Source organism: Lysinibacillus sp. FSL P4-0201 (genome assembly GCF_038593425.1).
Classification (GTDB): domain Bacteria; phylum Bacillota; class Bacilli; order Bacillales_A; family Planococcaceae; genus Lysinibacillus; species Lysinibacillus capsici.
The window spans coordinates 4,146,776-4,377,461 of record NZ_CP151995.1; the positions used below are offsets into that span (position 1 = coordinate 4,146,776).

The following is a 230,686-nucleotide window of genomic DNA, read 5'->3' on the forward strand; positions in this document are numbered from 1 at the left end:
ATATTAACTCATATTCGAAGCTATGAGCAAATGCACTAACGTACTCTAGATAAAAACAGGTGACTCCATTCGTCACCTGTTTTTACTTTATATCTGTTTTAATCATTTCAAACAATAACGGTACATTCGTGCCACGATGCAATGAATGACAGCCTTCCATTAAAAATGACCAACTTTTCTTTATTTTTTCCCTATAAGACAACTCTGAACTAACTGGGAGATAGGTGCTTAAATATTCCTCAATCGTGCATGTCAGATTGTCCATAAATTTATCTGCTTTTTGTATTTTATCTGTTGGGATTTCATTGCGCTCATTCCATAAGACATGTTCTAAATTCGTAGAAAAATAAAATAATTGATAAGGTACTTTCATACGGTTAATGCTAAAGTAGTCGTTGGCAATCAAAATTCTAGCATTCTTAGCCTTCATATCATTGCGTTGTTCTATTTGTTCTTTGCGTTTATCCGACTTCACTAAAATAGCATCCTCTGTATAAAATAAGTTTTGCTCGATACGCTCATCTACCTTGACGCACTCTGGTGCGATAAAGCATCCATCTGCATCTGTAATATGAACAACCGCTGTTAAATCATTGGCTAAAAATTTATATTTTTCAAGATAGCTTTGAATCACTCGTACAACACTGTTTTTAATATTCGGTATTCGTTTGTGCGCATCCCACTTTGTTAAGATATCTTCTCGTTGTACATCAAAACGTATTGTGGAGTTCGCAAAATGAGCATCTAAATAATCCTCTAAAATAATTTGCTCCGTCTGCCCTTCCACAATAATCAAAAGTACTTTTTTAGTCATGTTGAACACCTGCTTTACGAAAAGCCCGCTTTATTTTAAATGTTTTAGTTTCCTTATATATCTCTTCCTCTTGCCCGCCAAGCTGGATAGCACGTAAATAGACATCTCTAGCGTTATTCACTTCTTTGATACCTTTTAGCTGCATATAACGGTGATGTTCATTTGTTGTCGTAAACCATAAATTTTTAATAGCTAGCACCTCTAACACACGTAGATTATGGGAAGTAAAAATAAGTTGCCCTTTTCCATCCTCATCTATCACTGTTAACAACTCACCTAACAAATATTCAAATACACCTGAATCTAATTCATCAATAACCACGCATGCATTCGGATTATTGTATACAGCAATTAATACACTAAGAATAGAAATGATCTTTAAAATTCCCTCTGACTCTGTTCGTAGCGGTAATTCCTGCTCCCCGCGCTGAGACAAAAATTCAAAACGAATTCCTTGCTCACCACTGTCCATCATTTGCTTTGTAACGATATTAATTTTAATCGTCAGACCAGGAATAATTGCTGAGAGCACTTGATTACTTTGTTCAATAACTTCACATAATGCATAGAATGCATCCTCTGGTAATAAAGCTGGTCCATTTAAATCATAAGGAATAAGACCTCTTGTTTTCTCTAAATGAATACTGAATGGCATCATCCGTTCTTCAAATAGTGGGGCAATATTTTGAGTATTAACAACATGTAAGTCTCGACTAAAATCAACAGCAATATTTTGTAGCAACTGCATTTCTAGCTCAGAAAGCCGTTCCTGTAATAATGTCTTTATATCTTTATGGAATAGAAATGACATATATTGTTTTCTTGCTAACTGTTGAATAACCAGTAATTGAATTCGTGCTTGTTCACTCAAATCATCCAGTTTCGATTGACGAATTTGTACATCCCTCTCCGTCACAGCCACTAAAATCTTTGATCGCTTCCCTTTCGTGTTTTCTCGATAGGTAAGGCGCTCCAATGTAGTATATAGTCGATGTTGATCCTCCTGTAGCTCCACATAGTAATTCACAAAAAATGTACCGAATTGATTCTGAACTAGAAATTCTACATCCATGCTAGCTGTTTGCTCTCCTGCCAATATAAGTCGCTTCTTTTGAGAGGGCAACTTCACTTCAGCAAGCCATCCTGATAGAAGTGTCTTCAATAAACTAAATGCATCTACAATGGTTGTCTTTCCAGAGCCATTTTGTCCATATAGGCCAACAACATTCGCTTGTAGAAATGTCTCAAAATTTACTGCGAGAACAATTTCACCCTGTCGTACATTTCGTAAATTTTGTATGTTTATTTTTTTTATCTTAATAATTGCCATGTGCTAAACATCCTTTTAGCTTTTTCCCTTATTATAATGAAAATCGTTTTATTTTATAACAAATTCGAACTTAAGCATCCATAGCCTATAGCCTATGACAAAAATCGTAATAGGCATATGTTAGAAAAAATGAAGAAAGGTGTGTTTCATTGGTTTATCCTAGATTAGCCCCTGATGATTTTAACAGTCAATTTCGCCCAGGTATGAAAATATGGGTAACACTCCCTACTGGTACTTATTCAGGTACATTAATTCGGACATTCGGAACTGGAGGAAGAACTGCTGAAATTCAGTTAGATAATGGTCAAATAGTGACTGTGGATGTTAGTCAAATCACTGCTGCAGGTACAGGAACACCTCCTGGTAGTTCTTATCCGCCGCCATACCCACCACCATATCCACCATATCCACCATATCCGCCTCAACCTTATCCACCGCGGCCATACCCACCACAGCCTTATCCACCGCAACCTTATCCGCCACGTCCTTATCCACCACAGCCTTATCCACCGCAACCTTATCCGCCACGTCCAGGGGGGCAATATCCTGGTTTCCCACCACCATTAATACCAGGACTCCCTAATATTTTACCGGGCATATTTGGTAATCCGCGGCCTTAGCAACAATAGAAAAGGTTATTTCTTTATTTAAGAATAAAGAAATAACCTTTTTTCATTTTATTCCCATAACAATAATCATCAAATTCCTTTACATATAAGTCATGACAAAATAAGTAAAAAGCCCTAACAAGGAATTGGAAATTGGTATTTCAGCCAAATTTTTAATCAACTGAAAATAAGTTAGATCTGAGCATACTTCTTTTTTATACTAGGAAATATATAGCTTTTTGTAAAAATTTATCCTAACCTAAAAAATATATAGACTAAAAAACTATATATCTTCATTTATTTATAGAAATCATGACTTGAAATAGTAAGTTTTCTGGGTTGTGAATCAATTTTTTTGGCAGTATAGTAGTTAAATGATAGGGGATAAATAGATTATTTTGCATTTATAAATAGTTAACACGCATCTGGACTTCTACGAATAACATCAACATCTTCAATGTGTAGTACATTGACTAAATTATCCATTTATAGTCCTTAGCTTGAAATATTTGCTATATCATATTAGGAGGAAAAGCATGAAAACACGCAAGAAGCAGCAAATGTCTATTAGTAAGAAATTAACTGCAATAGTAGTGAGTATTTTATTATTATTTGGATTAGTTACTTTAGGTCTTTCTTATTATATAGTAAGAAATAGTAATTTAACAGACATGAATCAATCTCTTTCTGACAAAGGCATGATCCTAGCCAAAACCATTGATATTACTACACTAAAATCGATATTAGAGAATCCTACAAATAGTAACCCTGATGCTCTACGATTAACTAGTGAAATGGATGCAATCAATGATAATTCAGATAGCATTACCAATCTATTTTTAATTACAGTTAACGGTGAAAATATTAATGCACCTGTTCTATCATCTAGTATACTTGAACTAGGGGCAGAGTATAACCAAGATATGATTGCAATGGGTTTATCTCCAGATTTCCTAGCAAGAATTAAAGAAGTCTTTGATACAAAAAAAGCAACAGCAACAGATATTTATAGCGATGAATATGGTAGCTATAAAACAGGACTTACACCAATCTTGGATGAGAATGGGAATATGCTGGCTGCTTATGCCATTGACTATGACGTATCAATGGTAACAGGAAAAGCGATGTCTGAAGCCCTATGGACTTTATTAGTAACGGTTATTTTCTTAATTGGTTCATCCATTGCTGTTTACACTCTTTTAAGAAAAAAATTAACACCAATTCAACAACTTTCCTTACAATCTAAAAAAGTCGCAGAAGGTAATTTAGAGCTGGAACCATTACCAGTTACTTCAACAGACGAAGTAGGAATGCTCACACAAAATTTTAATTCTATGATCGATAACTTAAAAAATGTTATTAAGAGTACAACGATTGTTTCTGAGCGTGTTTCAAACACAGCCAATGTTTTATCTGTAAATATGCAAGAAGCTTCCGATTCATATAATAATGTAGCATCTTCCATGCAGGAGATTGCAAGTGGCGCTGATCTTCAAGTACAAAAGGCGAAAGAAAGTACAATTACCATTGAAGAAATGAATATTGGTATTCAACGTATTGCCATGACGTCCAATCAAATTTCAGAATCCTCGATTTTAGCATCAGAGGAAGCTGAAAGAGGGAATGAATCGACAAATAAATCTGTTGCACAAATGAATGCTATTAGCAAAGCTGTTAATCAATCTGCAGCTTCTGTTAAATTACTTGGCGATCATTCCAATAAAATAGAAGAAATCGTAGGAATCATTACAGGGATTGCTTCGCAAACCAATTTACTTGCATTGAATGCGGCAATCGAAGCTGCACGTGCTGGGGAGGCTGGTAGTGGCTTTGCAGTGGTTGCTGATGAGGTACGTAAACTTGCAGAGCAATCTGAGGCATCTGCAAGAGAAATTTCTACACTTATTTCTCATATCCAGCATGATACAAACGAATCTGTAAATATCATGGTTCACGCTGTAGAAGAAGTAGATCATGGTATTGTCATGATCAATGATTCGGAAAAATCATTTAGCCAAATTTTAACTTCCATTCACCATGTGACAGGGCAAATTCAAGAGCTTTCTGCAACAATTGAAGAAATGGCAGCTGGTATGGAAGAAGTAACATCTGCCGTAAAAGATATGGAAGATTTTTCAGTCAATTCAAAGGACAATACAAGAGCAGTAGCAGCAACTTCTGCCTCTCAATTGAATACAGTACAACGAGTTTCTGAAGAAGCTCAAGTATTATCCGAGCTATCTGATGAATTAATGAATGTTGTTAATACCTTTGTAGTGAAATAAAAAATGAAAGGGCTGCCCTTATTAAGGAGAGTTATGTCCGTTAGTTTCTCACAGATCGATTCACTACTGTGGACCTAATGACGATAATCGCTCCTTCATAGGTGTCGGCCCTTTTCTAAAATAGGAGTTGTCATAATTGAATAATAAAAATGAATTTGATGTACACCCATCACAGAATAATACGCTTTCTTTTGACCAACAAACACTTCAATCCAATAGTACACAATTATTAAACAGAGAAGACTTACTCGCATATCAAACGTTAAACCGTACAATAGCTGACTACGATCAAAACACCACAATACCTGACGTATTTTATCAGGCAGCACAAAAATTTGCGGAACGAATCGCATTATCCTATGAAGGTGGAAAACTTACCTACCGTCAGCTAAATGAACAATCCAACCAAGTTGCTCATATGTTAGTTGCCAACGGTCTACAAAAAGGAAACTATGTAGCGATAGTTATGGAACGCTGTAAAGAAACCGTCATTAGTTTGTTAGGTATCCTGAAAGCTGGTGGAGTTTATGTCCCCATTGATCCGAGCTATCCAAAAGAACGTTGTCAGTACCTATTAAACGATACAGGTACTCCATTTATCATAACGAAAAACGAACATACAGCTCTACTGAATGATTTTATACATAATGATTCCCAAACACGCACAGTGTTCACAATCAACCAAATGGAGCAAGGATATTCACAGGAAAATATCCAATGTGAAATTCTTCCATCCGATTTAGCCTATATTATTTATACATCTGGTTCAACAGGTAAGCCAAAAGGCGTCATGCTTAAGCATGAGGCTGTCATTAATTTAATAACAGATAATCAACGAATCTACCATTCAACTAAAGAAGATGTTTATTCCCAGTTTATTTCTTTTAGTTTTGACCCTTCTATAACAGAAACCTTTACTGCTTTATTTTCAGGTGCAAGACTTCATATGCTTACAAGTATAGAGCGTTTGTCCATTGAGGCATTTGCTGATATGATCGACCGTGAGCAAGTAACGACCGCTACTGTTCCAAATGCTTTCTTTACACAGCTAGCTACACATTTACCAGTAAGCTATAGAAAAAAGCTTTCGACATTAAATTATTTATCTGTAGGTGGTGAAGCCCTATTGCCTGCCATTGTTCAAAAATGGCAAGACAAATTTGGACTCTCTACAGAAATTATTAATGTGTATGGACCAACTGAATGTACAGTATTGTCCTCCTATTTTAAGGTGAAAAGTCAGATAACAGACATGCAATCTAGTATCCCTATTGGTAGACCAATCGCCAATTATGAAATGTACGTTATTAACACGGACGATCAGCTATGTCCCGTTAATGTAATCGGAGAATTATGTATTGCTGGTGCTGGTTTAGCAGCAGGTTATTTACATCAGCCTGAAAAAACAGCTGAAGTATTTGTACCTCATCTCTTAAAGCCAGATCAAAAAATGTATCGAACAGGTGATTTAGTTCGACTATTGCCAACTGGTGTCATTGAATTTGTTGGACGTAAAGACTCTCAAATTAAAGTAAGAGGCTTCCGTATTGAACTTGGAGAAATCGAAACAGTATTGAGCAATCATACGAGCATTCAGGAAGCCGTGATCATTGCAAAGAAAATGGCTGATGGGAATAATCATTTATTTGCCTACTATACGGTGGCAAGTGGGATGCAGCTTGAGGAGAATCTTTTAAGGGACTACTTAGCAAATCTTTTACCAGATTATATGGTGCCAGAGCAATTTATTGAATTGCAAGAAATGCCATTATCCCCTACAGGAAAAATTGATCGAAAACACTTAGCTTCATTGGAATTAACTTTATCACGCAGCACTACATATATTGCCCCAGAAAATGATACACAGCGTATGCTTGCTACTGCATGGGAATTTGTACTCGGTATTGAGCCAATTGGCATTCACGATAACTTCTTTCATATCGGAGGGCATTCGCTAAAAGTGCTCGAGATTCTTGTACAAGTGAAAAAACATATACCATTCTTAAAGATTCAGGATTTCTTCCAATATCAAACGATTGCTGAACTGGATCATTATATTCGTCATTATCAACCAGAAGCGATTGAAGATCAAGACGAGCCAGCTAAAAGCATTGTATTCAAGGACTTAATGGAGCCTAGTCCTCTAAAAGTCTCCCAAAATGTGAAGCCCTTGCCAATGACATCGGTATTACTAACAGGTGCTACAGGTTATTTAGGTAGTCATGTATTATATGAGCTATTAGCAACAACAACTGCGCACATATTTTGCCTTATTCGACCAAGCACCCAAACTACGATTGAAGATAAACTAAGAGAGAGTATGCAATTTTATTTTGGCAATACTATTGCTCAGCAGATGAAAGATCGTATTACTGTTATCCAAGGTGACTTAGGGAAGCAACGACTACACTTATCTGATAAAGATGAAAAAATCATTATGAAAGAAATTAATGCTATCATTCATTGTGGTGCAGATGTACGTCATTTTGGTGCAGCTGATCATTTTAATAATGTCAATGTGAATGGAACTCGCTACTTGCTTGAAATAGCCAAACAGAAACCAGGTGTGCATTTCCATTATGTATCGACAATTGGCATTCCAGAGGAGCTAGCCGCCATACAATGGGGACCAAATGAAGCAAAAGGTAACTTCAATTACAATGTTAAGCTTGATAATGTTTATACTCAAAGTAAGCTAGAAGCAGAAAACCTTGTTCGAAACGCTGTACAGGATGCAATCCCTGTCTCCATTTATCGTGTAGGAAATTTAAGCTGTCATTCTGAAACAGGTAAATTCCAACGTAATATCGATGACAATGCCTTTTACCGTATGATTAAATCAATGCTTTATTTAGGTAAAACACCTACCGCACAATGGCATGTTGACTTCACACCAATCAATTATGCTAGTCAGGCACTTGTTTCTTTGGCAAGCCAGCCAGCAACCAACGGCCATGTCTTCCATTTATGTAACCCTGTATCGCTTACTTATTTAGAATTAATCGATATGCTTAAGGAAATTGGTTATGACCTAACAATTGTGTCAACACAAGAGTATACAGATTGGCTATTAAATGGTGATCATTCAAAAGATGTACAGGAATATTTATCGTTAGCCATTGCGCAGCTTGAAGGTGATGGAGCAAGTGACTCCCCATTTATCTTCAATTGCAAAAAAACGATAGAATTTTTAGCTCATACTAAGATTGAATGTGCGGCACCAAATAAAGCCTTTATTTACAGAATGATTCAATATGGCATTGATACAGGCTACTTTCCTGAACCAAAACAAGTCAATATAAGATGATAAAACAAACTATACAGTTATTTGCACTTCCTCTAGGAGTACAGTTAGCACCACCAGAACGGGATGCTTTCCTTAAAGCACTCCCTTTTGAGGTGCAAAGAAAAGTTCAGCAATACAAGCACTGGCAGGATCAGCAAAGAGCGTTGCTAGGTAGCACTCTTATTAGATGGGCACTCCTTCCCTATATAGATGACGTTCTGTTACAACTAGCTCATAATGAATTTGGGCGCCCTTATATTGCAGGACACCCTCATTGGCAGGGAGATTTTAATCTCTCTCATTCTGGGGATTGGATAGTGTTAGCAGTCACCACTATCGGACGAGTCGGCATTGATGTTGAAGAAATAAAGCCAGTGAGTGAAGATATGATGATATATGCGCTTTCTGAGACAGAGCGTCAATTGGTCTCTCATCAGCCTTTACATGTTTTTTATGAGTTTTGGACTTTAAAAGAGGCTCTTTTTAAAACAGGCTTATTGCCAATCCTATCGCCATATTTGCTTGATACCACCAACATAAAAAAAACAAGAAAAGACCTTTTTACCCAATTACTCTATCTCGATCAGCAGCATCCTGTATCCGTCTGCTGGAACAATGAAAATTCCAAGTTAATAACCACAATATTAAATAAAGAGCAGCTTCTACAGCCATAACAATAATTATTCCTCCGTATTAAGAAAACGCTGCCCTAACGTGTCATTTATTCGACCCGCTAGGACAGCACTTTTTGTTTTATTTAAATAAGTCTGGATACATTTCTTTTGCTAATGCTTCCATTCCATCAATTGTGTTATAGCCATAGCCAAACATGTAATTGTAATCTACAATATACATTTGTTTATTTTTAATAGCCTTCATGCTTGATAGTTTAGGATTCGCATAAATTTCTTCACGTACTTTTGTCAAATCAGAACCGTCCCAGTTAGGAAGAATTAATACATCTGGATCTGCTGCAATTAATGTTTCAACACTTACATCGCCTGTTTCATCTTTAAAAATATTATCTAATTTAACCATTTTAAATGCATCATTAAAGAATGTTTCATCGTGTGCTGGATAAACAAAAAGCTCTTTTGGATCATTTGTATGCAAATAGGCAAATGTTTTTTCTTCTTTTATACTTTCTAATTTTGAGGAAATATCTTGTTGTCGACCTTTTAATTCTTTAATAAAGCTATCTGCTTTGTCTTGAACATTAAAAATTTCACCAATATTCTTTATATCTTTATAAATAGAATCATACGTGCCGCCTGTTACGGATGACTCTAAAACATATGTTTTTACACCCATTTCATTAAGCGAATCTACTGTCCCTACTCCCCATTCAGCATTATCAAATAAGCCACCACGACCAAATACTAAATCAGGATCAGTACCTAATGTAACCTCTTTCCCAACATATTCATCACTTAAAATATTTAGCTTAGCATACTCTTCTTCAACAGCTTTATCAACTGCACCAAAGTTTGCACCAACACCACCGATTTTATCGCCTAATCCTAAATGTAATAATAATTCTGCAGCTGGACGTGTATTTGCCATAATTCTTTCTGGTGCTTTATCAAATACTTGATCTTTCTTTTCCCATGTTGATCCACCTTCAGCCTTTGAAAAGTTCTCAATTGTCAGTGGATAATGCTCTTTTGTTTGTGTTTCCTTAGATGTATCTTTTGATGTGTTACCGCAGGCTGTTAATGTTAATAAAGCTGCTAAACCAATTCCTAATAATAATTTTTTCTTCATGTTTTTCCTCCTACAGTCCATATGCAAAGCCTAATCCATTCGTCACTGGATTAGTAAACGTTTGACATTTGATATGATATAAAGCTTCTATTGTTTCTGGTGTTAAAACTTCTTGGGGTGTACCATGTGCATAGATTTCACCATCTTTTACTGCATAAAGATAATCACAGTAATGTGCTGCCATTTCTAGATCATGAAGAGCTGCTAAAACACCGATGTTTAAACTTTTTACACAGGATAGTATTTCAATTTGATAACGAATATCTAAATGATTTGTTGGTTCATCCAAAATCATAAATTTAGGCTGCTGGGCAATCGTTCTAGCTAAAATAACCCTTTGCTTTTCACCACCAGATAGTGAAAGAAAACTGCGCTCTCTATAAGATTGTAAGTTCGTTCTTGTCAATGCCTCTTCTACGATGTCAAAATCCTTTTGGTTATCTGACTCTAGCATTTTTTTATGAGGTGTTCTACCTAACATCACCATTTGTTGTACCGTTAAATCAAAGTGCATTTCATTGAATTGTCCAACTACACCTAAGTGTTGAGAAATCTTTTTTTCGGCGCTTTTTAAAACATCTAAATCATCTAAGAAGACCATCCCTTTTTGAGGTACTAGGCTTTTATAAATGCTTTTCAGTAAAGTTGATTTTCCGCATCCGTTTGGTCCGATTAAGCCCACAAATTGTTGCTTATTCACATGAATGGATACGTTTTTTACGATTTCCTTTTTGCCGATTTTTACTTCTATTTCCTTTGCTACTAATTCCATTGTTCTACCCTCCAAAGTTGTAACCTTTTTTTACAATCATATAGATAAATAATGGTGACCCAATGACAGAAGTAATAATACCAATCGGTAATTCCACATTTTGGATTATTGTTCTAGACAGAATATCAGCCCAAATCATGAAAAGGCCTCCTAAGAGCAATGTTCCTAACATTAATCGTTTGTGATCTGCCCCGAAAATACCTCTTGTGATATGTGGAATAATTAAACCAACAAAACCGATCATACCTGCATAAGCGACCATCGTTCCTGTAATAAGCGAGGTAAGAATCATATATAATTTACGATAAGCACTTAAATTGATCCCTAAGGTGATAGCTGATTCATCCCCAAGTAGCATTGTGTTTAGCACACGATGTTGGAAAAGGAATAATGCAGCTCCTAGTACAATCACGATTGTTAAAATTGGTGTTTTGTCCCAGCTGGCAGATGCTAAACTCCCCATAGACCAGAACGTAACAGTTTTAATGCCCTCTGCATTATTGGCAAAAAAGATGATAAGGCTCGAAAACGAACTACATAATGCACCGATAACAACCCCTGATAAAACCAATTTTACTGAGGTTGCTTTACCTCCAATGCTGGATAAGATAAGCACTGCCATAGAGGTAATCATCGCCCCTGCAAATGCACCAAAGGCTACTCCAAATTGTGCTAACAATGCACTACTCCCAAAACCAACTAGAATAGCAAAGGTTGCACCTAATGACGCTCCTGAAGAAATACCAAGTATGTATGGATCAGCAAGCGGGTTTTGGACAACTGCCTGCATGACAGCCCCACACAATGCAAGACCGACACCAATCAATAAGGCAAAAACCACACGCGGCATTCTGACCTGTAGAATAATATTCAAATAGGATTCACTTTCCACACTATCAAGTGTTCCAAGTTTTCCATTGGATATAGTATGTAGCAAAATATCCATCGATTGCTTGAAAGGAATGCTGACTTGTCCTATTGATACAGAAAAAACGGCAGATATTAAAATAGAGACTATTAAAAGCAAGATAATAACATAATAAATATTGCCCATTCCTATTCTGTTAGCTTCCTGTCTATCCAAAATTTCACCTCTATCTGTTAAACTTTTAGTTAATGATAACGATTATCATTTTCATTTTGTATTGTAAGTGATAATCCATTGAAAAACAACAGGAAAATTTTTAATTATAGATTATGCATACATTCAGTAGATAAATATTCCACTACTGGCGGGTTTTAATTCGCTAAAATTATTGTTCCGATAGAAATTAAAACAGCTCATTGTAAATTCCGGATATTATATAGCGAAGAAAATTTGAAGAAAATTTAAGGATTTTTATTTAAACTCTGTTCTAATAAAAAATCAAAATAAAAAACCACTTTCCATAAAACTATGGAAAGTGGTCATATTACTTAAAAGATTGTGCTTATAGACTAACTAAATCTTACATCATTCCTGGCATACCGCCCATGCCGCTCATATCTGGCATTGCCGGTGCTGCTTCAGGGATATCTGCTACAACCGCTTCTGTTGTTAAGAATAGGGCTGCAACTGATGCTGCGTTTTGTAAAGCTGAGCGAGTTACTTTTGCTGGGTCTACTACTCCTGCTTCCATCATGTTTACCCATTCGCCAGTTGCTGCATTGAAACCAATGCCAACTTCTTCACGTTTTAGACGATCTACGATAATTGAGCCTTCAAGACCAGCATTATTAGCAATTTGACGAACTGGTTCTTCTAAAGCACGTAGAACAATTTTCACACCTGTAGATACGTCGCCTTCTACTGCTTCAGCCGCTTTTTCCACTGCTGCATAGACGTTAAGAAGTGCTGTACCACCACCTGATACGATACCTTCTTCAACAGCCGCACGAGTTGAGTTTAAAGCATCCTCAATACGAAGTTTACGCTCTTTCAGCTCTGTTTCTGTTGCAGCACCAACTTTGATAACTGCTACACCGCCTGCTAATTTTGCAAGACGTTCTTGTAATTTTTCTTTATCGAACTCTGAAGTAGTTTCAGCAAGTTGTGCACGAATTTGACCAATGCGTGATTCAATTGCGTCTGCTCCGCCTACACCTTCAACGATTGTTGTGTTGTCTTTTGTTACAACAACTTTTGCTGCACGACCAAGTGCAGAAATATCAGCTGATTTTAGGTCTAAGCCTAATTCTTCTGTAATCACTTGTCCACCTGTCAGGATAGCAATATCTTCAAGCATTGCTTTACGTCGATCACCGAAACCTGGTGCTTTTACTGCTACAGCATTAAATGTACCACGAAGTTTGTTCACAACAAGTGTTGCAAGAGCTTCACCTTCTACATCTTCAGCAATCATTAAAAGTGGACGACCTTGTTGTACCACTTGCTCTAATAATGGTAACACTTCTTGAATGTTTGTAATTTTTTTATCAGTAATTAAAATGTATGGGTTATCAAGAACCGCTTCCATTTTATCTGTATCAGTTACCATGTAATGAGACGCATAGCCACGATCAAACTGCATACCCTCTACTACATCTAGCTCTGTTGTGAAGCCTTTTGATTCTTCAATTGTAATAACACCATCGTTACCAACGCGCTCCATTGCTTCAGCGATTAGTTGTCCAACTTCATCATCAGCAGCAGAAATAGCAGCAACTTGTGCAATTTCTTCCTTATTGCTTACTGGGCGAGAAATAGCGTGTAATTCAGTAAGTGCTGCAGCAACTGCTTTATCGATACCTTTACGGATACCTACTGGATTTGCGCCAGCTGTAACGTTTTTCAAGCCTTCACGAATAATTGCTTGAGCTAATACTGTTGCTGTAGTTGTACCATCACCAGCGATTTCGTTTGTCTTAGAAGCAACTTCTGCTACTAATTTTGCTCCCATGTTTTCGTATGGGTTTTCTAGTTCGATTTCTTTAGCGATTGTCACACCATCATTTGTAATAAGTGGTGAACCGAATTTTTTTTCTAAAACAACATTACGTCCTTTTGGTCCTAATGTTACTTTTACTGCATTTGCTAATTTATCTACACCTTGTAACATTAATGAACGAGCGTCTTCTGAGAATTTAATATCTTTTGCCATGAGAATTTACCCTCCTGAAATGGAATATTCGTTAAGCTTCTTCAATATATTTATATCAATTTCACCTTATTGTCACATTTGTTATGCAAACAATAAGTATTCACCTTACGTAAGGTGCATTTAAAGTTCTTATTCAATAATTGCAAGAATATCGCTTTCGCGTAAAATTAGGTATTCATTACCTTCAAATTTAACTTCTGTGCCAGCGTATTTAGAGAAAATAATGCGGTCGTCAACTTTAACGTCAAGCTCTACACGTTGCCCGTTCTCTAATACACGACCTGTCCCAACTGCTACTACTTTACCTTCTTGTGGTTTTTCTTTTGCAGAGTCAGGTAGTACAATACCGAATGCAGATTTTTCTTCTACCTCGATTAGTTCAATTACAATACGATCTCCTAGTGGTCTTAACAAGTGAAACAACCTCCTAATAGTTAAATAATTGTTGATATTTATTAGCACTCTATATCAATGAGTGCTAACACAATTATTATGATAATCAATCACTCTTTTTTTTGCAAGTCAGAACTTCGAAAAATTTTGTTTTCTTTCCATATTCCTCTACAATAGAAAAGAAGCATATGAATGGAAAGGATTTTGACTGTGACTAATTCTCAAAAAGTAACGAAACATAAAAAAACAGCCCTGTATGTTTTGCTGATTTATATCTTGATGCAAATCTCTAGCAGATGGTTGCTCTTACCGTTCCATAAGCTCATCATGAAGGTAACGGGTTTAGCTTCTGAACAAGCAGCTCCTATTACTCAAGGTTGGTATATTGCCTTAAGTTTTGCTGTAGCGCTCATTTTAAGCTTAATCCTTACATCTCGAGATAAAGCATTTTGGAACATTTATCAAGGAAAAAAAGAAACGATACCTCTTACAATTGTGTGGGGAATCATCGGCTTCTTCCTAGTGTTCTTTGGACAAATGATTGGTGCAGCTATTGAGATGGCTGTTTTCGGTATTGAAGGAGGCTCACAAAATACTGCAGATATTGTCGCGATAGCTAAAGGTGCTCCCATCGCCATATTAGCAATTGTTGTATTCGGGCCAATCTTAGAAGAATTCGTCTTCCGTAGAGTGATCTTTGGCTCGCTTGTCCAAACAACAAATTTCTGGGTGGCAGCAATTGTGAGTGCCATTTTCTTTGCGATTATCCACTTCGACTTCTCACATATCTTGCTTTATACCATCTGTGGTTTAATTTTCGCCTTTTTATATCACAAAACAAAGCGCATTTGGACGTCTATTATTGCACACGTCATGCTTAATGGATTTGTGACACTTGTACAATTCTATGCGGAACCATTGCAAAAGTTTCTTCAAGAACTCGAAAAAATGCAATAAATTTTTGTAAAGCGCTTGTAAGATGCAAAAATAACACAAAAGCTCGGTGTCCCATTTAGGGCACCGAGCTTTATTTATTACTGTTGATTCAATTCTTCTATTTGTCGTCGTTGCTGCTCAAGTGCTTCTTCAATCTGGCGCTTTTGCTCCGCTTCCTGTTCTTCTTTTAATCGAATCTCTTCGGATTTAAGATATTTCTTATAGCCAATTCGTGAAATCATAATACTAATTTCATACAAAATAAACAGCGGAACTGAAACCATTAAATGCGAAGCCAACTCAGGTGGTGCAATAATCGCAGCACATACAAATAAACCGAAGTACGAATATTTACGAATACGAATTAGTAATTCCGGACTTAATATGCCAATTCGTGAAAAGAATAAAACAACAATTGGCAACTGGAAAAGGAAACCGAACGGTATTGTAAGCTTAAACAAGAATGTAAAATACTCATGTATACCAATGGTTTGCTGTATCTCCAAATCATTCGATAAATTCATCATGAATTTGATGACATATGGGAATAGTAAAAAGTACGAAAAAGATAACCCTGCAAGAAACAATAAAAATGAATACGGAATATAGCTTAGAGTTGCTTTACGCTCTACTTCCCTTAATCCAGGGCTAATAAACGACCATAATTGATACATCAACACGGGTGATGAAAGAATAAATGCAATTATAAAAACAACTTGTATATAAATTGCAAGTGGTGTGACTACATCAAATGCATGAAGCTCTATATTATATTTGGCTCCAGTCATTTGAAGGTATTTTACAAGTGGCTTTGCGACAAAAAAGGCGCCGGCCATAGCTAGAACAAAGAAAACGGCAACAATGAACAGCCGTTTTCTTAATTCTTCTATATGCTCAATGACAGTTAGATCTTTTGGATTCATTCCTCAAACATCCTAACTTACTTATCTAGTTCTTTCTTTTTCTTATCATCATCATCTTCGTCGGCTAAACCTTTAGTAGCATTTTTGAATTCACGTAGTGTTGAACCAAATGCCTTACCAAGCTCTGGTAACTTTTTAGGACCAAAAATTAGTAACGCGACAACTCCGATAATAATGAGGCTCATAGGACCAATACCACCCATTACAGCCACCTCCTCTTTATATCCATCATTTTAACGCATATTTCGCCATTTTGCTAACTAATTATATGTGAAAGTTTTTCGTCACACTCACTGATTTGACCTCATTTTATTTAAATTATCTATTTGACAGAAACGGTGAATTACACTAAAAAATATGTATGGTTTTCACTCTTCCTGATTACGAATTAAATAAATAAGCGCTTGCAACTCTACCGATAAATCGATGGTTAAAAGCTGCATTCTATCAGGTACTGTTAATCGCTCTGGCGTAAAGTTTAAAATTCCCTTTGCATTCATGGCTGCTAAGCGATCCGCCATTTTTTGAGCGGAGCGTGGTGAAACGGTTAAAATAGCAAGCTCTGCACCGTATTCTGCATATTTTTCTTCCAATAAATCTGGATGAAAAACCGGAATGTTACTGATCATTTTGCCATCCTTCGGTGCTTTTGAATCGAATGCTACCACAATATGTGTATTATGGTTTTTTTGAAAATTATATTTTAATAATGCACTGCCTAAATTCCCCACACCAATTAACGCTACTTTTGTCGTTTCATGTTGATCAAGCGTCTGGCTAAAAAATTGTAATAGATGCTGCACATCGTAGCCATAACCTTTTTTCCCAAGTGCACCAAAATAAGAAAAATCACGGCGAATAGTTGCAGAATCTATTTTCATCGCTTCACTCAATTCCTTCGACGAAATACGTTCCATACCTTCTTGTGCAAAGTTTTGAATAAATCGATAGTAAAGAGGAAGTCTTTTTGTAGTGGCTTGTGGAATTTTTAATTCTTGTTTCAAACTTTTTCCTCCTTATGATGTACCTCCATCAATTTTACTGTCTTTAACTACTAATTTTAATACATTCATCCTTAACAATATACAACATTTTTGCAATCCCCTGCTGTATTTCTCTTTAGTTAATGGCGCCTTATACGCAGCTAACTAAAAAGAAATCGTTTCAATCTTACATGACTGCTAGGAATAAGTAAAGCACGGACATTGCATGCAAATCGTTCATCCATTACACTAAGGTAGAATTGAGGTGTCAAGAATGATTGTTTTACAGGTCAATCAACTAACTAAATCCTTTCTTGCAGATGAAATTTTAAGTGGTGTTAAATTAGAAGTTCAACACCGTGACCGTGTTGCCTTAGTAGGACGAAACGGTGCAGGTAAATCTACTTTATTAAAAATAATTGCTGGTCAAATGTCTTATGATTCAGGTGATATCATTATCCCAAAGGATATTCAAATAGGCTATTTAGAGCAACATGCAGGATTAAACTCTACGCTAACAATTTGGAATGAAATGATGACTATATTTGAATCTCTTTTAGCCCAAGAACAGCTGCTACGCTCACTTGAACAACAAATGGCTGATCCCACTGTCTATGAAAACCCTACTATGTATGCGAAAGTTATGTCGGAATACGATCAATTACAGCATACGTTTAAAGATGCAGGTGGCTATCAATATGAATCAGACATACGGTCAGTCCTTCATGGTATGCAATTTTATTCCGAAGACTATGACAAACCCATCAGTTCCTTATCTGGTGGACAGCGCACACGTTTAGCACTTGCTAAGCTCTTACTTAGTAAACCAGATCTTTTAATTCTCGATGAGCCAACGAACCATTTAGATATCGAAACACTATCTTGGTTGGAATCCTATTTAAAGGGCTATGAAGGCGCTATTTTAATTGTTTCCCATGACCGCTACTTCTTAGACCAAGTCGTTTCTATTGTCTACGAAGTATCTCGTCATCGCGTTACCAAATACCCGGGTAATTATAGTGCATATTTAGATGAAAAAGCTAAAAATTATGAGCGTGATGTCAAACTCTATGAACGTCAGCAAGATGAAAAGGCCAAGCTAGAGGATTTTATCCAAAAAAATATTGCACGTGCTTCTACAACAAAAATGGCACAAAGTCGACGTAAAATGCTTGAACGTACCGAGTGGATGGAATCGCCAGATGGTGATGAGAAATCCGCTAGTTTCGGTTTCACGATTGAACGTCAAAGTGGAAATGATGTTTTATCTGTTGATGAATTAACGATAGGTTATAACGATCGTACCATTTCTAGTGGGATAAACCTCCACACTTTTCGTGAGGATCGTATTGCCCTTGTTGGCCCAAACGGAGTTGGTAAATCGACATTATTAAAAACAATTGTAAAAGATTTATCCCCTCTTGGAGGTAGTATTCGTTATGGTACGAATGTACAAATCGGCTACTATGATCAAGAGCAAGCAAAGCTATCGAGCAATAAGAGTGTCCTAAAAGAATTATGGGATGAATGGCCACTCATGAACGAAAAAGATATTCGAACTGTATTAGGGCGTTTTCTTTTTAGTGGTGAAGATGTGGATAAAGCTGTATCCTCTTTATCGGGCGGTGAAAAAGCACGCCTTGCACTCGCAAAGCTAATGATGCAAAAGGCTAATTTCTTAATTCTAGATGAGCCTACCAATCATTTGGACTTAGATAGCAAAGAGGTATTAGAAAATGCCTTGATTGATTATCCAGGTACGCTTCTATTTGTCTCACACGACCGCTACTTCATTAATCGTATCGCAACAAAAGTGGTGGAGTTATCTGGAACGGGTTCATTTGAATATTTAGGTGACTACGATTATTACGTTGAGAAAAAGCAGGAACTATTGGAGCTAGCACAAATGAAGGCTGCCTCCCAACCACAAGTACAGCAAGACCTACCTGATAAAACCTCTACATCAAAAATTGATAAAGAAGCAAAAAAGCGTGAACGTCAAATTAGACGTACGATTGAAGATTTAGAAAGCAAGATGCAAGAAACATCTGCTATTGTTGCAAGACTAGAAGAAGCTCTTTGTGACTCTGCCATTTTTACCGACCATGAAAAAATTTCAATGCTTCAAGCAGAATTAGCAACTGCTAAAGAACAGCATGAGCTATTAGAATTAGAATGGCTTGAGTTAAATGAAGAACTTGAAAATATTAGTATGTAAATGATGTAAGCCATGTGAAAGGTCACATGGCTTTTTCTTTACTTGTCTTCATTTTTCATATATATTGGTCAAGTGCTATTTTTCGACAAAAAATGCCCACAGTTTTATTAACACTACAAATCTAGTAGTACCAACATATCAACAGAGTTTTCCACATTGTCCACAATGAAAATTTATTTTATCCACATTCTATCGTATAAAACCAGCTACTATATATTGAATAATCACAAGTTATACACAAGTTATCAACAATTTGTGCATAAGTACGCGTGTTCGCCATTTAATTCGCTCCTTTACCTGTGGATAATTTTCTGAAAAATTTGTCAATTGTGATGCCTCTACTGACTATTCCCTTAGCACGGTTCTTTTTTATCAACAATTATTCGACAATTAAAAAAAGAGATATCTAAAAATATAGATACCTCTTTCTTACACTATACCCAGGATTTTAACTCCATTCCTGGACGTCCATTCATCATTAAGTTTCCTCGAATACCAGCCTCAAACATCGGCATAGCTGCTGCGCCAATCATTGCCGCATTATCAGTACACAATTTAAGCGGCGGTACAAAAAACGGGATACCTTCCTCTTCAAATACAGTCTCCAAAGAAATTCGCAACCCCTTATTTGCTGCTACACCTCCAGCTGCAATAACCTGTTTCACCTGATATTCGCGAGCAGCACGTAATGTCTTAGCAGTCAGTACTTCAACAACACTTTCCTGAAAGCCCTTGGCGACAGCTGCTGGTGAAATAGCTTCACCTCGTTGATCCATATTATGTTTATAATTGATGACAGCTGATTTTAAACCGCTAAAGCTAAAATCATATGAATCCTCTTCCAACCATACTCTTGGAAAAGGAACAGCCTCTCCTTCCTCATGAGCAAGACGATCAATATGTGGCCCACCAGGATAAGGTAAATTTAAAACACGCGCCACTTTATCATAAGCTTCACCAGCTGCATCATCTCTTGTTTCACCAATGACCTCAAAAGAGCCATGTTCCTTCATATAGACAAGCTCTGTATGACCGCCTGAAACTACTAGTGCTAATAAAGGGAACTCCATCGGCTGAACAAGCGCATTGGCATAAATATGCCCTGCAATATGATGCACACCTACAATTGGTAGGTTATTCGCAAAGGCAAAAGCCTTCGCTGCATTAATGCCAATCAACAATGCCCCTACAAGACCCGGACCCTCTGTAACAGCAACCGCATCCAAATCTACCGGCTTTAAATTTGCTTGAGCTAATGCTTCTTCAATTACCATCGTAATTTGTTCAACGTGATGGCGTGATGCAATTTCAGGAACAACGCCACCAAATCGCTTATGACTCTCTATTTGAGAAGCAACAACATTCGACACGATTTCATGACCATTTCGTATAATCGCTGCAGCTGTTTCATCACAGCTTGATTCTATTGCTAATATCAATCCATTATTCATTATAAATTCACCCACATGACAAGGGCATCCTCCCCGTTATCCGTATAATAGCCTTTCCGTATACCACCATCTTGGAATTGGAGCTTACGATAAAGATTTTGTGCAACTGTGTTCGTTACTCGTACCTCCAATGTCATAACCTCCATTCCATGTAAACGAGCTATTTGCATTGCCTCACGCATTAATCCCTCGCCTATACCTCGTCCACGAGCTGCCTCAATAACAGCTACATTCGTAATTTGGGCTGCATCTATAACCATCCACATCCCGCAAAAACCAATAATACTTCCACTTGCATCAACAGCCAGCACATAATGGGCATACTGATTTTCATGTACTTCATAGTAAAAGGAATCCAACGTCCAAGGTACAGGAAATGAAGCTACTTCAATTTCATAAACTGCTGGTACATCATCAGAAACCATTTTACGATAAGTTACATCACTACTCATGTTCTTTCTCCTTCTGTTCTTTCAGCCAATTTGCTTCAGCCTCTGCAATTCGTTTATATTGTGGGACAAAGTGATGAGTAGCTTCAACACTCGGTAATTCCACTTTAGTTCCTACACGAATAACTTCCGTTGCACGTGGCAAGTCAAGACTAAAAGGTGCACGAAAAGCGTTATCGCCAAGCTCCTCTACAATGTTATCCCAAAATAAGCCCACATCTGTTCCTACAAATAAAATAGGTGCATCTAATGCCCTTAAACGCTCTAATAAATCAGCGATATGTGCATGATGATCCTCCACAAGAGCCTCTAGAGTCACTCCTTGATAAACAGCTGTATAAACATTATCTCTTCTTGCATCAAAAATTGGACAAATTAATCCATTATAAAGGGTAGCATTTGCAGCTAATGCTTTTAAGCTAGAGACACCAACTAAAGGTATCTGTAATGTCCATGCTAGGGTTTTCGCTAATGTTACACCTATACGGACCCCTGTATACGAACCTGGCCCTTCAGACACTGCAATAACATCCAAGTCGCCTGCCTTCAAACCTGCTCTTGCTAATACCTCTTCAATAGCGGGCATTGCGCCTGCTGAATGTGTTAATTTTATATTTTGTACCAGCTCAGCTACCACTTTTCCATCCCTCACAATAGCAACGGAAAGTGGTGTATTCGCTGTTTCTATTCCTAACCAAATCATTTCATTAGCTCCTCACATAGTGCCTCATAGCGTTCCCCACTAGGTATTAACACAAATCGTCGTTCATTGTCTCCGATTCGATAAATCTCTATCGCTAATCGATTCCGTGGCAAATCCTGTTCTATTAAATGCGCCCACTCTACCACTGATACTGCATCTCCATAAAATAATTCATCCCAACCAAGGTCCTCGTCACTTTCAGCCAAACGATAAACATCTAAATGATTGAAGGGTAAACGTCCTTCATACTGTTTAATGATTGTAAATGTTGGACTGTTGACCGTTCTTTTCACACCAAGCCCTTTTGCTAAGGCCTTCGTAAACGTTGTCTTGCCTGCACCCAAATCTCCTTCTAATGTAATTGTATCTTGAGCTTCTAGTAATTTTGCAAGTGTCACGGCAAAACGCTCTGTATCATCAACTGAATTCATGATTATTTCATACATTCTCATTTTTCCTCTCATCACTACATTACCTCTAGTTTACCTAAACTAGCGAAAATGTTCAAAGCATCCAATATCATTATATCCTACATAGATTATCTTCGTTAAAAAGCCTAATTTTATGACATGGTAGCCATTTAAATAAAAAAACACGCCTTCTTTTACAAAGACGTGACAACTATTTATCTGTTTGAATGACCTTTCACTGCTATGATTTCTTTGCCAATTAGTTTATCATCCTTAAATTTTACTATATAGGCCTGTGTCATCAAGATTTCATCATTCCAACGATATTCATTATTTTTGATTTTTTTACCTGCGCCGCCTGCTGCTTCTACTACTTCAATATATGACATATCATTTTTTAATTTCTCAAATTCTACTTCGTTCATATTTTTTTGCCAGTGATACGCATTTGATTCTTCAATCTCCATAATAGGATCTCCACAGCCTACCATCATTATCATGGAACCAATAAGCAAAGGGAAATAAATACTTTTAAAAGAATAATCTTTGCTCATATAAACACCTCCGTAGCCAATCCGATTACTTCTACTTTTTTACCCCTAATCTTTATATTAGAAACATCTCTAATTTTACCTTATAGAAACGCTATCATTTATCGGTAATTTTTACTATTTTTAGATAATGTTAAATATATGAAATTCGCTATGTTTATGGCAATATTATCGATCATTTCACAGCGATTTAAGCCATTTTTTAGATACACTTGATATGTTTTAGGGAAATAGATGTTGTTTATGAAATAATAAAGGGAAGTTGGTCTCAAATACTTCACAGAATGTTATGCTTTTAGCCTCTGTGTTTCTACTAGGCAGTGTTGATCCTTTCGACATTATTCATTTGTCATGTAATTTCTACTTAATTTACTGATAAACTCCTGAAAGATGAATTGGATCCATACTCCAATCACATACAAAAAAGTCCCTATGATGTAAAATCATAAGGACTGTAATAACAATTTAAATGGCGGTCCCGACCGGGATCGAACCGGCGATCTCCTGCGTGACAGGCAGGCATGTTAACCGCTACACCACGGGACCTCTTTAAGACATTTATAAATATATCATAGAAAATATAGATATACAATATCTTTTTTCACATTTTTTTAATATATTTTCCAACACTCTTTAATCTAGGATAGAGGTTATCCTGCAATGCATTTTCCACATAATCAACATCTAATTTCATATAAGCTCTAAACATGATGCAAATTTTGCAGTATATTTAACTTTGAAGGGGGAAACATAACATGTCAAAATTAGAACAATTACAAGCAGCCTTACAGCTCCACAATACCGATGCAATTATTATCACAAATGCTCAAAATCGTCGCTATCTAACAGGTTTTACAGGTAGTGCAGGTACAGTTATTGTAACAAAGACACGCGCACTTTTATTAGTAGACTTCCGCTACACTCAGCAAGCAACAAATCAGTGTGACACCTTTGAAGTACTAGAGATTGATCGCAACCATTTATATGAAACCATTCAGGAAATTCTTGAACAGGAATTAATTCAAACTGTTGGTTTTGAGCAACATCATGTAACTTATTTTAGCTATCAATTAATGAAGAGCAAATTGACAGCTATATTAAAACCAATGCCTACTATTGTAGAAGATTTACGGATGATTAAAACACCAGAAGAAATTGAAATAATTAAGAAAGCAGCATGGATTTCCGATGAGGCGTTTAATCATATTCTGACATTCATCAAACCAGGTATTTCAGAACTTGATATTGCCTATGAATTAGAGTCTCATATGCGAAAAAATGGTGCAACAGGTGCAGCCTTCGATATGATTATTGCTTCTGGCCATCGTTCAGCACTCCCACATGGTGTAGCATCCTCTAAAATAGTGAAGCAAGGTGATATGTTGACAATGGATTTTGGTGCTTACTACCGAGGTTATCGTTCTGATATGACAAGAACGATTGCTGTTGGAGAACCATTAGAGCAATTAAAAGAAGTATATCAAATAGTTTATGGTGCCTTACAGCATGCCCTTTCCAATATGAAGGCTGGTATAACTGGACAAGAGGCCGATAGTTATTCACGAGACTACATTACTAAAAAGGGATATGGACAAAATTACGGTCACGGTGCAGGACATGGTATAGGCTTAGATATCCATGAAAACATATTTATGTCTACCATATGTAAAGACATGTTAGAAGAAAATATGGTACTAACTGTCGAACCGGGTATTTATATACCTAATGTAGGTGGTGTTCGAATCGAGGATGATGTTATCGTTACAAAAGAAGGTGTGGAAGTCATCACTCACTCTCCTAAGGAACTCATTATTTTATAGCCCATTAAAGTGATGTTTTATATGGAGATATCATTAAAGAAGTTTAGCTGCTTACTTTGATATATAACAAATGTTTTAAAGAGTAAGTACAATAAATTCTTTGTACTTACTCTTTTTATAAAAGAAAAAACAGCCAACACACAGCTGACTGTTTTGTTTGCCTAGCGACGTCCTACTCTCACAGGGGGAAGCCCCCAACTACCATCGGCGCTAAAGAGCTTAACTTCCGTGTTCGGTATGGGAACGGGTGTGACCTCTTTGCCATCATCACTAGACTTTGTATTTAATTGAAAGATTTGCTCTTTCAAAACTGGATAAACGATACATTGAATGTTTCAAACTTTTTTGGTTAAGTCCTCGATCGATTAGTATTCGTCAGCTCCATGTGTCACCACACTTCCACCTCGAACCTATCTACCTCATCGTCTTTGAGGGATCTTACTTACTTGCGTAATGGGAAATCTCATCTTGAGGGGGGCTTCATGCTTAGATGCTTTCAGCACTTATCCCGTCCACACATAGCTACCCAGCGATGCCTTTGGCAAGACAACTGGTACACCAGCGGTGTGTCCATCCCGGTCCTCTCGTACTAAGGACAGCTCCTCTCAAATTTCCTACGCCCACGACGGATAGGGACCGAACTGTCTCACGACGTTCTGAACCCAGCTCGCGTACCGCTTTAATGGGCGAACAGCCCAACCCTTGGGACCGACTACAGCCCCAGGATGCGATGAGCCGACATCGAGGTGCCAAACCTCCCCGTCGATGTGGACTCTTGGGGGAGATAAGCCTGTTATCCCCGGGGTAGCTTTTATCCGTTGAGCGATGGCCCTTCCATGCGGAACCACCGGATCACTAAGCCCGTCTTTCGACCCTGCTCGACTTGTAGGTCTCGCAGTCAAGCTCCCTTGTGCCTTTACACTCTACGAATGATTTCCAACCATTCTGAGGGAACCTTTGGGCGCCTCCGTTACCTTTTAGGAGGCGACCGCCCCAGTCAAACTGTCCGCCTGACACTGTCTCCTGCCCCGCTAAGGGGCATGGGTTAGAATTTCAATACAACCAGGGTAGTATCCCACCGACGCCTCCTTCGAAGCTGGCGCTCCGAGATCTCTGGCTCCTACCTATCCTGTACAAGTTGTACCAAAATTCAATATCAGGCTACAGTAAAGCTCCACGGGGTCTTTCCGTCCTGTCGCGGGTAACCTGCATCTTCACAGGTACTATAATTTCACCGAGTCTCTCGTTGAGACAGTGCCCAGATCGTTACGCCTTTCGTGCGGGTCGGAACTTACCCGACAAGGAATTTCGCTACCTTAGGACCGTTATAGTTACGGCCGCCGTTTACTGGGGCTTCAATTCGCAGCTTCGCTTGCGCTAACCACTCCTCTTAACCTTCCAGCACCGGGCAGGCGTCAGCCCCTATACGTCACCTTACGGTTTTGCAGAGACCTGTGTTTTTGCTAAACAGTCGCCTGGGCCTATTCACTGCGGCTCTCATGCGCTTGCACGCTCAAGAGCACCCCTTCTCCCGAAGTTACGGGGTCATTTTGCCGAGTTCCTTAACGAGAGTTCTCTCGCACACCTTAGGATTCTCTCCTCGACTACCTGTGTCGGTTTGCGGTACGGGCACCTCTCACCTCGATAGAGGCTTTTCTTGGCAGTGTGAAATCAGGAACTTCGTCCATACGGACTCGCCATCACAGCTCAACGTTACAGTGTGCGGATTTGCCTACACACACGCCTTACTGCTTGGACGCGCACAACCAACGGCGCGCTTACCCTATCCTACTGCGTCCCCCCATTTCTCAAACGGTGAGGAGGTGGTACAGGAATATCAACCTGTTGTCCATCGCCTACGCCTATCGGCCTCGGCTTAGGTCCCGACTAACCCTGAGCGGACGAGCCTTCCTCAGGAAACCTTAGTCATACGGTGGACGGGATTCTCACCCGTCTTTCGCTACTCATACCGGCATTCTCACTTCTAAGCGCTCCACCAGTCCTTCCGATCTGACTTCAACGCACTTAGAACGCTCTCCTACCACTGACATCGTAGATGTCAATCCACAGCTTCGGTGAATCGTTTAGCCCCGATACATTTTCGGCGCAGCGTCACTCGACCAGTGAGCTATTACGCACTCTTTAAATGATGGCTGCTTCTAAGCCAACATCCTGGTTGTCTGTGCAACGCCACATCCTTTTCCACTTAACGATTACTTTGGGACCTTAGCTGGTGGTCTGGGCTGTTTCCCTTTTGACTACGGATCTTATCACTCGCAGTCTGACTCCCGTGTATAAATATCTGGCATTCGGAGTTTGTCTGAATTCGGTAAACCGGGATGGCCCCCTAGTCCAAACAGTGCTCTACCTCCAGTATTCTCATCACGAGGCTAGCCCTAAAGCTATTTCGGAGAGAACCAGCTATCTCCAAGTTCGATTGGAATTTCTCCGCTACCCACACCTCATCCCCGCACTTTTCAACGTGCGTGGGTTCGGGCCTCCAGTAAGTGTTACCTCACCTTCACCCTGGACATGGGTAGATCACCTGGTTTCGGGTCTACGACCACGTACTATTTCGCCCTATTCAGACTCGCTTTCGCTGCGGCTCCGCCTTCTAAAGCTTAACCTCGCACGTAATCGTAACTCGCCGGTTCATTCTACAAAAGGCACGCTATCACCCATTAACGGGCTCTAACTACTTGTAGGCACACGGTTTCAGGATCTCTTTCACTCCCCTTCCGGGGTGCTTTTCACCTTTCCCTCACGGTACTGGTTCACTATCGGTCACTAGGTAGTATTTAGCCTTGGGAGATGGTCCTCCCGGATTCCGACGGAATTTCACGTGTTCCGCCGTACTCAGGATCCACTCAGGAGAGAACGAACTTTCGACTACAGGGCTTTTACCTGCTCTGGCGGACCTTTCCAAGTCGCTTCATCTAACTCGCTCTTTTGTAACTCCGTATAGAGTGTCCTACAACCCCAAGAGGCAAGCCTCTTGGTTTGGGCTCTTCCCGTTTCGCTCGCCGCTACTCAGGGAATCGATTTTTCTTTCTCTTCCTCCAGGTACTTAGATGTTTCAGTTCCCTGGGTCTGCCTTCAAGACGCTATGTATTCACGTCAAGATACTACGCGATTAAACGTAGTGGGTTCCCCCATTCGGAAATCTCCGGATCAAAGCTCACTTACAGCTCCCCGAAGCATATCGGTGTTAGTGCCGTCCTTCTTCGGCTCCTAGTGCCAAGGCATTCGCCGTGCGCCCTTAATAACTTAACCAAGTTATTAAGCCTATAAAAAACTTAAAAAATAAATGTGTTTGTTACAATTTCAATGTCGTTTTATCCAGTTTTCAAAGAACAAGTTTTGAAGTGTTTCATTCAGATAGAATGAACCTTCAAAACTGAACGCAAAACGTAATCTTACAAACCCAAGGTTTGTATTCCGAAATAATCCTTAGAAAGGAGGTGATCCAGCCGCACCTTCCGATACGGCTACCTTGTTACGACTTCACCCCAATCATCTATCCCACCTTCGGCGGCTGGCTCCAAAAGGTTACCTCACCGACTTCGGGTGTTACAAACTCTCGTGGTGTGACGGGCGGTGTGTACAAGGCCCGGGAACGTATTCACCGCGGCATGCTGATCCGCGATTACTAGCGATTCCGGCTTCATGTAGGCGAGTTGCAGCCTACAATCCGAACTGAGAACGACTTTATCGGATTAGCTCCCTCTCGCGAGTTGGCAACCGTTTGTATCGTCCATTGTAGCACGTGTGTAGCCCAGGTCATAAGGGGCATGATGATTTGACGTCATCCCCACCTTCCTCCGGTTTGTCACCGGCAGTCACCTTAGAGTGCCCAACTAAATGATGGCAACTAAGATCAAGGGTTGCGCTCGTTGCGGGACTTAACCCAACATCTCACGACACGAGCTGACGACAACCATGCACCACCTGTCACCGTTGCCCCCGAAGGGGAAACTATATCTCTACAGTGGTCAACGGGATGTCAAGACCTGGTAAGGTTCTTCGCGTTGCTTCGAATTAAACCACATGCTCCACCGCTTGTGCGGGCCCCCGTCAATTCCTTTGAGTTTCAGTCTTGCGACCGTACTCCCCAGGCGGAGTGCTTAATGCGTTAGCTGCAGCACTAAGGGGCGGAAACCCCCTAACACTTAGCACTCATCGTTTACGGCGTGGACTACCAGGGTATCTAATCCTGTTTGCTCCCCACGCTTTCGCGCCTCAGCGTCAGTTACAGACCAGAAAGTCGCCTTCGCCACTGGTGTTCCTCCAAATCTCTACGCATTTCACCGCTACACTTGGAATTCCACTTTCCTCTTCTGCACTCAAGTCCCCCAGTTTCCAATGACCCTCCACGGTTGAGCCGTGGGCTTTCACATCAGACTTAAAGGACCGCCTGCGCGCGCTTTACGCCCAATAATTCCGGACAACGCTTGCCACCTACGTATTACCGCGGCTGCTGGCACGTAGTTAGCCGTGGCTTTCTAATAAGGTACCGTCAAGGTACAGCCAGTTACTACTGTACTTGTTCTTCCCTTACAACAGAGTTTTACGATCCGAAAACCTTCTTCACTCACGCGGCGTTGCTCCATCAGGCTTTCGCCCATTGTGGAAGATTCCCTACTGCTGCCTCCCGTAGGAGTCTGGGCCGTGTCTCAGTCCCAGTGTGGCCGATCACCCTCTCAGGTCGGCTACGCATCGTCGCCTTGGTGAGCCGTTACCTCACCAACTAGCTAATGCGCCGCGGGCCCATCCTATAGCGACAGCCGAAACCGTCTTTCAGTCTTTCACCATGAAGCAAAAGAGATTATTCGGTATTAGCCCCGGTTTCCCGGAGTTATCCCAAACTATAGGGTAGGTTGCCCACGTGTTACTCACCCGTCCGCCGCTAACGTCAAAGGAGCAAGCTCCTTTTCTGTTCGCTCGACTTGCATGTATTAGGCACGCCGCCAGCGTTCGTCCTGAGCCAGGATCAAACTCTCCATAAAAGAAATTTGATTAGCTCAAATTGTTTTGCTGGCATCATGTTTGATGTCCAAAATTTTTGTTTTGTTCACTAACCGAAGCTAGCTACTTAAAACTTTATTGATTACGTTTTGCTTGTTCAGTTTTCAAGGTTCATGTCATCGCCCTTTTGGACAACTATTTAAATTTACCATACAACCAAGAGGTTGTCAACACTTTTTTTGGAGCGGGTGATGAGAATCGAACTCACGACATCAGCTTGGAAGGCTGAGGTTTTACCATTAAACTACACCCGCATATATTTTCTTAAAAATGGCGCGCCCGGCAGGAGTCGAACCCACAACCTTCTGATCCGTAGTCAGACGCTCTATCCAATTGAGCTACGGGCGCATATGAAATTAATTAATTGACTTGGTGCGGCCGAGAGGACTTGAACCTCCACGGGGTTGCCCCCACTAGGCCCTCAACCTAGCGCGTCTGCCGTTCCGCCACGACCGCATTCAATTAGTAACTTTTTTATTATACTATGATAATTCAAAAAGTCAACTCTTTTTCTTAAAGAGATGAGCCATGAAGGACTCGAACCTTCGACCCTCTGATTAAAAGTCAGATGCTCTACCAACTGAGCTAATGGCTCGAATTAAGAAATGAATGGCTGGGGTACTAGGATTCGAACCTAGGCATGACGGAATCAAAATCCGTTGCCTTACCGCTTGGCTATACCCCAATAAGTGGCGGTCCCGACCGGGATCGAACCGGCGATCTCCTGCGTGACAGGCAGGCATGTTAACCGCTACACCACGGGACCAAAATATTATTTACATTAAATTATGAAAAATGACCCCTACGGGATTCGAACCCGTGTTACCGCCGTGAAAGGGCGGTGTCTTAACCACTTGACCAAGGGGCCATGGCTCCGAAGGCAGGACTCGAACCTGCGACAACCTGATTAACAGTCAGGTGCTACTACCAACTGAGCTACTTCGGAATAATTCATGTTATGTTGTCGTCGTTATCTTGTCGACTTTTACTATTATAGGGACAACTCAACAAAACGTCAACTATTTTTTAAACTTTTTTTACTCTACTAATTTTAATTTCCCCAAACACTTACTGCAACAATACCTTTCAACATTCATTTTTATTTTCCGTATATATAATTGGTGGCAATTGACACAAGTATATGTATAGCGTCGTCGTTGTTTTTTAACTGTAGCTTTCGGGACATGTAAAACTGCGCAAAATCGAGGGGCATCTACTTTCCTTAATAATTCTCTAAAATCTTTATCTCGATGCTGATACCCTTTACCTTCAATATGTAGGTGATAATGGCATAATTCGTGTAAAACAATACCATGAATCTCTTTCAAACCGTATAACTCATAGGCTTTAGGATTAATCTCAATATTATGGGATTGTAAAAGATATCGTCCTCCCGTTGACCGTAATCTCGGATTAAAGTAGGCTTGATGCAGAAAAGGCCTCTGAAAGTTTTCTAAAGATAAGCGACGAACAAGCTCTTGTAATTCTTGATTGTCCATAGTAATCACCTCTAACAACAAGAATACCACACTGCGTAGTATAGACAGTGTGGCAAAAATTTAGTACTCAAACTAATGCTTGATTTTTAGGAGGGAGCATCGTTAAAGAGATACGCCCTTTCGTTACATCTATTTGTTCAACCCAGACAGTTACAATATCCCCAAGTGCCACAACTTCTAATGGATGCTTAATACGTTTATTTTGGAGTTTAGAAATATGCACAAGTCCATCTTGCTTCACGCCAATGTCAACAAATGCGCCGAAATCTACTACATTTCTTACCGTCCCCTGCAATTCCATACCTACTTTTAAATCTTCCATTTTTAATACATCAGTCTTAAGCAATGGTTGTGGGAATGCATCACGTGGGTCACGACTAGGTTTCATTAAGGTATCCACGATATCTTGAATTGTCACAACTCCTACTCCAAGCACATCACTTAATTTTTGGATATTTAGTGCTGCAATAGCATCCTCTGCCTTCTGTGTCCCTAACTCTTTTTTATCTATTTGAGCCTCTGCTAATACTTGCTCAGCAAGGGCATAGCTCTCAGGATGAATACCTGTAGCATCAAACGGATTTTTTGCTTCTGGGACACGTAGGAAACCAATAGCTTGTTCATACGTTTTGGCGCCTAACCTTGGAATCTTCTTTAATTGCGCACGTGTAGTAAATTGACCATTTTCCTCTCGCGTCTTTACGATATTCTCTGCAACAGTTTTTGATAGACCAGAAACATATTGTAAGAGTGATGATGAAGCCGTATTTACATCTACACCAACTTGGTTAACAGCTGTTTCTACTATAAAAGATAGCGATTCATTTAATTTTTTTTGAGAAACATCATGCTGATACTGACCTACACCCACAGCTTTTGGTTCAATTTTCACTAACTCTGATAAAGGATCCTGTAAGCGACGTGCAATGGAGACAGCACTACGTTGTTCAACCTGTAAATCAGGAAATTCTGTACGTGCAATTTCAGACGCTGAATAAACAGACGCCCCCGCTTCATTGACAATCACATAGGCTATGTCAGTAGTAAGTTCATTTAATACATCCGCGATAAATTGTTCTGTCTCTCGAGATGCTGTACCATTACCAATGGCAATTATACTTATTGGATACTTTGCCAAAATTCCTTTTACAATAGCTTTGGATTTTGCCACATCTGGTTTCGGTGGATGTGGGTAAATAGCTGTAACCTCAAGCATTTTCCCAGTTTCATCTACAACCGCCAGCTTGCAACCTGTACGGTAAGCTGGATCAACCCCTAAAACATATTTACCTTTCATAGGTGGTTGTAGCAATAGGTTACGTAAATTTTCGGAAAAAATATGAATAGCCTGTGCCTCAGCTTTTTCTGTAAGCTCGTTTCGTAATTCCCTCTCAATTGAAGGCTGAATTAAACGCTTGTACGAATCCTCGATTGCTAGTTTAACTTCTGCAATAGCAGGAGACGAACCAGTTGCAGGTATCCATTCTTTCCACATAATCATTAATACTCGATCCACCGGCACATGAATAGAAACCTTTAAGATTTCTTCTTTCTCTCCTCGGTTTATCGCTAAAATACGGTGTGGTACAATGCGACTAACAGGCTCTTCATATTCGTAATACATTTCAAAAACATTTTTCTCGTCGATTTCTGTATTTTTCACAGACGTCACAAGAATTCCATCTTTCCATGAATAAGCTCGGATTTTTTCACGAATAGAGGCATCGTCCGCAAAACGTTCTGCTAATATATCTCGAGCTCCTATCAGGGCTTCTTCCGTATTAGCAACTTGTTCGTTGTCCACAAAGTCAGTTGCTAATTGCTCTAATGCATCATCACTAAATGCTAACAGGAGATCTGCAAGAGGCTCTAAACCTTTCTCTTTTGCAATCGTCGCCTTTGTACGTCGTTTTTGCTTATATGGTCTATATAAATCCTCAACACGTTGTAAGATTGTTGCAGAAAGAATAGCCTGCTCTAATTCTGGTGTAAGCTTTTCTTGCTCTTGGATTAATCGTATAACTTCTTCTTTTCGTTGTTCAAGTTGCTGTATGTAGTGATAACGATCTTCTACAGCTTTAATTTGCACCTCATCGAGTGATCCTGTAACCTCTTTTCGATAGCGCGCAATAAATGGTACCGTATTTCCCTCTTCTAATAAGTTAATAACAGCTTCTACTTGCCCTGGTTTGACTGCTACATCCTTTGCAATGAGCTGTAACATTTGCTTTTGCTCCACATCATCACTACCTTTTTCTTTTCATTTTACCATTACACTTTACTAAAAATGCAAAAAAATAGTCTACTCAGACGAATATGAGTAGACTATTTCCATTCATTTTAAAGGTATTTTTCATTAAACACCCATGAAAGATTAGAGCGAAACACCGCCACTTGCTAGAATAGCCTCTTGTAATTTCTTTATTGCTTTCCTTTGTATCCTCGATACATGCATTTGAGAAATCCCTAATCGTTCTCCAGCTTCTTTTTGACTAAGTTGCTCTAGATATGTAAGCTGAATAATTTGTTTTTCCCTCTCATTCAACACAACCAGCGCCTCTGAAACAATCATTCGTTTATTGGTCATTTCATAGCCATCGTCTTCCCTGCCCAAAATATCGAATAACGTGACTGTACTACCGTCTGAGTCTGACTCTATCGAATGGTCCATAGAAAGAGCTTGATAACTACGGCTCATTTCCATAGCTTCTAGTACCTCTTCCTCTGCTACTTCTAATCGTTCAGCAATATCTTTAATGGATGGAGAACGCTGTAATTCAATTGTCAGCGCCTCCACAGTTGATTTAATCCTCGGCCCAAGTTCCTTTATACGTCTAGGCACATGTACATCCCATGTTTTATCACGTAAAAAACGTTTGATTTCCCCAACAATTGTTGGCACGGCAAAAGCTTCAAAACTACGACCAACATTCGGATCAAAACGTCTTATTGCACCTAACAATCCCAGCATCCCTACTTGAACAATATCATCATAATAAGATTTACCATTCGAATATTTACGAGCTATAGATTCAACTAGATATCGATAATGAATCACTAAATTGGTTTGTGCTTCATCATCCTCCGTTGACTGGTACAATTCAATCCACTTAAGTACATCTTCTTTAGATGAAGATTTATGTAGTGATTCTTTCGACATTTTTCTCCACCTGCTCCCTAGTGACATACTTTGTCATGAAGACAGTTACGCCACCATCGTTATTGATCATCACCTCATCCATCAAAGTTTCCATTAAATAAAGTCCCAAACCACCTTCTCTTAGCCCTGCAATACTTTCTTCAGGATGATACGGCCCAATCTTAGACTTAATCTCTTCAAAATTAAAACTATTGCCGTAATCCGCAATCATCATTTCCATTTTATTGTCGTACAGCGCACACCCGATGACAATTTCACCCTCTTCTTCGTCTTTATAAGCATGGTGAACAACATTTGTCACAGCCTCACTTGCTGCAATTTTTAAATCTTCAATATCATCATAATTAAAGCCAATCCTACTCGCTAAGCCCGAGACAGTTAATCGAATGACACTGACAAATTGCGGTTTAGCAGGAACTCTAATTTCAATATAGTCAAATTCCTTCATTATCTTAATTCCACCTTTTTATCAGTTTCGATATCCATCAAATCACTAAGACCAGTAATTTCAAATAATCTTTGTAACCTATTCGATAAACCAACGAGCTTTACTTTACCATTTTCACGTAATGCTCTTTTATAAAAGGCAACAAAAATCCCAAGTCCTGTACTATCCATGTAATTTACCTTTGATAGATCAAGCTCAATTTCTAAACCCTCTGTAATCTTTACAGCTTCTAATTCGTCTCGTAATCCTGAAGCAGTAAACGTATCAATCTCACCCTCAACAAAGCCAAATAATTTATGATCAATTTCTTTAAAATGTATCGTTACGTCCATATAGCACACCTCCACCATATTTGTTAGACTATTTTCTCTACCCTGTTCAATTTAAACTTAAACCTATTTTTTTAAAATAACTACAGTAAAATCATCAAATAGTTTAAAATTTTGCACTCTCTCTATTTCCTTATAAAGGAGCTGACACAATTGCTGGGCAGATAAATGTCTATTTTCTTTTATTAAAGTTGTGATTACCTCTCGCGAATTTAATTCTTCTTTCACTCTAAATTCTGTCACACCGTCGGTCATCATAATAATCAAATCATTCTCTTCTAACACAATTTCATGAAACGTATAGTTTGTTTCAGACAATACACCCAATAGTAAACCTTTAGCCTCTAAGGTAAAGAACTGATCGTTCTTTGCACTATAATGTAAAGCTGGTTCATGGCCTGCCGAAGCATAAGAAAAAATGTTTTGCTCTACATTTAAGCAGCCATAAAACATCGAAACAAACATACTGTCATCCACACCTTTTTCTATTACCCTATTAATAACTTCTAAAACATATGAGGGATCTTTATATGCATATACCAATGTTTCAAGTCCATATTTCACCATCGACATACATAAAGCAGCAGGAACTCCTTTACCGACAACATCTGTCACAGCCACACTTAAATATTCTTCTCCATCATGAAAAAAATGTACATAATCGCCATTCATTTTTCGAATAGGTACTGAAATCATACCTATATCAATATTTTTCATATTCGGCACATAAGTTTTCAACAATGTTTTTTGGATGTTTGTCGCTATTTTCATTTCCATTTCATATTCAGCTTGCTTTTGAAGTAAACTTTGATGCTCTCTATGCGCCATTCCATAATGCACCATTACTTCAATCAAAAAATCATAAGCAGGCTGTGATTCATTCATTTGATTCGGAAATATTTGTTCTACAGCATTTTTATGAATGCTAATAACATCCTCGGGAGAGATATTTTTTTGAATTAACTGACGTGTGAAGTTCTGAGCGATATATAAATTTCTTTCTGTTTGGTTGACCATATAATCTGCTAATATTTTTTTATACTGAGCTTCTAATTGTTTCAGTTTTCTTCACGTCCTAACGCAACCATTTTTCCGCTCTTATCGTTGTTCCCTCTCCAACGACAGATTGAATATCTAAACTATCCATCAGTCGTTTAACACCTGGCAAACCAGCACCTAGCCCCCCCGAGGTGGAATAACCATCCTCCATTACTTTACGAACATCTTTAATACCAGGCCCTTGATCTGTTGCAACAACAACTATTTTCTTTTCTGTATTTGCTTCAACCCTTTCAATTGCTATGACACCTATACTTGCATATAAATAAATATTTCGTGCTAATTCACTAATTGCCGTGGTGATACGGGCTTGATCAACAGTGCCAAATCCAAGTGCTTTTGCTTCATTGCGCCCCAGTTGTCTAGCTGCAACAATATCCCACTCTGTAATAATTTCAACCGAAGACCTATATGTCACTGCTGTCCCTCCATTTCCTTTGGAGTTATACTCTTACACTTTTATTCAAACTGCTTGCCATCATTTAAAATGAATGAATTGCCTCTATAAATGGAATATTCTATGTAAATTTTCATATACCTTTTAAGAATTTTTTCAAAAATCTATTTTTATTAAAAATCTTGTGTATATCTTAAAGCTTTTTGTAACATTTATCAATTACACCTTGGCTTAATTATTTCAGGTACTTCATCTTTCGTATCAAAATCGCTTGCTGAGCAAGATCTATCGTAATTCAAATTATGGTAAAGACATTTCAAGGATAAAAGACAAAAAAGCATCGAGATATCATAATCTCGATGCTTCTATACACATATGTATATCAAAATTTAACTAGACCTAAACTAATCATCAACGCACCATCAACTTTTTCCATCACAGCATGATCCAGTTGCGTAATACGATCCGTCAATCTTGACTTATCAATTGTCCGCACTTGTTCTAGCAAAATAACCGAATCACGTTCAAAACCATACTTTTCAGCATTGATTTCAACGTGTGTCGGTAACTTTGCCTTTTGAATCTGTGCAGTGATAGCTGCGATGATGACAGTCGGACTAAATCGATTGCCAATATCATTTTGAATAATCAGCACCGGCCTAGTGCCTCCTTGTTCAGAACCTATTACCGGTGATAAGTCTGCAAAAAAAACGTCACCACGTTTTACATTCAAAGTGTCATCCCCCGCTAACGAGACGCTCCACCATATGTTGTGCTTCATATTCTGCATGCAAGCATTCGCTCGCAATCATTAAATTAATATGAGACATTTCAACATATCCTTTAATCATAGCTTCCCGTATTTGATTTGGTTGCTCCTGCATTAAATTTTTGCGCGCCAAAATACGCACAAAAGATTCACCTTCAATTACTTCCTTTGTTTGTAGAAATAGTCTGTCTTGAACAGCAATTGTAGCTTCTCTTAACTTTTTCTCGTACACAGCAAGCACCTCCAACGGAACCATACACTTTTCATTACTTCCCATTCTATCATTGAAAGATATTGTTGAAAAGACATGAAATGACAAAATATCTGACAATTTGAAGTACAAATTGTAAAAATATGTTGGTTGTCGAAGGTATATGCTGAATAATTATTATTGCAATGTGTTTTCAAATATGAGCCATTACTATGTTTTGGAAAAGAAATAAGTTCTCCAGTGCTAATTTATTTACCAAATTCAACTTGGAACATTGCTCATGACATTACATTGAGATTTGACTTATTCTAATGAAAGACAACTAAAGATATGTTCTAGGAACTCTTGTTGTTATAATGCATGGTATTTCATAATTAATTGTTTCGAGCTTTGTTGCCCATTCATCGATCGATACTCCAGTATTTCCTTGTCGACCAATGAGTGTTACCTTCTCACCTATATCATATGCTTTTGGTAGGGCAACCATACATTGGTCCATACAAATTCGTCCAACAATCGGCATTCTTTGTCCATCAATTAAAACCTCTTGTCCACCTAACTTGCGAATCACGCCATCTGCATAGCCAATTGGAATTGTTCCTATCCACATATCTGTCGAAGCAACATATGTAGCTCCATAGCCAACTGGATCACCTGATTTTATTTGCTTTACATGAACAAGTTCACTTTCAAGCGAGAACGCTGGTAACAAATGAAAAGGTAATATACTTTTCACATATGAAGAAGGTGATAATCCATACATCGAAATACCAAATCTAACAGCATCATATTGTAAATGCGGATCTTTTACTAATGAGGCTGCTGTATTAGATGCATGAACAAGTCGCGGCTTATTAGGTATTACAGCTAAACATTTCTCAAAAAATTTTACCTGTTGATCAAAATGTAGCGTATCCTCCTCATCAGCTGTCGCAAAGTGTGTAAATATTCCATCCAGCTCCATGTTATCTGTAGACTGTATTGTTTGATAGAGCTCTAATAATTCCTGCTCTGAGCGAATACCTATTCTACCCATTCCGCTATCTATTTTTATATGAAGTCGTAAAGGAAGCGCTTCATCCACTAAAAGAGAAGCAGCTTGCTGAATCCAATCATCGGCAAATGCCGTAAGTATAATACGTTGCTGCGCTGCATAAGGAGCAAACGAAACTGGAGATGCACCTAATATTAATATGTCTGGTTCTTCAAAATGTGCTCGAATATGTAATGCCTCATCGGGCGTTGCCACTGCAAGTACTGTGGCACCAGCTTCAAGAGCTGCCCGTGCAACGGCTACATCTCCATGACCATACGCATTTGCTTTTACTACAGCGATAATTTGAACATTAGGTCGTAAAAATTCTTTTAAGTTTTTTACATTTTGTTGAATTGCTTGTAAGTCTATTATTGCTTTTGTTGGACGAAAAAACTGCTGTGTCTTCATAAGAATACCCTCTTTATTTTTAATTAAAACATTATGTAGGACATACATATTGCAAAGTATGTCGATTTAGCTTGTACACACAAAGTTTTAGTTTTCGGATGAGCCTATACTTTATAGGTTCATTTTAATTATCAATAAGCTACAGCCTCCGTATTCCAGAAGGCTGTAGCCAGAAAAGTTACTTCATACTACTTATCGTCATAGATGTAGCAACTTCAATCATTTCTTCTCGCGTTAATTTACTTGATGCTACAAAGAATTCAACGCCATCTTTTTCCCAACTAATTGATGTATCTGTAATAGCACCAATTGTATAGCCTAAATCAACTGGATCACCAGGTGACGATACAGGTAACATTGAATTTTCCTTCATTACTGGTTGCTGCATAACAGTAAATGCCTTCTCACCATCGTATGTTAAGATTACTCGTTCCATTCCACTTTCCTGCACAACCTTTTCATTCGCTAATTGTGCCCAATTTACAACAGGATAATGTGTTTGGAATTCTTGATATTCAACTTCTGCTCCAACAGCTTCCTTATCCTCATTATCTTCTTGCCCTTCTTTTTCGGCAGGTGTAGCTTGTTCACCTTTCGTGTTATCTTTATCAGTGAATTGCTCAACTGCATACTCTTTTGCAGCATGTTGTACACCTAGCTTAATTTTCTTAAATGTGATTTTGATTTGCTCTTCTTTCACATCATTCATAATCACTACTGAGGTTGGCAATAAAGTTTTCTTATCTACTGTTATAACCTGATGTGGCATACTGTTCTTATAGCTATTTCTAGTAGCCGCTTCAAATATATATGCTTTTTCTTCTTCTTTCATGACAAGATTTTTATCTTCTGCTAAATCTTCTGCTAGCGCTCCAATTAAGTATGCCTGACTATTTTTCTTTGGCCAATCACTTTGGAATTTATACATTTTGTTTAATGTCGGTGTTACGACAAAAACACCATCAGCATTACGTACAATCATTTGAGAAACATCTTTCCCACTTTCAACTACTTCTACTCGATAGAAATCAGGTTTTGTGTGCCATACTGTTACATCATAATTTCTAGGTTCCCCACCCGATTTAATTTCCATCGATGCATTTAATTCATAACCATTCGTCTCTGCCCATTTACCATTCACTTTCTTCAACACTTTTTCCTGTGAGGCTGCACCACATGCCGACAGAAGTAATATCGTACAAAGTAAGACGAGCCATTTAACTATACGGTTGCCCACGCTTTCACCCTTTCTTCTTTCAAATCCACTACGACAATATATGAACCGTATTTGTCAGTTATGTCATTTGAAGAAAGGGCAATATATTTAAATTTACATGCAATCCTTTTAGACAAGTTAAGTACTATTCTAATAAGATTACTTGAGCAGCTGCGTATTGCTTAGAATGCGTAATACTAACAAATCCATTGACAAGTTCATCCTTAAAATATAAAACAGGATTGCCAGCTGCTCCTTTTAACACTTCCAAATCATGAAGCTTACATTGTTCTCCGAGCCCTGTTCCCAGAGCCTTCGAAAACGCTTCTTTTGCAGCAAATCGCCCAGCTAAAAATTCTATTTTGCGAGTTTCCGAATAACCATCAAATATTTTTTTTTCATTTATCGTTAAAATGCGGTCTTTAAATTTATCTGTTCGTTTCATAGCCTTTGCAATACGATCAATCTCTACAATATCGAGGCCAATTCCCTTAATCATGTGAACCTTCTCCTTTACCTATTTCCAACAAGGCATGTATAATAATTGTAAATTGAGGTGGAGCCATGTTTAGTAGAACGGAAAATTTTAAGCAATATACAAAGTATTACCCTGTTGTTTCAACTTTAATAGCAATAAATCTTACTCTTTATGTATTGTCTCTCATACCCAGCATAGGAACACTCTTGTGGAATTATGGAATCCAAGCAAATTTCCTGATTCAAAGTGGTGAATGGTGGCGTGTTTTCTCTGCCATGTTTTTACATGCAGGTTTTATGCATGTGTTTTTTAATATGTTTTCCTTATATCTCTTTGGACCAGAGCTAGAAAAAATCGCAGGGAAAGCACGTTTCATTACAATTTATTTAGTATCAGGTATTGTAGGCAACATGGCAACCTATATATTCTATGATAGTAGTTATGCGAGCCTTGGTGCAAGTGGGGCTATTTTTGGAATTTTTGGTGCATTTGGGGCATTAGTTTACTATACTCGACGTACAATGCCCATGCTTCGTAAGCTCATTTTACCAATCATCGTCATCAGTGTCATTATGACCTTTCTCCAACCAAATGTGAATGTCTTTGCTCATTTAGGCGGTTTAGTAACCGGATTTATCCTTGGACTTGTCTATTTACATCCAAAAAGAATTTTAAGTTGGCGCAAACAAAAGATGGCTGGTAGACCATAACATTAAAAAGAGGAGCTGCTCACCTATAGAGCAGCTCCTCTTTCCTTACAATGACCTCCATTATAAAACCACTGTAGCTTCATTTGACATCTTTATTTTTTTCCATTCAGTTGCTGTTAAACCATAAACAACCTGATCTACGTAGTGATCATATAGCCACTCAGCATCCCTTAAACGCCCTTCTTCATGAAAGCCCAATACCTTTGGGATTGTACGACTACGAATATTACCAACTGCAACACGCACTTCTATACGATTTAACTTCAAATAATTAAAGGCAAAATCAATCAATGCTTTCATGGAATTCGTAACGAGCCCCTTTCCTACAAATTCATTCCCTAGCCAGTAGCCAATACTTGTCCATTTATGTTGCCAGTTGATTTGGTGATAACCAATAACACCCGCAAGCTTTCCATCATAGTAAATCCCTGCTTGTATGCCATTGTGATCAGCATATTGTTGCATAGCATTTTTTACGAATTGCTCAGTATCCTTTACTGTTTTGACATCATCTACAAAGGGCAACCATTCACGTAATGTATCCCTTGAACGGTCAGTTAAAGCGAATAACTCTTCTACATCACTTAAATCCAAAAGCTTTAAATAAGCGCTTTCATTAATGTCATATTTAAACAATGTCTCCACCCCTTTTGTTCTATTTATTTTATTATAAACAGCATCTCTATTTATTTATAGTTAAAAAAGCTAATCCTTCCATAAAATTGAAAGGATTAGCTTTTTAGTTCATTAATGTTCGTACCATGTTAAGATCGTCTCGGCATCTTGTTGCTCTAAGCTGGAAACACTCCCCGTTGTACCAGTTGCTCCTGACATGACGGTTGCTTTTACAGACATAACATTCTTTCTTTTTTGAAAGTACGATTGTGTACTTTCAATAGATTGAATTCGCTTCTTCTCCATGATTAACGTAATTCGACTAAACACTCGATACTGCATAGCCAGTTGCTTGCCATCTATTTGATAGCCTGCTGTTTTATGTTGCCAAATACCAAGTAACATTGTTAATGGAATTAACAGCAACGAAAATAGCCCGTATGGATAAAAGAAATAGATAGATGCACCGATAATCGGAACTAGCCAGAAAAAATCAATACGATAAAAAAATGGTCTTGCCCTTTTTGGTGAGCGAGTAAATGTAGGCTGCCAATTCATTTCTGGGAAAAGCTGTTCTAATGTTTGCATACAATCCGGCTTCTTAATAAGTGGAAATAGCGTAATTTTTTTATCATTTCCATTTTCACCATTACCACCAGCACTTTCAACAACCACTGTAGCATAGCCTGTTAACTGACGTAGTGGATTTTCCACAATACGAATTGCCTGAATTCGATTCAACGGCAAAGTAATACGCTTTTTTTCTAACAGTCCCTTTGTGATAATCAACTTTTCTTCCTCAATGCGGACAGTATAATCATAATAATTTATCAGTGTGATGACCACTGATACAATCCAAGCAACAATTAAAACAACCATCACCGTCAATGCCACTAAAAATGCGCCGATTTTCACGAAATCAGCTAACTCATGAAATACAGTTTCATAAGGAATAATGTCGGAAAATTGTGAAGCAACGGCTGCAAGACCTGATAACACAACACCAATTCCACCAGATGTTGTTGCTAATACTAGTAAATCTCGCATGGACATATGGTAAATCATCGGAGTTGGTATAGCTTCCTCTACAACCTGCATTTGATCCTGTTGTTGAACTGCTTCGTTTTTAGCATGCCGCATTTCTAATTCAATAACATCTGCTGCTGCTTTGCGAATGGCTGTCAGCTCAACCTCAGGTTTTCCTCCTTTACTACCAGCAGTCTCCACCTGAACTTTCACTAAACCAAAAATGCGATGGAAAACACCTTCATTGTAATTCAAACTTTGTATACGTTCAAAAGGGATATAACGTTTCTTTTTAACAAACAATCCATATGTCACACGCAACTCCCCATCTTCAAACCAGTAAACAAATGTCCGCCATTTTATGATTCCTCCCACGAGCGCAAGAAGTGCTGCAACTCCCCATACACCGAAAAGTAAAATGGTTTCAAAAAAATGATCACTACGAAAATTCAAAGAAAAATTAAAGCCGTTACTTATGATAATAATGGCAATTGGTAATATCATACTTTTCAATGCTTTTACACTCGTTATAATTGCAGACACTGGGTGTAAACGATTAATTTCCTTAGACATCATCTTCAGCCACCCTTGCTAAATCAGAAATACGCGCACGCAGTACGTCTGCTTCATCCATAACAAGTGCAGGAATCGTATGTACAGTTGCAGCTGTAGAAATAGAGATATTACCTAAGTCGTATTTTTTTAATATCGGCCCTTGTGTTGTATCAACATGTTGCACACGTACCATTGGAATTAATGTGCGTTTCACAACAAATAAACCATGTTGTACTTCGATTTCATGCTCTCGAACTTCATAGCGCCATCTCTCCCATCTTATTTTCGGGAAAATAAAGATAGATAATATCGCACTTAGTAATACAATTGCACACGCTATGAAGTAAATAAATGAAGGCCATTCAAAATAATAAGTACCATAGCTTACAAGTCCTGCTATAACTAACAGCACCAATGTTTGTATAACTCCATATAAACGCCATACGGTTAGCCCTTTACGAGAAATTTGATGAATCGGTTGTGCTCTCATTGTCGTTCCCCCTCTTTCTTCATTAGGTGTATACGAATTCACTCACCATTTTGTTTCAACTATAGCCGAAAAAAAACCTTACAGCCATCATGACTGTAAGGTTTACTATAAAAAATTAAGTGTATTTCTTCTAAAATTATCCTTCGTGACGTCTTGGAGAACGAGAACGACCTTGTCCACCTTCACGACGTCCGCCTTCACGGCGTCCACCCTCTCGGCGGCTACTGCTACTGCGACGCTCTCCACTGCGAGCATTGTCACGACGTCCTCCACCAAAGCTACGGTTTCCACGGCCACGATCACCGCCACCACGATTATTGCTAGAACGTTCACGACGCATTGGTAATGGACGTTCTTCTGTGATTGTTACTGGTGTATCGTCTGGCTCTCTTGTTAATGAACGTAGAGCAGCTGCAACAACATCAACAGCATCATGATTGTCTAATAATTCTGCTGCAAGTGTACGGTAATCACCTAAGTTGTTATTAGCAATAAGACCTTCCAGTGTTTCAACAGCTAAGCGTTGTTGACCTTCTAATGCTTCGTCCGTTGTTGGTGGGCGAAGAGGTGTCATACGTTTTTTCGTAGTTTCTTCTACAATACGTAAGTAACCCATTTCACGAGGTGTTACAAATGTTACAGCAAGACCTGATTTACCTGCACGACCTGTACGTCCAATACGGTGAACATATGATTCAGGATCTTGAGGAATATCAAAGTTATAAACATGTGTTACACCAGAAATATCAAGTCCACGAGCGGCTACATCAGTCGCAACAAGGATATCGATTTTATTTTCTTTAAACTGACGTAATACTGAGATACGCTTCGCTTGGCTTAAATCACCATGAATACCTTCAGCTAAATAACCACGAATAGATAGTGCCTGTGCAAGCTCATCTACACGACGTTTTGTACGACCAAAAATAATTGCAAGCTCTGGTTGGTGTACATTTAATAAACGAGATAAAATATCGAATTTTTCACGTTCAGCAGACTTAACAAAATATTGATCAATGTTATCAACAGTTAGTTCTTTAGCTTTAATTTTTACAATCTCTGGATCACGCATAAATGTTTCTGCAATTTTACGGATTGCTGGTGGCATTGTTGCTGAGAACAGTAATGTTTGGCGCTCAGAAGGTACGTTTTCTAAGATTGAATTAATATCATCAATAAAGCCCATGTTTAACATTTCATCTGCTTCATCCAATACTAATGTTTGAACATCTTCTAATTTTAACGTACGACGATTAATATGATCAATAATACGACCTGGCGTACCAACAATGATTTGAGGTCTATTTTTCAGTGCACGAATTTGACGGCCTATTTCTTGACCACCGTATACTGATAATAATTTTACGCGTTTGTCATAGCCAATTTTATAAAGCTCTTCTGAAACTTGAATTGCTAACTCACGAGTTGGAGCAATGACTAATGCTTGAATATTAGGGTTTTTTGGATCGATTTTTTCAATTAGTGGAATCCCGAAAGCGGCAGTTTTACCAGTACCTGTTTGTGCTTGACCTAATACATCACGGCCTTCAATCGCAAAACGAATAGTACCTTCTTGGATTGGTGTTGCTTCTTCAAATCCCATACGCTTTACTGAGCGTAATGTAGATTCGCTAATATTTAATTCTGAAAAATTTGTCAAACTTCTCAATCTCCTTTTTTTCCTTTTAAGTTGACAAATGGTTACATTTTCAGATGAAGTTGTCGGCAAATTCGAGCCTGTGTAGTGGAACGTTTCCGTTACTTAAAAATTTTCTCTACATGATAGTCCATATAGAGCTCTCTTATATGAAAAGGAAAGCCCGGTCTTTACCGAGCGGTTCGATTCTGTCGTAATTTTTCACTTTAGAATAAAACCGTTGTGTTCAAAAAAAAGTACTCTTCAACCAAATATGAAGAGTCTTCGCACAAAATGTATCCATTGCTTACACTAGTCTAACATGGCTTTAAATCCTATGCAACGATAACGCATGAGTCGTAATAATCTGACTACTTTATTTACCTTTTAAAAACATTAAAACCTGTGGAAACCATTCAGAGCAATCTTCCTCAAAACATATATGGTGCTTGCCATTATCAGAAAAATACAAAACCTTGTCTGTAGAGGCTAATTCATCAAAAAGAAATTGAGCCGTATGATAAGGCACTATCCCATCCAACTTCCCCTGCACAATATATACAGGAATTTGAATATGCCGATAATACGGCTCCACTATTCTTACCAACTTCATAAATTCTACTGTTGAGGCAAGTGGCACATTGTTAAACTTCTGATGGTATCGTAGATAGAGTTCGTTATTAGTTAAATTATGGTGATAGGCTTCAGTAGCTAACATTTTAAAATCTTTGACTAGCTGTTTAGGGCTCACATACTTTGCAGCAGCACTTAGTAATACAAGCTTTTTCACTTTATAGCGTTTAGCTAAATATAGCGCTATAATTCCTCCCATTGAAAAGCCAACAACGATTACCTCGTCAACTTTTTTTGCCAACGATCGGAAAGCTAATTCGGCATCCATTAACCAGTGTTTCGCCTTAAAACCACTCATATGTAATTCTTCACCATGTCCAGACAATGTTGGCTCTTCAATTATCCAATCTGTATGTGAACGTAAATAACTTGTGAATGGCTTCACCTCATATGGTCCACCTGAAAATCCATGAATACATAGCACACCTACTGACAAATTCTTCACCTCATTTAACAAAGATAAACCTACACAAATAAATCGGTGAGCGTTTCTCTCACCGATTCATTGCTACTATGACGTAAATGCCTTTAAGATTGTCTCTAATTTCATACCACGTGAACCTTTAAGTAAAACAATAGATGATTCATTCGCTTGTTTTAGCTTTTCAATAATAGCCGTATAATCATCTTCTGTATACAATAAACGTTCAGCCTCAAAGCGCTCTTTTAATATTTTGTAAAGATATAGCATCCGAGGGCCAAACAAACAGACATAATCAATTTCATCCTCATTAATATGCTCAGCCAGACCCTCATGGAAACGTTGCTCATTTGGTCCAAGCTCTAGCATATCTCCTAACACAAGCCATTTTTCAGGTCGAATAGTTGATGTAGCCATAAATTGAATGGCAGCTTTTACAGAGGTTGGAGCTGCATTATAGGCATCATTGATAAATAGAGCGCCATTCGTTCCTAGTACCTGTTGCATCCTCATATCAGTTAATACGACATGCTCTAAGGATGTACGTATTTGTTCATTGCTTAAACCTAGCTTATGAGAAATTAACATGGCCACAAGTGTATTTTTTACTTGATGCTTGCCAAGCACTGAAATAAAGAAATCACCCTCGATCATACCGTGTGTAGTGAAGTGGCTGCCATCAGCGTTAGCATGAATATTGTCAGCGTATAAAAGATTATTGGATTCTAACCCGAACGGCACTGACTGTAATTGCTGTTCTTTTGCCACTAATTCCTTGAGCAAAGGTTCATCACCATCATAGAATAATAGACCATCTTCTTGCATTCCTTGAATAATTTCAAACTTAGCTTTTGCAATACCTGCACGTGACCCCAAATCCTGCATATGGGCCTCACCAATGTTGGTAATAACCGTCATATGTGGACGAGCAAGCTTCGTTAAAAACTCAATTTCACCAAATCCACTCATGCCCATCTCAAGGACAGCCACATCTGTATCTTCATCAAGCTGTAAGATAGTAATAGGCAAGCCCAATTGATTATTAAAGTTCCCGATCGTTTTTTGTACTTTAAAGAATGGAGCTAGTGTTCCCGCTAAAATATCCTTTGTTGATGTCTTACCATTTGAACCTGTAATGCCTATAAATTTTGCTTTATGTTCATTACGATATGCTCTAGCCATTTCTTGCAAAGCTAATTCTGGATCATCCACAAACAACAACGGGTAACCTTCTGGTGGATTCGGCTCATCCTTTTGCCAAAGAGAAGCTCCAGCACCTTTCTCAAATGCCTGCATTACAAACTTATGCCCATTTGTATGCTCACCACGAAATGGAACAAATAGGTCTCCTTGTTGAATTGTTCTTGTATCAATAGAAATTCCTGACACAACAGTGTCACCCAAAGCCGCCATATCCTCATTTAACCATGCAGCTAATTGTTTTAAAGTTTTTTTCACGATAATCCCACTCAGTCTTTTTTATAGTGAAGCTGTTGTTTTTCTTCATAGCGTTCAATTGCTAGGGTAATTAAACGGTCAATCAGCTCTGGATAACTCACATCTGTATGCTGCCATAATAATGGATACATACTTACAGGCGTAAAACCTGGCATTGTGTTTACTTCATTAATGTAAACGTTATTTTCAGTTGTTACAAAAAAGTCCGCACGAACTAAGCCGCTACCATCTATAGCCTTAAATGCACGCTTTGCCAGTTCTTTTAAGCTTGCCACAGTTTCTACTGGAAGCTCAGCTGGAATAATAAGTGCTGTAGAACCGTCCTTATATTTAGAATCATAATCATAAAAATCAGTAACGGGTTTAATTTCTCCTGGCACTGATACTTCAGGATAGTCATTTCCTAACACCGCTAGTTCAACTTCACGAGCGACAATTCCCTGTTCAACAACGATTTTACGATCATATTGTAAAGCAACCTCAATTGCTTTTACCAATTGCTCGCGATCTGTTGCCTTGCTAATCCCAACACTTGACCCTAAGTTTGCAGGCTTCACAAACATTGGCCAATTCAGGTTATTTTCACAGCGTTCAATGATTGCGTGTTGCTCATTCTTCCACTCACTACGAATAAAATACGTATAGGGCACTTGAGGTAATCCAGCAATTTCAAATAATTGCTTCATTACCACTTTATCCATTCCAGCAGAGGATGCCAATACACCATTTCCTACATACGGTAAATTTAGAACCTCAAGTAAACCTTGCACTGTTCCATCCTCACCATTCGTACCATGTAACAATGGGAAAATGACATCAAACTTTACCTCATTGCCATTTTTATCAAGCAAAAAATCAGTGATATTATTTTCTAAAATTGTAGTATTATCACCAAATTGTAGTTCTTCTATTGCACTGACGGGTTTTTCTAAACGCTCTCCACGGCGCCATTCCCCGTCAGTTGTAATGAAAATCGGATATACTTCATACTCCTCGAAATTCAAAGCTCCTGTGACTGCACGTGCTGTCGATAACGACACTTCGTGCTCCGCTGACTTTCCGCCGTATAATAAACCGATTCTTTTTTTCATTTTTGTGCCCTCCACATACTTCTTGAGTACTATTAGTTTATCATGAAACGTCTTGACAAATGACATAAAAATCTCACCGTATTTTTAACGGTGAGATTTTGCGTGTACATTTCTTCGATTATGCCCCAGCATCAATACTTCCTGCTATTAAATTGTACAGGAATAATGCAACATAAATATTGTCTACCAACATCTTAGTTCTTTGATTGCGTCACCATGAAGTTTAAATAATATAGATTAATTCATCATGCTCTGTTTTTAAAATCGTATTTAAGTCATCCCAAACTTCGTCAGGAAAAGAATATTCAGACAGATTGCGAACTTCTATTCCATACGCTACTTTTGGTTTCTCAATCCGATACAAAGATAGTAACGCTCCATCTTTCGCAAAGGATCGGTAAGAACGTAAAAAATCTGGTGATATAGCAGGAATACTCGCTTTTACTTTTCGACGCCAAAATCCAGTGCTGCGTTCCTTTTCACGAATTAAACTATTAAAAACATTGGCAACCAATAAATCCGAATCACTTAAATGACGAAAATAAATTTTAGTCATTTTCTCTAAGTCTGAAGAATAATAGACGAATCTATTTTGTAATTTATTAAAAAATGCTGACGTAATTGGTTCTTTCTTGTGACTTATGTACAGCAATTCTCCTTGTTCCATCGGTGTTAAATGATCTAGCCTCTTCTCGTCCATAAAATCTACCCAGCATAATTCTTTAGATTCAGCAGATTTTTTCACAAAACGAGGAACATCTTCTTCTAATACATATTCAAATTGTGTATGCATATTAAAAGAACCGTCTTCATAGGAATGTTTTAATAACAGTAAGTGATGTAGTGGTTCAAGTGCAGCCACAAATTGCGAGAATTTTAACCCGCTAAATATAACAAATTTATCGACATCATTCATATGAACATAAATATGATACATAAAATCATCAGCTGACTTTAATTTTTTAGCCACAACCATCACCCCATTCTTCACTACATTATAAGACTAAACATGATTTTTTTGAAACATTTTATGTTAATTGTCGTCACTACTATATACGCAGGCATAAAAGTAATTTTTGCGTTATAATTAGGAATGTTAAACATGCATTTGCATATAAAGTTTAGATTACTCAATGAGTTCAAGTATTTGCTTAAAATTCCATTGACAATATTCAAAGCAAATTGCAAGCTTATCAATAGATATGAGCTATTTTCACACCACTGCTGGTTATTAATTTGCTTTCTTCTTTGACCAATTATAAACGAAATAGGGAGAATCGCATCACATTTACTCATATTGAGATACTATTTTAATTTTAGGTGGCTTTTATGGAAAATAAACGAAATTTCGCAAATCGTTTTGACTGGACACTTGCATTTATACTCTTCACTTTTCTAGTCATTAGTTTGTTAGCTATTGCATCTGCCCAAACTTCAGGACAATATGGCATTAACTACGTACCAAAACAAATGCAATGGTATGTGATTGGTGCAGTAATTATTGGTATAGTCATGTTTTTTGAGCCAGATCAATATAAAAAAATGTCATGGTATATGTATGGAGCAGGGATTGCCTTACTGGTACTGCTTATTTTTATGCCAGAAGGAGAAGGTCAAATCGGTGCACCCGTTAATGGTGCTAAAAGCTGGTATCATACGCCGATTGGAAATATTCAACCTTCTGAGTTTATGAAAACTTTTTACATTTTAGCACTAGCTCGATTAATTAGTAAGCACCATGAAATTTATTCATTACGATCAATTAAAACAGACTTTTTGCTACTAGGTAAAATCGCTATCACCTTAATCGTACCATTAGCTATTATTTTAAAGCAGCCTGACCTAGGCTCAGCACTTGTATTCTTTGCCATTACGGCAGCACTTATCATTGTAGCAGGTATTTCTTGGAAAATCATTCTACCAACATTTTTAGGTGGCATGGTAGCAGGCGGTACCCTACTGTGGATGGCACTCTATATGCAGGACTTTCTAGAAAAAACATTTGGTTTTAAGGCCTATCAATTTGCTCGTATTTATTCTTGGCTAGACCCCTATTCCTATTCATCCAGTGATGGCTATCATTTAATTACCTCTTTAAATGCCATTGGATCAGGTGAAATTTTTGGTAAGGGATTTAGAAATCGTGAAGTATATGTAGCTGAAAACCATACCGATTTCATTTTTACAGTTATCGGCGAGGAATGGGGCTTTATTGGCGCTAGTATTGTTATTTGTATTTTCTTCTTATTAATTTATCATTTAACAAAGACAACCCTATTATTGAAAGATCCCTTCTCGACCTATGTATGTGCTGGGATTATTGCTATGATTACCTTCCACGTTTTCGAAAATATTGGTATGACTATTCAATTATTACCTATCACAGGTATTCCACTTCCGTTCATTAGCTACGGAGGAAGTTCACTTATGGGGAATGCTTTAGCGATTGGGCTAGTCTTTAGTATGCGATTCCATTATCGAACGTATATGTTTACCACACATGATGAAGATGAATAACTATAGAAAAAGGGAAGTCTCGCGTATTGAGACCTCCCTTTTTCTATTGGAAACGAGTTAAGCTTGAACTTGCGGAGTTTGCGTTGGTGGTGTTAGCACTTTTAAAAGTTCTAGTCGAGACTTTGTTACAGTGGCTGTTACACCCAACTTAGATAAATTCGAAACAATCTTTTTCAAATCTACTTCTTTTGTCATACATTCCACCTCAATCTTTCCTCGATTTTATATAACGTTTTATTTACGAAAAAGTTTCATTTTTCTACGAGTATGATGTCTGACAAATTTATCATACCATTTAACTTACCTTTAAAATTTTTCAATTTTGTTACATTGTAAATTTTTCACATCATCAAACTTTTCCATCAAACATATTTAAATTACCCAAAATGGCTACATTTTATTCAAAAATCAGAACATAGATTTAAAAAATCTAAAATGCTTCATTTCTTTCTTTACTAAATTGTTCCACTTTATTCAAGCTTCCCCTCCCCTATTGTTGTAATAGCAAGAACAAGAGAGGTAGAATATACATATTGAAATATCGTATGAAAGCAGGGAACTGTATGAAAAAGGCTATTTTACTATTGATGTCTGTTCAATTCCTCGTTTATCTAGGGTTCGGCATTATTATTCCCGTCTTACCAGAGGTAATTGTGCAGCAAAATTGGCATGATCTCCACGTAGGTGGTTTATTGACCGTTTATTCGCTTGCAAGTTTTTTCACAGCACCGTTATGGGGTATGCTATCAGATAAGGTAGGGCGAAAACAACTAATCCTTACTGGTCTAATTGGCTTTAGCCTTAGTTTTGTTATTTTTTCGCTATTTATAGATAACCTAGCTATATTGTATGTTTCACGTATTATTGGTGGTTTATTTTCCGGTGCATTATATACAGCAGTAACAGGATTTATCGCCGATATATCTAGTGAAGAGGATCGCAATAAGTATATGGGCTTTATGGGCATGTCCATTGGTCTTGGGTTTATTTTTGGTCCAGCAATCGGGGGAATGCTAGGCCATTATAGCTTGCAGTTACCGTTTACTGCATCAGCATCATTAATTGCACTATTATTTATTTATGCAAGTTTCGTCCTAAAAGAACCTAAAAAACGAAAAGATTCAAATAAACGTGCTATAGTGCCAAAGGGTGCTGCAACAATGTTACAATTCCGTGTGCGCTATCTATTTATGTTTTCTTTTTTAGTAACTTTTATGCTAGCTGGCGTAGAGGCTACATTTCAGCTATTTCAAATCGAAAAAATTCACATTACACCATTACAAATTGGTTACTTGTTCATGTTTAGTGGATTTGTCGATGCTGCTATTCAAGGAGGGGTCGTTCGACGCATAAAAAATGGCAGTGAAACGACATGGTTAATCGGTGCACAAATTGTAACTGCTATCGGCATGCTTTTATTTACATTGACAGCTAATCTTTTTATCGCTGGGCTTGCCCTTTGTGTCTTTACAGCAGGTAATGCACTTGCAAGAACATGTGTTGTATCACTCTCCTCTAAAGAATCTGGAGGACAATATGGAACTGCCGCTGGACTGTCCTATTCAATGGATAACTTAGGACGTATTCTTGGTCCACTCTTTTTTACATGGTTATTTACCGTACAAGCAAGTCTTGGTTATTATATTTCGGCTGCAATAGCCATTTTTTCTATAAGCCTAATCTTTATATATAAGGCATCCCGTAAATCATTACGTCTTCCGTAAAATATAGTAGGTTGCATTTTATGAATTTCTAACTATTAGAGAATTACTAATTAAACCATGCGGATTATTCCTATATATCAAAGGGATAATCCTTTTCCATGCTATCTAGCCATTTCATATCTTCTTTCCGCATTTGAAGTAGGCTATACTAAGTATGTTATTAACAATACAAAGGCAGGTGTAGGAATGAGCATTTTTACAGATATAGAATATTTAGTTCCTTTAACTTTGTTTTTTAATATTTTATTAGCCATGACCATCATTTTCTTAGAACGTAAAGATGCTACCTCTACATGGGCATGGATCCTCGTGTTATTTTTCCTGCCATTAGCTGGATTTATTTTGTACTTATTACTTGGAAGACAATTACGAAGAAAGCACCTATTTCGTTGGGAAGGACGCAAGGATATTGGGATTGATAATCTGATTACCTATCAGATGGAAGCGATTCGTGATGAAACGTTTGAGTTTCGTATTGCTAATGCAGAAAATTATCAAGAGATGATTTATATGCACCTCAGAACAAACAATGCGGTGTTAACACAGGACAACCATCTGGATATTTTTGATGATGGTGCCGATAAGTTTGAGCAGCTCCTTAAAGACATTGAAGCAGCTAAAGATCACATTCACATCCAGTATTATATTTTTAGACTTGATGACTTAGGTACACGTATCGTCAATGCATTGATAAAAAAAGCAAAGCAAGGTGTTAAGGTGCGTCTTCTCTATGATGAAATGGGATCACGTAATGTTAAAAGACGCCATTTTAAAGAGTTGCTGCATGCTGGTGGTGAAGTAGAAGTTTTCTTCCCATCCATTTTGCCACTTCTTAACCCTCGTTTAAATTTTAGAAATCACCGAAAAATCGTTGTCATTGATGGTCGAATTGGCTATATTGGTGGTTTTAACGTCGGTGACGAGTATTTAGGTTTACAAAAAAAGTTTGGTTATTGGCGAGATACACACTTACGTATTGAGGGTAGTGCCGTACATCCTTTGCAAACACGCTTTTTACTCGACTGGAACCAAGCTAGTGCACAACAAAAAATGGGGTACTCTGATCGTTACTTCCCTGCCATCCCGAAAAAAGGTGATGTGGGTTTACAGATTGTTTCAAGTGGACCAGACTCAGACTGGGAGCAAATAAAAATCGGTTACTTAAAGCTTATTAATATGGCTCAAAAATATATTTATATTCAAACACCATATTTCATCCCAGATGTTAGTTTTTTAGACGCCATTAAAATTGCCACCTTGTCAGGCATCGATGTACGCATAATGATTCCTAATAAGCCTGATCACATGTTTGTATATTGGGCTACTTATTCTTATGTGGGTCAATTATTACGTGCTGGAGCCAAAGTCTACATCTATGAAAAGGGCTTTATCCATGCTAAAGCTATTATTATTGATGACGAGGCTTCCTCTGTCGGAACAGCGAATATTGATGTACGAAGTTTTAGTCTAAATTTTGAAGTCAATGCCTTCATATATGATGCAAATATATCGCACCAATTGGCAGAACTGTTTGAGAAGGATATTTTTGATTGTACGGAATTAACATGGGAAATGTATAAAAACCGTTCAACACTGATTAAATTTAAAGAATCTATTTCCCGTCTATTAACACCCATTTTATAAAAATAAAAAGGAAGAGAGCCTGTTCACAGAATGGCTTCTCTTCCTTTTATTATTTTACGCCTAAATATTCTTCCAACGTAATGTTTTTCTTTGTTACCTCTTTTGCAATCTCTTTGCCCACATAACGATAGTGCCATGACTCATACATATAACCTGTTATCTCTTCTTTGTTTTGAGGGAAACGCAAAATAAAGCCATACTCCTGTGCATGTGCAAATAGCCATTGCCCTGCTGGAGTTTCCCCAAACTCTTCTGTCAGCCACACATCTTCTTTTCCACGCTCTCCTATATCAAACGCTAAGCCTGTTTGATGTTCTGAGTAGCCAGGACGAGCACTATATCGATCTGCCGCTGCCTGTCCATCACGTTTAACATAGTTATCATAAAGGGTTGTTTGATATTCAAAAGATCGGTAGCCACTAAATGCAACTAAATCAAATCCTTGCTGCTTGGCAGCTGCTAACATTTGATTTAACGCTTCTCGTGCTTCTGGATTTTCTTCAGGTGCAAAGGTAGATGGAAGCGGATAAATTTTATTAGCTAACAGAATACCATTGATATAGGTTGGTTCCGTAGGTAATGTTTGATTTGGAAGATACCCATTTTCGTCTGGTTGTTGCTCTGGCTTTGCAGGAGTTTCAGTATTGTCTGGTTTCTCTGTTGCAGTAGAATCTTGTTCAGTTGTTTTGTTTGTTTCTGTTGTTTTTGGCTGCTCATCAGATGCACTATTTACTTGATTATTTTTATAGTTATAGACTACAAAAATTGCTACAATTAACGCGATAGATATGAAAGCACCAACGATAAGCGGAAGACGATTGTTTTTCACTCTTTATACCCCTTTTAAAATATCAGGTATCTAAAAGGATATTTAAAGCATTTCACCTTGAAAATACCTATTTTATTGTATTACTAGTTATAATCTTATTTTAGCACTGTTCACATTTTCAGGTGTAAATCTCCTACGTAAATATTCAATTAATCTGTTAGAACGATGACAAATACTACTATAGATGCAATTGCGAAAAAAACTGCCATATACTGCATCCATTTTGCCTCTTTTACATAACCTTGCTCTTTAAAGCTTTTTGCTCTAAACCCATTTGATAGGGCAAACATGATCGTCATTGCAAGTACGGCAAAATTAAATTTCCCCATAATAATAAATACAAGTGCTGCAATACTAAAAATTGCGACAAGAATAGATGATAGCCATTTTTTGTTCATCTTGCTGTCCTCCTAAAAAAATCGAGGCAGCAAAGGCGCCTCGACATCAATCAATTTATTTTTTTGCTTTCTCAGGATGTTCCGAATAATATTTACGCCCAATATATGTTTGAATAATCAACAATGCACCACTGACAGACCAATACAAAGGCAGTGCTGCCATAGAAGACATGGAGATAAAGACAATCATAATTGGTGAAATATAAATAAACATTTTCATCTGCGCTTTTTGTTGCTCTGGTACCGTCCATAAAGATACACGAGCCTGGATTAGGTAAACAATCCCAGCAACAATAGTCATCACGATATCAGGTGAACCTAAGCTAAACCATAAAAACTCATGGGATTTAACATCGGCAGAATACAAGATCGAGAAATACAGACCCATAATAATCGGCATTTGAATTAACATCGGTAAACAACCCATATTAAGTGGATTAATGCCATGCTTTTGATATAGAGCCATCATTTCTTGTTGATATTGCGTTTGCTCTTCTTTTGTCTTAGCTTCCTTCATTTTTTTCTGAACGGCTTCCATTTCAGGTTTAAAAGCATCCATCTTCGTTTTCATTAATTGCTGTTGACGATAGTTTTTTAGCATAATCGGCATTAATACTAAACGAATTAGAACAGTAATCGCAATGATTGCTAAACCATAGCTCCCTGAAAAGATATCATTCCCGAAAAACTCCAATAAAAATTCCATAGGTTTTACAAAGATACTATAGAAAAAACCTTCTTTGTTTTGCACAGCTTGACAGCCACTAAGAACAAAAACGGCAATACCAAGCATTGAAAATAGCTTCAAATTTTTCATTTTTCCACCTACTATTATTTATCAACTACTGTGAAGTATACCTTATAGGGTCTCTCTTTATCAAATAGCAAGTGCTACTTATTCCTTAAGCTGGTTCCTCAGATGATTCATCAAAAAAGATGCGAGCTTTAGCAACGCTAATATGTTCGCACCTTCTCATTTTCTATGCTCAAAATCTACACATTTTGTAATTCAGCTTCTGCCATTTCAAAACGATAAAATTCATGATGAAGCTCGTCTCTAAAATGTTTTGGCGTAACTCCAGTATATTTTTTGAAAATACGAGTAAAATAACTTTGATTACAGAAATGGAATTGATCTGAGATAGAAGTAATACTTTTGTTTGTATGTCGTAAGTAGTATTGTGATTCTTCTACACGTCTAACATTTAAATACTCAACCAATGTAATACCCACATGTTCTCTAAAAATACGTGATAAGTGACTAGTACTTATATGAAAGTTATTTGCTATACTTTCAACGGTTAAATCATTTTCAAGCTCGTCATTTATATACATTATCACTTTGTTAACAGTTTGATGTCGGAAAGTCGGTTGTTTGCGATCTGCAATAAAGTAAACAAAGAAATCAATTAAATCATCAGCAAATTGTAAAAACTCTGCGTCTTTCATTTGATTTTCTATCATATCGTTACACGCAATATTGAAAGCAAATGCTTTTTTCGAAGGTACTTGATTGTCCAGCAATTTACGAGCAACAATTGATGACAAAACAGAAAAATAACTTCGAACGATTTTAATGACCTGTTTGCCAAAACGAATTGAGAGAATATCAATTAACTCATGCAAAGATTTTTTCGCTTTTGCAGATTCTAAATGGTAAATTTCAAAAATTAATTTCGACTCAATATTAAAAAATTCTTCGACACCGATATATTGATTAATATTATCGATTTCTTGGAAGTATCTTTTGGATATCGTTTCTGACATAGAATGTTGATGTAGTTGCATAATCTTCCCCATCTTTCCTCAGAGTGCACGAATTGCATGACAATATTTGACACCAATCCCGACGAATTAAAAATAAGAAAATAGTATTTACTTATTCAATATAAGAACTGAGTCCTATTTCACAAATTTTATTAACAAATAAATCAAAAATAACCCTACTAAAACACCAGATATAAAAAAAATAGACTATACAGTGAATTTTACCATATTCTGCGATTTCCTTTCAACCACATTTTAATTGCTACTCTAGTTCTAATTTATCACATATGCATAGTAGAAACCTCGTAAACTTATTCCTAACAATTAAATTTTACCATATACATATCAAAATAAATTAGTCATTTTATAAATTTATTTACAAATTATACAAAACAACTTACATCATTCTAATGGATCATTCGACATTTTTCTATTTTATTCCTAAATCTTCTCTATATAATTTATATGAATATGTAGTAAAATAGATGATAATACTATTTTTAAAAGTTTAGACGAGGTGTTTAAAGTGGATCCAAAACAAATAGAAGAGATCATGGAAATTATTAAGGAATTCTTCCCTGAAAATACGTCCATCGCTATCTCTGATACAAATGAATATTTGTATTACCAACCAAGCAAGAAAGTTGATTTAAAAATTAAACCTGGTGACCCTATCAAAGAAGGTTCAGCCGCACACAAAGCATTAAGCTATGGTCAAAAAATCAGCTCTTATATCGAACCTGATGTATTCGGTGTCGCTTATTATGGCATGAGTATTCCTTTAATGGAGGAAGGCGAAACAAAAGGAGCTATTACTGCTATCTTCCCGCAAAAACCATCAGCATTCTTAACTAACTACATTACAATCAAAATTGATGATTGCTGGTACCCAATCAAACATGATCAAGTTATTTATTTAGAAACACAACTCCGTAAAACATTTGTTAAAACAATGACACGTGAAGGTTATCACCGTTTAAACTTAAGTGATCTAGAGCTATTTTTAGCACCTGACTCATTTATTCGTTGTCACCGCTCTTATATCGTTAACATTGACTACATCGATGAAATTCAACCAGATTCACACTCAACGTTTTTATTAATTATGAAAGATGGTACACGTATTCCTGTTAGCCAACGCTATGCAAGCTATTTCCGTCGTTCTTTAGGTTTCTAATTTGTATGAACAGCGAGCAATTTTTATAATTGCTCGCTGTTCTTTTTTGCGCACAAATCCGCCTCATTTACCTCAACATTTAACTATTTTTGCACTATTTTTAATATAGAAAACAACTAAATTTATACAGCTCTACAATAAAACGTTTTCTCTGTCGAAAAATCATCTTAATGCTCGATTTTCCTTTTTTTACTCAATTTAATGCTAATTCTAAAGTTTTTGTGACAATTTGGTGATAGTATTATTCAAATGGTTGGAGTCATACTACAACTGAATAAACAGAAAATTCTTAAATGTTTTTTCTAGTTTTGTAATCGGTTTCCATCAAAATTATTTAGGGGAGGATTTTTTTATGGATGCAAATGTTCAAAAACGCCTAGGTTTAAAAGAACTTGAGAGTAAAATTGTAACTGCTGAAGAAGCAGCAGCACTTATTTCTAATGGTGATGTAGTTGGGATGAGTGGTTTTACTCGTGCTGGGGATGCAAAAGTTGTTCCAATGGCATTAGTTGAGCGCGCAAAAAATGAAGAATTCAAAATTGATGTATATACAGGTGCATCATTAGGACCAGAAGTAGATAAGTACTTAGCAGAAGCTGGTGCCATTCGTAAACGTGGACCATTCCAGGGTGATGCGGGTATCCGTAATTTAATTAATTCTGGGGATATCTTATATGTAGATGCTCATCTTTCTCATAATGCTGAGCTAGTGCGCCAAGGAATTATCGGACCAATCAAGTATTTAATTCTTGAAGCGGTTGCTATTACTGAAGATGGTTTAATCATTCCAACAAACTCTGTAGGTAACTCACCTATCTTTGCAGAATATGCAGAAAATATTATTATCGAGTTAAATATCTCTCATCCAGAAGCTTTAATCGGTATCCATGATATTTATGTACCTGGAGAACAAGGTAAACGTGAAGCTATTCCAATGACAGATGCTATGCAACGCCTTGGTGATATTGGTATCAAAGTAGATCCAGCTAAAATTAAAGCAATTGTTATTTCTGAAGAGCCAGATGCTCCTTCATTAATCGTACCTCCAGATGAAGAAACACAAACGATGGCAAACATTTTATTAGACTTCTTCCGTGATGAAATTAAAGCGGGTCGTTTAACAAATCAATTAATGCCATTGCAATCTGGTGTAGGTTCTGTAGCAAACGCTGTACTTGATGGCTTTGCAGATTCAGAATTTGAAGATTTAATTGTTGCATCTGAAGTACTTCAAGATGCTGTATTTAACTTAATCGATGCTGGTAAAGTTAAATTCGCTGCTGCAACTTCAATCACACTTACTGAAGAATTACAGCAAAAAGTTTATGGTAATTTAGAAAAGTATGCTGATAAAATTTGCTTACGTCCACAAGAAATTTCTAACCACCCTGAGCTTATCCGTCGTTTGGGTCTAATCTCAATCAACACAGCTCTTGAGTTAGATATCTATGGTAACGTTAATTCGACACATGTTTCTGGTACTCGTATGATGAACGGTATCGGTGGTTCAGGTGACTTCGCACGTAACGCACGCCTTGGTATTTTTGTTACAAAATCATACGCAAAAGGTGGAGCAATTTCTTCTATCGTGCCAATGGTATCTCACGTTGACCATACAGAGCATGACGTTGATGTTATCGTTACAGAACAAGGTATTGCTGACTTACGTGGTCTTGCACCAAAAGAACGTGTACCTTTAATTATTGAAAACTGTGCACACCCAGATTACAAAGAACAATTATGGGATTACTATAACCGTGCAGTTGAAGCAACTGGCAACCACCAAACTCCTCATCTGTTAGAGGAAGCACTTTCTTGGCATGTAAATCTTGCTAAAAACAAAACAATGAAAAAAGAAGTTGCAAAAGCTTAATTATTAAATTCTCTACGTCTAATAAGTTAATACTTATTAGACGTTTTTTATACGTGAAAGCAAAAAACAAGTGAGAAGTATTATCGATTGGAAGATGCTATAATAGGACTATATTAATCTTATTGACTATAATGTTCTATTTCATCGGAGGAACCATGAAGAAATTTATCTATGCTATTATTTTCTTTTCGTTTTTCGACCTTTTTACCCAGCTTCCTGTTATGAGTACTTATGCTGAGTCTTTAGGTGCATCGGCATTCCTCACTGGTCTTGCAGTGGGGATGTATTCGCTTTCCAATACATTCGGTAATATCATTTCTGGCTTCTTAACGGATCGCAAAGGACCTTTCATCATACTCATAATAGGTCTTCTAACAACAGGTCTATCATTAACATTTTATAATTTAGTAGAAGAGCCCATTGCTCTATTAATTGTACGTTTTATCCATGGCCTTGTTGCAGGCTTCATTGTTCCTGCTGCCTTTACATTTCTAGCGAACGCTACAGAGCAGGAAAAAAGAGGTAAGGGCAGTGCTATTTCTGGCGCCTTTGTTGGTATTGCAGCCATTATAGGCCCTGCATTTAGTGGCATTTTAGCTAGCCGGACAAGTGTACCATTTGTTTTCAATATCACAGCAAGCTTTATGCTTCTGCTAGGTATCCTTGCGTTCTTTATATTGAAAGCAAATCAAGTAAAAAAAGAGAAGGCTAAACCAAGTAATTACATTCCGATCAGTGTCTTTTTTAATAACACAGGAACATTAAAAGCCTTTTTAGGAGCCTTTTTCTTAATGTTTTCTCAAGGGGTTATTGCGTATCTACTCCCTCTTAAAGTACATTCCTTAGGCTTCGACTCTCGTTTAAGCGGCACTTTAATGAGTACATTTGGTATTATTGCAGTTCTTGTTTTCCTATTACCTACTAATCGTATTTTTGATAAGGTTAATCCACTCAAAACTTTGTCTTTTGGTATAAGTTTAATGGGAATAAGCCAGCTATTAATTAGCCAAGCAAATTCTAGCTCTTTACTCTATACAGCAATGGCTTGCTATGGGATCGGATTCGGTTTCCTATTCCCTTCAGTAAATTCGCTTCTAATTGACTCTACAACTGCTGAAGTACGAGGAAAAGCTTACGGTTATTTCTACGCGTTTTTCTCTCTAGGAGTAGTTATAGGCTCTTCTTTATTAGGTTGGCTATCACTTGGTACTGTCAGTGGCTTTGCATTTACTGGCTTTGTATTATTGCTCTTTGCAGGCGCAATTCTTATCCCACACAAAAGACCTTCTCATGCTTAGATGAGAAGGTTTTTTGTTTACTTTTCCTTTTCTTGAATTTCTTCATTATAGAAATGAACACCAGTATGTCCTCCACCTTCAGCTACCATTTCATTCGAGGCAATTTTAGTTGGTGAAGTACCAGCCTCTGTTGCTACCTCTGTAGCTACACGTTCTGCAATATTGTCATGCATATCAGGACCTGTAGTAAGATACGACTCTAATTTTGCTTTCATACTATTAAACATTGTTAGTGCTTTATCACGATTCTCTTTTTTACTGAAATAAGATGCTGCTAGTCCTGCTAATCCTGCAACGACAACACCTGTTCCTTTTCGTTTTGCCATAGTTTATAACCTCCTAAAAATATAGAAACTAGCTCTGTAGTATAGTTTTTCCCTATTCTTAAAAGAATAAACATTATTTTTTTATACCCTCTAGCATATATATTAATGTATGGATAAATACTTGCCCTTTTATCTAGTAAAAACTCCGTCAATCCATTGTAGTTCGTCTAGTTTTTAATGCAGACAATCTCACTCTATTTCCTATTAAAGCCCAGTTATCGTACCCTTATTTTTAGCATTCGTCAAAATTTTGTAACTATTTATGATTATAAAAGGCAAGTAAAGGGAATTAATGAATTAATACTAAAATAGGAGAGTGGTTAAAATGAAAGATTTCGATTTAGCATATGATTGGATAGATATGGCTTCATTAATTGGCGGGGCTGGCTTCTTAACAGTACTAATTTATAGTGTCATTCTATTATAAGGAGCTATTTACATGATTTGCTCTAGCAATTAAAAGGCAATCCGCTTAATTAAAAGCAGATTGCCTTATTTTTTATTGTTTTACATCATTGTATGCATCTGACTTTTCAAATGCTGCCACCACATAGGAACAAACGGCCTTCATTTTATAACCATTTTCGCGTGCATACGATGCTGCTTGATCGAGTAATTGTTTGGCCACACCTTGACCACGGAGCTTATCAGATACATATGTGTGATCCATTACCATTACTGAGCCATTTTGCTGCCAAGTAATTTCTGCTAGTTTTTCCCCTGCTTGCTCATTCAAAAATGCAAACTTATTTTCTGCTAATTGTTGTAATTGGAATTCCATTTCTCACCACTCCTTTTATTCATAGTACCATAGCTTTTTATATTTTCACAAAATTTGTGTACGCTTCTTTTATCAAATCAGCGAAGCTATGTCCAGATATTCGGTTAGCTTTCCTATGTCGAAAACATCACACTTCAAAATCTTTCACTTGTTGCATCAAAAAAAATCTGTACACCTTCTCTAGCAAAGTGAGAAGGTATAACAGATTCCTTTCTATCAACTATAAATTTAGTTAAACCATGAAGAAATAGTATCTTTTAAATTAGCAAAAAAGCTTTTTACGCTTTCCCAGAAACCTTTATCTTCCATAAGTGAGCCGAATTTTTCTTGGATTGTATTACTGATATCATTTAATTGATCAGACCATTTACTAAAATCAATGTCCAACTTGCTTATTTTATCCATTAGATCCACTAGCAATTGACGGTCCTTTTCACTTAAATTAATTTCAAGCTTACTTAATTGCTCTTCTACAATTTTCTCCACATCTTCACGTGTTGCTGGCTTTAGCTCTGCAATTTGCTTTTTAATTTCTGTCAGTAATTCCGCAACCTTTGCATCGTCTACCCCTGCAGATTCTGCAATGGATGTTGCTACTGATAATTCTTCGTTTGCTACATCTGTACGATCAATATCCAGTGTTTCCCCTGTAGTGACCTCATATGCCTTGTAAATACCTACTAATGCTGAATGCCCTGTAACGGCTTTCGGTGCAGCTACTTGTACGGATGCATCCTGAATTCCTGCTGTTAACATCGCATTTGCGTACATCTCTGAAGTTACCTGCGTTATATTTGATGGTGTGACAATTTGTATTACTAGACCCTCTCCTGCTTCTCTGCGTGTAATCTTTGCAGAAGAGTACATACGTGAGCTTGAATTACTATCTTTAATGTATTTTACTAGATCCTCACCAGACACAGTAATTTCTTCAATTTCAGGTTCTTCGCTTACTTTTAATGATTTTTTTACAGACTCTTTTTCAGCCTCAGATAAATTTGCTCCATACACGACGATCGGTACGCCTAGTTTTTCATCAATTGCTTTTGGAGGCGTATTGTCAGATGCAAATCCTGTTGCTGGTGCCATCACTCCAAATACTAACATAGTAGCAGTTAGTATTTTAATCCATATTTTTTTCAAATCGTGTGACCCCTTTCGCTAAAACTTCATAATTAGCAAGTATAATGTATGCCACTATACAATAATTAGTACGAAAAAAAGACGAGAAGGTTTCAAGGATGTCTCTCGTCACTTTTCCTGTTGTAAATGTTTTGCTAGCTAGTCAAACAAACCATCCTTTAAATTTCTTCAGTCCAACCGTCCTGTTGTTTCACTTTACCAGCTTTCATTAACGTTCCTAAGGCACGTTTAAATGCCCCTTTACTCATATTAAACATTTCTTGAATCTCTTCAGGAGACGATTTATCACCAAATGGCATTTTACCGCCCACATCCTGTATATACTTTAATATTTGTTGCGCATCATTTGAAAGACGCTCATGTTTTCTTGGTAAAAGTGAGCCATTCATGGAACCATCGTCTTTTACATCAATAATACGTACAACTACATCTTGTCCTAATCGAGGCTCATTATTTCGCTCAGACTCATGCACAAAAATACGGTAAGGAACCTCTACACCTAGCAAAAATGTCCCGATCGGTAACAAACGATATGGGCGTGCTTGGATATTCTTATTGTGCATATCTTCAAATGCACCTTCATATAGCTCCGAAATTTTTTCCTCTGTGGCTAAACGACCAAATAAATCACCGTTACGATCTGTACGTAGTGTCATAAATAAATGATCGCCTGGTTCTGGCCATACCTCTTTTAATGCAGGTAAATCTTCTGCTCTTACTAATACTTCACGAGATGTACCAATATCCACAAAAGCACCTTCACGTTCCACTACTTTCAAGACACGTGCCCAGCCGTATTCACCTTGTGTAAAAGCTGGAATAGCCGTTGTTGCAGCCAAATCTCCACGACGGTCTGCAAATAAAAATACTTCAAGGCGGTCACCTACTGTTAGTGGCTCTGTTACCTCTGAAGCATTTAAAGGTAGTTCTTCAACTCCATTTGTTAAAATCCATTTTGATGCTTGTTGTTCTAATACCGTTAATGTAACGACTTCACCTGATTTTAATGCGTTCATATTGTCTCCCTTTCCTTCACACCATCATTTTAAAGATTGTGCTGTGTCTTAGATGCCTCTAATTTTTTCACGATGTCTGGATTTTCTTCCATTACTTGCACAAGATCTGCAATACGATCGATTGAATTCCAACTTAAATGATGTTCAATTCCCTCTACATCATCATAAATACGTTCTTCATCCACACCAATCATTCGTAAAAACTGCTCGAGCAATTCATGACGCTGCACAAGACGCTTTCCGAGCTTATCCCCTTTAGGCGTCAATGTCAGTCCACGGTACTTTTCATAAACTAAATAACCATCTTTATCTAATTTTTGAACCATTTTTGTAACAGAAGAAGGAAGAACAGATAATGCTTCAGCAATGTCAGACACTCTCGCATATCCCTTGTTGGCAATTAATAAGTATATTTGTTCGATATGGTCCTCCATACTAGGTGTTGGCATATCCTTTTCCCTCTCTTTCCTTTTCTTACTCTCTAGTTTACTACAAGCTTGGCTTAAAAGTTAACTGAAAATACATGGCCTAGAAAAACACTTCCTATACAACTTAAATAGAGCCTCTTCTATTAAGAAGTAGGCTCTATTTTGTGTCGAGGATACTTATTTACCACATGTAACGCATGAATAATCTCTTTATTAATACGCTCAATGTTTCCAGGAGTATTCATTTCTTTAAATGCCTCATCTCTAGCTTCCATAGATGTAACATACTTACTTGGCAATGCATTTAGTGTAAGTGCCACCGTGTCTAATTCACAGATTTCACATTTACAAAATGTTTGATATTCTGGTCCTCGTAGTAAAAAGCTTACTAAACCACGCACAATTTCTTCTGTAACATTTACTAAAATAGGATCTGACATATTCAAACTTTCGCCTCATTTATATTTAATTGTTACATTACTCCTGAAACTATAATAGCCTTAAAAAAAGTCTTTTTCAAGAATCACAAGTAGCATCTATTCGCATAAAATCCCTTGTGTCAAAGCAAGATTAATTTCCTACCTTTTCAGATTGTCCTACACCTTACTTACTACTTTTTTGCTCTAATTAGTCTTAATGAATTAAACACAACTAATAGTGTCGCACCCATATCGGCAAAAATTGCTATCCATAATGTTAACCAACCAGGTATGACAAGTAGCAATGCAATTAATTTTAAAACTAGGGCAAATATAATATTCTCTTTAATGATACGTAATGTTTTTCTGCTCAATCCAATAGTGTAAGGAAGCTTCGTTAAATCATCACCCATTAAGGCAATATCTGCTGTCTCAAGAGCTGCATCCGTTCCTGCTCCACCCATGGCAATTCCTACATTTGCAGTGGCCAATGCTGGTGCATCGTTTACACCATCTCCAACCATTGCTACAGCACCAAATTGTTTACGTAAATCCTTAATCGCCTTTAATTTTTCTTCTGGTAACAAGCCAGCGCGCACATCTGTCATCTTTAATGAAGTAGCAATGGCTTGCGCAGTAGGCTCTGCATCGCCTGTTAACATCACCATATGCTTTACTTTTAAGGCATTTAAATTGTTCAATACATCCTTGCTTTCATGACGTAATTGATCAGCAATTGCAACCAGTCCAATAAGTTGATTATTCGAAACAGCTGCTACTACTGTTTTACCCTGTTCTTGCAGATTCTTAACCTGACTTTCTATATTTTGATCTACAGAAGTTAATGAAGTAGCCCATTTCATGCTACCTACATAAATAATCTGATTATCAACGGTAGCATAGGCACCTTTTCCTGTTACTGATTGGAAATTTGTTGGTATTAGCTCAGATAATTTTTTATCGTGTAATCTATTTAAAATTGCTTTAGCTAAAGGGTGCTGTGACTGTTTTTCTACCGCTGCCACTAGTTGTAACACATAGTCCTCTGACCAGTTTTCAGTCGTTACGATATCTGTTACTGCTGGCTGCCCCTTCGTTAATGTTCCTGTTTTGTCAAAGGCAACAGCTTCAATATGTCCTAGCTGCTCTAAATGAACACCACCTTTGATCAGTACACCTTGCCTTGCTGCATTACCAATGGCTGTAACAATGGCGACGGGCGTAGAGACGACCAGTGCGCAAGGACATCCTACCACTAAAACAGCTAGCCCTTGGTAAATCCAATGCTGCCAATCACCTACTATTAAAGGTGGAATTACAGCTACTAAAAAAGCAATAACCATAATCGCTGGTGTATAATACTTTGCAAAGCGATCTACAAATTGCTGAGAAGGTGCCTTTTCTGCTTGTGCTTCTTCCACTAGATGAATTATTTTAGCGATAGTAGTATCTTCTACACGCTTTGTCACACGTACTTCAAGAGCACCCTCTTCATTTAAAGTCCCAGCAAATACTTCATCATTTACTGTTTTATTTACGGGAATCGACTCACCTGTAATAGCTGCCTGATTGACTGCAGACAACCCACTAATGACTATGCCATCCATCGCAATCTTTTGCCCAGGCTTTACAATCAAAATATCTCCTATTTCTATATCCTCAGTAGGTAACTCAACCTCATGGTAGTGTTCACCGTGGGCTCTTTTGATAATCGCTGTTGGTGGAGCAATATCCATTAATTGACGAATAGATTGACGTGCCTTATCCATTGAATACGCTTCAAGTGCCTCACTCACAGCAAATAAAAATACGACCACTGCAGCTTCTTCCCATTCACCGATAATAGCAGCTCCAATGATGGCGATTGTCATAAGCGTCTTCATATCAAATTCAAAGCGAACTAAATTACGGAAGCCTATTTTAAAAATACCCACTCCACCCACAAGGATAGCTATAATGAACATGGAAATCGGTAGCGGGCTCGATTCCCCATTCATACCCGCAAATAGATAACCTAGAATGACAAAAAGCAATGAAATTCCTGCTAAAACATTTTCCTTTTTACGATAAAAAGGTGTAGTATTTTCAAGTGCTTTTGCTGCCGATTGTGTAACCTTAATGCCATCAAAGGCACCTGCTTCTTCAATTTGGTCTACACTAATAGCACCGATTACTGTAATTTTAGAAGCACCAAAATTCACTTGTGCATCCTGTACTTCTGGTATAGCCTTTACGTTTTTCTCAAACTTTGCAGCACAACTAGCGCAAGATAAATTTTGCAATCTGTATTCTTGTTTAATTGGCGTCGTTGCCATTCGCAATCCCCTCTTTCGCATGTTCGTAGGCAATTGTTACAATTTGATATACATGCTCATCCGCTAAAGAGTAATACATTTGCTTACCTTTGCGGTGTGATCTCGCTAAATTATTATCTTTCAAATATCGTAAATGATGGGATGCTGTAGCAACTGAAGAACCAATAATAGTTGCAACATCACAAACACATAGTTCATCTTCCACCGTTAAAGCATAGGCAATTTTAAGTCTAGTTTCATCAGATAACGCTTTTAAAAATTTGGCTACACCTGATAAATCAGGCATTTGTTGTTTCACCTTTGTGACTGCTTCTTCATGTACATGCGTCACCTCACATATTTCTTTCGGCATTTTTCTCACCTCATTCAAATATTCGTTTGATTGTTTTCAATGTAACATATTATTCCATCATATTCAAACGAATATTTGAATGTTAGGATGTATATCCTTCAATAAAAAAAGTTAGCGCACTTTCTGTACGCTAACTCTTTTATTACTTCGCTATTAATTGTAATGTTTTCCCTTTTAGCTCTTCCTGTTTAATAAATGTTTGATGGTAATCACCATTTGCCCAATCCAGCACCTGATCTTGATACCAATCAGATTTTACATGACCACTTTGACCAGGACCAACAATATGATAGGCTGAGCTTAAATCACCTACATCTACCACAAAACGCCAAGATGCACCGTGATCTACATTACCAGCTAAATCATTATCTGCTGCTTGTACGGTAACTTTTGATCCACCAATAGGAACCTTTTTAGCATTAAAATAGGCTGCAAGAATAGGCGATGCACTTCCTAGTGTATGGTCAAAAGTAAGCTGATGGTAATCACCCCATTGCCATTTCGAGGAATTTTTTCCGAATTGATCTTCTAATTGTGCAATTGTTAGCTCAAATGCCTTGTATATGGTTTCATCAATGCCACCCTGCTCCTCAATCCAAATGCTTTTCTCTCCTGAATAGGCTGTACGTAAGAGCTGGTCTGTAATATTAAACTTCCCATACATGATGCCATACATATCTTCAGGCATTTGATCTTTAAACAAAACTTCCTGTAGCTTAATCATTAATGTATGGAACACAAGTGGTGCACCTGATTCCTTTGCGTCTACCATATCCCACTTCTCTAGCATGGCCATAATCTCGGCATACTTCCCATCCTGATCTTTTTCTTTTAAAGATGTTAATAAATCAGGCAGAAATTCTCTTGCATAGAGGTTGTGCTGATCCATTTGCAAAGCCATCATATCTTCTACTGTAATCGCATCATTTGCCTCTAACACTTCTTTAATTCTTTCGAAACGATAAGGTTGCGCCCAGAAATCAGTTATGTGATAAGGGTAGTCCTCTCCTATTACTTGGTTATTTGCCGTTGCAATAAAACCTTCTTTTGGATTTACTAGAGTTGGTAATTCATCCCATGGGATAAAGCCCTCCCAGCCATAGTCACTCGAATCACCTGGAACTGGTAATTGGCCCTCACCTTGCTTACGAATAGGTATTTGACCATTAGCCTTATAGGCAATCGTACCGTCTTTTGATGCAAATACAAAATTTTGTGCTGGCGCTTTAAAGTCTTCTAATGCTTTTTCGAAATCACCCCAAGTTTTTGCCTTATTAAAACCAAGCACTGCTCTTAGTTCAGCTGTCGGTTGTAGTGCTGTCCACTGCATCGAAAATTGTGCGGTTGGCTCTGTATCTTTAAAAGCTAAATCTGTCATTATAGGGCCGTGACGTGTAACAACGACTTCAAAATCTACCGTTTCTCCATCTTTTACCTTAATTGATTCGTCGCGCACCTCTGCTTGTTCCCACTTTCCATCGTATCGAAATTGTGTTGGATTATCTGGATTTGGTATTTCAATATATAAATCCTGTACATCTGGACCCACATTGGTTACCCCCCAAGCAATTTCATCATTATGGCCTAAAATAATACCTGGAATCCCTGCAAAGATAACGCCACTAACGTTTTGCTGTGGTGATTGCAGATGCATTTGATACCAAATAGAAGGGGTGCTTAACCCTAAATGTGGGTCATCTGCTAAAATAGGCATTCCTGATTTCGTTTTATCACCTGAAACTACCCAGTTATTACTTCCGTTAAATTCGTTTGGTAGCATTTCCGCACTGAATTGCCCAGCTACTGCTACAGGATTTTGGATATTGGCCTCGATAATCGCCGAAGCATTTTCTGGATATTTAATAAATAATTCTTTTGCCTTTTCTTCATCAAAATTCTGTAGTGCCCAATGACGAAAAGCTAACGTATTCCAATTTCCACCCAGATCATAGGCCATATATTTTCCAATGGTTAAGGAATCAACAACTGTCCACTCCTCAGGTTCATAGCCTAACAAAGCGAATTCATAGCTTAGTGTATTGCTTTCCTTTGCCTGTGCAATAAAAGCATTTACTCCTTCGGCATACCATTCAAGTACTTGTTTGCTTTCGTCATCATAGGCAGCTAATGATTTCTCTGCAGCATCTCGTAAGCTAAATGTACGGAAATGTTTGTCAGTATTAATCGTTGCTTCTCCAATAATTTCAGATAGTCGACCACTTGCCTGCCTTCGTGCTAAGTCCATTTGAAATAGTCTATCCTGTGCTTGGACATAACCTTGCGCACGATACAAATCCGCATCTGTTTTGGCAAAAATATGCGGAACCCCTTTTTCATCTCTCGTAACTGTCACATCCTGATCCAGAATAGTAACAGCTAATTCACCATCAATCACCGGCTTAGATTTATTCATAAACCATGTAAATCCAATAAAAGCCACAAGAGCCAAAGCAGCTATTATCCCAGCTATGACAATGAGCCACTTTTTCCAATTAAACTTTCTCTTCCCCACTGAATAACCCCCTTTTTGCACTATATTCCCGTACTACCTTCCCAAACCCGCTTTGTAACGCAAATTTTTTAGCGAAATTTCTTATTTTATGTATATAAAATTGTCTCTAAATACAAAATTTTAAATTTATTCGCTATTAGAATAGTATAATCAATAGGAATTATGAAGGCTACTGAGTAATGTTAAAAATTCGTATGTTCATAGAGATATAATGATTCTATAAAGTATATTTTCTTTTATCTTCTCTCGTGGAGCGGACTTATATGGTGGAAGCGGATTCCCACATGATTGGAGCGTTCTTCCCTACTTTAGGGCGGGTTCCCATGTGATTGTAGCGTCTACTCCTCACTTTGAAGGTATCCCCCTGGCATTGCCAAATCTCACATTTTTAAAAGTCACCTTATTAAGTTACAAATACAAAAAATCGTATTTCCATTTAGAAAATACGATTTAAGTACTAGCATTGTAATTGCAATTCAATTGGACAATGATCACTGCCCATAATGTGTGGGTGAATTGTTGCGCTTTCAATTTGTTCCTTCAATTGATTGGATACAACAAAATAATCGATACGCCAACCAATATTACGTTCACGCACTTTATTCATATAGGACCACCATGTGTAGTGGTCAGTTTCCTCGGGATGCTTGTATCTAAAAGAATCTACAAAACCGCTTTCCAATAACGCTGAAAATTTTGCTCTCTCTTCATATGTAAAGCCCGAATTTCCAATATTAGATTTTGCATTTTTTAAATCAATTTCCGTGTGTGCAACATTTAGATCACCACAATAAACCACTGGCTTCTGACTATTTAGTTCTTGTAAATAGCTAGCTAAACGATCCTCCCATTGTAAACGTAATGGTAACCTCGCTAAATCACGCTGTGCATTTGGAGTATAAACATTTACTAAATAGAAATTCTTATATTCTAATGTTATAATTCTGCCTTCATCCTGAGAATCTTCGGCGCCCACCCCATACTTAACAGACAATGGCGTGTGTTTCGTGAAAATTGCTGTTCCAGAATACCCTTTTTTCTGCGCGTAATTCCAATACTGCTCATAACCTTCGATAGAGAGCTCAACTTGTCCAGCCTGACATTTTGTTTCTTGGATACAAAAGAAATCTGCATCTATTTGATGAAAGAACTCTAAAAAGCCTTTACCTAGACATGCTCGTATCCCATTAACATTCCATGATATAAATTTCATTTTATCCACACTCCTAAAAAAACGCCCTTCGGCTTATGCGAAGGGCATCCTATTATAGATCGTCACCAACAATTTTGACTTCCGTCTCTAATTCAACGCCAAATTTTTCTTTCACTACACGTTGAACCATTTGGATTGTCTTAATATAGTCTGAAGCAGTAGCATTTCCTTTGTTGACAATAAATCCTGCATGCTTGGTAGAGACTTCAGCATCACCAACACCTTTACCTTGTAGGCCACTATCTTGAATAAGTTTTCCAGCAAAATGACCAGGTGGGCGTTTAAATACACTTCCAGCAGATGGATATTCTAAAGGCTGTTTTGATTCACGTTGGAAGGTTAAATCAGCTATCTTCGCATCAATTTCCTCCTGTACACCAACTGCTAATTGAAATTCAGAGGACAGCACATAATAACCCTTTTTGGCAATAATGCTTTGTCGGTATCCTAGCTCAAGGTCTTCTTTACCTAGTATTAAAATGTCCCCTTCTTTTGTTAACACCTTCGATGAAACAATAATATCTTTAATCTCACCGCCATAGGCACCTGCGTTCATAGCCATTGCTCCGCCAATTGATCCAGGAATACCACATGCAAATTCAAAACCTGTTAAGGATGCTTGCGCTGATAGCTTTGATACATCTTTGATCAGTGCACCACTTTGAGCATACACATGCTGACCAGTAATACGAATCTCATCTAAGCGTGAAAATGTTACAACGATTCCTCTATGACCGCCATCTCGAACAACCATATTAGATCCGTTACCTAACATTAATAAAGGAATATTATTTATATATGCATAGCGAATAACGGATGCCGCCTCTTCTTCTGTTTCAGGAAGAACAAAAACATCTGCTTTGCCACCTAATTTTGTCATTGTGTATTGCTGTAATGATTCATTTAACTTAATATTGGCAGGATTAATACTTTTTGCTAAATCCATCGCCCATTGTTCTTTTGTCATGAGAGCTAATTCCTTTCTAACGTCCTTCTTACTCTACACCAGTATGGATTTACAACCCCAATTTGACAAGTAAAATGAAGGGTATTTTTATCTCATATTAAAAGACAGGTAAGACCTGTGCAGAGATGATGAATATTATAAAGAAAATTGACAGTCATTCCAAGTGTCGTTTTTAGGACACTATTTCATTGTATTATCTAGTAAAATAATCCATTCACCCTAGAGCCAACTACTTGCCCATGTTTCGATATTGCGGATAGCACCTTCAAGTGCCTGACCTTTATCTGTCAATGAATACTCAACGCGTACCGGTACTTCTGAATATACTTTACGTTCAACAAGCCCCTCTTTTTCAAGCTCCTTTAAACGTTCTGATAATAAACGTCCACTGACAGGTAGTGCAGATTCGATTTCATTAAAGCGCTGTGGTCCATCTAGTAATTGATATAATATTAACCCTGTCCATCGTTTTCCGATTAAATCCATTGCTTTCGCTAAACGAGGACACAAAGTTGTCTCATTCATAATTTTTCACCTCTATGTAACTATTGTAACGATTAATGCACTAAATGTAAATTTGAAGTAACTTATTTACGTTAAATAATCTATTAACTTTTATATATTTAATTACAAATAGTAACTCATAATTTCAATGTTGGACATATCTAACAAGGGAACATAAAATGTCTTAGACGAAACGCTATCTTAATAAAATGCACATATTTCCAATAATATGCCTATTCGATTTTAAATATGTTCTGTTTCATGTTCACAGATTACACTTTTATAGAGGGAAATACTTCCACATTTATAAAAAACTCATTGAATATGCGATTTGTTTACTTTATCATTCGTTGTAGAATGCTGTTTTAGGAGGTTTTCAAATGAAAAAATATGCTATTGATTTCAGTCATTCAACGATCGGGTTTTCCGTAAGACATATGATGATTTCTCGTATTCATGGTACGTTTGAATCGTACAGCGGTGAAATAGTTACATCCAATATCGAACAAATGCAGGATGCAAACATTTCTATCACGATTACAGTGGCTAGTGTCTCCACCAAGAATCATGATCGTGATGTCCACCTTGTGTCTCCTGACTTTTTTGATGCAGACGTCTATCCAAAAATAGTATTTACCTCTACATATATTGATAAACTTGATGATAAAAATTTTGCTATTCATGGTGATTTAACCATCAAAAACATAAAAAGACCTATCGTATTTACAACAGTATATACAGGAAAAGGTGTGAATCCATGGGCACAAGAAGTTTTTGGCTTCCAAGCTAAAGCCCAAATTGATCGTCGTGATTTTAATCTAGTCTACAATACCTTTTTAGAAACAGGTGGTGTATTGATTAGCGATGAAATAGACGTGATAGTAGATCTTGAATTAAATCCTCTTTAAGTATTGTTTCTACCTTAAAGAAAGGGAGGAATTTATGTTTTGGTTTGATAATGATTTTTTATTTGGCTCTGCTTTTATTACCATCATCTTCTTTATTGTTTTTGGGAGCATAGCCTTTATGATTGTAAACGGTATTATCACTTGGTCTAAAAACAACCGTTCACCAATATTAACGGTACCCGCTAAGGTTGTGACAAAGCGTACGAATATACGTGGGGGATCTAACAATTCTGGGGCATCTACGTCCTACTACGTTACGTTTGAAGAGCAAAACGGAGAACGGCATGAACTAAAGATGAATGGCTACGATTATGGTCAGCTTGTAGAAGGTGATCTTGGCATTTTAACCTATCAAGGTACACGGTATCATTCATTCAACAGACATAAAAAAGGAGAGTAGCGATTATCGTTACTCTCCTTTTCCTATTCTTTTATTTAATTAAATATTTAGCAAATCCAGCTTCTGTATCTTCTAAATATTCAATACCACTACCTGCTGGTATGAACTTTTGTGCATCTTTTGCAGATAGGTAGATAACCTTTGTATTGGCTGGGAACGGTACAAATGACCAGTTATTATCCGCAGCTGGGTTAATTGTTTTATTCGCCATAATATAATCTACAACAGCTTGTCGATTTTCATAAGCATAGTTAGTTATGTTAGAGCCTTCTGCATTTTTAAATGTCGCCCCATATGATCCACCAACACGATAATTGTTTGTAATGATGATGAATTCTTGTTTTAAATCGATTGGTTTACCATTATATTGTACATTCTTAATACGATTTGCCTTTTCATCAGTAAGATTACCGCGGCGGTCATATTTTGCTGGCGATGTGACATCAATTTGATATGTTAAGCCATCTAACACATCAAAGTTATAAGAACGTGCTTCTGCATCGATAATATTTTGCTCTTCTGTTTTAGTCGGATCAATTGTTGCGAAAATACCAGCAGCCATCTCTAACCACTCGATTGCTTGTGCGCCTGTCACTTTAATCGTAGCAACAGTATTGTCATAATGATAAATGTCGGCCATATTTTTAATAGCAAGCGGTCCTACAGGAATATTTGTATAATCTAATGGATTATTACGTGATCCTGCTTTGAAAGGTGCTCCTGCTGAAAGAATTGGTGTCTTTTCATCAGCCGTACCCTTTAGCTCTTGTTCGATAAACCATTTTTGAGCTTGTGTTACGATTTGAATGGATGGATCATCTTGCACCATTGAAAAATAACTATGGATTGGTGCAGTTGTTTCTCCAACAGGCTGACGGATATACGTTAATGTGCCATCATGTGCCTCTTTAATAGCCTCTAAAACCGTTGTGGATGGTTGTAAACCTTCTTGCTTGATCGATTGCAATGAACCTTTACCATCTACCACTACCCACTCTGATCCTTGTTGTTCTAGTTTTAAATCAATTACACCAAGATGACTACCATAGCTACCTGCCATAACAGTAGGAACACCATGAATTGTACCCTTTTCTTGGTCAACATCTTTCAAATCCTTATAGTCACCAGGGAATGTTAAATGAGAGTGTCCTGTAATTAACGCATCAATACCATCAATTTCTGCTAATTGGTAACCAACATTTTCAGCACCCTTCACATAAGTATCTTCACCGATACCTGAATGTGACAGAACGACAATCACGTCTGCTCCAGCCTTTTGCATTTCTGGTACTACCTCTTTCACAGCTTCGACTGGCTCTTGCATTTCAACTTTACCTGCTAAATGAATGGCATCCCATTCAACAATTTTCGTTGGAACAATCCCTGTTACACCAACTTTAAGTGTATGTTTTTTGCCTGAACTATCTACCACTTCTTTATCAAGAATGACATAAGGTGTAAACATACGCTCTTTTGTTTTTGCATCATAGGTATTAGCATTTACGACTGGATACTTTGCATCGTTTAATACTTCATCTAAAAAGTCTAGACCATAGTTAAATTCATGATTCCCTAAAGTTCCACCATCGTATTTCAATGCATTAAGTGCAGCAATAGCTGGATGAACTTCACCTGGCTTTAAAACACTTTCTAATGCTTTATATGAGCCAAGTGGTGTGCCTTGAATTAAATCACCATTATCAAATAGTAATGTGTTTGGATTTTTAGCTCTTGCTTGCTCAATTAGTGTTGCTGTATTAGCTAACCCAAGCTCTGATGATGGAGCATCTAAATAGTAATTGTAATTAGCTAAATTGGTATGAATATCTGTTGTCCCTAAAATCTGAAGATCAACTGATACGCCAGTTGAAGGTGCTTTGTATTCTGCTACAAAGCGCTCCACAATACTCTCCATCTGTTCCTTTGTCACATAGTCACGAGGACGAATAGTATTATCCTCAAATGCTTGTAAAATGTTTGCTGCAACAGCATTCGCTAAATCTTGTTTATATGCCGTTGCAATTTGATCTGCATCCTTAAATTGCTCTAAAACTTTGAGGGAAGCGTTTTCACTAACAAGTCCACGAGCAGAGATAACAAATGCTTGCTGACGTGTTAATTTGTCATCTGGGCCAAATGTCGTTGCTGTTTTCCCTTTAATAAGTTTTAATTGAACAGCTTTTTCTACATAAGGTGCTAAATCCTTAGAGACATCGTTAAAGGCAAGCGAAGAGCCGTCACCCATCTCTACATCTAAATTTTCTACTAATTCTTTTACATAATCTGCGCGTGTTACATCATTGGAAGCAGCATCAGCAGAAATCCCAAATGGTATAAACGCGAAAAGGACTAGTAACGTCGCCAAGAAATTAGTTATTAATTTCTTATTCATACAACAACCTCCTTAATAATCTAGTATTTTCCTACAAATTCTATTATATTAAAACCATTCTAATTTTTACTGAATATATAGTCCTAATTATATGTATTTTTAAAAGAATGGTTAATTACTTTCCCTCCAAATCACAGATTTCTACCATTCTTTATTTTTCTATTAAATAGGATGTTAGTAAATGTAAATTCAAAATAATTAGTTACTGTCAATATGTCCGACCTCCATACCACACCATACATCTGTTGACAAAATAAAAAAAGTCCTCCCAAAATTGAGAGGACTTTTAATAAAAAATAATTTTTATGCATTCACAGTTTGTAGTGATTGAGCAACCTTTTTCACTTCTTCTAGGCCATTTGCAATAATTTCTTGCGCTTTATCTGGTGAAGCATTGTGACCTTCAATAATCACTTCTTCAATAACTTCCATCCCGAATACGCCACCTACTACGTTTTTAATGTAGTTTACTGACATTTCCATTGGTTGAGCTTCAGGTGATGAATAGTAGCCACCACGAGCATTTAAAATAATCGCTTTTTTGTCAGTCATTAAGCTAATTAATTGACCATTTTCGCTATATTTGAATGTGAATCCTGCTTGGTATACATAGTCAATAAATGTTTGTAAAGGTGCTGGAATTGTTAAGTTCCATAGTGGGAATGCAAATACAACTAAATCAGCAGCAGTTAATGCATCCATTGCTTTTTGTTTTGCAGCTAATAGACGTGATTCAATGTCTGTTAACTCTCCACCATTTTGTACTTTACCAAAAGCATTGAAAAGATCTTGGCCAAAATAAGGCATATCTTCTGCAAATACGTCAAAAGTTGTTACGTTGGCACCTTGTACATTTTCCATGAAAGTATCATACATTTTTGTTGAAATACCGTCTGGACGGTTGTTAGCTTTTACTACTAAAACGTTCATTATATAAAATCTCCCTTAAATTTCAAAATCTAATATCTCGAATTCAAGATATGTGTTTATCTTAAAAAATTTCATCTAAAATGTCAATGCTACTTGCCTCAGACTTTTGACTGAAATATTCTATTTTTCATCCATTCTAACAAGAGGAGTTGAAAGCCTTACTCCTCTCTCTAGTAAGCTAAAATTTACAGTTATCGTCAGTACAAATACCCGCATCACCTGTGCCAGCCATCTTTAGCGATGGTTGTAAGCCCTCTTCTTCAGCAACTTTACGCAATGTATCCTCAAATACCTCCTGCGGTTGTGCACCTGAAATACCATATTTACGGTTTAAGACAAAGAACGGTACCCCTCGTACACCAAGCTGGAGACCTTCTTGAATATCCGCTTCTACCTCATTTTTATAAACATCATCAGCAAGAACCTTTGCAACTTCTTCACGCTCTAGGCCCACTTTCTCAGCTATCTCTAATAAAACATCATCTTGACCGATACGCTTTCCTTCAATAAAATGACTGTGTAAAAGTGACTCCACTAGAGCTGTAACATCTCCCTGTTGTTCAGCCCATTTTACAAGCCGATGTGCTTTTAGCGTATTCTCTTCCATCAAATTGCTAAAATCGTAGTTTAGCCCTACTTCTTTCGCACGCTCTGTTACACCCACTGTCATTTCCTTTGCCTTCTCTAAGGACATTCCATATTTCTTTGCCAATGATTCATAGACAGTACTATGCGAATCTATTGGAGTAGTTGGCTCTAGTTGGTAGCTTTTATAGACAAGCTCCACCTGCCCCGAATAGCCAGTATCCTCAATTGCTTTCTCTAATTGTTTTTTACCAATATAACAAAATGGGCATACATAGTCAGACCAAATTTCAATTTTCATTTCATACTCACTCCTTTTGCTACATTGTAGCGATAGTTGAAATCACAAGGCAATTTTAATGCCTCACTGCATAAATTTTCAAGTTCTTCTACATACTGAACACAAAAACAATGTGAGGTTTCTATATGACACAATCTCTTTGGCTTGCTACAACTGAGTCTGTCTCTTTATCTTCTCTTACTTCCTCAACAACATGCGATGTATGTATAATCGGTGGTGGCTTAACTGGTTTATATACTGCCTATACTTTAGCAAAAGCAGGTGTGGATGTAGTTCTTCTCGAAGCAAATACCCATTTTGGTCACGGTACGACAGGGCATTCAACAGGAAAATTAACAGCCCAACATAGCATTGTCTATGCAAATCTTTTAGAAAAATTATCTTTGGAAGAGGCACAGCTTTATTATCAACTGAATCAACAAGCCATTGATAAAGCTAGACAAATACTCCCACCAGACAGGGTTCGTTCGGTGGATTCACTGTTATACTGTCAAACAAAAGAAGGCTATGCACAATTATTAAAAGAATGGAATGCCTATAAGGTTTTAAACATTAAGTCTAACCTTACCTCTGACACAGAGCTCCCATTCCCTATTACAAAAGCTTTATGTATGACACAACAAGCACAAATAAATCCTGTTGAAGTAAGTAATTTTCTTGCGAAAGAGGCGCAGAAGATGGGCGCAAAACTTTATGCAAATACCCGTGTTCAGCAATTAAACATACCACAGAATAACTTATATACCGAAAAAAATATGTCGGTTCAATATAATAAACTTATTTTATGTTCGCATTATCCCATTGAAGCATTTAAAGGACTTAAACTTTTTAAATTATCCAATAGTCGCTCCTATATGGTTGCAAGTAAAACCTCTGAGACTATGCAAGGTCAATATTTATCAGTTGATTTTCCTTCCCGTTCGATACGGACTGCCACGATCAATCAGGAAAATTATTTAGTCTTAGGAGGGGCGAATCATATCGCTGGCGAGACCGTTCATACTGAGCCATATTATGAGGCCATTTCCAGTGAAATGAAGGAGCATTTTGAACAACAGCCACTTTATCGATGGTCAGCCCAGGATATAGAAACACCTGATATTGTCCCTTATGTTGGGAGAATTACAAACTCCTTACCTAACGTATTAATTGCCACTGGCTATCGAAAATGGGGTATCTCCAATTCCTTTGTCGCAGGTGATATCTTATCGTCTCTTTTAACAGGCTCAAAGATTGAAGAAGGTGCTATCGCTCTTTATTCACCATCACGTACTAAATTCGGTGCCCAATTCATGCAAATGCTGAAAGTAGGAGGCTTTGTTGCCAAGGAATATATAGCTGGGTATATGAGGAATGCCACTGCTCCAACCTGTACTCATTTAGGCTGCAAAACAAAATGGAATGAAGCTGATGAAACATGGGATTGTCCTTGCCATGGTTCTCGTTTTAACGCTAAGGGTGAGGTGCTTGAAGGCCCTGCTGTACAGCCATTAAAACTTGATTAAAAAAAAGAGGCTGTCTAAATAGACAACCTCTTTTGTATTTTTTATTTTAGAGCTTCTGTTAATACTGGTACAATTTGTTTCTTACGAGAAACAACACCTGGTAATACAACACGGTTATTGATAAGATCAGCACCAAATCCTTTTGCTGCTGCTTCTGCTACTTGCCCAATTGCAACAGCTGTTGAATCATTATTTAAAATGTCAGTCACAACGAAGAAGAATAGATCTAAGCCATTTTCTGCAACATTTTTATTGAGTAGGATTTCTAACTCCTCTTGACGATTAAGAACATCATTAATATCAACTGCATTAACTTGAGCTACAACAGATTTGTACTCACCAAATTGGAACTCTTTTGCATCTAATGATAATAAATCTTCTAATGATTTATCAGATAAATCAGCACCTGCTTTTAGCATTGCTAAGCCATACTCTGCAATTTCCACACCAGCAATTTTTGCTAGCTCTTCACCAGCTTTTACATCTTGCTCTGTGCAAGTCGGTGATTTGAATAATAATGTATCTGAAACAATTGCAGATAACATTAAACCAGCAATGTTCGCAGGAATGTCTAAACCGTTTTCGCTAAAAATTTTCTTAAGAATAGTAGCCGTACAGCCTACTGGTTCTGCACGATAATATAGTGGATCAGCTGTTTGGAAGTTGGCGATGCGGTGGTGATCAATTACCTCTGCAATTTGCACTTCCTCAATACCGTCAGCAGATTGTTGGAATTCATTGTGGTCTACTAGAATAACTTTGTCCGCTTCACCAACTACAGAAGAGATTAAACGAGGCGCTTCAAAGCCAAATTTATCTAATGCAAATTGAGTTTCATTATTAACATCTCCAAGACGTACCGCCTCAGCTTCTTCACCAATTTGCTGTTTTAAATAGGCATATACAATTGCAGACGTGATTGTGTCTGTATCTGGGTTTTTATGTCCAAAAACTAATACTTTACTCATTGAATTAATTCCTCCTAAAATGGCACTTACATTTATATTTTATTTTATCATACCTTATAGCCTGACAAGTGATAAAGTGAAACTTTGGAACAATTTCGCCTCAGCGGATTTGCCATTGACCTTCACTCTCGAAATAACATACAGGCTTAATTGCGGTTAACCTGTATTATGCAAATATAATGATAGCGCTCTAAATACATACTTTTCAAATAAGATATCTATATTATAACTAGCTTAAGTTGCTATGTATACTTTTAATAGGTCTAATTACTTCTATAAAATTCTCTATTTTTACCAACCTATTTTTAACATTCAATAGTAAAAATGCCTCTTTTTTATAAAATAATTAGTTTATATAGATATTTAGTTGGGTTTTCATATTTAAGTCATCATAATTTTATGCTATCATCAGGTAGTCTATATTTTTGGATATTCAGGAAATGGGGATTACGATGACGAAGAAGATAGAAAAAAAGTACATTCCTTTAGCTAACTATTTTGATGTAGCTTTACAACAAGAAATTACTTTATCCTTTGGTGAATTAGAAAACATTATGGGACAAGCATTACCGAACGCTGCCTACTTAAATAAAAGCTGGTGGAAAAAAACTAAGCCCCCTCTCTCACATTATTTATCATGGACAAATGCAGGCTATTATGTCATTGATGTTAAACTAGGTTCTAGTGTATCTTTCTCACGTACGCAAATGAAGTCTACCGAAAACAACACTTCTAATAGTGAGGAGAATTCATCTGCATACATAATACGAGGAATTGAAGCATCTGATGCTAGATCATTCATTCATTTGCAAGAGGAGATTTTTCAAGAAACTGACTTCATGTATAATGTTCAAAACGAGCTAGATCTCACTGTCCAACAACTTCGTAAAAATTTAACCTATTGGAAGCAATTAAAAAACCGTACTATACTACTTTGTGTACTAAACGGAATTTTTGCGGGTTATGCGGTTATTCATGGATATAAACAATCAAAAGCTAGACATGTTGCCTCTATTCGTTTAGCTGTGAAAGAAGAGTATCAGCAAAAAGGTATTGGCTCCGCACTGATGAAAGCTGTTGAAAGTTGGTCTAAACAACATGATATTTCCCGTTTAGAGTTATCTGTTATGGAGCATAACAATGTAGCTTTACACCTCTTTACAAAGCTAGGATTTCATCAGGAGGGCATTCGAAAAAATGCCATTAAAATAAATGATACTTATATTAATGAATATAGCTTGAGTAAAATTCTATAATTCACTTTTCCTAGATGTCTAAATACTATTTGGACATCTTTTTATATAGAAAATTTCAAAAAAATACGCATAGATAGTGTGTTTCAACAACTATCTATGCGTATTTACATTAAAATACCTGCTTTTCTCTAATAGCATCTAAGAATAATACATTACTTTCTACTTGCTCATACAATTGCTGATATTTATCATAGTGGTCTTTATCCTGGCTTATCATTTCCTCTATCAACGCATGCAAAAATGAAATCAAGACTGGGGCAATGTCTAGAGAAGAATGATTCTTGGTACCGAGGGTAAATAATGCACTGGCATATTCTCGAATAGGCGAAAATGCAGAACCTGTAATGGCAATAATTTTCACTTTCTTTACCTTTGCAATTTCAACAATCGTTTTAATATCCACAATCTGTTTATCAAAAGATAGTACAATTAAAGTCGTATGTTCGCCCATACTGTTTATTTGATTCACTAAATCATCTGAGTCTAAACGAAGCTGCTTAATATTAGCACGAAGTGTTTTCAATGTATTAGATAGCCAATTTGCAACAGATGCATTGTGACGAGTACCTAGAATATAGATATTGTCTGCTTCATGCATCCATTTTGAGCATTTTTGGATCTGCTGATCGTTAATCAAATGAATTGTTTCTTGAATATTTTGGCTATCTCGTTGCATCACCTTACCAAAGCTAGAATTAGTCAGCTTCTTAGCAGTATATGTAGGCTGTAGATTTGCACCTACATCTTGAGACATAATAAAGCCTCTAACTTCCTCTTGTAGTTCTACATACCCTGACAAATCCATAGCATAACAAAATCGAATCACGGTTGATTCACTTACATTAGCCAATCTGCCAACCTCTGCTGCTCCATTAGCAATTACTGTTGTGGGATTATCCATTACAAATTGTGCTACTTTACGCTGGCCCTTTGACAGCCTTACAAACCTTTTCTTTATATCTTCATGAATACTCATTCCTAACAACCTTTCTTTCAATGACCTTATCACGAACGGGAGATTGTTTCCTACTGACTCAAAATTCGATTAAAAATACAGTATCACGATTACAATTTGAATACAATGACTTTTCTGAAAAATCTTCATCGCATTAACCTGCTAATAAAACAATTTGATTTATTCTTTAACTATTTTATATTGATTTGTCATTTTAACAAATAAATCAGTAAAATCGAATAAAAATTAATAAAAGCAAATTTTTATGTATTATTTAAGCGAAATCAGACAAAAATGTCCTAGATCAATTCTTTGATCCAGGACATTCTATTTCATACTATTCTAATTCAAGCTGCTTCGTTTCCTTACCAAGGAAGATGACCCCTACAACACCGATAATAATCGCTCCACAGAAAATGGCAAAGATAAAACCTATATCATAGCCTGCCGTTAATAAAAACCCAACGAGCAACGGCCCAAAAATACCACCAATTCGTCCAACCGCTGCTGCCATACCAGCACCTGTTCCACGTATAACAGATGGATATTGTTCGGGTGTATAAGCATATAATGCTCCCCAAGCCCCCAAGTTAAAGAAAGATAAAAGCATCCCTGAAGTTAGCAATACGGCTAAAGTATCTGCATTTCCAAAAATATAAGCACTCGCTGCAGTACCAATTAGATAGGAAACAAGGACAAACTTACGCCCAAACTTTTCTATAAACCAAGCGGCTGTAAAGTAACCTGGTAATTGAGCTAAAGTCATGATCAAAACATATTTAAAGCTTGTAATCATGTCAAAGCCCTTCCCTACCATCACACTTGGCAACCATAAAAACATGCCATAATACGAAAATACAACCGTAAACCATAATAGCCACAGCATAAATGTAGAACGAGCATACTTTTTTGACCAAACCTCTTTCATATTTTGACCAATGCTCCGTTTTTTCGCTTCTTCCTTCACCGTAAATTGAGGTGAATCTGGCAAATGCCAACGAAGATAAATAGCATAAAACGCTGGAAGTGCTGTTAGTATAAGGGCTACTCGCCATCCCCATGTGGGAATAACAAAATACGAAATAAGTGCCGCTATTAACCAACCTGCTGCCCAAAAGCTTTCAAGTAATACAACCACACGACCTCTTTCTTTGGCAGCCACACTTTCAGATACAAGCGTTGAAGCTACAGGTAATTCTCCTCCTAGCCCCATCCCTACTAAAAAACGTAAAATTAAAAATGCAGTCAATGTTGTTGTAAAAGCGGACAAACCACTTGCAATAGAAAAAAGGACAAGTGTCCACATAAAAATTTGCTTGCGCCCTACTTTATCAGCAAATACACCGAAAAAGAGAGCTCCTACAGCCATCCCGATAGAATTTATACTACCAATCCAACCAGACTGACTTGGTGAAAGTCCCCACTCAGCAGCCAATGCTGCAATAACAAAGGATAATATACCAACGTCCATTGCATCGAAGAGCCACCCTACCCCCGCTACACCCAATAGCTTATTTCTGGAAATGGATTGCTGAGGTTTATTTGTTACTGCTGTATTTATTGTCATCTTAACCACCTGTCTTTACACATGACTTTACATTACAAGATTACTATACAGTTGTTTCAAGAAAGTGACAAGTACTATTCAAATTACCGAATTGTTTCGACAATTAATGAAATGCTATTGAAATAATAGTGCTATTTGCGTTAAAATGTCTTTTATACAAAAACAACTGTTCTTTCTATAAGAACAAAAGGAGATCGTTACGTTATGTGGAAAGGCCTTATTGAAGAATATAAACAATTTTTACCCGTAACTGAAAATACACCTGCTTTAACTTTAAACGAAGGCAATACGCCTCTTATACATTTAGTGAATTTATCTAAGAAACTAGGCATTGAGCTTTACGGAAAAATTGAAGGTGCAAACCCTACTGGCTCATTTAAAGACCGAGGAATGGTATTTGCTGTTGCAAAAGCTATCGAGGATGGAAGTCAATGCGTTATTTGCGCTTCTACAGGAAACACTTCCGCTGCTGCGGCTGCCTATGCAACTCGTGCAGGCATCCAATCAATCGTTGTTATTCCAAAAGGTAAAGTTGCTCTTGGAAAGCTAGCACAGGCAACAATGTACGGGGCAAAGATCATTGAAATTGACGGAAACTTTGATGATGCACTCAATATCGTTCGCCAAGTAAGTGAAACGACACCAGTTGCACTTGTTAACTCTGTAAACCCATACCGTATCGAAGGTCAAAAAACAGCTTCGTTTGAAATCGTAGATGCCTTAGGTTCAGCCCCTGATTATTTGTGTATTCCAGTTGGGAACGCAGGTAATATTACTGCATATTGGAAAGGGTTTAAAGAATATCACGCTGCAAAAAATTGTGGTCTACCAAAAATGTATGGCTTTGAAGCTGAAGGTGCTGCAGCAATCGTTAAAGGTGAGCCAATTGCTAATCCTGAGACTGTAGCAACTGCCATTCGTATTGGAAATCCTGCGAGCTGGACATTGGCAGAAGCTGCTCGAGATGAATCTGGTGGTATCATTGATTCTGTTACAGATGAAGAAATTGTAGCAGCCTACAAATTAATCGCAAGTACAGAAGGCATTTTTGTTGAGCCTGGCTCTGCTGCTTCTTTAGCTGGTGTTATGAAATCTGTTGCAAATGGAAAAATCCCTCAAGGCGCCAAAGTTGTAACAATCTTTACAGGGAATGGCCTGAAAGATCCTGATACAGCCATGAATGTATCCACTGTAGAGGTCGTATCCCTTAAAAACGATGAAGAAGAAATTCGTGCATATATTGAGGGTGTACTATGAGTAAAATGTGGCAAATCTCAGTTCCTGGAAGCACAGCCAACTTAGGTCCAGGCTTTGATTCGATAGGACTTGGCTTGTCTCTTTACTTACAGCTTTCTGTTACGTTGCAAGAACAATGGGAAATTATTCATCTTGATGATAATGGTCCTAAAGAGTTTGAGCTTGAAGAACACTTACTATACGTCATTGCTAAAAAAACTGCAGATCTATATGGTCAACAGCTACCGGCTTGTCGTGTGGAGATGGCTAGTGAACTTCCATTGGCACGTGGACTTGGCAGCAGTGCAGCAGTTATTGTTGCAGGTATTGAGCTTGCTAACCAAGTCTGCGAGCTGGAATTAACAATTCAAGATAAACTCAATCTATCTTCACAAATTGAAGGACATCCAGATAACGCAACTGCTTCAGTTTTAGGAGGATTAACGATTTCTTCGATGGATGACAATGGTATAGTCGATACATTCCACATCAATGATATCGATGCCTCCTTTGTGGTATATGTACCAGATGTTGAATTAAAAACAAGCGAATCCCGTTCTGTTTTACCAGAGCAATTTAACCGTTCCTATGCTGTTCATGCCTCAGCAAATGCAAATATGTTAGCCGCTTCTTTAATGGCACGAGATTTTGAACGTGCTGGGCGTTATATGGAGGAAGATTTATTCCATGAACCGTTTCGTGCAAAGCTAATTCCTGCTTATGAAGAAATTCGTATGGCTGCAAAATCGAACGGTGCATATGGTACTGCTCTAAGTGGCGCTGGACCAACAATGATTTCTATTATTCCTTCTGCTATTGCCTCTGACTTCGTTGAATTAATGAAAAAGCAATTCCCAGAGCATCAAATTATTTTAACAAATGCTGATGAACATGGTGTACAAGTCAATGAATGTGTGAAACGTCTACTTTAATAGTAGGCGTTTTTTCTTGAAAGCAAGATTGGATAAAACTAATATTATAGAAGTATAGAATTAAACTTTTTATACGCGCTTTCCTAAGGAGGAATTATTTTGAAACCCATTATATTCTGTGATTTCGATGGCACGATAACAGAAACAGATAACATCTTTTCACTTATGACTGAATTTGTACCAGAAGAATCTGAGAAAATTGCTCAAGCGATGATGGAACAAACCATTTCATTTAAAGATGGGCTATCAGCAATGTTTCATCTACTTTCTACTCATCAAAAAGATGAAGTCATTCAATACCTGATGGAGTCGGCAGTCATACGTGAGGGATTTGGTGATTTTGCCCGCTTTGCTCAAAACAACGATATTCCATTTTATATTGTAAGTGGCGGAGTTGATTTTTTCATCGAGCCTTTAGTTGAAAAATTTGGTCCCTTTTCAGGCATTTACTGTAATAGAGCAGATTTCTCTGGTAAACAAATAGAATTGATCTACCCAAATAGCTGCGATGAGGAATGCGCTAAATACAACACACAAGGATGCGGCTGCTGTAAACCAAGCGTGATGCGGAAGGTTGCCAAGGAGGATCATTATAAAATTGTAATTGGTGATTCTCTATCAGATTTTGAGGCAGCTAAACTAGCAGATATTGTTTTAGCTAGAGATCATCTTATCCAACGCTGTGAAGATCTTCATGTTCCATATAGACCTTTTACCACATTTCATGATTGTCTAAAAATAGTACAAGAGCTAGTGGAGTCAAAAGAAGCTGTTGTTACACGCTAATAGAAAAAAGAAAAAGGAGCCACTTTTACAAAGATGTCTCCCTTTTCCTACTTACTTATGCTAATAATACTAAGCTAATGGCCATGACTGCCATTCCCCCTACTAGACCATACATCGACAAATGTGTTTCATCATATCTTTGTGCAGCCGGTAGCAATTCATCTAGTGAAATAAAGACCATTATCCCTGCAACCCCAGCGAAAACGATTCCAAACATGACATCTGTTAAAAAGGGCATAAGGAGCAAAAAAGCTACTAATGCACCTACAGGCTCTGCCAATCCTGATAAAAAGGATAATTTAAAGGCTTTCCTTCGATTACCAGTTGCAAAGAAAATAGGAACAGATACAGCAATGCCTTCTGGAATATTATGAATAGCAACTGCAATGGCAATAGCAATTCCTACATTCGGATCATTAATAGCTGACATAAATGTAGCGATCCCCTCAGGAAAATTATGAATACCAATCGCCAGGGCTGTAAAAACGCCCATCTTCATCAAATGTTCTTCATTAACCTGTGGTTTGATGGCATTAACATCCTCTACCAGCTTTACTTCATGAGGATTAGTTGCCTTCGGAATGAATTTATCAATTAAGGCAATAAACAACATCCCACCGAAAAATCCAAGGATTGTCATCCAATAGCCATTAGTTGTACCTAATGCATTGGTTAAAGCATCTTTAGCTTTCACAAATATTTCTACAAGGGATACATAAATCATCACCCCTGCTGAAAACCCCAATGCTAATGATAAAAATTTTGTATTTGTTCTTGATGTAAAAAATGCTATTAAACTACCTACACCTGTTGCAAGTCCAGCAAACAGAGTTAATCCTAATGCCAGTAAAACATTTCCGTCCATACCCTTCTTCCTTTGCTCTTTTTCTTATTGTACTCATCTTAACGTAGAAGTTTCCTATACGCAATTCTTTTTTATGAGGCAAATATCATTCTTTACAATGTCTCGGTAAAATGTAAAAAAGCAGTATCTATCATAGAAATAGATACTGCCTGTCTTTTTATTTATGATTAGATTGAAATAAACGTTTACGACGTTCGTACCAAATGACACAGATGATAAACCAAGTATAGCCGATGCTCCAACCAGCAAGTACATCTGTAGCAAAATGTCGAGCTCCTGCAATACGTGATAAACCAATAAGCACCATTAAAATTGTTGCCCCAAGCCACAGAAGGATTTTACGTCCTTTACTACTATTCTCCGCTAAAATATAAGCAAGTGTAAATAAATAAAGTATACCAGTCATCGAATGTCCAGATGGAAAACTAAAGGATGTCAGTTGATCCTCAATTTCAGGTCGTGGACGCTGCTCCCATTTTTTTAGTAATTGGTTCAGAACATTGCCTGCCGCAAAAGTTAGGACAACAAATAGCATACCTCGATAATTTTTTTCCTTCCAAGCTAAATACACCATTAAAACTACTGCAACAGCAACAACAAATTTAGGCTCACCTATATAATGAAAAATCTCAATAAATCGATTACCAAAAAAAAGCTCTGCCATCTTTGCATCAAATGTATTCATCAGCTGGCTTTGATAAGTGGCTCTTAATACAATAAAGACAATTAACGTTAAAACTGCTAATGGATATGCCCATTTTTTCATTTTTTCACCTCAAAAAACATTCATGCTATGTCCTTCACATCATAACACAAATAAATCTTTTCTGAATGAAATATAGGCCTTCATTTTAAGAAAGGTATACACCATTGACCTCTTGATAAATAGTGACTGATTCTTCTTCTGGTTTGTTAAAGTAATTGGAAACGGCCAATGCAACAATGAATAAAATGGCTACTATAGGTAGTATTCTTCTAAACATCCTAAACACTCCCTTATTCTTTTACTAGTCCACATTTGACTACTTAATTAGCACTGGATCAAAAAGCCAATCTTTTGGACCAAAGTTTGCATCCTTTTCTCCTCTAACCTCACGTGAAATACCATATTTTATAATAGTTTCTCTAAATCTTTTACTAAACAAAGTCTTTCTATATAGATATCTTCCATCATGACTACACTCGGCTGAGTAGAAAACATCCCCTTTTAAGTTTTCCAAATCTTCATGATGATAAATATCAGGACCATTAATGACACCATTTAAACCACAACTGCACGGAGGTTGCTCAGTTGCAAAGTATAATTTAACCCTGTCCTTACTACACTCAGGGAGCATTTGTATAGGAATAATTTGAAAAGCTGGCTGTTTGCCTTCTTCCGGACCTTGATGGATCACCTCTAAAAGCTCATAGCCTTCTAGTTTTTCTCTTTTCATTAATGATACTAGTTCCTCAGAAGCTACCCAATAACCATTTACATGCACTAAATGACGATCTTTCATCTGCGTAGTATCGATAACTATTGGTGATAACTGCTCTTTATCCATGAGCCCACAACACTTACAATGTGTACTCAAAGAAAATAGTGTCCCCTTATCTTCTAAGAACATTTCTGGTGAATTACCTGTTGAATTTAAAGTAAATAATGGTGCTCGTTCATACTCTAAATCTGAAAATTCAAAATAAAAACGTTCTCCGATTGAAACGATTCCAAATTCACGCTCTAATGACTCATATAAAGCTGTTACCTGCTCGTATGTTACATCTTCATTTAATGTAAAAATAGGATTAAATTTAGTTTTTAAGTTTCTTTTTCTCAATTCAGGCGCACCAATAGCAATACCATGACGATTATAAACGTTAATAACTTGATCTTGACTAGTTTCATCTATGGAAAACAAATTTTCAAGTTCTACTTTCACAATACACGCCTACCTTTATAAAGTTTTATGGTGAAGTATATTGACTAGCTAGTAACATTCTACAATCTACTAACGCTACTTTATTCATAGATAGTCAGGCTGCTTATTTAATAAAATGATTTATATATTACTCACTAAAGCAAATCTACTTAACCACTGTTAATTTAAGCGTACCAGTAGTTATACCGTTATTTCAACTTCGGGTTTACGCCAATTTTCTGGCGTGATTCAGACAGATTTTTGGCGTGATTTGGCGGTTATAAAAAAACACCGCCACTTTTTTGGCGGTGTCTATCATATTTTATAGGTAATTTAGTATAGGGATATGGTTTTATTTTACTAAGGAAATATATAGGATATTTAATTCCCATAATGCCCCCTATTAATTGAAAAATATACCAACAGTATAACATAGAAATAGTTTAGAGTAAATTCATTCTCTCTGCAAGATTTACAGCTTCTGTTCGTGAATCTACATTTAACAAAGAAAAGAGTTGAGTTAAATATCTTTCCGTTGTACGTTGAGGAATATTTAATTCAATAGCGATAGCTTTATTTGTATGGCCCTCTGCAATGAGTCTTAGAATTTTCTTTTCCTTTTCATTTAAGTGAATATCTTTAGCACCTTGCAGTTTAAATTTATCATCCAGAAAATCTAAGAAATTTTTAGGTAAAACAATTTCACCGTTTGCAATTGCCCTTACTGTTCTTAATATTTGCTCTTTCGAAGCTGTTTTAGCTAAAATACCTTCTATTTTTCTTTCTAAAATGAGTGGATAATAATCCGTAATATCATCACCTGTGTAAAGAATAACTGAAGCATTTGACTGAATAGCCTTGATATTACGGGCTAGGTTAATTCCATTTTCTAATGGCATATTGATATCTATTAGATAGATATCGTACGGTTTATTCTTTATCCTTTGAATGACACAAGTTGCATCACTTTCCGTATCGATGATAATATCTTCATTCTCTTGAAATAAATTTTTAGTTCCCTCTAACACTATAGGGTGATCATCCACTATGAGCATCGTAATCAAGTGTTTCACTCCCTTCTTTCACCATGATTCTAATAAACATCCCTTCATTGATATTCGAGTCAATAGTAAATTGTCCGTTAAACGCTTTTACACGCTCCTGCATACCTTGAATGCCCATTGATTCGGCTACTATAATGTCCTCTACATTACAGCCTACACCATCATCTTTATAAATGATTTCGAAACCATCGTTCATTTCTTTTAAATGAATTTCAACTGATGCTGCATAAGAATGCTTCAACGCATTATTAAGTAACTCTTGGAATAAACGATAAATCATTAAATTCATACGCTCATCCTCTAAATAAAGGCGGTCAATGGTGTAAATAAGCACGAAGTTAGCTCTTTCTTGAACTTTCCGAATCAATTTTTCCAAAGCTGCATTTAAACCTAATGTATCTAATAACGGTGGTTTTAGGTTTTCACAATAAGTACGTAATTCATGTAAGGATGCAACCATTTGTTTATGAATTTTCGCAAGCTTTTCTTGAATATCCGTTGTATTTTTTGCATTTACTAGGACATCCACCTCGCGGGCTATATGAAGTTGCTCCTGTAAATTGGTGTCATGTAACTCTTGAGCTAACTGGTATTTTTCTTCTTCAAATCTTAGCCATAATAGCTTATTCAGCCATGGTAACTGACCATCATCAGCTTGCTTCATATGCTTTAGTTCCTCTAGCAGTTCTTCCACCATTTTGGTATTTTCAATAAAATTATTTACATATAATAAGAGCAGTTCAAGCCATAAAAGCTCCTCATCTTTTAAATGAATTGTATTATTATGCCCTAGCACTAAAGCTCTTTTAAAATGTGCATCCTGATGGAGGAATGCTATATAAACTTTGTCAATTTTGCGTATTTCACCTAATCTGATATCTTCCATTATGTCAGGATCTATCGTAATACTTTCACCAGCTATTGGTATGAATTCATTTTTGTCATAGTTATATGTTAAGACAAAAACATCCTCTAACTCCAGATGCATGGAAACCTCATAAGCAAACTTTTCTAAAAGTTCGTCAATTTTAATTGTTTTCCCAATTTTATCTACGGCTGTATATAGCTGATGAATATAGTCACCCTTTGTGGAAAATAATATTTTCCGCTTGCGATAATCGACCTTCTCTTTTACGTAAAAAAGTATGACTAATGAAGAAAATGTAAAGAAAGATACCCCTGACATAACCGTCATGGTTAAATAACGCCCTGCAATAAAATATAGTCCCACTGTAAACCATACAGTAAAGATTAAAGAGAATATAACATAATAACGTAATCTTGTAATATGGTACTCAATATCAAATAATCTCTCTGCTAATTGCGTAAAAATAAAGCTAAAGGGTATAAGCAATAAAAATAATGAGCTTATCTCAGATGAAAGTATATACGTATGAAAAAAAATTTTAGGGAGTGCATATAAAAAAAGAAATGGTAGAAACGGAATTAATATACTATTTAATAAAATCTTCAACTGAGGTGAGCTGTACTTAAAATAGCTTATTAATAAAATACTAAGGATGATCACTAGGAGAATAAAGAAAATAGCCAATATAACATTGGAAAGAATATCATTTGAAGCAGGATAAATAGTACCCATACATCCTAATACAAAAGCTATGAAAGGAAGTATATAAAAGAGCTTGATATTATTTGTAAACACCCAATTTGTTTTCACAAATGAATAATAATTTCTCAAAAAATGTAACAGTATAACTAAACATAACAGCATACTACTTCGATTTACGATAATGCCAATCGTATCCATTCTACCAGAGACACCACTACTTACATAGGCCAAAGAAACCGTTAACATAAAAAGAATTAGTAAGTCAGCTAATTTTGTATTCCTTTGTTTGAAATGTAAATAAAACGCTATAAATAATGTTAATAAATAATAACAAGCTGGAATGATTAATACATAGATAAATTGTTGAGGGATATCCAAATGCTTAATATGTATATTGATTAGATCTCCATCGGGCTTCAGTATTGTTATTTCATTAGCAGATAAAATTTTAGATTTATATCTCAGTTGATTTAATTCATTAATGGGTTCATGATCTACAGTTAAAATTGCATCACCAACAGAAATATTTTGACCCTCTGCCCAGTCTTTATAATAAAGTTGAGAAATGACCCATTTGTCATTCTCTTCTTCTACCCCAATCTGTATATAAGGCTCGCTATAATTCACATAATTTAAATAAAAACCAATAATTAAATAGAGAATTATAGCGGGCCAAAACAACTTACTTCGCAACTTTCTTAGTTCCAAATATCACTTTCTGTATTCATTTCACCGTTAAACGCTTCTAAAATTGCTGTTTGCTCTACAGATGAAACTCCAACTAATGAGGCTTTTTGATCTTTTAATAGTGCAACTAGGCTTGGATTTTGCTCTAAATATTGGATTACATTAATCATTCTTATCTCTCCTCATTTCAATAGTTTTTGTAGGTATTCTCTACCTACCTGATTTATAGCTACATTTTCCAGGTAATTCAATGCTTTAAATTTATAGACGTTTTTTATGGTAATGGCATAACGTATCGCCCCACCATTTGTCAACGCGTCTTCTGTTGCATTATTATCCAAATCTGTAACTATATCATTATTATAATAGCTAGAAACAGATTTTGAAACATCATTTTTCTGTGATAATAGATAAATAATAGGAAGAGAATACCTTTTATTTAGCAGATCATTTTTAGGACCCCACTCCTTTAAGCTTTGAATATCATTTTTAATTTGTTGGATGATCCCTATGTATTTCCCATATTCCTCTACTTCTTGAGATATTTCCCCTTTTGCAAGTACTTCGCCAACCAAGCAACCCATCGCTGTTAATGAGCCGGATTTCAAGGTAATCATTTTTACATAGGAATCTTCATCGCGACAACTATTTAATAAGTCTAATTGCTGTCCATTTATACTTTTTAATGCGTATTCATCAACTAGCTTTATAGCCGCTCTTTTATGTTCAAAAGAGGTTTCATCTATTGTTTTAGATGCCATGACCAGCATAGCTAAAGCAACATTTAATGATAATTCAGGTGTTTTGTTCCAACTATAGTCTGAATCTTTATCCTGCAGATCATCAATAATATCAAAAGACAGTATTAAAAGTTCAATTGCAGCAGCTACCTTGTAGATATCTGGATTTATACTACTTGAAAATGCTTCATAATGCCAAAAACACATTTTACCAAAGGAAAAACCTACTGTTGTTTTTTCTTCTTTAAAGCTTTTTAGCATTAATTTTAGCTCTGGTCCAAGTAATAGTTCATTTTCTATAAGGATGTCTAATGATTCATTGATGTGTACATCTAAATCCTTCAATAGTCCTCTCTCCTATCTAGTGTATTACTAGATATTATATAGATTAGTGGGAATTAATACTAGTCACAGCGTTTTATAATACATTAAATACCATTAATTCCTTTATAAAGAGAGAGACCGCCAAAAAATGGCGTTATTCATGCAAATCACGCCAGATTTTTGCTAATTATTACTAAAAAATTGGCGGTAGAGAACCAAGTACCGCCATTAAAGTGGCGTAAACTTACCATTGAAATGGCGCTCTAACAGATGTTACGCTTAGATTAGCAATAAAATATATTTATAAAGTCAGGATAGATTGATGAACATGAAATCTTTTTGTACTGGGAGTGACTTAAAATTGAATGAAACTGTTTTCATACTTACGGCTACTTTTTCATGTAATATCTCTGTCTCAGCTGAAGAAATTACAATTAAACAGCCTAGCAATGATCAACGACGAATTGAACAAATTATTATTCAATCTGAAGTAAAAGCCTATCAAGATACACTGGCTGCATATAAAAATATTTCACCCTATTCAAAATATATTAGTGATATTCCTGGATTTGAGGATACATTTCAACAAAAAAGAGATTATTATATTGAGCAATATGGCATTATTAGAATATCAAACGAAAGTATTTCTACTATGTCATTAGTCAATCCTTTCACTTTTGGATTAAATATAGATTCCCCTATAGTGTATGTAACGCCACATGATACAATTATTAATGCAAGAGGGCTAGTAATAGCGGCTAATGCATCTAATAATAACAATCATTCTGATAGTTTGGATGAGCTTTGTAATACCAGCATCTCAGGCTTGTCCATTAATGAGAACACCATTTCCTTTAATATGGATTCGACATTTAGTAAATGGAGAAAACCATCTATTACACATTAACCTATACACCTAGCTAAGCAGGTCACACTGATTGTGACCTGCTTTTTGAGTAATAAAACGACTTCTTTACATAGTGTTGATAAACAAAGCGATCAATAGCATTTTTATAAAAGATGAAAATGCATTTCCGTTGCAGGCTACTTGCTTTCCTGTAGGAGAGCACCGAATCGCTTCCTCCGCTACTGCTCCGTATAAAGTTTTGCCTGTCTTGCTATTCTATGGTAGTCCAGTAGCCCACCACTATAAACCGCTTTTTAGCAAAGGTTTTCAAATAAAGTGAAGGTGTTCATTACTCTTTATGAAGAGGTGTTGTCACGCATCACTTCTCCACATTGAAAATAAGAGCTTATCCCCTCTAAGAATACAGATAATGGGCTATTTGATGGTTGATTGGAGTGGAGCCAGCGTCACTCCTAGGGGATTTAGCGTCACTGAGGAGACCCTGGAGCGAGCGCTAATGAGGGAAGCGGCTCATCGGATGCCCCCTGGAAAGGACGCTGGCGGAACGGAAATCAACCCCTCACCTTGCTAAAAGGGCTTTTTCTGCTAGTGACATTCTTTTTTCAACAACAAGAAAAGGTGTCTCAATCCCTTGAGACACCTTTAGATGATTAACCTTTTACATAATAAACTTCTTGTCCGCTTTCAATGATATGATCAGGCTTCGGTTTACCTGCACTTGCCTTATGGCCTGCAATATGCTCAGGACTCTTCTCCCAATTTTTCCATGCTTCTTCTGATTCCCAACGAACCATTACTAGCACTTCTTCATCACCGCGGCGAACTTTCTTTACAAGTACCTGCTTATCAATGAAGCCAGGTTGTTGTTCAAGTAATGAGGGACCGTTTGGCTTAGCACCAAAACGTTCCACCACCTTATCCGAATTCCCTTCCGTCACAACAATACGTTTAATTTGTACAAACATATTAGTTGAACGCCTTTAATACATCTTCAGCTTTTTGTGTTTCTGATTGTAAACCGCCACCTGAAAGGTACCAAATTTCTGGATCTAAGTAGAATACTTTACCGTTTTTCACAGCGTTTGTTGCACTTACAATTTCGTTTTCAATTGCAGCTTTAGTACCTGATTCACCGTTTTCATTTACAACAGCGTCACGGTCAATAACGAATAAGATATCTGGGTTTTTCTCACGCACAAATTCAAAGCTTGCATTATCACCATGTGATTCGATTTTGAAGCCACTAGCTTCAGCTACAGCTTTTACACCATATACATCATGAATCACACCGAAACGTGAACCAGGACCGAATACTGATAATGAACCTTCACTACCTAAAACGATTAACGCTTTTTCTTCTGTTGCAGTAGCCTTAGCTTTTACTTCTTCTACTTTTGCTTCATATGCAGCAATTGCATCTGCCGCTTCTTTTTCTTTACCAAAAATTTTACCAGCTAATTCTGTATTAGCTTTGAATGACTCTAAGAAGTTAGTATTATCTACACCAATGTATACTGTAGGAGCAATTTTAGATAATTCAGCATAAGCTGCTGAAGCACGACCAGAGATGAAAATAATATCTGGGTTAATTTCAGATAATTTTTCATAATCAGGCTCGAATAATGTACCTGCGTTTACATAAGTACTATCTTTAAACTTGCTTAAATATGCTGGTAATGAGTCTTGTACCACTGCTGTAGGATTAACGCCTAAAGCATCTAATGTATCTAAGAAACCATTATCAAAAACGACAACTTTTTCTGGCATTTTATCAAGTGTTACTTCTTCAAATGTTGTACTACCGTCACGACCTTCAACTGTGCTACCTGGAATTGTTAGTGGATATACTGATGATTCTTCATTTTGTTCCTCAGCTGGTTTGTCAGTTGAAGTACCTTTATCATCTTCTTTTGCTTCATCTTTCGAACCGCAAGCAGCTAATACTAATAGCATCATTGCCATTAATACCGTAAGTAATTTCCATTTTTTCATTGTGAAATTTCTCCTTTAATTAAATGATTTGATAGTTAGATGTTCATCATCTGAAACTATTTTTACGAATTAAAATAAACACAAATTCGACAGCCGTCCTGCTCTTGAACAGGAATATCCATATCATAAATTTCCTTCAATGCATGTGAGTTAATAATGTCATTTGTAGGACCATTTTTAACAACACGGCCATCTTTTAATGCAACAATATGGTCAGAGTAAACAGAAGCAAAATTAATATCGTGTAAAACGATAACCACTGTTTTGCCTAACTCATCAACCAATTTACGTAAAATCTTCATAATCTGGACAGAATGCTTCATATCTAAATTATTTAATGGTTCGTCCAGTAAGATATATTCAGTATCTTGGGCAATAACCATTGCGATAAATGCACGCTGACGTTGACCACCTGAAAGCTCATCTAAATAATTATGTTGCATATCTTCTAAATTCATATAGCGAATAGCTTCATCCACTTTTTCTTCGTCTTCAGGTTTTAAGTGTCCTTTTGAGTAAGGGAAACGGCCAAAAGATACAAGCTCACGAATCGTTAGACGAACATTCATAAAGTTTGATTGCTTTAAAATCGATACACGTTTAGCGAAATCATCTGATTTCCAGCTACGTACATCTGCCTTATCGAGTAGTACTTCGCCAGTATCTGCATTCAGTAAACGACTCACCATAGAAAGTAGCGTGGACTTCCCTGCACCATTCGGTCCAATAAACGATGTGATTTTTCCTGAAACAATATCAACACTTACATCTTGAACGACAGGTTTTTTACCAAAAAACTTTGTAATTTCTTTGACTTGTATCATCCTGCTGACCTACTTTCTCTTAATAATAAGTAGATGAAGTAAACCCCACCCACAAAATTAATAATGACACTAAGTGTAGTAGTGAAACTAAATAAACGTTCAACCATCCACTGTCCACCGACTAAAGCTACAACACTCATTACACAGGAGCCAGTAATTAAGATGGAATGCTTGTATGTTCTGAAATACTGATATGATAAATTTGCAACGATTAAACCAAAGAACGTGATCGGACCAACAAGCGCTGTTGAAACAGCAATCAAAATTGAAGCTAAAATTAACATACGTTGTACCAGCTTATCGTAAGGTACACCTAAATTTATAGCTGTGTCTCGTCCTAGAGACATGACGTCTAATTGATTCATATGACGAGCACCGTAGATAAATGTTATTAAAATGATAACGCCTGCTAGCCAAACTAAATCTGAATTAACATTATTGAAACTTGCAAACATTTTACTTTGTAAGCCTAAAAACTCATTCGGATCTATTAATACTTGGAAGAACGTTGTAATACTTCCTAAGAACGTACCAACAATCATCCCAACAAGCAGTAAAAAATAAATCGGTCGCTTTCCTTCTTTAAACAATACTCGGTAAAAAATTAAAGCGAATAGAATCATCGCTCCAATTGCAAGCGTAAAATTATAGTAGATATTAATAACTAATATGGATGTAGAGCCAAAGAAGAAGTAGATGCATGTTTGAATTAACATATACAAAGCATCTAAACCCATGACACTTGGCGTTAAAATTCGATTATGTGTAATTGTTTGGAAAACTACTGTTGAATAGGCAATCGCTATACCCGTTAATGCCATTGCCACAACCTTTATGACACGGCGTGGAAAAGCATAGTGATAATTACCATTGAGTTCCCAAAATAAATATAGGACAACTGCTATAACAGCGAGACCTAGTAAAATGAACATTTTTGTACGATTACGCATATGCTCTCCCCCTAAACAACATGAATAGGAAGATGGCACTTCCAATTACACCAACAGTCATACTTATTGGTATTTCATAAGGGAAAATCAGTACTCGTCCTAAAATATCACAGAATAACAAGAATGACATACCAAGTAATGCTGTGTGCGGCAAGGTTTTTGCCAGATTATCACCTTTAAACAGAGAAATAATGTTCGGAATAATCAAACCAAGAAATGGAATGATACCGACTGTTAACACCACTGTCGTGGAGATAAGAGCTACCAACACCAAGCCTAAATTGACTACAAATTTATAGGATAGACCAAGATTTTTAGCAAAATCCTCTCCCATCCCAGCTACTGTAAAACGATTTGCGTAAATGTAAGCTAAAATGAGTATTGGTACACTTACGTATAACAGTTCGTAACGGCCTTTCATGATTAATGAGAAATCTCCTTGTAACCATGCAGAAATGTTTTGGATAATATTCGCCTTATATGCAAAGAATGTTGTAACAGAGGACAAAATATTCCCAAACATTAAGCCAATAAGCGGTATAAAAATCGCATCTTTAAACTTAATTCGGTTTAATATTTGCATAAATAGTAATGTGCCGGCTAAAGCAAATATGAAAGCGAAGGAAATTTTTTGGAAATACGTAACGTTCGTAAAGAACATCATGGAAATCAATACACCCAACCGTGTGGCATCTAATGTACCAGCTGTTGTTGGTGAAACGAATTTATTCCTACTTAAGCTTTGCATAATTAAACCAGCAATACTCATACCTGCACCCGCTAGCAAGATTGCAACAAGTCTAGGTACACGACTAATTAAAAATAGTCTAGCTTCTTCTGATTGGAAGTCTAATAGGTCGCTAGGCTTAATATCTACTACTCCGATAAAGAGCGACACAATAGACAGCAAAACAGTTGCTGTTAAAAGATATCTTATTTTCATAGTAATCCCCGGTAGATTTCATTTTTGTGTGTAACTCACTTATTAGTGAAAATGATTATCATTACTCACGATTTCCATTATAAGCATGATTTTATTCTCAGTCAACCAGCAAATGAGAATTATTCTCGTTTTATTAATGATTAACTAAAAAATATGCCAAATTAACGAAATATCAGCATTACCGTAAATTAATCAACAGAAATAATTCACTATTTCTACAATATTTTTATCCAAATAAAAAGGTAATTGAGAATAAAATCTATCCCTCAATTACCATTTCTATATTAGATAATTTTTTTAGTGCCTCTTAACCATGCAGAAATAATGAATATGATTAATACTAACCCAACATAGCCCATCACTGCATATAGTTTAGCTACTAGCGTTGTAAACCCTACAAGACTTGCTAGAAAACCGAGACCGCCTATAAATATAACTGCAATCCTAAAGCTTGCTCTACTAGGCTCAAAAAACCTTACCATAAAGGAATATAGCATCCCTACTGCCGTATTATAAATCATTCCCAAAAGAGAAATAGTCATTAATACTCCAACAATCGGATGAATTTCATTCGCTAACGCTAGCATCGGAATGTCTAACCCAACAATGATATTCATCTTGGCTAAAAGGGAGAAATTCACAAGTAAGATTAAAGCACCTAACAAAATCCCACCAATTATACCACCCATGCCAGCTACCTTATGATTGCGTATGGATCCACACATAACAGTCAGTAAAGAGAAGCTTACCCCTACATTGAACGACATGTACAATAAAGCCGTTACCCACCAACTTTTCTCACTTATTTGAGCCTGTTGAGCAATAACAGCTTGCTCTGCAAAGGTAAAATCCATCGTTGCAATAGCATAGATAGCGATGATGGAGACAACGGTTAGTAGATAGGGGGTTGCTAGTGCAATGATATTAATAATGCTTTTCACATCCATCATGACAGTGGCTACTGTCAGCAAGATCATACAAATACTCCCTAGCCAAATAGGCAGTCCAAACATTTGCTGAAATGTTGCACCAGCGCCAGCAAACATGATGACAGCTACACCAAATAAAAAGAGTGATAGCACTAAATCCAAGACAAAGCCCATAGTATTCCCTGAAATTTGATAAATCAAATCCTTATGGGACGATGTGCGAAGCTTAGAGCTCACTTGAGCAACACACATTCCAACAATTGAGAAACCAACCATAGCTAACAATGCTCCATATATTCCTTTAAAGCCATAGCTTGTAAAATAAAGGACAATTTCCTGCCCTGATGCAAATCCTGCTCCAACGATAATCCCCACATAGGCACCACCGATTTGCAAGCTTTTTTTCAATCAGTTCTCTCCTCGTTTTCCTATATACTAAATGATCGACTAAGTACTGCCTTATTGATAGATTTCTTTGCTAATTGTTAATTTATCAATCACAGCCATATTAGGCTTAAAACCAATACCTACCGACTGGGGTACCTCAATATAGCCATCTTTGACTTTTACTTCAGGATCAATGATATCCTCGTACCAATAATGACTAGAACCTGCTGTATCGCCAGGTAAAATAAATTGGCTAAGAGACGTTAAGGCAACATTATGTGCTCGTCCAATTCCAGCCTCTAACATACCACCACACCAAACTGGAATATGGTTTGCTTTACATAGGTCATGTATTCGTATTGCTTCCGTTAAACCACCTACTCGTCCAATCTTGATGTTTATGACACCACAGCTTCCAAGTTCAATTGCTCGTCTGGCATCCTCATATGATGTGATGCTTTCATCTAAGCAAATAGGCGTTTTTAACTTTTTCTGCAATGCTGCATGATCGACAATATCATCAGTAGCTAATGGTTGTTCGATCATTAATAAATTAAAATCATCAAGCTGCTGTAGTATTTCTATATCCTCTAATGTATAAGCAGAGTTTGCATCAACCATCAAGGGTAAATTTGGAAATTCCGCACGAATTGCCTGTACTATCTCTACATCCTCTCCAGGCTTTATCTTAATCTTCACCCTTTTGTAGCCTTTTTCAATATGACCTTTTATTAATGCTATTAACTGAGAGATAGAGGGTTGGATACCCACACTGACTCCTACTTCAATACGTTGTTTTTGACCACCTAACGCCTGTGCAAGTGATTGCTTTGTTTGCTGAGCATAGATATCCCATACAGCACCCTCAATTGAAGCTTTCGCCATGCAGTTTCGCCGAATAGGTGCAAATAATGAGGTTACCTCATCTGGATGCCCAATCTTTTTATGTAACAAGATGGGTATCAAAAAATCTTGTAGCATATGCCATGTTGTCTTTAATGTTTCTTCCGTATACCATGGTGCTACAAAAGCAACAGTTTCTCCCCACCCCGTCGTCCCTGATTCATCTTTTGCTTCTATCAGTAACATTTCCTTTTCATCAACTGTGCCAAAACTCGTAGTAAATGGTGCTTTCATAGGCATTTTTAAATGCCTTAATGTAATCTTTTCTAATCTCACATTGTTCACTCCTTATCATTATTATAAAGCTAATAAGGAGCGTCTGACTAACAGATAGCTATGAACATATTCTGGATGTTTCTTCATGCGTACGATGGCATAATCTTGGTTAAATAATGTTGTTAAGATTGTACGAATTTTATAACGCCAGTCCTCTGCAAGTTTTGGACTTTCCACTTTCATTTTCTGTAGAGATTGAGGGATCGGTAAAAGATAGGCATCTTTATAAAAGGATTGATTTAACTGAAATGTATTTTCTACATCTAGAACTGGTAATCCGTCTACTGTTAATGTCCAAGGTACAATTTCCTGTGCTACTTCTTCTAACTCATCAAGGCTATCTGCCATTTGATCACGCTCGATCCACCATTCAACGACAAGTCTATCTGAAGGTAATCCTTCATTAAAGTCATCTCGAAGTGGACCATAATAATCATTTTCATATTGATAACTAGTGGCGTTCAGTTTTAGAAATGCTAGATTCGCTAAACGCGCCTCTAATGGGTCAATTAACCAGCGGACAAGTTGAAAACCATGCTCTTTTGCATATTCTTGTTGGGCATGCTTCAATAATTCACCCACACCTTGTTCACGATATGCTTTTTCTACACCAATCATGTGCGAATGTAAGTACATTTCTCTATTCCGATAGCCAACGAAGCAATAGTTAAAGCCAATTAGCTTTTCATCTAAATACGCTCCTAATACGATTCCCCCATTTTGTACAGCAGCTAGTAATTGATGGGAGGGGATTGCTTGACTGCCCCATATTTCAGCATTTAATTTTTGGATCTCTGCAATTTCTTTCGGTGTCGTTACTTTGTGAATTCGCACTTGCTCTAACATTACGCTGACGCCTCCTTTTTATGCCCTGACTCCAAAGCTGATAAAACTGCTCTTGTAAGTATCTCCACTCCCGTGACAAGTCTTGCTTGTTTAAATTTCATTTTCGGATGATGCAAGCCTGGTGTTAATCCACAACCCAAGCCCAGCATGGTTGTTTTTAAATGCGGCCGTTGTACAGCATAATGGTGAAAATCCTCTCCTCCAGGTGTATGAACAGGCTTTCTTAAATTTGATAATCCAGCAGCCTGTATAATTGCCTGCTCCATTAAATATTGAGCACTTGTATCAACTTCAGCAGCTACGATATTGGCCACCGTACGTAATTCAATTTGTACTTTATGCAACAATTTAGAGGAATCGATCACACGCTTTACGCCTTGTGCTAAATCGTCCATCACCTTGTTTTGCTGTGCACGAATATCAATCGTAAATGAGGCATTACCTGGGATAATATTGCCCGAATCTCCCCCAGCATGGAATTTCGTCATCTTTACAGATACAGGAACCATAGGATCTGTATGAATGGTTCGCAAATCTTCGATGATTGTTGCACCTACTTCAATGGCATTAATACCTAGGTGCGGTCTTGCAGCATGAGCATCCTCTCCGATAATTTCGCCTTCAAGTAAACGAGAGGCACCATGATATAAGGCTGCACAATAAGTGCCGTCCTCTAGCTCATGAACAGGTCTTACATGGACACCAAATAAATAATCTAAGTCATCAATAACACCTTCTTCTAATACAGATAACGCTCCAGTTCCTTTTTCTTCAGCAGGTTGGAAAATAACGCGGATTGTACCATTAATAGATTGCTGTAGTTCTTTTAAAAGTAATAGTGTACCAATGGCCATCGTCATATGACCGTCATGTCCACATGAATGATTCGCACGGAAATGACCATCTACTTCTTGCCATAAGGCATCTATGTCTGTTCTTAGTCCTACTTTGGGGTTACCTTTGCCTACATCAACATATAATCCTGTGGAATTTTTAAATCGTTTAGGGGAAAAGCCTTCCTGCGTTAATAGCTCCACTATATAATTGGTGGTTTCTACTTCATGCCAGCTGATTTCTGGATTTGCATGTAAATACGTAAAAATCTCCATTAATCTTGGCCTCAAATAATCTAACTCTTCCTTCATAGATTCCAACCCCTTAAATTTTCATATTATTAAAATTATTATAACGAAAATGATAATTTTCTACATAGAAACTTATACCCACATTCAACAAAATAACTACTTACGATAATATATTTCGCTCTCAGCCTCTTAGATAGACTTTTATTTAGATACAAAAAAAGATGCAAGTACAGTTTTTTTAATAACTGTACTTGCATCTTTCATTTAATTAATACCCTTCATCGCTTTTGAAATAATTGGTGAAAGCACCAATATAATAATCCCGACTACAATAGATAAGGTACCTAAGAAACCAAAGTATGTGAATTCGCTTACAACTTCATAGACCTTAACTAATTGCGCATTAATTGCTTGTGCTGCTGCACTTGTTAAAAACCATAAAGACATCGTTTGCGCTGCGAATGCCTGTGGTGCCAATTTCGTTGTGGCAGATAGACCAACTGGTGATAATAATAACTCACCAACAACCACTAAGAAGAATGACAATACTAACCATAAAGGACTCACTAATGTATCTCCACCAGACAGGTGTGCTGGAATCATCATCACTAAGAATGATAGACCCGCAAAGAACAATGCATATGAGAACTTACGTGGTGTTGTTGGCTGCTTGTCTCCCCATTTAAGCCATAGCATCGCAAATAATGGTGCCATTGTAATAACAAATAATGGGTTCAATGACTGGAACCAAGAAGATTGAAGCTGAATACCACCAAAACTTAGCTGTGTACGCTCATCTGCATAAGTCGCTAAAATAGTTGCTCCTTGTTCTTGAATAGCCCAGAACATTACAGCTGATAAAAATAAAGGAATATAAGCAAGTAGACGAGACTTTTCATCCTTTGTTGTTTTTTTACTGCGATACATATAAATAAAGAATGCAGTTGGAATTAATACACCTAGAGCTGTGATGATTAAACTAAATACATTCATTGTTAAAGTACCAGTTTTAATACCGATAGCACCCAAGATGATAATAAGTAAAGCTGCAACTCCGAATTGCGTAAAGACTTTTTTACGTTCTTCAGGCTTTAATGGGTTGTTTACTTGTAAGCCCGCTAAGCCTAAATATTTTTTCTCTGTTAATTTATAAACAATTAAACCAATAAACATACCTAGACCCGCTAAACCAAAGCCAAGGTGGAAGCTATATTTTTGTCCAATTGTTCCGACAATAAAAGGTGCAATAAATGCTCCCATATTAATACCCATATAGAAAATAGAAAAACCTGCATCACGACGGCTATCTGTTTCAGCATAAATGTCCCCAACAATACTTGAAACGTTCGGTTTTAATAAACCAGTACCCATAACGATAAATGCCATGGAAGCAAATAACATGCTCACACCACCAGGCAATGCTAGCAGTAAATGACCAATCATAATTAACACGCCACCATAAAAAATGGTTTTTCGTGTTCCTAAAACTCGGTCGGCAATCCATCCACCTATAATTCCAGACATATAAACAAGTGAGCCGTAGATGGCCATAATAGAGTTTGCTGTTCCGCGGTCTAGACCTAAGCCCCCGTCATGTAATTCGTAATACATAAAGAAGATGAGAATTGCTCGCATACCATAGTACGAGAAACGTTCCCAAAATTCTGTGAAAAACAAAGTAAAGAGCCCTTTAGGGTGTCCAACAAAACCATTTTGAGGGACAGATTTTACAACTTCATCTTTACTAGACATACAATACCCTCTCCCAATAAAAAATTATTCTACAAAAACACAACTACCCTAATATAAGGATAAAAAAACTTTGTTTCATCATACTAAAGCGTTTTATACACTTTAGCAAGAGTTTTAAAAAATGTTGAAAATTTGTCATTTTTCTATAAATTCTGATTGATTATTAGATAAATTATTAAATCCTTTGATATATCTAAGTTTTCTCACACTTTATACCTAAAAGATGTTTAAATTTACAATGAATTATTCTAAAATATTTAAAATTCAGATTCCTTACTTTACTTGAAAATTAATACAATTTCTTGACTACATGTTTTACCTTTGTTCTAGATTCTACTATTCCCTCTAATCATAAAAAGCATGCCAAAAATCTTTTGGCATGCTTTGGGAAGTACATTTTTTAATTAATAACATAGTGCTGATACTTTGCGTAATCTGCTGCTTTTACTTCAAGAGACAATAATGTCCCACCCTCTTCATAGGCTGTATTAAAAACAGAGGCATTCTCATTTAAATAAGAAACAACGTTCCCATGATCATAAGGTATTAACATTTCACACGTTACGTAATGCGAGAAGATGTGTTGACGAATTAGCTGTACTAATTCTTCTAAACCAACCCCCTGCTTTGCTGAAATCCAAATATTATCTCCACTTACCACAGGATATGGAACATCTGCTATATCTGCTTTATTGTATACATAGATTGTAGGAATGTCCTCAACACCAACTGCTTTAAGTGTTTCGTTCGTCACATCCATCATAAATCCGTGCTCTGTATTCGAAACATCCACCACATGCAGTAAAAGATCCGCATCTCGCGCCTCTTCCAAAGTGGAGCGAAATGCCTTCACTAAATGGTGAGGTAATTTACTAACAAAGCCTACAGTGTCTGTCAGTAAAAAGGTCTTTTTATCAGGTAGTTCAATCTGACGAACAGAAGTTTCAAGGGTAGCAAAAAGCATATCCTTCTCAAAGACTTGCTTGTGCTCTTCTTGTCCTATTTGTGTAAGCAGTTGATTCATAATCGTTGATTTCCCAGCATTTGTATAGCCTACAATCGATACAACCGGAAGAGCATTTTTACGACGCTGTTTACGCTGCGTTTCTCTCTGCTCCTTAACGTGCTCTAGATCCTTTTTAATTTTAGCAATTTGATCTTCAATTTTTCGTCGATCCAATTCCAGCTTTGTCTCACCAGCACCACGGTTTTTAAAGCCTCCCCCAGTACCTCCACCCTGACGGCTTAAAGAGGCATGCAAACCCACTAAACGAGGTAGCATATATTGAAGCTGTGCTAATTCCACCTGCATTTGGGCTTCACGTGTTTTTGCGCGCCTTCCAAAAATATCTAAAATAAGCATTGTTCGATCAATGACCTTCGTTGCTAAATCACGCTCCAAATTACGGATTTGCGAAGGAGACAGTTCATCATTAAAAATCACGAGGTTTGCTTGTGCTTCTTCATAAAAATTTTTGATTTCTTCTATTTTACCTGTACCCACATAATGGGAAGGTGTCACACGTTCCAAATTTTGCGTGACAGTCCCAACCACTTCTACATGCAAGGCCTCAGCTAAATTTTGTAACTCTTCCATAGAATAGTCAAAGTGCTCATCATTTCGTAAATTCACGCCAACTAGTATGGCCTTTTCAATTAATACATCAACTTCCTTAATTCTATCCATTAGAAACCTCCCACCAAAGCTTGGTGTCGCTACGACAAATTTTCTTCATCTTACCATAATATACCCTTTTTCGTATTTGAAGATCATCGTTAACTTTCCTAAAAAATGCGCCTCATGGAAAGGCGCATCTCAACTATTTTCTTTCTTCTTTTAGCAGGGCTTCTGAGCGTGTGAACTCTTCTTCAATTTCTTTATTTGGTTTATATGTCAGTATACTGACAACAACCGCAACAATTAAACAAACAATGAAGCCAGGAACAATTTCGTACAACGCACTTGATAAAGCATCTACTTTACCCCAAATAAACGCAGTTGCAGCCCCTGTTACCATTCCGCTAAGTGCTCCGTAGTTTGTTAACTTTCTCCAATATAAAGAAAGTAAAATAACAGGTCCGAAGGCTGCACCGAATCCTGCCCAAGCAAAGCCTACTAAGCTTAAGATAGAACTATCTGGATTCCACGCTAGGATTGCTGCAATAATTGCAACAACTAATACAGCCATACGCCCAACAAAAACGTAATGCTTATCGTCTGCTGTTTTATTAAATAATGCTTTATAAATATCCTCTACAAGTGCTGAAGAAGTTACGATTAATTGAGAAGAAATTGTACTCATAACAGCTGCTAAAATAGCCGCCAGCATAATACCTGCTATAAATGGATGGAATAAAATCTGACCAAGTACAATAAATACTGTTTCAGCGTCTTTTAGCTCACCAGCATTTTGCTGATAATAGGCTACACCCACCAAAGCAGTTCCAATAGCTCCAAATAAGCTTAACATCATCCAGCCAATACCAATGCGTCGTGCTTGCTTCGTTTCTTTAACGGAACTAATCGCCATAAAGCGGACGATAATATGAGGCTGTCCAAAATAGCCTAATCCCCAAGCAACTGAAGAAATGATCCCTGCTGCTGTCGCAGTGGCTGGTAATAAATTTAGAAGATCTGGATCAACAGATTTAATAGATGAAATGGTTTCACCTATACCACCTGTTACAAATAAACCAAATAGCGGTACCATAATAAGTGCTAAAAACATAATAAGACCTTGTAAGAAGTCTGTATAACTTACCGCTAAAAATCCGCCAAAAAGAGTGTATGCTACAACTACAGCTGACACAATTAATAAGCCTGTATGGTATTCATAACCAAATGAACTATCGAAAAACTTGCCCCCTGCTACCATTCCTGACGATACATAAAATGTAAAGAATATGAGGATGATGATACCTGAAGCAATTCTAATAAGCTTCGTATGATCACGTAATCGATTATCCAAATAACTTGGAATAGTAATGGAATCATTTGTAACCTGTGTATATACCCGTAAACGTGGTGCCACAAGTAGCCAGTTTAGGTAAGCTCCTATTGTTAATCCAATTGCAATCCAAGCTTCCACAAGACCTGATAAAAATATCGCACCTGGTAAGCCCATTAGGAGCCAGCCAGACATATCCGCAGCACCCGCACTTAGCGCAGTAACCGCTGGACCTAAGGAACGACCGCCAAGCATATAATCTGTTAAATTAGATGTTTTAACAAATGCATACCAGCCAATTGCTAGCATGGCGATCATATAAATAACAATCGCTAATAATTGATACATGTTATCCGACATATTTTCTCCTCCTTATTAATCCTTAGTATCACCAATTCAAAAAGAATTACTGTATTTAAGATACCACGAATATACAATTCCACCTATAAATACTCGGAATTTTTATTAAATTTATTCCGAATACCAAAGATGCCATTGTCTTTTATAAAATGTGTTAAACTAGTGCCATCTATAACACAATAAAGTAGGCGAAAATGTATGACATTTGAAGAAATGAAAGCTCTGCTCACTGAGCAAATTTTGCAACAAAAGCTTGTGACAGCTACAATCAGTCAACCACGTATGAAATCAAATGAAATAAAACGAATAAAATTAAAACCATTAATGTTAAAAAATCAGTACCATATACAAATTGAATACCAATATGAACGGATTTTAAAACATGAAAATATTCTATTGGCTCATTTACCTTCCAAGCTTGACGCGTTTTTTGAGGAGTATCGTCAAGCTCATATTGATTTCGTAGATGAAACAGTACAAGTACAATTATCAAAAAAGAACAAAGTCCTTTGGAAATCAGATAAAACAGCTTCACCTAAACAAGTCCATCTAAGCCATAATCGTAAAAAAAATTATTTACTATCTGATGATCAACCCTATCCATTTTTAATTCGACTGGGGGTACAAACAGAAGAAGGAAAGGTTAAGAAACAAAAGTATGATAAATTTAAACAGATTAACCGCTTCATTGAATTTATAGATGATGCCTTAACCTATTTACCTCAGGATCGACAGGTGAGGATTTTAGATTTTGGTTCAGGAAAATCCTACTTAACCTTTGCTTTGTATCATTATTTAAAAATTGAAAAAGGCTTAGACATTCGTGTTACTGGTTTAGATTTAAAAAAAGAGGTTATTGAAGAGTGCTCAAGAATAGCACAGGATCTAGGCTATGATCAGCTAGAATTTCTTGTAGGAGATATCAATGATTATAATGATGAAAGTGCTGTGGATATGGTGGTGACACTCCATGCATGTGATGTAGCGACAGATATGGCCTTGGCTCGTGCTGTGAAATGGGGAGCAAGTGTCATTCTAAGTGTGCCTTGCTGTCAGCATGAGTTAAATCGTCAACTAAATACACCTGCTCTCGATATTATGTTGCAACATGGACTTATTCGAGAGCGATTTGCGGCACTTGCTACAGATGCTATTCGAGCTGAAATTTTATCGCTTGTTGGCTATGAGGCACAGCTTTTAGAGTTTATCGATATGGAGAATACACCTAAAAACATATTAATTCGAGCCTATCAAACAGGTAAAAAACCAAATGAAGAGCAACGTGCCAGCTATGATGCCTTCTTAAAATTATTGAATGCAACACCATTTTTAGCGAATGAGTTAAAAGAGTATTTATAACATATAGATGTACTTCAATCCAAATAAAAGGCGATCCAATGTTGATTGGACCGCCTTTTTTATTATAACTCTTGTCGTAAAGCTTGAATAACGTCGATTTTTGTTGCTTTACGTGCTGGGCGATAACCTGAAATCATCGCTACACCAACACTAATGGCTGCTGCAATAATGACTAGTTGCCATGGAATAAGAGAAAATGTTATATCATTTGTTGCAAAAGCTTCCTCCCCTGTTGCCGCCTTAAGAATTAATGGTAATGCTGCATTAGCCGCAAAGCTAATAGCATACGAGATGACAACCGCAATTAGCGTACCAAAAATACCGATAAATGTGCTTTCCATTAAAAATAACCGTTGTATAAGCTTCGGACTTGCCCCAATTGCCTTTAATACACCAATTTCACGTGTTCGCTCTGTGACAGCCATTGTCATTGTATTAAAAATACCAATGGAAGCAATCAACACAGCAATTGTACCAACAAAGATTAAGCCAATTTTTAAGACAAGGAAAAATACATTCATTTGATCTAGTTGCTCTGTTACTGAATATACGCTATAGCCCTTATCTTTTAACTTCTCTAAAATTGGCTTTACGTTTTCTAATGTATCCGCATAAATATTAAATTCAGAGTAAAACAGCTCATCCTCTGCCATGTTACTATCTGTAGATAAATTTTCAACCCATACTGCCTTTTGCTCTTTGTCCATATGAATAGCGTTATCAACCATCCAATCATAAGAAGGTTTCTCCATTACGCCAACAATTGTATAGCTCATTTTTTGCGTTTCATCATTTGTACCCGTGTGAGGAACTAAGGACAGGTCTATGTTCTTTCCAATCAATGATTCTTTATAGCCCTCTTCACTACCATCATAATACGTACCCTCTGCTTCAGCCTTTTTACTTTTTTCCGAAATGACATCACGTTCTCTTTCATTCAATAATGTTTGAGCAAAATGATAGCCTACAACAATTTCATTAGATTTCGTTGGATAACGCCCTTTTGCAAGCTTTCCATTTACCTGTTCAAAGTCCTGCATATCTGACAATATTAAATTAGAAGTAGTATCACGATCTTCAAAAAATGATTGTGCGGTAGCATTGACACTAATTGTTTCAAGCACCGTTTCTACATGTTCCATTTTTTTAATTTCTTGTACTTGTTCTTCAGTTAATTGCTTATCGCCATATACTTGAATTTTTGTAACTGTTTCGTTTGAAAGAATTTCATTACGTAAAGATTCCTGTAAACCAAAACCAACGGATGCTAGCACGATTAAAAAGGCACAGCCCATCGTTGCAGCTAGTATCGTCATAAACACACGCAGCTTATTTTTCTTGATATGCTGTGTTACAAAATCTAATTGATCCTTAAATAACATGTTAAGCTTCCTCCTTTACAAGTTCTCCATCGTACATGCGGAAGCGTCTATGTGCGATAGTAGCTACTTCTTCATCGTGCGTGATAATGATAAAAGTTAGCCCTAATTCACGATTTAAACTTTGAATAAGCAATAAGATATCCTGCTCGGTTTCTGAATCGAGACTCCCTGTTGGCTCATCAGCAAGTAATATAGGAGGATTCGTAATAAGGGCTCGTGCAATGCTGACACGCTGTTGCTGTCCACCTGACAATTCATTGGGATAATGGTCTGCCACTTCTGTCAAACCAACCTTGTCCATTAATTTCTTCACTTTTTCTTTGCGCATAGCCTTACGCAAACCCTGTAGCTTTAAAGGTAATTCGATATTTTCAAAAGCAGTTAAACCAGGCATCAATTGAAAGTTTTGAAAAATAAAACCGAATTGACGTAAACGGAAGGCAGCACTTTCTGTTTCAGTTAAATGGGCTGTTTCCTTTCCATTTACTTTAATAGAGCCCTGTTCAGCCTTCATAAAACCAGCTAGAACTTGTAATAAGGTCGATTTTCCTGAGCCACTTTTACCTACAATGGCCACAATTTCTCCTTTATGGACCTCGAAGTTCACACCTTTCAATACCGGCACTTGCTTTTCCTTCCCTCGTTTTCCAATTAAAAATGTATGTTGTAAGTTTTCAACCTGAATCATTAGTTAATAAACGCTCCTTTCCTATTCATTTTCCATTGTAGTAAACAATTCTTAATAAAGAGGGAGGATAAAAATGAAGATATTCTTAAGAATAAGAAGGTATCTTCTGGTTATCAAATGAATTTACAATACCTTTACAATTCGAATGCGCTATTTTTATTACCTTCTATTATCTTTCGTGTCTTAATCTGTACTAATAAGTCACCATTACAGAAGAATAGCCATTTATAACAAGGTTTTATCTGTACTCATAAAAATAAATACAGCTGGATTACCTTATATTTTGTGAACGAATTGTATATTACAGCAATGTAAATTTTCATGTCGATTAGTAAATTTTTATGTAGATAAATTAAAGATTTTGTTATGATAGTAAAGTTTAGAGGTCGATTAATTTATTTATATCCAGGAGGATTCGATTCACATGCTTAACTCAAAAAAACAAGACCCTTTCTTTATTGCATTGCATAAAATTGCTGAAAATATGAGAGAGGCTGTACATTACGCAAATGATTTTCGTATTAACAGTGTAGCTGACCTAAAAGAGATTAGCATTACAATGAAAAATTATGAAACTGCTGGTGATAAGCTTATTCATGAACTGATTGTCATGTTAAACAAATCATTCATGACACCTATTGAACGTGAGGATATTTTAGAGCTCGCCATTCGTATGGATGATGTTTTAGATGGAACAGAACACTGTATTGCACACTTTGAAATGTTTTCGCTCACTGAGATTGATGAATCTATGCGCATTTTCTTAGGGTTTATTTCAAAAAGTGCTGATGAAATAGTCAAAGCGACAGAAGAGTTAAAGAAAAAGAATCTAATTGGCATGCGTCCACACGCAATTCTTATTAAAGACTATGAACGTGAATGTGATGAGGTACAACGTACTTCTATTAAGAAATTATTTTTAAATGAAAAAGATCCAATCCGCCTCATTAAATTTAAGGATATTTATGAACAACTTGAAGATATCGCTGATCATTGTCAAAACGTAGCAAATACTATGGAAACAATTATCATGCGTAACGCATAATTAGGAGATGGGCACTTTACAATGAACACAATCATTATATTAACCGTACTGGTCGTCATCTTTGCCCTAACATTTGACTTTATCAATGGCTTCCATGATACAGCAAATGCTATTGCAACTTCGGTTTCTACTAGAGCATTGCCGCCACGCACGGCAATCATTATGGCGGCAACTATGAACTTTATTGGTGCTATCACCTTTGTAGGGGTTGCAAAAGCTCTAACAAAAGATATTGTAGATCCTTTTGCATTAAATGCTTTTGAAGGAGACACAACTGGCTCAGTCGTTATTTTAGCTGCATTAATTTCAGCTATAATTTGGAATTTATTGACATGGTATTTCGGTATTCCGTCAAGTTCTTCACACACATTGATTGGGTCTATTGCCGGTGCTGCAATCGCATCCGCTGGTTTTAATGTGTTAAACTATGGCGGCTTTACTAAAATCATCATGGCTTTAGTGTTATCACCTTTACTTGCTATTTGTGCAGGCTTTATTATGATGACTCTTTTTAAACTATGGTTTAAAAATTTAAATTTATATAGGACGAATAAAGGTTTCCGTACAATGCAAATTTTTACTGCTGCCATCCAATCGTTCACCCATGGTACAAATGATGCGCAAAAAGCGATGGGGATTATGACGATGGCGTTAATCGCTGGTGGCTTGCACACTGGAGATGAAATACCTTTCTGGGTGCGTGCTGCTGCAGCTACAGCAATGGGGCTAGGTACGTCAATTGGTGGTTATAAAATCATTAAAACGGTTGGTGGTAAGATTATGAAAATCCGCCCTGTTAATGGTGTTGCGGCAGATTTAGCATCTGCTACTGTTATTTTTGGCGCTACGCTAATCCACTTACCAGTTTCAACAACACATGTCATTTCTTCCTCCATTATGGGTGTCGGTTCAGCACAGCGTGTGCGTGGTGTAAACTGGGGTATGGCTCGAAAGATTGTTACTACTTGGGTGATTACAATGCCAATTTCTGCCGTTATGGCATCTGTTATTTATTTCATATTATCATTATTCTTTTAATAGTAAGACTCCTGTCCAAAAAGTGGATGGGAGTCTTTACTTTGTCACACGACAAAATGTGACACATCCTTTACACTAATTGAAAAGGGGGATGTATAAACAACTATGAAAACTTTTTCAGCTTTTATTACAGCACATGCGAAAGCAATCGTAGTCATATGGCTTATTATTTTTCTAGCAATGGCGTACTTTGCTTTACAGCTTCCAGGCAAACTTCAAGGTGATGGTTTCTTTGTCGAAGCAGATCATACCTATGTTACCAACGAGCTAGCAGAAAAATTTGATTTACCATCTAATACGATTTTGGTTGTCTTTGATCCAGCTGAAGATCAGAAAATTGAAGACACTTTAAAAAAATTAGATAGCATAAAAGAGATTCATTCTATTCAATCACCTTTAGAAGACTCCTCTTTACGGAAAGATGGTATTGCCTATGCTATGGTTCACATAAAGAACGATGTAGAAAACCTGCCTGACATTGTGGAGGAATTCCGTTCATTAATTGAAAAAGACGGAATTAGTATCACTGGAGGGCCTGTTATTTCTGCTGACATAAATACTGCTAGTCAAAAGGATTTGGCATCAGCTGAGGCCATTGGATTGCCAATTGCCATCGTGGTTCTCTTATTAGCGTTCGGTACAGTTGTTGCTTCTATTTTGCCAATCGTCATTGGTGTTGTGACAGTGGTTACCGCCTTTGGTATGATGACACTGCTCAGTGCTAATGTAAATCTATCTATTTTCGTCTTAAATATTGTTCCAATGCTTGGGCTGGCTTTAAGTATTGATTTTGCATTGCTGTTTATTAATCGTTACAGAGAAGAACGCACACATACTTCTATTGCTCAAGCCATTCAAACTGCTATTCAGACAGCAGGTCGTTCTATCATTTTCTCCGCAGTCTGTGTCATGATTGGCTTAGGTGCGATGATTGTCATTGATGTAGAAATTTTTCATAATATCGCCCTAGGAGGCACTATAGTCGTCCTGTTAGCCGTTCTTTCTGGCTTAACATTACTTCCTGCCACTATGATGCTATTAGGAGATAGACTTAATAAATGGCGCTTAATACGCGTTAAACCAGGTGGGGCAAATCGTTGGCGTGGCTTTGCAGGTTTTGTCATGAAACATCCAGTAGCTATAGTGATTTCAGCATTATTATTACTAGGCATCGGCATGATCCCTTTAAAGGATATCCAATTAACCATTCCACAGGTGGACTCCTTACCTACGAAATATGATGCTCGTGCAGCATACGATAAATTAGATGAAACGTTTGGACTAGGTGAATCTTCTACATTATATTTGTTGGCTGAACGAAAAGATGGCTGGGAGGATACTGAGGGTAGAGAGCTAATTTATACTATTCAAGAAAAGCTATTAAAGGACCCATTAGTGACTAATGTTTCAACTATTTATACAGCTGCTAACATTCAAACACCAGAGGAGCTTTCTGCTTCTTTAGCTATTCCACAGGTTGCTGAACAATTAAAACCTGTTATTAATTCATTTTCAAAGGATACACAGCTATTTGTTCCAATTACAATTGATGCAGCAGGTTCTTCCTCTACAGCTCAAAAATTTGCCCGAACATGGATGGACAAAGACCTGGGCGTGGATTTTGCACTTGGTGGACCAGCTAAATTCAACCAAGAAATCTTTGATGAAATTGCTAATAAAATTGTTTTAGCTATAGCAATTATTATCGTTTCTACATTCTTTATTTTAATGTTGGCATTCCGTTCTATCTTAATTCCGTTAAAGGCAATAATCATGAACATTATTGGGCTTTCATCTGCATTCGGGATACTCGTTTATATTTTCCAATATGGTCATTTTGGTATTGAAGCAAGCTCCATCGTGCTAATCATTCCAGTTATTGTTTTTTGTCTTGTATTTGGCTTAAGTATGGACTACGAAGTCTTTTTAATTTCTCGTATCCAAGAGGAATATTTAAAGGGCTCCGATAATACGCGTGCAACAATTGATGGCTTAACATCCACTAGCCGAATAATTACATCTGCAGCGCTTATCATGATTGTTATTACAGGTGCATTTGCCTTCACAGATGTAATGCCTGTAAAGCAAATTGGTGTGGGTATCGCTATTGCTGTTGCCATTGATGCAACAATTATTCGTCTTATGCTTGTGCCTAGTCTTATGAAGCTGTTTGGTGATTGGAACTGGTGGCTTCCTTTCTCAAAGAAAAGTAAATAACATAAAGAAAATCCGCCTCCCTTATAAAAGGAGGTGGATTTTTCAATTAAGCGTAGATGCTTTTATACCATTCTTTTGCAGCTTGTACTTCAGGCATTGTTAGTTGATGACCAAAATTAAACCATTTCGTCGTTACTTTGGCACCTGCAGCACTTAAAAGGGTTTCTAAATCCTCAGACTCCTGTGCTGTACACATCGGATCATTCGTACCAGCACCTATAAACACAGGTGTTGGAGAAAGTTGCGGTAATTCAATACCACGTCTTGGTACCATTGGGTGATGCAAAATAGCTCCTGCTAACGCATCATCGTAGTGGAATAATAAGCTTGCTGCAATATTAGCACCATTCGAATACCCTATTGCTACAATTCGTTGGCGATCAAAGCCATATTGCTGTGCTGACGTCTTTAAAAATTCATGAAGCTCCTTTGTACGAAAGATTAAATCCTCAATATCAAAGACACCTTCGGCTAATCGGCGGAAAAATCGTGGCATTCCATGCTCAAGTACATTTCCGCGAACACTTAAAATATTGGCTGTTTCATCTATTTCTTTTGCCAGCCCAATAAGACTTTCCTCATTACCACCTGTACCATGTAGCAATAATAATGTCGGCTTCGTTTCGTCTGTACCTTTATAATAAATATGTTGCACTGACAGTCACCTCTCAATTATCTTGAATTCGAGATAATTGTAGCCTGTGGCAAAATTAAATTCAAGCTCTTTGACTTATTAATTTCACGATTTTCACGATTTGGCTGTTCTTCGTGATTTTTATAAAAATTAGTAATGGTATAAACTGAAAATAAACATGCCGCAATCACCACAACAATAACAATTCCCACTAATTTTTTTCCGTTCATCTATCATGATCCCCCGTATTTCTTATTTCTTTGTACGAAAGCCTTCTTCTAGTAAATATTCCTTTGCTGCCTCATACGTACCAAATGCCTCTTCCAGATTGTCTCCATGATAGACGTTCCACGAACGTTGCTCAAAAGCTAGCTGTAACTGACTACCATCGCGACTATGCCAAATCTCTACAATTGGCTCCTGCTCTTCTACTTCTTCAGATAAATATTGGATTGCGTCTTCAATAATTTCACGAAGTTGTTGTTCATCGTAATCGCGAATATTTACTAATCCTTTATCATTAGCTTCATTCTCATAGCGTAATAAATCTCCTACAAAGACAAAGCCATTGCCGTTTGGATGTAATTTCTCAACTACAATCGTCTTTTCGTAAAGACTGTCCATGTAATGATAATTTAGGCGCTTTAAAGAAATTTCTTTTTTTGTTAGCTCAGAAAACGATTCAATAATCGCTTGTTTTTGTTCAAATGTTAGCATATAAAAAATGCTCCTTTTCTTTACAATCTATCTAACAGTATAACTCATTTTTTCCTATTATATCGTGTCGTTTCTAAATCATTTTTGCGCAAGAAAATAGGACAAGCTAATATTATAGCTTATCCTATTTAAACTTATGAGGTTTGATTAAATATTTTTTCACGTGTGAATTTTATCACCTGTGCAACATACAATTCCCGATAAGGAACAAATTGTGCAGTACCTACTGGTCTGACAATTCTCACACGTTGACCATCAGGGAAATATTCATACCCTTCAATATTAAGTGTCGTCGTTTCTCCCAAGAAGAAAGCCTCCGCCTCATTTAGCCTCGCTCTAACTACACCCGATACTTCTTCATACTGCAAAGCAAAGGAATCCCAATCATGCTTGAAAGGATATATGTAGACATGGCAAAATTCATTGTCGATCATATTTTCAGAAACGATACTACAAGATGTCATGCCCATTTTGACAACTTCATGGACATCAATATTAAGTCCCAATTCTTCTTTTACTTCTCGAATGCCTGACTCTACTGTCTCAATCGCTAAAAGATGTCCTGCTGCTGTAATATCGAGTAACCCTGGATAATCCTTTTTCTGTGAACTACGTACTTGAAAATAAATATAGTCTTCATTTACAAGCCAGCAATGAAAAGTCTCATGCCAAAGCCCCTTTTCATGCACTTCCGCTCTCGTAGCTGTCCCAATTTGCTCATGCTGTTCATTAAATACCTTTACAATTTCTTGTTCCATTGTTTCGACTCCTATACTGACTTCGTCGCTTTTTTCTTAATTGCATTACGTTGATCATAAATATTGGATACGATAACCTTTAAGACTGCATAAAATGGTACAGCGATAATAATACCAATAAAACCTGCTATATTACCTGCCGCTAAAATAATTGTAATAACGGTAAGGGGGTGGATATCAAGTGATTTCCCCATGACATTAGGTGTAATAAAGTTGCTGTCTATTTGCTGAGCAACCAGCGTCACAACCGAAACCCACACCACTAAAATTGGATCTTGAATAACTGCCACAATCAGGGCTGGCGCAAAGGCAATCCAAGGCCCGATAAATGGAATCATATTCATAAAGAATGCAAAAATCACTAGTAATAACGAATAGTCTAATCCGATAATTAAATAGCCTACATACATTATTAGTGCTAATAAAAAACTAATTTGCAGTTGGCCCTGAATGTAGGTACGTAATACATCATCAATTTCACTTAACGTTTTCTTTACCCATTGCTGACGTTCACCACTGAAATATTTATAGATGGATGGAGCAAACTTCTCATGATCCTTCAGCATAAAAATAAAGAAGAATGGAATTAAAATGGCTAGTAACGACACAGATACAATGGATTGTAAAAAGGACACAAATCCTTTACTCGCCACAACTGCAATATCTTGTACCGAATTCGCCATTTTTTCGATAACATCATTTAATTGCTCAGGGAAGTTATCCTTATTTTGCGTTACATAGTCTGTTAGTTGCTGGATGCTCGTACTAATACTCGTACTAATCATAGGGGCATTCTTCACTAATTTATTGACCTGCTCGGCAATCGGGTTACCAATAATCCAGCCAAAAATACCTACCATTGCTATTAGTCCGAACACAATCGTCAATATACTTCCCCATCGAGGAAATCTACGTTTTTCTAAAAATCTCTGAATTGGTTCCGTCACATAATAGAGAACACCACCAAGTAGTAAAGGCACAAAAATGGCTTTTAATATGATGACAAGCGGTGAAAAAATCCAATGAATTTCTATAAAATATTTAATGATTAATAGTGTAAGTAGTATCCCTACCCCTACTTGAAACCAAACTTTCCTTGTCACTTTCTTTCACTTCCTTTAATAGCAGTTACTGAAAATACTACTGATATATTAACCATTTCGCAAGTATCCTAGTATTTTTTTACAGAACTCCTCTGACAAACTAAAAAATTCGCTCACTTCCACAATAATAGTTATCGTGGAAGTGAAACGAATTTAAGTCATCAATTATAGAGAAGAATCATCTATGGAATTTAAGAATGTCTCAATTTCTCCAATAACCGATTCAACACAACCATCCTCAAATGGCGAGATTAAACCTGCCTCTTTTACAAGCTTTGTAAAGGACATAGAGCCACCTAAACCACAAAGATGAATATAGTCTTTCCAAGCCGCTTCAAATTCTTCACGTGAACGTTTCCAGAATTGGAAGGCACAAATTTGCGCTAACGTGTAATCAATGTAGTAGAACGGACTTGCATAGATGTGAGCCTGACGTTGCCAAATGCCCCCAGCCTCTAGGTAGCTGTTATGATCATAGTCACGGTGTGGTAAATACGTTTCCTCAATTTTTTTCCATGCAGCTTTACGTTCAGCAGGAGTCATTGTTGGATTTTCATAAATAACATGCTGGAACTCATCTACTGCCACACCATATGGTAAGAATAAAAGACCACTACTTAAATGTGTAAATTTATATTTCTCTGTATCACCTTCAAAGAACAGCTCCATCCAAGGCCAAGTAAAGAATTCCATACTCATCGAGTGAATTTCACAAGATTCGTAGGTAGGCCATAAATACTCAGGAATGCCAATGTTACGACTTGAATAAACTTGGAAAGCATGTCCAGCTTCATGTGTTAATACATCGATGTCACCTGAAGTACCGTTAAAATTTGAGAAAATGAATGGGGAATGATAGTTTTCAATAAACGTACAATAACCGCCACTTTCTTTCCCTTTCTTCGCTACAAGATCCATTAAGTCATGGTCAATCATGAAATTAAAGAACTCTCCTGTTTCAGGTGAAAGCTCCTCATACATTTTTTTACCGTTTGCTACAATCCACTCAGGATTCCCTTTTGGTGTAGCATTACCTGATAAGAAGTTAAGTGCTTCATCATAAAATTTAAAATCTTCAATGCCAATTCGCTTTGCCTGACGCTCGTAAAGCTTCGTTGCAACAGGCACAATTAAATCACGTACCTGATCACGGAATTTTTTAACCATATCAGCATTGTAATCAATCCGATTCATACGAATATAGCCTAGTTCAACATAGTTGTTATAGCCAAGTTTAATCGCAATTTCATGGCGTACCTTGACAAGTTCATCATATAAACGATCGAATTCATCTTCATGCTGTGCAAAGAAGCCAAAGCGAGCATCCGTTGCTGCCTTACGTGTTTCTCGATCCGTTGACTCTGCAAACGGACCAAGCTGAGCGAGTGTTAATGTTTCCCCATTAAAGTCAATTTGTGCAGATGCAACAAGCTTATTGTACTCAGAAACAAGTCTGTTTTCTTTTTGCATCAAATCAATAACTTCTGGTGAGAAGCCTTTAATTTGATAAGTTGCTAGATCAAATAATTGTTGTCCCCATTTTTCTTCTAATTGCTCACGAAATGGTGAATCAATTAGAGCTTTATAGTATTCCGTCGTTACTTCTTCTAGCTCAGGACCTACTTCATCGAAATAATCACGTTCTGCTTGATAAAATTCATCGTTCGTATCGATTGAAGCACGAATATATACTAAATTAGCCATTGTCGCAAAGTCATTACTAATTGCATTGTGCTTTTCAATGATATTACTTTGCTCGTCCATCGATTGTGCTTGTTTAAATTGCTCAATGAGTGCTAACTGCTGCTCTTTCATTGATGCCACATTTGGACGGCTGTATTGATATTCTTTAAACGTTGTCATTAAAGTCCCCTCTTTCTGTCCTATACCCCGTAATATTTCTATTATATGCCAAATAGAATCTATTAAGAAACAATTATCTCTTTTCTGTTCCATGATTTTTTGAGAAAGAAGCAGTTCCTAAATATAATGGCGTTGTTGTTTTAATAGCCCACAATATATGTTTTTAATAACGCCGCTCTTTCTCTTATTCTTAATTTTGCTTCTACTGATTTTGGTGTTCTTGCTGATAGAACATCTACTTCAAAATCTAACGATTCAGCAAGATATTTTGCACGTTTCAAATGGAAGTCATTTGAAACGATGGTAATTTTCTTTGTCTCTTTTGGTAATAATTCTTTAGAGAATACTAAATTTTCATAAGTAGATGTAGATTGATCTTCTATGATAATTCTCGCGGCATCGATGCCATGCTGTTCCAAATAGTCTTGCATTACAGATGCCTCTGTACGATCTTCATCAGGTCCTTGTCCACCTGACACAATGACCTTAACATGTGGGTATTTTGTTAAGTATGGAACAGCCACCTCTAATCTACTTTTTAATGAAAGCGATGGTACACCACCTGGCCTTACTTTTGCTCCCAATATAATCATATAATCAGCTGAACCATTGGCAATCGGTTCCATACCCTGATCAATTTCTTTTCCCAGCCAAATATAAAGAACGATTCCAATACCGATTAAAATAACACCAATTGTCATCAGCCACCTTCTCACAAATCATTCCTCCTTTACCTTTTATTAACGATGATAAAAAGAAAAGGATGCTTGTTAAGCAAGCACCCTGAAAGATATTATCTCAATATAAATCGTTTAATAGACTCCTGTAAGGCAGATATTTCATCAGTTAAATCATTGGAAGATTCGCTAACGAGTTGTATTGCGCGTTGTTGCTCATCTACAGATGCTGTTACCTCTTCAGACGCAGCAGCATTCTTTTCACTAATCATCGCAATGCTTTCAATCGATTGCATAATCGTATTCTTAGAGCTATTTAAATATTCTACGCTATCTGTTGTATCGCCTATAATGGCTATGATTTTTTCAACAGCTAATTTAATTTCTTTAAAGGATGATTCTGTTACCATGACAGAATCATTTTGTTGACTTACAATGATATGGGTTTTCTGCATTTCACCATTGACTAAGTTTGTTTCACTTTCAATGCCTTTTAGCGTCGTGCGTACTAGCTCAGTTGCTACAGAGGTTTGATCAGCAAGTTTACGTACCTCTTCCGCGACAACTGCGAATCCTTTACCATGTTCACCCGCTCTTGCTGCTTCAATAGAGGCATTAAGTGCAAGTAAATTCGTTTGATCTGAAATCTCCGTAATCGTCCCCACGATGCCTTCAATTTCACGTACCTTGACAATTAGACTACCAAATACAGACTGAATATTCTGAACGAGAGTTGAAGACTCCCGCGACTTATCCTTTAAGCTTTCTAGATTAACTAGGCCTTCTTCATTTGATTTTTTCATATGCTGTGAGGCATCTAACATTAATTCATTTTTATCATGCAATCCTTCTATTTGCTGCGCAAACTCGATAGCCGTTCGGTTTGTATCCTCTGCATCAGATGCTTGCTTGACTGCACCCTTGGATACTTCATTGATTGCTTTGACGATTTCATCACCATAGGCATTTGTCTCTTCAGCTACTGCGGTTAAATTTGCTGAAGTTGATTGTATTTCTACAATCGCTTCCTCCACATCTGAAATAAGTGTTTTAAGTTGAAGTACCATTTCATTAAAGCCATCATTTAACTGTCCTATTTCATCCGAGCGCTGTAAATGCTCAATTTCAACCGTTAAATTCCCTTTTGCTACTTCACGTACACGTTTAGATAATTTTTGAACTGGTAATGCCAGATGTCTTGATACAAGAATGACAACGATTGTCCCAATAATTATGGCACCTACTAATGTCAAACCAATTACTAACAATAAAGAATTCGCCTCTGCATTAAAATCCTGCATATATGTACCTGATGCAATAATCCATCCCCAATGTGGATCTTTCTCAGAATAAATAATTTTATCCGCTAAGACATCCTGACCTGGTAGTTCAAATTCATATTGTGTAAAACCACCACCATCAAGTGCCTTTTCAGTTACTTCTCGAATAAAGTAATTGCCACTGCTATCTTGGTCATTCCAAAGATTATCTCCTTCTCGTGTTGGATGTGTTGTTAATGTTCCCTTATCATCCAACACATAGATATAGCCATATTCCCCTAAATCACCCGGATAATTAATAGGCCGTTTTCCTTCGCTATCTTTCGGACCAAGAAATGCTTCACGTACTCGTTCCTGTGCAACCTCTAAGGGTATGTCACCCTTTTCAACACTCTCGTTTGCGAGCTCGATTAATTGCAAAGCAGATTCAACACTATTGTAAAGTACCTGCTCTCCTATATCCTCCATCCCATTCTTAGCCTTGCCATAACTAACTATACCAATTATTAAACTTGGAATAATTAGTAGTGCCAATGAAATAATAATCAATTTCCCCTGTATTGAACGTAAAAACTTCATACTTTAGCCCCCCTATTTTCTTCGTTCAACAATATATTACTTTATATTATGTTATGGTTTGAAAGTTTTCACAATGGGTAAAGCACAAATTATTTTCTAATTTCCCTTAATATGGTTTGTTTTCATGCCTTTATGCTAATCTCCAGTTAAATTTTAAATGCCAAAAATCAAAAGAACTATTTCTCCACAAGACATAAGCTTATAGAGAAATAGTTCTAAACTAATCATAATTTAAATGTATTAATCGTTTCTATAACCTCTTTCGATGTTTGATCTAATATCGTTACAACTTCATTTAATTCAGAAACCATCGTTACTTGTAAATCTGAGGCAGTTGCTACTTCCTTTGTTCCTAGGACACTATGCTTCGCAATAGCATTCATCTGTTCGGTAGTAGCTAATACTTCCTCAGAGCCTGCTGACATTTCTTCAATGACAGCAGAGTCATCTTGAATTTTATTATTCACCTCAAGGACAGATTGCAATATTTTCTCTAGACTTTCACCTATGTGTTGCACTGCTTTATTGCCTGCCTGTACATCTATGGTACTACTAGCCATCTCTTGTAACGCTCGATCAGTAATTTTCTTAAAGCTTTCTAAATGCATGTGTATTTCGTCAGCAGATGCTTTAGACATCTCTGCAAGTTTCCGAACTTCATCTGCCACGACCGCAAATCCTTTACCAGCTTCTCCTGCTCTAGCTGCTTCTATTGCCGCGTTTAAAGCTAGTAGGTTGGTTTGATCCGCAATACTCGTAATGATGGTCACCATCTCTTCAATTGATCGGAACTTATCACCCATTTCCTCGACATGATTAGCCGTACGTAAAACAGAAGATTCTACGTTTTGAATTTGTGATACAACTTCTTGAGAATGACTAACACTTGTTTCCACAAGTCCCGTCATTGCTGATGATGACTCTGCAATTTCTGAAGTTGTATCAGCCAGTCGTTGAATACCAATCGACATCTCATTCATAGTTAATACAACCTCTTGATTATTTTGCTGCTGTTGCTCACTACCAGCAGCAATTTCAATAATTCGATCTGCAATTTGAGCGTTTGATTCTTCCACATGCTGAGAAGTCTCATCAATTTTTTGAACAACATTTTGTAAAGCAAATGTGCGTTGTTGAATCGTATGGAAAGTTTCTTTTAATTTTTGTAGTGATTCTCTGAAGGATTGTGCAAATATTGTAATTTCATTTGCTCCTTTTAGCTGGATTTTCTCCACTGCTATCGTTGCCTTAGCAATATCACCTTGAGCAAAACTTTGTGCTGCATCACCTAAATGTGCAAGAGGTTTTAACGCTCCATTAATATAACGATATAGGATGAACATAACAATACCTGTTAAAGCTAATATGACAATAATTAATGCAGGTAAAATAGCCGTTAATACGGCATTCGCAACATTGCTTACCTCTGTTGCTTCTATATCGACCCCAACAAAGGCAACAGTATTCCCTGCCTCATCCTTTAATGGAACAGTACCAGATAAATAATCTCCAAAATCACTATGTAAAATAGCGGAATAATAACTTCCTGTATTCTTTACCTTTTCAATATCCTTGTAGTATGTGGTGGAGGACTCATCTCCTATAGCTCCAGCATTTTCTTGATCATCTGCTGGCATACCGTCCACTAAAAAACGTACCTTTTTATCTTCTTGTGGTACTGCGAAAGTATAGGCATAGAGAACACCATTTATTTCACGTAATTCGTTGAGCTCTTCTCGAAGTCGCCAATATAACTCAGATTCTTTTGGTTCCTTTGAGAGTTGCTCATACTCATCAGCATTTAGATGTTTTGCAATATTCTCAGCAACTGCAACTGCCTGTGTTCCCATGGTTTTATTAACAGATAATTTTGCTGTGTAGATAGTTGTTATAACAAAAAAAGATAACAAAGCCACTAACATTACTAATGACATTAACACTATTTTATTGCTTAATTTGCCTGTCGCTCGCATACTTTCCTCCTTTAATATACTGATATACTAATATCTTAATAGTTCCTATTGTACTATTTTTTCAACTATTTCGACAATAAATCTATGATATTAAGCATATCCAAATAATTAATGCAATTAAAGTGGCGAACAGTGTCGGAATGGTAAGAATAACACCGATTTTAAAATATTGTCCCCAGCTAATTTTAATGCCTTTCTGGGCTAATATATGAAGCCATAGCAATGTTGCCAGTGAACCAATCGGTGTCATTTTTGGACCTAAATTCGTACCAATTATATTTGCATAAATCAGTCCCTCTTTCATCATGCCCGATGCGCTTGTTTCTGAAATCGCCAAAGCATCTATCATAACAGTAGGTAAATTGTTCATGACAGCAGACAAAATGGCAGCGACAAATCCCATTGTCATCGTTGCTACTACGAAGCCCTGTTGTATAGCTAGTTCAAATAAATTTGCTAACATTCCTGTCATCCCTACATTTTTTAACCCATAGACAACCACATACATGCCAATTGAGAAGAACACAATATTCCATGGCGCTCCTTTTACAACTCTTTTTGTATCTACCACAGAGCTACGCTGTGCTAGCCATAAGAATATTGCAGCGACCCCACATAAAATAAAAGATACAGGGATGTGTAAAACCTCACCAGCTAAGAAGCCCGCTAATAGAATCCCAATTACATACCAAGCGATCGAAAATAATTTGGGATCTCGGATTGCCTGACTTGGTTGCTCAACTGCCTCAAGAGAATAATGTTGTGGTATGGAACGGCGAAAAACAATGTAAAGTACTACTATACTTGCCACTAACGAAAAGAAATTCGGTACAAGCATATGAACTGCATAATCTATAAAGCCTATATCGAAAAAGTCAGCGGATACGATATTCGTTAAATTGCTAATAACGAACGGTAACGAGGTTGTATCTGCTATAAATCCACTTGCAATAATAAATGGAAAGATCATTTTTTCACTCAAGTTCAGTTTTCTCACCATCGCTAAAACGATTGGCGTTAGAATTAAAGCACCCCCATCGTTCGCAAACAAAGCCGATACAACAGCTCCAAGGCAACTAATATAAACAAATAAGCGAGTTCCACTTCCCTTTGCAAGTCGTGCCATATGTAGAGCCGCCCATTCGAAAAAGCCAATTTCATCTAAGATGAGTGAAATTAAAATAATACCAATAAATGATAGCGTTGCATTCCAAACAATCCCCGTTACCTCTAACACATCATGCCAGGTTACTACACCTATTAATAGTGCAATAGCTGCTCCTATACAGGCTGACCAGCCAATTGATAGTTTTCGTGGTTGCACTATGACAAAAAATAATGTGATTAAAAATAAAATAATGGCTAAAGCAGTCTGCATCGTTTTCCTCCCTAATTAAAAACCAGTAGCTTAAATGCTACTGGTTTACTCATTTTGTTTATATTTATTCGCCTAAATCTGCATTGTGGAAAACATTCTGTACATCTTCTAAATCTTCTAATGCATCAATTAGTTTTTCAAACTTTGCTATATCCTCGCCAGTTAAAGTCACTTCTGTTTGAGGCAACATAGAAAGCTCTGCTACTGTAAATTCTTCTACGCCCGCAGCCTTTAATGCTTCTTGTGTCGCAAAGAATTGGTCTGGCTCTGCATAAATAATTACCGCTTCTTCCTCTTCTAGAATATCGCGAGCATCAATATCAGCTTCCATTAAAATCTCTAGTACTTCATCAGCCGTTTTACCTTCTAAGCCAATAACTGCTGTTGAATCGAACATATAAGCTACAGATCCACTGACACCCATATTGCCGTTATTTTTACCAAATGCTGCACGTACATCTGATGCTGTACGATTTACATTGTTTGTTAAAGCATCCACGATAATCATTGTGCCGGCTGGTCCAAAGCCTTCATAACGTAATTCATCAAAGCTTTCATCACCGCCACCTTTTGCTTTATCAATGGCTTTTTCTATAATATGTTTTGGAACACTGTATGTTTTTGCGCGTTCAAGCACTACTTTAAGTGCACGGTTTGACTCTGGATCTGGTTCGCCTGATTTAGCTGCCACATAAATTTCTCGCCCAAATTTTGCATTAATACGGCTTGTGCTTTGATCTTTAGACGCTTTCTTTTCTTTAATATTGTTCCACTTACGACCCATTGTTTCCACTCTCTTTCAAAAGATAAATTTATAAAAATAATAGATACACAGTTGTATATCTGTAAATGGTAATTAAATACTTATCGTATCTTTACTCTGCAAATAATAACACAATGATGCTTACAAAGCTAGATATACCAATGTTTAAGGTAGCATTTTTCTAAAAAAATGGCTGTTAAAATTTACGATTTTAGCGCCATCTTATAACAGCTCTTGTTTAATTTTTGCTAGCAATGCTTGACAACCTTCTTGCACCAATTCATAGGTTTCTTGAAAATCACCTGTATAATAAGGATCCGGGACATCCTTGCGATGCGCTGTTAAATCTAAAAAACGAAAAATCTTTGGTGAGTTTGGATGGCCTAGTATTGTGCGAATATTACGAATATTACTTTCATCCATTCCAATAATATAAGCAAACTTTTCAAAATCAGACTTTTGTAATTGTCGACCTTGCATATCTATTGTAGAAATACCATATTCCCTAAGCTTATCCTGTGTACCTCTATGTGGAGGTTCGCCAATATGCCATGAGCTGGTAGCAGCGGAATCCACTTCAATTTTATCTTCTAAATGTTCTTTCTTCACCATGTCGCGCATGACCGCCTCAGCCATGGGTGAGCGACAGATATTACCTAAACATACGAAAAGTACTCGAATCATTTTATTTTCCTCCTACAACAAAGCACTCAAAATCAATTTGATTCTGAGTGCCGTTTGCTTTTATTTTACAGGAATACGTTTCTGTAGTTCTTCTGTTAGAGCAACTAATTCATGCTCAAGGTGTTGAGTAAACTGCTCACGACCTTCTTTACCCTTGCCTGTTACATAAAAAGGCTCACCATAAATTAAATAGCCTTTGCCTCGCTTCATTACATCACCCACATTACGTGCACCAACATAAGCAGCTGGAACAATTTGCGCCTTTGCCAACTGTGCAATGGTAATAGCCCCTTGTTTTAAATCTGTTCCTTCTGCACTACGTGTCCCAGAGGGGAAAATCCCTACAATTTTACCTTCCTTCAATAACTGCGAAGGAATTTTAATCACGCTTGGTCCAGGATTATCACGGTCTACCGGAAAAGCATTTAAATGCTTAACAAGCCAGCCAAGCCCTTTCATTTCAAATAATTGCTTCTTCGCCATAAAGTGAATTTCACGAGGGTACATGGCTACACCAAGGTTTAAAATATCAACATAGCCGGTATGTGTACAAGCTATAATAAACCCACCCTCTTTCGGCAAGTTTTCTTCTCCGTATACACGAGCCTTTGAACCCATTAATTTTAATATTACTTTGACAACATTTGCTGCTAGTTTATACACTGTTACATTCCTACCTTATTCAATAGTTATTCCCATTGTAATCGAAAAGACCAGTATACTGCAATTGCAGGTGACCAACTTAAACCTTCCCTACTAATAGATCCACATCAATCGTGATTTGATTTAGTTCAACGGCTGTTTGTTCTGCTTTATGCCACCCCATTGGTGTCATCTCTAATAGCGCGGGTACTAGCCCTTCTGAAAGCGGTAAAGTATACGTTACGCGTTCTACGTTTACCTCACGAAAACTATCTTGAAAACGAGCTACAATTTGTTCATTAGAGTAAGTTTCCTTGTTTGAATCTGCATATAATTGAGCACGCAGTTCCCGCAAATAACCACTTTGCGGTACAACCTTCACAAGACAGCCATTCGGTGTAAGAAGTCGTTTAAACTCCTCATAATTTGCTGGCGATAATATATTTAAAATGGCATCGAAACTCGCTTGAGCAAATGGACTTTTAGCTAAATCCCCTACACACCAAATTTGTTGAGGATAATGACGTGCTGCAGCCAAAATGCCCTCCTTCGCTATGTCAATTCCAACGCCAATACCATGATCTCTATCATTCATAATGCGAGCTAAATGTGAGCCCTCTCCACAACCAGTATCGAGCACCGTTTTTGCAGAGCTTATAAGCTCACCGATTCGGGCTTCTACAGCATCATAAATCCCACTATCAATAACAGCCTTGCGGGATTCAAAAAGGCTCTTACTATATTTAGAAGCGGCGTTATGTGTCAGCATATTGACATAGCCTTGTTTCGCAATATCAAAGGAATGGTTAGAAGTACAAACCAATCTCCCCTGCTCATATACATGCATTGATTGCTGACAGATTGGACAAGCAAAAAGGGTGATATGTTGATCCATTAATGCCGCCCCGATAGCACGTTTCGATAATGCGCCCATTTCTATGCCTCCTTTTTGTCGTTCGGTGATACAAGAGCATAACGCTCCCATTTACGACTTTTCCATCTAAAGTATACGATAATTGCCCGCACCCATTCATCTGCTGAAATGGCTAGCCAAATTCCGACCAAGCCCCAATCCAATACAAAGACAAATAAATAGCCAAGCGGCAGGCTCATGCAAACCATTGATAGAAAACCAATTTTCACAGGGAATCTAGCATCCCCAGAAGCGCGTAAAGAGTTAATGACAACGATATTCATTGTGCGACCAGTCTCTAGCAAAATACTTAATGCTAACACGGATGCCCCAATCTTAATGACTTCTGGATTATCAGTAAATACCTGCATAAGTGGCTTACGGAATAGCGTAACGACTGCGACCATAATAATCGTAAAAGCAAATGCTGCACGAACACTTTTCCATAGCTGATGATACGCCTCATCTTTTTCTCCTGCACCTACATGACGACCAATAATAATGGCTGTTCCTGTACCAATGGCAATTGCAAATAAATACGTAAACATCGAAATATTCATAGCATATTGTCGTGCTGCTAGTGTTTCTGCTCCTAAGTAAGTCGCATAATATAAAAAGATGATTTGGCAAAATTGATAAAGTACCTGTTCAAACGCAGATGGTAAACCAATGTTTAATATTTTTCTCACATATTCCTTTGAATACTCAAAAAAATATTGTAACTTTACGCGCACTTCCATTACCTGATACAGCAACCAGAAAAATACTAGGACGGCTAATCCGCGACTAATGACAGAGGAAATAGCCGCTCCTTTCACACCAAGCTCTGGTAAACCTAAATTCCCAAAAATAAGACCGTAGTTTAGCACAACATGTAAGACGTTCATGCCAAGCGAAACGTACATAGTTTGTTTTGTCCAACCATGTACACGAATAATTGCAGCGAGTGCATTAATAATAGCCTGTAGGAAAATAAAACTCCCAATGATGGCTAAGTAACTTTGTGCATAGTGGAGTACTTCTCCCTGCAAGTTCATCATTGTCATTAAATGTCTCGCAAAGAAGAAAAATAAAATACTCATTAAAAGCCCAACGACCAAATTCATCGTGACCGCTAACGCCGAGATCTTGGCCGCTTCAAAAAAGCGTTTGGAGCCTAAATACTGAGAAACAACAATAGATGCACCATTGCCCACTACCTCCAGAATCAAGATGGCAATATGGATATATTGATTGGCTGCACCTACTCCTGATACAGCATTATCTGATAAAGCACTGAGCATAAAAGTATCGGCTAGTCCCATCAACATAAATAGAAAAACTTCTAAGAAGATTGGCCATGTTAAATGGAATAGACTTAACTTATTTGTCTCTTTAATTGTGTCTGCCAATACTTTCACTTCTCCTATTTTTTCTTAAAAATCTATTGTATCTTATCACAAATATTCAGACTGTAAAGAGATTTATAGGAAGACAGTGCTTCCACATAAAAAATCCCTTTCACATCGTGTGAAAGGGCTCATTTTTAAATTAAGCAATAAGATTGTAATTGCTCTCGTTTTTCAATTGTTAGGCCAAATTCCTGCTCTAAAAACCCAGTCTTAGAACCATAGCGACGATCCATCGCATCCAATGCTGCTTGTAAATAGTCTTCACGGGCGGACATTAATGCATAAAATTGCTGTAGTTCTTGCTCATTATACTGATGCTGAATAGCCTGAGCCATTCGTTCTACCATTGGACGTAAATGTATATTAGTATCTAAATAATCCTCCATGATAGTCTCCACGGGTACATCTAAAGCTAGTAAAATAAGTGCTCCTCCAATACCCGTTCGGTCCTTACCAACTGCGCAATGATGTACAAGACCTAGATTATTAGGATTTTGAATCGTTTGCATTAACTCTTTAAATGAAAGATTGTTAAAAGGCATTTGTGCATAAAAATCCCGAAACATCTCAGGGCTTACCACTTTATAGAAATCTCTACCACCAGCATTGGTTGGCATTTCAAAAGCATGATTACCCTTCGCTGGGATTTGTATATATTGAGCATGCGAGAACACTGGGTTAGGATTATGATACGCCTCATTGTTATCGCGATAATCAAAAATGGTCTTAATCCCTAACGTTTCAAATAGCTCTTTATCCGACAGTGTCATTTTTCCAAGGGCAGCTGAGCGGTAAAATAAACCGTTCTTTACCCTACGCCCATCTTTTGTTTTATATCCACCCATGTCTCGGAAATTATAGACTGCTTCAAATGGAATTACCTTTGTCTCTAATTGCTCCAATCACTACACCCCCTAAGATTATCAAGCATACTTACTTTTATTTTAAAGAACAAACTACATTAATTCCAATTTTCACGCTAGGTAATAATTTAAACCACATAAAAAATGCTAGCTGAATGGCTGACAGCTAGCATGGAAACATTTCTTATTTAAATAACTCTGGGTACACAGCCTTCGCTACTAATTCTACAGCTTCACCAATACGCGGACCAGGTCGATTAGAGATATCTGTATCAATGGACAATACCGCTTTGTTTTGAATAGCTTTCACAGTATTCCAACCATCTCGTCCAAGAATTTCTCCTATTGGATCTTCTGTATAGTTTACTGTTGTTAAAATAACATCTGGATTTTTCGCAATAACATCTTCCTCATTCACTTTTGCCCAGCTATTCAAGTCAGAAAAAACATTATTAACATTAGCTGCATCTAATATTTCTTGCTGGAAAGTGCTAGAGCCTGCTGTATATATGTCTGGCTTAGGGCTAACCTCTAAATAAACATTTTTCGGCGTTTTTACATCCTTCACCTTCGTTTGTACTTCAGCAATTTTCGCTTTAATCTCTTCGTTTAATTTATTTCCTTTATCAGGAACATCCATCACAGCAGCAATTTGTTCGATATCTCCATAAACATCGTCGAAAGTAGTCGCAGATTGAATAACAAACACTTTAATTCCTGCGTCCTCAAGCGGCTTTAGGGCATCCTTATCACCGATTGTATAAGCAATGACAACATCTGGCTTTAACGCTATAATTCTTTCACTGTTAAAGTTCGTAGTATCAGAGACACGTTCAATTTTTTGTGCTTCCTCTGGGTAAGTATCGTACTCAGTTGCTCCTACAATTTTATCGCCAACACCTAAAGCAAACAAAATTTCAGTATTACTTGGTTGTAAAGATACAACTGTTTTTGGTACTTCTTTAAACTCTATTTCCACTCCACGGTCATCTGTCACTTTATAGCTTGTTTTCTCTGCTTGTTGTGTATCTTGCGAAGCATCTTTATTTTTTGTATCTTCAGCAGTGCCACAGCCTGCTAATACCAGTGCAAGTAAGAGCACTGATAGCCATTGGAAATTAAATACTTTTTTCATTGTTATTCTCCTTTTTCTTTTTCATTGGGTAGGATTTACTAATAAACGGTATTTCCGCTATTCCAGCTTGCTGATTCATAAAAACAGCCATGACAAAACATACATTAGCTAATAAACCAAGGTAATCGAAAAGAATAGCTGGAACCTCTCGTTCTTCTGATACTTTGTGTAAAGTACGATATGATTTTTTTGCCTCACTGCGACAAAGATGTAAGGCTGCAGCAGCCTCTGTTCCTTGAGGTAAAACAAAACTTTGAATCTCTTCCTTCACATGGCGAACGTAAAAATCATAACGTTCACTTAACCAAGATAAATCCTCTTCAGTTACTGCTAATTTCCCACGTACTGAGCCATTCACATGATAAGCCATAGGTAACATAAGCAATAAATCCTCAGCAACAACTTGAACATCCTCTTTTTTTACCGCAGCTAATGCAACTCCTAGATGTGTTGTCAGGCTATCTGTTCGAATTTCAAAATCGACCGTTGAAGCTTTCTCACGCATAAATGGATAACAAGAATAACGGGCATCTTTTTTCACTTGCTTCCCCCCTATTTTCTATAATGAAAAATTCTTATTTGAAAGGCATAAAAAAGTCGCTCCTTTTTGCAAAGGAACGACAAAAATAACATAATGAGCCATCAAACTGGACAAAGCCTATGTATTTGCCGTATATCCTCCTAGCTTCCGAGAAGTTTTTATACGTTCAAATAAAGGTCGGTCTCCTGGCTTGTACAGTTCGTCACATGAAACGAATGTGTTATAAAGGACCTTCCCATCTTCTTTGAGACAGTGGTAAATCTTTATAATGGCTGCACTTACAGTTGCGGAAACAGCTCCGGTTTTTCACCGGATTCCCGATTATGCTAATTAGCACCTTTATTCTGCAAGAATATTTCATTTGTAAAGCAGTTTATCATATATGCTTCAGAAAAAATAGCTGTACACAGTTTTAAAATATAGCATTATTTCTACTTGAAGAGAAAACCCTAACAAATTTTTACATTATTAAGAAATTTACTATAATAGTGTTTCAATTGCTTTTTCAATATCGAGCTGTGAATCTGTTGGTTCAAAGCGTGCGACGGTCTTACCATTAGCATCTACTAGAAATTTTGTAAAGTTCCAGCGAATATTACGACCATCTAAAAAGCTTGGGGCAAGTTGAACAATTGCTTCTGCCAACATTTTCTCCTGCATACTTGCCTTCCCAAACTCTCGGTAATCCACTTCATGCTTTAAATAATTAAAGAGTGGATGGGTAGCCTCTCCATTTACCTGTACAAGCTCAAAAATCGGGAATGTGACCCCATAGTTTACCTTGCATAGATGCTTAGTTTCCTCCCCATCTTCAGGATTTTGATGGCCAAATTGATCACAAGGGAATCCAAGAACTACAAAATTCTCTTTTCCATATCTATCATACATTTTCTGTAAGTCTTCAAATTGATATGTAAATCGGCATTGGTTTGCCGTGTTAACAATTAACATTGTTTTTCCACGATATGTTTCCATCGATAAAATTTCGCCATTAGGCTTCCGAACTAGATAATTATAAATGCTCATGCATAATCCCCTTTTTTCATTCATTATAGTTGACTATTCTATCGTTCATCAAAGAATTTGCACAAAAAAACACCACCTCGCTACTTTGAACGGATGGCTGACTTATACTTCTTTTTATATTTAGCATCTTGTTCTTCATTAATTAAACGATGGGCAATATCTAATAATTTCGAGTCATTTGTTTGATCATATAACTTTTTAAATGACATTATAATATCCTGACGAATAAGAGATGGCTGTTTTTCATCTATACATGTTTGAAATCTTTTAGCTAGATACGATACAACCAAATCTCTTTGTACTGGACCCGCCTGTCCAATTTTCCAAATTGCTTGTAATGCATGCCTTGCCGTAGCAGATTGTTCATCGTAAGTCACAGCCCAAATCTTTAAAAAATCCTCCAAGACCCTTTCTTCTGGATCACTTTTTGCAGCTAAAGCGCATAAAATTTGTGCAGCACGTGCACGAGAATAACCATTATTGTATGTAAGAGCTTTTATTAGCTGTTCCCAAACTGCATATGTCCAATCTACGGGTTCTTGCATAATTTTTATTAATTCCTCGTAAGATTCATATTGAATATCGCGATCATGCTCTGTTAGATTACTAAAAAGTTGCAAAATCTCTTTTTCCATAATTCATCCCTACCTTTATTGTTTCAGAACGTAATAAAATTTGATTTATGGTACACTTAACTTAATTTTTTTCGCAAAGAAGGTGAGTTTATGAATAAATTTAATGCTAGGAAATTGATTTTTCGGTTGATTGTGATAATATCACTACTTCTAGCTGCCTATTTTGTTATCCCAGTGTCCATGCCTTTAATACTTGCTGGGATTAGTGCATTTTTCTTAGAACCAATTGTCATGTTCTTTAAACGGAAATGGAAAATGTCACGGAAAATAGCAGTTGCTTTTATTTACATAGTGAGTGTTATTGTTATATCTATTATTTGTTATCTTTCTATTACACAAATAATGACACAAATAATTTTACTATCTAAGCAAGCTCCCTATTATATTTCCAAGCTATCAGATATGTGGCTTCATATGCAAGAAAATATTTCTAAATACACAGAAGACTTTCCACCTGAAGTAAGTGCTTCGCTTCAAAAAACCACTATGGATTTCATAAAGAAAGTCGAAGAATCCTTTTTAAGCTTCTTTAATTATAGCAAAGTTTCTGCCTTCTTTTCAGAGATACCCAGCCTATTTATCAGTCTTCTCGTTTATATGATTGCGCTATTCCTATTTATGCTTGATTTGCCTAAGTTAAAGCAAATCACTTATAAATATTTAAAGCCCAATACAGCAAAGAAGATAAAAATTATTTTAAATCGCTTAAAAGATGCAACATTTGGCTATATGAAGGCTCACTTATTTGTAAGCTTTATTATTGGAGGCGTCACACTCATTGGAATGCTATTAATCCAACCGAAATATGCAGTAACAATGACGATTATTATCTGGTTAATAGATATTGTACCATTCCTAGGCTCTATCATTATTCTAGCGCCATGGGGACTTTACCACCTGTTGATGGGAAACACCTCTATAGCTGTAAAATTATTCATCTTAGCTGCTATTTTACTTATTATTCGTCGAGTAGTCGAGCCTAAATTAATGGGAGACCATATCGGTTTATCCACTTTACCAACATTAATTTCCATGTTCATAGGTCTACAGTTATTTGGTATTATCGGTTTACTTGTCGGCCCATTCGTTATTATTTTCTTTATTGCCTTGAAAGAGACAGGTGTCATCAAAGTAAATTTTAAAATTTAATATCAATTTAATATGCAGGAAAGTCTCTTTTCAAGAATAGAAGTAGTCGTCTTGTTTCTTTTGAAAGAATAGCATTCCAAAAACAAAAAAGGTCATCTTTGTATATTTTTCTCTACAAAGATGACCTTTTTCTTATCTCAACCGTCTATATATTAGTGAGGCCTATTGAATACGTCCAAAGCCTACTAAGTATTGATTCCACCAATCAAGTGATTCAATTACGACACCATTGTTTTGAGCGTCGATCATTGTGTTATTACCTAAATAAATACCTACGTGAGCTACACCTGAACCATAGCTGAAGAACACTAAGTCCCCTACGCGTGCTTCACCTGCTGAAATGCGTTGTGTTGCTAAATATTGTTGTGATGCTGTACGAGGTAAAGAAACACCCGCTTGCTTATATGACCATTGTACAAGACCTGAACAGTCAAAACCTGTTGATGGGTTGCTACCACCCCAAACATAAGGACGTCCTAGGAATTGTTTAGCTGTTGAAATGGCATCTCCTGAAGAAACAGTGCCAGCTCCTGACCCAACAATAATTTTTTGTGGTTCGCCTCCACCATTATTCTGAGTTGCTTGTATAACTGGTGTAGCTGCTTGAAGTGCACGTAAACGAGCTGCCTCTTCTTCAGCTGCTTTACGCTCTGCTTCTAAACGTTCTTCTTCTTGTTTCGTTGCAATTTCAGCTTTTAATGCAAGTGATTTCGCTTCGTTCTCAGCTTTCTTCACTTCCATTTCGCTTTCTTTTTGCTGAAGCTCTTGGAATTGTTTTTGAAGTTCCTTTTGTTTTTCATCTAATGTAGCTTTTTGTTGCTCTAAGCTTGCTTTATCTGCTTCCTGTTGATCCACTAATTCTTGGTCAGCATCCATTAATGTTTTTACCGCTACGACACGATCCATTAAATCTGCAAAGCTTTTTGCCTCAAGCACTACATTTAAATAAACACCTACAGTGTTGTCTTGCGCTTGGTATGCAGCCATACGCTCACTTAAAATTTTTGAACGTTGCTCGATACGTTTTTGTGTTTCAACAATACTAGCATCCACTTCTTTAATATCTGCTTGTACTTGTTTAAATACCTTTACTTTTGCGTCGATCTCTTGTTGTAGTTTCGTTAGTTCTTCTTGTAATTTTTTAATTTGTGCATCTATTTCAGCCTTTTTCTCAATCATTTGTTGAGAAGTTTCTTCGGCATGTACTTCTGTTGGTTGAATTGTATTAAATAATAAGCCGCCAGCTAGTGCTAATGCTAGCACCATCGACTTACGCCATTTGTTACGCTTAGCCACGTTACCTTCATTTCCCTTCATCTATCAATTTCGCTCTCGATATTCTATGTAATCACTTGAACGATTTCTATTTTAATTAAATGTTCTTATATTTTTTTTAGCCTTTTAAAGTTTAGCATTTTCTACATAACTTTTATACTATTTCATGTCTATTTAATACATTAGTAAAACTCGAAATATTTCTGTAACATTCGCACTTAAACTACATTATTCTACATAATACATTTTTCTTCTACACAGAGAAACTATTAGCTAATTCGACATTAGACCTAACAGATATTTTGTAATGTTTTTGTAATATTTGAGGGTGCCAAAGAAAAAGGTAGGGAAAAAATTCCCTACCTATTGCTTCATCGACCTTAATGCTTGTATAGATAATCTCACTAACAAAATAGCACATAAAAATAAACCTAAATATGCCGCTGTGTTCAAATAGACCGCATAAGAATCGTGGATAAATTGTGAAATAGCTAAAAGAGCGACAGATATAATACCAAAAGTTATACCCACCAGCAGCAAAACAAATTGAGAAAACAAATGTGTAATAAAACGTGAATTATGTTCATCCGAAAAGACATCATGATGTAAAATGATTTTTCCGCTCTCAACTCGCTGAATGAGCTGATCGACTCTTCTAGGCATTTTACGCAAAGTCGGTATTAGCATAGATAATTCTTCTTGCAGCCGCTCCTTAGTTGCCATCGGTTCTTTAAAAGGCTTAAGGAAAGAGGCACGCATATATGTAGCAGAAAAATCCTTTGCCTCAGTAAAGATATCAAAACGTGGATCTATTACCCGTAATGTGCCATCTAACGTCACTAAGGAACGGAGAGCTAATCCCACTGCTGGATAGAATGCAAGTCCAAAATCTCTTACCACTGTAAATAGCGCGTGAATTAATTCTTCAGTAGGTATACGGTCAACATAGGAAATTTTCAGTAAAATTTGGTCGATTGCCTGCTCCATTCTCGCACGTTCTGCATGATCAGCATTTTCCACTAATAATGTTAAACCATCATATAAAACGCTTGAATCATTTAGTTGAATGCCCATTAAGAATAACTTTAAGCCTTCTTGCTGTGTTGCACCTAAACGTCCTACTGCGCCAAAGTCAAGCAAGACTGGTGTTCCATCTGTTTCATCTATATGGATATTTCCTGGATGTGGATCTGCATGAAAAATACCAGAGAATAGCATCTGCTCAAAAAATGAGTAGAGTACGGTTCTTGCAAATTGCCTACGATCAATCGACAAACGATTAAATTCAGATGCCCCATCTGCCACACTTTGTCCACGAATATACTCCATCACAATAACATTTTCATTACTGTAAGGCGTAAATATTTTAGGAATTCGAACCTTGTAATCGCTTTTCGCCAGTGCATTCTTCACCTGTAGCGTATTACGTACTTCAATATCTAAATGAATCTCCTCACGTAGCCCCTCTGCAAATCCCCCAGCCAACTCTCGAAAGCCTAATGATTCAGCCCAGGTTGATTTTGTGGATAGCCAATTAGCAAATTCCTCTAAAATTTCAAGGTCATCGCGCATAATTCCCTTTACTTCTGGACGCAATAGCTTGACTACCACCTCTTCATAATTTTTAAGCCTTGCTTTATGCACTTGGCCAATAGAGGCTGCTGCAATGGGTTCCATTTGAAATTGGCTAAATATTTCGTCCATTGATTGCGGAAGAGATCTCTCTAAAATTTGTTTCACTTGTTCCTCTGATAAAGGCCTTACTCGGTGTTGAAGCCTTTCTAATTCATCAATAAAAATAGGTGAAAAAAGCTCTTTTCGTGTGGATAGTACCTGGCCAAATTTGATGAAAATCCCACCACATTGTTCTAACGTTGCGCGCAAAGCAATTGCAAGTTCTTTTTCATTTTCTCGTTGCCTCGCATATTTAATCGTTTGTACGACACCGTTTGTAACAGCAATTTTTAATACCTGACGCAGGCGTTTCTGCTGTCGCCAATAGCTACGCAATCGCAATAGTAAAGATTTTTGGCCGTGACGGCGATCTCCATTCGTAATGCCACTAGGGTCAAAAAGCTCAAATACCAAATAAAGCAACATCGAAATTAGTAGCATACTACCGATCCAAATCAGTGTGCTTACCTCAGTTACTGTTTGCATCATCGTTTCTGATAAAAAATCTGTATGGCGTAGATAAGAATACCAGTACACAAAAGAGGTTAATGTCACACTAATAACGACTGACAGCACTCTTCGCACAAAATTAATATTCGAGCCAATTAATCGTCCACTCACAATATAAATCAAACCCGATACTATGAGGATTTGGGTTAAAAATTTCAAAAAGATCAACAGTGTCACCCCCTGTGCCATTTCCATTTCCTACTACCGTTAGTATAGCAAATTTGTGCATCAACTTTCTTGAACGAGGAACACCACAGAAAATTTATTAATTTGGCACCTTGATAAAATACCCTTTAGGGTATATTATTTATTTGTAGTATTCAAACTACATAATTCTCCTAATTTTAGAGAAAAAACCTTTATTTAAGAGACTCTAAATACCCCATTATGTATTTATTATGAAAAGGAGTGTTTACATTGAGTAAAAAATTTTTAATAGTCGGTGGCGTTGCAGGTGGTGCATCCACAGCAGCTCGTCTTCGTCGTCTAGATGAAAAAGCAGAAATTATTATATTTGAAAAGGGGCCGAATGTTTCATTCTCTAATTGTTCTCTCCCCTTCCATTTAAGCGGGATTGTTGAAAATAGCGACAAATTAATTTTAATGACGCCTCAAGGCCTCCAAACAAAATACAATATAGAGGCTCGTGTTCAGCAAGAAGTTGTACGTATTAACAGAGAGAAAAAAACCATCACCATTAAGGATTTAAAAACGAATAGAGATTATGAGGAAAGTTACGATACGTTAATTTTATCCCCAGGAGCAAGTCCTATCGTCCCTGACTTAGAGGGCATTCATTCTAAGCACGTCTTTACCATTAGAAACGTGGCTGATATTGACCGTTTAAATTGGTATCTACAAACAGATAATGTACAGGATATTGCCGTGGTTGGCGGAGGCTTCATTGGTGTAGAGGTAGCAGAAAATTTGAAGCTAGCAGGCTATAATGTATCTCTAGTTGAATTTGGCCAACAAATTATGGCCCCTTTTGATTATGATATGGCTCAAATCTTACACAAGGAAATGACTGATAAAGGGGTTCAAGTTATTGTCAATGACGGTCTTGCAAAGGTTACACCAAATAATGTGACGTTGAACTCAGGCAAACAATTGAAAGCCCAAGCAGTAGTATTAGCAATTGGCGTTCGACCTGAAATCCGCTTAGCCAAAGAGGCCGGGCTAACAATTGGTGAACTCGGAGGTATTCAAGTTGATGCAAATTACGTGACGTCTGATCCTTCCATATATGCTGTGGGAGATGCGATTGAAGTATTCCATCAGCTTACCCATAAACAGACGCGCCTTGCTTTAGCCGGTCCCGCTCAACGACAAGCACGTGCAGCAGCTAATCATATGTATAACATCCCTCATCACAACAAAGGAGTCATTGGATCTTCAAGCGTACAAATTTTCGATCTCGTATGCGCGACAACAGGTTTGAACGAAAAAACAGCCCTAGCAAATGGCTTTCAAGCAAAAAGTGTTTATTTGATAGCTCCAGACAAAGTAGGACTAATGCCAAATAGTAATCCACTTCACTTTAAGCTCGTTTATGAAACACCGACGGGTAAAATACTAGGGGCTCAAGCAATAGGTAAAGGTAATGCAGATAAGAGGATTGATGTTATAGCTACCCTCATCACAATGGGCGGTACATTAGAAGATTTAAAGGAGCTAGAGTTATCCTATTCTCCAATGTTTAGCACTGCCCGTGATATTGTTAATTTGGCAGCTCTTGTAGCTCAAAATCTATTACACGGACACTTTAAGCAGGTAAAAGTTGATGAAGTAAGGGCACTCATTGAAAATCAAGCCTTTTTCTTAGACGTTCGTGAAAAAAATGAATTTGAATTCGGTCACCTTATCAATGCACACAATATTCCTCTAAGTGAACTTCGGGAAAGAATGGATGAAATTCCGAAGGATCAAGCAGTGTATGTGCATTGCCGATCTGGTCAACGTAGCTATAATGCTGTTATGGCCCTTCAAAATAGCGGTTTTTCTAACGTCTTTAATGTAAGTGGGTCATTCCTAGGGATTTGCTTATACGAATATTTTACAGATATCACAACGAACAGAGATAAAATAGTAAATGCTTATAATTTTAAATAAGTTAAAGGGATGCCAATTATCAGCATCCCTTTTCTTCGTTAATTTGTAGACAAAACTTTTTCCCAGTCAATCGTACCATTTTTAACTTGTTCACGTTTTTCCTTAGTCATGATGTCATTTGGACGCCCGCCTTTTGGCCAATCTTTTTCATGGTTCGCCCACTCTGGACGATCTTGCGATAAAATAAAGGCAGCTAAATCTGCAGCTTCTTGATCTGTTAATGTTCCCGCTGCACCTATCGGCATATTATTTTGAATATAGCCAGCCATTTTTGACATACGTGCCATACCTGCGCCATCATTAAATGAATTATCTCCCCATAAAGCTGGGCCAGTATTAGCACCAGTTCCTGCGCCATCAGCTGCATGACAGGCTATACAGGACTGTGCATAAAGCTCCTCACCATCTGCAACATTTGGAATCGGCACATTCTTCATATCACTTGTGCCCGCCCATTCACGTTTTGCTCCAATTGGAACACCTTCAGAAATATAAGCGAAATACGCCACCATAGCCTCTAGTTCATCACTATTCATTTCGAATTTTTTACCATTCATACTCCGAACCATACAGCCATTAATCCGTTCTTCTATTGTAACTACACCACCTGAGCGTCCAATATACTGTGGATAATTTGCCATTACACCTACTAATGATGAGGCTTGCTCGTCATAGCCAGCACCGGCATGACAGCTTGTGCAAGATAATTGGTTGCCCACATATTCATCTGCCGCAACATGTGTGTTATTAACAAGTTCATAGCCCGTTAATATTGCTTCTTTCATTGGACCATCTGGTACTTCTTCAATACTTGGCGGAGCATAGACCACTGACTGAGCAGCTGCTGTTGTTGGTATTTGTGTTTGCACTGTCGCTTCTTTCTCACTCACATTCGAATCAACTGTAATTTTGTCACTGACAAACGTCCCAACAAAAATGGCGCCTGCTAACAGTACTGTTCCTGCTACTCCTGCTACTATAGGTTTCATCTATAATACCCCCCTTTGTATTCTCACTTATATTTTAGCAACATAACAATTTATTGGATGTGATTTTTCTCACACTACCATAAAATAGAACCATTCAGATGATAAAAAAGGATAAATTATACATTTTATTTTGTTCTATAACACAGAAAACAAGACTTAATACCTCTTGCAGTATTCATTTGTTCGAAAAAAAAGCGTCAAGTACACATACGCACTCGACACCTTTAAAGTCTTTTATAGTTTACACTGTCCATCAGCACATACCGATTCTCCATTACCATTTATCATTATCGTTGGCTGAATACCAGCTATTTCTGCAGCTTGATGCAAAGTTCGCACAAACACTTCATTCGGCTCAGCCCCTTTAATACCATAACGATTTTCAAATACAAAGAACGGTACACTTTGTACGCCAAGTTGCTGTGCTTCATAGCGATCCTTGTCTAGCTCTTCACTAAAATCAGTTGAAGCTAATATTCCCGCTGCAACTTCTCTATCCAAATCTAATTGCGCAATAACTTTTAATAAGAACTCATCTTTATTCAAATCTTCACCATCTTTAAAATAACCAGCCATTAGTGCTTCCGTATAAGCTGTCGCTTTACCAAATTGCTGCGTCCATTTAGCTAAACGATGAGCCTTTTCTGTATGCGCTGTTTTCATCTTAGCAAAATCATAATGCAAACCAACTTCCGTTGCTCTCGTAGCTATACCCTCGACCATATCTTTCACTTCATCTAGCGTGACATCATACTTTTTAGCCAGCGCCTCATAAAAAGAGGGTGCATTCACTTTCGGGATATCTGGGCCTATTTGAAATGCTTTATATTCTATTTCCACTAATCCTGTATAGCCTGCGATGCCAATCGCCCGTTCCAGTTCTCGCTTGCCAATATAACAAAATGGACATGTAAAATCAGAGAAAACTTCAATTTTCATTACCATACCCCCTTATAATATATCCATCCAAATTTTAATAGCTGTTGCTAATATAAGAACCGCTAAAATAATTTGTAGGAATTTAGTATTTAACTTGCCCCCTATTCTCGCACCTAGAGGAGCAGCTATTAGACTAGCTACAATCAAGATGAGCGCTGGATAATATTCCACTTGCCCAGTCATTAATTTACCAATAGTTCCTCCTATTGAGGAGATAAACGTAATAGCAAGGCTTGACGCAATGGTCATACGAGTAGGGATTCCTAAGACCACAAGCATGATTGGTACTAATAAAAATCCACCAGCTGCCCCTACTATCCCGGAACCGATACCAACAACGAAAGCTAATAGGGCCGACAATGGTTTATTAAATGTAACAGCCTGCATCGGTTTATCATCAATTTGCTTTTTCGGTATGAACATCATCACAGCTGCAATCAATGCAAGGATTCCATAGACCATGTTAATACCAGACTCAGATAAAAATTTTGAACCGAAGCTACCCACAAAGCTTCCCGCTAATATGGCGCTCCCCATATAGATAATGAGTGATTTATTTAAATACCCACCTTTACGATAGACCCAAACACCTGAAAGAGCAGCAAAAAGTACCTGAATCGCACTTATTCCTGACACCTCATGTGCAGAAAAGGCCGCAAATCCTAGTAATGGCGGTATATATAGTAGCATTGGGAAATTAATAATGGCACCGCCAATACCTAACATCCCTGATACAAATGAACCGAGAAAACCAATAAGTAAAATGGTTAAGATCCATGCAATATCCATTTAGTTTTCCTTCTTTCTGGCTGTATTCAACAAAAGGAAAGAAGGGTTGTTCTACTGTAATAGACAACCCTCAATCAGCCCTATGCTTTCTGAATGAAAAATGTAATAACGCCAGCCTCTTCAGATTGATCTAAAATGATATGACCTCCTGCTTTTGCCCAAGCAGGAATATCCGCTAAAGCTCCTTTATCTGTCACCTGAACTTCTAAAACTTCCCCAGACTTTAGGGTATCTATTGCTTTTTTTGTCTTCACAATAGGCATTGGACAAGAAAGGCCTTTTGCATCTAGTTGTAAACTTGATTTCATCATATTCTCCTTCAACTCGGCAAAGGTTGTAAGCGATTTTGCCGGTTCTTCTTGTTTTATATCTTCATGAAGGATGAGCACCTTCAATTCACGAAATTTACATATAATAAGCATACATGCATACTCATTGCACTTTAGCATGTTTTATCGTACTGCACAGCGATTTGGTCCAATTTCCATTTCTGTTTGCTCATCTAACGCAGGTGTGATTTTCCCCATATTCACCTGACGAATTTCCTGATAAGCATTTGGTTGTGGAGGTAATTCATCTGTTACCACACGTCTAAATTCTTCTTCATCTTGAATATTTAATCCATGGTTTTGTACAAATAAATCCCCTAGTCGTCTAGCAACCGTCCCATCTTCATTCAGCTCATCAATAATCATAAAATGTGCTGGTAAGACAATAAGTTCATCAGACAATTCTCGATAACGCTTGTAAAGCGTGTCTCGTAAATCTCCAACCCAGTCATCAGCAAGGCCAGCTAAATCAGGACGTCCGATTGAATCGATAAATAAAATATCTCCTGTTAATAAATATTTGCTGTCAACAACAAATGAAGTAGAGCCTATCGTATGACCAGGAGAATAGATAGCTCCTACATCTATTTTTGATGCACCGATTTGAACAGTCGTTCCATCAACTAACGGTGTATAGTGGAACACAACTTCTTCAGCGTCCTTAGGTGGCAAATAATAGGTTGCGCCTGTCATCTCTGCAATATGGCGCCCACCTGAAATGTGATCAGCATGTAAGTGTGTATCAAAAACATGTTTAATTTGGACATTTTTATGTTCTGCAAAATTTATAAACACATCTGTAAAACGTACAGCATCAATAATAGCTGCTTCACCTTCAGAAAGGACCATATAAGACAGACAGCCCTTTCCTAAGCGAACAAACTGATAAAGCTCACCACCGCCTGTTAAATCACCTACTTTAATTGGCTCTAAATATTCACTCCAGGATTTCATACCTCCAGCTAAATAGGCAACCTCAATACCTGCCTCAGCTAACATTTCAGCAACCATTAAAGACGATCCTTCTTTAGCACAAACGACTAATACATCTTTATCAGTTGGGATATTCGGTAAAATATTATCAATACCATCTAACAGTTCAAAATACGGTATATTTAAGTACTCAAAACGATGTCCATCGATTTTCCAATCTTCGAATGCATCCGCATTACGAACATCTAAAATAAACAACTCTTCATTGTGAATAACCTTTTTAGCTACTTGTGACGCGCTCCATTTTTGAATTGACATCTCTTTTACCCCCATTGGTATTGTTTTTATGTTTTTTATAGCGGAGAGGGGTGCCCTCTCCGCTTTTATAGGTAGGTCACTAGAATGTAAGTGACGGTGCTGCGTCTTTCGCGAATTCTAGGAACGTTACGGCTCCTCCCACTTCAATACCCTCAATGAAATCTTCAGTAGTTAAACCCATAACATCCATCGTCATCTGACAAGCAATAAATTTCACACCTAATTCTTGTGCCATTTCCACTAGTTGAGGAATAGCTGGCACATTTGCTTTTGTAAACCCTTCAGCATAGTGTTCTGCTCCAGCTGGCATTGGTAATGCATGCATACCTTGCTTATGAATTAAATTCAAACCTTCAAATGTAAAGAAGATAGCTACCTCTTTCTCAGAAGCTGCCGCAGCTGTTGCGATATTAAATACCTTATACGCATCAAATAAACCACCGTTACTTGCAATGATTGCTACTTTGTTCGACATAATAAAATTCCTCCAATTTAAATGTTTTTTGTTAAATCGCCTGACCAGGATGTCATACCTGGTAAGACGTTAAATACTTTCGTAAAACCATGTGAAGCCAGCTTTTGCGCAGCCATGTCACTGCGTTTTCCAGTACGACAAATAACATATATCTCCTGCTCTTTATCAAGCTCAGAAAGTCGTGTCTCCAGTTCGCCCATTGGTATCGATTTTGCTCCCGCAATATGCCCAAAAGCGAATTCCGCTTCCTCACGTACATCTAGAATTAATCCTTTACGACTTGTGATTTGCTCTAAATCAATTGTTTGATCAAACGTCATTTCTTCTATTTGGTCGTTTGTACATTTACGAATATAGTGTTTCAGTACACCATCATCTTCTAAAGTACCAATATACTGATGACCTACAGTTTCAGCCCATGCCGCAATATCAGCTTTAGATCCTTTGTCAGTCGCAGCTACTTCTAAAATTTGACCATCTACTAAATCAGCCATCGCTTTTTTTGTTTTCACAATCGGCATCGGGCAAGAAAGACCCTTGGCATCTAGCTGAAAATCCGCCTTCATACTTTTCACAACCTCCATATACCTATAAGGGTATTATTTTAATCAAAAAAATATAGATTTAACCTATTACTGTACTTTTCCCTCCCAAGCTAACATACCACCAATCATGTTAGTTACATTAAAGCCATTACTTTCTAATAGTTGAGTAGCCCGAGCACTTCGTCCACCTGATCGACAAACCATAATATACGACTCCCTCTTATTTAATTCAGGTAGTCGAAACTCTAATAAACCTAGCGGGATATGAATAATGCCTGGGATGTGGCCAGCCTCTACTTCATCTACCTCTCGCACATCAATAAGATTCAGCTTCCCTCCTTGCTCCATCGTTTGTTGAACTTCTTTTGCTGTAATTTCTTTCACTTTTTTCTCCTCCTAGTATGCACTCATTCCACCACGAACATTAGAAACACGCTCAAAACCTTGCTTTTTAAGTTGCTTACAAGCCTGACTACTTCGCATACCACTCTGACAAATAACTATGATCTCTTTATCCTTCGGAAGGTTTTTAAAGCTCGACCCAAGCGGAACATTTTTAAATTGCGAGATATGCCGACCTTTATACTCAGCAGGCGTGCGTACATCGATAAATATCTTATCCTTATCATTCAGCATATCTTTTAATTGGGCTGTAGAAATTGATTGAACGCCCTTCGCTGGCTTCATTCGCCAAACGAAAAAGGCTGCCACAAGCGCGATAATAATCCATATTTCCATATGACCAGTCCTCCTTTTTATACGATTATGGGTATATCAAGTTATCGACTTTTCACGACCAAGTCCATCGCCTCTTGGATAGCAGCATTCATTTTTTCAGCATTGCCTTCAGCAGTCGATACACAATCTAATAAATTTTCACTTACAATGACACCAATCGTCCGGTCAACAGCAGAACGCACGGCAGATAGCTGTGTAATCACATCTTTACAACTTTGACCTTCTTCCATCATGCGTAAAATACCCCGCATTTGACCTTCCATACGTTTCACACGATTTGCAGTGTTTGAGCCATACGCCATTCTGTTATGCCCCCTTTCAAACGATAGATTGAACTTCCTTACGAGATTTATATTATACCCCTATAGGTATGTTGTCAACATAAAGCTTCTATCTTTTTTAAAATGCTGCAATTGCGAGTTACAATGTTCTCCCTATCGCTTTAACCTCATCTATCTGCTTCCTTATTATTTCAACAAAAAACCCTGCTACGAGTTATTACTCATAGCAGGGAGTTTATTTTTATTTAGCTAATTGCATGGCTGGCCCAAAGAATTCATAGTGAATTTTTTCATCTTTCACGCCAATTTCCTGTAAATTTTTAATAACCGCTTCCATAAAGCCTACAGGGCCACATACATATACATCTGCATTATCAGCTACTTTTTCAGCCAGCAATTCTTTTGTAATAAGCTTGTCTTCATCAGAGTATAAAGCTGTATAGGATGCATTCGGTAAGACGTTTACTTTCTTTTGAATGTCATCACTGAACGCTACAACCTTCTCATTACGAGCACATTGGATAAAGTTCACTTCATTCACTGCATTATCATTTAGAGATTGCAGCATACTGTTTAAAGGTGTTACACCGATACCGCCACTTACAAATGTAATTGGTGCAGCCGTTTCTTCTAACACAAATAATCCGGCTGGAGCACTTACATCTACCAAATCTCCAACTTGTAATTGATCATGAATATAATTTGACACTTTACCATTTGGCGTATGATCACTTTCACGTTTCACCGAAATACGATAGCCATCTTCTGCACTCGCTTGTGAAAGTGTATATTGACGGTTCATTAAATACTCTTCTCCTGGCACTTTCACTCGAATAGAGATGTATTGACCTGGTTCATAAGTTGGTAGTGGTGATCCATCTTCATTTACAAAATAAATAGAAGTTACTAAGTCACTTTCTACAACTTTTTTTGCCACTTTCAATGGTTTAAATAGACGCCAACCACCATTGTTCTCAGTTTTTTGGTATAACTCTTCTTCTACTTGAATGAAAATATCTGCGATAACGCCATAAGCCTCGGCCCATGCACCAATAATGTCATCAGTTGCTGCATCACCAAGTACTTCTTTAATCGCTTTTAATAAGTTTTCACCCACAATTGGGTAATGTTCAGGTAAAATTCCTAAACTACGGTGTTTATGTGCAATAAGCATTACGGCTGGTAAAATTGCTTCTAAGTTTTCAATATGAACTGCTGCAGCGTAAACAGTATTTGCTAATGCTGTTTGCTGACGGCCTTGTTCTTGGTTCGTGTGATTAAAAATATTTAGTAATTCTGGATGAGCTTGAAACATATTTTTGTAAAACGTCTTTGTGATTTCAACACCATGAACTTCTAATACAGGTACTGTTGCTTTAATAATTTGAATTGTTTCTTGTTTTAACATATCGCTTACCATCCTTTCGTGATTACAATATAACGCTTTCATTCTCTTAAAGCAATATATAAAATACATCTTTAACAAAATAGACATAATTAATGTATTTTAAATACATCTTTAAAAATAGGTTGTAGATATTATACTTCAATGTAAAAATGCTATAATTATTTTGAATTATAGAAAGTAGGGTGTTTAGATGCGCTTAACTTTATACACAGACTACTCTTTGCGCACACTTATTTATTTAGGCGCAAAGGAAGATGGTCAATTATCGACTATTCAAGAGATCTCAGATGCTTATAATATATCGAAAAACCATTTAATGAAGGTGACACACCAACTCGGGTTATTAGGTTACATTGAAACAATCCGTGGACGTGGCGGTGGAATTCGCCTTGCTATCGATCCAAAAACCATTACCATCGGTGAAATTGTTCGTCATACAGAAGAGGATTTTCATCTTGTAGAATGTTTCGATAAAGAAAATAACCTATGTAAAATAGCTCCAGAATGTCAATTAAAGGGTGTACTGTATGAAGCTTTGCAAGCCTATTTGAAAGTATTAGATCAATACACCTTGGACGATTTCCTTCATTCTAAGGAAAAATTAATGGCTCTACTGCTCGGTAAATAAAAATACCCGCTCAACATTTGTTGAACGGGTATTTTTTTTAGAAGTTTGCTTATAATTGCTTTGAAAAGAAAATCATATCCAATGCACGAATACCATTTTCATAAATTGGTTCTGGGTAATGACTGAAGAAGTCCTTTTCAATAGCCTCCATGCGAAAGCCTGCTTTTTGATAAAAAGCGATATTATCAATACTTGAGTTCGCCGTTCCAACTAATACCGTTTGATAACCATCCTTTTGACATTCTTCAGTGAGTTGTCGCAATATCTCTTTGCCTATTCCCTTCCCTTGATACTTTGGTACAATAGCAATATTCTTCAATTCAATTGTAGTATTGGTTTGAGGAATGACTAATGCCACTCCCACCAACAGTTCTCCACAATTAATTTTATATAATATACCCTTATCTAAATATTTCCGAACTGTCACTTCACTCTCATCAGCTAATAAAAGCTGAGGTAAAAAGGCTTCTCGGTTTCCTTCTACCTTTTCTAAGGATGTTCGATAACGGACATAATCTTCTCGTTCAAAAACATTTAACACACATGGTTGCTTTTCCTTCACTTCTAACCACGAATGCTCCTCAGGATAATCTTTTTCCACCCCTAATCGAACAAAAGGTAGCTTTTCTTGTGCTTTTTGTGAACGGATATTAACCTTTCGGGCTCCTGCAAAAACACGTGATAATCCCAGCTCAAAAAACGCAATATCTAAAATAGCCGTTTTTGCTTCAAGATTATAGCCCTTCCCCCAAAATTGATAGCCAAGCCAAGAGCCGATATGACAGCTCTTTTTATGACGATCGATAAACATTAATGATGTCACACCAATGACTTGCCCCTCCTCATCTAAAATCACACGAGGGACGGTCTTACCTTCTTCTTCATCTATACGTTCACGCTTAATAAAATGAATTGTGTCTTCTACCTTGCCAGCAGGTAAGCCTAGGGCATCTCGAACCTGTGGCATAGAAGACAACGCATGCATAGCCTCAGCATACTTCACATCATGCCTTACTAACGTTACTGCCATCTTCTATTCCCCTTTATTTCTTAGGATTGAAAACTTATTCTTTATATATACTCCATATACTATAGATTATTCAAAAGCCTTGTTTTGCTAGTATAACTGAATATCCATCTACTTTATATAAATATAGAAAAATAAAAATTGAGAAAGTGAGCTTTTACTACACTTTCTCAATTATTTTTATGGTTGAACTGGTATAGTGATCTCTAGTTCAGGTATATATCGAATTTTCGGATAACCGTTTTTATCCAATTGAAACATACCTTTTTCGTTTTCCTTGAAAAGATGGATATAGGGTTTTAAGGTTATTGTTTTTGGAACAGATTCAAAAGGAGTGTACCGAAGATCATCAAGATGAATGTTTCCATTGGTAGCGTTCCAACCGTTTCCTCCAATTAATTCAATTTCACGACCATGCTCATCAATAATAACTATCCCCATTGTTAGTAGTGTTAAATTATCAGTGAACGTTGAATTATCAGTTAAAACCATCCGTGTTGTGATACTTGTTGTAACTGGTGTTAGCTTGACCTTTTCAAGAGTCAAATGAATATTGTCATATTGTCGACTTATATTTGGTGCTAAAGCTACATAGTCTTTCACTTTATTTTTCACAGGAATATCAATTTCAATGGGGTTTTCTATACCTTTGACAAAAGCTTGAATGGTTAAATCAAATTGCTCTGGGAAAGGCTTCCCTCCCTGATTTCTCAGATCTGAAAATTCAATAATGACAGAAGCATTATCTTTACCAGGGTACATAAAACGACTAATAGAATTGGACTCACTCGGAGCAAAAGAATTAATAGGCTCATCATTTATAAACAAATTATAATTACTGATACAATCCATTAAAGCTTCTTTCTGGTCTTCTTTATAGGGGCGTTCAATAGCAATTGAAACACGTGTACCGTCATACGCTACTTCCGATACACTTAATGTAAACCCCTCCTGTGTCACACTTGTCTGGGGTTTTGTAGAAAGTCCTTTTTCATCAGCCATCTGCAACCCCAAATCACCAGCGAGACGGAAAATTGAGGATAGTACAGGCACTTGTTTAAGCGTTGCAGCCATTGTTGGTGAAATAAATGATGTAATAAATAGTAAGCTAACTAGCATGGCTGTTGCAAAAGCAACTTTATAGTGCCATTTCTTCTGGTGCTTTACTACTTGTGGCTGCTCGTTACGTTCATATTTACTAATTACACGATCAACCAAATCAACTTCTACAGGTGTTTCTCGAATTAGCAGCTCTATTCGTGCCATTTCTTTATCCTTCTGCTTTGAATGAATGCTCATAAAATCCACCTCCTAACTTATTTTCCTTTATTAATTTTTTGCGTAATCGTTCATATTTTTTTCTTATTGTAGCTGGTTTCATATCCATAATTTCAGAAATTTCTTCAAAGCTATATTCTTCAATAGAACGAAGCAGTAAAATCCTTTTTTCATCTACATGTAAGTTTTCCAGTAGCCTATGCACCATTTCATCATATTCAGGTATCGGTGCTTGCGTCTGCTTCACCTGTTCTCGCTTCACACTTAGCCAAAATTTATAGCCCCTATTTTTTGCTTTTATGACATCAATACAATGGTGGTGAGCGATTTTATAAAGCCACGCCGATAAGGAAACCGTATAAGAAAATTTATGAATATTCTCTAGTCCTTTAATAAAAATATCTTGCGAAGCATCCTCCGCCTCCTCTTTGGTTCCTAGCATATAGTAACAATAAATATAAATTTGCTTTTGAAAACAACGAATGATTTCTGCATAGTCATGCGTGTCCCCTGATTGAACTTGCTCCACGATTGATTGAATATCTATATCAGCTCGCTCTTTTGATGGTTCTCGTGTAGTCAATGTTGTCCCCCCTCTCCAATCTATATAACTGAAATTATTAGAAGTTTGTGACACTAGATAAAAAATCTTAAAAATATTATTGAATGTCATCGAGTCACTTGGAGAAATCTTTTATATCTTCCCTTCCTCGCCTATATAACTGAAATCAACAGCCATTTGTGACACACTATAAAAATTTTTTCACAAAAATAAAACGCTTAAGGGTAACCTAAGCGTTTGAGTCTCACTATTTTATTTTGGAGCTTGTTATAAACCCTTTAATAATTGGGATAAATACTCCTATCAATACAATGGGTAGGAACCACCATCCTAATGAATTTACCTCACCAAGACCAATACGAACCATCTGAATCGATATAAAAGCAAATAAAATGAGACAGATATTTTTTACTTGATTTAGTATTTTTCTGCTATTCAAATAAAATGCTTTTACATTACTTTCATCCAAACGTGACGGATAATTATGCATATGAGGTGCTTTTTCTAGCAGCCACATAACAATCCATAAAAATAAACCGATGAACGGAAGAATGAATAATTCTATTTTTGCGCCCCAACGATCCACCTCACCTAATCCATTAAAATGACCAGGTATTTCATCAGGCAACTTACCCCATGCCAATATAATATAAAAGATGGATAAAATAAATATACTACCACCAATATAGTCCCATATCTTTTCTGATCTTGTTTTAGGTAACTTTAAAATTGGCCTATACATTTTCTCCACCCCTGTTCTTTTCCTTTACTACATCTACGTTATGACTACTATTAAAGTTTCAAAATTTATGAAAATTGACTTAATATTCAACATGCACCATTAATTATCCCTATTATTAGTAGCATTATAGCGATAAAATCTGCTTTTTTTATTACTTCATATATAATTTATACCCATTTTCAAACTGCTAATTACTGTAGAAATACTCATAATACTTTGTAAAATTCATATAATCTGATATAAATGATATATATACATATTTCATTATTTTGTAACATTTCTACTAATTACTGAGAAAGGATATTTCAACTATGCGATTTACTATCTACAAGAAATTATTACTCGGTTTTTTTATAGTTATTTTGGTACTCGTTACAACAATCGGCTTAAATATAAAACAGCTTGATTCTGTAAATAAGACCTATCGTACATTATTGGAGGAACAAACTACTAAATCTATAAGTATTCAGGAATTACGGGTGATTGCAAAACAGGAAATTGTCAGCATGCGAGGCTACTTACTACTTGGAGACAAACAAAACTTTCAAAGTAATCAAGCCTCACGCGAGGAATTCAAACAAAAATCAGAAGAATTAATGGCTACTTTAGATTCAGAAAAATCAATTAAGATGCTTGAAGCTATTAATAAAAGTGAGCAAAATGTGCAAGAATTTGCAGATCGTATGTTTGAGTTAAAGGCTGCTGGAGAAACAGAGAAGTACGAAAAATTGGATAGTACTCAAGGACGCTTAATTATTAAACAATTCGATGAACGTGTTGAAAACCTTTCTAATTATCAAAATGAATATGTAGAAGGTAAAATGGCTGCTACATCCAATCAAATTCAAGACATCAAGCTCCAAATGATGCTTCTTGGAGTCTTTGCTGTTGTCATAAGTCTGATAATTGCTATGGTTGTTGGTAGTCTAATGTCTCGTCCAATTAACGGTATGGCTAAAGCTGCGAAAAAAATAGCTGAGGGTGACTTAACAGCTGAACAAATTCGTATAAAGAATCGTGATGAAGTAGGTGATCTAGCGCTTGCGTTTAATCAAATGGCTACAAATTTAAAGGATTTAATTACGAATGTGCGCCAAAACACTGTACAAGTAAGTGGCTCTGCTGCTGAGTTAACAGCTAGTGCAGAGCAAACTATACAGGCTACAGAACAAATCACTTCTTCTATTCAAGAGGTTGCTAGTGGCTCAGAGGCTCAAGGGAAAAACGCAACTGAAAGCTCAGAAGCAATGAAAAACATGACAAAGGGTATACAACAATTAGCTTCTACTACTGCGGCTGTTTCTGAACTGGCAATCGAAACAAATTCAGAGGCTAAGAAAGGGAATGATTCTTTACATCGTGTTATCTCTCAGATGACAACAATCAACACGGCTGTTTTAGAGTCAGCAAGTGTTGTTAAAAATCTAGACGGGCATTCCATTGAAATTGGCAATATCATTGGCATTATTACTGATATTGCAGAACAAACAAACTTATTAGCACTTAATGCTGCAATTGAAGCGGCTCGTGCAGGCGATCATGGACGCGGCTTTGCAGTCGTAGCAGATGAAGTGAAAAAGCTAGCAGAGCAATCAAAAAAATCCGCTGAGCAAATCGCTACCTTGATTTCTGAAATACAGCAGGATACAAACCGTGCTGTAACGGTGATGGATACTGGAACTCAAGAGGTTCAAATTGGTATGCAAGTAGTGAAGGTAGCAGAAGAAGGTTTCTCTAAGATTGTTGAGCTGATTGAGCAAGTATCCATGCAAATCCAAGAAGCAACGACAGTGTCAGAGGAGATGTCCTCTAGTGCAGAGCAAATCTATGCTTCCTTTGATGAAATTGCAACTATTGCACAGATGTCCTCATCTAATTTACAAAATGTTGCTTCTGCTTCCGAGGAACAATTAGCTACTATCGAAGAAGTAGCTGCTTCAGCAGCAACACTTTCAAATATGGCAGAAGAACTTCACACGCAAGTCTCTCGTTTTAAGGTAGAATAAAAAACTGCTCGTTTTCTTTAGGTTTATAGAAAACGAGCAGTTTCTTCATACAAAGAAAAATAGCATGATTTTTCTACCTATCGTATGCTAACCCTACTCACCATTTTCCCCTAGTAAATACATTCTTCACCACTTTATTTTACACTTCACCAAATATCAAATTTTTAATAAAATAGACATTACTTAAGACAGAATTAAATAAATTTTTAGAATATTATTGACAGGCAGTTAATATCCAAGTAATATTGCTTTCAACAACACATTGCAGGCCAAGATTGGAAATAGTAAAAGTGATTGTGTACTTGTAGAGAGCCGATGGTTGGTGTAAATCGGTAGGCACACATTTTGAACTCGTCCATGAGCTACTCCCTGAACTTTTTAGTAAGGGATGTCGGTTTCCCCCGTTAACAGGATAGACAGTGATAGCTGTCGATAAGGGGACTTTTTCTATAAAGAGAAGGTCAATTAGAGTGGTACCGCGAGCATAAACTCGTCTCTATTTTTAAATAGAGACGGGTTTTTTTATTTTTTTAATGACTTATTGGCCTAAGTGTAGATTTTAGATACTAATCACTAAAAAGGAGTGTTTGAAAATGGGAAGAAAAATTTGGGTGTTTGATACAACTTTACGTGATGGCGAACAGGTGCCTGGAGCAAAGCTAAATCTTTATGAAAAAGTAGAGATCGCACAGCAGCTGAAAAAATTAGGTGTCGATATTATTGAGGCTGGATTCCCCGCTTCCTCTCAAGGTGATTTTGATGCCGTCAAAGCTGTAGCTGAAAAGGTTGGCAATACAAACGACATTATGATTACAGCATTAGCACGTGCTGTAAAGGCTGACATTGATGCTGTCTATAATGCTGTGAAGTATGCTCAAAACCCGATGATTCACATGGTACTAGGAACCTCTGATATTCATGTGGAGAAAAAATTCAGCAAGTCAAAAGATCAAATTTTACAAATTGGCGTGGATGCTGTGAAATACGCTAAAACATTATTGCCGCAAGTTCAATATTCCACAGAGGATGCCTCTCGTTCTGACTTTGAATATCTTTGGAAAACAATTGAAGCTGTTATGAGAGCTGGCGCAACGATGATTAACGTTCCTGATACGGTTGGCTTTGCAGAGCCAGAGGAATTTGGAGAAATGATTTTTAAATTAAATGACCGTATGAAAAACTTAGATGATAGCGTTCTTTTAAGCGTTCATTGTCACAATGATCTTGGAATGGCAACGGCTAATACGCTAGCTGCAATTAAAAATGGTGCAGATAAGGTAGAGTGTACAATCAATGGTATCGGTGAACGCGCAGGTAATGCTGCATTAGAAGAAGTTGTCATGGCACTTAAAACTCGTAGCTCCGTCTACAATGCAGAAACACGTATTAATACAAAAGAAATTATGAATACTTCACGTCTTGTTTCTAGCTTTATGGGCTTAGATGTACAGGTCAATAAAGCCATTACAGGAGATAATGCATTTGCCCATTCTTCTGGTATTCACCAAGATGGTTTGTTAAAATCGCGTGATGCTTATGAAATCGTCCATCCTGAGGATGTAGGTCTTGATGATATGGAACTAGTACTAACAGCTCGCTCTGGTCGCCATGCAGTGAAAAATGCTCTTGAAAAATTAGGTTTTACTAATCTTTCAACAGAGGAATTTGAAGGTATTTTCGAAGGATTCTTAAAGCTAGCTGATGCGAAGAAAGAAGTATATGATCACGATTTATATGTTATTGTTGAAAGCTATTATGAAAAACATGATGCCAATAATAAAAATGCTACACATTATAGTGAGCAATTCTTTGATTTTGATGATCTACAAGTCGTCAGCAATACAAGCTTCCCTTCAGCAAGTGTTAAGGTTCGAAAAGGCGGCGAAGTATTTAAAGCTAGTGCAGTAGGCTCTGGTCCAATTGATGCCCTCTATTCAGCCATTGCAGAAATTACAAATATGGATGTAAAACTAGTGGAATATAATATCAATAGTGTTTCACGAGGCAAAGAGGCTTTAGGTAAAGTAAAAATTACGATCGAGCATGAAGGCGAAAAGTATATTGCAAAAGCAGCAGATACAGATATTCTTAAGGCAAGTGCATTAGCCTATATTAATGCGATCAATAGCATTGTAGTGACAAAATTAACACCTGTTATGAATTAAATGAAAATAGCAAAGCAGTATGGCACTTGTGCCATACTGCTTTTTCAATCCTAGTGACTATCCCTAACTAGTTTTTGATATTCCTCATCGATTCGTTCGATATCTAGACGTTCAAATAATGGTGTCACCTCTCGAATGACTTTAGGGAGATCTACTTGCTCATGCCACATCATTTCATTTATACCTAACATATTTCTTACTTTCTTTGCTGAAAACGGTAAGAAAGGATGCAGCATCTGTCCTAAATTCGCAATGATATAGACGCAAGTTGCTAATGTACGATTACCTGCCTCTACGTTTTCTTTTACCTGTAGCCATGGCTGTTGTTCATCAAAATAACGATTAGCACCGCGAATATACTCAAAAATCGATTCTAACGCCTGCTTGAAATGACCACCTTCGATAAGAACACCCGCTTCATTAAACAATTGTACGGTTTGTTTTCGAATGTCGCTATCCACCTCCGCTTGTGGCACCTGACAAGCAAATGATTTCTCAATAAACTTCAATGTACGGTTTACAAAATTGCCATAGGCTCCGAGTAGTTCGCCATTATGGCTATAAATAAATTCCCGCCATGAAAAATCAGTATCACGATTTTCTGGCGCATTCATCGTTAAGAAGTAACGAATAGAGTCCGCATCATAACGGCTTAAAATATAAGGAACCCATACAGCCCAATTCTGACTAGTAGATAATTTGCGTTTTTCTAATGTTAAATACTCATTAGATACGATATGGGTAGGTAAGGCCTTGGATCCAATTCCCATTAAAATGGCTGGCCAAATAACTGTATGGAATGGAATATTATCCTTCCCATGTACATAGTATGAAATGGTCTCTTCATTCCATAAATCTTCAATAGCTATATGATGCTCTTTTGCCCATTCTAAGCTTGCTGTTAAGTACCCTGCTACAGCTTCAATCCATACATATATTTTTTTCCCTTCAAAACCTGGCACTGGAACATCTATGCCATTCGGTAAATCTCTTGTTACTGCTCGGTCGGGAACTCCCTCTGCCAAGTATCGCTCCGTTAACCCTAAAGCATTGTCACGCCAACGTTTCTCGACTTTCGCTTGTGCTAAATAAGACTCCAACCTTCCTTGAAATTGACTAAAGGTAAAATAAAAGTGCTCAGTTTCCCGAATAACAGGTTCGTTCCCACAAATTTTGCAGCGCTTATCAATTAAGTCCAATGGGTCTAAAATTTCTGAGCAGTTATCACATTGATCTCCCCTTGCTTTCGCTCCACAATTTGGACAAAGACCTTCGACAAATCGATCTGGTAGAAATTGATTATCCGTCTCACAGTAAGCCTGTTCAATTTTCTTTTTGTATAAGAAATTATTAGCCAGTAGCTGTAAGAAAAGGGCCTTAACGGATTCATGGTGGTGCTCCGCATCCGTTCTTGTGTACAAATCATAGGTAAATCCTAAATCATGAAAGCATCTAGTAAACTCATCATGATAGTGATTAGCTATAGCTTCTGTCGTTGTATTCTCTTGTGCAGCACGTATAGAAATGGGTGTACCATTACAATCACTGCCTGATACATATAAAACCTGCTCACCTTTTTGTCGGTAATATCTAGCCAAAATATCACCTGGTAATAATGCGGCAACATGCCCTAAATGCAAAGAGCCATTTGCATACGGCCAAGCGCCTCCAATAACAATCGTCATTCTAAATTGCTCCCCTCACAGAAAAAATGATAAAAAAAATCGCCCTAATCAAATCTGATTAGGACGAGTATACCCGTGTTACCACCTATATTTACAAATAGCTTACACTATTTGCCTCTATCAGTACGTCTTCACTCAAAAAAGAGATACTGCTGCTGTTGTAACGAGTGCTCATCTCGTCGTAATCTACTGGCTAAAAAGCTTTCGGTACGAAGCTCAAAGGTCATTTTCAAAAGGGTTCATTTACCTCATTTCCACCAACAGAGGCTCTCTACAAAATACTAATCCAATTTACTTTTCCTTCTCAATGCTTTTTCTATAGGATTTGGCATTATTTTACGCCTTCTTGTGAGGAAATGCAATGATTGTTGTAAAAGCATCCTTTGTTTGATTCACTTTCTTGAGTTAATCGAATGTAACCTTTAGCAAATCAGTTAAATCATCAATTACTATATCTGCTTTTTCTAACTCCTTGTCTTGTGCAAAGTCAAAGCGGACACCTATTGATAGTAATTGATTGTCCTGTGCAGCTTGGATATCCGAAGAACGATCTCCTACCACTGCTCCATAATCAATTTTATTTTCATCTACAACTCTTTTGACCAGATCCGATTTATGCCCACTTGCAATTGCTTGAATGCTATAGATTCCCTTTATAAAACGCTCCAACTGATAGGTTTCGACGATTGCTTGTAAATAGTCAACCTGTCCATTACTCGCTATGTATAACGGATAATTCTCTGACAATGTTGCAAGGGTTTGTTCAGCGTTTGGATACAAAGCACCTTTATGTCCACGTATTTGCTCAATCAGCTTTACATGGAATAATACATTGCTCTCTTCTCGTATCTCTAAAGCATGCATAGGACATAATGTTTCCCACACAACAGGTAAAGGAACCCCCATTATTTCTCTATATTTTTCTATAGGTGTTTCTCCCTGCCACAAGCCGTTTGTCCGCAGCACATCAAATGTTGCGTCGAGCGCAGGCTCTAAAATAAGATTGGTTTGAAATAATGTTCCGTCCATATCAAAAATAAACGCTTTATTCATAAAATCTCTCCTTAATTAGTTATCAAAAAACACCATATGCTGCTTTTCTTGCTTATAATAATCCAAACGATCCTGCAAAGTTCCTGTATGAAATTCAAATTTATGACCATCAGGATCTGTAAAGTAAATCGATTTTTTATCCTTTTCATCTCTTTGCCGACCTGCTAAAATATTGACCTTTAGCTGAACCAATCTGTCATACATATTATCAAAGTCATCCTCAGCGATTGTGAAGGCAATGTGTGTATAGGAATGATGGATGTCATTACGGGGTATATCCTTTTCTACATTAAGAGCTAGCCACAGCCCATTTACATCAAAATAGGCTGTGCTGTTCCCCTTTACTAGCAACTTGGCATCAAATACTCTTTCATAAAAAGTGATGGATTCCTCTAAATTAGAAACTGAAAACAATAAATGATTGATGTTTTGAATTGTCATGGTTGTGCTCCTATTGATTATTTCTTCCCCTTTTTCATTCCCTTGGCTATTTGCTTCCACTTGCGCTGCTCCTCAAGTTTTGCTTGCGTATTTGTTTTGCGCTCCATATAAGCCAATTCTCTTTGCAGCTTAAAATAGCTTTGTAGACGATATTGGTCCAAGTCCCCATCTACTATAGCTTGCTGGACAGCACAATAAGGCTCTTTTTGATGTGTACAATCACGATAACGACAAGCTGTTGCTAGTTCCTCAATATCTTGAAAGCTAGAAGCTAAACTATCCCCTTGATCCCACAATTGAAGCTCACGCATCCCTGGCGTATCAATTAGACAGCCACCAGCAGGCAATACTACTAGCTCTCGATGGGTTGTTGTATGTCGTCCCTTGGCATCATCCTCACGTATACCCGCTACTTTCATCAGTATCTCACCACATAAAGCATTTGTTAATGTGGATTTCCCTGCTCCAGAAGACCCCAATAGTGCCCCCGTGACCCCCTCTGTGAATAGCGTCTGAATTTCCTTTAGACCTTCGCCCGATAGAGCACTCGTTACAAAGATATCCACACCAAAGGCTACAGACTCCACTTCTTGTACTAAGCTCGAAACATCTTCGCATAAATCAGCTTTTGTCAGGACAATAATGGGCTTTGCCCCTGAATCCCAAGCAGCCACTAAATATCTCTCCAAACGTCGAATATTAAAATCTGCGTTCAAGCTCATAATAAGTAACACAATATCGACATTTGATGCGACAATCTGTTCTTGAATTTCCGTTCCTGCAACTTTACGTGAAAATACAGATTTTCGTTGGAATAGCTGATGAATAATTGCTCGTTCCTCTCCGGGCATTTTCTCCACTAGCACCCAATCACCAACTGCTGGATAGTCCTCCCTCGCTAAAGATGTATACGCATAATGACCAGCAATTGTCGCAAGCCATTCTCCCTCTTCAGCTAACACCCGATAAGAATGCTTATGCTCTAAAGTAACCCTTGCAGGCACACAATTTTTTAATTTAGCCTGTTTTTTCATTTCTATCATTTGCTCTTCAAAATATGTTGTAAAACCTAATGTTGTTAAATTCAATTTATTTTCCTCCTAAACGTATGATGTCTCAGCGAAAATAGTTGTCATCCGCAAGAGGCCCTATCGCAATTCACCTTTTCGAACTACAATAAAAAACCTTGTAGCTGCAATTCGGCAGTTACAAGGTTTCACAGGCACGTTTAAAAGATACACAAATACCCCGAGTTATGGCACGGCGTCACTTTGTATATTTTAGGCGTGTGAAATTGAACAAACCGAATTGCAGTTCGCTAATTACAGATCTATTCATCATGTCACATCACCTACTTTCCATTTAGTTGTTATCAATATAGCTAAATTTTCAGAAATTGTCAATTACAATATTATAAGCATTTATTCCAATCATCCACGCATACAATGAACAAAACCATTAAATGCGAGGAGATGTTGGATTGCCTAAAATCATTTCAATTAGCACATATCAACCACCTTACACATTACAGCAAGATAACGCAGAGGAACTAACGAAAGAGCTTTTTTATGCAAAAATTCCAAAACTAGAGCGCTACTTAAAGGTTTTTGAAAATGGTGGCATCGACACACGCCATTTTTGTGTGCCAGCTGAATGGCATCGTACGAATCACTCCTTTGAAGAACGTAATAATTTATATATTGAGTTAGCTACACACTACAGTGTAAGTGTCATTCAAGCATGTTTAGCTAATACAGCTTTTTTATCCTCACCTATTCCTACTGAGGACATCGATGCCATCATTTTTGTTAGCAGTACAGGAATTTCAACACCTAGCATTGACGCACGTGTTATGAACAAGCTTCCCTTTTCAGACCTACTTAAACGCATTCCTCTATGGGGTCTTGGTTGTGCAGGAGGAGCCGCTGGTATAAGCAGAGCCTATGATTTTTGTAAAGCCCATCCACATGCAAAGGTACTTGTCGTTTGTGTCGAGTTATGTAGCCTCACTTTTCAGCCAAATGATTTTTCTAAAAGTAATTTAATTGGTGCTTCTCTTTTTGCCGATGGTGCAGCATGCATACTTGTTGGTGGGGATGAAGCAGCTATCGCAACAAAAAGGCCAACCCCTAATATTCTAGCTACAGGTTCTAAATGGATGCCAGATTCGGAAAATGTAATGGGTTGGGATGTGAAGAACAACGGGCTTCATGTCATTTTCAAAAAAAGTATTCCTTCTATTATTACCAATTGGCTCGGACCTTTCATTGAGCAATTTTTAATGGAACAAAGACTGTACAGCGAACAATTGACTCATTTTATTGCGCATCCGGGAGGAAAAAAGGTATTAAAAGCTTACGAAGATACACTTTATCTATCTCCCAAAAAAACCGACATTTCTCGGGAAATATTGAGACGACATGGTAATATGTCATCACCGACAGTGCTATACGTATTAGAGCAGTTTATGTTAAATGAAGGACAAGTGGAGGATACAGGCTTGCTCGTAGCTCTTGGCCCTGGTTTTTGTGCAGAAGCTGTATTATTAAACTGGAGGGAGTAACATGATCTTCTATTTTATTTTTATCCTTGTCGTTCTACAAAGATTGACAGAAGTTGTCATTGCCAAGCGCAATGAGAAATGGATGCTTTCACAAGGAGCCTATGAAGTAGGTGCTTCACACTACCCCTATATGGTAGCCATGCATATTAGCTTTTTTCTGTTTTTAATAGTGGAAATCGTCACAAACAACAATGGTATCTCGCCCTTATTTCCGTTATTTTTTATATTATTTTTAGCAGTGCAGGCTTTGCGGATCTGGTGTATTCGCTCTTTGGGCACTTTTTGGAATACAAAAATCCTCATTTTACCTGACGCACAAGTTGTTCGTAAAGGGCCATATGAATATATGCGCCACCCCAATTATGCGGTAGTTTGTTTAGAAATCCTTTTGCTACCACTCATGTTTCAGGCTTACTTTACAGCATTTTGTTTTACATTACTCAATATTACAATGCTTTCTGTCCGAATACCTATAGAAGAAAAAGCATTACGAGATGCTACTAATTATAATCGTGTATTTCAAAAGAAGATTTCGGAGTCTTAGCCGAAATCTTCTTTTCTTCTTTATTGCCATTCCCAGTTAAAGGGATCTTGTAGACTTTCCCAAGGGTTCTGAAACTCTTCATTTGTTAACAGACAGTTGTCCAACTGTTTAGTGATGTCTTCTCGATCTAGATCAATGCCAATAATCACAAGTTGTGTCATTCGATCTCCGAACTCTTCATCCCAATCTTCCAATACTTCAGGGCTTTGCTGGAATACATCCTGCTGCTGGGCTTGAGAAAGTGCCGCTACCCAATAAGAGACTGGTTCAATTTTTGCAGATGACCCCGCTTGCGATAATAATAGCGCAACTTCCTGATGTCTTGCACTCCAAATAATACCCTTCGCTCGTACTATTGAATCTGGCATGTGATCACACCACTCAACAAAGCGCATCGGATGAAACGGTCTTTTGCGTTTATAGGTAAAAGAAGAGATCCCGTACTCCTCAGTCTCTGGTGTATGGTTTTCATGACCAAGCTCCAACTCCTTTAACCAACCAGCCGATTCAGAGACACGTTCAAAGTCAAAGCGCCCCGTATTTAAAATTTCAACTGGATCAATAACACCATTTGTTGTACGTATAAGTTTTGCCTCAGGCTGTAATGCACGTAAAATACGTTCTAATCGCTCAAGCTCCTCTGCGGATACTAAATCGCACTTATTTAAAATAAGGACATCACAAAATTCAATTTGATCAATAAGAAGGTCTGCAACATCACGCTCATCTAATTCACCAACAGCTTCCTTCCGCTCCAATAAGCTTTCCCCAGACTGAAAATCATGCCAAAAACGATGGGCATCTACGACAGTAACCATTGTATCTAATCGACAAAACTTCGTTAAATCAATGCCAAGCTCCTCGTCTAAATAACTAAATGTTTGTGCAACTGGAATCGGCTCACTAATCCCTGTCGATTCAATCAAAATGTAATCAATATTGCCTAGCTTCGAAAGACGTTCCACCTCCTGCAATAGATCCTCTCGTAATGTACAGCAAATACAACCATTCGATAGCTCCACAAATTTCTCTTCTGTACGTGATATACCGCTACCATTTGCGATAAGCTCCGCATCAATATTAATTTCACTCATATCATTCACAATAACAGCGACACGTAAATCCTTTTTGTTTTGCAATACATGATTCATCATTGTTGTCTTACCAGAACCTAAATATCCACTCAATACTGTAACAGGAATTTTCTTTGTCATTTTTACAACTCCCCAAATCGTAATCATTACTATTTACAATTTGTAATTAAATCATATTACTTTGGAAAATGCAAAGCTTTTTATTACTAGTGAAATTAAACTTGACAATCTCCAATGAGAAATATATTGTATAAATCGTAATAATTACTATTTAAAAGGAGGTCCTTCAATGCGTGTACAAGTAACGCTAGCCTGTACTGAAACAGGTGATAAAAACTATATTACTACTAAAAATAAACGCAATAATCCCGAAAGATTGGAGCTTAAAAAGTACTCCCCTCGCCTGAAGCGTGTAACCCTGCATAGAGAAACAAAATAATATTGGAATGGGGGGTCATGATGAGATCCTCATGAGCGGTTCTGACCTGTTTTAGAGCGGTGTCTTCTACTTTGTGAGCGAGGTTAACCTGCTTTGGAGCGCCTTCCTCTTCTTTGTGAGCGGTTGAACCTTCTTAAAAGCTTTTTATGCAAATCAAAAAAATGACTGTTTCAAAGGCATACTTTTGAAACAGTCATGATGAAATTTTATAGCTAAAGCTGCTCACTATTGATTTCTAACGCTAGTTCATTCAATTTCTCATCTAATTCATCGAGCATGCGTAATCTAAAATCTATTTGTTCATCAATATTAACTCCTTGTTTCATTGATGTGCTACCATCCTTAGATTGTTTCTTTAATGCAACTATTTCATTGGATAATCTCTCAATATCTAGATTTTTCGTCTCTAACTCACTTAGTAAATGTCGATGAAGGCTGTCCGATTCTACTTTCTCTCTATGGTATTTTTCTAGTGTCTCTAAAATATTCTCCATTTGTTTACTTGCTATGGTTGTATAGTCACTTAACTTTTTATCTATGCCTTCCACAATAGACCTTTCATTTGAATCGATCGAAGCCTCCTTCGATGCTTGAAATTTGTCCATCAATGACTTTTTTTCAGCCCGCAATTCTGCCAATTCCTTTAATAATGCCTCAATGGATGCAATTTGCTTTTTTCTTTGTGCTTCTCTCTTCTGAATTTCTTCATCGTAAGCTTGCAATTCTTTATCAAAGTCTCTTTTCAACTTTAGGAGCTCCATCGAAAGTTCTTTTTTATGCCTTGTTAATTGAACATTTTCTCGTTCAAGTCGAAGAACCAAAGCATAATAATCACTATCTCTAAGTCTTTTTACTTCATTTTTGTACTTGGCTAACTCGGCCCTTAAAAAAATAATCATTTGTTGGAGCTGTATTGGATCATTGTTTTTCACAATATCATTGTCCATCATCACACCCCCTAGCCTGAATATCTTTTTAGTAAATCGACCACCTCTTCAAGCTGCTCTCTACTTTCCTCTAGTAAATCATCCAGCTGCTTCATCCATTTTTCTTCTAACTTTGAATTCTCTATTTGTTCAACATGACTCTTTTCGCCTGAAACAAGATAAGCCATTAATAGCTGTAATGTACTTTTTTCAAGAAAGGCAAAGCTATTATCTTGTTCATTACGACGACTTAGCTGTTCCTTTACTAATTGTTGAATTACACTACCGAACTCTTGTTTTTCGTTGTCACCCATTGTCTTCCTCCTGTGTTTGGCCCATTCCATTTAGATTAATTGGATTTAAAACAACAACACCTTCTGTGAGCTGATCGCAATATGTAAAACCCATAATCGTGCCTGAATATGATAAATTATGGGACCATTTTATTTGAAAATTGGTAAATGAAATGGTTTCATTCGGTTCGATTGTTGATTTACCAACTGGTCTCAGCCAATACTCCTCTTTGCTTGATTTGTCATTAAAACGCTCCCACTGACTCTGCCCCTGAGTTTTAAAATTCGGAGTGAAATTTTCATGAACATATCTCCCTGAAAAGTAAAACGGTGACTCCTTGGGTATTGTTATACACAAAGATGGGTTCGTGACGGCTGCACTACCAATATTACGAATATGATAGGAGCCTAAACATAAACTCTCTTGCTCAGGATCATAAGAAATATTAAGTGCAGTTGTAAAATAACTAATGAGGTTAATCCTATTCGGAATTGCTAATTCCTCAACCAATCTTTTAATATCATGAACATAGGCATTTGTTTGTTCTTTTAGTGCCTGTATCTTGTCTTCAATACGATCTGCCACTTTAAACCTCCTTGTTATTTCCATTAAAAAAAGAGAGGATTACCCTCTCTTCATAGTATGACTTTCTTCTTTTTGTTATCACAATTAACCAACAGTTGGGAAAATAACTGGGCATTGTTGTGGACGAACCGCAGTTGGACATGAGAATGGTAAGTCTGCTCTTGGTTCGCAGAAAGTTGCTAAAAATTCCACAGTAACTGGGAATGTAGATTGAATACTTTGACAAACAGCAACAGTAATTGTCAACGCAGAGAACGTGATTGTACCTGCTGCAGCACCTGTTCCAACACTAAGTGTTCCAGTTGTACAAACGAAGCAATCTAAATCTGTGTATAAAATTTCAACGTCTGTTCCCTTAGGTGCACATAATGTCACTTGCTCACAGCGAGAAACTGGAATATTATTGCTTGTGAAAACAGTACCATTAGGTAAAGTAACGACAATTGTTAGAATGAAGTTCTTTTGAACATTTAGATGTTGCAGACAAACAGTTGATCCATCAATAGAGAATTGGCGATTCTCACGGTTCAGAATCACAATTGGATTTGTAGTTGCTGGAATTACTCGACAAGTAACAATAGCACCTGTTAAGTCAGTAGTTGCTGTAACACCTGGGAATGTAATTGGTCCAGTAGGTGAAATATCAAACGACATTTCTTTTACAATCCAGTCGTATACCTTATCAACATTTATACAGATTAGTTCCTGCGCCTGGGATGGCATATGCTCTTGCATCCTTTTGACACCTCCATAAAATTTTTATCTTTCGTTTGTAGCATATGTTTTTCAGCTATAAGTGCATGGGCTAACAAATAGTTACATTGGATATTTATTAAAATCAATCAAGATTTGTTTTCATACACTTCCCTCATTAACGATACGAATCAAAATGTTGAAAGAACCGTTATATTTGTAACAGAAAGTCAATATTTTTAATAAACTAATAATGGACTGAAAGGGGTGAACTACAATGGAAGAGTCAAAATTGTATACCACTCAAGAAATTGAAAATTTAAAGGAAAAAATTGAATCTTATAGAGAATCGTTAACCTCGTTAAAAATGGGGAAGTCAATTGAAGATTTCCTTTATATGAAGCAGGAGTTTGATGGACTAAAAACACAGATGGACCATTTAGAAGGGATTACAGAGACATTGGATACTAAACAAAATTCATATATAAAAGGATACGACGATCAAATTAGGGTTCTTTCAACACAGCTTGAGTCTTTGAATCAAACCATTGAAGGAATGAACCAAGAGATTTTATCAATTTTAAATAAACTGTTGCCAGTTAAAGGAAATGATATAAAAACCATAATGCCCTCCATTGACATGCCTGCTCAAACCTATTCTAATCTTTTACCTAGACAACCTAGAATGACACAGACAGCAGATCAAACTACAATTACATCAGCACAACCTTCTTATAGACTACTACAAAGTGTGGCAGGTAAAGCCAAAAACCACCAACCAAATGTAAATATCGGGGGTCCCTCTCCTCAGAATGGTCTACCGGAAACTAAACCTGAAGAACGGCATTTTAATCAGCAATATTTCCAATCAATCAATACGCACCCTAGCCAAATATACAATGGTTTATACAGAAACACGACAGTTGAATCCACCTTCCATTTTAAAAATGCCATGGATGCAAAGGAAGTTCCAGTAAGTGTATATGATCCATCTGCCGTACAGCCTGCTTCAAGAGAAGAAAACATCGAGAATGATACTTTACAATCTTCTATAGTTAATGAATCAGATAGCACTAAAACTGAAACATTAAATAATCCTATGGAGGTTGTGAAAATTGAGAATGAACATAACAATCTTGAGAATCCCATTGTAACGAATGAATCGATAGAACAAGTTATCTTGGAGCAAATTAGCGACCCTGTTAGTCAAGACATTGAAGCAATAGCTAGTGAGCCTCTCAACCAAATCATTGCAGAAACAGTAGCAGAACCTGCAGCTATAGATCATTCTCCTTCATTAGAAACAGAAGAATATGTTGAAGTGTATCATGCTGATGCAACCTATGAGGTTCATCCGTCCTTTGAAGAAGAGATCATGCAACTTGAATCTGTAAACAAGCCGATTGAGGAAGAACATAAAAAGGGAAAAAACTCATTTTTCGATTTCTTTAAAAGATGGAGTTAACAATATCTTAAACATCCACTATGTCAAAACATACATAGTGGATGTCTTTATGTGTTAAATAAAAGCAGTCATAAAGAAATCATTGAATTTATAGGTGAAATAGATAATTGCCCTTAACCCCTAATCTGAAATGAATAGAATAATGAAGAAAGGGGGTGTAAAAATGTGTTTGAATAACTCAATGTGTGGCTGTTCAGGTAACGGTCATGGTAACGGGGAGTGTACTGCACTGGGACCTTTTGTTGCAATTGACGCTGCATGTATTACTCCACCAGTAGCTACTGGTTCTATTATCCCATTCTCATCAGGAATAACTCCTGTTGCATTAGTAGCTGCTGCTACTGGTTTAATTGCAACTGTAAGTCTTGTAGGTTTTGGTACAGCAGTTCCAGGGATTACTCTTGCTGGCGTTAATATTGATTTAACAACTTCTGCTGCTACAGAAGCATTTACGGTTCCACGTCCAGGTACTATTACATCTATTTCTGCTACAATCTCAGCAACTGCTGCTTTAACTCTAACTGGAACAGCAACTGTCAGAGCACAGATTTACCGCGCAGTTCAAGGAAGCAATGTATTCAGCCCTACTGCAGCATTTGTTGATTTATTACCACCTTTACCACTAATAGCATTGGCAGTAGGTACGATTGCAAGTGGTAATGCAAACGTTTCAGTACCTGTAAGTACTGGTGATCGTTTACTAATGGTATTCTCTATGACTACTACAGGAGTTGCTGCTACACTTGCTGGTAACGCAAGTGCTGGTATTACTATCGTATAAAATAAACTTAAATAAAAAATGAAAACAAGTGATTTCCTCATTAGCAGAAATCACTTGTTTTTTCATAAAACATCCATATTTATTTAACCAAAGCATTCTGAATATGTGCCAAATGATGCTTACCATGCCATGCATAAAGGCCAATTGCATGCTCAAGAGTCGTTAGGCCTGAATCAGGATGATTAAAGGCTCTTTGTAATTGTTCATCCGATAAGCTTGACAGTAAATAAACCCAACGTTCATGTAAGCTTTCAATTAAATTAAAAGAAATTGCTACTGGCATTTCAGAATCTGGTAGCTGTGCCCATTCTGCCTCATTGTATGGCTTAATGGTTGGTACATCCTCTGTTAACGCTAGCTTAAAACGAATATAGCTATTCATATGACTATCAGCAATATGATGGACTAGCTGTGTCACAGTCCAGCCATTTTCACGGTAAGATTTTACTAAGTCTTGCTCGCTTGCACCACTTAATGCCTCTGCAAGTTGTTTTGGTAACAAACGAATTTCATTAATCCACTCTAGTACTTGCTGTGAATTCATTTCTTTGGGAAATTGGAATTGTCCAATGGGATAACGTAAATCTTTCATACTGCTGACCTCCATTTTATTTTTTATATTACCAATTTAATATTTTTCTTGCTACAACCATGCACTGTAATTATCTATGTTCAATAGCTTTTCGCATTTAAATTTCTGAATGGCGTCTTCAGCATCTTGTGCATTTCAGAAATATGAAAGCAATACACAATGCAAGCTTACATGCGCACACCATACACCTCCTTTCCCAATACATATACAAACATCAAAAACCCTTATTTTATAAGTATAAATACTTACAAAATAAGGGTTTACTATTATTCCTGGATATCGTATATCAACGTATCAAAGTATTTTTCATTTGTATACAGTAGAATAGCCCATTCACCAGGCTTAGGAACTTTCACATGAGAAGGTGTATGAGCATCTGCTCCATTAACAGGTCCTCCGAGTCCTATGCTCCAACCATTCGCTAAAATCGGTTGTATGACTTTAGAGTCTCTATGGTATCCAATAACTGTTAATTCTGTATCTCGTACTTCATCTATTCCCCATAGATGCCACATCCATTTTTGTGTGCTTAGACTAGGCATATTCGCACCAATGACACCCGACTTATCAGCATTACCAATAATGCCTCTATCACCAAATTCCACTGCCTTTTGATTCCAATCAACTGATGCAATATCACTTTCTTGCACAAAATCAGGTAGATCCTCTGGCATTGTAACATTTGCTTTGTCTGTACAACCCACTAAAAATAATAGCAATATACATCCAAATACAACTCGTTTCATAACATCCCCCTTTCTTATGAAACGTTTGTTTTAACCAGATTGTTACAGATAATTCTGTAAATTATGAAACTATCATTTTATCGTACTCTTTACAATATCAACTAATGACTTTAATGGATGGAGAATTGTAATCGCCGTGTGATCTTCAAATCGTTGTGCTGCATCCACCATCGATAGCTGGGCAACTGATATGGATTTTTCTTCAGCTGACAAAGTATGTAAAGCCCTTAAAATAGCATCATCATAGGCTTCCTTTTTCCCCTGCATAATGAGATTAAATGTATGCTCAATAATTTTTCCCTCTACATCTACTGATACTCCTTGATGCTTAGCATATTGGTGAAGTCTTGCCATCGTTCCTTCGACAGTTGCAGGATTTGTAAAAAGAATAAATTGAGGCTGTTGCTTACATATACTTTCAAAATAGGGCTCATCTATCTTTATGATAGGGATCGAGGGATCGAACAAAGTTTCATCCTCTAATAAAGCAATATAATTTGTACACGTTATTAAAATGGCATCCACATCACAGCTAATTATCCATTCAATTTGCTCCTTAACTTTACGTGCTAAACCATCACTACCTTTAGACACGTGCTGTATCACGCCAGGGTCTACAAAATGGAGTATCTCTATGTCTTCAGCGCTTTGAAAAGCCTGCTCAATGTATTGTATATTGGAATAATGAGCATGCAAGCAGGCGACCTTTTTTCTCAATTAAACTCCTCCTCATTGGAAAGTCTCTTTTCCATTGTTGCTATTATTAGAGAGTTACCATTACGATTCTTCACCATTTCCTCTTTCGTTACAACATAACCTAAAGAACGATATAACTCAATATTACGTGGAACACTCATACGTACTTTGCACTGACTAATTGTAATCCCCTTCGATAGTGTATATTGTTCAAGCCAAGAAATTAGTGTTTTAGCTAAACCTTGTCCCTGTCTTTCTGGGATAACTGAAAGTCTAAAAAAATAAATTCCCTTTGTACTGAGGGTAAACCTTACCATGGCAACTGGCTGTTTTTCGATATAGCCAATAAACGCTTGTTCACTTTGCTGCATTGCCTGCTCAATAGAATCCACCGTTTCACTTAGTGCACTGGATGGTGGAGTAGCTTTTTCATATTCTTGAAACGCCTGTAGCATCACCTGATGTATAACTGGGGCTACCTTGCTCTGTGCTAAAACAATTTCCATCCTAAACCACCTCTCATCGTTTTTTATTCATAATAGTGCATATTAAAACAAAAAGAAACCGTATTATTTCGAATACGGCCTACTACTTAGTATGTTTGTTTTTCACTTTTGCTTCCTTTTCAATATGCTTTCTCGCTATTTTCAAACGTTGGATATCCTTTTTCTTAAGAGGAATAATCTCTTCCTTCATCATCTTAATATAAGAAATCATTAATAAAAGTAACACCACTGTAAAGGGTAATGCAGCAATTAACGAGGCCGTTTGTAATGCTTCAAGACCTCCTGTATACAATAAAACACCTGAAATAGCTGCCATCAAAACACCCCATACAAACTTTGATAAAATGGTGGGATTTAAAGATCCTTTTGTCGTCATACTTGCCATAATAAAGGTGGCGGAATCAGCAGAGGTAATTAAAAATATTATGATTAAAAGTATTCCAATTGTGGATGCAATCATTGAAAGTGGTAAGTGTTCAAAAAGCTGGAAAAGAGCAACCGTTACATCATTATGAACAGATTGAGCGATTTGTGCATCTTGATGTAAATCAAACCACATCGCAGTTCCTCCAAAGGTCGCGATCCAAAAGCAGGCAATGAGGGGCGGAATAATTAATACACCTATAATAAATTCTCGTATAGTCCTGCCTTTGGATACACGAGCTATAAAGGAGCCTACAAATGGTGACCAAGCAATCGCCCATGCCCAGTAAAAGATTGTCCAATCCTTCACCCAAGTTCCACCAACATATGGCTGCATCCTTAAACTATATTGAATAAAATTTGAAATATAATCACCAATAGCTAATGTAAAGGTTTCAAGTATAAAGATTGTTGGGCCTGTAATAAAAACAAATAAGAGTAAGACGATTGCTAAAGTCATATTGACATTACTCAGAATCTTCATCCCTTTTTGTAGACCTGTTGTGGCTGATAACATATAGCCAATAAACATGATAAGAATAATGGCCACTTGCAAGATAAATGTATCTGGCAAACCAAAGACAAATGTCAAACCTCCATTTGTTTGTAATACGCCTAGCCCTATAGACGTTGCTACCCCCATGACGGTAGCAATTACGGCGAGAATATCGATCGTTCCTTTAACGACTCGATTTGTTCCAGTGACAGGCTCTAAAGCAGTGGAGATGAGCATATTTCTTTTTTTATTGAATTGTACAAAGGCCATAACAAGGCCCAATATGGCATAAACAGACCACTGGCTTAATCCCCAATGAAAGAATGAATATCCCATCGCCAGTCGGGCTGCATCCGTTGATAGCGGTTTTGTGTCACTGAAGGGTGGTGAAAAATAATGACTCATTGGCTCAGCTACTCCCCAGAAGACCAAACCGACACCAAGTCCAGCTGAAAAGAGCATGGAAATCCAAGTTAGAAAACTAAACTCAGGGCGACCATCTTCCGATCCAAGGCGAATGGTACCATATTTGCTAATTGCCAAGCCAAATAAAAAAATAACGATAATAAAGACTGACATTAAATAAAACCAGCCAAAATAATCCGTTGTCATATGAAATACGCTGTTTGCTACGTTCTTAAATTTTTCTGGTATCGTTGCTCCGATAATGACCAAAAGAAAAATTGCTCCACTTGAAATAAGAAATACTGGGTTTCTTAAAATTTTATTTTGCATACAGCGCCTCCATTTATCCCAGACAGATGACCAAATTTCCTTTATTATGCGTATCATTCGTTAATTTTATTAATAAATAAAAAAGAAACCGCATTATCAAAAGACAATGCGGTCTACTATTAATGTGATTTATGCATAAAACGTATGGCTCTACTCATAACAGTTGGTACGATCGAAGCATGATTTTCGTTTAAAGCCTCATAAAATTCAACATTCATTATTTTTTCTAATACTGTCGCCATTTGGCGCGCATCATCCACCATAAAGGTTTCAAGTTCACCAGCGCTCAAAAACAAAGTTTCGTTCATGTCTTGATGCTCGTTCAGAAATACTGAAGCACACTGCACTAATTCATGCTCATTCCACCAAATGGATGGGCTAATAGCTAGATAGCGCTGGAAGCTGGATTGGTGGTGAAATAGTTGCCACAGTGCAAAGTAACCTCCTAGGGAATGACCAAATAAAGCTTGCTGTGCTTGATTTACTGGATATTGTGCCTCAATCGTCGGCTTTAGCTCTTCTTCTATAAAGCGACTAAAATCCACTGCTCCTCCAAGCTTCTCATGACCTTTTCCTTTAAATCTTGCTGGATAAATATAAGACTCCGCAGGTGCTGTAAAATCATAAAATCTTCTTTCACGCATATCGTCGCCATGACCAATTCCAATAACAATAGCTGGAAGGATACCTGTTTTTGGTGCATTACGACTTTGTAGACGCACCGCTTCCTTTACAAGGTTAAAATAGGATGAGCCATCAAGTACATACAAAACTGGAAAGCCATCTTGTGGCGCTTCCTCCTCTGGCACATAGATATTAATCGTGTACAAATAATTTGTCAATTTTGAAGTCATATGTTGTGTAATGTAGTCTACTTTAGTTGTATTCATTAGATATCCTCCTTCAAAATTTCATAGCCATAACATACAGGTGTATTGGTTACAGGATCTTCCATAATGCGTGCATCAATATTAAATACTTTACGCATTACCTCAGCACTTAAAATTTCCTGTGGCGTGCCAGTTTGCATAATAGTACCCTTACGCATTGCAATAAGATGATCTGAATATCTGGCCGCGTGGTTAATATCATGTAGAACCATCACTACTGTACAGCTGTGGTGCTCATTTAAACTTTTAACAATGTCCAATACCTCTAGCTGATGCGCCATATCTAAATAAGTAGTAGGTTCATCCAATAGCAAGATATTTGTTTCTTGTGCTAAGGCCATAGCTAGCCAAACACGCTGACGCTGACCTCCTGAAAGCTGGGCAAGCTCCCTATTTCGATATTCCATCGTATTAGTAACTGTTAAAGCCCATTCAATCATTTCCTCATCCTTATTCGTTAAACGATTGACATTGTTGCGATGTGGATAGCGACCATACGCAATTAACTCCTCCACTTTCAATTGACCAGGAGCTATCGGTGTTTGAGATAATATTGCTAGTTTCTTGGCAATATCTTTAGTCGATAAATTTTGCATATTTTGCTCCTGCAAATATACCGTACCTTGTTGTTTTTTTAAAATACGTCCTATCGTTTTAAGGAGTGTAGATTTACCACAACCATTTGGACCGATGATTGTAGTCACTTTGCCCTCTTCTATCGTTAAATTTAACCCTTCAAAGACACGTACCTGCTCATAACCTGAAGCCAAATTTTCCATTCTAAATGCAGTTTGCACGCCATTTCCTCCTATGCCTTAGATTTCACCAGTAAATACAAGAAATACGGAATCCCAATAATTGAAACAACAATACCTACAGCCAGTTCCGATGGTGCAAAAACGGTTTTACCAATAAAATCAGCGAGGATTAACAGACCTGCACCAATTAAAGCACTCACTGGCATAACGTAACGGTGCTGAATACCAACAAGCTGCTTGGCAATGTGTGGGGCCATTAAACCTATGAAGCCAATACTCCCTGATACAGACACACAAGCACTGACAAGACCTACACTGGCTAGTAACAGCTTCATTTTCTCCTTTTCAACAGCTATTCCTAAACTTGTGATGCTATCCTCTTCAAGCTGAAAATAATCGAGTAAATATGATTTTCTATGAACATATATTCCTAAAATCAAAAGCCAAGGTAGCATCGTAAGCGCAAAGATCCAATTCGCATTATAAATTGAACCTGCCATCCAAATAGCCGCTGATTCAAAATCTTGTGCACTCATTTTTAAGGATAGGAACAAGGACAAAGCTCCAAATCCACTATTGATAGCTATACCAGTTAAGATTAATCGCTGCATATCCAGATGACCATTTTTTAAAGCAAATGAAAAAATCAGGATAGCTGCAATTGTTCCACCGATAAAACCGAATAGTGGCATCATTAAAATTGACATCCAGCTGTTCATATCTGCACTCACTAGCTTTACTTGAAAGAAGTACATGAATAGTACGACTGCTGCACCAGCTCCAGCATTAATCCCTAATATTCCTGGATCTGCTAGTCCATTGCGTGTAATCCCCTGTAATACAACTCCTGCCATACCTAAGCCAATACCGACAAGTCCAGCAATGACAATCCGAGGTAAACGGAATTCAAATATAACAAGATCAAACTTTGAATTTGACTCGATCCGCAGCAATGTTTTGATGACATCCATTACAGACATATCAAAAACACCATTTGTAATATGTAAATAGCTCGCAACTAAAATCATTAAAACAAGCATCAGCATGGTTAAAAAGAATACACTTGAGGTTTTTTTACGCACGTTTTTCACCTCCGTGCTTACGAACTAAATATAAGAAGAATGGTACACCGACCAATGCGGTTAAGACACCAATTGGCGTTTCAAATGGATAATTGACAACGCGGCTCAGGACATCACAAAGCGCTAAGAAAAAGGCTCCAATGACAGCTGCACAAGGAATAATATAGCGATAATCAACACCAACAAGGAAGCGTGTAATATGTGGTATGACTAACCCTACAAAGGCGATTTTCCCTACAAGTGCAACCGCTGTCCCTGTCAAACATACGACAGCTAGCATGCTAATAATACGTACTGCTTTTGTTTTCTGTCCTAGCCCCATGGCAATATCTTCACCTAATGAAGTAATGGTAATCGCTTTTGCTGATAATAAAGCCAAGATCAACCCAGTTAAACCAAATGGAATAGAAAGGATCAGCATATCCATATTTACCATATGTACCTTTGTGTTATACCAAGCACTTACTGTTTGTGATACTTGGAAATACATCGCAATGGCAGTAGCAATACTACTTAAAAATGTGCCAATGACCGTTCCAATTATGGCTAGCCTTACTGGAGATAAGCCATTGCGGATTAACGAGCCAAAACCAAAGACAATACCAGCTCCCAATGCAGAACCAAGCATCGATAATAAAATCATTTGATAGTTTGGTAGCCCTGGAAAAAAAACAACGGCTAATGTAATGACAAATGCAGAGCCATCATTTACACCCATTAATGAAGGCGAGGCTAAATAGTTTCGTGTAATCCCCTGCATGACTGCACCGGCAATTGCTAAAAATGCTCCAACTAGTAATACCGCGGCAACTCTTGGAATACGGCCTGTTCTTATAATTTGATGATCGACATCCGATGGATCAAATGCTGTCATCGACTGCCATACTGTAATGGCACTAATATCTTTTGTCCCATACATAACAGAAATAAGTGCCACAAGGGCAATAAGGAAAGGAGATATCGCTAATATTGAAAACGACACTTTGTTTGTTTTTTTCAACTTTCACACCTTTTTCTTTATCCATTTTGCGGTACACAATATCAATCACTTAAGTGTATACCCTTAACAACTGCCTGCAATGAAAAATGCCACATCTTACAAAAGGCTGGTAATAGCCCGGTGATACCACCAAATCTACTACCAGCCTGTTTATACTATTTAAATAATTTTTCAGCTGCAGCATCTAAGAATTTCACCTTAGACCAAGCAGTACCACCTTGTGCTAATGGCTCAATTGTGTTGACAAAAACTTGATTATTTTGTGTTGCCTTTAAGCTAGTGAAAATTGGATTCTTTTGTAGCTCCTCTAAAGCTTTTGGCGTATCCTTATTCTCTGAATCCTCGAATTGCAGGAAAATCACATCTGGATTTACTTGTGCTAATGTTTCAAGTGATAGTTCCGCTTGCGCCTTAGCTGTTGTAACAACTTCTGGTACTGGTGCTCCTAAATCTTCATATAGAACAGGGTTTAAATAAACGCCTGCTGGATAGATGTACATCACTCCACCACGAACACGGATGATTAATACTTGCTTATCTGCTAATTGCTCCTTGGATTTTACTTGGGCATCAGCAACTTTGGCTTCATAGTCAGAGATGATTTTCTTTGCATCCTCTTCCTTCCCAGCTAATTGTGCAAGCAATGTTAAATTTTCTTTCCAATTTGTTGAAATATGTGAGTATGGAATCATTGTTTGAATTTTGTTGAGCTTTTCAGCCGTTTCTTCAGGGAATTTCGAAGTACCCACAATTACATCAGGATCCAGATTAAGAATGGCTTCTGTATTTGGCTCCATTTTATTTCCTACAAGTGTAGCTCCTTCAAAATCTGTTGCTAGATAGGCAGGAACTTTTCCACCTACTTCTAGAACACCTACTGGCTTAATACCAAGCATTGCCGCATCTTCCATTGATTCAAGACTGGCAGCGACAATGTTCTTTACTTCGGCTGGTAGCTCATATTGCTCGCCTAAGTACGTGATGGTCTGCGTTGATTTAGCTTGCTCTGTCTGTGATTCTGTTGCACTTGTCTCTGCTGTATTAGCTGTTGATGTTGATTCCTCTGCTTTGTCTGTTCCACATGCGGCCAGTGATAATGCTAATAGTGTTGGTGCACACATTTTAAAATATTTATTCATAGATATTCTCCCCTAACGATCTCATATTGATAATGATAATCGTTTTCATATATAAGTCAATATATAATTGATACTCATTATCATTTACGGATACTATCCTAACAAAGTGAAAAAAGATTGTGAATGGACGATTTCGAAAATGACATGGATTTTTGCCGATTTAAGCAATAAAAAAACTGCTTCTTTTTTATAAGAAACAGTCAATTATACATATCTGGCTTCCTCTATTTTTAACTTGCGATAGGCTGAGGGAGATAAACCCGTACACTTTTTAAATACTCTGCTAAAATAAAAACAATCTACATACCCAACACATTCTGCAATTTCAGCTACAGGTATTCCACCATATTCTAGTAAGTCTTTCGCACGTCGTATACGGTATTCTGTTATATATGTACTTGGATTCATACCTGTATGCTGCTCAAATAAATAAGCAAAACGACGACGCTCAATGCCCAATTCCATCGAGATATTTGATACTGAGATTTGCTGTGCATAATTTTCGTGTATATACTGTAATGCCTGTTCCATTAATTCGCTGGCACTATCTAAAACCTGCATTTTTGCCGCTACAAGGATATCTTCCAACAAATTCATAAATAATGTCTTAGACTTGAATAAAGCCATATTACCAGGAAAGGAATAGCTTTCTACTAATTGCTGAACATGGCTAATAATTTGTGTGTTAAAGCCTGTATTGATTAGAAAATGTTGCTCGGCTAGTGGATATAGATTTATTTCTTCTGTAGGTAGGCTGTAATGAACAACTGCATACTCCCAACCTTTATGGCCAGTCGCTCTCACTTCTATCGGCATTTGGGGGCCAGCATGGGCAATCATTCCTGGCTCCATCATATAGGGGGTTCCATTAAAGCTAAAGATCGCACTCCCTGCAAGTGGCACTACTAAACCACACTTTTCTGGAGCTGTTGTTCTACCAGCATCTACTTCACCTGGCTCCATTTTTTTAGTAAAAACATCTGTAAATTTTACAGAAGCATGTGCAAAGTAATCAATTAAATACTTGATATCCATATGCTAACTCCTATACATGTATAACATTCTGAATCTGTGAAAAATGATGTAAATCATGATTGATTAATCCAACAAAATAGTCGATTATAGTCATTTCTGACTGCCCAATTTTAAATGACTGTTGCCATTGCTCGTCTGTCCATTGCTGAATGTCCTGCAATAATTGACGCCTTGTGGAAATAAAATCATTCAATGTTTCCTCCATTGTTTGTTCACGGCTTTTCTTAGCTGCCATCGAATTCAAATGTGCTACATCTGGCCCTTTCGGCAGACGCTCATCTGTAAAGAGAAAAGGAATTCGGTACTTTTGCACAAACTTGTCCCATGGAGGAAGATGCCCAATTACCTCTGCAACCGACCATTTCCCAGGTTCAATGGGCATACGCCATTGTGCCTCAGATAACCCTCGTAAATTATCTATCCAATCTAAAGAATTTATATAGTGTTTAATGACATAGGTTTTATCTTGTTGCAATTGTTCCCCCTCTTTCTTTATTGAAGATGAATTTTCAATTCTGGCCAACATAAATGCCATTGTTTATGCTGAATTCTTTGACGATAAATCGCATAGGCATACTTATTTTCTAGGTAAAACGATGTTGGCTCTACTATGCCTGCTCCTAAAAGATGAATACCGTACGGTGCTGCAATCTCTAGTACCCCATCTGATAATTTTACTCCAATTGCCGTTGGGATTTCTGGGAAATGAGAGATTCCATCAACAGCAGACTGATATGGTTTACTACCATTTAGGACATGCATTCGTGCTTGATTTTTCACGGACCAAGGCTCGTTTGGAGATAACTTTCTCAGTTCTTGCTCATACTGCTTCTCTACTTCTTCTGCTAAATTTTCTTTATCAAAATATATCACATCAATATCAGCAATTGGTGTTCTTTCCTCCTTATTGTGAAGGTAATCCCATACCTTTGAGCGAATAATTCCTGCGCATATCCACCAATCTGGTAGTTGCAAGTTTTCTACTGTGGATAAAATGCTCATCACCCAGTCATCAGATGCAATTAAGTTCTTCAGCTCTTCCTCCGATTGAAGCAACCTCATTCTGTCAGCCTCCATTAATATAAATTAAATTTATAAATCATTAAAAATTATATATTAGATTTATACATTAACACCATTTACCCTAAAGCTAATAAAAGAAAGGGAGAAGCTTATGAATAAAATGATCATGCTGTTATTATTTGTACTACTTAGCTTAGTTGGACTTTTCTATACAAACATTTCTTTAACACTCATATGTATCGGAATGGTATCTGCTTTTATTGGTACACTTGCGGGAGGTGGTGGACTAATTACACTTCCTGCCATGATGCTTGTCGGTATCCCTATTCAAACAAGTATTGCCACAAACAAATTTTCGACAGGCATTTCGTCTTTATCCAGTATTTTTTATCTACTCTATCAGAAGGAGCTACATCTCCCATCTATCATCAAATATATAGCTCTTGCTATTGTTGGGGGGATTTGCGGCTCACTTTTAGCGGTTTCACTGTCTGAGCAAACTATGAACTATATGGCCTGTGTACTACTTCTTTTGGCTTTAGTCGTAACTTTAAAAAATAAGGCGTGGACGGAAGTTCCTGATTCGCTAGAACATCAAGCACCTCATTTTTGGCAACCATTTTTCATCGCTATGTATGATGGTGGTTTCGGCCCTGGCTCTTCGACATTTAGCATCTTACACTATCTACGTACTCATCATACTTACATAAAGGCTGTACAGCTCACTCGAGTACTCCTCTTCGGGAGCTGTACAGGAGCATTTATTGTGTTTTATCACACTGGCTTTATTCAATGGCACTATGCAATTGCTATGGCAGTTGGCTCCATTATAGGCTCCCAATTAGGTCTTATAGTGCTCCCATACATTCCATTAAAAATAGCCAAAACACTACTAACATTGATTATTATATTGTTGCTTGTTCAAGTTACATTGAAAATAATTTAATGACCACTACTCAAATGCTCATGAATTACCTTCCATTGATCGTTAACTAATGTAAAAATATTAGTTGCTCTACCGCTACCTGATACAAACTTTTCGTTATGATAGCCTTCATAGTGATATGTATAAAGACAGGTAGCCGTCGTTTCATCAACGGTTAACCATTTTACATCAGTAGCTGAATAAACCTCTTCTTTAATGACATTCCATGCATGCTTGAAATAAGCCTCAATCTCCTCTGTTGTTGTGCATGTTTTATCAGAGAACCAATAAATTGCTTGTGGATGCAAAATTGCCTTTACTTGATTAAAATCATGGGTATTTGTTGCTTGGATATAATGTTCCAATGCTTGTTGATGTGTCATCTTCACCCCTCCTTTTTTCACAATATTATCCGATAATTAACTTTTTATAAATCACTAGTTCTGTATCCCTTTCTGCTTTGACAGTAAATAGATGGCAGCTATAATTAAGAAAAAACCACAGACCTGAAGATTAGTTATTTTTTCATCCAATAGAATAGAAGATAAAATCATACTACTAATTGGCAATAAGCTAGTAAGTACACCTGCCCAAGATGCTGAAATTACTGCAAGACCCTGTTGCATCAAAAGAAACGCTATGACGGTTACAACAATGCCGAAATACAATACTAATCCCCACTCTGCAACTGATATTTCTTTAAATTCAAAATATCTGCTTTCAGCTACAGCAAATGGGAAAAATAATATGACGCCAAATAAGCTAACCATAGTTGAGACTGTAAGAGCACTCATACGATAAGAAATTAACTTACCAATGATGATAAATAAAGATTCACAGAATACTGCACCTAAAATGAATAGATTGCCTAATAATGAAGTTGAATAATGGTTAGTAGCAGAATAGTTAGCAATGTTCATAAAGATAGCTCCCACTACGGCAAGGAGTATGCTAATACCCACATTCCTCGTTAATTTCTCCTTCAAAATAAAATAGGATAGGAATGCCGTGCAGACTGGCAGAGTACCAGTAATAATACCAGCTTCCATAGCAGTCGTTTTTGAAAGACCATGGAGCATTAATAGATTAAATAAAAACACCCCTAATAACGCTTGTAAAAAAATCGCTACTAACTCTTTTCTGTTTAATGTTGAAAATCCCTCTATCTTTATCCACAAAGGAATCAAAATAATTGCAGCCACAAGAAATCTTAGTTCATTAGCTAAGAAAATTGGAAAACTTTGAACAACCAATTTGCCCGCAACAACTGAACTACCAACGATACTCATCGCCACAATAACTTTCCCACTACTCCAGATCCACCTATTCATTTTTCTATACTACTCGTTCCATGGATTCATTAATAATATCGGTTACTGCTAAATATAGGTTTTCAGGGTGTTCAGCAATTCGGTGGCAAAGATATAAGTACCACTCATTTCCATACGTTAAATATACTCTACAACGATAATCTTTCCTTCTTAATTCATTGAGTAATGTAGGGCGTACACCATAAAGCATCTCAACTTCAACATTTGAGTTATCAAGATATTGACGTCGCTCTATCTCTTGAATAAGCATTTCATCATGTGTAGCGATTGATAACGGATGATTCGCATTTACTAACTGATCAACATAATCAAGATAATGCTTATTCAGTTCTTCTGATCTGATCATGGCTATATCGACAGACTCTTGAAAAGCCCCTTTAACAAGTCTTATTTTCCCTGGATATTGCATAAGTTCTTGTAAATCTATCTTTGTACGATAAAGATGCACTTGCAATGTAATTCCAACATTTGTATACTCCGTTGCTATTTTTTTGTAAAGAGTGATAATATCATTAGTCTTAGAGGATTCTTCCATACTTATCATCAAAGTTATTCCATACTGCTGAGCTTTTTGTGTAAGCTCTTCAAGATGCTTATAAGCTATCTCAGCATTAATAGAAAGACCTATATGAGATAAATCGAAAGATACTGTTTGCTTCAAAGATAAAATCCCCATTTCCTCAATTACTTGTAAAAGCTCATCCTTTGCTCTTTGACAATCCCTTAAATTGGTTGTATTTTCCCCAATATATTCAATGGAGATATTATAATTGTCATTAAGATAATTACGTGCAGCAGCGATGGCATCCTCTCTTTTTTCTCCTGTTACATACCTTTTTGCTGCTTTCCATAATAATGGGTAGAGCTCTGTTGATTGCTGCACCGCATATTTCAAGCGCTCGTCTCGTGCCGCGGCTTTTAAGGCCTGAATCACTAATTCTTCTGTTTTCTTCATATTTATTCCCCCTCTTCGGTATTGGTAAGTACTTTATCATGATAAAATTGGTAACTGTAGAACCACTTTAAAGTGATTTTAAAGGTACCACTTTCAAATCGGAGGTATGTAAAATGTTATGGATACCTATAGATCGAGCATTAGATATTCCTTTAAATCGTCAAATCTATCAGCAAATACGGGAAAAAATTTTAAGTGGACAACTTCAGGCAGGAGAAAAATTAGTATCAACACGAGAGCTTTCAGTAGAATTAAAAGTATCAAGAAATGTCATATTAGAAGCTTATGATCAGTTACTTGCCGAAGGATTTTTAATTGCACGAAGAGGAGCTGGTACATTTGTTGCAGAAGGCACATTGTTACCACAACAGACCAAACCTCTTATTACAAATAAAGCAGGAGATCCAATAGTAGGGAAAGAGGTTGTAAACTTACGCTCGGGTATTCCAGCACTCGACTTGTTTCCTCGTAAAACTTGGGCGAGGATAAGTCACCAGCTATGGCACGATAGTGAGTCCTCCATATTAGGATACGGGGTTCCAGAGGGGCGCATAGAATTAAGGCATACTCTTGCCCACTACTTATTAAGGACAAGGGGCGTTGAATGTCATCCAGAGCAAATTATTATTACATCTGGTGCGACACAGGCAATGATGCTTGTGTCGAGATTATTGCTGTCATCTAATGATATTGCTATTATGGAAGATCCTATAACGAATGATATTCAAACTATCTTTAAAGCTTCTGGTGCTACCATTTATCCGGTACCAGTAGATGAATTCGGGATGAAAACAAGCCTATTACCAGATAATATAGATCCTAAACTTGTCTTTCTAACTCCTTCTCATCAATTTCCTTTAGGAAGTACCTTACCTATTCAGCGTAGAATTCAATTAATTGAGTATGCTAGAAAGAATCATTGCTTTTTAATAGAAGATGATTATGATAGTGAGTTTCGCTACGAAGGGCCACCTGTTAGCTCTTTACAGGGCCTAGATCCAGAGCTAGTTCTCTACATCGGTTCTTTTAGTAAAATTCTCTCTCCCGCATTAAGAATAGGATACATTATCCTTCCAACACAGCTTACTGAAAAATGCCGTCAATTAAAATGGTTTACGGACTTACATACACCTTCCTTAGACCAGCTTATCCTTTCTCGCTTTATACAGGAGGGCTATATGGAAAGACATATCACAAAAATGAAGAAGTTCTATAAAAGCCAACGTGATTTTCTGATTCAATGTTTACAATCCACTTTTTCACATAACATAAAAATATTTGGCTATTCTACAGGTATGCACTTAGTTGCAGAATTTGAGAAGATTGATTTTACACGAAACTTATTAGTGAAAATAGAACAATTTGGTGTAAAGGTTTACCCAGTAGAGGATCATACAATTAAAAAGGGAAAATATAATAACAGATTGATTATTGGCTATGGTCATTTACAAAAGCATGAAATTGAACTAGGCATCACTAGACTTTTTCAAGCAATTTATCATTAGGAGGATGTCTGTGCTAGCTACTATTGAAAAACAATCAAATTACCATATTGCTACATTCAAACGGCCATTACTATATTCAATAGATGCCGTTTGGGCCGCTATGACTAACAATGAAAACCTACAAAAATGGATGAGTAATTTAGAAATCATTGAGCTACGTAAGAACGGGAAAATACATTTTAATATGAATGATGGAACAGGTAATTTTGAGGAAATAACCATCACAGATTATGTTGAGAAAGAAGTATTAGAATTTGGTTGGGGAACAGATACGGTGAGATTTGAATTATTTTCTACTGAAAAGGGTTCTTTATTGGTATTAGTGGAGACACTTCAAAATCTGACAGAGCATACACCGAAGGATTTAGCAGGATGGCATATTTGTCTTGATATGTTAAAAGATCTACTAAATGGCGTTGACCATCAATATTTCCCAATGGATGAATGGCAGCAAAGATTCAGCGAATACCAAAAAATGCTGAATAGTATAAAGTAAAATAATACAAAAAATCCTAGAGCATCATTACTCTAGGATTTCTATGATTGATAAAAGGCTGTAGCAATTGCTAGTGCTTTTAAAGGATCTTTGATTGAATCCAGTGTGTAAACAAGCTTTTCATCCTGCCACACAATTAAATTACCTGATTGATATACATCTAGCTGAGCCATGCCATATTGCCTTGGAATAGGTAGCATGTGGTTTTCTAAATACGCTACTGCCTGCTTAGCAAGTTTGACACCTGCATCAGGATTATCAGTTCGTGTATGAGTGGCAATTGCCCATCGCCCTTCGTTCCAACCAGTCCATAATGAACCAGCGCCTGCATCTTGATAACCTTTTATATTGTAACCAAGATCAACCTCTTGCCCGCCATTTTGATTAAAATTATCAAATGCTATCTGTGTGCTTGCACCTTCCACACTTTTATATTTCTTGACCAGCAATCTTCCAATAACAGTCGCTGATTTCTTTAATCGAATATCGTTAATTGGCATATTCTCTTTGCTCTCATAAAAAATAACTTCAACCTGGTCGCCCTGTGTTCTTGCTGTAGCTGATAAAAATGCACCCTCTGCAATAGGTAACGTTGTTGGCATTTTTATTGGAACATTGAAATGTATCTGCTCCTTTATTTGTTGAAGAGCTTCAGTTGCTTGAACCGCATCAATTTGATCATTATTAGACAGTGCTACAGATGTACTTGTTTCAATCTCATGTTCTTGTGCATTCTTATTTCGTTCAGCACAAGCACTTAAGCTACAAATGCTTAACAATAAAAAGAGAAATACTACCTTTTTCAACATGTTAACCCCCATTTAAGAAATGCCTTCTCTCCATATTTTCCCCTGAAAAAGGTTAACTTAAACGCTTCAGCTATTGAAGTTCATTGATGCGCTTCGTCAGCTCATTAAACTTCTGATCAAGCATTGTGTAGTCCTTATCTTTTACTGTTAGAAAGCTCAGTTTGCCTAAAATCTCTTGCCTTTCCGTTTCAAGCTTTAAACGGTGAGCCGCTGTATCATCCACTTTATTCGGTGTGACTTCTGTCCACTTTTTCTTGATGTGCTGACCGTGAAGCTCCCAAACACTGTTCGTGACTTTTTCTAGAAAGTATCGATCATGTGAAACGACAAGCAATGTTCCATTATATTGAGTAAGAGTATGCTCTAACTGCTCACGAGAAGGTAGATCAAGATGGTTTGTCGGCTCATCTAAAATAAGAACATTTTTATCCTCTAAAATATAAGCCATCAGCTTACACTTTACGCGTTCTCCCATACTCATTTTGCCTATGGGAGATGTCCAATGTGTCAGTGTAAACCCTAAATTCTTCATCAAGTTGCGCACTTTAGCACGCTCTTCAAATGTCTCTTGATAAAAATATTGCTCTGGTGTCTGATCAAGTGGTAAATCAAATACTTCCTGTGTCAGATAACCAATGTTTGCAGCTGGTGATACCCATACTTCACCCTCAGCTTCTAGCTTGCCTAAAAGAACTTTTAAAAAGCTTGTTTTCCCACTTCCATTCTTTCCTGTGATAGCTATCTTATCTCCAAATTGAGCCGTAATATTCACATCGTTAAATAGTATGCGTTCACCAAATTTTAAAGATAAATGTTTGATTTCCAGTAAGCGCTTGCCAACTCGTTGATTCGTGCCTAAAGAAAAACGAATCTCTGCTTCTGGCTCCACTGCTTCCACTCTTGACTTCGCAAGTTCAGCCTCTAATCGCTTTTTCTTAGATTTCACCTGAGAATCTAAACGCTTTGCTTTCACACGATGGTACTCCTTAAAACCTTCCAGTTTTGTTGACTGGGCGTGGCCCTTTTGTGACCAACACGTCAGTTCCGACATTTGAGCCTCAATTCGTTCAATGTTTTTTTGCTGCTTCTCGTAGGCACGTTGTTGTGTTAATCGTCGGTGTTCCCTATCAGCCATGTAGCTTGTATAATTGCCATCATGTTCAATCAGGCTTTTTTCCTCAATAGACCAGATTTTTGTGGCAACCTTATCTAAAAAATAGCGATCATGTGATACCACGATGATTGTCCCCTTATAGTTTTGTACTTGTCTGATGAGGAATGCGGTACTTCGTTCATCTAAATGATTCGTTGGTTCATCAAGTAATAAAATTTGAGCATTCTGGGAAAAACCTTCTGCAAGACGCATTTTCAGCTTTTCACCCCCACTTAACGCTGCAAATGACACATTAGGTACCTGCCACTTAGCCAGCAGATCAGCTTCTTTTGCGGATACTTCTAGTTTGTCAAAATGAGCTAGCTCCTGTTCAACAAATGTAATTTTTAAAGCCTGTGCTCCCTGAATTGCTCCCATAGTTGGTGATAATGTACCTTGAATCAATTGTAATAATGTCGATTTCCCAGCACCATTCCTCCCTATGATGCCGATGACTTCGCCTTGTTTTACTGTGCCTGTCACATGCTCAAATAACAATATATCCTTTACTTCATAACGTACATCCTGTAATTTTAAAAGTTCCTTCATACTATCCATCCTCTCCAGTTGGAGGGACAAAAAAATCCCTCCAATTCATTTGGAAGGATTAGTCGCTACAATATCATACACAAATAAGCTCCAAAATTATTGTGAAAACAAGCTTTGGAGTAGCTAAATATCGGCAGTGGTTTGCGAATATAAAGCAATTATTATGAAAAATGGGCAGACTAATCCTATTTTTGTTGTTCGTGAAATATAAAATTTCCTATACAAAAATTAAGATTAGTTATTCATTAGCCACCCATCTTCCCTTCATTCATCGTTATCGTCATTGTAACATCATTTTTTTAAAAATAAAACTCCATACCTTGAGCTAAGTCTATCTAAAACATTCATAGGAACGAATTTGGTTTCTAGAAATGGTACGGAAATACCAGCCATATCTCCGACTCCATCTAAAGCCAGCAATGATTTCCCTTCCTACAGCTGTTGGGAAAAACCAAAAACTTCTACCACTATTCATCCAAATATACGTATTTCTAAATAAACAGGAGCGTATACCACTAGAACCTTCTCGCCAAGCAGGAATTGGTGGTGAAAAACCTGGTGGTGTGCTCATTGGCATTTGTCCCGTGGGAGGGGGGCCGAAATGAGTTGGCCCAAATGACGTTGTTTCAAAATCATTATAACCTCCCCAACCACCAGGTCTTCTAAAATTATCTTCTCTAAATGGATTATTATACACACAAACCCTCCTTTTACATTATTCAATATATGTAAAAGGGCGATTCACCGTTGAGCCTTTGCCCATTTACCAAAGGTAACCTAGTTCCTATTATTGTATAATGGAAGGAAAATCCTTCAAAAAGGAGTACTTATGAAAAAATTATTGATACTCTTATTAGCCCTGCTTACCGCAGGTAGTATGTGGATGCTGCTTGCTAAAAATCCAGTCTCTTCTTCCACAAATATCCAAGAAAAGCTTGCTGATGTGAAAGATTACACATACTACTTAGATAAAGGCAACGATGCCATTGGCAAGAGCATGACGAAGTTAGATTTAGTGATTGTAGAACCTCTTGAAATGCAGCAAAAGTATATCGTCAATGCTCAAAAAAGCGGTACTTTAGTGTACGGCTATATTAATGTGATGGAAGCAGACAAATGGAATACAGCACTCTATCAACAATTGAAGGAAGAAGATTTTTATCGAGACAAACAGGGTGAAAGAATGTATTTTGCCAAATGGGATTCTTTTTTAATGGATTTGACTTCTACGCACTATCAAGACATTTTGCTAGCAGAAATAGAGCAGCAAATTGTTCAGAAAGGCTTAGACGGTGTGTTTTTAGATACGGTTGGTAATATCAATTCCTATTTACCTGAAGATGAACAAAAGTGGCAAAATGAAGCCATGTTATCTTTTATCCAACAAATCAAAAAACGACATCCAAATATATCTGTTGCTCAAAATTGGGGATTTCAAACACTCGCCGATTATACAGCACCATATGTTGATTTTATTATGTGGGAGGATTTTTCATATCCTGTGGTAGGAAAAGATGAATGGTCACTCGATATGATGCAACAGCTTGTCCACATACGCAATAAATTTGGTACACAAGTGATGACAATTGGTTTTGAAGAAGAAGCAAAAAGCCGTGCTTTAGCTGAGAAGCATCACTTCAAATTCTTTTACAGTCCTGCTGGCTCTTACTATAATAGCTGGCAATCATCCTTACTTCCCTCTGACAAATGACTGTTTTAAGGGATATTTGTTTAAGAGCTCATCTCAGGGGTAGACTAAAAGAAAATCAGCTTGAGGTGATAGGATTGGATACGACCAATATGTATGAAGAACAAAAACATAAGCATGAAAATCGCTTTCAATATAAGCAGCGTAACATGTGGACTGGGATTTTATTTGGGCTTGGGGTTGTTGCATTTATAGATGAGGTGATTTTTCACCAATTATTACACTGGCATCATTTCTATGATAAGTCTACAGCAGCTATTGGACTAGTTTCAGATGGTTTATTTCATGCATTCAGCTTTTTTGCTACGATTGGATCTGCTTTTTTATTGGCTGATCTACATAGAAAACATGGGTTTTGGCTAAAAAGATGGCTAGGCGGTATTTTTCTTGGAGCAGGCTCATTTCAGCTTTACGATGGAATTATACAACATAAATTCATGAAACTTCACCAAATTCGTTACAATGTTGAAATACTTCCCTATGATATCGTTTGGAACATTTTGGCGGCGCTATTAATAATTATCGGTATTGTCTTACTGCTCCAAACAAATCAAAAAGATCAATAGGAGGTGGCGCATCTTGCATTCTCACGATGTTCATGCTCAAAACTTTCCTATTATGGTTCAGCTTCTACTGGCCTTGCCATTTGTTCTAGTTCTTATAGGCTATATCCTCGCTGTTATTATTTCGAATCAACATAAAAAACAATGGCCTCATTTCCGCACTATCTGTTGGATTGTTGGAAATGTCTGTGCTCTGATTACATTAATTGGCCCATTGGCTACTCTTAGTCATATTCATTTTGACGCACATATGATAGGACATTTATTGCTTGGCATGCTGGCACCATTACTTATGGCATTAGCAGCACCCATGACTCTACTGTTAAGAACCTTACCAGTAAACAAGGCACGTATTCTCTCTCGGATATTAAAAAATCCGTATGTTCGTTTTATTCGTCATCCAATTATGGCATCTATTCTAAATGTAGGAGGCCTATGGTTACTCTATACAACCTCACTTTTCAATTTGATGCATGAACATATACTACTATATGTATTCATTCATCTCCATATTTTTCTAGCGGGTTATTTGTTTACTATTGCCTTTATTTATATTGATCCTACTCCACATTCATACTCTTATGTTTTTCGATCCCTTACATTAGTAGTAGCATTGGCTGCTCATGCCATATTGGCAAAATTTATTTTTGCAAATCCGCCTCATCATGTACCATCCACTGAGGCAGAACTAGGTGCTAAGATCATGTACTACGGTGGAGATGCTATTGAAATCCTTCTTGTGTATATTCTCTTTTATCAATGGTTTAAAAGCACAAGGAATAGTATTCACCCCAAAGCAGCTACTTCATCACGCTAATCTCGCCCTGTTGATTAGGTTAAATAGGATTGGATAATCCGCCAGTCCTCTAGCTTTTCAGTGAACGTTTTAATATTTTTCCCTGGTATTGGACTTGTTGATGGCATTTTTTTATAGGCTCGTCCTTCTAGAAGCCCTAAGCCAATATGCTTTTTAAAAACCTCAAATGCTTTCGCTCCATTAAAAAGCACTAATTGAATATTAGGGTATTGTTCAAAAAGGGTTTGAAAATCATTGGGCTTTTCATTGCGTATCGCTGCATCTAAACTTCCTTCACGTTCACAAGTTGCAATCGTGTCCCAAAGACCGATTGCATTGTTTTTTAATAAGGCTATTCTCTCTGTATAATCATTTGGAATCGCTATCTGTAATAACTCACCCATAATAGGCCAAAAGTGATTGCGTGGATTGCCATAGTACTGCTGTTTCTCTAACGATTGTTTTCCTGGCATGGATCCAACAATGAGCACCCTTGTTGATGAGTCTACAATTGGTAATAATATATTTTTTAATTCATTGGACACAACAATCACTCCTTTTCTCTATTGTAGCGGAAAATTCGAACCAGTAAGTAAATCTTGGCTTGAAATGAACAAGGGATGTTGGCATGAATGGTTCATTTTATACGACTGCACAATTTTGTAGCCTATACAGTAGCCTATCCATGGTGGAAGGGCCCCCCCGTATAGAAATGGATGATGTTGTTTGATTCCTTGAAGTTGTAAATTCGGTAAAAAATGATGCTCCCATAAAGCTAAAAGTTCTTTTTCTGAGTAGGATTGTAACCAAGGAGCAATCCACCTTTCTCCGTATAAATCTTTCACCGCATCTTCTGCTAAGCCTTCTAAAATGAGAGAATCCAATAAAGTCATATCATCTAAAGTTTTTTTTAATATGTGTATACGACAAACATGGTTATATTCATGAGCAAATAATGCTTGAAGCTCCTGCTTTTCTAAATCACCCACAAATAAAAAAAGCGAATGAGGATAAGCGACACCATTTTTATTGGTTATCATTTGCTGCTGAGTAATTGGGAAAATATAAATTGGTATTGATGGGCCATTCCATTTCCTCTGTAAGTATAGGAACTCCTGCTGTACACTGGCCCATACTTTTTGCCTCTTTAATTTTTCAACATCGACTTCCTCATGAGGTAAAAAAAGACCCTGTTGCTGTAATGTATAGTGAATTTCTTCTGGAAGCCCATCTCGAAATAGTTTGACTAATCGACCGCAAAGAATCGAGCATTGTAAGCTTGTTCGCTCATCCTTTCTAGTTGATTTTCTAGCACTTACAAATTCATCTAACCACTTATCCGTTGACACAACTGCCATATTATCACCTCTTCACAGCATATGTCTTAAATAGACAATCGGCTAGTGATAAATGCATCAAATCGCATATATTAGCTTGTAATGATAATGAAAGGAGGGATATGTGTGAATCCAGCTGATGCTTATAGTCTTTGCTGTAAATATCATGGTAAACGTGTTCGAATCTCGGATTCATCTGGTAAAGTACATGTTGGAGAAATCACAAGGGTAGATAGAAGACAGGTATGGATTCTACCTGATAGAAGATATAGTGGTTATGGTTTAGGGTTTTGGGGATTTGGAGGGTATGGAGGAGAAGGTTTTGGCTATGGAATTGCTCTAGGAACAATTTTAGGTATTGCGCTAGCTCCAATTATTTTCTTCTAATTCAAACCTTTTATTTAAGTGAAAAAGAAGCCATTTCAAACATTGTTGAGATGGCTCATTTTTCATTATTGAACTTGCTCTTGTTGCTGTTTGCTTTCAATCAGCTCGGATATTGTAACAAATGTGTAGCCTTGCTTTTTTAATGCAGGTAGTATTTCTTCTAGTGCTTGAATTGTTTGTGTACGGTTCCCGCCACCATCATGAAATAAAATAACATCTCCAGGCCTTGTTCCCTTCATTACCTTTTGCACAATTTTCCTTACACCAGGCTCTTTCCAATCTTGCGTATCCTGATGCCAGGACCACATTACTACCTTATAGCCGTCCTTAACAGCAGCATTAATCATAGCATCCGTGTAATTTCCACCAACGGGACGGAATAAAACTGGGGAAAAACCAGTAATACTATAAATCGTGTCATTTGTCTGTTGAAGCTCCTCTTGCAATTTTTTGATGGAAACTTTAAATGGATGTGTATACGTATGATTTGCTAATTCATGGCCTTCTGTATAAGAACGTAAAACAAGCTCTGGATATTTTTCTGCATTTTTTCCAATAATAAAAAAGGTGGCTTTTGCATCATATTTTGCTAATAAATCTAGCACAGCAGCTGTGTATTTAGGATGTGGACCATCATCAAAGGTGAGTGCAACAATTTTATCCTCTGTATTGATATCCCAAACAACTTCACCTGTCTCCTCATAATAAGGACGACCTCTATCTGCGTAGCCTTCCTGCACTAAAAATCCCGAGATGATTAAAAAGAAAACCATAAAAATGAATACGTAATTACGTGTCATAGCATCACCTCCCAAGTCCGAAATCACAGAACTCCGTCAACTTACTATTTACGAATTACCCGGAAATATACTTGTGAAGGATTGTCTGTTTCTCCTTTTAATTATTTCAAAAAAATTTTAAACGTTCTTTATAATTTTGAACAATATGTGAAAATCTTTGAATAGTACTTTATTTTTTTATTTATTGATGTAAAATTAAATCAAATCTGATATATAACAGTTATTATAAATATATAAATGTTATGCAACACAATAAAGGGGATGACATATATGTGGATTATTACAGTATTTGAAGAAAACACTTATCGCATGTTTGAGTATAGTTCTAAACGTGAGGCAACAAATGCATTACATAAATTTAAAGAAACTGCTTTGCTTTCTTATACAAGATAATAAAGGATAAAAGGAATCTATTCATTTGAGTAGATTCCTTTTTGTTATAAAGTACCTCCGATGCTTCCCCTCTAATTCCTTTCATCCTTATACATCTAGCAACATATTTAGTTTTTTTTCATGAAAATGTCGAACACCTTGCTAGCCTTCACCATATGTATATAGAGAAAAGGAGTGATTTCAATGGTGACAATTGAACCTATTATGATTAAAGGGCATTTCTTCACTGCAGTAGTTGTTCAATTACCTAAAACAACATTACTAACTATTTCTAATGATACAGGCTACATTATGTGTGGTGCTTTAGATGTCGGCCTATTAAATAGTCGCTTAGTTGATCGAAAAATTATTGCTGGTCGTGCAGTAGGCGTGAAAACAATTGACGAGCTATTAACAGCTCCATTAGAATCTGTAACATATGAAGCAGAACAGCTTGGTATTACAGAAGGAATGACTGGTGTAGAGGCACTTTTAAAAATGATCTAATTGGCTAAAAAAGCGTCAACTAGACGCTTTTCTTTTTTGTTTGCTAACTATTTGAATAAGCAATTTCCCCATTTCCCATACTGTGGGACAAAGGGAGTTGTTAGTATGAATAGTAGGCAACATGTTAAAATACACGCCACCTTACTTATTATTGTTTTAATTGTTTTCATCTGGTCTGTTATAAAGCCGTCCTCCTATTTAGATTGGCTAGCTGAAGTTAGTCCTGGAATTGTTGCAATAACAGTCGTTGTTTGCATTTATCATAAATTCCGCTTCACCACATTTTCTTATTTTATTATCGCTCTCTTGTCGATCCTGACATTTATAGGTGGGCATTATACCTATTCGGAAGTCCCTCTTTTTAATTGGATAAAAGATGAATTTCATTTACAACGTAATCACTATGATAGGTTTGGCCATTTTTTAAAAGGTTTATTAGCCATCGTAATAAGGGAAATACTAATCAGGAAAACACCACTTACAAAAGGAGCTTGGCTTACAGGTATTACGATCAGTATTCTGCTCGCAATTGCTGCTTTTTATGAAATCATTGAATGGTTAAGTACAAGAATCTCGAAGGGAAGTAAAGGAGCAAAGGATTTTTTAGGCATGCAGGGAGATAAATGGGATGCACAATGGGACATGTTTTTAGCCTTGCTGGGAGCTATTTTAGCTTTACTTCTATTCACAAAGCTCCATGACAAATTTTTAAAAAGAATAAACAAATCCTAAATATTTTTGCATAGCATGATTATATAACCTATGAAAGGTGGTATTAGATGTACTATGCACAGGTCAATCAACAAACACATCATCCATCACGTACTATGATTGTAATCGGCTATGGACAGGTAATGGCTACACCAAGCTCTGTACAATTACAAATTGAAGTCCAAACACAGGGCAACCATGTACAAGGTCCTCAACAGGAAAATGCGGCAATCATGAATGAAGTTATGCAATCACTTATCGCACTTGGTATTCCAAGAGAACAAATTCAAACGGCTAGTTATACAATCACACCACTATATAATTTCGAAGATGGCAAACAAATTTTTAATGGCTATGAAGTAGTCAACGCCATTTCCGTCAACGTTTCGGATACCAATGATTTGGGCTTAATCATTGATACGGCTGTAGAAAATGGGGCAAATCGAATAACCAATATTCAGTTCAAAATGGACCATACCGATGCTTACTATCAGCAAGCATTAAGTTTAGCGCTACAGAATGCTCAATTGAAGGCGAAAACAATAGCAGAAACTATGCACCTGCCTTTGCAGCCACTCCCTGTAGAGATTGTGGAAGAGCAGGCTAACACACCTATCCTTTATCGCTCTATGGCTGTATCCTCGGGAATCACGCCTATAGAACAGGGACAAATTGCTATTGATGCTACTGTTCGTGTAAAATTTCAATACTAAAGTTAGGAGCCTTCCGCTAGTCAAAGTGCAGAAGGCCCTCATTTATTTTACAAGTGTATTTTTTTCAATAAGGATTTCATCATCCTGAGTTTTAATAACCATATCAAAATGTTGGCAATGTGGATGCATAAATAATTCATATTGAATACGTCGCTCATCATGTGATTGTTTTAAATAATTTATATCTGTCCCTCTTTCAAGCACATCACGATCTGATCTTCTCTTAAGCTCTGTAGCCCCATCCGTATAAAAATAAATCTTTAAATCGAATAACTGCGGATCTATAAATGCTACACACATTCCTTCTACTATCGTGATCTGTTTTTTCGAAGATATTAATGTACTTTTCATATAATGTGTATCGATTGTCATTAAATCGAGTCCTACTCTTATCATCTGAACATCTCGCTCCAATGATGGCAGATGATGAGCAGCGGGATGACAAGCCGTCATTTTAAAACGATGATGCTCATTTTGATATGTATAATCAAGTATAGTTTGTTTGCGAATATCAGAATTCACAATATACGGATCAGTATTTAAATAATTCACTTCATCTTGATCTAAAGCATGTATAAGTTTTTTGGCAAATGTCGTTTTTCCAGCAGCTCCATGACCAGAAATGCCGATTATGATTTTTTTATCAGCTTGTTTAACCCATCTTAAAATTTCTTTTAATATCGTCTCCATCTTACTCTCCTTCACTATAAAAGGTATGGCAAGAAACAATTCCTACCATACCACTTAATATTAGCCTTCATTATACGGGGAATCCCATATTCGCTCTATCATTACTCCATTATGCTTAGGGCTTAGTAGAAAAACATCTGGGTTGCTTAAATTTTTCCAACAGTGAAAATCAACATCCTTATCATAATACTTCAGTAGCAAAGAGATGATATTGCCATGACTCACAATTAATGTATTATCAACATCCTGAGCAAATGCATCTTTTACAAGGTCTACAATTCGATGCATCGCTTCATTACTGGATTCTCCACCATCATATTTTAAATCCATATCAACAAATGTCGCCTGTAATTTTTCGTACCAATCTGGAAAATCTCTAGTACTTAAAAGGCGCTCCGAAAGACGTTCATCAATTTCAATCGTTATACTTTCTCTGCTACTTAATGGTTCAATGGATTGGATTGCTCGTAAGAAAGGGCTAGATACAATTCGATCAATTTTTAGATTCTTGAAAAATTCAGCTAAACTATTTGCTTGCTCTATTCCCTTCTGTGTTAAGGGTGCATCTAGTGATTGTCCTTGTGCTAGACAATGTCTAATGACATAAATTTTCCCCATAAAAACCTCCTAATTTAGAAAGTCATTTATAAACGATTATTATACCCCGTTTTCTAAATAGCTCCGATTTAAATGTTCCTATTCATTATCTCACTTGTTCTACATTTTTCCGCCCAAAATAATTCGTCCCTATCACACCAATAATAATCATGATGCCACCAATAAGATGATATAGATGGAAATCTTCCTGTAAAAATAAGACCCCTGCCAAAATAGTAATAAGTGTTGCAAAATTGCTAAAGACACTCATTTTAGATGCTTCCAATTTAGATAAAGCATAATTAGATAAATAGGATGTACCAAGTGAAGATAGTATACCTAAATATAAAATAGCGAAGACAAAATGAGCATGTGTTAATGGCTTAAAAAATTCATTGAGTGTTCCATTCATCATATGACTTCCAAGAGCCATTCCATTAAAAATAACAAATCCACACAATGTCATGACATATGTTAATGCTAGTAAAGAATATTTCTTGGTAAGCCCTCTAGCAAAAATATTATAAAGTGATGTCGCAATCGCTGATAGTAAAATAAATCCACTTCCTATGACATTTCCTGTAGTAGTATTTGCTCCATTCATCATTAACAGATAGATGACACCAAGTACGGACAAACTTACAGATACAAGTTGACCCCGAGTAGCTTTTTCCTTTAACAATAAACCTGCCAATGCTAATGTAAAAATAGGAATTGTCGCTTGAATAATTCCCGCCTCTGATGAGGAAATTTTAGCAAGTCCAAGCACTTGAAACGTAAAAAAAGCAATTGGATACAAGATGGCTAACGGTAATATTTTTAGTATGTCCTGCATGTTCATTATTAGCTTATTTTTTGTCATTACCATGATTATAACAATACCGATGAATGCAAAAGTAAAACGATGTGCAAGTATATCAATAGGACTTGCTACAGTCAACGTAACTTTCACAAACATAAATGAGAGCCCAATGACAAATGCATAAATTATTGCTGCTATATAGGCATTTCTATTTTCTGACATAGGATCGTACTCCTTCTTTAAACATTCCGGCCGGTATAGTTATCGTATTAAATAGAGAACTTATTGACGATATAAAAAAAACACATCTGTACCGATACAGATGTGCTGGAGGTTATGTATGCTTAAATACGAATGGATTTATTCTCAGCTCCTGACTCAGATCCAAACAGGCTCACTTCAAGCAGGGGCAAAACTCCCCTCGATTCGCCAGTTATCACAGCAATTTTCCTGTAGTAAGAGTACGATTTTAGCATCTTTAAAAAAACTGGAGGATCAGCATCTTATCTATTCAATTCTTAAAAGTGGCTACTATGTTGTTGATCATCAACTGCCCATCCAACCAAAAATGAAAAATTACATAGATTTTGCTACATCTTCGCCCAATTGGCATGCATTCCCTTATCAAGATTTTCAGCATTGTATTAATAAGGCCATCGACACATACCAAGCAGATTTATTTAGATATGGGACACCAAAAGGCCTACCGTCATTAATAGCGGAAGCAAAAAAACTATTAACAAGCTATCAACTGTTTACAAAGGAAGAAAATATTTTCATTACTTCAGGTGTCCAACAATCTCTATCCTTGCTAAGTATAATGCCCTTTCCAAATGGTCGCTCAACGATCTTAGTGGAACAACCTAGCTATCATTTGTATATGGATTATTTAAAAACCTATGAACTTCCGGCAATGGGCATCAAAAGAACAACGGATGGCATTGATTTAGATGAATTAGAAAACATTTTTAGTAAACACGACATAAAGTTTTTTTATACGATGCCACGTCTGCACAACCCTCTAGGAACTTCCTATAGTAAAAAAGAAAAGGATTCAATACGAAAACTTGCCTATAAATATAATGTGTATATAGTTGAAGATGATTATTTAGCGGATTTTGAGCAAAATACAAAAATAGATCCCCTATTTACGGAGGATACACAGGATCGGGTTATTTATTTAAAAAGCTTTTCTAAAATTATGTTTCCTGGCTTACGTATCGGACTTGCTGTATTACCAAATGTTTTGATTAATACCTTTCAACAGTATAAAAATACCACTGATATTGATAGCTCCATGATCTCCCAAGCTGCATTAGAGCTCTACTTGAAAAGTGGTATGTTTGAACGTTATCAGAAGAAAGTCAGTGAAGCTTATGCAAGCCGAGCAAATCAACTTCAACAATCTATAGCAACTCATCTGGCAGACTATCAATCCTCAAAGGAAATCTGTATGCATAGCCATATCATTCTACCGAGACAGGTGAATACTTCTAAGATTATTGATCATTTGGCACAACAAAATATTTTGTTAGATCCTATTAAACGCAATTATTTAGATGCATTTTATCGGGAACGTATTATCAAACTAAATGTATCGAATATAGACGAATCCAAGATTGATGTTGGCATAAGGGAAATTGCGCTAGCCCTTCATAACACGAGCAATTATTTCTAAAGAACATTATTCATGAAACCTTATTGTAGCTCATATAATTAGACATCATAAATTGGTTCAATAAGGAGGATTCAATGCAATCTGAGAAATTGCGACTAAGGAAGATTCAACGTCTTGCATATGAAATTATGGATGAGATGCACAAAGAAAAGCATCGCACAGAAATGCACAAATTAATTCCGATTATTGATAACTTGTCGCGGGCAATTGGGGATTTAACAGATTCTGTTGGTAAATACTCACTGGATTATGTAGAAGAAAAAGTAAAAAATGCCCATGCTCTTTTATTTAACAAAGAAAAGGTAGATATTTATTAATAAAGACAAGGAAAAAGGGTAACCATATACATGGCTACCCTTTTGGCATTAATGCGTTTCAGGTTCGAATGTTTTACAGTCTGTTTCCTCGCTGTTGGAAGCATGTTGTCCCTTTTGGCTGACAACATAAATTTTTTCAGCTGTGCATTTGTTACCAGAATCCCAAAATGTGCAGTTATTGACTTCACAAAGAATTTCTTGTGCCATCGTCTCACACCTCCTCCTTGTTATCTTTAACAAATTAGAGGTAATCAATACGTTATTCAAAAAAGTCATCTTGCACTTTTGTCAGTGCTGTCTGATTCACTCCATACTGAAGTCTAGATTAGTAGGATGATTTGATAAATGTTCCTGCGTAAGCATATTTGTTGAGGGTACCTTGTTGTCAACTTCTTCAAAACGGAAGCCATCTGCCCAGACTTTACCCGAACCAATTAGTAACACACCAAAATAAATGGAATTACCTTCTTCAGGTACGTCTAAGACAATAGAATAATGATTCCATTCAGTAGAACCTGTCACAGGGCGTTGATCCATATTATCAAATTGAATCGTATCACCTGTACCATTGTCAATACGCATCCATGCACCACACTTTGTAGCATCTGCCGTCTTTAAGTAGCATGACATTTTCAAGCGTTTCCCTTTATAGTCAGCTGCCTGAAAACCCTGCATCATTGTAGCAAATTGACCATGATTTGCTGAGGCAGTTGTGGAATACAATACTCCTGAACGCTTCCCTGAATGAAATACCTTGTCATCTGTATGAAATTTATACAATTCTGGATTAGCACCACTCAACACCCAACCTTTAACCTGTTCAACTGTTTCCATGTAATGTTCCTCCTCCATCATATTTAATGATTGCATTACTTTTCGATACTTCCCTGGTGGTAAAGCATAAACTTCTTTAAAGGCTCTTGTAAAAGCCTCTTGTGATTGAAACTGAAGTGTAACAGCAATCGTTAATATCGATACATTAGAGTACATCAAATAACTCGCTGCCATAGCTAGCCGACGTATACGAATATATTCACCAATCGTAATTCCCGTTTCTTGCTTAAAAATTCGGCTTAGATGGTACTTCGAATAGCCAGCAGTATTAGGAAGACATTCAAAAGAAATTTCTTCCATCAATTGCTCCTCGATATAGGCAATAGTTCTTTGTGTCGCTTGACTATACTCCATGTTACTCACCTCATCTTTATCATAATGGAGAAGGAAACAGATTTTTTGATGGAGGTTGCTAAATTTAGCTTAATCAATTATTTTTGTTGGTGTTGCTTCTTGCACAACGATGAGACCATCATAAGCTTCCTCAGGTGTCATTTTAATGGTGTACAGCATTTGTGTCAGCTTATACCACGGACGAAAATCATCGCCGATATTGCCCATTCTTTGCTTTTTGGAAAGAATATTCGCCAGCTCCTTCGATTGTTTGGCAGCTTCAAAATCCACATAAAAGATGTTATTATCAATGTCACTAAAGGCATCCACTAAAGCATTGTGATGCTCAATCGTATATTCCTTTCGTGCTCCAGACCCATTTTGTGCCTGGAATGTATTTTTCACAAAGTCTGTGCCAATCGCAAAATATTGATCTTTATATATCTCACTTAAATAATGCCCCATCGATTGATAGCCTGCCATCGTAGCAGAAGTTTTCTCAATATGACCATTATGAGCAGACATTAATACTTTATCATGACCTTGTGTTGCTTCATATTCAACAATCCATTGTAAATTTTCAGCTAAATATTCGTCCCGTAAATTCATATAATTACCATCATTTAAAAATAATTGCGTACGCTGCTTCATAATTTGCGCATATTGAACAGCAAATGCGAATTCATCCTTTGAAGATTTTTTCTCATACATCGCTTTGTTTGATTGTAAATCGTTGATTATTGTATCAATCGTTTTATCAAGCTCAAGTAGCTGACTATCCGATAAATCTCTCATCGTTTTGTTGGAAACATGCTCTAGCTTAGTCGTGAACTTTCGTGCATTGTCAGCATGTACCTTGGCGTAAAAATCAAGTAACCCCTTTTTGCTGTAATCATAGCGTTGCATATCATTTCCATAAAAGTAAATTTTATCTTGATCATCAACTGTCTGATTATAGTCATGCATCCACTGCACAAACTCTACCATTTGTTCTGTTTTGTAGATGCCATAGTCTAACGCTTTTATAGCTTCCTCCGCCGTTCCGACACCGTTTTCGATAAATTGATTTATCTGCTGGGCCCCACCAAAATCTCCTTCTAAAACGAAAACATGGACATTTTCATTTTTTATCATCGCTTCAAATACATCTTTTTTTAATGTTTGAAATTCGATATTGCCATGTGTTGCTTCCCCAAAACCAATAATTTTTACATCATCAGGAATGTTGATATCTTTAATTTCATTCGTATATTGTGCGGCATCTTTTACTGCCTCTCTCTGTCCACATCCTACTAAAGCTACTAATAGCATCGATGCAGTTAAAAAACGTAAGCTACGTTTCAGCATTCTCATTCTCCTTTTAGCTTAAATAGATTTTCGCAGGAAATAGTAATATCCTCCGAGGAAAAATACGATGAATCCGCCACCTACTACGGTTAACAATTGCTCCCACGGTACAAAGAATACATCGTCTGTATTGCCCCCTATATACATCATCGAAAAGGGTTGTGCCCAAGGATAATACGGACCAATTCTTTCAGAATTCACTGCTAAAATTGATGGTAAAGTAAATATGACATTAACAGCAAATGGAGCAGCAAAGCTTTTAAACATAATGGACATCCACAATTGCAAGGCTACTAATGGCAATGTCGCTACCCAGCCTCCTACTATGCTTTTCCAAACAATCTCCATAGGAAAAGAATCTGTATAGCCTTTTACCATCCCAACAGCAAAGACCGAGCCTAAATACAATATCTGCATTGCTAAAACAAGCAGCATAATCAATATGTATTTAGCTACAAATACTTTCCCTCTTGTTACTGGTAATGCTAAAAGTTGCTTCCATCCACCAGACTGATGTTCATACCTACAAATAAGACTGGTAAAAACACCAGAAATAAGAGGTAAAAATAATAGAGCATATGTTAAATTCATCGAAAATAACGATATATACCACTCATTGATTTCAATCCCCTGCATGTTGTCCTCTAAATTAGCGGATAGTCCTATAAAAAGTCCAATCATGGGTCCTGCTAAAATAATTGGTACCATTTTTGATTTACGTAACTTAAACCACTCAGCTTGAAGTAAAGCAATCATTATTTCACGTCCCTTCTTGCAAAATCAACCATGCCGATAATATAGAGTAAGATACCAATTCCTACGCCTAATAAGACATTGATCATCGGCTCATTCCATTGGTTCATCAATGATGGCCATTTCCATATCATCCAATCTGGAAGAACATAGGAAGAATAGGCAAAAATCACCCCAAAAATGCCTACAGTTATAGGAATCCCTTGATTATGACTTACACTCGCTATCCACAATTGAAGTGCCAAGATAGGTAATGCTGCAAAAGCAGGGAAATAACTATATTTGGCTAGCTCCATGTAAGGTACCGTGTCACCTAATTCTAAAAACAACCCGTAGCTCAGCGTAAAAAACATTAATAACGTTGAGGCGAAGAATAGTAAGATAGCTAACAACGTAAATTTAGACAAATACACGGTTAATTTCGAAACAGGTAATGCAATGAGCTGCTTCCAAGCATTGGTCTCATTTTCAATGCTTGCTATGAATGACGTAAGAATGGCAATACCCAAGACTATGGCAAGCGGTGTAAATGAATGCACATTTAATAAGAAATAGCCCCAATCATCCTCACTTTGCTGTAAGAGATAATCCTTTCTTACTCCATAATTGACCATTTGCAGAGCAACCACCCCTAAAGGGCCAATAAGCGTTAGAAGCCATAATCCTTTACGTTTGATTTTTAAGAAGTCAGCAGTTAATAGCTTTCCCATCATATCCCCTGTTCTCCCATCGTCATTTGGAGGAATATATCCTCCAATGAACGTTTCTCTTCCTCGACTCGGAATACCGATATACCCTCCTGAACAAGAACTTGGACAATATGAGCAACCTTTTCATCCGAGCACTCTTCTAAGAAAATCACACCACCCTGATAATCTGCCTTAATACCATTTGCTAATAAGAAGCGCCATCCTTTTTCACCATCGTTTACTTTAAAGGTAACCTTTGGTTGGGCAAATCGACGCATAGCCTCAATAGAATCTTGGAAAATTAATTTCCCTTTCGAAACAATCCCAACTTGTGTTGCCATTTGATCAATCTCTGATAATAAATGGCTGGAGATTATAATGGTCATGCCATATTCCTCTGGTAATCTTTTAATTAAATTACGAATCTCTATAATGCCTGAAGGATCTAGGCCATTCGTTGGTTCATCTAAAATAAGTAATTCAGGACTATGTAGTAAAGCAGCAGCAATACCAAGACGTTGCTTCATTCCTAAAGAGAAACCTTTGACCTTTTTATGGGCAGCTTCCTTCAAACGGACAATTTCCAAAACTTCATCGATTCGAGTTTTCGGTACACCTAGTATTTTTCTTAGTGCCTCTAGATTCTCATATGCTGTTAAATGTGGATAATAAGAAGGGTTTTCCACCAACGAACCAATCTTAGCTAAAATTTGGATACGTTCCTTCGTAATATTCTTTTCAAAGACTTTAATTGTTCCAGAAGAGGGCTTCATTAAACCTAGAAGCATTCGAATTGTAGTCGTTTTACCTGCCCCATTCGGACCTAAAAATCCATATATTTCACCTTTGCGTATTTGCAAGTTCAAATTTGATACAGCTTGCTCTTTTCCAAAGCTTTTTGATAAGTTTTGTGTTTGTACGATATATTCCAATGTCCTCACCTCTTTAACTATCTTAAAAAGGGAAGTTTAAAAAAAGGTATGGGCTAAGTTTAAATTTTGTTTAAAAAATCATTTCTATCATAAAAAAATCTGCGAAGCATTTATTTCTCCCGCTTCGCAGATTTTTTTATGATAATTTTAGTACCAGAGTGATCGGAATGGATATCCCATTCAAGATGCATGCCCTTTATCATGACATCAACAATTGACAAGCCGATTCCGGCGCCCTTTGCATTCGACTCATTTTTCATCCCTTGACCATGATCCTCAACAATAAATGCTGTATAACACGCCGTCGATTCGGTTTTTACACTTATATATTTACCACTATTTGCGTGGCGCAGTACATTTTGGAAAATATTATCAAATACTCTCCCTAACCATAATGGATCAACACGCCATTCAACAGGTTCAAATGACTGTAGCTCAATATCGATTGTAAAACCTTCTCGCTCGAAAACTGGATACCATGTCGTTAGATGTTCCCTTACAAATCGGATAACATTGATGTCTTTCGGTTCAAATTTATATTTACTTGCCATAAGCAGTGTGTAGGACATCAAATTTTCAATTAAAGCATCAATATTCACTATGGATGTGTCCATAGCCTTTAATGCCTGCTTCCCTTCCTCAGATAACGCTTCTTTGCTAATTGTATAGGATTGAGCTCTTACCTTCGTTAAAGGTGTCCGTAAATCATGTGATAAATTAGCAATCAGTTCACGTCTTAGCTGTTCTTCCTTCTGTTGACGTTGTTTACTGTCTCGCAGTTCACAAACCATTCTGTTAAAACTATGCTCCAATTGCCCAATCTCATCTCGTTTTTTCACCTGAATTTCAATAGGTAGACCATCTACATCACGTATTTCCATCGCCTCTTGCAGATGTAATAGTCTTTTTCGAATTCCCTTGAAAAATAAAAGCGAAACTACAATAAAAAAGAAAATAACTGCAATAACACCAAAAAATAAAAAGTTACCATAGTTATCATAGACCTTTATAAGTGGAGGATTAAATGCTACCCTTGGAATCTCTAATACAATAAAGCCATTTGATATATCATCACCTAAGAAGGCAATAACAGTAAATGGATCATCTCCATAACGTTCTTTTATAAATTGAGTTGTATAGGCTGGTGTCCACTTTGCTGGTAACTGATCCTTCACATTCCATGTAGTCAGTAAGTTCCCCTCTTCACTTACCCAAAACATAGAAGCCGTAGGAAATTGCTCTTGCCACTTTTGAAATAACTGCGTAATCGCACCATCTGTTGCATTGGTCATATTTTTAGCCTGTGCATGCCATTGCTCTTCAATATCACTTTCTACAAGTACTCCACTTGAAAAATCTCCTGTCCCTGTCTTTGTAATGCCTAATACGAAAATAGCAACACCCAGATAGGAGATTTGCACAATAGATATGGCTAATATAATAATGAGCATATATTTCGCTAATAATGATCGAAAAAATTTCATTGTTTCACCCTATAGCCAATGCCTCGGATTGTTTCAATAATCATAGGCTTTGCAGGATTGATTTCTATTTTTTCTCTTAAGTAACGAATATGCACCATGAGTGTTTTATCACCTTCTATATAGCTCTCACCCCAAACACCCTCATAGAGTTGTTCCTTCGTTAAAATTTGATTTAAATGACGAATAAAATATTGTAATAAATAAAATTGTTTTCCTGTCAAAAGAATTTCTTCTTCATCAATCGTATTGATTATTTGCATATCTTTCGTATCAATTTTAAGGTGCTGCAATGTCAGTACATCATCACTTTTTTGATATCTTCTTAATAATACTTCCAGTCTTGCTACGAGCTCATCAGGGTGAAATGGCTTTGTTAGGTAATCATCAGCAAAATGCAGCCCTTCAATTTTATCTTCAATAGCTGTTCGTGCTGATAACATTAGAATTGGCAGGTCTTTATTTTCCCGTTTAATTCTTTTACCTATGGAGAAACCGTCCAATCCAGGTAGCATCACATCCAATATAGCAATATCTTTTGAGTTAATATGTTGCTCAAGCCCCTCCCCTGATTCCAGCCATGTCACGTCATAACCTCGTTCAGTTAATTCCTTGCTTACCCATTGTCCGATTTCTTTTTCATCTTCTATGTACAATATACGAATCAATGTTCATCCTCCTTGATACATTTAACTAAAATTAGAAATTTATAATTTCCATACATGGTTATTATAGGGGAACTGTTAATTATTTTCTTAGGAAATTCAAAAACGTTGATTTATTGAAAAAAGCAACTAATAAAAGTTGCTCTTTTATAGTATACGTTGCTACTTTATCAACTGCTTCAAATTCATTTAGAAAGGTGTAGGGAATCGGTATTACAAGGCAAGCCCCAAAGCATGCAAGAATCATATACTCCTAATCAAAGTGGAATTATTTTTTCATCGATGTTGCTCGCTTCACATTTAGGTGCTCGAAAAAAGAAACTTTACTTCTTTTTTCTTTGATAAATATGCTAACATGGCCCTAACTATATTAAAAATATTAGAGAAATATAATTTACTTAGGTTTTACCTATAATAGAGGGGTGTTTATGTTTGGATATAAGACAACTACGCTATTTTATAGCAATTGTGGAGGAAAAAAAGATTTCTGCTGCGGCTGAAAGGTTACATATTTCTCAACCACCATTAAGTCAGCATTTAAAAACGATGGAGGAAGAACTCGGTTCAAAGTTGGTAGAAAGGAGCGGCAAGTATTTTGAAGTAACTGAAGCGGGAAAGACATTATATAAATATGCGTTGCAGGTTGCACAATTAATGGAAGAGGCAGAAGCAGAGGTTAAGGATATTGGATTAGGCCTTCATGGTCGATTGACATTGGGCATTAATACATTTTCAGTTGTTGAGCTACCTCAATTACTACAACAATTTCAACAATATTATCCAAAGGTGACTTATAAAATTCAACAAAACGAATCTTCTTATCTATGTAAATTAGTAAGGGACCGTGTTGTAGAACTTGCCATCATTCGCTTACCTTTAGAATTAGATGATTTCTCTGTTCTTCATATGTACACTGAACCATTTTACTTTATACAATCCAAAAAATTCGAATTCTTAGAACACGATGTATCTTTAGCTGACATACAAAATTGGCCAATCCTTTTACCAAGCACTGAAGGCTTAGGCGTACATTATTCGATATTAGAAGCATTTTCTCGCTTCCAGTTGCAGTCCCACATTGTTGGAGAATGCTCAGATACGGCACTGTTAATGAACTTGATCGCTGCTGGCTTTAGCTCCTCTATCGTACCTGAAACTATTTTAAAGCAATATGGAGATTTACCACTTCATGCATACAAAATTCCATCAGCAGAATTATCCACCTCAGTAGGACTCGTATGGCTGAAGAATCATTATTTATCTAAAGCCGCTCAAAACTTTGTGGATTTAATGAGGAAGTATTATTGTTAACGATTAATAAAAAAGAGAACAAATTAGAAACGTTAGTTTGCTCTCTTTTTGAACAGTTATTGAATAATCAGCATATCATTCTCATCAAACTGCCACATGTCGCCATAGGCAACTTCCCAATAGTAGCCATTTGGATCTTGAAAATAGCCACTATAGCCACCCCAAAATACAGTTACGGGCTCCTTAATAATTTTTGCACCCGACCTTTTTGCTAATGCAAAGACTCGATCCACTTCTTCTTTTGATTTACCATTATAGGCAAGCGTGATTCCACCAAAGCCTTGGCTAATTTCTGGTGGATTGGATTCATTAATATCTTTGACTAAACGTTCAATTGGAAATAACGATATTTTTGTTCCTCCATTATTAAAGAACATGACATCGGGATTCGTCTCCTCTCCGTATACCACCACTTCAAAACCCAGTCCCTCTCGATAAAAATTTAGAGATTCCACCATATCTTTAACACCTAATGTAATTAAATTTAAACGATTCATCTTCAAAATCCCCTTTTTAAAGTATTACTACTTTAATTCTCTACCGAACGTATATTTCCTTTTATTACCGCAAGAAAAATATTTGTTTAATTGTCTCCAAAGCCTTTTGTAGGCTACTCGTTATTTTTTACTAGTAGTTAAGACCAATCAGGTGTAATCGTTCATCATCAATAAATATTTTTACTCCTCTAATCATTGCCAGCTCACAAAAGTTACCTCTACGTTTCTATGACACAAAAAAGTACGTACTTTTTTTGAGAGTTTATTAGCAGCATAATGAGTAAGCAATCCAATAATCACAAAACATGGAGGACTAAAAATGATTACTCATTTACAAGATACAATCACTTTAAATAATGGCCTACAGATGCCTGGTATGGGTTTAGGGGTTTTTCAAGTAGAAAATGACGCTACTGCAGAAATGGTTAAAAATGCTATCGAGGTTGGCTATCGAAGCATCGATACTGCTGCTATTTATGGCAATGAAGCAGGTGTAGGAGAAGGTATTAAACAAGCTTTAGCATCTACTGGCTTACGTCGTGAAGATTTATTTATCACATCTAAAGTATGGAACGATGGTTTAAGCTATGAGGAAACAATTGCAGCATATGAAGAGAGCCTAAAAAATTTAGGATTAGATTATTTAGACCTTTATCTAATTCATTGGCCTGGTAAAGATAAATATGCTGAATCGTGGAAAGCACTTGAAGACCTATATGAACAAGGCAAGATCAAAGCAATCGGTGTATGTAACTTTACTGTGGCACACTTGGATAACTTATTATCATTTGCTCATATTAAACCTGTTGTGAACCAAGTGGAATTCCACCCACGCCTACAACAAGTGGAGCTTCGTTCATTCTGTGACAAGCACCAAATTCAACTTGAAGCATGGGCACCTTTAATGCAAGGTGGACTTCTTGAAGATGAAACAATTTCAAAAATCGCAACAAAATACGGAAAATCAAATGCTCAGGTTATTTTACGTTGGGATGTACAAAATGGAGTGATTACAATTCCAAAATCAGTACGTAGAGAGCGTATGATGCAAAACGCTGATATCTTTGACTTTACTTTAACAGACGAAGAAATGGCATTAATCAATGAGATGAATCGTGAACAACGTGTTGGACCAAATCCAGATGAATTTGACTTTGCTCTATAAGCATTAAAAAGAGGAAAGAGACTGTCTTGTATATGACAGTCTCTTTCTCCCCTCATTATGATGTTTGCTGCATGGCAATATCATCATCACGTTGTTTTAACAGTACATCTTCACCTTTATCCTGTAATAATTCAACATGTTTTTCACCCCACGTACAAAGCATGTTCAGAATTGGTTCCATTCCTTGTCCATAGGCTGTTAATGAATATTCAACTTTTGGTGGTACTTGATTGAAGACCTTTCGATTGATTAACCCAGCCTGCTCCAGTTCCCTTAATTGGTTTGTGAGCATTTTTTGTGAAATACCTGGAATCAATCGTCGAAATTCGTTTGTTCGAATTTTACCATGGTGGTTTAAATGACAAAGAATAACTGGTTTCCATTTACCACCAATAACTTCTAGTGTTGCTTCAACACCAATATTATAAACTTTTTGCATCGTAAACCTCCTGTAATATCCAAAAGTAACTAAAAGTACTCTACACATCTTTTTGGTATGTATGAATATTACTACACATAATAAAAAAAATCAAAGGAGATAGTAGTAAAATGTCAAAATCAAAAAAGCCAAATGCTAAACTTACCTTACTAGCACTTGCTATCAGTGCATTTGGTATAGGGTCCACTGAATTTATCAGTGTCGGACTTTTACCATTAATTACAGATGACTTTGGTATTTCTCTTAGCACAGCTGGCTTAACCGTTTCTATATATGCACTAGGGGTAACTGTTGGGGCTCCCTTACTAACAGCTTTAACATCCCGCCTTAGTCGAAAAACCGTATTATTGCTTGTCATGTCCATTTTTATAGTGGGTAACCTAGCAGTCGCTTTAGCTCCTAATTTCGCATTACTATTAATCGGACGTATTATTTCAGCATTAGCACATGGTGTGTTTATGTCCATCGCTTCTGTTATAGCAGCAGATGTAGTGGAACCAAATAAACGAGCAAGTGCTATCGCCTTTATGTTTACTGGCTTAACATTAGCTACTGTAACAGGTGTCCCACTCGGTACATTTATTGGACAAGTAACAGATTGGCGTATGTCATTCATTTTTATTGTTGTCATTGGAATTGTCGGTTTAATTAGTAATGCATTTTTAGTACCTAGCCAATTATCGAAAGGCAATCCCATCTCTATCCGTGATATTGGCAAAGTATTAGGCAATATTCGAATGATCTTAATACTATTCATTACCGCAATTGGATACGGCGGTGCTTTTGTTGTCTACACATATGTTTCACCTATTTTAGAGCAATATATGGGGTATTCTCCACATACAGTCGTCATTATTCTAGTTGTCTATGGTATTTGTGTAGCTATCGGTAATACTCTTGGAGGTCATTTTGCTAATCATAATCCACTACGTTCCATCTTTATTATTTTTGTTGGACTTGCATTGGCATTGCTTGGCATTGGCTTTACTCTTGAATCACCTATTATGGGATTAATAATGGTGCTGACAATGGGATTGTTCATGTTTATGAATGTCCCAGGATTGCAGCTATATGCTGTTCTACTATCTGAAAAATATATACCATCAGCAATTTCAATGGCCTCAGCATTGAATATTTCTGCTTTCAATATTGGCATATTTTTAGGCTCATATATCGGAGGCTTTATTATTCGCCACCAATCGTTGGCACATACGCCTATATACGGATTCCTGATGGTTATGCTAGCAGCAATTGTTACACTTTTATGGTTACTTTTCGATAACAAAAAACAATAACTCTCTGAATTTCATTTTGTATAAAAAAGTAGTAGAGAATGTGTATTGTTTGTTGATATGTAGTATCCTATAATTTACTTGAACCAAACGAGAATGATTATCATTCTAATTTAAGGGAATACCCTTACTGTTTTAGTAAATCTATAGGAGTGAATAAAATGCGTAGAGGTCGATATTTTTCATTTGTAGTTTTCTTTGCACTTATATTCGTATTAGGTGCCTGTGGCTCAAATGAAGTAAAAGAGGATACAGCTACAGAAGAACAATCATCTAAAGATACAAGAATTGTAGAAGACGAGTTTGGAAAAGTACAAATTCCTACAAATCCACAGCGTGTAGCTGCTATCTATTTGGAAGACTATTTAACTGCTTTGGATGTAAAACCCGTTGTGCAATGGTATCACCCATCTTGGGGAAAACAGGACTATTTAGGATTAGATGTTCCTGAGTTCGACATTACTGGTAGCATGGAAACATTATTACAAGCCATGCCGGATTTAATCATTGTAGATGGTGCCGCGGACAAGGCAAAGTATGATGAATACTCAAAGATAGCGCCTACTTACCGCTTGAAAGAAGATATTCTACAAGATCCACGTGAAATTGCGAAAACAATAGCTGATGTTTTAAATATTTCCGATAAAGCAAAAGAAATGGTTGATCGATATGAGCAACGTGTTTCCGATTTAAAAGCAAAACTAGATGAATCAATAGGAGACGAAACAGTTGCTGTTGTACGACTAAATGTAGCAGATAATACATTAGCGTTATTTGGCATTAAAAATCGCTACTCTGGCTATATTTACACAGAGACAGACTTAACACCACATCCATTAGCCCGTGATATGACAGAGTTTCACGAGGTTTTATCAGAAGAGGCTATCACGGAATTAGATGCGGATCATATCATCCTTTTCCCTTCAAACGGAACATGGGAGTCTAAAGAAAACCAAGAAGCCATTAAATGGTTAGATAGTACACTATGGAAAACACTCCCTGCTGTAAAAAATGGGCATGTTTATATTGCTGATCGCACGTATTGGCAATCTGGCGCAATCACAGCCAACTTGCTAAAGTACGATGATTTAGAGAAATGGTTCGTCAAATAATTTTCCAAAGAAAGCTCTTAACGGGGGCTTTCTTTGTGTTGTTCTGCCAATTCAAAAAAAGGGGTGAATTATTAATGGGTAACTTAACACATGTTTATACGTTACAAAATATCTCTTATTCAATTCAACCGTCAAAAAAGTTATTGATTAGTAGTGATTTCTATACACTTTTTATCGTAATGAATGGTAGCGGAAAGCTAGCCATAGATCATGACACCATTCATTTTAGTGAAGAAAAGTGCATATTGATTCCGCCAAATAACACGGTTAGTATCCACATTCAAAGTGAACACCTTTGTTTTTATCAGTTACAATTCAACATTGTCAATCTCAGCAATAGTCAGAATTCATATAGTCATTTTACAAGTATCAGCGAACGACATCTTCTCCCCTTTTCACAATGTCATAGACTGCTAGAAGTCATCTATCAGAACCGGTTAGCGGAGGATGAACACACGATTTTTGAACAGCATGTACACTTTCAAGAGCTGATGTTATTACTCTTACATCAAACCATACCCAAGCAGATGCAAAAAAATGATCGACAATCTGTTGAGCAGTCCATTAACCATTTACATAAACATTTTGAAAAAGAGTGGACGGTTGAGCAGCTAGCACAGCTAGCTGACGTACCAAGATGGAATTATACGCGCATTTTTAAAGATATTACGGGACAAATTCCTCTTCACTATTTAACTAAACTTCGTATTGAAAAAGCTAAGCAATTATTAATGACAACAAATGATCGAGTATTTGAAATTAGCCAGTCTGTCGGATTTAATAATGAGTATTATTTCAATCGTCGTTTTAAAGAACATATTGGCATCTCTCCAGGACAATATCGAAGAAATCAAAGCAGCCATATACGTGTATTTGCACCATTTTTAGAAGATTTCTTTGTTGCGCTTGGGATTACGCCAATTGCTCAATTCAGTCATTCAAAATGGGGGAAACAAGACTATTTAGGTCTACAGAAAGTGCCAGATATCGATGTACAAAATAGAGAAATGGATCGACTCTTTTACTATAAGCCAACTTTAATTATGTTAGATTCTGGTGTAGAGCGTTGGGAATCCTTTCAGCACTTAGATGAAGTAGCCCCCGTCTGCCATCTTTCACACCCTGGAGAGAATTGGCAATCTACTTTATTTAAAATTGCAGATCTAACAGGAAAAACCTCCTTGATGCAAGACGTAATCCTACAATATGAAGATAAAGTACAACAAGCAAAAGGAATTCTTAGCAAATCTGTTTATGGGCAAAGTGTAGCATTTCTCCGTATTTCAGCCATTGGCATTACTCTATACGCGGGTCCTGAATGTGGCTATACGGGCCCCATTTTATATCGTGACTTAGGTTTAATGCCACATTCACTAGTATGGAGTATTCCGCACAATCAACGTAAAGCACAACTGACATTTGCTCAATTGTTGCAATTAGATGCTGATCATTTATTTATTACCTTTGATAAACAACATTCCATTTATGAAAATGAGGAACGCGCTATTTTAAAAACTCCTACTTGGAAAAACCTAGCAGCCGTTAAAAGCAACTGTGTCTATGAAGTAGACTTTTTAACATGGATGAATTATGGCATTTTATCACATAGTAAAAAAATTGATGATGTCTTGAATGTACTTGGCTAAAAGGAAGCTTACTTTAGCTTCCTTTTTCAATGATTAGGACAAACATTGCACTGCTAATAACACCGAAAGCCGTTTTGCTACATAAGATAGGATATCAGTTATAGGATAGGAGGAATGACCTTGTATTACAATCCTTATCCGTATTTTGTGCATCCCTATCATTATCCAACATCGCCTATCGCTAATCATTTTGCCATTAGACCCTTTTCGCAACATCTAGCAATGCCGACCAATAATCCTTTTCCACCTGTCGATACACACAAATTAAAAGCTTCAGCATCACGGATAAAGGCGATGATGCAGCAAGCCCAATTACTTACGGATAAAATAGATAGCTCCCAACAATTCGCACATGATTTAATGAATGCTGCTCAACTTTCAAATAAAACAGAGGTTGAAAAATTAATCACATCAACAGGCATTACGATGAAATTTGAAACAAACTATACACCAGACAGTTTTAGAATACGTCTTATTGATAATGATTGTTGTGGAGTCACCTTAAATTTGAATTGGTGAAAATTCCTAGTGAACTTGTAAACTATAAAAAACTATGCTAAAGTGTTTGTATTGTTATTTCTGAAAATTCTTATATTACTTTTCTTATCAAGAGAGACGGAGGGATTGGCCCGATGAAGTCTCAGCAACCAGCTAACAGTATGGTGCTAATTCCAATTGGCAAAATGATCAGCCTTGAAGATGAGAAGAAGAACTACCGTTGTTGCAGCAGGAGTCCTCTTCTATTAGGGGACTCCTTTTTATTTACAACTATTTTTACAGAAAGCAGGGAAATCGATGTCTAATGAACTTTTACAAGCATTGCAATTATTAAAATCGAAACAGTGGGTTGACTTAACACATACATTCGGCCCTAATTCACCACATTTTTTTATGTTTGAGGACGCTAAATTTGAAACGTTATTTTCTCATAAGGACGGTTTCTTCGCTCAACAATTCACGTTCCCTGGTCAATATGGCACACATATCGACCCACCCATTCATTTTGTGCGAGATACTCGCTACTTAGAAGAATTAGAACTAAAAGAGCTTGTTCTTCCCCTTGTTGTTATTGATAAATCACAAGAGGCTGCGAGCAACCATGATTTTTCATTAAGTGTTGAAGATATTCTTGATTTTGAGGACAAGCATGGAGAAATTGAAGCAGGAACATTTGTAGCATTACGCACAGATTGGAGTAAGCGCTGGCCAGATAAAGAGGCTTTCAGTAATAAGGATGCAGATGGACATAACCATATCCCTGGCTGGGGTTTAGAAGCTTTACAGTTTTTACTAAAAGAACGCAAGGTAAGCGCAATTGGTCATGAAACTTTCGATACGGACTCTGCTGCTGATTTTCGTAAAAATGGCAAGCTAGATGGCGAATATTTTGTGCTTGACCAAGACACCTATCAAATTGAGCTAATGACGAATTTGGACAAGCTACCTGCTAAAGGCGCTATCATCTTCAATATCGTACCTAAGCCAGAAAAAGCATCTGGCTTCCCTGTGCGCTCATTTGCTATTTTGCCATAACATAAAAGTCGGTATATCGTATACCGACTTTTATGTTTGTCCATTTCTTTTTTTGAATAGAAAGTAAGCAATGAGCATCCCTACAATAAATAAAAGGATAAGATAGATACTATAATGAGTCAGATAGTATCCAACAAATCGCCATTTCTCTCCAAGCATCTTTCCTAATGATATAAATGTGAACGTCCAGATAAATGCCCCTGTATAGGCAAAAAGCGCAAACTTTCTATAAGGATAATTATTAATAGCCGCAATATACGCTGTCAAATGACGTACCCCGGGGATAAAATAGCCAATTAATAATAGGGTAGGTCCTATTTTTGTAAACATCTTTTTCGTAAAGTCAATTTTTTGCTCTGTAATATGAATTTTAGGCCCATATTTCTGCAATAACGGTAAGCCAAAACGATAACCAATATAGTAGCTTAAGGTAATGCCTCCAACCGCACCAATCATTGCACTGACTAAAGCAGGAATATGTTCAAGACTTTCTCGGTAAACACTATAGCCTACATAAGTTAGAAACACCTCATCAGGAAGTGGCACCCCTACAATACCTCCAATTAGAATCACGATAATTCCAAAGTATCCGTAATGTTCAATTAGAGACTGCACGTGATGTGCCATAAATCATCCCACCTAAAATTTATTAAAATCTACCTGCTATATATAGTGTAGCCTCAGCGCTCTAAATGACTTGAAGCTGACGTAAAGCAAAATTGATACCGCCATCCGTAGATGTCTTTGTAACAAAATTCGCAACACTTTTTAGAGCTTTACTACCATTTCCCATGGCAATTCCTACTCCTACATATTCCAACATGTCAACATCATTATCCCCATCCCCAAAGGCAATCGCATTCTTTGGGTCAATATTGAAATGATCAAGCACCGCTTTAATAGCTATAGACTTCGAAACATCCTGCTGTAATACATTCACAATATAAGGATGCCAACGCTGTAAAAATATATTCGAAAACTGGCTAGTATATCTTTTTTCAGCCAGCTCATCCGCATATAGACACATAAGAAAAACCTCTTCATCTACAATTTTTTCATTTATAAGTGGAAAATCCTGTAAAGGTAAAGTTTCTTGCATCGCTCTTAAAGCTACTGGACTTTGTATGCTATTCATGGATAGCTGCTCTGTAAAAAATGTTAGGCTATGCTGCTGTTCCTGTGCAAATGCCTGTACATTGTGGACAATTTCTTTGGCAATCGGAGTTTTATGTATGACAAGATCCTTATGTTTCACATAGGCCCCATTTGCAGTAATAAAGGTTTCAATCCCCAGCGCTTTTAACTCATAGCACATAGATAAGGGTCTTCCAGTAGCCGCTACAAGATGGATTCCTTTTTCTTGCAATAGCTGAATAGCTTGTTTTGTACTTTCTTCCACACAGCCATCCTCGTAATTAATCAATGTGCCGTCTACATCAAAAAACACGATATTATACTTCATTTTGAGCGCCTCCTTCATAGTCATTTAGAACCAATTTATAATTTTTCTCCCATGAAATATGTGAAAGTATTTTGACAAACTTTAAGCAAACTATATAACTTCCTTTTGCACCACCGATAAAAACTATTACAAGCGTATTTATAATAATATTTAACTAAAAATTCCTTGAATATTTTTATTTAATAATTCTAAAGGAGTATACCAAAGAACACAAAATTGTTAAAATAAAAGATAATATCTTAAATACATTGAACGATAAAATCTGACGTATAAATAGAACAAAAGAAATAAAATTTTAGTGCACGCAAAGGAGTTGATTCTTATGGCATTTAACATTTACTACTATGAAAGTAGTGTGGATTGTAAATTTTGCAAAAAGCAGTTTACAACATATAAAGTTCGCCCTAATCGATATAAAATTATCGAAGAACAGACTGATTTCATGCCTGTTTACGATGGCCTAAACCCTTTGCTATATGAAGTTGCCGTATGTCCACATTGTGGTTATGCCTACCATAAATCTATGACACGGACATATGGACCTTTCATGCTACTCATTGATGAACTATACATTAAAGAGCTCCAGAAACCTATGGATATCTGTCAGGAACGTACAATTGATGATGCCATCATCAGTTTTAAGCTCGCCTATTTAGTATCCCGTGCATCAATGGAAGAATCTCTTTTAATGGCGAATTTCGCTTTAAAAATTGCTTGGCTCTATCGATTAAAAAAGGACGAAGAATCCGAAAAGCGTTATCTTTTTGCAGCTAGAGACTTTTATAGTAAATCCTTTGCCTCTAATCAAGAAGGTGGAGAGAGAATTCAGTTTTTACATGCTGAATTAAGCCTTCGACTTGGTGATATTCCTGAAGCAAAAAAAGGATTTTCACGCTTAATCGCTGATCGAAATGTTTCGCCAAAATATCGCAAGCTTGCACGCAATCGTTGGGAAAATTATAAATATGACGAACAACCCATAACAATTAATGAAATCATTAATTAATGGGACGAGGAGATGATTAATTATGTTGCTATTTCAAAAGAAAATTGATGTGAGAGAAGAGGATATATTTTCAGAGCTACATCATTTTTTATTAAGAAAAAATAATCGCTACCTAACAAACGAAGAAGTTGTCGCTCTAACAGGCGTATCATCTGAGCTGCTTTACAAATGGGTAAAAGCAGGAAAATTAAAGAACTCCATTTTTCCTAATTTAGGGGCTCCATGCGAACGATGTGGACAGATTACGCAAGCTAAAATTTGCGTGAGCTGCTCTTCCTCCATTGTTGGGACATTAAAACAAGAAGAAAAGGATCGTGCATGGTTTAACCAAATTCAACGTAACCATGTAAGAGCAAGTACGTATCACTATAAATAGCATTCCAACATCTCCATCAATTGGAGGTGTTTTTCTTTTTTACATACTAAATTTAAACTAATTTTAAACAAACTCTTCCTAAACTTTAAACTTGCCTTTCTATAATTAGTATCAATATAAAATGAAGGGCTGATAATTAATGAGGAAAGCTAGGAAACATAAGGTTTTATTAAGTTTTGCACTGGCAAGTTTAATGACAGTAAGTGGAGTAGTAAATGTCTCTGCTGCTGTCCCTGTAAATGAGCAGATTATTAAAAACGATTCTGCTGTCAAACAAGCTAGGACTTCTAATGAAACATTACTTGATTGGAAAAAATGGGCGAATGACCATGCATACAGCCTGTCATCCATCCAGCCTGAAACGTTTGACGGACAAAAAATTCCTGCTAACAAATTTGACGATTTAGAGATGCTAAAACCTTTATTACATGATAAACGTATTGTCTTTTTAGGGGAAAGCTCTCATGGAGTGGCGCAATTCAATCTAGCGAAAACACGTTTAATACAATTTTTACATCAAGATATGGGCTATAATGTCCTTGCCTTTGAAAGTGGTATGGGTAATGTGATGAATGCTCAAGGACAAATTGATAAACAAGCAGCTCTACAAACAATGAAGGATGCCATTTTCGGCGTTTGGTGGACAAAAGAAACTTTGCCTCTGTTTGACTATGCAAAATCGACTCAAGCAACAGAGCAACCTCTTGTACTTACTGGCTTCGATATTCAACAGCAAGGAGCATTTACGAACGGAGATTGGCTGCAAAACCCTAAGTTGGCTCAGCAATTCAATGAAGCTGAGAAGCAACTTGCTGAATGGAGCTCGGGAAAAAATTTGAAGGGCTATCAAAAAGTAAAGGCTACTATAATTGATGTATATAAACAGGTACAATCACAAATACAATTCAAAGAAAAAGAGCTACAGGCAGCTTATCCAAAAGAGCCTCATATTGTAAAACTAATGGATCGCACTCTAGCAGATCGTATTCGACTAGCAGACGAATATATAGAGTTAACAATTCAGTCCAATATCGACATTGAACAAAATAATATAGAATCATTTTTGCAAACTATGGAATGGCGAGATCAAGCGATGATGGAGAACTTACTTTGGTTAGCTGAAGAGGTGTACCCAACAGAAAAGTTTATTGTATGGGCTCATAACGATCATATTCGTAAAGCACAATCGGATGTAATGGGATCTCCTTACCCAGTTAAATTAATGGGGGAACGTTTACCTGATATCTATAAGAAATATAGCTATGTATTAGGTCTATACATGACTAGTGGAGAGACAGCAAATAATATGGGAGAACCTATGCCTGTTTTACCTCCTGTCAAAGGATCTATTGAAGATATTCTGTCTTCAACAAATAAACCTTACACATTCATCGATTTACGCAATCGACAAAATGAACGAGGCAACTCATGGATGTTTGAACCACGCTTATCCTATAGTTGGGGAATGATACAGGAAAGTCTTGTTCCGCGCGACCAATACGATGGTATACTTTTAATAGATCAGGTGAATAAACCAACTTATATCAAATAATCTCTCTTATTAAACAATAGCAAACTAGATTTCCTAGTTTGCTATTATTTTAAGTATCCATCGATATAGTATCCCATTCTTCGCCTTGATATCCAATCATCCAAAATAAGCCTCTCCGTCTTTCCATCACAACACTTTCATTTAATGCTAAAGGAGCTTCTTGTCCATTGATGCGGCTATCTACACAAGCCCAATGTAATCTGTAAATTTTATCCGCCTCATCCACTATATCTTCCTTACTGCGCAGTACCGTTTGACCATAAAATTGCTCAAATGTCTCGCAACGAGAAACTACTTGAATTGCATATTCACAATCACATACATCGTCAGGGAAATTTAGCTCTTCCACAAGTCCCAATGCCCAAATAAGTGTCCAATAGGCTTCATATTGCCATGATATATTGACCGCTTCTTGAGCACCAGGATGCTGAGCCTCAAGAAAGAATTTTTCATACTCCGTTAAAAATTCATGCACCTCATATGTGTGTAGCATATTGGTAAAGAACTCTCTAGACTCCTCAATATCACCCTTCTGTGCTACATCACAAGCGAATTGAATAACAATCAACAGGGCAACTGCTCTTCTTGCAATATCCTCTTGGCTTTTAAATTGAAGATTTTCTACTGGTGGTAGCTGAGGAAGCGATGCCGCATAAGGTATGTTCTTCTCTTTTAAAAAGGCTATCGTTCTAATTTTTCGTGCCTCTCCCTGTGCTGATGTGACCTCTTGTGCATGTATCTTTCTTGTACAAGCATGTGGTTGAAAATCAGATGGACCTGATTCTCCATTAGGATAAACAATAACCATACCGTTCTGATCCAGCAAAGTACCATCTGATAGGAAACCAATCCCCCCTATGCTTGCTAGTAATTTTATAAATTGCTGCATATGGTCTTCTGTCATCTCTTTGTTCATTTCGATTGCAACGACAGTATTGAGCACTGATATTTGAATCATTATACGTTCTTTTAGCTGTTCATCTTTAAATGGAATTTTATTGTAAAAGCCCATCATCCCAGGTATATTTTTTGCAAAATAATCAGGGTGCGTATCTTCAGTTAAAATGTTTATAGAAAATCTATATTTATTAAATAAACCTCTTGATTTTAATAAATATTCGTTTTCATCTTTTTCAATAATGAAGCTTTTTGCCAATACATCGGATAGTTTATCCTGAATATCATCTGTATCATTTTTGGAAGCGAATATCGTAAAATGGTTCAATCTACTCTCTCCTTAGTCGCATATAGCATTTTAATAACCAATTTTCCAAACAACTAAGCGCTTGGCTAAACAGCTGTTTATTTTTCCGTAGCACCTCATGTTCAACCCAATACGCCAGCAAAGGACGCCATTTTTCTTCGTCTATCATAGTTGTTGGTGTAATTCCCCGCTGCATCATCTGACAAACAGCTCGGATGGATGTTAGCCTCTCTACTTCGTTGCCATTTAACCACTCGTATAATGTCTCTGCACTTGGTTGTGACTCAGCTAAAAGTGTATCCCACCCATCAATAGGAAACGTGACATAGGATCTCATCCAGTCTATAATATTTGGATGGTGAAATTGGCGTAGACGATATAGGGCAGTATAGGCATCAATTCTATCTTTTTCGATATCCATTAAGATAAAAGATTGTCCTTCATTAACTGGCAAACAATGTACTGTTACATAATCACGCAGCCAGTCAGGTACGTCATTCTGTCCTTGCCAAAGTTCTCTCGCCCAATTTCCCGCCTCACTCGGACATATCTTGACTAAAATTTCACTCCACGCCTTTTGTTCTGATGGAGATTGAGCTCTCTCTAACTTATGTCGAAGTGCCTGATACACCTGTACGCCATCAAAATGCAAAAATGCCTCCTGCACGCTTGTTTTTTTGACACCATGCATGGAAACATAATGAAGTAAAGATGCTAAGCTGGATTGAGCCTGCTGTAAATTAGAGCTTAAATATTGTTCTAGCCAAGTTAGCCATAATTGTGAGCGATACAATTCAATATCCAATCCATTTTCACTACAAAATTGACGATGCTGTCCGCAATCTACGCCAATACAGCCTAAAACCGTCATATTATCAACGTACGAATGAAAGCTGGCAGCAAGCAAATCAAGCTCATCTTCTTCATGGCTCCAATACCAAACCGTTTCGTCGTCAAGCTTAAGAAGAAGGGCATCTCCATTACCGGCCGTAAAAAATTGTAAATATTGCTGTTCATACGATTCATCATTCTCTCCAAAGTAAGGAAAGTCTAGAGCTTTTAGGCTCCAGCCAAATTCACCAGAAGGCGTATCTAACAATTCAGTGGGAAGTATCGCCTCATCTGGTAATGACCAATAAATACTTACTTGCTTTGAGCAATTTTGCAACAGTTGACGAAACCCATTAGGGACTTGTTCACCAAGTCTTTCCTCAACCTGCTGTAACTCTTGCTCGGTAGCGACTGGCCGCATTTCAATCGGATGTACACAAGCTCCCTGCTGCTTCAATCGCTCTACTAAATGATTCCAACGCTCAATCCACATTGTCTCTAACCTCCATATAAGGCTCATGTGATGTCATACTTCTTATTTATCGTCAGGAAATCATTTACTGATTAGGCTAACTTTAAACAGAATGACAAAATGCTATTATTTTACTGCCATCTAAACCTTCGTATATGATAAATGTCTCAGCTATATTCAGTCTTTTCTATTACGTCTTAATGAATTATTTTACTTTCTTTACTTCCATCATAATTTTGGTTACATACTCTTCTTCTCGATTTTTCATTACAGCATCATAAATGTATTCCTCGTATACATACTGACCTAGCTCATAGCCCTTTTCATGCATGACATTAAATAGCCGTGTGTATGTCTCACCAAGTTTTGAGGAGGGGCCTACATGATAACCAATCACAAATTCACCCTCTATCGCCTTAAAATAAGGATGCCCTTCTCTTGGATGAGGCTGCTCAATATACAAATAACTATAGTTATCGTAATTCCCAGCTAACACTTGCTCTCTTCTTGTTATCCCTCCAATGGGATACCCCGTATCTAATTGAGAGCGATCCAATTCCTCAATAAAGTCAGATACAGCCTTCACAAACTGCTCTTCTGTAGAATTCTCAATATTTTTACTCAAATATAATGTATCTTCAGGAAAATACTCAATCGTGATATCCTTAAAATTTAGATGCAGTGCTTCCTCTGTCATTTTGATTTTGACATCAATAATATTCTCAATCATTTCTAGTTCTCTACGCTTCTTCGCAACATGCTCTTTTTGTTGGTGCATCAATTCTAAAAAATTTTCAGGTGATTTCTCTGCCATATAATGCTGAATATCCTTTAAGGACATCCCCACTGCCTTTAATAATTCAATAACACCGAAAAAATCATATTGAGCAAGTGAATAATACCTATAATCCTTACTATCTTTCATGATGGGAGATAATAAACCAATTTGATCATAATAAATAAGTGTCTGTTTATTCACCTTACATAATTTAGCAAATTCACCAGTTGTAAAATACTTTACATTTTTATTAAGCATTTTTTGAGTTTCCTCCCTTGACTATATAGTTACTATATACTTTAGATTGTACCTATTCAAAATAAAAATAGAAAGGTTTTGACATTATGTTCACGGAGATTCGTGACATTACAGCTTTTAACAAGAAAGAAATTTTAGCATTACGCATCGCTGACAATCAGCAACATTTTATAGAATCTACAGAACAATGCTTAACAGAGGCGGAAATGGATCGACGCTTTACGCCTTTAGGTCTGTATAAAGATAACACCGCTATAGGCTTCGCTATGTACGGCTTATTCCCTCATGATGATTACAGTCAACGAGTATGGCTTGATCGCTATCTAATTGCAGAACAATACCAAGGACAAGGTTTGGGAAAACATTTTTTACAGCAACTTATTCAATATTTAACAGTAAAGTTCAACTGTCTTCAGATATATTTAAGTGTTTATGACAATAACGCTGTAGCTATCCAGCTGTATAAACAATTTGGTTTTATATTTAATGGTGAGCTAGATGATAAAGGGGAAAAAGTGATGGTTTTGGAGGTGCATGGTTATGACAACCATTAATCCAATTGAAACAAAGCCACTGAAACCATTATTTTTATCATACTTATTCCCTGCAATGATCGGGATGCTTTTAATGTCCGTCAATATATTGGTAGATGGCATTTTCGTTAGTCATGGCGTGGGACCTACAGCTTTAGCTGGAGTTAATATAGCTGTTCCTATTTTCTCTATTTTGCTTTCTATTTCTCTATGGATTGGCATGGGAGGAGCTACTCTTTTCTCGATTTCTCTAGGAGAGGGCAATAAGCAACGTGCCCATCAACTATTTACATTGGCGTTTTCTACAATGCTAGTGGTTGTGATAACGATTATTGGATTTCTCGCGTTAAATCTAAAGGACATTTCTTATATATTCGGAGCGAGCGATGATACGTATCCTTATGTGCAGGAGTATTTACATGTAATTTTGCTCTTTGGGATATTTTACACACTTGAAAATTTATTAAGTATTTTTATTCGGAATGATGGCAACCCAAAATTGGCTATGCTGGGCTTAATTACAACATCGGCTTTGAATATACTCTTAAATTACGTTTTCATCTTCGTACTAGATTATGGTGTGACTGGCTGTGCCTTAGCGACAGCAATAGCTACAATTATAGGTACGTCTGTGCTATGTCTTCATTTTTTCCGTCCTCAATCTGAGTTAAAATTTGTCACTTCATTTTTAAATCTATCAGATTTGAAAAAAATTTTTGCTATAGGTTTACCTAGCTTTATTGTTGAAGCTTCCGTTGCAGTTATCGTTATTTTGTATAACGTTACATTTTTACATTATTTAGGTGCGAATGGCGTTACTGCCTATGCAATGGTCAATTATATCCATACTGTCTTGTTGACTATTTTCCTTGGAGTCGGTATGGCTCTACAACCGTTAGTTAGCTATCACCACGGGGCAAGATTACTTGAAAGATTAACTGCTTTATTGAAAATCGGTTTAGCTACCGCATTTATTTTAGGATTAACAACAGCTCTTATAGCTCTTCTTTTCCCTTCTCAATTAATGGCTTTATTTGGAGATAGCTCATTTGAAATTCGC

The 230,686-nt window shown here is 37.0% G+C and carries 228 protein-coding genes, 9 tRNA genes, 3 rRNA genes, 2 riboswitches and 2 other annotated features (2 of these 244 cut by a window edge); of the genes, 62 read left to right on the forward strand and 178 right to left on the reverse strand.

Going from position 1 to position 230,686, the window contains the following annotated elements; all coding sequences use genetic code 11:
* Window positions 1–39: the 3' end of a DUF4132 domain-containing protein gene (locus MKY76_RS20880; protein WP_342557110.1), read on the forward strand. The gene continues 5,052 nt to the left of window position 1, outside the view; 39 of the gene's 5,091 nt are visible here — the last part of the coding sequence; its start codon lies beyond the left edge, outside the window; its stop codon occupies window positions 37–39.
* Between the two features lie 43 nt (window positions 40–82).
* Here the strand turns inward: MKY76_RS20880 and MKY76_RS20885 are convergent, their stop codons facing one another.
* The gene (locus MKY76_RS20885; protein WP_342557111.1) at window positions 83–814 is read right to left on the reverse strand and encodes a hypothetical protein; all 732 of its coding nucleotides are present in this window, start codon (window positions 812–814) and stop codon (window positions 83–85) included.
* Window positions 807–2,144 carry an ATP-binding protein gene (locus MKY76_RS20890; RefSeq protein ID WP_342557112.1) on the reverse strand — a complete coding sequence of 446 codons (1,338 nt, stop codon included), beginning with the start codon at window positions 2,142–2,144 and terminating at the stop codon, window positions 807–809. The genes MKY76_RS20885 and MKY76_RS20890 overlap by 8 nt, the downstream gene beginning before the upstream one ends.
* Window positions 2,145–2,293: 149 nt before the next feature.
* Here MKY76_RS20890 and MKY76_RS20895 point away from each other — a divergent pair, with 149 nt between their 5' ends.
* The 4 genes from MKY76_RS20895 (at window position 2,294) to MKY76_RS20910 (ending at window position 8,997) form a co-directional block, all read left to right on the forward strand.
* A complete protein-coding gene (locus MKY76_RS20895) occupies window positions 2,294–2,764 on the forward strand; it encodes a hypothetical protein (RefSeq protein WP_082148177.1) in 471 nt (156 codons plus the stop codon).
* Between the two features lie 524 nt (window positions 2,765–3,288).
* Entirely contained in the window at window positions 3,289–5,037 is a 1,749-nt protein-coding gene (locus MKY76_RS20900) for a methyl-accepting chemotaxis protein (protein WP_054548886.1), read from the forward strand.
* 136 nt (window positions 5,038–5,173) lie between these two features.
* Window positions 5,174–8,344, forward strand: coding sequence for an amino acid adenylation domain-containing protein (locus MKY76_RS20905; RefSeq protein ID WP_342557113.1), 3,171 nt, complete (start codon window positions 5,174–5,176; stop codon window positions 8,342–8,344).
* The gene (locus MKY76_RS20910; RefSeq protein ID WP_048394933.1) at window positions 8,341–8,997 is read left to right on the forward strand and encodes a 4'-phosphopantetheinyl transferase superfamily protein; all 657 of its coding nucleotides are present in this window, start codon (window positions 8,341–8,343) and stop codon (window positions 8,995–8,997) included. Before MKY76_RS20905 ends, MKY76_RS20910 begins: the two co-directional genes overlap by 4 nt.
* A 79-nt stretch (window positions 8,998–9,076) precedes the next feature.
* Here MKY76_RS20910 and MKY76_RS20915 read toward each other — a convergent pair whose 3' ends face one another.
* From MKY76_RS20915 to groES, 5 genes are all read right to left on the reverse strand, one after another.
* A complete protein-coding gene (locus tag MKY76_RS20915; RefSeq protein ID WP_342557114.1) occupies window positions 9,077–10,087 on the reverse strand; it encodes an ABC transporter substrate-binding protein in 1,011 nt (336 codons plus the stop codon).
* Between the two features lie 10 nt (window positions 10,088–10,097).
* Window positions 10,098–10,859, reverse strand: a complete 762-nt coding sequence (locus tag MKY76_RS20920) for an ABC transporter ATP-binding protein (RefSeq protein WP_054548890.1) — start codon at window positions 10,857–10,859, stop codon at window positions 10,098–10,100.
* A 4-nt stretch (window positions 10,860–10,863) separates the two neighbouring features.
* On the reverse strand, window positions 10,864–11,943 hold the full coding sequence (locus MKY76_RS20925) for an iron ABC transporter permease (protein ID WP_342557115.1): 1,080 nt from the start codon (window positions 11,941–11,943) through the stop codon (window positions 10,864–10,866).
* 364 nt (window positions 11,944–12,307) lie between these two features.
* On the reverse strand, window positions 12,308–13,939 hold the full coding sequence (groL, locus tag MKY76_RS20930; RefSeq protein WP_004224361.1) for a chaperonin GroEL: 1,632 nt from the start codon (window positions 13,937–13,939) through the stop codon (window positions 12,308–12,310).
* A 129-nt stretch (window positions 13,940–14,068) separates the two neighbouring features.
* Window positions 14,069–14,353 carry a co-chaperone GroES gene (gene groES, locus MKY76_RS20935; RefSeq protein ID WP_004224358.1) on the reverse strand — a complete coding sequence of 95 codons (285 nt, stop codon included), beginning with the start codon at window positions 14,351–14,353 and terminating at the stop codon, window positions 14,069–14,071.
* A 171-nt stretch (window positions 14,354–14,524) separates the two neighbouring features.
* On the opposite strand from groES, the gene MKY76_RS20940 reads away from it, so the two are divergent.
* Entirely contained in the window at window positions 14,525–15,289 is a 765-nt protein-coding gene (locus MKY76_RS20940) for a type II CAAX endopeptidase family protein (RefSeq protein WP_036075465.1), read from the forward strand.
* Between the two features lie 77 nt (window positions 15,290–15,366).
* On the opposite strand, the gene tatC is transcribed toward MKY76_RS20940, so the two are convergent.
* The 3 genes from tatC to MKY76_RS20955 form a co-directional block, all read right to left on the reverse strand.
* A complete protein-coding gene (tatC, locus tag MKY76_RS20945) occupies window positions 15,367–16,191 on the reverse strand; it encodes a twin-arginine translocase subunit TatC (RefSeq protein WP_048394925.1) in 825 nt (274 codons plus the stop codon).
* A gap of 17 nt (window positions 16,192–16,208) precedes the next feature.
* Window positions 16,209–16,394 (reverse strand): twin-arginine translocase TatA/TatE family subunit, encoded by a 186-nt coding sequence (locus tag MKY76_RS20950; RefSeq protein ID WP_008176991.1) that lies wholly within the window; start codon window positions 16,392–16,394, stop codon window positions 16,209–16,211.
* 165 nt (window positions 16,395–16,559) lie between these two features.
* A complete protein-coding gene (locus MKY76_RS20955; RefSeq protein WP_004224350.1) occupies window positions 16,560–17,195 on the reverse strand; it encodes a redox-sensing transcriptional repressor Rex in 636 nt (211 codons plus the stop codon).
* Window positions 17,196–17,448: 253 nt separating this feature from the next.
* Between MKY76_RS20955 and MKY76_RS20960 the strand changes: the two genes are divergently transcribed.
* Entirely contained in the window at window positions 17,449–19,392 is a 1,944-nt protein-coding gene (locus MKY76_RS20960; protein ID WP_342557116.1) for an ATP-binding cassette domain-containing protein, read from the forward strand.
* Window positions 19,393–19,826: 434 nt separating this feature from the next.
* On the opposite strand, the gene tsaD is transcribed toward MKY76_RS20960, so the two are convergent.
* The 6 genes from tsaD to MKY76_RS20990 form a co-directional block, all read right to left on the reverse strand.
* On the reverse strand, window positions 19,827–20,843 hold the full coding sequence (gene tsaD, locus MKY76_RS20965; RefSeq protein WP_048394920.1) for a tRNA (adenosine(37)-N6)-threonylcarbamoyltransferase complex transferase subunit TsaD: 1,017 nt from the start codon (window positions 20,841–20,843) through the stop codon (window positions 19,827–19,829).
* Window positions 20,843–21,295, reverse strand: a complete 453-nt coding sequence (gene rimI / locus MKY76_RS20970; RefSeq protein ID WP_054548892.1) for a ribosomal protein S18-alanine N-acetyltransferase — start codon at window positions 21,293–21,295, stop codon at window positions 20,843–20,845. Before rimI ends, tsaD begins: the two co-directional genes overlap by 1 nt.
* Window positions 21,288–21,995, reverse strand: coding sequence for a tRNA (adenosine(37)-N6)-threonylcarbamoyltransferase complex dimerization subunit type 1 TsaB (gene tsaB / locus MKY76_RS20975; RefSeq protein WP_048394916.1), 708 nt, complete (start codon window positions 21,993–21,995; stop codon window positions 21,288–21,290). Before tsaB ends, rimI begins: the two co-directional genes overlap by 8 nt.
* Entirely contained in the window at window positions 21,992–22,441 is a 450-nt protein-coding gene (tsaE, locus tag MKY76_RS20980) for a tRNA (adenosine(37)-N6)-threonylcarbamoyltransferase complex ATPase subunit type 1 TsaE (protein ID WP_048394914.1), read from the reverse strand. Before tsaE ends, tsaB begins: the two co-directional genes overlap by 4 nt.
* Window positions 22,442–22,620: 179 nt before the next feature.
* The gene (locus tag MKY76_RS20985) at window positions 22,621–22,959 is read right to left on the reverse strand and encodes a hypothetical protein (RefSeq protein WP_048394912.1); all 339 of its coding nucleotides are present in this window, start codon (window positions 22,957–22,959) and stop codon (window positions 22,621–22,623) included.
* Between the two features lie 467 nt (window positions 22,960–23,426).
* Window positions 23,427–23,502 (reverse strand) — tRNA-Asp (locus MKY76_RS20990).
* A 209-nt stretch (window positions 23,503–23,711) separates the two neighbouring features.
* On the opposite strand from MKY76_RS20990, the gene MKY76_RS20995 reads away from it, so the two are divergent.
* A complete protein-coding gene (locus MKY76_RS20995; RefSeq protein ID WP_342557117.1) occupies window positions 23,712–24,776 on the forward strand; it encodes a Xaa-Pro peptidase family protein in 1,065 nt (354 codons plus the stop codon).
* Between the two features lie 159 nt (window positions 24,777–24,935).
* Here the strand turns inward: MKY76_RS20995 and rrf are convergent.
* The 23 genes from rrf to acpS form a co-directional block, all read right to left on the reverse strand.
* Window positions 24,936–25,051, reverse strand: a 5S ribosomal RNA gene (gene rrf, locus MKY76_RS21000).
* Window positions 25,052–25,121: 70 nt separating this feature from the next.
* Window positions 25,122–28,049 (reverse strand): 23S ribosomal RNA (locus MKY76_RS21005).
* A 181-nt stretch (window positions 28,050–28,230) separates the two neighbouring features.
* Window positions 28,231–29,782 (reverse strand): 16S ribosomal RNA (locus tag MKY76_RS21010).
* Together the 16S, 23S and 5S rRNA genes with 8 tRNA genes alongside form the textbook arrangement of a ribosomal RNA operon.
* A gap of 199 nt (window positions 29,783–29,981) precedes the next feature.
* A tRNA-Gly gene (locus tag MKY76_RS21015) sits at window positions 29,982–30,055 on the reverse strand.
* A 17-nt stretch (window positions 30,056–30,072) separates the two neighbouring features.
* Window positions 30,073–30,149 (reverse strand) — tRNA-Arg (locus tag MKY76_RS21020).
* A gap of 22 nt (window positions 30,150–30,171) precedes the next feature.
* Window positions 30,172–30,257: transfer RNA gene (locus tag MKY76_RS21025), tRNA-Leu, on the reverse strand.
* A 66-nt stretch (window positions 30,258–30,323) separates the two neighbouring features.
* A tRNA-Lys gene (locus tag MKY76_RS21030) sits at window positions 30,324–30,396 on the reverse strand.
* A gap of 15 nt (window positions 30,397–30,411) precedes the next feature.
* A tRNA-Gln gene (locus MKY76_RS21035) sits at window positions 30,412–30,486 on the reverse strand.
* Between the two features lie 5 nt (window positions 30,487–30,491).
* Window positions 30,492–30,567: transfer RNA gene (locus tag MKY76_RS21040), tRNA-Asp, on the reverse strand.
* Window positions 30,568–30,597: 30 nt separating this feature from the next.
* Window positions 30,598–30,669, reverse strand: a tRNA-Glu gene (locus MKY76_RS21045).
* 1 nt (window position 30,670) lies between these two features.
* Window positions 30,671–30,747: transfer RNA gene (locus MKY76_RS21050), tRNA-Asn, on the reverse strand.
* A gap of 91 nt (window positions 30,748–30,838) precedes the next feature.
* Entirely contained in the window at window positions 30,839–31,300 is a 462-nt protein-coding gene (locus tag MKY76_RS21055; protein WP_066038034.1) for a SprT family protein, read from the reverse strand.
* A 67-nt stretch (window positions 31,301–31,367) separates the two neighbouring features.
* Entirely contained in the window at window positions 31,368–33,539 is a 2,172-nt protein-coding gene (locus MKY76_RS21060) for a Tex family protein (protein ID WP_342557118.1), read from the reverse strand.
* Window positions 33,540–33,674: 135 nt separating this feature from the next.
* Window positions 33,675–34,460 carry an RNA polymerase sigma factor SigB gene (gene sigB, locus MKY76_RS21065; protein ID WP_066038032.1) on the reverse strand — a complete coding sequence of 262 codons (786 nt, stop codon included), beginning with the start codon at window positions 34,458–34,460 and terminating at the stop codon, window positions 33,675–33,677.
* Window positions 34,438–34,908, reverse strand: a complete 471-nt coding sequence (rsbW, locus tag MKY76_RS21070; RefSeq protein WP_016993413.1) for an anti-sigma B factor RsbW — start codon at window positions 34,906–34,908, stop codon at window positions 34,438–34,440. The genes sigB and rsbW overlap by 23 nt, the downstream gene beginning before the upstream one ends.
* Window positions 34,908–35,240 (reverse strand): STAS domain-containing protein, encoded by a 333-nt coding sequence (locus MKY76_RS21075; RefSeq protein WP_016993414.1) that lies wholly within the window; start codon window positions 35,238–35,240, stop codon window positions 34,908–34,910. The genes rsbW and MKY76_RS21075 overlap by 1 nt, the downstream gene beginning before the upstream one ends.
* A gap of 63 nt (window positions 35,241–35,303) precedes the next feature.
* Window positions 35,304–36,254, reverse strand: a complete 951-nt coding sequence (locus MKY76_RS21080) for a PP2C family protein-serine/threonine phosphatase (RefSeq protein WP_233436266.1) — start codon at window positions 36,252–36,254, stop codon at window positions 35,304–35,306.
* Window positions 36,255–36,312: 58 nt separating this feature from the next.
* On the reverse strand, window positions 36,313–36,714 hold the full coding sequence (locus MKY76_RS21085; RefSeq protein WP_342557119.1) for an anti-sigma regulatory factor: 402 nt from the start codon (window positions 36,712–36,714) through the stop codon (window positions 36,313–36,315).
* 361 nt (window positions 36,715–37,075) lie between these two features.
* On the reverse strand, window positions 37,076–37,426 hold the full coding sequence (locus MKY76_RS21090; RefSeq protein WP_004232054.1) for a type II toxin-antitoxin system PemK/MazF family toxin: 351 nt from the start codon (window positions 37,424–37,426) through the stop codon (window positions 37,076–37,078).
* Between the two features lie 4 nt (window positions 37,427–37,430).
* Window positions 37,431–37,694, reverse strand: a complete 264-nt coding sequence (locus MKY76_RS21095) for a hypothetical protein (protein ID WP_004232053.1) — start codon at window positions 37,692–37,694, stop codon at window positions 37,431–37,433.
* Window positions 37,695–37,995: 301 nt separating this feature from the next.
* Window positions 37,996–39,117: an alanine racemase gene (gene alr, locus MKY76_RS21100; RefSeq protein WP_342557120.1), complete on the reverse strand. Its 1,122-nt coding sequence runs from the start codon at window positions 39,115–39,117 to the stop codon at window positions 37,996–37,998.
* A 178-nt stretch (window positions 39,118–39,295) separates the two neighbouring features.
* Window positions 39,296–40,354: an outer membrane lipoprotein carrier protein LolA gene (locus tag MKY76_RS21105; protein WP_048394283.1), complete on the reverse strand. Its 1,059-nt coding sequence runs from the start codon at window positions 40,352–40,354 to the stop codon at window positions 39,296–39,298.
* A gap of 124 nt (window positions 40,355–40,478) precedes the next feature.
* The gene (gene acpS / locus MKY76_RS21110; protein WP_048394281.1) at window positions 40,479–40,832 is read right to left on the reverse strand and encodes a holo-ACP synthase; all 354 of its coding nucleotides are present in this window, start codon (window positions 40,830–40,832) and stop codon (window positions 40,479–40,481) included.
* A 65-nt stretch (window positions 40,833–40,897) separates the two neighbouring features.
* On the opposite strand from acpS, the gene MKY76_RS21115 reads away from it, so the two are divergent.
* Window positions 40,898–41,521: a rhomboid family intramembrane serine protease gene (locus MKY76_RS21115; RefSeq protein WP_048394279.1), complete on the forward strand. Its 624-nt coding sequence runs from the start codon at window positions 40,898–40,900 to the stop codon at window positions 41,519–41,521.
* Window positions 41,522–41,581: 60 nt separating this feature from the next.
* Here the strand turns inward: MKY76_RS21115 and MKY76_RS21120 are convergent, their stop codons facing one another.
* From MKY76_RS21120 to MKY76_RS21155, 8 genes are all read right to left on the reverse strand, one after another.
* Window positions 41,582–42,157 carry a GNAT family protein gene (locus MKY76_RS21120; protein ID WP_054549589.1) on the reverse strand — a complete coding sequence of 192 codons (576 nt, stop codon included), beginning with the start codon at window positions 42,155–42,157 and terminating at the stop codon, window positions 41,582–41,584.
* Between the two features lie 111 nt (window positions 42,158–42,268).
* A complete protein-coding gene (locus MKY76_RS21125; RefSeq protein WP_342557924.1) occupies window positions 42,269–43,735 on the reverse strand; it encodes a PH domain-containing protein in 1,467 nt (488 codons plus the stop codon).
* Window positions 43,728–44,207, reverse strand: coding sequence for a PH domain-containing protein (locus tag MKY76_RS21130; protein WP_342557121.1), 480 nt, complete (start codon window positions 44,205–44,207; stop codon window positions 43,728–43,730). The genes MKY76_RS21125 and MKY76_RS21130 overlap by 8 nt, the downstream gene beginning before the upstream one ends.
* A 136-nt stretch (window positions 44,208–44,343) precedes the next feature.
* A complete protein-coding gene (locus tag MKY76_RS21135; RefSeq protein ID WP_054549592.1) occupies window positions 44,344–45,867 on the reverse strand; it encodes a DEAD/DEAH box helicase in 1,524 nt (507 codons plus the stop codon).
* 352 nt (window positions 45,868–46,219) lie between these two features.
* Window positions 46,220–46,912, reverse strand: coding sequence for an alpha/beta fold hydrolase (locus tag MKY76_RS21140; protein ID WP_342557122.1), 693 nt, complete (start codon window positions 46,910–46,912; stop codon window positions 46,220–46,222).
* A 75-nt stretch (window positions 46,913–46,987) separates the two neighbouring features.
* Window positions 46,988–48,355, reverse strand: a complete 1,368-nt coding sequence (murF, locus tag MKY76_RS21145) for a UDP-N-acetylmuramoyl-tripeptide--D-alanyl-D-alanine ligase (RefSeq protein WP_342557123.1) — start codon at window positions 48,353–48,355, stop codon at window positions 46,988–46,990.
* 11 nt (window positions 48,356–48,366) lie between these two features.
* On the reverse strand, window positions 48,367–49,446 hold the full coding sequence (locus MKY76_RS21150) for a D-alanine--D-alanine ligase (RefSeq protein WP_048394267.1): 1,080 nt from the start codon (window positions 49,444–49,446) through the stop codon (window positions 48,367–48,369).
* 223 nt (window positions 49,447–49,669) lie between these two features.
* Complete coding sequence (locus tag MKY76_RS21155; protein WP_048394266.1) at window positions 49,670–50,422, reverse strand: hypothetical protein; 753 nt, start codon at window positions 50,420–50,422, stop codon at window positions 49,670–49,672.
* Between the two features lie 353 nt (window positions 50,423–50,775).
* Between MKY76_RS21155 and MKY76_RS21160 the strand changes: the two genes are divergently transcribed.
* Window positions 50,776–51,963: an FtsW/RodA/SpoVE family cell cycle protein gene (locus MKY76_RS21160; RefSeq protein WP_036079404.1), complete on the forward strand. Its 1,188-nt coding sequence runs from the start codon at window positions 50,776–50,778 to the stop codon at window positions 51,961–51,963.
* A 57-nt stretch (window positions 51,964–52,020) separates the two neighbouring features.
* On the opposite strand, the gene MKY76_RS21165 is transcribed toward MKY76_RS21160, so the two are convergent.
* Window positions 52,021–52,158 carry an Lmo0850 family protein gene (locus tag MKY76_RS21165; protein ID WP_004232019.1) on the reverse strand — a complete coding sequence of 46 codons (138 nt, stop codon included), beginning with the start codon at window positions 52,156–52,158 and terminating at the stop codon, window positions 52,021–52,023.
* Between the two features lie 368 nt (window positions 52,159–52,526).
* On the opposite strand from MKY76_RS21165, the gene MKY76_RS21170 reads away from it, so the two are divergent.
* Both MKY76_RS21170 and cls read left to right on the forward strand, forming a co-directional pair.
* On the forward strand, window positions 52,527–53,687 hold the full coding sequence (locus tag MKY76_RS21170) for an MFS transporter (protein ID WP_115674569.1): 1,161 nt from the start codon (window positions 52,527–52,529) through the stop codon (window positions 53,685–53,687).
* Window positions 53,688–53,873: 186 nt separating this feature from the next.
* Complete coding sequence (gene cls / locus MKY76_RS21175; protein WP_048394260.1) at window positions 53,874–55,331, forward strand: cardiolipin synthase; 1,458 nt, start codon at window positions 53,874–53,876, stop codon at window positions 55,329–55,331.
* A 49-nt stretch (window positions 55,332–55,380) separates the two neighbouring features.
* Here cls and MKY76_RS21180 read toward each other — a convergent pair whose 3' ends face one another.
* The 4 genes from MKY76_RS21180 to MKY76_RS21195 all read right to left on the reverse strand — a co-directional run bounded on the left by MKY76_RS21180 (window position 55,381) and on the right by MKY76_RS21195 (window position 58,346).
* The gene (locus MKY76_RS21180) at window positions 55,381–56,160 is read right to left on the reverse strand and encodes a M15 family metallopeptidase (protein WP_342557124.1); all 780 of its coding nucleotides are present in this window, start codon (window positions 56,158–56,160) and stop codon (window positions 55,381–55,383) included.
* Window positions 56,161–56,309: 149 nt separating this feature from the next.
* Window positions 56,310–56,558 carry a hypothetical protein gene (locus MKY76_RS21185; RefSeq protein WP_048394257.1) on the reverse strand — a complete coding sequence of 83 codons (249 nt, stop codon included), beginning with the start codon at window positions 56,556–56,558 and terminating at the stop codon, window positions 56,310–56,312.
* A 55-nt stretch (window positions 56,559–56,613) separates the two neighbouring features.
* On the reverse strand, window positions 56,614–57,375 hold the full coding sequence (gene yidC / locus MKY76_RS21190; RefSeq protein ID WP_004232011.1) for a membrane protein insertase YidC: 762 nt from the start codon (window positions 57,373–57,375) through the stop codon (window positions 56,614–56,616).
* Window positions 57,376–57,551: 176 nt separating this feature from the next.
* Complete coding sequence (locus MKY76_RS21195) at window positions 57,552–58,346, reverse strand: helix-turn-helix transcriptional regulator (protein ID WP_048394255.1); 795 nt, start codon at window positions 58,344–58,346, stop codon at window positions 57,552–57,554.
* A 505-nt stretch (window positions 58,347–58,851) separates the two neighbouring features.
* Here MKY76_RS21195 and MKY76_RS21200 point away from each other — a divergent pair.
* The 3 genes from MKY76_RS21200 (at window position 58,852) to MKY76_RS21210 (ending at window position 62,673) form a co-directional block, all read left to right on the forward strand.
* Entirely contained in the window at window positions 58,852–59,502 is a 651-nt protein-coding gene (locus MKY76_RS21200; protein ID WP_004232004.1) for a LytTR family DNA-binding domain-containing protein, read from the forward strand.
* Between the two features lie 352 nt (window positions 59,503–59,854).
* Window positions 59,855–61,375, forward strand: a complete 1,521-nt coding sequence (locus tag MKY76_RS21205; protein ID WP_004232003.1) for a succinate CoA transferase — start codon at window positions 59,855–59,857, stop codon at window positions 61,373–61,375.
* Between the two features lie 122 nt (window positions 61,376–61,497).
* On the forward strand, window positions 61,498–62,673 hold the full coding sequence (locus tag MKY76_RS21210; protein WP_342557125.1) for an MFS transporter: 1,176 nt from the start codon (window positions 61,498–61,500) through the stop codon (window positions 62,671–62,673).
* 17 nt (window positions 62,674–62,690) lie between these two features.
* Here MKY76_RS21210 and MKY76_RS21215 read toward each other — a convergent pair whose 3' ends face one another.
* The 12 genes from MKY76_RS21215 to MKY76_RS21270 form a co-directional block, all read right to left on the reverse strand.
* Window positions 62,691–62,999 carry a hypothetical protein gene (locus MKY76_RS21215; protein WP_004232000.1) on the reverse strand — a complete coding sequence of 103 codons (309 nt, stop codon included), beginning with the start codon at window positions 62,997–62,999 and terminating at the stop codon, window positions 62,691–62,693.
* Window positions 63,000–63,498: 499 nt separating this feature from the next.
* Entirely contained in the window at window positions 63,499–63,780 is a 282-nt protein-coding gene (locus tag MKY76_RS21220) for a GNAT family N-acetyltransferase (RefSeq protein ID WP_009370656.1), read from the reverse strand.
* 228 nt (window positions 63,781–64,008) lie between these two features.
* The gene (locus MKY76_RS21225) at window positions 64,009–64,923 is read right to left on the reverse strand and encodes a DUF1002 domain-containing protein (protein WP_342557126.1); all 915 of its coding nucleotides are present in this window, start codon (window positions 64,921–64,923) and stop codon (window positions 64,009–64,011) included.
* 158 nt (window positions 64,924–65,081) lie between these two features.
* Complete coding sequence (locus MKY76_RS21230) at window positions 65,082–65,939, reverse strand: S1-like domain-containing RNA-binding protein (protein ID WP_048394250.1); 858 nt, start codon at window positions 65,937–65,939, stop codon at window positions 65,082–65,084.
* A gap of 29 nt (window positions 65,940–65,968) precedes the next feature.
* Entirely contained in the window at window positions 65,969–66,388 is a 420-nt protein-coding gene (gene mntR / locus MKY76_RS21235; protein ID WP_004231993.1) for a transcriptional regulator MntR, read from the reverse strand.
* Window positions 66,389–66,510: 122 nt separating this feature from the next.
* Window positions 66,511–66,813: a late competence development ComFB family protein gene (locus MKY76_RS21240; RefSeq protein ID WP_048394247.1), complete on the reverse strand. Its 303-nt coding sequence runs from the start codon at window positions 66,811–66,813 to the stop codon at window positions 66,511–66,513.
* 164 nt (window positions 66,814–66,977) lie between these two features.
* Entirely contained in the window at window positions 66,978–69,101 is a 2,124-nt protein-coding gene (locus tag MKY76_RS21245) for a heavy metal translocating P-type ATPase (RefSeq protein WP_342557127.1), read from the reverse strand.
* Entirely contained in the window at window positions 69,082–69,453 is a 372-nt protein-coding gene (locus MKY76_RS21250; RefSeq protein WP_054549600.1) for a metalloregulator ArsR/SmtB family transcription factor, read from the reverse strand. The genes MKY76_RS21245 and MKY76_RS21250 overlap by 20 nt, the downstream gene beginning before the upstream one ends.
* 142 nt (window positions 69,454–69,595) lie before the next feature.
* Window positions 69,596–71,965, reverse strand: a complete 2,370-nt coding sequence (locus tag MKY76_RS21255) for a penicillin acylase family protein (RefSeq protein WP_342557128.1) — start codon at window positions 71,963–71,965, stop codon at window positions 69,596–69,598.
* A gap of 457 nt (window positions 71,966–72,422) precedes the next feature.
* On the reverse strand, window positions 72,423–73,178 hold the full coding sequence (locus tag MKY76_RS21260; protein ID WP_048394240.1) for an exodeoxyribonuclease III: 756 nt from the start codon (window positions 73,176–73,178) through the stop codon (window positions 72,423–72,425).
* A gap of 52 nt (window positions 73,179–73,230) precedes the next feature.
* The gene (murB, locus tag MKY76_RS21265; protein ID WP_342557129.1) at window positions 73,231–74,145 is read right to left on the reverse strand and encodes a UDP-N-acetylmuramate dehydrogenase; all 915 of its coding nucleotides are present in this window, start codon (window positions 74,143–74,145) and stop codon (window positions 73,231–73,233) included.
* Between the two features lie 219 nt (window positions 74,146–74,364).
* A complete protein-coding gene (locus MKY76_RS21270; RefSeq protein WP_004231981.1) occupies window positions 74,365–74,670 on the reverse strand; it encodes a helix-turn-helix domain-containing protein in 306 nt (101 codons plus the stop codon).
* Window positions 74,671–75,029: 359 nt separating this feature from the next.
* Here MKY76_RS21270 and MKY76_RS21275 point away from each other — a divergent pair, with 359 nt between their 5' ends.
* The gene (locus MKY76_RS21275) at window positions 75,030–75,557 is read left to right on the forward strand and encodes a YceI family protein (RefSeq protein ID WP_342557130.1); all 528 of its coding nucleotides are present in this window, start codon (window positions 75,030–75,032) and stop codon (window positions 75,555–75,557) included.
* A gap of 34 nt (window positions 75,558–75,591) precedes the next feature.
* On the forward strand, window positions 75,592–75,957 hold the full coding sequence (locus tag MKY76_RS21280; RefSeq protein ID WP_066038021.1) for a DUF2500 domain-containing protein: 366 nt from the start codon (window positions 75,592–75,594) through the stop codon (window positions 75,955–75,957).
* Between the two features lie 31 nt (window positions 75,958–75,988).
* Here MKY76_RS21280 and MKY76_RS21285 read toward each other — a convergent pair whose 3' ends face one another.
* The 3 genes from MKY76_RS21285 to MKY76_RS21295 all read right to left on the reverse strand — a co-directional run bounded on the left by MKY76_RS21285 (window position 75,989) and on the right by MKY76_RS21295 (window position 80,165).
* A complete protein-coding gene (locus MKY76_RS21285) occupies window positions 75,989–78,349 on the reverse strand; it encodes a bifunctional 2',3'-cyclic-nucleotide 2'-phosphodiesterase/3'-nucleotidase (RefSeq protein ID WP_112116763.1) in 2,361 nt (786 codons plus the stop codon).
* A gap of 303 nt (window positions 78,350–78,652) precedes the next feature.
* Window positions 78,653–79,279, reverse strand: coding sequence for an FMN-dependent NADH-azoreductase (locus MKY76_RS21290; RefSeq protein ID WP_342557131.1), 627 nt, complete (start codon window positions 79,277–79,279; stop codon window positions 78,653–78,655).
* 178 nt (window positions 79,280–79,457) lie between these two features.
* Window positions 79,458–80,165, reverse strand: a complete 708-nt coding sequence (locus tag MKY76_RS21295; RefSeq protein ID WP_342557132.1) for a DsbA family oxidoreductase — start codon at window positions 80,163–80,165, stop codon at window positions 79,458–79,460.
* A gap of 125 nt (window positions 80,166–80,290) precedes the next feature.
* Between MKY76_RS21295 and MKY76_RS21300 the strand changes: the two genes are divergently transcribed.
* Entirely contained in the window at window positions 80,291–81,670 is a 1,380-nt protein-coding gene (locus MKY76_RS21300; protein ID WP_048394228.1) for an FAD-dependent oxidoreductase, read from the forward strand.
* A 41-nt stretch (window positions 81,671–81,711) separates the two neighbouring features.
* Here the strand turns inward: MKY76_RS21300 and MKY76_RS21305 are convergent, their stop codons facing one another.
* The gene (locus MKY76_RS21305; RefSeq protein WP_315059792.1) at window positions 81,712–82,638 is read right to left on the reverse strand and encodes a manganese-dependent inorganic pyrophosphatase; all 927 of its coding nucleotides are present in this window, start codon (window positions 82,636–82,638) and stop codon (window positions 81,712–81,714) included.
* A gap of 452 nt (window positions 82,639–83,090) precedes the next feature.
* Here MKY76_RS21305 and MKY76_RS21310 point away from each other — a divergent pair, with 452 nt between their 5' ends.
* A complete protein-coding gene (locus MKY76_RS21310; RefSeq protein WP_342557133.1) occupies window positions 83,091–83,894 on the forward strand; it encodes a GNAT family N-acetyltransferase in 804 nt (267 codons plus the stop codon).
* Between the two features lie 109 nt (window positions 83,895–84,003).
* Here the strand turns inward: MKY76_RS21310 and MKY76_RS21315 are convergent, their stop codons facing one another.
* Both MKY76_RS21315 and MKY76_RS21320 read right to left on the reverse strand, forming a co-directional pair.
* A complete protein-coding gene (locus tag MKY76_RS21315; RefSeq protein ID WP_066038016.1) occupies window positions 84,004–84,870 on the reverse strand; it encodes a MurR/RpiR family transcriptional regulator in 867 nt (288 codons plus the stop codon).
* Between the two features lie 316 nt (window positions 84,871–85,186).
* Complete coding sequence (locus MKY76_RS21320) at window positions 85,187–86,416, reverse strand: MFS transporter (protein WP_315059787.1); 1,230 nt, start codon at window positions 86,414–86,416, stop codon at window positions 85,187–85,189.
* A gap of 204 nt (window positions 86,417–86,620) precedes the next feature.
* Here MKY76_RS21320 and thrC point away from each other — a divergent pair, with 204 nt between their 5' ends.
* The 3 genes from thrC (at window position 86,621) to MKY76_RS21335 (ending at window position 89,370) form a co-directional block, all read left to right on the forward strand.
* On the forward strand, window positions 86,621–87,673 hold the full coding sequence (thrC, locus tag MKY76_RS21325; protein WP_004231969.1) for a threonine synthase: 1,053 nt from the start codon (window positions 86,621–86,623) through the stop codon (window positions 87,671–87,673).
* Window positions 87,670–88,584, forward strand: coding sequence for a homoserine kinase (gene thrB, locus MKY76_RS21330; protein ID WP_054549608.1), 915 nt, complete (start codon window positions 87,670–87,672; stop codon window positions 88,582–88,584). Before thrC ends, thrB begins: the two co-directional genes overlap by 4 nt.
* A 99-nt stretch (window positions 88,585–88,683) precedes the next feature.
* Window positions 88,684–89,370, forward strand: a complete 687-nt coding sequence (locus MKY76_RS21335) for an MtnX-like HAD-IB family phosphatase (RefSeq protein WP_257961907.1) — start codon at window positions 88,684–88,686, stop codon at window positions 89,368–89,370.
* Between the two features lie 55 nt (window positions 89,371–89,425).
* Here MKY76_RS21335 and zupT read toward each other — a convergent pair whose 3' ends face one another.
* The 8 genes from zupT to MKY76_RS21375 all read right to left on the reverse strand — a co-directional run bounded on the left by zupT (window position 89,426) and on the right by MKY76_RS21375 (window position 96,542).
* Window positions 89,426–90,235, reverse strand: a complete 810-nt coding sequence (gene zupT, locus MKY76_RS21340) for a zinc transporter ZupT (RefSeq protein WP_016992734.1) — start codon at window positions 90,233–90,235, stop codon at window positions 89,426–89,428.
* 157 nt (window positions 90,236–90,392) lie between these two features.
* Window positions 90,393–91,001 (reverse strand): phosphatase PAP2 family protein, encoded by a 609-nt coding sequence (locus MKY76_RS21345; RefSeq protein ID WP_048394216.1) that lies wholly within the window; start codon window positions 90,999–91,001, stop codon window positions 90,393–90,395.
* Window positions 91,002–91,086: 85 nt separating this feature from the next.
* Window positions 91,087–91,218, reverse strand: coding sequence for a hypothetical protein (locus MKY76_RS21350; RefSeq protein WP_255349868.1), 132 nt, complete (start codon window positions 91,216–91,218; stop codon window positions 91,087–91,089).
* 39 nt (window positions 91,219–91,257) lie between these two features.
* Window positions 91,258–92,157, reverse strand: coding sequence for a hypothetical protein (locus MKY76_RS21355; RefSeq protein ID WP_054549610.1), 900 nt, complete (start codon window positions 92,155–92,157; stop codon window positions 91,258–91,260).
* 422 nt (window positions 92,158–92,579) lie between these two features.
* Window positions 92,580–93,191 (reverse strand): response regulator transcription factor, encoded by a 612-nt coding sequence (locus tag MKY76_RS21360; protein ID WP_225341057.1) that lies wholly within the window; start codon window positions 93,189–93,191, stop codon window positions 92,580–92,582.
* Window positions 93,175–95,463 (reverse strand): ATP-binding protein, encoded by a 2,289-nt coding sequence (locus MKY76_RS21365; protein WP_231595687.1) that lies wholly within the window; start codon window positions 95,461–95,463, stop codon window positions 93,175–93,177. The genes MKY76_RS21360 and MKY76_RS21365 overlap by 17 nt, the downstream gene beginning before the upstream one ends.
* Window positions 95,464–95,468: 5 nt before the next feature.
* Window positions 95,469–95,627 (reverse strand): competence pheromone ComX, encoded by a 159-nt coding sequence (gene comX, locus MKY76_RS21370; protein ID WP_054549612.1) that lies wholly within the window; start codon window positions 95,625–95,627, stop codon window positions 95,469–95,471.
* A gap of 12 nt (window positions 95,628–95,639) precedes the next feature.
* Complete coding sequence (locus tag MKY76_RS21375; protein WP_048394209.1) at window positions 95,640–96,542, reverse strand: polyprenyl synthetase family protein; 903 nt, start codon at window positions 96,540–96,542, stop codon at window positions 95,640–95,642.
* Between the two features lie 340 nt (window positions 96,543–96,882).
* On the opposite strand from MKY76_RS21375, the gene MKY76_RS21380 reads away from it, so the two are divergent.
* Complete coding sequence (locus MKY76_RS21380; protein ID WP_103118905.1) at window positions 96,883–97,428, forward strand: hypothetical protein; 546 nt, start codon at window positions 96,883–96,885, stop codon at window positions 97,426–97,428.
* A 611-nt stretch (window positions 97,429–98,039) separates the two neighbouring features.
* On the opposite strand, the gene MKY76_RS21385 is transcribed toward MKY76_RS21380, so the two are convergent.
* The 12 genes from MKY76_RS21385 to putP form a co-directional block, all read right to left on the reverse strand.
* Window positions 98,040–98,354, reverse strand: coding sequence for an antibiotic biosynthesis monooxygenase (locus tag MKY76_RS21385; protein ID WP_054549614.1), 315 nt, complete (start codon window positions 98,352–98,354; stop codon window positions 98,040–98,042).
* Between the two features lies 1 nt (window position 98,355).
* On the reverse strand, window positions 98,356–99,381 hold the full coding sequence (locus MKY76_RS21390) for a siderophore ABC transporter substrate-binding protein (protein ID WP_054549615.1): 1,026 nt from the start codon (window positions 99,379–99,381) through the stop codon (window positions 98,356–98,358).
* A gap of 62 nt (window positions 99,382–99,443) precedes the next feature.
* Window positions 99,444–100,205 carry an ABC transporter ATP-binding protein gene (locus MKY76_RS21395; protein ID WP_048394201.1) on the reverse strand — a complete coding sequence of 254 codons (762 nt, stop codon included), beginning with the start codon at window positions 100,203–100,205 and terminating at the stop codon, window positions 99,444–99,446.
* Entirely contained in the window at window positions 100,202–101,155 is a 954-nt protein-coding gene (locus MKY76_RS21400; protein ID WP_004231949.1) for an iron chelate uptake ABC transporter family permease subunit, read from the reverse strand. The genes MKY76_RS21395 and MKY76_RS21400 overlap by 4 nt, the downstream gene beginning before the upstream one ends.
* Window positions 101,148–102,098, reverse strand: a complete 951-nt coding sequence (locus tag MKY76_RS21405; RefSeq protein WP_048394199.1) for an ABC transporter permease — start codon at window positions 102,096–102,098, stop codon at window positions 101,148–101,150. Before MKY76_RS21405 ends, MKY76_RS21400 begins: the two co-directional genes overlap by 8 nt.
* A gap of 284 nt (window positions 102,099–102,382) precedes the next feature.
* Window positions 102,383–103,435, reverse strand: coding sequence for a hypothetical protein (locus tag MKY76_RS21410; RefSeq protein WP_054549616.1), 1,053 nt, complete (start codon window positions 103,433–103,435; stop codon window positions 102,383–102,385).
* Between the two features lie 51 nt (window positions 103,436–103,486).
* Window positions 103,487–104,593 carry an o-succinylbenzoate synthase gene (menC, locus tag MKY76_RS21415; RefSeq protein WP_112116771.1) on the reverse strand — a complete coding sequence of 369 codons (1,107 nt, stop codon included), beginning with the start codon at window positions 104,591–104,593 and terminating at the stop codon, window positions 103,487–103,489.
* A gap of 21 nt (window positions 104,594–104,614) precedes the next feature.
* On the reverse strand, window positions 104,615–105,439 hold the full coding sequence (locus MKY76_RS21420) for a GNAT family N-acetyltransferase (protein ID WP_048394192.1): 825 nt from the start codon (window positions 105,437–105,439) through the stop codon (window positions 104,615–104,617).
* A complete protein-coding gene (locus MKY76_RS21425; protein ID WP_315059765.1) occupies window positions 105,439–106,584 on the reverse strand; it encodes a M20 peptidase aminoacylase family protein in 1,146 nt (381 codons plus the stop codon). Before MKY76_RS21425 ends, MKY76_RS21420 begins: the two co-directional genes overlap by 1 nt.
* Window positions 106,585–106,788: 204 nt before the next feature.
* Window positions 106,789–108,276, reverse strand: coding sequence for a peptide MFS transporter (locus tag MKY76_RS21430; RefSeq protein ID WP_048394189.1), 1,488 nt, complete (start codon window positions 108,274–108,276; stop codon window positions 106,789–106,791).
* Between the two features lie 400 nt (window positions 108,277–108,676).
* Window positions 108,677–109,963, reverse strand: coding sequence for a GTPase HflX (gene hflX, locus MKY76_RS21435; RefSeq protein WP_066038006.1), 1,287 nt, complete (start codon window positions 109,961–109,963; stop codon window positions 108,677–108,679).
* Window positions 109,964–110,096: 133 nt separating this feature from the next.
* Entirely contained in the window at window positions 110,097–111,584 is a 1,488-nt protein-coding gene (gene putP / locus MKY76_RS21440) for a sodium/proline symporter PutP (protein WP_066038005.1), read from the reverse strand.
* A gap of 198 nt (window positions 111,585–111,782) precedes the next feature.
* On the opposite strand from putP, the gene MKY76_RS21445 reads away from it, so the two are divergent.
* Window positions 111,783–112,943 carry an SAM-dependent methyltransferase gene (locus MKY76_RS21445; protein WP_305193600.1) on the forward strand — a complete coding sequence of 387 codons (1,161 nt, stop codon included), beginning with the start codon at window positions 111,783–111,785 and terminating at the stop codon, window positions 112,941–112,943.
* Between the two features lie 62 nt (window positions 112,944–113,005).
* On the opposite strand, the gene MKY76_RS21450 is transcribed toward MKY76_RS21445, so the two are convergent.
* Together MKY76_RS21450 and MKY76_RS21455 are read right to left on the reverse strand one after the other, a co-directional pair.
* Window positions 113,006–114,325 carry an FtsX-like permease family protein gene (locus MKY76_RS21450; RefSeq protein WP_257961902.1) on the reverse strand — a complete coding sequence of 440 codons (1,320 nt, stop codon included), beginning with the start codon at window positions 114,323–114,325 and terminating at the stop codon, window positions 113,006–113,008.
* A 1-nt stretch (window position 114,326) separates the two neighbouring features.
* Window positions 114,327–115,013 (reverse strand): ABC transporter ATP-binding protein, encoded by a 687-nt coding sequence (locus MKY76_RS21455; protein ID WP_342557134.1) that lies wholly within the window; start codon window positions 115,011–115,013, stop codon window positions 114,327–114,329.
* 424 nt (window positions 115,014–115,437) lie between these two features.
* Between MKY76_RS21455 and MKY76_RS21460 the strand changes: the two genes are divergently transcribed.
* From MKY76_RS21460 to MKY76_RS21470, 3 genes are all read left to right on the forward strand, one after another.
* Window positions 115,438–116,058, forward strand: a complete 621-nt coding sequence (locus MKY76_RS21460) for a DUF47 domain-containing protein (protein ID WP_004231927.1) — start codon at window positions 115,438–115,440, stop codon at window positions 116,056–116,058.
* A gap of 21 nt (window positions 116,059–116,079) precedes the next feature.
* Entirely contained in the window at window positions 116,080–117,096 is a 1,017-nt protein-coding gene (locus MKY76_RS21465) for an anion permease (protein WP_315059754.1), read from the forward strand.
* Window positions 117,097–117,201: 105 nt separating this feature from the next.
* Window positions 117,202–119,313: an MMPL family transporter gene (locus MKY76_RS21470; RefSeq protein ID WP_048394179.1), complete on the forward strand. Its 2,112-nt coding sequence runs from the start codon at window positions 117,202–117,204 to the stop codon at window positions 119,311–119,313.
* Between the two features lie 46 nt (window positions 119,314–119,359).
* Here MKY76_RS21470 and MKY76_RS21475 read toward each other — a convergent pair whose 3' ends face one another.
* The 20 genes from MKY76_RS21475 to MKY76_RS21570 form a co-directional block, all read right to left on the reverse strand.
* Window positions 119,360–119,968, reverse strand: a complete 609-nt coding sequence (locus MKY76_RS21475) for an alpha/beta hydrolase (protein WP_016992921.1) — start codon at window positions 119,966–119,968, stop codon at window positions 119,360–119,362.
* Window positions 119,969–119,985: 17 nt separating this feature from the next.
* Window positions 119,986–120,177 (reverse strand): hypothetical protein, encoded by a 192-nt coding sequence (locus tag MKY76_RS21480; RefSeq protein ID WP_004231917.1) that lies wholly within the window; start codon window positions 120,175–120,177, stop codon window positions 119,986–119,988.
* Window positions 120,178–120,199: 22 nt separating this feature from the next.
* A complete protein-coding gene (locus MKY76_RS21485) occupies window positions 120,200–120,664 on the reverse strand; it encodes a hypothetical protein (RefSeq protein WP_004231915.1) in 465 nt (154 codons plus the stop codon).
* A gap of 134 nt (window positions 120,665–120,798) precedes the next feature.
* Window positions 120,799–121,422 (reverse strand): NUDIX domain-containing protein, encoded by a 624-nt coding sequence (locus tag MKY76_RS21490; protein WP_036079462.1) that lies wholly within the window; start codon window positions 121,420–121,422, stop codon window positions 120,799–120,801.
* A gap of 11 nt (window positions 121,423–121,433) precedes the next feature.
* Window positions 121,434–122,525, reverse strand: a complete 1,092-nt coding sequence (locus tag MKY76_RS21495; RefSeq protein ID WP_048394176.1) for an AI-2E family transporter — start codon at window positions 122,523–122,525, stop codon at window positions 121,434–121,436.
* A gap of 165 nt (window positions 122,526–122,690) precedes the next feature.
* On the reverse strand, window positions 122,691–124,388 hold the full coding sequence (locus tag MKY76_RS21500) for a M3 family oligoendopeptidase (protein ID WP_048394174.1): 1,698 nt from the start codon (window positions 124,386–124,388) through the stop codon (window positions 122,691–122,693).
* Window positions 124,389–124,528: 140 nt separating this feature from the next.
* On the reverse strand, window positions 124,529–125,089 hold the full coding sequence (locus tag MKY76_RS21505; protein WP_342557925.1) for a YdcF family protein: 561 nt from the start codon (window positions 125,087–125,089) through the stop codon (window positions 124,529–124,531).
* A 92-nt stretch (window positions 125,090–125,181) separates the two neighbouring features.
* Window positions 125,182–126,924, reverse strand: coding sequence for a methyl-accepting chemotaxis protein (locus tag MKY76_RS21510; RefSeq protein ID WP_315059741.1), 1,743 nt, complete (start codon window positions 126,922–126,924; stop codon window positions 125,182–125,184).
* Window positions 126,925–127,148: 224 nt separating this feature from the next.
* On the reverse strand, window positions 127,149–128,897 hold the full coding sequence (locus tag MKY76_RS21515) for a methyl-accepting chemotaxis protein (RefSeq protein ID WP_112116779.1): 1,749 nt from the start codon (window positions 128,895–128,897) through the stop codon (window positions 127,149–127,151).
* An 82-nt stretch (window positions 128,898–128,979) separates the two neighbouring features.
* Window positions 128,980–130,275 (reverse strand): arsenic transporter, encoded by a 1,296-nt coding sequence (locus MKY76_RS21520; protein ID WP_315059737.1) that lies wholly within the window; start codon window positions 130,273–130,275, stop codon window positions 128,980–128,982.
* A 64-nt stretch (window positions 130,276–130,339) separates the two neighbouring features.
* Complete coding sequence (locus tag MKY76_RS21525; RefSeq protein ID WP_315059735.1) at window positions 130,340–131,059, reverse strand: YebC/PmpR family DNA-binding transcriptional regulator; 720 nt, start codon at window positions 131,057–131,059, stop codon at window positions 130,340–130,342.
* Window positions 131,060–131,260: 201 nt separating this feature from the next.
* Window positions 131,261–131,722 carry a low molecular weight protein-tyrosine-phosphatase gene (locus MKY76_RS21530; RefSeq protein ID WP_048394164.1) on the reverse strand — a complete coding sequence of 154 codons (462 nt, stop codon included), beginning with the start codon at window positions 131,720–131,722 and terminating at the stop codon, window positions 131,261–131,263.
* A gap of 60 nt (window positions 131,723–131,782) precedes the next feature.
* Window positions 131,783–132,385 (reverse strand): lysophospholipid acyltransferase family protein, encoded by a 603-nt coding sequence (locus MKY76_RS21535; RefSeq protein WP_048394163.1) that lies wholly within the window; start codon window positions 132,383–132,385, stop codon window positions 131,783–131,785.
* A 79-nt stretch (window positions 132,386–132,464) separates the two neighbouring features.
* The gene (locus MKY76_RS21540) at window positions 132,465–133,298 is read right to left on the reverse strand and encodes a putative RNA methyltransferase (RefSeq protein ID WP_115673146.1); all 834 of its coding nucleotides are present in this window, start codon (window positions 133,296–133,298) and stop codon (window positions 132,465–132,467) included.
* 2 nt (window positions 133,299–133,300) lie between these two features.
* Window positions 133,301–134,668, reverse strand: a complete 1,368-nt coding sequence (locus MKY76_RS21545; protein WP_103118914.1) for an MATE family efflux transporter — start codon at window positions 134,666–134,668, stop codon at window positions 133,301–133,303.
* Window positions 134,669–134,802: 134 nt separating this feature from the next.
* On the reverse strand, window positions 134,803–135,570 hold the full coding sequence (locus tag MKY76_RS21550; RefSeq protein WP_048394158.1) for a tyrosine-protein phosphatase: 768 nt from the start codon (window positions 135,568–135,570) through the stop codon (window positions 134,803–134,805).
* 145 nt (window positions 135,571–135,715) lie between these two features.
* On the reverse strand, window positions 135,716–136,666 hold the full coding sequence (locus MKY76_RS21555; RefSeq protein WP_103118915.1) for a cobalamin-binding protein: 951 nt from the start codon (window positions 136,664–136,666) through the stop codon (window positions 135,716–135,718).
* Window positions 136,650–137,207 (reverse strand): hypothetical protein, encoded by a 558-nt coding sequence (locus MKY76_RS21560; protein ID WP_004231886.1) that lies wholly within the window; start codon window positions 137,205–137,207, stop codon window positions 136,650–136,652. Before MKY76_RS21560 ends, MKY76_RS21555 begins: the two co-directional genes overlap by 17 nt.
* A gap of 157 nt (window positions 137,208–137,364) precedes the next feature.
* Window positions 137,365–137,563, reverse strand: a riboswitch (cobalamin riboswitch).
* A gap of 124 nt (window positions 137,564–137,687) precedes the next feature.
* Window positions 137,688–138,233 carry a glutathione peroxidase gene (locus tag MKY76_RS21565; protein ID WP_103118917.1) on the reverse strand — a complete coding sequence of 182 codons (546 nt, stop codon included), beginning with the start codon at window positions 138,231–138,233 and terminating at the stop codon, window positions 137,688–137,690.
* An 80-nt stretch (window positions 138,234–138,313) separates the two neighbouring features.
* Window positions 138,314–138,868 carry a hypothetical protein gene (locus tag MKY76_RS21570; RefSeq protein ID WP_054549633.1) on the reverse strand — a complete coding sequence of 185 codons (555 nt, stop codon included), beginning with the start codon at window positions 138,866–138,868 and terminating at the stop codon, window positions 138,314–138,316.
* A gap of 90 nt (window positions 138,869–138,958) precedes the next feature.
* Between MKY76_RS21570 and ytvI the strand changes: the two genes are divergently transcribed.
* Entirely contained in the window at window positions 138,959–140,017 is a 1,059-nt protein-coding gene (ytvI, locus tag MKY76_RS21575; RefSeq protein WP_342557135.1) for a sporulation integral membrane protein YtvI, read from the forward strand.
* Window positions 140,018–140,179: 162 nt separating this feature from the next.
* Here ytvI and MKY76_RS21580 read toward each other — a convergent pair whose 3' ends face one another.
* A complete protein-coding gene (locus tag MKY76_RS21580; protein WP_004231877.1) occupies window positions 140,180–141,334 on the reverse strand; it encodes a C40 family peptidase in 1,155 nt (384 codons plus the stop codon).
* A gap of 321 nt (window positions 141,335–141,655) precedes the next feature.
* Window positions 141,656–143,644 (reverse strand): AarF/UbiB family protein, encoded by a 1,989-nt coding sequence (locus MKY76_RS21585; protein WP_066037994.1) that lies wholly within the window; start codon window positions 143,642–143,644, stop codon window positions 141,656–141,658.
* A gap of 249 nt (window positions 143,645–143,893) precedes the next feature.
* Between MKY76_RS21585 and MKY76_RS21590 the strand changes: the two genes are divergently transcribed.
* Entirely contained in the window at window positions 143,894–145,588 is a 1,695-nt protein-coding gene (locus MKY76_RS21590) for an FAD-dependent oxidoreductase (RefSeq protein WP_342557136.1), read from the forward strand.
* A 38-nt stretch (window positions 145,589–145,626) separates the two neighbouring features.
* Here MKY76_RS21590 and MKY76_RS21595 read toward each other — a convergent pair whose 3' ends face one another.
* The 11 genes from MKY76_RS21595 to hmpA form a co-directional block, all read right to left on the reverse strand.
* Entirely contained in the window at window positions 145,627–146,577 is a 951-nt protein-coding gene (locus MKY76_RS21595) for a c-type cytochrome (RefSeq protein WP_004231872.1), read from the reverse strand.
* 234 nt (window positions 146,578–146,811) lie between these two features.
* A complete protein-coding gene (locus MKY76_RS21600; RefSeq protein ID WP_054549636.1) occupies window positions 146,812–147,516 on the reverse strand; it encodes a DsbA family oxidoreductase in 705 nt (234 codons plus the stop codon).
* A 12-nt stretch (window positions 147,517–147,528) separates the two neighbouring features.
* Window positions 147,529–148,305, reverse strand: a complete 777-nt coding sequence (locus MKY76_RS21605) for a sulfite exporter TauE/SafE family protein (RefSeq protein WP_103118920.1) — start codon at window positions 148,303–148,305, stop codon at window positions 147,529–147,531.
* Between the two features lie 80 nt (window positions 148,306–148,385).
* Window positions 148,386–148,616: a sulfurtransferase TusA family protein gene (locus MKY76_RS21610; RefSeq protein ID WP_112118009.1), complete on the reverse strand. Its 231-nt coding sequence runs from the start codon at window positions 148,614–148,616 to the stop codon at window positions 148,386–148,388.
* A 141-nt stretch (window positions 148,617–148,757) separates the two neighbouring features.
* Complete coding sequence (locus MKY76_RS21615) at window positions 148,758–149,885, reverse strand: MBL fold metallo-hydrolase (RefSeq protein WP_048394139.1); 1,128 nt, start codon at window positions 149,883–149,885, stop codon at window positions 148,758–148,760.
* A 79-nt stretch (window positions 149,886–149,964) separates the two neighbouring features.
* A complete protein-coding gene (locus tag MKY76_RS21620) occupies window positions 149,965–150,360 on the reverse strand; it encodes a DsrE/DsrF/DrsH-like family protein (protein ID WP_048394137.1) in 396 nt (131 codons plus the stop codon).
* A gap of 17 nt (window positions 150,361–150,377) precedes the next feature.
* On the reverse strand, window positions 150,378–150,926 hold the full coding sequence (locus MKY76_RS21625) for a sulfurtransferase TusA family protein (protein ID WP_048394135.1): 549 nt from the start codon (window positions 150,924–150,926) through the stop codon (window positions 150,378–150,380).
* 66 nt (window positions 150,927–150,992) lie between these two features.
* Window positions 150,993–151,289: a rhodanese-like domain-containing protein gene (locus MKY76_RS21630; protein WP_048394133.1), complete on the reverse strand. Its 297-nt coding sequence runs from the start codon at window positions 151,287–151,289 to the stop codon at window positions 150,993–150,995.
* A gap of 12 nt (window positions 151,290–151,301) precedes the next feature.
* Window positions 151,302–151,643 (reverse strand): rhodanese-like domain-containing protein, encoded by a 342-nt coding sequence (locus MKY76_RS21635; protein WP_066037989.1) that lies wholly within the window; start codon window positions 151,641–151,643, stop codon window positions 151,302–151,304.
* Between the two features lie 41 nt (window positions 151,644–151,684).
* Window positions 151,685–151,945 carry a metal-sensitive transcriptional regulator gene (locus MKY76_RS21640; RefSeq protein WP_048394130.1) on the reverse strand — a complete coding sequence of 87 codons (261 nt, stop codon included), beginning with the start codon at window positions 151,943–151,945 and terminating at the stop codon, window positions 151,685–151,687.
* 220 nt (window positions 151,946–152,165) lie between these two features.
* Complete coding sequence (hmpA, locus tag MKY76_RS21645) at window positions 152,166–153,332, reverse strand: NO-inducible flavohemoprotein (RefSeq protein WP_054549641.1); 1,167 nt, start codon at window positions 153,330–153,332, stop codon at window positions 152,166–152,168.
* A 190-nt stretch (window positions 153,333–153,522) separates the two neighbouring features.
* Here hmpA and MKY76_RS21650 point away from each other — a divergent pair, with 190 nt between their 5' ends.
* Entirely contained in the window at window positions 153,523–153,960 is a 438-nt protein-coding gene (locus tag MKY76_RS21650; RefSeq protein ID WP_048394127.1) for an Rrf2 family transcriptional regulator, read from the forward strand.
* A 49-nt stretch (window positions 153,961–154,009) separates the two neighbouring features.
* On the opposite strand, the gene MKY76_RS21655 is transcribed toward MKY76_RS21650, so the two are convergent.
* The 4 genes from MKY76_RS21655 to MKY76_RS21670 form a co-directional block, all read right to left on the reverse strand.
* Window positions 154,010–154,990: a GNAT family N-acetyltransferase gene (locus MKY76_RS21655; protein ID WP_342557137.1), complete on the reverse strand. Its 981-nt coding sequence runs from the start codon at window positions 154,988–154,990 to the stop codon at window positions 154,010–154,012.
* Window positions 154,991–155,167: 177 nt separating this feature from the next.
* Window positions 155,168–156,286, reverse strand: a complete 1,119-nt coding sequence (locus MKY76_RS21660; RefSeq protein WP_342557138.1) for a DUF4179 domain-containing protein — start codon at window positions 156,284–156,286, stop codon at window positions 155,168–155,170.
* Window positions 156,258–156,848 carry an RNA polymerase sigma factor gene (locus MKY76_RS21665; protein ID WP_048394121.1) on the reverse strand — a complete coding sequence of 197 codons (591 nt, stop codon included), beginning with the start codon at window positions 156,846–156,848 and terminating at the stop codon, window positions 156,258–156,260. Before MKY76_RS21665 ends, MKY76_RS21660 begins: the two co-directional genes overlap by 29 nt.
* 226 nt (window positions 156,849–157,074) lie before the next feature.
* Complete coding sequence (locus MKY76_RS21670; protein ID WP_342557139.1) at window positions 157,075–157,569, reverse strand: DUF1648 domain-containing protein; 495 nt, start codon at window positions 157,567–157,569, stop codon at window positions 157,075–157,077.
* Between the two features lie 311 nt (window positions 157,570–157,880).
* Here MKY76_RS21670 and MKY76_RS21675 point away from each other — a divergent pair, with 311 nt between their 5' ends.
* Both MKY76_RS21675 and MKY76_RS21680 read left to right on the forward strand, forming a co-directional pair.
* The gene (locus MKY76_RS21675; RefSeq protein WP_103118926.1) at window positions 157,881–159,575 is read left to right on the forward strand and encodes a methyl-accepting chemotaxis protein; all 1,695 of its coding nucleotides are present in this window, start codon (window positions 157,881–157,883) and stop codon (window positions 159,573–159,575) included.
* Between the two features lie 262 nt (window positions 159,576–159,837).
* Window positions 159,838–160,076, forward strand: a binding site (T-box leader).
* 92 nt (window positions 160,077–160,168) lie between these two features.
* Complete coding sequence (locus MKY76_RS21680) at window positions 160,169–161,740, forward strand: 2-isopropylmalate synthase (protein WP_036079516.1); 1,572 nt, start codon at window positions 160,169–160,171, stop codon at window positions 161,738–161,740.
* A 50-nt stretch (window positions 161,741–161,790) separates the two neighbouring features.
* On the opposite strand, the gene metG is transcribed toward MKY76_RS21680, so the two are convergent.
* The 4 genes from metG to rsgA all read right to left on the reverse strand — a co-directional run bounded on the left by metG (window position 161,791) and on the right by rsgA (window position 166,007).
* Window positions 161,791–163,425, reverse strand: coding sequence for a methionine--tRNA ligase (gene metG, locus MKY76_RS21685; RefSeq protein WP_066037984.1), 1,635 nt, complete (start codon window positions 163,423–163,425; stop codon window positions 161,791–161,793).
* A 56-nt stretch (window positions 163,426–163,481) separates the two neighbouring features.
* Window positions 163,482–163,742, reverse strand: a binding site (T-box leader).
* An 88-nt stretch (window positions 163,743–163,830) separates the two neighbouring features.
* The gene (locus MKY76_RS21690) at window positions 163,831–164,478 is read right to left on the reverse strand and encodes an HAD hydrolase-like protein (RefSeq protein WP_036079520.1); all 648 of its coding nucleotides are present in this window, start codon (window positions 164,476–164,478) and stop codon (window positions 163,831–163,833) included.
* 15 nt (window positions 164,479–164,493) lie between these two features.
* On the reverse strand, window positions 164,494–164,919 hold the full coding sequence (gene fosM / locus MKY76_RS21695) for a FosM family fosfomycin resistance protein (protein WP_066037983.1): 426 nt from the start codon (window positions 164,917–164,919) through the stop codon (window positions 164,494–164,496).
* Window positions 164,920–164,936: 17 nt separating this feature from the next.
* Window positions 164,937–166,007, reverse strand: a complete 1,071-nt coding sequence (rsgA, locus tag MKY76_RS21700; protein ID WP_328013039.1) for a ribosome small subunit-dependent GTPase A — start codon at window positions 166,005–166,007, stop codon at window positions 164,937–164,939.
* Between the two features lie 392 nt (window positions 166,008–166,399).
* Between rsgA and MKY76_RS21705 the strand changes: the two genes are divergently transcribed.
* Together MKY76_RS21705 and MKY76_RS21710 are read left to right on the forward strand one after the other, a co-directional pair.
* A complete protein-coding gene (locus MKY76_RS21705) occupies window positions 166,400–167,482 on the forward strand; it encodes a 3-oxoacyl-[acyl-carrier-protein] synthase III C-terminal domain-containing protein (RefSeq protein WP_342557140.1) in 1,083 nt (360 codons plus the stop codon).
* Window position 167,483: 1 nt separating this feature from the next.
* Window positions 167,484–168,026, forward strand: a complete 543-nt coding sequence (locus MKY76_RS21710; RefSeq protein ID WP_036079526.1) for an isoprenylcysteine carboxyl methyltransferase family protein — start codon at window positions 167,484–167,486, stop codon at window positions 168,024–168,026.
* A 20-nt stretch (window positions 168,027–168,046) separates the two neighbouring features.
* Here the strand turns inward: MKY76_RS21710 and MKY76_RS21715 are convergent, their stop codons facing one another.
* Window positions 168,047–169,240 carry a GTP-binding protein gene (locus MKY76_RS21715; RefSeq protein WP_066037980.1) on the reverse strand — a complete coding sequence of 398 codons (1,194 nt, stop codon included), beginning with the start codon at window positions 169,238–169,240 and terminating at the stop codon, window positions 168,047–168,049.
* 169 nt (window positions 169,241–169,409) lie between these two features.
* Here MKY76_RS21715 and rpmG point away from each other — a divergent pair, with 169 nt between their 5' ends.
* A complete protein-coding gene (rpmG, locus tag MKY76_RS21720; RefSeq protein WP_004231780.1) occupies window positions 169,410–169,559 on the forward strand; it encodes a 50S ribosomal protein L33 in 150 nt (49 codons plus the stop codon).
* A gap of 212 nt (window positions 169,560–169,771) precedes the next feature.
* On the opposite strand, the gene MKY76_RS21725 is transcribed toward rpmG, so the two are convergent.
* The 4 genes from MKY76_RS21725 to MKY76_RS21740 form a co-directional block, all read right to left on the reverse strand.
* The gene (locus tag MKY76_RS21725) at window positions 169,772–170,509 is read right to left on the reverse strand and encodes a hypothetical protein (protein WP_313870665.1); all 738 of its coding nucleotides are present in this window, start codon (window positions 170,507–170,509) and stop codon (window positions 169,772–169,774) included.
* A gap of 8 nt (window positions 170,510–170,517) precedes the next feature.
* Window positions 170,518–170,799 carry a hypothetical protein gene (locus MKY76_RS21730; protein WP_112116799.1) on the reverse strand — a complete coding sequence of 94 codons (282 nt, stop codon included), beginning with the start codon at window positions 170,797–170,799 and terminating at the stop codon, window positions 170,518–170,520.
* Window positions 170,792–171,364 carry a hypothetical protein gene (locus MKY76_RS21735; protein ID WP_048394104.1) on the reverse strand — a complete coding sequence of 191 codons (573 nt, stop codon included), beginning with the start codon at window positions 171,362–171,364 and terminating at the stop codon, window positions 170,792–170,794. Before MKY76_RS21735 ends, MKY76_RS21730 begins: the two co-directional genes overlap by 8 nt.
* 84 nt (window positions 171,365–171,448) lie before the next feature.
* Window positions 171,449–172,099: a hypothetical protein gene (locus tag MKY76_RS21740; protein WP_004231775.1), complete on the reverse strand. Its 651-nt coding sequence runs from the start codon at window positions 172,097–172,099 to the stop codon at window positions 171,449–171,451.
* Window positions 172,100–172,334: 235 nt separating this feature from the next.
* Here MKY76_RS21740 and MKY76_RS21745 point away from each other — a divergent pair, with 235 nt between their 5' ends.
* Both MKY76_RS21745 and MKY76_RS21750 read left to right on the forward strand, forming a co-directional pair.
* Window positions 172,335–173,522: a hypothetical protein gene (locus MKY76_RS21745; protein WP_342557141.1), complete on the forward strand. Its 1,188-nt coding sequence runs from the start codon at window positions 172,335–172,337 to the stop codon at window positions 173,520–173,522.
* Window positions 173,523–173,685: 163 nt separating this feature from the next.
* A complete protein-coding gene (locus MKY76_RS21750) occupies window positions 173,686–174,303 on the forward strand; it encodes an exosporium glycoprotein BclB-related protein (protein ID WP_048394100.1) in 618 nt (205 codons plus the stop codon).
* 79 nt (window positions 174,304–174,382) lie between these two features.
* Here the strand turns inward: MKY76_RS21750 and MKY76_RS21755 are convergent, their stop codons facing one another.
* The 13 genes from MKY76_RS21755 to MKY76_RS21815 all read right to left on the reverse strand — a co-directional run bounded on the left by MKY76_RS21755 (window position 174,383) and on the right by MKY76_RS21815 (window position 185,463).
* Window positions 174,383–174,895, reverse strand: a complete 513-nt coding sequence (locus MKY76_RS21755; RefSeq protein WP_048394098.1) for a YfiT family bacillithiol transferase — start codon at window positions 174,893–174,895, stop codon at window positions 174,383–174,385.
* Window positions 174,896–175,161: 266 nt separating this feature from the next.
* Window positions 175,162–175,641 (reverse strand): hypothetical protein, encoded by a 480-nt coding sequence (locus MKY76_RS21760; protein ID WP_257961886.1) that lies wholly within the window; start codon window positions 175,639–175,641, stop codon window positions 175,162–175,164.
* Between the two features lie 72 nt (window positions 175,642–175,713).
* On the reverse strand, window positions 175,714–176,358 hold the full coding sequence (locus MKY76_RS21765) for a hypothetical protein (RefSeq protein ID WP_112116802.1): 645 nt from the start codon (window positions 176,356–176,358) through the stop codon (window positions 175,714–175,716).
* Window positions 176,355–176,843, reverse strand: coding sequence for a GNAT family N-acetyltransferase (locus MKY76_RS21770; protein ID WP_342557142.1), 489 nt, complete (start codon window positions 176,841–176,843; stop codon window positions 176,355–176,357). Before MKY76_RS21770 ends, MKY76_RS21765 begins: the two co-directional genes overlap by 4 nt.
* A gap of 82 nt (window positions 176,844–176,925) precedes the next feature.
* The gene (locus tag MKY76_RS21775; protein ID WP_257961884.1) at window positions 176,926–178,497 is read right to left on the reverse strand and encodes a BCCT family transporter; all 1,572 of its coding nucleotides are present in this window, start codon (window positions 178,495–178,497) and stop codon (window positions 176,926–176,928) included.
* 119 nt (window positions 178,498–178,616) lie between these two features.
* The gene (locus MKY76_RS21780) at window positions 178,617–179,387 is read right to left on the reverse strand and encodes an alpha/beta hydrolase-fold protein (protein ID WP_112116804.1); all 771 of its coding nucleotides are present in this window, start codon (window positions 179,385–179,387) and stop codon (window positions 178,617–178,619) included.
* Window positions 179,387–180,166, reverse strand: coding sequence for an ABC transporter ATP-binding protein (locus MKY76_RS21785; protein WP_066038038.1), 780 nt, complete (start codon window positions 180,164–180,166; stop codon window positions 179,387–179,389). Before MKY76_RS21785 ends, MKY76_RS21780 begins: the two co-directional genes overlap by 1 nt.
* A 29-nt stretch (window positions 180,167–180,195) precedes the next feature.
* Window positions 180,196–181,191 (reverse strand): iron ABC transporter permease, encoded by a 996-nt coding sequence (locus tag MKY76_RS21790; RefSeq protein ID WP_016993066.1) that lies wholly within the window; start codon window positions 181,189–181,191, stop codon window positions 180,196–180,198.
* Window positions 181,192–181,219: 28 nt separating this feature from the next.
* Window positions 181,220–182,227, reverse strand: a complete 1,008-nt coding sequence (locus tag MKY76_RS21795) for an iron ABC transporter permease (protein WP_342557143.1) — start codon at window positions 182,225–182,227, stop codon at window positions 181,220–181,222.
* Window positions 182,228–182,382: 155 nt separating this feature from the next.
* Complete coding sequence (locus MKY76_RS21800; RefSeq protein WP_342557144.1) at window positions 182,383–183,366, reverse strand: ABC transporter substrate-binding protein; 984 nt, start codon at window positions 183,364–183,366, stop codon at window positions 182,383–182,385.
* A gap of 204 nt (window positions 183,367–183,570) precedes the next feature.
* The gene (locus MKY76_RS21805; RefSeq protein WP_112116806.1) at window positions 183,571–184,401 is read right to left on the reverse strand and encodes an AraC family transcriptional regulator; all 831 of its coding nucleotides are present in this window, start codon (window positions 184,399–184,401) and stop codon (window positions 183,571–183,573) included.
* Window positions 184,402–184,411: 10 nt separating this feature from the next.
* The gene (locus tag MKY76_RS21810; RefSeq protein ID WP_342557145.1) at window positions 184,412–184,876 is read right to left on the reverse strand and encodes a DinB family protein; all 465 of its coding nucleotides are present in this window, start codon (window positions 184,874–184,876) and stop codon (window positions 184,412–184,414) included.
* A 17-nt stretch (window positions 184,877–184,893) separates the two neighbouring features.
* A complete protein-coding gene (locus tag MKY76_RS21815; protein ID WP_342557146.1) occupies window positions 184,894–185,463 on the reverse strand; it encodes a nucleotidyltransferase family protein in 570 nt (189 codons plus the stop codon).
* 112 nt (window positions 185,464–185,575) lie between these two features.
* On the opposite strand from MKY76_RS21815, the gene MKY76_RS21820 reads away from it, so the two are divergent.
* Complete coding sequence (locus MKY76_RS21820) at window positions 185,576–186,370, forward strand: sulfite exporter TauE/SafE family protein (protein ID WP_342557147.1); 795 nt, start codon at window positions 185,576–185,578, stop codon at window positions 186,368–186,370.
* Here MKY76_RS21820 and MKY76_RS21825 read toward each other — a convergent pair.
* From MKY76_RS21825 to MKY76_RS21835, 3 genes are read right to left on the reverse strand one after another with little or no spacing between them, the layout of a single operon-like run.
* Window positions 186,367–186,732 carry a nuclear transport factor 2 family protein gene (locus tag MKY76_RS21825; RefSeq protein ID WP_066037968.1) on the reverse strand — a complete coding sequence of 122 codons (366 nt, stop codon included), beginning with the start codon at window positions 186,730–186,732 and terminating at the stop codon, window positions 186,367–186,369. The genes MKY76_RS21820 and MKY76_RS21825 overlap by 4 nt on opposite strands.
* Before the next feature lie 54 nt (window positions 186,733–186,786).
* Window positions 186,787–187,680: a DMT family transporter gene (locus MKY76_RS21830; protein ID WP_342557148.1), complete on the reverse strand. Its 894-nt coding sequence runs from the start codon at window positions 187,678–187,680 to the stop codon at window positions 186,787–186,789.
* A 4-nt stretch (window positions 187,681–187,684) separates the two neighbouring features.
* The gene (locus MKY76_RS21835; protein WP_342557149.1) at window positions 187,685–188,635 is read right to left on the reverse strand and encodes a proline dehydrogenase family protein; all 951 of its coding nucleotides are present in this window, start codon (window positions 188,633–188,635) and stop codon (window positions 187,685–187,687) included.
* Between the two features lie 113 nt (window positions 188,636–188,748).
* Between MKY76_RS21835 and MKY76_RS21840 the strand changes: the two genes are divergently transcribed.
* Both MKY76_RS21840 and MKY76_RS21845 read left to right on the forward strand, forming a co-directional pair.
* Window positions 188,749–190,140: a PLP-dependent aminotransferase family protein gene (locus tag MKY76_RS21840; RefSeq protein WP_342557150.1), complete on the forward strand. Its 1,392-nt coding sequence runs from the start codon at window positions 188,749–188,751 to the stop codon at window positions 190,138–190,140.
* A gap of 4 nt (window positions 190,141–190,144) precedes the next feature.
* Window positions 190,145–190,636, forward strand: a complete 492-nt coding sequence (locus tag MKY76_RS21845) for an SRPBCC family protein (RefSeq protein WP_231595683.1) — start codon at window positions 190,145–190,147, stop codon at window positions 190,634–190,636.
* Between the two features lie 41 nt (window positions 190,637–190,677).
* Here the strand turns inward: MKY76_RS21845 and MKY76_RS21850 are convergent, their stop codons facing one another.
* The 3 genes from MKY76_RS21850 to MKY76_RS21860 form a co-directional block, all read right to left on the reverse strand.
* Complete coding sequence (locus MKY76_RS21850) at window positions 190,678–191,445, reverse strand: hypothetical protein (RefSeq protein WP_342557151.1); 768 nt, start codon at window positions 191,443–191,445, stop codon at window positions 190,678–190,680.
* A 70-nt stretch (window positions 191,446–191,515) separates the two neighbouring features.
* Window positions 191,516–193,147: an ABC-F type ribosomal protection protein gene (gene abc-f / locus MKY76_RS21855; RefSeq protein ID WP_342557152.1), complete on the reverse strand. Its 1,632-nt coding sequence runs from the start codon at window positions 193,145–193,147 to the stop codon at window positions 191,516–191,518.
* A 331-nt stretch (window positions 193,148–193,478) separates the two neighbouring features.
* Entirely contained in the window at window positions 193,479–193,844 is a 366-nt protein-coding gene (locus MKY76_RS21860; protein WP_342557153.1) for a hypothetical protein, read from the reverse strand.
* Window positions 193,845–193,976: 132 nt separating this feature from the next.
* On the opposite strand from MKY76_RS21860, the gene MKY76_RS21865 reads away from it, so the two are divergent.
* From MKY76_RS21865 to MKY76_RS21875, 3 genes are all read left to right on the forward strand, one after another.
* Window positions 193,977–194,858: an endo alpha-1,4 polygalactosaminidase gene (locus MKY76_RS21865; protein WP_342557154.1), complete on the forward strand. Its 882-nt coding sequence runs from the start codon at window positions 193,977–193,979 to the stop codon at window positions 194,856–194,858.
* An 89-nt stretch (window positions 194,859–194,947) separates the two neighbouring features.
* Window positions 194,948–195,421: a DUF2243 domain-containing protein gene (locus MKY76_RS21870; RefSeq protein WP_342557926.1), complete on the forward strand. Its 474-nt coding sequence runs from the start codon at window positions 194,948–194,950 to the stop codon at window positions 195,419–195,421.
* A gap of 13 nt (window positions 195,422–195,434) precedes the next feature.
* Window positions 195,435–196,235: a cytochrome c oxidase assembly protein gene (locus MKY76_RS21875; RefSeq protein ID WP_342557155.1), complete on the forward strand. Its 801-nt coding sequence runs from the start codon at window positions 195,435–195,437 to the stop codon at window positions 196,233–196,235.
* 14 nt (window positions 196,236–196,249) lie between these two features.
* Here MKY76_RS21875 and MKY76_RS21880 read toward each other — a convergent pair whose 3' ends face one another.
* Together MKY76_RS21880 and MKY76_RS21885 are read right to left on the reverse strand one after the other, a co-directional pair.
* The gene (locus MKY76_RS21880; RefSeq protein ID WP_054549667.1) at window positions 196,250–196,759 is read right to left on the reverse strand and encodes a DNA-deoxyinosine glycosylase; all 510 of its coding nucleotides are present in this window, start codon (window positions 196,757–196,759) and stop codon (window positions 196,250–196,252) included.
* Window positions 196,760–196,777: 18 nt separating this feature from the next.
* Entirely contained in the window at window positions 196,778–197,572 is a 795-nt protein-coding gene (locus MKY76_RS21885) for a DUF2268 domain-containing protein (protein ID WP_257961871.1), read from the reverse strand.
* Window positions 197,573–197,677: 105 nt separating this feature from the next.
* Here MKY76_RS21885 and MKY76_RS21890 point away from each other — a divergent pair, with 105 nt between their 5' ends.
* Entirely contained in the window at window positions 197,678–197,938 is a 261-nt protein-coding gene (locus MKY76_RS21890) for a hypothetical protein (protein WP_004231722.1), read from the forward strand.
* A gap of 65 nt (window positions 197,939–198,003) precedes the next feature.
* Here MKY76_RS21890 and MKY76_RS21895 read toward each other — a convergent pair whose 3' ends face one another.
* Complete coding sequence (locus MKY76_RS21895; protein WP_257961870.1) at window positions 198,004–198,738, reverse strand: polysaccharide deacetylase family protein; 735 nt, start codon at window positions 198,736–198,738, stop codon at window positions 198,004–198,006.
* Window positions 198,739–199,008: 270 nt separating this feature from the next.
* Here MKY76_RS21895 and MKY76_RS21900 point away from each other — a divergent pair, with 270 nt between their 5' ends.
* The 4 genes from MKY76_RS21900 (at window position 199,009) to MKY76_RS21915 (ending at window position 201,041) form a co-directional block, all read left to right on the forward strand.
* Complete coding sequence (locus MKY76_RS21900; protein ID WP_004231718.1) at window positions 199,009–199,131, forward strand: hypothetical protein; 123 nt, start codon at window positions 199,009–199,011, stop codon at window positions 199,129–199,131.
* 183 nt (window positions 199,132–199,314) lie between these two features.
* On the forward strand, window positions 199,315–199,617 hold the full coding sequence (locus MKY76_RS21905; protein ID WP_004231716.1) for a DUF1805 domain-containing protein: 303 nt from the start codon (window positions 199,315–199,317) through the stop codon (window positions 199,615–199,617).
* A 105-nt stretch (window positions 199,618–199,722) separates the two neighbouring features.
* Complete coding sequence (locus tag MKY76_RS21910) at window positions 199,723–200,349, forward strand: DUF2238 domain-containing protein (protein WP_054549669.1); 627 nt, start codon at window positions 199,723–199,725, stop codon at window positions 200,347–200,349.
* A 47-nt stretch (window positions 200,350–200,396) separates the two neighbouring features.
* Complete coding sequence (locus tag MKY76_RS21915; protein WP_048394056.1) at window positions 200,397–201,041, forward strand: SIMPL domain-containing protein; 645 nt, start codon at window positions 200,397–200,399, stop codon at window positions 201,039–201,041.
* A 42-nt stretch (window positions 201,042–201,083) separates the two neighbouring features.
* Here the strand turns inward: MKY76_RS21915 and MKY76_RS21920 are convergent, their stop codons facing one another.
* The 3 genes from MKY76_RS21920 to MKY76_RS21930 all read right to left on the reverse strand — a co-directional run bounded on the left by MKY76_RS21920 (window position 201,084) and on the right by MKY76_RS21930 (window position 203,352).
* Window positions 201,084–201,731 (reverse strand): phosphoribulokinase, encoded by a 648-nt coding sequence (locus MKY76_RS21920; RefSeq protein ID WP_112116817.1) that lies wholly within the window; start codon window positions 201,729–201,731, stop codon window positions 201,084–201,086.
* 60 nt (window positions 201,732–201,791) lie between these two features.
* On the reverse strand, window positions 201,792–202,349 hold the full coding sequence (locus MKY76_RS21925; RefSeq protein ID WP_048394052.1) for a histidine phosphatase family protein: 558 nt from the start codon (window positions 202,347–202,349) through the stop codon (window positions 201,792–201,794).
* A gap of 85 nt (window positions 202,350–202,434) precedes the next feature.
* Window positions 202,435–203,352 (reverse strand): DMT family transporter, encoded by a 918-nt coding sequence (locus tag MKY76_RS21930; RefSeq protein ID WP_048394051.1) that lies wholly within the window; start codon window positions 203,350–203,352, stop codon window positions 202,435–202,437.
* A gap of 118 nt (window positions 203,353–203,470) precedes the next feature.
* Here MKY76_RS21930 and MKY76_RS21935 point away from each other — a divergent pair, with 118 nt between their 5' ends.
* A complete protein-coding gene (locus tag MKY76_RS21935; protein ID WP_313870687.1) occupies window positions 203,471–204,808 on the forward strand; it encodes a PLP-dependent aminotransferase family protein in 1,338 nt (445 codons plus the stop codon).
* A gap of 74 nt (window positions 204,809–204,882) precedes the next feature.
* The gene (locus MKY76_RS21940; protein ID WP_004231701.1) at window positions 204,883–205,125 is read left to right on the forward strand and encodes a hypothetical protein; all 243 of its coding nucleotides are present in this window, start codon (window positions 204,883–204,885) and stop codon (window positions 205,123–205,125) included.
* Window positions 205,126–205,173: 48 nt separating this feature from the next.
* Here the strand turns inward: MKY76_RS21940 and MKY76_RS21945 are convergent, their stop codons facing one another.
* From MKY76_RS21945 to MKY76_RS21980, 8 genes are all read right to left on the reverse strand, one after another.
* Entirely contained in the window at window positions 205,174–205,332 is a 159-nt protein-coding gene (locus tag MKY76_RS21945; protein ID WP_004231699.1) for a DUF1540 domain-containing protein, read from the reverse strand.
* Between the two features lie 96 nt (window positions 205,333–205,428).
* Entirely contained in the window at window positions 205,429–206,313 is an 885-nt protein-coding gene (locus tag MKY76_RS21950; RefSeq protein WP_048394047.1) for an AraC family transcriptional regulator, read from the reverse strand.
* A gap of 69 nt (window positions 206,314–206,382) precedes the next feature.
* Window positions 206,383–207,645 (reverse strand): erythromycin esterase family protein, encoded by a 1,263-nt coding sequence (locus MKY76_RS21955; RefSeq protein WP_308339965.1) that lies wholly within the window; start codon window positions 207,643–207,645, stop codon window positions 206,383–206,385.
* Between the two features lie 12 nt (window positions 207,646–207,657).
* The gene (locus MKY76_RS21960) at window positions 207,658–208,395 is read right to left on the reverse strand and encodes an ABC transporter permease (protein ID WP_339280432.1); all 738 of its coding nucleotides are present in this window, start codon (window positions 208,393–208,395) and stop codon (window positions 207,658–207,660) included.
* A complete protein-coding gene (locus MKY76_RS21965) occupies window positions 208,395–209,105 on the reverse strand; it encodes an ABC transporter permease (RefSeq protein WP_004231689.1) in 711 nt (236 codons plus the stop codon). The genes MKY76_RS21960 and MKY76_RS21965 overlap by 1 nt, the downstream gene beginning before the upstream one ends.
* Window positions 209,102–210,013, reverse strand: coding sequence for an ABC transporter ATP-binding protein (locus MKY76_RS21970; protein ID WP_342557156.1), 912 nt, complete (start codon window positions 210,011–210,013; stop codon window positions 209,102–209,104). The genes MKY76_RS21965 and MKY76_RS21970 overlap by 4 nt, the downstream gene beginning before the upstream one ends.
* A 110-nt stretch (window positions 210,014–210,123) precedes the next feature.
* A complete protein-coding gene (locus tag MKY76_RS21975) occupies window positions 210,124–211,497 on the reverse strand; it encodes a HAMP domain-containing sensor histidine kinase (protein WP_342557157.1) in 1,374 nt (457 codons plus the stop codon).
* Window positions 211,494–212,162: a response regulator transcription factor gene (locus MKY76_RS21980; RefSeq protein WP_048394040.1), complete on the reverse strand. Its 669-nt coding sequence runs from the start codon at window positions 212,160–212,162 to the stop codon at window positions 211,494–211,496. Before MKY76_RS21980 ends, MKY76_RS21975 begins: the two co-directional genes overlap by 4 nt.
* A gap of 429 nt (window positions 212,163–212,591) precedes the next feature.
* Between MKY76_RS21980 and MKY76_RS21985 the strand changes: the two genes are divergently transcribed.
* Entirely contained in the window at window positions 212,592–213,470 is an 879-nt protein-coding gene (locus MKY76_RS21985; protein WP_342557158.1) for a LysR family transcriptional regulator, read from the forward strand.
* A gap of 56 nt (window positions 213,471–213,526) precedes the next feature.
* Here MKY76_RS21985 and MKY76_RS21990 read toward each other — a convergent pair whose 3' ends face one another.
* Complete coding sequence (locus tag MKY76_RS21990) at window positions 213,527–213,967, reverse strand: VOC family protein (protein WP_112116827.1); 441 nt, start codon at window positions 213,965–213,967, stop codon at window positions 213,527–213,529.
* Window positions 213,968–214,286: 319 nt separating this feature from the next.
* On the opposite strand from MKY76_RS21990, the gene MKY76_RS21995 reads away from it, so the two are divergent.
* Window positions 214,287–215,132, forward strand: a complete 846-nt coding sequence (locus MKY76_RS21995; protein WP_342557159.1) for an aldo/keto reductase — start codon at window positions 214,287–214,289, stop codon at window positions 215,130–215,132.
* A 55-nt stretch (window positions 215,133–215,187) separates the two neighbouring features.
* Here MKY76_RS21995 and MKY76_RS22000 read toward each other — a convergent pair whose 3' ends face one another.
* On the reverse strand, window positions 215,188–215,571 hold the full coding sequence (locus tag MKY76_RS22000) for a helix-turn-helix domain-containing protein (protein ID WP_016992625.1): 384 nt from the start codon (window positions 215,569–215,571) through the stop codon (window positions 215,188–215,190).
* A gap of 110 nt (window positions 215,572–215,681) precedes the next feature.
* On the opposite strand from MKY76_RS22000, the gene MKY76_RS22005 reads away from it, so the two are divergent.
* The 5 genes from MKY76_RS22005 (at window position 215,682) to MKY76_RS22025 (ending at window position 221,154) form a co-directional block, all read left to right on the forward strand.
* Entirely contained in the window at window positions 215,682–216,866 is a 1,185-nt protein-coding gene (locus MKY76_RS22005; protein ID WP_054549682.1) for an MFS transporter, read from the forward strand.
* Between the two features lie 158 nt (window positions 216,867–217,024).
* The gene (locus MKY76_RS22010) at window positions 217,025–217,975 is read left to right on the forward strand and encodes an ABC transporter substrate-binding protein (RefSeq protein WP_342557160.1); all 951 of its coding nucleotides are present in this window, start codon (window positions 217,025–217,027) and stop codon (window positions 217,973–217,975) included.
* Window positions 217,976–218,049: 74 nt separating this feature from the next.
* Entirely contained in the window at window positions 218,050–219,621 is a 1,572-nt protein-coding gene (locus MKY76_RS22015) for a helix-turn-helix domain-containing protein (protein WP_328016519.1), read from the forward strand.
* 114 nt (window positions 219,622–219,735) lie between these two features.
* The gene (locus MKY76_RS22020) at window positions 219,736–220,140 is read left to right on the forward strand and encodes a hypothetical protein (RefSeq protein ID WP_233732235.1); all 405 of its coding nucleotides are present in this window, start codon (window positions 219,736–219,738) and stop codon (window positions 220,138–220,140) included.
* A gap of 81 nt (window positions 220,141–220,221) precedes the next feature.
* A riboswitch (SAM riboswitch) is annotated at window positions 220,222–220,327 on the forward strand.
* Window positions 220,328–220,416: 89 nt separating this feature from the next.
* Window positions 220,417–221,154 (forward strand): cyclase family protein, encoded by a 738-nt coding sequence (locus MKY76_RS22025; protein WP_048394025.1) that lies wholly within the window; start codon window positions 220,417–220,419, stop codon window positions 221,152–221,154.
* A gap of 30 nt (window positions 221,155–221,184) precedes the next feature.
* Here MKY76_RS22025 and MKY76_RS22030 read toward each other — a convergent pair whose 3' ends face one another.
* Together MKY76_RS22030 and MKY76_RS22035 are read right to left on the reverse strand one after the other, a co-directional pair.
* Window positions 221,185–221,781 carry a DedA family protein gene (locus MKY76_RS22030; RefSeq protein ID WP_036079620.1) on the reverse strand — a complete coding sequence of 199 codons (597 nt, stop codon included), beginning with the start codon at window positions 221,779–221,781 and terminating at the stop codon, window positions 221,185–221,187.
* Window positions 221,782–221,842: 61 nt separating this feature from the next.
* Window positions 221,843–222,616 carry a Cof-type HAD-IIB family hydrolase gene (locus MKY76_RS22035; protein ID WP_342557161.1) on the reverse strand — a complete coding sequence of 258 codons (774 nt, stop codon included), beginning with the start codon at window positions 222,614–222,616 and terminating at the stop codon, window positions 221,843–221,845.
* A gap of 322 nt (window positions 222,617–222,938) precedes the next feature.
* Here MKY76_RS22035 and MKY76_RS22040 point away from each other — a divergent pair, with 322 nt between their 5' ends.
* The 3 genes from MKY76_RS22040 (at window position 222,939) to MKY76_RS22050 (ending at window position 225,550) form a co-directional block, all read left to right on the forward strand.
* On the forward strand, window positions 222,939–223,622 hold the full coding sequence (locus MKY76_RS22040; RefSeq protein WP_016993422.1) for a DUF2225 domain-containing protein: 684 nt from the start codon (window positions 222,939–222,941) through the stop codon (window positions 223,620–223,622).
* Between the two features lie 22 nt (window positions 223,623–223,644).
* Window positions 223,645–223,998, forward strand: coding sequence for a hypothetical protein (locus tag MKY76_RS22045; protein ID WP_016993423.1), 354 nt, complete (start codon window positions 223,645–223,647; stop codon window positions 223,996–223,998).
* Between the two features lie 139 nt (window positions 223,999–224,137).
* Window positions 224,138–225,550 (forward strand): erythromycin esterase family protein, encoded by a 1,413-nt coding sequence (locus tag MKY76_RS22050; protein ID WP_342557162.1) that lies wholly within the window; start codon window positions 224,138–224,140, stop codon window positions 225,548–225,550.
* A 49-nt stretch (window positions 225,551–225,599) separates the two neighbouring features.
* Here the strand turns inward: MKY76_RS22050 and MKY76_RS22055 are convergent, their stop codons facing one another.
* From MKY76_RS22055 to MKY76_RS22065, 3 genes are all read right to left on the reverse strand, one after another.
* The gene (locus MKY76_RS22055) at window positions 225,600–226,775 is read right to left on the reverse strand and encodes a DUF4272 domain-containing protein (RefSeq protein ID WP_342557163.1); all 1,176 of its coding nucleotides are present in this window, start codon (window positions 226,773–226,775) and stop codon (window positions 225,600–225,602) included.
* A 1-nt stretch (window position 226,776) separates the two neighbouring features.
* Window positions 226,777–228,078, reverse strand: coding sequence for an SMI1/KNR4 family protein (locus MKY76_RS22060; RefSeq protein ID WP_342557164.1), 1,302 nt, complete (start codon window positions 228,076–228,078; stop codon window positions 226,777–226,779).
* 184 nt (window positions 228,079–228,262) lie between these two features.
* Window positions 228,263–229,093, reverse strand: a complete 831-nt coding sequence (locus MKY76_RS22065; protein WP_009370580.1) for a MerR family transcriptional regulator — start codon at window positions 229,091–229,093, stop codon at window positions 228,263–228,265.
* Between the two features lie 86 nt (window positions 229,094–229,179).
* Between MKY76_RS22065 and MKY76_RS22070 the strand changes: the two genes are divergently transcribed.
* Window positions 229,180–229,647, forward strand: a complete 468-nt coding sequence (locus MKY76_RS22070; protein WP_112116834.1) for a GNAT family N-acetyltransferase — start codon at window positions 229,180–229,182, stop codon at window positions 229,645–229,647.
* A protein-coding gene (locus tag MKY76_RS22075) for an MATE family efflux transporter (protein ID WP_257961854.1) crosses the window boundary here: on the forward strand, window positions 229,634–230,686 show its 5' portion. The gene runs 291 nt beyond the window's last position; the window shows 1,053 of its 1,344 coding nt (coding positions 1–1,053); the start codon lies at window positions 229,634–229,636; the stop codon falls past the right edge of the window. The genes MKY76_RS22070 and MKY76_RS22075 overlap by 14 nt, the downstream gene beginning before the upstream one ends.

What these genes read in the sequence shown, in the direction of transcription:
- MKY76_RS20885 (WP_342557111.1), bottom strand. Translation starts at nt 814, where the DNA reads ATGACTAAAAAAGTACTTTTGATTATTGTGGAAGGGCAGACGGAGCAA.
- MKY76_RS20890 (WP_342557112.1), bottom strand. Translation starts at nt 2,144, where the DNA reads ATGGCAATTATTAAGATAAAAAAAATAAACATACAAAATTTACGAAAT.
- MKY76_RS20900 (WP_054548886.1), top strand. Translation starts at nt 3,289, where the DNA reads ATGAAAACACGCAAGAAGCAGCAAATGTCTATTAGTAAGAAATTAACT.
- MKY76_RS20910 (WP_048394933.1), top strand. Translation starts at nt 8,341, where the DNA reads ATGATAAAACAAACTATACAGTTATTTGCACTTCCTCTAGGAGTACAG.
- MKY76_RS20915 (WP_342557114.1), bottom strand. Translation starts at nt 10,087, where the DNA reads ATGAAGAAAAAATTATTATTAGGAATTGGTTTAGCAGCTTTATTAACA.
- MKY76_RS20920 (WP_054548890.1), bottom strand. Translation starts at nt 10,859, where the DNA reads ATGGAATTAGTAGCAAAGGAAATAGAAGTAAAAATCGGCAAAAAGGAA.
- groL (WP_004224361.1), bottom strand. Translation starts at nt 13,939, where the DNA reads ATGGCAAAAGATATTAAATTCTCAGAAGACGCTCGTTCATTAATGTTA.
- MKY76_RS20940 (WP_036075465.1), top strand. Translation starts at nt 14,525, where the DNA reads ATGGAAAGGATTTTGACTGTGACTAATTCTCAAAAAGTAACGAAACAT.
- tatC (WP_048394925.1), bottom strand. Translation starts at nt 16,191, where the DNA reads ATGAATCCAAAAGATCTAACTGTCATTGAGCATATAGAAGAATTAAGA.
- MKY76_RS20950 (WP_008176991.1), bottom strand. Translation starts at nt 16,394, where the DNA reads ATGGGTGGTATTGGTCCTATGAGCCTCATTATTATCGGAGTTGTCGCG.
- MKY76_RS20960 (WP_342557116.1), top strand. Translation starts at nt 17,449, where the DNA reads ATGATTGTTTTACAGGTCAATCAACTAACTAAATCCTTTCTTGCAGAT.
- tsaD (WP_048394920.1), bottom strand. Translation starts at nt 20,843, where the DNA reads ATGAATAATGGATTGATATTAGCAATAGAATCAAGCTGTGATGAAACA.
- rimI (WP_054548892.1), bottom strand. Translation starts at nt 21,295, where the DNA reads ATGAGTAGTGATGTAACTTATCGTAAAATGGTTTCTGATGATGTACCA.
- tsaB (WP_048394916.1), bottom strand. Translation starts at nt 21,995, where the DNA reads ATGATTTGGTTAGGAATAGAAACAGCGAATACACCACTTTCCGTTGCT.
- tsaE (WP_048394914.1), bottom strand. Translation starts at nt 22,441, where the DNA reads ATGTATGAAATAATCATGAATTCAGTTGATGATACAGAGCGTTTTGCC.
- MKY76_RS20985 (WP_048394912.1), bottom strand. Translation starts at nt 22,959, where the DNA reads ATGAGCAAAGATTATTCTTTTAAAAGTATTTATTTCCCTTTGCTTATT.
- MKY76_RS20995 (WP_342557117.1), top strand. Translation starts at nt 23,712, where the DNA reads ATGTCAAAATTAGAACAATTACAAGCAGCCTTACAGCTCCACAATACC.
- MKY76_RS21055 (WP_066038034.1), bottom strand. Translation starts at nt 31,300, where the DNA reads ATGGACAATCAAGAATTACAAGAGCTTGTTCGTCGCTTATCTTTAGAA.
- sigB (WP_066038032.1), bottom strand. Translation starts at nt 34,460, where the DNA reads ATGTCGAAAGAATCACTACATAAATCTTCATCTAAAGAAGATGTACTT.
- rsbW (WP_016993413.1), bottom strand. Translation starts at nt 34,908, where the DNA reads ATGAAGGAATTTGACTATATTGAAATTAGAGTTCCTGCTAAACCGCAA.
- MKY76_RS21075 (WP_016993414.1), bottom strand. Translation starts at nt 35,240, where the DNA reads ATGGACGTAACGATACATTTTAAAGAAATTGATCATAAATTATTTGGC.
- MKY76_RS21080 (WP_233436266.1), bottom strand. Translation starts at nt 36,254, where the DNA reads ATGGTCAACCAAACAGAAAGAAATTTATATATCGCTCAGAACTTCACA.
- alr (WP_342557120.1), bottom strand. Translation starts at nt 39,117, where the DNA reads ATGAAGACACAGCAGTTTTTTCGTCCAACAAAAGCAATAATAGACTTA.
- acpS (WP_048394281.1), bottom strand. Translation starts at nt 40,832, where the DNA reads ATGATTAAGGGAATTGGCCTCGATATTGTAGAGATTGATCGTATTGCA.
- MKY76_RS21115 (WP_048394279.1), top strand. Translation starts at nt 40,898, where the DNA reads ATGTTTAGTAGAACGGAAAATTTTAAGCAATATACAAAGTATTACCCT.
- MKY76_RS21125 (WP_342557924.1), bottom strand. Translation starts at nt 43,735, where the DNA reads ATGTCTAAGGAAATTAATCGTTTACACCCAGTGTCTGCAATTATAACG.
- MKY76_RS21130 (WP_342557121.1), bottom strand. Translation starts at nt 44,207, where the DNA reads ATGAGAGCACAACCGATTCATCAAATTTCTCGTAAAGGGCTAACCGTA.
- MKY76_RS21150 (WP_048394267.1), bottom strand. Translation starts at nt 49,446, where the DNA reads ATGAAAAAAAGAATCGGTTTATTATACGGCGGAAAGTCAGCGGAGCAC.
- MKY76_RS21155 (WP_048394266.1), bottom strand. Translation starts at nt 50,422, where the DNA reads ATGGTTGTGGCTAAAAAATTAAAGTCAGCTGATGATTTTATGTATCAT.
- MKY76_RS21160 (WP_036079404.1), top strand. Translation starts at nt 50,776, where the DNA reads ATGGAAAATAAACGAAATTTCGCAAATCGTTTTGACTGGACACTTGCA.
- MKY76_RS21165 (WP_004232019.1), bottom strand. Translation starts at nt 52,158, where the DNA reads ATGACAAAAGAAGTAGATTTGAAAAAGATTGTTTCGAATTTATCTAAG.
- MKY76_RS21170 (WP_115674569.1), top strand. Translation starts at nt 52,527, where the DNA reads ATGAAAAAGGCTATTTTACTATTGATGTCTGTTCAATTCCTCGTTTAT.
- cls (WP_048394260.1), top strand. Translation starts at nt 53,874, where the DNA reads ATGAGCATTTTTACAGATATAGAATATTTAGTTCCTTTAACTTTGTTT.
- MKY76_RS21185 (WP_048394257.1), bottom strand. Translation starts at nt 56,558, where the DNA reads ATGAACAAAAAATGGCTATCATCTATTCTTGTCGCAATTTTTAGTATT.
- yidC (WP_004232011.1), bottom strand. Translation starts at nt 57,375, where the DNA reads ATGAAAAATTTGAAGCTATTTTCAATGCTTGGTATTGCCGTTTTTGTT.
- MKY76_RS21195 (WP_048394255.1), bottom strand. Translation starts at nt 58,346, where the DNA reads ATGCAACTACATCAACATTCTATGTCAGAAACGATATCCAAAAGATAC.
- MKY76_RS21205 (WP_004232003.1), top strand. Translation starts at nt 59,855, where the DNA reads ATGGATGCAAATGTTCAAAAACGCCTAGGTTTAAAAGAACTTGAGAGT.
- MKY76_RS21215 (WP_004232000.1), bottom strand. Translation starts at nt 62,999, where the DNA reads ATGGCAAAACGAAAAGGAACAGGTGTTGTCGTTGCAGGATTAGCAGGA.
- MKY76_RS21220 (WP_009370656.1), bottom strand. Translation starts at nt 63,780, where the DNA reads ATGGAATTCCAATTACAACAATTAGCAGAAAATAAGTTTGCATTTTTG.
- MKY76_RS21230 (WP_048394250.1), bottom strand. Translation starts at nt 65,939, where the DNA reads ATGAACGCATTAAAATCAGGTGAAGTCGTTACATTAACGGTATTAGAA.
- mntR (WP_004231993.1), bottom strand. Translation starts at nt 66,388, where the DNA reads ATGCCAACACCTAGTATGGAGGACCATATCGAACAAATATACTTATTA.
- MKY76_RS21245 (WP_342557127.1), bottom strand. Translation starts at nt 69,101, where the DNA reads ATGGCAACGACGCCAATTAAACAAGAATACAGATTGCAAAATTTATCT.
- MKY76_RS21250 (WP_054549600.1), bottom strand. Translation starts at nt 69,453, where the DNA reads ATGCCGAAAGAAATATGTGAGGTGACGCATGTACATGAAGAAGCAGTC.
- MKY76_RS21260 (WP_048394240.1), bottom strand. Translation starts at nt 73,178, where the DNA reads ATGAAATTTATATCATGGAATGTTAATGGGATACGAGCATGTCTAGGT.
- murB (WP_342557129.1), bottom strand. Translation starts at nt 74,145, where the DNA reads ATGACAAAAGAACAATGGGCGATGGATTTAGCAAAAAGTATTAATCCT.
- MKY76_RS21270 (WP_004231981.1), bottom strand. Translation starts at nt 74,670, where the DNA reads ATGAATGAGACAACTTTGTGTCCTCGTTTAGCGAAAGCAATGGATTTA.
- MKY76_RS21275 (WP_342557130.1), top strand. Translation starts at nt 75,030, where the DNA reads ATGAAAAAATATGCTATTGATTTCAGTCATTCAACGATCGGGTTTTCC.
- MKY76_RS21280 (WP_066038021.1), top strand. Translation starts at nt 75,592, where the DNA reads ATGTTTTGGTTTGATAATGATTTTTTATTTGGCTCTGCTTTTATTACC.
- MKY76_RS21285 (WP_112116763.1), bottom strand. Translation starts at nt 78,349, where the DNA reads ATGAATAAGAAATTAATAACTAATTTCTTGGCGACGTTACTAGTCCTT.
- MKY76_RS21290 (WP_342557131.1), bottom strand. Translation starts at nt 79,279, where the DNA reads ATGAACGTTTTAGTAGTAAAAGCTAACAACCGTCCAGACGGTATTTCA.
- MKY76_RS21295 (WP_342557132.1), bottom strand. Translation starts at nt 80,165, where the DNA reads ATGAAAATTGAAATTTGGTCTGACTATGTATGCCCATTTTGTTATATT.
- MKY76_RS21300 (WP_048394228.1), top strand. Translation starts at nt 80,291, where the DNA reads ATGACACAATCTCTTTGGCTTGCTACAACTGAGTCTGTCTCTTTATCT.
- MKY76_RS21305 (WP_315059792.1), bottom strand. Translation starts at nt 82,638, where the DNA reads ATGAGTAAAGTATTAGTTTTTGGACATAAAAACCCAGATACAGACACA.
- MKY76_RS21310 (WP_342557133.1), top strand. Translation starts at nt 83,091, where the DNA reads ATGACGAAGAAGATAGAAAAAAAGTACATTCCTTTAGCTAACTATTTT.
- MKY76_RS21315 (WP_066038016.1), bottom strand. Translation starts at nt 84,870, where the DNA reads ATGAGTATTCATGAAGATATAAAGAAAAGGTTTGTAAGGCTGTCAAAG.
- MKY76_RS21320 (WP_315059787.1), bottom strand. Translation starts at nt 86,416, where the DNA reads ATGACAATAAATACAGCAGTAACAAATAAACCTCAGCAATCCATTTCC.
- thrC (WP_004231969.1), top strand. Translation starts at nt 86,621, where the DNA reads ATGTGGAAAGGCCTTATTGAAGAATATAAACAATTTTTACCCGTAACT.
- thrB (WP_054549608.1), top strand. Translation starts at nt 87,670, where the DNA reads ATGAGTAAAATGTGGCAAATCTCAGTTCCTGGAAGCACAGCCAACTTA.
- zupT (WP_016992734.1), bottom strand. Translation starts at nt 90,235, where the DNA reads ATGGACGGAAATGTTTTACTGGCATTAGGATTAACTCTGTTTGCTGGA.
- MKY76_RS21345 (WP_048394216.1), bottom strand. Translation starts at nt 91,001, where the DNA reads ATGAAAAAATGGGCATATCCATTAGCAGTTTTAACGTTAATTGTCTTT.
- MKY76_RS21350 (WP_255349868.1), bottom strand. Translation starts at nt 91,218, where the DNA reads ATGTTTAGAAGAATACTACCTATAGTAGCCATTTTATTCATTGTTGCA.
- MKY76_RS21360 (WP_225341057.1), bottom strand. Translation starts at nt 93,191, where the DNA reads ATGCTCATAGTGGATGATCACCCTATAGTGTTAGAGGGAACTAAAAAT.
- comX (WP_054549612.1), bottom strand. Translation starts at nt 95,627, where the DNA reads ATGATTAATGTAATCCAATATTTAGAGCAAAATCCAAGCCTAGTTGCA.
- MKY76_RS21385 (WP_054549614.1), bottom strand. Translation starts at nt 98,354, where the DNA reads ATGTTTGTACAAATTAAACGTATTGTTGTGACGGAAGGGAATTCGGAT.
- MKY76_RS21390 (WP_054549615.1), bottom strand. Translation starts at nt 99,381, where the DNA reads ATGAAAAAATGGAAATTACTTACGGTATTAATGGCAATGATGCTATTA.
- MKY76_RS21395 (WP_048394201.1), bottom strand. Translation starts at nt 100,205, where the DNA reads ATGATACAAGTCAAAGAAATTACAAAGTTTTTTGGTAAAAAACCTGTC.
- MKY76_RS21400 (WP_004231949.1), bottom strand. Translation starts at nt 101,155, where the DNA reads ATGCGTAATCGTACAAAAATGTTCATTTTACTAGGTCTCGCTGTTATA.
- MKY76_RS21405 (WP_048394199.1), bottom strand. Translation starts at nt 102,098, where the DNA reads ATGAAAATAAGATATCTTTTAACAGCAACTGTTTTGCTGTCTATTGTG.
- MKY76_RS21420 (WP_048394192.1), bottom strand. Translation starts at nt 105,439, where the DNA reads ATGTTAGAGCAAGTGCGAATTCACAAAGTAACGACACCGAAAGAAATT.
- MKY76_RS21425 (WP_315059765.1), bottom strand. Translation starts at nt 106,584, where the DNA reads ATGAAGGAAGAGTTAGATTATTTGAGGCCAAGATTAATGGAGATTTTT.
- MKY76_RS21430 (WP_048394189.1), bottom strand. Translation starts at nt 108,276, where the DNA reads ATGTCTAGTAAAGATGAAGTTGTAAAATCTGTCCCTCAAAATGGTTTT.
- hflX (WP_066038006.1), bottom strand. Translation starts at nt 109,963, where the DNA reads ATGGATAGAATTAAGGAAGTTGATGTATTAATTGAAAAGGCCATACTA.
- putP (WP_066038005.1), bottom strand. Translation starts at nt 111,584, where the DNA reads ATGTCGGATAACATGTATCAATTATTAGCGATTGTTATTTATATGATC.
- MKY76_RS21445 (WP_305193600.1), top strand. Translation starts at nt 111,783, where the DNA reads ATGACATTTGAAGAAATGAAAGCTCTGCTCACTGAGCAAATTTTGCAA.
- MKY76_RS21450 (WP_257961902.1), bottom strand. Translation starts at nt 114,325, where the DNA reads ATGTTATTTAAGGATCAATTAGATTTTGTAACACAGCATATCAAGAAA.
- MKY76_RS21455 (WP_342557134.1), bottom strand. Translation starts at nt 115,013, where the DNA reads ATGATTCAGGTTGAAAACTTACAACATACATTTTTAATTGGAAAACGA.
- MKY76_RS21460 (WP_004231927.1), top strand. Translation starts at nt 115,438, where the DNA reads ATGCTTAACTCAAAAAAACAAGACCCTTTCTTTATTGCATTGCATAAA.
- MKY76_RS21465 (WP_315059754.1), top strand. Translation starts at nt 116,080, where the DNA reads ATGAACACAATCATTATATTAACCGTACTGGTCGTCATCTTTGCCCTA.
- MKY76_RS21470 (WP_048394179.1), top strand. Translation starts at nt 117,202, where the DNA reads ATGAAAACTTTTTCAGCTTTTATTACAGCACATGCGAAAGCAATCGTA.
- MKY76_RS21480 (WP_004231917.1), bottom strand. Translation starts at nt 120,177, where the DNA reads ATGAACGGAAAAAAATTAGTGGGAATTGTTATTGTTGTGGTGATTGCG.
- MKY76_RS21485 (WP_004231915.1), bottom strand. Translation starts at nt 120,664, where the DNA reads ATGCTAACATTTGAACAAAAACAAGCGATTATTGAATCGTTTTCTGAG.
- MKY76_RS21490 (WP_036079462.1), bottom strand. Translation starts at nt 121,422, where the DNA reads ATGGAACAAGAAATTGTAAAGGTATTTAATGAACAGCATGAGCAAATT.
- MKY76_RS21500 (WP_048394174.1), bottom strand. Translation starts at nt 124,388, where the DNA reads ATGACAACGTTTAAAGAATATCAATACAGCCGTCCAAATGTGGCATCA.
- MKY76_RS21505 (WP_342557925.1), bottom strand. Translation starts at nt 125,089, where the DNA reads ATGACAATTGGTGTTATTTTAATCGGTATTGGAATCGTTCTTTATATT.
- MKY76_RS21510 (WP_315059741.1), bottom strand. Translation starts at nt 126,924, where the DNA reads ATGAAGTTTTTACGTTCAATACAGGGGAAATTGATTATTATTTCATTG.
- MKY76_RS21515 (WP_112116779.1), bottom strand. Translation starts at nt 128,897, where the DNA reads ATGCGAGCGACAGGCAAATTAAGCAATAAAATAGTGTTAATGTCATTA.
- MKY76_RS21520 (WP_315059737.1), bottom strand. Translation starts at nt 130,275, where the DNA reads ATGCAGACTGCTTTAGCCATTATTTTATTTTTAATCACATTATTTTTT.
- MKY76_RS21525 (WP_315059735.1), bottom strand. Translation starts at nt 131,059, where the DNA reads ATGGGTCGTAAGTGGAACAATATTAAAGAAAAGAAAGCGTCTAAAGAT.
- MKY76_RS21530 (WP_048394164.1), bottom strand. Translation starts at nt 131,722, where the DNA reads ATGATTCGAGTACTTTTCGTATGTTTAGGTAATATCTGTCGCTCACCC.
- MKY76_RS21540 (WP_115673146.1), bottom strand. Translation starts at nt 133,298, where the DNA reads ATGGGCGCATTATCGAAACGTGCTATCGGGGCGGCATTAATGGATCAA.
- MKY76_RS21555 (WP_103118915.1), bottom strand. Translation starts at nt 136,666, where the DNA reads ATGAAAAAAGTATTTAATTTCCAATGGCTATCAGTGCTCTTACTTGCA.
- MKY76_RS21565 (WP_103118917.1), bottom strand. Translation starts at nt 138,233, where the DNA reads ATGAGCATTTATAATTATCTAGTTCGGAAGCCTAATGGCGAAATTTTA.
- MKY76_RS21570 (WP_054549633.1), bottom strand. Translation starts at nt 138,868, where the DNA reads ATGGAAAAAGAGATTTTGCAACTTTTTAGTAATCTAACAGAGCATGAT.
- ytvI (WP_342557135.1), top strand. Translation starts at nt 138,959, where the DNA reads ATGAATAAATTTAATGCTAGGAAATTGATTTTTCGGTTGATTGTGATA.
- MKY76_RS21580 (WP_004231877.1), bottom strand. Translation starts at nt 141,334, where the DNA reads ATGAAGGGAAATGAAGGTAACGTGGCTAAGCGTAACAAATGGCGTAAG.
- MKY76_RS21595 (WP_004231872.1), bottom strand. Translation starts at nt 146,577, where the DNA reads ATGAAACCTATAGTAGCAGGAGTAGCAGGAACAGTACTGTTAGCAGGC.
- MKY76_RS21600 (WP_054549636.1), bottom strand. Translation starts at nt 147,516, where the DNA reads ATGAAAATTGAAGTTTTCTCTGATTTTACATGTCCATTTTGTTATATT.
- MKY76_RS21605 (WP_103118920.1), bottom strand. Translation starts at nt 148,305, where the DNA reads ATGGATATTGCATGGATCTTAACCATTTTACTTATTGGTTTTCTCGGT.
- MKY76_RS21610 (WP_112118009.1), bottom strand. Translation starts at nt 148,616, where the DNA reads ATGATGAAATCAAGTTTACAACTAGATGCAAAAGGCCTTTCTTGTCCA.
- MKY76_RS21615 (WP_048394139.1), bottom strand. Translation starts at nt 149,885, where the DNA reads ATGTCAATTCAAAAATGGAGCGCGTCACAAGTAGCTAAAAAGGTTATT.
- MKY76_RS21620 (WP_048394137.1), bottom strand. Translation starts at nt 150,360, where the DNA reads ATGTCGAACAAAGTAGCAATCATTGCAAGTAACGGTGGTTTATTTGAT.
- MKY76_RS21625 (WP_048394135.1), bottom strand. Translation starts at nt 150,926, where the DNA reads ATGAAGGCGGATTTTCAGCTAGATGCCAAGGGTCTTTCTTGCCCGATG.
- MKY76_RS21635 (WP_066037989.1), bottom strand. Translation starts at nt 151,643, where the DNA reads ATGGAAATATGGATTATTATCGCGCTTGTGGCAGCCTTTTTCGTTTGG.
- MKY76_RS21640 (WP_048394130.1), bottom strand. Translation starts at nt 151,945, where the DNA reads ATGGCGTATGGCTCAAACACTGCAAATCGTGTGAAACGTATGGAAGGT.
- hmpA (WP_054549641.1), bottom strand. Translation starts at nt 153,332, where the DNA reads ATGTTAAAACAAGAAACAATTCAAATTATTAAAGCAACAGTACCTGTA.
- MKY76_RS21650 (WP_048394127.1), top strand. Translation starts at nt 153,523, where the DNA reads ATGCGCTTAACTTTATACACAGACTACTCTTTGCGCACACTTATTTAT.
- MKY76_RS21655 (WP_342557137.1), bottom strand. Translation starts at nt 154,990, where the DNA reads ATGGCAGTAACGTTAGTAAGGCATGATGTGAAGTATGCTGAGGCTATG.
- MKY76_RS21660 (WP_342557138.1), bottom strand. Translation starts at nt 156,286, where the DNA reads ATGAGCATTCATTCAAAGCAGAAGGATAAAGAAATGGCACGAATAGAG.
- MKY76_RS21670 (WP_342557139.1), bottom strand. Translation starts at nt 157,569, where the DNA reads ATGTATAGGCCAATTTTAAAGTTACCTAAAACAAGATCAGAAAAGATA.
- MKY76_RS21675 (WP_103118926.1), top strand. Translation starts at nt 157,881, where the DNA reads ATGCGATTTACTATCTACAAGAAATTATTACTCGGTTTTTTTATAGTT.
- MKY76_RS21680 (WP_036079516.1), top strand. Translation starts at nt 160,169, where the DNA reads ATGGGAAGAAAAATTTGGGTGTTTGATACAACTTTACGTGATGGCGAA.
- metG (WP_066037984.1), bottom strand. Translation starts at nt 163,425, where the DNA reads ATGACGATTGTTATTGGAGGCGCTTGGCCGTATGCAAATGGCTCTTTG.
- MKY76_RS21690 (WP_036079520.1), bottom strand. Translation starts at nt 164,478, where the DNA reads ATGAATAAAGCGTTTATTTTTGATATGGACGGAACATTATTTCAAACC.
- fosM (WP_066037983.1), bottom strand. Translation starts at nt 164,919, where the DNA reads ATGACAATTCAAAACATCAATCATTTATTGTTTTCAGTTTCTAATTTA.
- MKY76_RS21710 (WP_036079526.1), top strand. Translation starts at nt 167,484, where the DNA reads ATGATCTTCTATTTTATTTTTATCCTTGTCGTTCTACAAAGATTGACA.
- MKY76_RS21715 (WP_066037980.1), bottom strand. Translation starts at nt 169,240, where the DNA reads ATGACAAAGAAAATTCCTGTTACAGTATTGAGTGGATATTTAGGTTCT.
- rpmG (WP_004231780.1), top strand. Translation starts at nt 169,410, where the DNA reads ATGCGTGTACAAGTAACGCTAGCCTGTACTGAAACAGGTGATAAAAAC.
- MKY76_RS21725 (WP_313870665.1), bottom strand. Translation starts at nt 170,509, where the DNA reads ATGATGGACAATGATATTGTGAAAAACAATGATCCAATACAGCTCCAA.
- MKY76_RS21730 (WP_112116799.1), bottom strand. Translation starts at nt 170,799, where the DNA reads ATGGGTGACAACGAAAAACAAGAGTTCGGTAGTGTAATTCAACAATTA.
- MKY76_RS21740 (WP_004231775.1), bottom strand. Translation starts at nt 172,099, where the DNA reads ATGCAAGAGCATATGCCATCCCAGGCGCAGGAACTAATCTGTATAAAT.
- MKY76_RS21745 (WP_342557141.1), top strand. Translation starts at nt 172,335, where the DNA reads ATGGAAGAGTCAAAATTGTATACCACTCAAGAAATTGAAAATTTAAAG.
- MKY76_RS21750 (WP_048394100.1), top strand. Translation starts at nt 173,686, where the DNA reads ATGTGTTTGAATAACTCAATGTGTGGCTGTTCAGGTAACGGTCATGGT.
- MKY76_RS21755 (WP_048394098.1), bottom strand. Translation starts at nt 174,895, where the DNA reads ATGAAAGATTTACGTTATCCCATTGGACAATTCCAATTTCCCAAAGAA.
- MKY76_RS21760 (WP_257961886.1), bottom strand. Translation starts at nt 175,641, where the DNA reads ATGAAACGAGTTGTATTTGGATGTATATTGCTATTATTTTTAGTGGGT.
- MKY76_RS21770 (WP_342557142.1), bottom strand. Translation starts at nt 176,843, where the DNA reads ATGGAAATTGTTTTAGCACAGAGCAAGGTAGCCCCAGTTATACATCAG.
- MKY76_RS21775 (WP_257961884.1), bottom strand. Translation starts at nt 178,497, where the DNA reads ATGCAAAATAAAATTTTAAGAAACCCAGTATTTCTTATTTCAAGTGGA.
- MKY76_RS21780 (WP_112116804.1), bottom strand. Translation starts at nt 179,387, where the DNA reads ATGAATACAACTAAAGTAGACTACATTACACAACATATGACTTCAAAA.
- MKY76_RS21785 (WP_066038038.1), bottom strand. Translation starts at nt 180,166, where the DNA reads ATGGAAAATTTGGCTTCAGGTTATGAGCAGGTACGTGTCTTTGAAGGG.
- MKY76_RS21790 (WP_016993066.1), bottom strand. Translation starts at nt 181,191, where the DNA reads ATGCTGATGCTTGTTTTAATGATTTTAGTTGCGAGCTATTTACATATT.
- MKY76_RS21800 (WP_342557144.1), bottom strand. Translation starts at nt 183,366, where the DNA reads ATGAATAAATATTTTAAAATGTGTGCACCAACACTATTAGCATTATCA.
- MKY76_RS21805 (WP_112116806.1), bottom strand. Translation starts at nt 184,401, where the DNA reads ATGGATATCAAGTATTTAATTGATTACTTTGCACATGCTTCTGTAAAA.
- MKY76_RS21815 (WP_342557146.1), bottom strand. Translation starts at nt 185,463, where the DNA reads ATGAGGTTGCTTCAATCGGAGGAAGAGCTGAAGAACTTAATTGCATCT.
- MKY76_RS21820 (WP_342557147.1), top strand. Translation starts at nt 185,576, where the DNA reads ATGAATAAAATGATCATGCTGTTATTATTTGTACTACTTAGCTTAGTT.
- MKY76_RS21825 (WP_066037968.1), bottom strand. Translation starts at nt 186,732, where the DNA reads ATGACACATCAACAAGCATTGGAACATTATATCCAAGCAACAAATACC.
- MKY76_RS21830 (WP_342557148.1), bottom strand. Translation starts at nt 187,680, where the DNA reads ATGAATAGGTGGATCTGGAGTAGTGGGAAAGTTATTGTGGCGATGAGT.
- MKY76_RS21835 (WP_342557149.1), bottom strand. Translation starts at nt 188,635, where the DNA reads ATGAAGAAAACAGAAGAATTAGTGATTCAGGCCTTAAAAGCCGCGGCA.
- MKY76_RS21840 (WP_342557150.1), top strand. Translation starts at nt 188,749, where the DNA reads ATGTTATGGATACCTATAGATCGAGCATTAGATATTCCTTTAAATCGT.
- MKY76_RS21845 (WP_231595683.1), top strand. Translation starts at nt 190,145, where the DNA reads ATGTCTGTGCTAGCTACTATTGAAAAACAATCAAATTACCATATTGCT.
- MKY76_RS21850 (WP_342557151.1), bottom strand. Translation starts at nt 191,445, where the DNA reads ATGTTGAAAAAGGTAGTATTTCTCTTTTTATTGTTAAGCATTTGTAGC.
- abc-f (WP_342557152.1), bottom strand. Translation starts at nt 193,147, where the DNA reads ATGAAGGAACTTTTAAAATTACAGGATGTACGTTATGAAGTAAAGGAT.
- MKY76_RS21865 (WP_342557154.1), top strand. Translation starts at nt 193,977, where the DNA reads ATGAAAAAATTATTGATACTCTTATTAGCCCTGCTTACCGCAGGTAGT.
- MKY76_RS21870 (WP_342557926.1), top strand. Translation starts at nt 194,948, where the DNA reads ATGTATGAAGAACAAAAACATAAGCATGAAAATCGCTTTCAATATAAG.
- MKY76_RS21885 (WP_257961871.1), bottom strand. Translation starts at nt 197,572, where the DNA reads ATGGCAGTTGTGTCAACGGATAAGTGGTTAGATGAATTTGTAAGTGCT.
- MKY76_RS21895 (WP_257961870.1), bottom strand. Translation starts at nt 198,738, where the DNA reads ATGACACGTAATTACGTATTCATTTTTATGGTTTTCTTTTTAATCATC.
- MKY76_RS21900 (WP_004231718.1), top strand. Translation starts at nt 199,009, where the DNA reads ATGTGGATTATTACAGTATTTGAAGAAAACACTTATCGCATGTTTGAG.
- MKY76_RS21905 (WP_004231716.1), top strand. Translation starts at nt 199,315, where the DNA reads ATGGTGACAATTGAACCTATTATGATTAAAGGGCATTTCTTCACTGCA.
- MKY76_RS21910 (WP_054549669.1), top strand. Translation starts at nt 199,723, where the DNA reads ATGAATAGTAGGCAACATGTTAAAATACACGCCACCTTACTTATTATT.
- MKY76_RS21915 (WP_048394056.1), top strand. Translation starts at nt 200,397, where the DNA reads ATGTACTATGCACAGGTCAATCAACAAACACATCATCCATCACGTACT.
- MKY76_RS21920 (WP_112116817.1), bottom strand. Translation starts at nt 201,731, where the DNA reads ATGGAGACGATATTAAAAGAAATTTTAAGATGGGTTAAACAAGCTGAT.
- MKY76_RS21925 (WP_048394052.1), bottom strand. Translation starts at nt 202,349, where the DNA reads ATGGGGAAAATTTATGTCATTAGACATTGTCTAGCACAAGGACAATCA.
- MKY76_RS21930 (WP_048394051.1), bottom strand. Translation starts at nt 203,352, where the DNA reads ATGTCAGAAAATAGAAATGCCTATATAGCAGCAATAATTTATGCATTT.
- MKY76_RS21935 (WP_313870687.1), top strand. Translation starts at nt 203,471, where the DNA reads ATGCTTAAATACGAATGGATTTATTCTCAGCTCCTGACTCAGATCCAA.
- MKY76_RS21940 (WP_004231701.1), top strand. Translation starts at nt 204,883, where the DNA reads ATGCAATCTGAGAAATTGCGACTAAGGAAGATTCAACGTCTTGCATAT.
- MKY76_RS21945 (WP_004231699.1), bottom strand. Translation starts at nt 205,332, where the DNA reads ATGGCACAAGAAATTCTTTGTGAAGTCAATAACTGCACATTTTGGGAT.
- MKY76_RS21950 (WP_048394047.1), bottom strand. Translation starts at nt 206,313, where the DNA reads ATGGAGTATAGTCAAGCGACACAAAGAACTATTGCCTATATCGAGGAG.
- MKY76_RS21955 (WP_308339965.1), bottom strand. Translation starts at nt 207,645, where the DNA reads ATGAGAATGCTGAAACGTAGCTTACGTTTTTTAACTGCATCGATGCTA.
- MKY76_RS21960 (WP_339280432.1), bottom strand. Translation starts at nt 208,395, where the DNA reads ATGATTGCTTTACTTCAAGCTGAGTGGTTTAAGTTACGTAAATCAAAA.
- MKY76_RS21965 (WP_004231689.1), bottom strand. Translation starts at nt 209,105, where the DNA reads ATGATGGGAAAGCTATTAACTGCTGACTTCTTAAAAATCAAACGTAAA.
- MKY76_RS21975 (WP_342557157.1), bottom strand. Translation starts at nt 211,497, where the DNA reads ATGAAATTTTTTCGATCATTATTAGCGAAATATATGCTCATTATTATA.
- MKY76_RS21990 (WP_112116827.1), bottom strand. Translation starts at nt 213,967, where the DNA reads ATGAATCGTTTAAATTTAATTACATTAGGTGTTAAAGATATGGTGGAA.
- MKY76_RS21995 (WP_342557159.1), top strand. Translation starts at nt 214,287, where the DNA reads ATGATTACTCATTTACAAGATACAATCACTTTAAATAATGGCCTACAG.
- MKY76_RS22000 (WP_016992625.1), bottom strand. Translation starts at nt 215,571, where the DNA reads ATGCAAAAAGTTTATAATATTGGTGTTGAAGCAACACTAGAAGTTATT.
- MKY76_RS22005 (WP_054549682.1), top strand. Translation starts at nt 215,682, where the DNA reads ATGTCAAAATCAAAAAAGCCAAATGCTAAACTTACCTTACTAGCACTT.
- MKY76_RS22010 (WP_342557160.1), top strand. Translation starts at nt 217,025, where the DNA reads ATGCGTAGAGGTCGATATTTTTCATTTGTAGTTTTCTTTGCACTTATA.
- MKY76_RS22015 (WP_328016519.1), top strand. Translation starts at nt 218,050, where the DNA reads ATGGGTAACTTAACACATGTTTATACGTTACAAAATATCTCTTATTCA.
- MKY76_RS22020 (WP_233732235.1), top strand. Translation starts at nt 219,736, where the DNA reads ATGACCTTGTATTACAATCCTTATCCGTATTTTGTGCATCCCTATCAT.
- MKY76_RS22025 (WP_048394025.1), top strand. Translation starts at nt 220,417, where the DNA reads ATGTCTAATGAACTTTTACAAGCATTGCAATTATTAAAATCGAAACAG.
- MKY76_RS22030 (WP_036079620.1), bottom strand. Translation starts at nt 221,781, where the DNA reads ATGGCACATCACGTGCAGTCTCTAATTGAACATTACGGATACTTTGGA.
- MKY76_RS22035 (WP_342557161.1), bottom strand. Translation starts at nt 222,616, where the DNA reads ATGAAGTATAATATCGTGTTTTTTGATGTAGACGGCACATTGATTAAT.
- MKY76_RS22040 (WP_016993422.1), top strand. Translation starts at nt 222,939, where the DNA reads ATGGCATTTAACATTTACTACTATGAAAGTAGTGTGGATTGTAAATTT.
- MKY76_RS22045 (WP_016993423.1), top strand. Translation starts at nt 223,645, where the DNA reads ATGTTGCTATTTCAAAAGAAAATTGATGTGAGAGAAGAGGATATATTT.
- MKY76_RS22050 (WP_342557162.1), top strand. Translation starts at nt 224,138, where the DNA reads ATGAGGAAAGCTAGGAAACATAAGGTTTTATTAAGTTTTGCACTGGCA.
- MKY76_RS22060 (WP_342557164.1), bottom strand. Translation starts at nt 228,078, where the DNA reads ATGTGGATTGAGCGTTGGAATCATTTAGTAGAGCGATTGAAGCAGCAG.
- MKY76_RS22065 (WP_009370580.1), bottom strand. Translation starts at nt 229,093, where the DNA reads ATGCTTAATAAAAATGTAAAGTATTTTACAACTGGTGAATTTGCTAAA.
- MKY76_RS22070 (WP_112116834.1), top strand. Translation starts at nt 229,180, where the DNA reads ATGTTCACGGAGATTCGTGACATTACAGCTTTTAACAAGAAAGAAATT.